Source organism: Bacillus sp. FSL R5-0422, assembly GCF_038610765.1.
Taxonomy (GTDB): Bacteria; Bacillota; Bacilli; order Bacillales; family Bacillaceae; genus Bacillus; species Bacillus pumilus_O.
In genome coordinates this window covers 2,360,624-2,591,309 of the sequence record NZ_CP152014.1, presented here as the reverse complement: position 1 = coordinate 2,591,309, position 230,686 = coordinate 2,360,624, and the positions used below count along the sequence as shown (strand labels likewise).

224 protein-coding genes, 1 tRNA gene, 4 pseudogenes, 2 riboswitches and 5 other annotated features (2 of these 236 cut by a window edge) are annotated in these 230,686 nt (G+C 41.4%); of the genes and pseudogenes, 184 read left to right on the top strand and 45 right to left on the bottom strand.

Annotated elements, in window-relative coordinates; all coding sequences use genetic code 11:
• The 7 genes from MKX52_RS13205 to ccpA form a co-directional block, all read left to right on the top strand.
• Positions 1–428: the final stretch of a DNA translocase FtsK gene (locus MKX52_RS13205; RefSeq protein ID WP_088003560.1), read on the top strand. It extends 2,323 nt beyond the left edge of the window; 428 of the gene's 2,751 nt are visible here — the last part of the coding sequence; the start codon falls outside the window, past its left edge; it ends in the stop codon at positions 426–428.
• Between the two features lie 302 nt (positions 429–730).
• The gene (gene murC, locus MKX52_RS13200) at positions 731–2,029 is read left to right on the top strand and encodes a UDP-N-acetylmuramate--L-alanine ligase (RefSeq protein WP_119125244.1); all 1,299 of its coding nucleotides are present in this window, start codon (positions 731–733) and stop codon (positions 2,027–2,029) included.
• Positions 2,030–2,253: 224 nt separating this feature from the next.
• Complete coding sequence (locus MKX52_RS13195) at positions 2,254–2,673, top strand: DUF948 domain-containing protein (protein WP_012010919.1); 420 nt, start codon at positions 2,254–2,256, stop codon at positions 2,671–2,673.
• Between the two features lie 26 nt (positions 2,674–2,699).
• Positions 2,700–3,170 carry a YtxH domain-containing protein gene (locus tag MKX52_RS13190; RefSeq protein WP_012010918.1) on the top strand — a complete coding sequence of 157 codons (471 nt, stop codon included), beginning with the start codon at positions 2,700–2,702 and terminating at the stop codon, positions 3,168–3,170.
• Positions 3,171–3,203: 33 nt separating this feature from the next.
• Positions 3,204–3,527 carry a bacillithiol system redox-active protein YtxJ gene (gene ytxJ / locus MKX52_RS13185; RefSeq protein ID WP_003217729.1) on the top strand — a complete coding sequence of 108 codons (324 nt, stop codon included), beginning with the start codon at positions 3,204–3,206 and terminating at the stop codon, positions 3,525–3,527.
• Between the two features lie 218 nt (positions 3,528–3,745).
• Positions 3,746–4,822, top strand: a complete 1,077-nt coding sequence (locus tag MKX52_RS13180) for a bifunctional 3-deoxy-7-phosphoheptulonate synthase/chorismate mutase (RefSeq protein WP_012010915.1) — start codon at positions 3,746–3,748, stop codon at positions 4,820–4,822.
• A gap of 452 nt (positions 4,823–5,274) precedes the next feature.
• Positions 5,275–6,276 (top strand): catabolite control protein A, encoded by a 1,002-nt coding sequence (gene ccpA / locus MKX52_RS13175; RefSeq protein ID WP_342490839.1) that lies wholly within the window; start codon positions 5,275–5,277, stop codon positions 6,274–6,276.
• A gap of 42 nt (positions 6,277–6,318) precedes the next feature.
• Here ccpA and MKX52_RS13170 read toward each other — a convergent pair whose 3' ends face one another.
• From MKX52_RS13170 to MKX52_RS13160, 3 genes are read right to left on the bottom strand one after another with little or no spacing between them, the layout of a single operon-like run.
• Positions 6,319–7,479 (bottom strand): acetoin utilization protein AcuC, encoded by a 1,161-nt coding sequence (locus MKX52_RS13170; protein ID WP_342490838.1) that lies wholly within the window; start codon positions 7,477–7,479, stop codon positions 6,319–6,321.
• The gene (locus MKX52_RS13165; RefSeq protein WP_012010912.1) at positions 7,476–8,117 is read right to left on the bottom strand and encodes a CBS and ACT domain-containing protein; all 642 of its coding nucleotides are present in this window, start codon (positions 8,115–8,117) and stop codon (positions 7,476–7,478) included. The genes MKX52_RS13170 and MKX52_RS13165 overlap by 4 nt, the downstream gene beginning before the upstream one ends.
• Before the next feature lie 39 nt (positions 8,118–8,156).
• Positions 8,157–8,789, bottom strand: coding sequence for a GNAT family N-acetyltransferase (locus MKX52_RS13160; protein ID WP_144455520.1), 633 nt, complete (start codon positions 8,787–8,789; stop codon positions 8,157–8,159).
• 155 nt (positions 8,790–8,944) lie between these two features.
• Between MKX52_RS13160 and acsA the strand changes: the two genes are divergently transcribed.
• Complete coding sequence (gene acsA, locus MKX52_RS13155) at positions 8,945–10,669, top strand: acetate--CoA ligase (RefSeq protein WP_342490837.1); 1,725 nt, start codon at positions 8,945–8,947, stop codon at positions 10,667–10,669.
• Between the two features lie 58 nt (positions 10,670–10,727).
• Positions 10,728–10,966 (top strand) — a binding site (T-box leader).
• A 52-nt stretch (positions 10,967–11,018) separates the two neighbouring features.
• On the top strand, positions 11,019–12,287 hold the full coding sequence (gene tyrS / locus MKX52_RS13150; protein ID WP_088003573.1) for a tyrosine--tRNA ligase: 1,269 nt from the start codon (positions 11,019–11,021) through the stop codon (positions 12,285–12,287).
• A 113-nt stretch (positions 12,288–12,400) separates the two neighbouring features.
• Here the strand turns inward: tyrS and MKX52_RS13145 are convergent.
• Positions 12,401–12,756 (bottom strand): annotated as a pseudogene (locus MKX52_RS13145) (antibiotic biosynthesis monooxygenase).
• Positions 12,757–13,022: 266 nt separating this feature from the next.
• Here MKX52_RS13145 and MKX52_RS13140 point away from each other — a divergent pair.
• The 3 genes from MKX52_RS13140 to MKX52_RS13130 all read left to right on the top strand — a co-directional run bounded on the left by MKX52_RS13140 (position 13,023) and on the right by MKX52_RS13130 (position 14,520).
• Positions 13,023–13,601, top strand: coding sequence for a triacylglycerol lipase (locus MKX52_RS13140; protein WP_236832329.1), 579 nt, complete (start codon positions 13,023–13,025; stop codon positions 13,599–13,601).
• Between the two features lie 83 nt (positions 13,602–13,684).
• Positions 13,685–13,882 carry a hypothetical protein gene (locus tag MKX52_RS13135; protein WP_088003585.1) on the top strand — a complete coding sequence of 66 codons (198 nt, stop codon included), beginning with the start codon at positions 13,685–13,687 and terminating at the stop codon, positions 13,880–13,882.
• 71 nt (positions 13,883–13,953) lie between these two features.
• Complete coding sequence (locus MKX52_RS13130; protein ID WP_342490836.1) at positions 13,954–14,520, top strand: cysteine hydrolase family protein; 567 nt, start codon at positions 13,954–13,956, stop codon at positions 14,518–14,520.
• A gap of 26 nt (positions 14,521–14,546) precedes the next feature.
• Here MKX52_RS13130 and MKX52_RS13125 read toward each other — a convergent pair whose 3' ends face one another.
• The 3 genes from MKX52_RS13125 to MKX52_RS13115 all read right to left on the bottom strand — a co-directional run bounded on the left by MKX52_RS13125 (position 14,547) and on the right by MKX52_RS13115 (position 16,710).
• Positions 14,547–15,107 (bottom strand): hypothetical protein, encoded by a 561-nt coding sequence (locus MKX52_RS13125; protein ID WP_342490835.1) that lies wholly within the window; start codon positions 15,105–15,107, stop codon positions 14,547–14,549.
• 203 nt (positions 15,108–15,310) lie between these two features.
• Entirely contained in the window at positions 15,311–15,913 is a 603-nt protein-coding gene (rpsD, locus tag MKX52_RS13120; protein WP_003216816.1) for a 30S ribosomal protein S4, read from the bottom strand.
• Between the two features lie 299 nt (positions 15,914–16,212).
• Positions 16,213–16,710: a GAF domain-containing protein gene (locus tag MKX52_RS13115; RefSeq protein WP_119125235.1), complete on the bottom strand. Its 498-nt coding sequence runs from the start codon at positions 16,708–16,710 to the stop codon at positions 16,213–16,215.
• A 126-nt stretch (positions 16,711–16,836) separates the two neighbouring features.
• Between MKX52_RS13115 and refZ the strand changes: the two genes are divergently transcribed.
• The gene (refZ, locus tag MKX52_RS13110; protein WP_342490834.1) at positions 16,837–17,502 is read left to right on the top strand and encodes a forespore capture DNA-binding protein RefZ; all 666 of its coding nucleotides are present in this window, start codon (positions 16,837–16,839) and stop codon (positions 17,500–17,502) included.
• On the opposite strand, the gene hisJ is transcribed toward refZ, so the two are convergent.
• Positions 17,472–18,287 (bottom strand): histidinol-phosphatase HisJ, encoded by an 816-nt coding sequence (hisJ, locus tag MKX52_RS13105; protein ID WP_335348966.1) that lies wholly within the window; start codon positions 18,285–18,287, stop codon positions 17,472–17,474. The genes refZ and hisJ overlap by 31 nt on opposite strands.
• 340 nt (positions 18,288–18,627) lie before the next feature.
• On the opposite strand from hisJ, the gene ezrA reads away from it, so the two are divergent.
• Positions 18,628–20,331, top strand: a complete 1,704-nt coding sequence (gene ezrA / locus MKX52_RS13100; RefSeq protein ID WP_216886983.1) for a septation ring formation regulator EzrA — start codon at positions 18,628–18,630, stop codon at positions 20,329–20,331.
• 40 nt (positions 20,332–20,371) lie between these two features.
• Here the strand turns inward: ezrA and brnQ (MKX52_RS13095) are convergent, their stop codons facing one another.
• Together brnQ (MKX52_RS13095) and brnQ (MKX52_RS13090) are read right to left on the bottom strand one after the other, a co-directional pair.
• Positions 20,372–21,715 (bottom strand): branched-chain amino acid transport system II carrier protein, encoded by a 1,344-nt coding sequence (gene brnQ / locus MKX52_RS13095; protein WP_216886992.1) that lies wholly within the window; start codon positions 21,713–21,715, stop codon positions 20,372–20,374.
• A gap of 214 nt (positions 21,716–21,929) precedes the next feature.
• Entirely contained in the window at positions 21,930–23,273 is a 1,344-nt protein-coding gene (gene brnQ / locus MKX52_RS13090) for a branched-chain amino acid transport system II carrier protein (RefSeq protein ID WP_144473773.1), read from the bottom strand.
• A gap of 201 nt (positions 23,274–23,474) precedes the next feature.
• On the opposite strand from brnQ (MKX52_RS13090), the gene MKX52_RS13085 reads away from it, so the two are divergent.
• The 7 genes from MKX52_RS13085 (at position 23,475) to MKX52_RS13055 (ending at position 29,879) form a co-directional block, all read left to right on the top strand.
• Positions 23,475–24,617 carry a cysteine desulfurase family protein gene (locus tag MKX52_RS13085; RefSeq protein WP_342490833.1) on the top strand — a complete coding sequence of 381 codons (1,143 nt, stop codon included), beginning with the start codon at positions 23,475–23,477 and terminating at the stop codon, positions 24,615–24,617.
• 4 nt (positions 24,618–24,621) lie between these two features.
• Positions 24,622–25,827 (top strand): tRNA uracil 4-sulfurtransferase ThiI, encoded by a 1,206-nt coding sequence (gene thiI, locus MKX52_RS13080; RefSeq protein WP_342490832.1) that lies wholly within the window; start codon positions 24,622–24,624, stop codon positions 25,825–25,827.
• A gap of 89 nt (positions 25,828–25,916) precedes the next feature.
• Positions 25,917–26,129, top strand: coding sequence for an alpha/beta-type small acid-soluble spore protein (locus MKX52_RS13075; RefSeq protein ID WP_012010896.1), 213 nt, complete (start codon positions 25,917–25,919; stop codon positions 26,127–26,129).
• A 225-nt stretch (positions 26,130–26,354) separates the two neighbouring features.
• Entirely contained in the window at positions 26,355–27,935 is a 1,581-nt protein-coding gene (locus MKX52_RS13070; RefSeq protein ID WP_342490831.1) for an acyl--CoA ligase, read from the top strand.
• A gap of 130 nt (positions 27,936–28,065) precedes the next feature.
• Positions 28,066–28,680, top strand: a complete 615-nt coding sequence (locus MKX52_RS13065; protein ID WP_342490830.1) for a LysE/ArgO family amino acid transporter — start codon at positions 28,066–28,068, stop codon at positions 28,678–28,680.
• Between the two features lie 253 nt (positions 28,681–28,933).
• Positions 28,934–29,686 carry a hypothetical protein gene (locus MKX52_RS13060; protein ID WP_342490829.1) on the top strand — a complete coding sequence of 251 codons (753 nt, stop codon included), beginning with the start codon at positions 28,934–28,936 and terminating at the stop codon, positions 29,684–29,686.
• Between the two features lie 16 nt (positions 29,687–29,702).
• Positions 29,703–29,879 carry a hypothetical protein gene (locus MKX52_RS13055; protein ID WP_176372688.1) on the top strand — a complete coding sequence of 59 codons (177 nt, stop codon included), beginning with the start codon at positions 29,703–29,705 and terminating at the stop codon, positions 29,877–29,879.
• Between the two features lie 33 nt (positions 29,880–29,912).
• Here MKX52_RS13055 and MKX52_RS13050 read toward each other — a convergent pair whose 3' ends face one another.
• Positions 29,913–30,359: a MarR family transcriptional regulator gene (locus MKX52_RS13050; RefSeq protein WP_088003614.1), complete on the bottom strand. Its 447-nt coding sequence runs from the start codon at positions 30,357–30,359 to the stop codon at positions 29,913–29,915.
• Positions 30,360–30,476: 117 nt separating this feature from the next.
• Between MKX52_RS13050 and MKX52_RS13045 the strand changes: the two genes are divergently transcribed.
• Together MKX52_RS13045 and MKX52_RS13040 are read left to right on the top strand one after the other, a co-directional pair.
• On the top strand, positions 30,477–31,061 hold the full coding sequence (locus MKX52_RS13045; RefSeq protein WP_342490828.1) for an NAD(P)H-dependent oxidoreductase: 585 nt from the start codon (positions 30,477–30,479) through the stop codon (positions 31,059–31,061).
• Between the two features lie 106 nt (positions 31,062–31,167).
• The gene (locus tag MKX52_RS13040; protein ID WP_342490827.1) at positions 31,168–32,520 is read left to right on the top strand and encodes an amidohydrolase family protein; all 1,353 of its coding nucleotides are present in this window, start codon (positions 31,168–31,170) and stop codon (positions 32,518–32,520) included.
• 39 nt (positions 32,521–32,559) lie between these two features.
• Here MKX52_RS13040 and MKX52_RS13035 read toward each other — a convergent pair whose 3' ends face one another.
• From MKX52_RS13035 to MKX52_RS12990, 10 genes are all read right to left on the bottom strand, one after another.
• Entirely contained in the window at positions 32,560–34,497 is a 1,938-nt protein-coding gene (locus MKX52_RS13035; RefSeq protein ID WP_342490826.1) for an ABC transporter permease, read from the bottom strand.
• Positions 34,487–35,248, bottom strand: coding sequence for an ABC transporter ATP-binding protein (locus MKX52_RS13030; protein WP_342490825.1), 762 nt, complete (start codon positions 35,246–35,248; stop codon positions 34,487–34,489). The genes MKX52_RS13035 and MKX52_RS13030 overlap by 11 nt, the downstream gene beginning before the upstream one ends.
• Before the next feature lie 105 nt (positions 35,249–35,353).
• Positions 35,354–36,358, bottom strand: coding sequence for a sensor histidine kinase (locus tag MKX52_RS13025; protein ID WP_342490823.1), 1,005 nt, complete (start codon positions 36,356–36,358; stop codon positions 35,354–35,356).
• Positions 36,358–37,047 (bottom strand): response regulator transcription factor, encoded by a 690-nt coding sequence (locus MKX52_RS13020; RefSeq protein WP_148666395.1) that lies wholly within the window; start codon positions 37,045–37,047, stop codon positions 36,358–36,360. The genes MKX52_RS13025 and MKX52_RS13020 overlap by 1 nt, the downstream gene beginning before the upstream one ends.
• A 110-nt stretch (positions 37,048–37,157) precedes the next feature.
• Positions 37,158–38,078 (bottom strand): iron-hydroxamate ABC transporter substrate-binding protein, encoded by a 921-nt coding sequence (locus tag MKX52_RS13015; protein ID WP_224925507.1) that lies wholly within the window; start codon positions 38,076–38,078, stop codon positions 37,158–37,160.
• 200 nt (positions 38,079–38,278) lie between these two features.
• Positions 38,279–38,878: a response regulator transcription factor gene (locus MKX52_RS13010; RefSeq protein WP_003216398.1), complete on the bottom strand. Its 600-nt coding sequence runs from the start codon at positions 38,876–38,878 to the stop codon at positions 38,279–38,281.
• Positions 38,875–40,011: a sensor histidine kinase gene (locus MKX52_RS13005; RefSeq protein ID WP_251183922.1), complete on the bottom strand. Its 1,137-nt coding sequence runs from the start codon at positions 40,009–40,011 to the stop codon at positions 38,875–38,877. Before MKX52_RS13005 ends, MKX52_RS13010 begins: the two co-directional genes overlap by 4 nt.
• Positions 40,012–40,127: 116 nt before the next feature.
• Positions 40,128–41,183, bottom strand: coding sequence for a fatty acid desaturase (locus MKX52_RS13000; protein WP_012010883.1), 1,056 nt, complete (start codon positions 41,181–41,183; stop codon positions 40,128–40,130).
• A 187-nt stretch (positions 41,184–41,370) separates the two neighbouring features.
• Positions 41,371–42,813, bottom strand: a complete 1,443-nt coding sequence (locus MKX52_RS12995) for a DEAD/DEAH box helicase (RefSeq protein WP_216887040.1) — start codon at positions 42,811–42,813, stop codon at positions 41,371–41,373.
• 251 nt (positions 42,814–43,064) lie between these two features.
• On the bottom strand, positions 43,065–43,868 hold the full coding sequence (locus MKX52_RS12990) for an NAD kinase (RefSeq protein ID WP_003216672.1): 804 nt from the start codon (positions 43,866–43,868) through the stop codon (positions 43,065–43,067).
• Between the two features lie 445 nt (positions 43,869–44,313).
• Here MKX52_RS12990 and sppA point away from each other — a divergent pair, with 445 nt between their 5' ends.
• The 14 genes from sppA to MKX52_RS12920 all read left to right on the top strand — a co-directional run bounded on the left by sppA (position 44,314) and on the right by MKX52_RS12920 (position 57,696).
• Positions 44,314–45,315 carry a signal peptide peptidase SppA gene (sppA, locus tag MKX52_RS12985; RefSeq protein ID WP_012010881.1) on the top strand — a complete coding sequence of 334 codons (1,002 nt, stop codon included), beginning with the start codon at positions 44,314–44,316 and terminating at the stop codon, positions 45,313–45,315.
• A 14-nt stretch (positions 45,316–45,329) separates the two neighbouring features.
• Entirely contained in the window at positions 45,330–45,851 is a 522-nt protein-coding gene (locus MKX52_RS12980; protein WP_012010880.1) for an RDD family protein, read from the top strand.
• 99 nt (positions 45,852–45,950) lie between these two features.
• The gene (locus MKX52_RS12975) at positions 45,951–46,658 is read left to right on the top strand and encodes a DUF2953 domain-containing protein (RefSeq protein ID WP_342490822.1); all 708 of its coding nucleotides are present in this window, start codon (positions 45,951–45,953) and stop codon (positions 46,656–46,658) included.
• A 14-nt stretch (positions 46,659–46,672) separates the two neighbouring features.
• A complete protein-coding gene (gene ytfJ, locus MKX52_RS12970; RefSeq protein WP_003216488.1) occupies positions 46,673–47,125 on the top strand; it encodes a GerW family sporulation protein in 453 nt (150 codons plus the stop codon).
• A 112-nt stretch (positions 47,126–47,237) separates the two neighbouring features.
• Positions 47,238–47,738 carry a thiol peroxidase gene (gene tpx, locus MKX52_RS12965; protein ID WP_088004245.1) on the top strand — a complete coding sequence of 167 codons (501 nt, stop codon included), beginning with the start codon at positions 47,238–47,240 and terminating at the stop codon, positions 47,736–47,738.
• Positions 47,739–47,826: 88 nt separating this feature from the next.
• Positions 47,827–48,801, top strand: a complete 975-nt coding sequence (locus MKX52_RS12960) for a class I SAM-dependent methyltransferase (protein ID WP_012010877.1) — start codon at positions 47,827–47,829, stop codon at positions 48,799–48,801.
• Positions 48,802–49,030: 229 nt separating this feature from the next.
• Positions 49,031–50,215, top strand: a complete 1,185-nt coding sequence (locus MKX52_RS12955) for an acetate kinase (protein WP_003216471.1) — start codon at positions 49,031–49,033, stop codon at positions 50,213–50,215.
• A 105-nt stretch (positions 50,216–50,320) separates the two neighbouring features.
• Positions 50,321–50,836: a molybdenum cofactor biosynthesis protein B gene (locus MKX52_RS12950; protein WP_144520958.1), complete on the top strand. Its 516-nt coding sequence runs from the start codon at positions 50,321–50,323 to the stop codon at positions 50,834–50,836.
• A gap of 173 nt (positions 50,837–51,009) precedes the next feature.
• Positions 51,010–52,221, top strand: a complete 1,212-nt coding sequence (locus tag MKX52_RS12945; protein WP_003216486.1) for an argininosuccinate synthase — start codon at positions 51,010–51,012, stop codon at positions 52,219–52,221.
• The gene (argH, locus tag MKX52_RS12940; protein WP_217014334.1) at positions 52,218–53,591 is read left to right on the top strand and encodes an argininosuccinate lyase; all 1,374 of its coding nucleotides are present in this window, start codon (positions 52,218–52,220) and stop codon (positions 53,589–53,591) included. Before MKX52_RS12945 ends, argH begins: the two co-directional genes overlap by 4 nt.
• Positions 53,592–53,711: 120 nt before the next feature.
• Positions 53,712–54,614, top strand: coding sequence for a phosphotransferase (locus tag MKX52_RS12935; protein ID WP_342490821.1), 903 nt, complete (start codon positions 53,712–53,714; stop codon positions 54,612–54,614).
• A gap of 106 nt (positions 54,615–54,720) precedes the next feature.
• Positions 54,721–55,476, top strand: a complete 756-nt coding sequence (locus tag MKX52_RS12930; protein ID WP_144557270.1) for an SDR family oxidoreductase — start codon at positions 54,721–54,723, stop codon at positions 55,474–55,476.
• Between the two features lie 66 nt (positions 55,477–55,542).
• On the top strand, positions 55,543–56,226 hold the full coding sequence (locus MKX52_RS12925; RefSeq protein ID WP_012010873.1) for a metal-dependent hydrolase: 684 nt from the start codon (positions 55,543–55,545) through the stop codon (positions 56,224–56,226).
• Between the two features lie 147 nt (positions 56,227–56,373).
• Positions 56,374–57,696, top strand: coding sequence for a CBS domain-containing protein (locus MKX52_RS12920; protein ID WP_012010872.1), 1,323 nt, complete (start codon positions 56,374–56,376; stop codon positions 57,694–57,696).
• A gap of 67 nt (positions 57,697–57,763) precedes the next feature.
• Here the strand turns inward: MKX52_RS12920 and MKX52_RS12915 are convergent, their stop codons facing one another.
• Positions 57,764–58,066: a YtpI family protein gene (locus tag MKX52_RS12915; RefSeq protein ID WP_003216665.1), complete on the bottom strand. Its 303-nt coding sequence runs from the start codon at positions 58,064–58,066 to the stop codon at positions 57,764–57,766.
• A 147-nt stretch (positions 58,067–58,213) separates the two neighbouring features.
• Here MKX52_RS12915 and MKX52_RS12910 point away from each other — a divergent pair, with 147 nt between their 5' ends.
• Positions 58,214–59,155 carry a bifunctional oligoribonuclease/PAP phosphatase NrnA gene (locus MKX52_RS12910; RefSeq protein WP_044139298.1) on the top strand — a complete coding sequence of 314 codons (942 nt, stop codon included), beginning with the start codon at positions 58,214–58,216 and terminating at the stop codon, positions 59,153–59,155.
• A gap of 50 nt (positions 59,156–59,205) precedes the next feature.
• Here the strand turns inward: MKX52_RS12910 and MKX52_RS12905 are convergent, their stop codons facing one another.
• The 3 genes from MKX52_RS12905 to MKX52_RS12895 all read right to left on the bottom strand — a co-directional run bounded on the left by MKX52_RS12905 (position 59,206) and on the right by MKX52_RS12895 (position 60,342).
• Positions 59,206–59,391, bottom strand: coding sequence for a hypothetical protein (locus MKX52_RS12905; RefSeq protein WP_003216400.1), 186 nt, complete (start codon positions 59,389–59,391; stop codon positions 59,206–59,208).
• 109 nt (positions 59,392–59,500) lie between these two features.
• Positions 59,501–60,004, bottom strand: coding sequence for a sporulation membrane protein YtrI (gene ytrI, locus MKX52_RS12900; protein ID WP_012010869.1), 504 nt, complete (start codon positions 60,002–60,004; stop codon positions 59,501–59,503).
• Positions 60,001–60,342: a YtrH family sporulation protein gene (locus MKX52_RS12895; protein ID WP_012010868.1), complete on the bottom strand. Its 342-nt coding sequence runs from the start codon at positions 60,340–60,342 to the stop codon at positions 60,001–60,003. Before MKX52_RS12895 ends, ytrI begins: the two co-directional genes overlap by 4 nt.
• Positions 60,343–60,479: 137 nt before the next feature.
• Here MKX52_RS12895 and dnaE point away from each other — a divergent pair, with 137 nt between their 5' ends.
• From dnaE to MKX52_RS12860, 7 genes are all read left to right on the top strand, one after another.
• Positions 60,480–63,815, top strand: a complete 3,336-nt coding sequence (dnaE, locus tag MKX52_RS12890) for a DNA polymerase III subunit alpha (RefSeq protein ID WP_342490820.1) — start codon at positions 60,480–60,482, stop codon at positions 63,813–63,815.
• Positions 63,816–63,956: 141 nt separating this feature from the next.
• Complete coding sequence (locus MKX52_RS12885; protein WP_003216785.1) at positions 63,957–65,189, top strand: malic enzyme-like NAD(P)-binding protein; 1,233 nt, start codon at positions 63,957–63,959, stop codon at positions 65,187–65,189.
• 304 nt (positions 65,190–65,493) lie between these two features.
• Positions 65,494–66,369 carry an acetyl-CoA carboxylase, carboxyltransferase subunit beta gene (gene accD / locus MKX52_RS12880; RefSeq protein WP_012010866.1) on the top strand — a complete coding sequence of 292 codons (876 nt, stop codon included), beginning with the start codon at positions 65,494–65,496 and terminating at the stop codon, positions 66,367–66,369.
• A complete protein-coding gene (gene accA, locus MKX52_RS12875; RefSeq protein WP_003216264.1) occupies positions 66,354–67,331 on the top strand; it encodes an acetyl-CoA carboxylase carboxyl transferase subunit alpha in 978 nt (325 codons plus the stop codon). The genes accD and accA overlap by 16 nt, the downstream gene beginning before the upstream one ends.
• Before the next feature lie 341 nt (positions 67,332–67,672).
• Positions 67,673–68,632: a 6-phosphofructokinase gene (pfkA, locus tag MKX52_RS12870; RefSeq protein WP_119125715.1), complete on the top strand. Its 960-nt coding sequence runs from the start codon at positions 67,673–67,675 to the stop codon at positions 68,630–68,632.
• 27 nt (positions 68,633–68,659) lie between these two features.
• Positions 68,660–70,420, top strand: coding sequence for a pyruvate kinase (pyk, locus tag MKX52_RS12865; protein ID WP_342490819.1), 1,761 nt, complete (start codon positions 68,660–68,662; stop codon positions 70,418–70,420).
• 103 nt (positions 70,421–70,523) lie between these two features.
• Entirely contained in the window at positions 70,524–70,913 is a 390-nt protein-coding gene (locus MKX52_RS12860) for an FxsA family protein (RefSeq protein ID WP_342490818.1), read from the top strand.
• 25 nt (positions 70,914–70,938) lie between these two features.
• Here MKX52_RS12860 and ytvI read toward each other — a convergent pair whose 3' ends face one another.
• Positions 70,939–72,057, bottom strand: a complete 1,119-nt coding sequence (gene ytvI, locus MKX52_RS12855; RefSeq protein WP_144469191.1) for a sporulation integral membrane protein YtvI — start codon at positions 72,055–72,057, stop codon at positions 70,939–70,941.
• Positions 72,058–72,157: 100 nt separating this feature from the next.
• Between ytvI and MKX52_RS12850 the strand changes: the two genes are divergently transcribed.
• The 20 genes from MKX52_RS12850 (at position 72,158) to MKX52_RS12755 (ending at position 94,634) form a co-directional block, all read left to right on the top strand.
• Positions 72,158–72,622, top strand: a complete 465-nt coding sequence (locus MKX52_RS12850; protein WP_012010861.1) for a DUF441 domain-containing protein — start codon at positions 72,158–72,160, stop codon at positions 72,620–72,622.
• 376 nt (positions 72,623–72,998) lie between these two features.
• On the top strand, positions 72,999–74,117 hold the full coding sequence (gene citZ, locus MKX52_RS12845) for a citrate synthase (protein ID WP_342490817.1): 1,119 nt from the start codon (positions 72,999–73,001) through the stop codon (positions 74,115–74,117).
• Positions 74,118–74,264: 147 nt separating this feature from the next.
• Positions 74,265–75,536, top strand: coding sequence for an NADP-dependent isocitrate dehydrogenase (gene icd, locus MKX52_RS12840; protein ID WP_012010859.1), 1,272 nt, complete (start codon positions 74,265–74,267; stop codon positions 75,534–75,536).
• 34 nt (positions 75,537–75,570) lie between these two features.
• Positions 75,571–76,509 (top strand): malate dehydrogenase, encoded by a 939-nt coding sequence (mdh, locus tag MKX52_RS12835; RefSeq protein WP_007501693.1) that lies wholly within the window; start codon positions 75,571–75,573, stop codon positions 76,507–76,509.
• Positions 76,510–76,696: 187 nt separating this feature from the next.
• On the top strand, positions 76,697–77,425 hold the full coding sequence (locus MKX52_RS12830) for a response regulator transcription factor (protein WP_012010858.1): 729 nt from the start codon (positions 76,697–76,699) through the stop codon (positions 77,423–77,425).
• Entirely contained in the window at positions 77,418–79,160 is a 1,743-nt protein-coding gene (locus MKX52_RS12825; protein WP_342490816.1) for an ATP-binding protein, read from the top strand. Before MKX52_RS12830 ends, MKX52_RS12825 begins: the two co-directional genes overlap by 8 nt.
• Positions 79,161–79,414: 254 nt before the next feature.
• Entirely contained in the window at positions 79,415–82,054 is a 2,640-nt protein-coding gene (gene polA, locus MKX52_RS12820) for a DNA polymerase I (protein WP_217015914.1), read from the top strand.
• Between the two features lie 32 nt (positions 82,055–82,086).
• A complete protein-coding gene (gene mutM, locus MKX52_RS12815; RefSeq protein WP_012010855.1) occupies positions 82,087–82,917 on the top strand; it encodes a DNA-formamidopyrimidine glycosylase in 831 nt (276 codons plus the stop codon).
• A gap of 176 nt (positions 82,918–83,093) precedes the next feature.
• Positions 83,094–83,726, top strand: a complete 633-nt coding sequence (gene ytaF / locus MKX52_RS12810) for a sporulation membrane protein YtaF (RefSeq protein ID WP_003216274.1) — start codon at positions 83,094–83,096, stop codon at positions 83,724–83,726.
• 14 nt (positions 83,727–83,740) lie between these two features.
• A complete protein-coding gene (gene coaE, locus MKX52_RS12805) occupies positions 83,741–84,346 on the top strand; it encodes a dephospho-CoA kinase (RefSeq protein WP_012010854.1) in 606 nt (201 codons plus the stop codon).
• 171 nt (positions 84,347–84,517) lie between these two features.
• Positions 84,518–85,540, top strand: coding sequence for a glyceraldehyde-3-phosphate dehydrogenase (locus MKX52_RS12800; RefSeq protein ID WP_342490815.1), 1,023 nt, complete (start codon positions 84,518–84,520; stop codon positions 85,538–85,540).
• Between the two features lie 234 nt (positions 85,541–85,774).
• Positions 85,775–86,155 (top strand): adenosylmethionine decarboxylase, encoded by a 381-nt coding sequence (speD, locus tag MKX52_RS12795; protein ID WP_003216492.1) that lies wholly within the window; start codon positions 85,775–85,777, stop codon positions 86,153–86,155.
• Positions 86,156–86,341: 186 nt separating this feature from the next.
• Positions 86,342–86,728, top strand: a complete 387-nt coding sequence (locus MKX52_RS12790) for a hypothetical protein (RefSeq protein ID WP_012010851.1) — start codon at positions 86,342–86,344, stop codon at positions 86,726–86,728.
• 4 nt (positions 86,729–86,732) lie between these two features.
• Positions 86,733–87,191, top strand: a complete 459-nt coding sequence (nrdR, locus tag MKX52_RS12785) for a transcriptional regulator NrdR (RefSeq protein ID WP_003216720.1) — start codon at positions 86,733–86,735, stop codon at positions 87,189–87,191.
• Positions 87,192–87,293: 102 nt separating this feature from the next.
• Complete coding sequence (locus MKX52_RS12780) at positions 87,294–88,718, top strand: replication initiation and membrane attachment family protein (RefSeq protein ID WP_144503701.1); 1,425 nt, start codon at positions 87,294–87,296, stop codon at positions 88,716–88,718.
• A 17-nt stretch (positions 88,719–88,735) separates the two neighbouring features.
• Positions 88,736–89,665: a primosomal protein DnaI gene (gene dnaI / locus MKX52_RS12775; RefSeq protein WP_144455564.1), complete on the top strand. Its 930-nt coding sequence runs from the start codon at positions 88,736–88,738 to the stop codon at positions 89,663–89,665.
• A 33-nt stretch (positions 89,666–89,698) separates the two neighbouring features.
• The gene (locus tag MKX52_RS12770; protein ID WP_342490814.1) at positions 89,699–90,337 is read left to right on the top strand and encodes a TVP38/TMEM64 family protein; all 639 of its coding nucleotides are present in this window, start codon (positions 89,699–89,701) and stop codon (positions 90,335–90,337) included.
• Positions 90,338–90,397: 60 nt separating this feature from the next.
• Positions 90,398–91,267, top strand: coding sequence for a putative sporulation protein YtxC (gene ytxC / locus MKX52_RS12765; protein ID WP_342490813.1), 870 nt, complete (start codon positions 90,398–90,400; stop codon positions 91,265–91,267).
• Positions 91,268–91,604: 337 nt separating this feature from the next.
• Positions 91,605–93,545, top strand: coding sequence for a threonine--tRNA ligase (gene thrS / locus MKX52_RS12760; protein WP_012010846.1), 1,941 nt, complete (start codon positions 91,605–91,607; stop codon positions 93,543–93,545).
• A gap of 168 nt (positions 93,546–93,713) precedes the next feature.
• Positions 93,714–94,634, top strand: coding sequence for a methyl-accepting chemotaxis protein (locus MKX52_RS12755; protein WP_144503707.1), 921 nt, complete (start codon positions 93,714–93,716; stop codon positions 94,632–94,634).
• Between the two features lie 58 nt (positions 94,635–94,692).
• Here the strand turns inward: MKX52_RS12755 and MKX52_RS12750 are convergent, their stop codons facing one another.
• A complete protein-coding gene (locus MKX52_RS12750; protein ID WP_342490812.1) occupies positions 94,693–95,472 on the bottom strand; it encodes an HAD family hydrolase in 780 nt (259 codons plus the stop codon).
• 175 nt (positions 95,473–95,647) lie between these two features.
• Here MKX52_RS12750 and MKX52_RS12745 point away from each other — a divergent pair, with 175 nt between their 5' ends.
• The 8 genes from MKX52_RS12745 to MKX52_RS12710 all read left to right on the top strand — a co-directional run bounded on the left by MKX52_RS12745 (position 95,648) and on the right by MKX52_RS12710 (position 101,220).
• Positions 95,648–97,405, top strand: coding sequence for a sensor histidine kinase (locus MKX52_RS12745; protein WP_342490811.1), 1,758 nt, complete (start codon positions 95,648–95,650; stop codon positions 97,403–97,405).
• A complete protein-coding gene (locus MKX52_RS12740) occupies positions 97,402–98,139 on the top strand; it encodes a LytTR family transcriptional regulator DNA-binding domain-containing protein (protein ID WP_044139936.1) in 738 nt (245 codons plus the stop codon). Before MKX52_RS12745 ends, MKX52_RS12740 begins: the two co-directional genes overlap by 4 nt.
• 136 nt (positions 98,140–98,275) lie before the next feature.
• Positions 98,276–98,719, top strand: a complete 444-nt coding sequence (lrgA, locus tag MKX52_RS12735) for an antiholin-like murein hydrolase modulator LrgA (protein ID WP_342490810.1) — start codon at positions 98,276–98,278, stop codon at positions 98,717–98,719.
• Between the two features lie 14 nt (positions 98,720–98,733).
• A complete protein-coding gene (gene lrgB, locus MKX52_RS12730; protein ID WP_170966027.1) occupies positions 98,734–99,429 on the top strand; it encodes an antiholin-like protein LrgB in 696 nt (231 codons plus the stop codon).
• A 129-nt stretch (positions 99,430–99,558) separates the two neighbouring features.
• Positions 99,559–99,690 (top strand) — a sequence feature (ribosomal protein L20 leader region).
• 71 nt (positions 99,691–99,761) lie between these two features.
• Positions 99,762–100,277 (top strand): translation initiation factor IF-3, encoded by a 516-nt coding sequence (infC, locus tag MKX52_RS12725; protein WP_024718649.1) that lies wholly within the window; start codon positions 99,762–99,764, stop codon positions 100,275–100,277.
• 24 nt (positions 100,278–100,301) lie between these two features.
• Positions 100,302–100,502, top strand: coding sequence for a 50S ribosomal protein L35 (gene rpmI, locus MKX52_RS12720; RefSeq protein ID WP_003216324.1), 201 nt, complete (start codon positions 100,302–100,304; stop codon positions 100,500–100,502).
• Positions 100,503–100,533: 31 nt separating this feature from the next.
• A complete protein-coding gene (gene rplT / locus MKX52_RS12715; RefSeq protein WP_003216409.1) occupies positions 100,534–100,893 on the top strand; it encodes a 50S ribosomal protein L20 in 360 nt (119 codons plus the stop codon).
• 63 nt (positions 100,894–100,956) lie between these two features.
• The gene (locus tag MKX52_RS12710) at positions 100,957–101,220 is read left to right on the top strand and encodes a DUF1294 domain-containing protein (protein WP_216887092.1); all 264 of its coding nucleotides are present in this window, start codon (positions 100,957–100,959) and stop codon (positions 101,218–101,220) included.
• A 16-nt stretch (positions 101,221–101,236) separates the two neighbouring features.
• On the opposite strand, the gene MKX52_RS12705 is transcribed toward MKX52_RS12710, so the two are convergent.
• Positions 101,237–101,641: a hypothetical protein gene (locus MKX52_RS12705; protein WP_003216690.1), complete on the bottom strand. Its 405-nt coding sequence runs from the start codon at positions 101,639–101,641 to the stop codon at positions 101,237–101,239.
• Positions 101,642–101,820: 179 nt separating this feature from the next.
• Here MKX52_RS12705 and MKX52_RS12700 point away from each other — a divergent pair, with 179 nt between their 5' ends.
• Positions 101,821–102,909, top strand: coding sequence for a M42 family metallopeptidase (locus tag MKX52_RS12700; RefSeq protein ID WP_088001974.1), 1,089 nt, complete (start codon positions 101,821–101,823; stop codon positions 102,907–102,909).
• A gap of 351 nt (positions 102,910–103,260) precedes the next feature.
• Positions 103,261–105,057 carry a carbon starvation protein CstA gene (gene cstA, locus MKX52_RS12695; RefSeq protein ID WP_342490809.1) on the top strand — a complete coding sequence of 599 codons (1,797 nt, stop codon included), beginning with the start codon at positions 103,261–103,263 and terminating at the stop codon, positions 105,055–105,057.
• A 41-nt stretch (positions 105,058–105,098) separates the two neighbouring features.
• Here cstA and sspI read toward each other — a convergent pair whose 3' ends face one another.
• The gene (sspI, locus tag MKX52_RS12690; protein ID WP_003216243.1) at positions 105,099–105,320 is read right to left on the bottom strand and encodes a small acid-soluble spore protein SspI; all 222 of its coding nucleotides are present in this window, start codon (positions 105,318–105,320) and stop codon (positions 105,099–105,101) included.
• Positions 105,321–105,433: 113 nt separating this feature from the next.
• Here sspI and MKX52_RS12685 point away from each other — a divergent pair, with 113 nt between their 5' ends.
• The 3 genes from MKX52_RS12685 (at position 105,434) to pheT (ending at position 110,019) form a co-directional block, all read left to right on the top strand.
• Complete coding sequence (locus MKX52_RS12685; RefSeq protein WP_217014351.1) at positions 105,434–106,177, top strand: RNA methyltransferase; 744 nt, start codon at positions 105,434–105,436, stop codon at positions 106,175–106,177.
• 377 nt (positions 106,178–106,554) lie between these two features.
• Positions 106,555–107,589 (top strand): phenylalanine--tRNA ligase subunit alpha, encoded by a 1,035-nt coding sequence (pheS, locus tag MKX52_RS12680; protein ID WP_012010834.1) that lies wholly within the window; start codon positions 106,555–106,557, stop codon positions 107,587–107,589.
• A 15-nt stretch (positions 107,590–107,604) separates the two neighbouring features.
• The gene (gene pheT, locus MKX52_RS12675; RefSeq protein WP_342490808.1) at positions 107,605–110,019 is read left to right on the top strand and encodes a phenylalanine--tRNA ligase subunit beta; all 2,415 of its coding nucleotides are present in this window, start codon (positions 107,605–107,607) and stop codon (positions 110,017–110,019) included.
• A gap of 38 nt (positions 110,020–110,057) precedes the next feature.
• Here the strand turns inward: pheT and rnhC are convergent, their stop codons facing one another.
• Entirely contained in the window at positions 110,058–110,981 is a 924-nt protein-coding gene (gene rnhC, locus MKX52_RS12670; RefSeq protein ID WP_342490807.1) for a ribonuclease HIII, read from the bottom strand.
• Positions 110,982–111,115: 134 nt separating this feature from the next.
• Here rnhC and zapA point away from each other — a divergent pair, with 134 nt between their 5' ends.
• The 15 genes from zapA (at position 111,116) to MKX52_RS12595 (ending at position 128,001) form a co-directional block, all read left to right on the top strand.
• Positions 111,116–111,373: a cell division protein ZapA gene (gene zapA / locus MKX52_RS12665; protein ID WP_012010831.1), complete on the top strand. Its 258-nt coding sequence runs from the start codon at positions 111,116–111,118 to the stop codon at positions 111,371–111,373.
• Between the two features lie 7 nt (positions 111,374–111,380).
• Complete coding sequence (locus MKX52_RS12660) at positions 111,381–111,914, top strand: CvpA family protein (RefSeq protein ID WP_012010830.1); 534 nt, start codon at positions 111,381–111,383, stop codon at positions 111,912–111,914.
• Positions 111,915–112,028: 114 nt separating this feature from the next.
• Positions 112,029–113,741: a DNA polymerase/3'-5' exonuclease PolX gene (gene polX / locus MKX52_RS12655; RefSeq protein WP_342490806.1), complete on the top strand. Its 1,713-nt coding sequence runs from the start codon at positions 112,029–112,031 to the stop codon at positions 113,739–113,741.
• A 21-nt stretch (positions 113,742–113,762) separates the two neighbouring features.
• A complete protein-coding gene (locus MKX52_RS12650; RefSeq protein WP_342491894.1) occupies positions 113,763–116,120 on the top strand; it encodes an endonuclease MutS2 in 2,358 nt (785 codons plus the stop codon).
• A 14-nt stretch (positions 116,121–116,134) separates the two neighbouring features.
• On the top strand, positions 116,135–116,539 hold the full coding sequence (locus MKX52_RS12645; protein ID WP_007501637.1) for a DUF350 domain-containing protein: 405 nt from the start codon (positions 116,135–116,137) through the stop codon (positions 116,537–116,539).
• Positions 116,540–116,703: 164 nt separating this feature from the next.
• On the top strand, positions 116,704–117,159 hold the full coding sequence (locus tag MKX52_RS12640; protein ID WP_342490805.1) for an immunity 63 family protein: 456 nt from the start codon (positions 116,704–116,706) through the stop codon (positions 117,157–117,159).
• Between the two features lie 101 nt (positions 117,160–117,260).
• On the top strand, positions 117,261–118,982 hold the full coding sequence (locus MKX52_RS12635; RefSeq protein ID WP_342490804.1) for an AMP-binding protein: 1,722 nt from the start codon (positions 117,261–117,263) through the stop codon (positions 118,980–118,982).
• A gap of 161 nt (positions 118,983–119,143) precedes the next feature.
• Positions 119,144–119,728: a TetR/AcrR family transcriptional regulator gene (locus MKX52_RS12630; protein WP_012010825.1), complete on the top strand. Its 585-nt coding sequence runs from the start codon at positions 119,144–119,146 to the stop codon at positions 119,726–119,728.
• A 26-nt stretch (positions 119,729–119,754) separates the two neighbouring features.
• Complete coding sequence (locus MKX52_RS12625) at positions 119,755–120,534, top strand: enoyl-CoA hydratase (RefSeq protein WP_342490803.1); 780 nt, start codon at positions 119,755–119,757, stop codon at positions 120,532–120,534.
• Positions 120,535–120,564: 30 nt separating this feature from the next.
• Entirely contained in the window at positions 120,565–121,338 is a 774-nt protein-coding gene (locus MKX52_RS12620) for an electron transfer flavoprotein subunit beta/FixA family protein (protein WP_012010823.1), read from the top strand.
• Between the two features lie 44 nt (positions 121,339–121,382).
• The gene (locus tag MKX52_RS12615; protein WP_342490802.1) at positions 121,383–122,360 is read left to right on the top strand and encodes an electron transfer flavoprotein subunit alpha/FixB family protein; all 978 of its coding nucleotides are present in this window, start codon (positions 121,383–121,385) and stop codon (positions 122,358–122,360) included.
• Positions 122,361–122,435: 75 nt separating this feature from the next.
• On the top strand, positions 122,436–123,917 hold the full coding sequence (locus tag MKX52_RS12610) for an alpha-N-arabinofuranosidase (RefSeq protein WP_342490801.1): 1,482 nt from the start codon (positions 122,436–122,438) through the stop codon (positions 123,915–123,917).
• A 245-nt stretch (positions 123,918–124,162) separates the two neighbouring features.
• On the top strand, positions 124,163–124,477 hold the full coding sequence (trxA, locus tag MKX52_RS12605; RefSeq protein ID WP_003216330.1) for a thioredoxin: 315 nt from the start codon (positions 124,163–124,165) through the stop codon (positions 124,475–124,477).
• Positions 124,478–124,616: 139 nt separating this feature from the next.
• The gene (gene uvrC, locus MKX52_RS12600; protein ID WP_335348998.1) at positions 124,617–126,389 is read left to right on the top strand and encodes an excinuclease ABC subunit UvrC; all 1,773 of its coding nucleotides are present in this window, start codon (positions 124,617–124,619) and stop codon (positions 126,387–126,389) included.
• A gap of 63 nt (positions 126,390–126,452) precedes the next feature.
• Positions 126,453–126,630, top strand: a riboswitch (Lysine riboswitch).
• Positions 126,631–126,771: 141 nt separating this feature from the next.
• A complete protein-coding gene (locus MKX52_RS12595; protein ID WP_088001956.1) occupies positions 126,772–128,001 on the top strand; it encodes an aspartate kinase in 1,230 nt (409 codons plus the stop codon).
• 167 nt (positions 128,002–128,168) lie between these two features.
• Here the strand turns inward: MKX52_RS12595 and MKX52_RS12590 are convergent, their stop codons facing one another.
• On the bottom strand, positions 128,169–128,612 hold the full coding sequence (locus MKX52_RS12590; protein WP_003216293.1) for a YslB family protein: 444 nt from the start codon (positions 128,610–128,612) through the stop codon (positions 128,169–128,171).
• A gap of 280 nt (positions 128,613–128,892) precedes the next feature.
• On the opposite strand from MKX52_RS12590, the gene MKX52_RS12585 reads away from it, so the two are divergent.
• From MKX52_RS12585 to MKX52_RS12565, 5 genes are all read left to right on the top strand, one after another.
• Positions 128,893–129,501: a succinate dehydrogenase cytochrome b558 subunit gene (locus tag MKX52_RS12585; RefSeq protein ID WP_012010818.1), complete on the top strand. Its 609-nt coding sequence runs from the start codon at positions 128,893–128,895 to the stop codon at positions 129,499–129,501.
• Between the two features lie 37 nt (positions 129,502–129,538).
• The gene (sdhA, locus tag MKX52_RS12580) at positions 129,539–131,299 is read left to right on the top strand and encodes a succinate dehydrogenase flavoprotein subunit (RefSeq protein WP_144469214.1); all 1,761 of its coding nucleotides are present in this window, start codon (positions 129,539–129,541) and stop codon (positions 131,297–131,299) included.
• Between the two features lies 1 nt (position 131,300).
• Positions 131,301–132,065, top strand: a complete 765-nt coding sequence (gene sdhB / locus MKX52_RS12575) for a succinate dehydrogenase iron-sulfur subunit (protein WP_144455586.1) — start codon at positions 131,301–131,303, stop codon at positions 132,063–132,065.
• A 120-nt stretch (positions 132,066–132,185) separates the two neighbouring features.
• Positions 132,186–132,647 (top strand): thioesterase family protein, encoded by a 462-nt coding sequence (locus MKX52_RS12570; RefSeq protein ID WP_003216642.1) that lies wholly within the window; start codon positions 132,186–132,188, stop codon positions 132,645–132,647.
• Positions 132,648–132,725: 78 nt separating this feature from the next.
• Positions 132,726–133,445 carry a biotin--[acetyl-CoA-carboxylase] ligase gene (locus tag MKX52_RS12565; protein ID WP_216887147.1) on the top strand — a complete coding sequence of 240 codons (720 nt, stop codon included), beginning with the start codon at positions 132,726–132,728 and terminating at the stop codon, positions 133,443–133,445.
• Between the two features lie 225 nt (positions 133,446–133,670).
• On the opposite strand, the gene MKX52_RS12560 is transcribed toward MKX52_RS12565, so the two are convergent.
• On the bottom strand, positions 133,671–134,801 hold the full coding sequence (locus MKX52_RS12560; RefSeq protein WP_342490800.1) for a PrpF domain-containing protein: 1,131 nt from the start codon (positions 134,799–134,801) through the stop codon (positions 133,671–133,673).
• Between the two features lie 135 nt (positions 134,802–134,936).
• Here MKX52_RS12560 and MKX52_RS12555 point away from each other — a divergent pair, with 135 nt between their 5' ends.
• The 14 genes and pseudogenes from MKX52_RS12555 to MKX52_RS12490 all read left to right on the top strand — a co-directional run.
• Positions 134,937–135,797, top strand: a complete 861-nt coding sequence (locus MKX52_RS12555) for a LysR family transcriptional regulator (RefSeq protein ID WP_088002276.1) — start codon at positions 134,937–134,939, stop codon at positions 135,795–135,797.
• A 152-nt stretch (positions 135,798–135,949) separates the two neighbouring features.
• Positions 135,950–137,266 carry a citrate:proton symporter gene (locus MKX52_RS12550; protein WP_151022299.1) on the top strand — a complete coding sequence of 439 codons (1,317 nt, stop codon included), beginning with the start codon at positions 135,950–135,952 and terminating at the stop codon, positions 137,264–137,266.
• Between the two features lie 205 nt (positions 137,267–137,471).
• Complete coding sequence (gerE, locus tag MKX52_RS12545) at positions 137,472–137,696, top strand: spore germination transcription factor GerE (RefSeq protein WP_003184172.1); 225 nt, start codon at positions 137,472–137,474, stop codon at positions 137,694–137,696.
• Between the two features lie 148 nt (positions 137,697–137,844).
• Positions 137,845–138,285, top strand: a complete 441-nt coding sequence (locus MKX52_RS12540; protein ID WP_007501606.1) for a MarR family transcriptional regulator — start codon at positions 137,845–137,847, stop codon at positions 138,283–138,285.
• Between the two features lie 7 nt (positions 138,286–138,292).
• Positions 138,293–139,111, top strand: a complete 819-nt coding sequence (gene racE, locus MKX52_RS12535; protein WP_012010811.1) for a glutamate racemase — start codon at positions 138,293–138,295, stop codon at positions 139,109–139,111.
• 100 nt (positions 139,112–139,211) lie between these two features.
• The gene (locus MKX52_RS12530) at positions 139,212–140,273 is read left to right on the top strand and encodes a GerMN domain-containing protein (protein WP_342490799.1); all 1,062 of its coding nucleotides are present in this window, start codon (positions 139,212–139,214) and stop codon (positions 140,271–140,273) included.
• A gap of 151 nt (positions 140,274–140,424) precedes the next feature.
• Positions 140,425–141,153: a ribonuclease PH gene (gene rph, locus MKX52_RS12525; protein WP_342490798.1), complete on the top strand. Its 729-nt coding sequence runs from the start codon at positions 140,425–140,427 to the stop codon at positions 141,151–141,153.
• Positions 141,154–141,163: 10 nt separating this feature from the next.
• Positions 141,164–141,766: an XTP/dITP diphosphatase gene (locus MKX52_RS12520; protein WP_342490797.1), complete on the top strand. Its 603-nt coding sequence runs from the start codon at positions 141,164–141,166 to the stop codon at positions 141,764–141,766.
• Between the two features lie 14 nt (positions 141,767–141,780).
• Positions 141,781–142,305, top strand: coding sequence for a metallophosphoesterase (locus MKX52_RS12515; RefSeq protein WP_012010807.1), 525 nt, complete (start codon positions 141,781–141,783; stop codon positions 142,303–142,305).
• Positions 142,306–142,426: 121 nt separating this feature from the next.
• A tRNA-Arg gene (locus tag MKX52_RS12510) sits at positions 142,427–142,500 on the top strand.
• A 311-nt stretch (positions 142,501–142,811) separates the two neighbouring features.
• The gene (locus MKX52_RS12505; protein WP_342490796.1) at positions 142,812–142,979 is read left to right on the top strand and encodes a hypothetical protein; all 168 of its coding nucleotides are present in this window, start codon (positions 142,812–142,814) and stop codon (positions 142,977–142,979) included.
• A gap of 429 nt (positions 142,980–143,408) precedes the next feature.
• A complete protein-coding gene (locus tag MKX52_RS12500; protein WP_144493629.1) occupies positions 143,409–144,161 on the top strand; it encodes a hypothetical protein in 753 nt (250 codons plus the stop codon).
• Between the two features lie 1,267 nt (positions 144,162–145,428).
• Positions 145,429–146,157, top strand: coding sequence for a hypothetical protein (locus tag MKX52_RS12495; RefSeq protein WP_342490795.1), 729 nt, complete (start codon positions 145,429–145,431; stop codon positions 146,155–146,157).
• A gap of 729 nt (positions 146,158–146,886) precedes the next feature.
• Positions 146,887–147,232: pseudogene (locus tag MKX52_RS12490) on the top strand (HNH endonuclease signature motif containing protein); the annotation flags it as partial.
• Between the two features lie 310 nt (positions 147,233–147,542).
• Here the strand turns inward: MKX52_RS12490 and MKX52_RS12485 are convergent.
• Both MKX52_RS12485 and MKX52_RS12480 read right to left on the bottom strand, forming a co-directional pair.
• Positions 147,543–147,887 (bottom strand): hypothetical protein, encoded by a 345-nt coding sequence (locus MKX52_RS12485; RefSeq protein WP_342490794.1) that lies wholly within the window; start codon positions 147,885–147,887, stop codon positions 147,543–147,545.
• 16 nt (positions 147,888–147,903) lie between these two features.
• Positions 147,904–149,447 (bottom strand): annotated as a pseudogene (locus MKX52_RS12480) (T7SS effector LXG polymorphic toxin).
• A 476-nt stretch (positions 149,448–149,923) separates the two neighbouring features.
• On the opposite strand from MKX52_RS12480, the gene MKX52_RS12475 reads away from it, so the two are divergent.
• The 4 genes from MKX52_RS12475 to MKX52_RS12460 all read left to right on the top strand — a co-directional run bounded on the left by MKX52_RS12475 (position 149,924) and on the right by MKX52_RS12460 (position 152,745).
• Positions 149,924–150,100 carry a hypothetical protein gene (locus tag MKX52_RS12475; RefSeq protein WP_216887169.1) on the top strand — a complete coding sequence of 59 codons (177 nt, stop codon included), beginning with the start codon at positions 149,924–149,926 and terminating at the stop codon, positions 150,098–150,100.
• A 273-nt stretch (positions 150,101–150,373) separates the two neighbouring features.
• Complete coding sequence (locus tag MKX52_RS12470; RefSeq protein WP_342490793.1) at positions 150,374–150,835, top strand: hypothetical protein; 462 nt, start codon at positions 150,374–150,376, stop codon at positions 150,833–150,835.
• 19 nt (positions 150,836–150,854) lie between these two features.
• The gene (locus tag MKX52_RS12465) at positions 150,855–151,256 is read left to right on the top strand and encodes a DUF1878 family protein (protein ID WP_342490792.1); all 402 of its coding nucleotides are present in this window, start codon (positions 150,855–150,857) and stop codon (positions 151,254–151,256) included.
• 136 nt (positions 151,257–151,392) lie between these two features.
• On the top strand, positions 151,393–152,745 hold the full coding sequence (locus tag MKX52_RS12460) for an IS1182 family transposase (RefSeq protein WP_253602410.1): 1,353 nt from the start codon (positions 151,393–151,395) through the stop codon (positions 152,743–152,745).
• Positions 152,746–153,064: 319 nt separating this feature from the next.
• On the opposite strand, the gene MKX52_RS12455 is transcribed toward MKX52_RS12460, so the two are convergent.
• A complete protein-coding gene (locus tag MKX52_RS12455; RefSeq protein WP_151020028.1) occupies positions 153,065–153,460 on the bottom strand; it encodes a VOC family protein in 396 nt (131 codons plus the stop codon).
• 322 nt (positions 153,461–153,782) lie between these two features.
• Between MKX52_RS12455 and MKX52_RS12450 the strand changes: the two genes are divergently transcribed.
• From MKX52_RS12450 to MKX52_RS12425, 6 genes are all read left to right on the top strand, one after another.
• Positions 153,783–153,932, top strand: a complete 150-nt coding sequence (locus MKX52_RS12450) for a teichoic acid D-Ala incorporation-associated protein DltX (RefSeq protein WP_024427820.1) — start codon at positions 153,783–153,785, stop codon at positions 153,930–153,932.
• 14 nt (positions 153,933–153,946) lie between these two features.
• Positions 153,947–155,452 carry a D-alanine--poly(phosphoribitol) ligase subunit DltA gene (gene dltA, locus MKX52_RS12445; protein ID WP_342490791.1) on the top strand — a complete coding sequence of 502 codons (1,506 nt, stop codon included), beginning with the start codon at positions 153,947–153,949 and terminating at the stop codon, positions 155,450–155,452.
• Entirely contained in the window at positions 155,449–156,633 is a 1,185-nt protein-coding gene (dltB, locus tag MKX52_RS12440; protein WP_342490790.1) for a D-alanyl-lipoteichoic acid biosynthesis protein DltB, read from the top strand. Before dltA ends, dltB begins: the two co-directional genes overlap by 4 nt.
• Positions 156,634–156,654: 21 nt before the next feature.
• A complete protein-coding gene (dltC, locus tag MKX52_RS12435; RefSeq protein ID WP_003216498.1) occupies positions 156,655–156,891 on the top strand; it encodes a D-alanine--poly(phosphoribitol) ligase subunit 2 in 237 nt (78 codons plus the stop codon).
• Positions 156,891–158,057: a D-alanyl-lipoteichoic acid biosynthesis protein DltD gene (dltD, locus tag MKX52_RS12430; protein ID WP_211062923.1), complete on the top strand. Its 1,167-nt coding sequence runs from the start codon at positions 156,891–156,893 to the stop codon at positions 158,055–158,057. Before dltC ends, dltD begins: the two co-directional genes overlap by 1 nt.
• A gap of 95 nt (positions 158,058–158,152) precedes the next feature.
• Entirely contained in the window at positions 158,153–158,572 is a 420-nt protein-coding gene (locus MKX52_RS12425; protein WP_106048513.1) for a YkvA family protein, read from the top strand.
• A gap of 226 nt (positions 158,573–158,798) precedes the next feature.
• Here the strand turns inward: MKX52_RS12425 and MKX52_RS12420 are convergent, their stop codons facing one another.
• Positions 158,799–159,845 carry a lactonase family protein gene (locus MKX52_RS12420; RefSeq protein WP_342490789.1) on the bottom strand — a complete coding sequence of 349 codons (1,047 nt, stop codon included), beginning with the start codon at positions 159,843–159,845 and terminating at the stop codon, positions 158,799–158,801.
• Positions 159,846–160,279: 434 nt separating this feature from the next.
• On the opposite strand from MKX52_RS12420, the gene ilvE reads away from it, so the two are divergent.
• The 14 genes from ilvE (at position 160,280) to yihA (ending at position 178,625) form a co-directional block, all read left to right on the top strand.
• Positions 160,280–161,194 carry a branched-chain-amino-acid transaminase gene (ilvE, locus tag MKX52_RS12415; protein ID WP_342490788.1) on the top strand — a complete coding sequence of 305 codons (915 nt, stop codon included), beginning with the start codon at positions 160,280–160,282 and terminating at the stop codon, positions 161,192–161,194.
• A gap of 8 nt (positions 161,195–161,202) precedes the next feature.
• Positions 161,203–161,449: a binding site (T-box leader), on the top strand.
• A gap of 122 nt (positions 161,450–161,571) precedes the next feature.
• Positions 161,572–163,296: an acetolactate synthase large subunit gene (ilvB, locus tag MKX52_RS12410; protein ID WP_342490787.1), complete on the top strand. Its 1,725-nt coding sequence runs from the start codon at positions 161,572–161,574 to the stop codon at positions 163,294–163,296.
• On the top strand, positions 163,293–163,811 hold the full coding sequence (ilvN, locus tag MKX52_RS12405; RefSeq protein ID WP_003216637.1) for an acetolactate synthase small subunit: 519 nt from the start codon (positions 163,293–163,295) through the stop codon (positions 163,809–163,811). Before ilvB ends, ilvN begins: the two co-directional genes overlap by 4 nt.
• An 18-nt stretch (positions 163,812–163,829) precedes the next feature.
• Complete coding sequence (ilvC, locus tag MKX52_RS12400) at positions 163,830–164,858, top strand: ketol-acid reductoisomerase (protein ID WP_034661704.1); 1,029 nt, start codon at positions 163,830–163,832, stop codon at positions 164,856–164,858.
• A complete protein-coding gene (locus MKX52_RS12395; protein WP_342490786.1) occupies positions 164,845–166,398 on the top strand; it encodes a 2-isopropylmalate synthase in 1,554 nt (517 codons plus the stop codon). The genes ilvC and MKX52_RS12395 overlap by 14 nt, the downstream gene beginning before the upstream one ends.
• A gap of 18 nt (positions 166,399–166,416) precedes the next feature.
• Positions 166,417–167,514: a 3-isopropylmalate dehydrogenase gene (gene leuB / locus MKX52_RS12390; protein ID WP_216887187.1), complete on the top strand. Its 1,098-nt coding sequence runs from the start codon at positions 166,417–166,419 to the stop codon at positions 167,512–167,514.
• A gap of 40 nt (positions 167,515–167,554) precedes the next feature.
• On the top strand, positions 167,555–168,970 hold the full coding sequence (gene leuC, locus MKX52_RS12385; protein WP_012010788.1) for a 3-isopropylmalate dehydratase large subunit: 1,416 nt from the start codon (positions 167,555–167,557) through the stop codon (positions 168,968–168,970).
• Between the two features lie 13 nt (positions 168,971–168,983).
• Positions 168,984–169,583 carry a 3-isopropylmalate dehydratase small subunit gene (leuD, locus tag MKX52_RS12380; RefSeq protein WP_342490785.1) on the top strand — a complete coding sequence of 200 codons (600 nt, stop codon included), beginning with the start codon at positions 168,984–168,986 and terminating at the stop codon, positions 169,581–169,583.
• Positions 169,584–169,708: 125 nt separating this feature from the next.
• Positions 169,709–170,716 carry a DNA damage checkpoint antagonist DdcA gene (gene ddcA, locus MKX52_RS12375; RefSeq protein WP_088002241.1) on the top strand — a complete coding sequence of 336 codons (1,008 nt, stop codon included), beginning with the start codon at positions 169,709–169,711 and terminating at the stop codon, positions 170,714–170,716.
• A 239-nt stretch (positions 170,717–170,955) separates the two neighbouring features.
• Positions 170,956–172,230, top strand: coding sequence for a trigger factor (tig, locus tag MKX52_RS12370; protein ID WP_088002239.1), 1,275 nt, complete (start codon positions 170,956–170,958; stop codon positions 172,228–172,230).
• A gap of 251 nt (positions 172,231–172,481) precedes the next feature.
• A complete protein-coding gene (clpX, locus tag MKX52_RS12365; protein ID WP_012010785.1) occupies positions 172,482–173,747 on the top strand; it encodes an ATP-dependent protease ATP-binding subunit ClpX in 1,266 nt (421 codons plus the stop codon).
• A 136-nt stretch (positions 173,748–173,883) separates the two neighbouring features.
• Positions 173,884–175,545, top strand: a complete 1,662-nt coding sequence (gene lonB / locus MKX52_RS12360; RefSeq protein ID WP_342490784.1) for an ATP-dependent protease LonB — start codon at positions 173,884–173,886, stop codon at positions 175,543–175,545.
• A 171-nt stretch (positions 175,546–175,716) separates the two neighbouring features.
• Positions 175,717–178,041: an endopeptidase La gene (lon, locus tag MKX52_RS12355; RefSeq protein WP_012010783.1), complete on the top strand. Its 2,325-nt coding sequence runs from the start codon at positions 175,717–175,719 to the stop codon at positions 178,039–178,041.
• Positions 178,038–178,625 carry a ribosome biogenesis GTP-binding protein YihA/YsxC gene (yihA, locus tag MKX52_RS12350; protein WP_012010782.1) on the top strand — a complete coding sequence of 196 codons (588 nt, stop codon included), beginning with the start codon at positions 178,038–178,040 and terminating at the stop codon, positions 178,623–178,625. Before lon ends, yihA begins: the two co-directional genes overlap by 4 nt.
• Before the next feature lie 43 nt (positions 178,626–178,668).
• On the opposite strand, the gene MKX52_RS12345 is transcribed toward yihA, so the two are convergent.
• The gene (locus MKX52_RS12345) at positions 178,669–179,154 is read right to left on the bottom strand and encodes a hypothetical protein (protein WP_044139987.1); all 486 of its coding nucleotides are present in this window, start codon (positions 179,152–179,154) and stop codon (positions 178,669–178,671) included.
• A gap of 242 nt (positions 179,155–179,396) precedes the next feature.
• Between MKX52_RS12345 and hemA the strand changes: the two genes are divergently transcribed.
• The 8 genes from hemA to ysxE all read left to right on the top strand — a co-directional run bounded on the left by hemA (position 179,397) and on the right by ysxE (position 188,345).
• Positions 179,397–180,764, top strand: a complete 1,368-nt coding sequence (hemA, locus tag MKX52_RS12340) for a glutamyl-tRNA reductase (protein WP_342491893.1) — start codon at positions 179,397–179,399, stop codon at positions 180,762–180,764.
• Positions 180,765–180,771: 7 nt separating this feature from the next.
• Positions 180,772–181,602: a cytochrome c biogenesis protein gene (locus tag MKX52_RS12335; RefSeq protein WP_012010779.1), complete on the top strand. Its 831-nt coding sequence runs from the start codon at positions 180,772–180,774 to the stop codon at positions 181,600–181,602.
• Between the two features lie 41 nt (positions 181,603–181,643).
• Complete coding sequence (hemC, locus tag MKX52_RS12330) at positions 181,644–182,579, top strand: hydroxymethylbilane synthase (RefSeq protein WP_012010778.1); 936 nt, start codon at positions 181,644–181,646, stop codon at positions 182,577–182,579.
• The gene (locus MKX52_RS12325; protein WP_144504283.1) at positions 182,576–183,367 is read left to right on the top strand and encodes a uroporphyrinogen-III synthase; all 792 of its coding nucleotides are present in this window, start codon (positions 182,576–182,578) and stop codon (positions 183,365–183,367) included. Before hemC ends, MKX52_RS12325 begins: the two co-directional genes overlap by 4 nt.
• Positions 183,364–184,335, top strand: a complete 972-nt coding sequence (hemB, locus tag MKX52_RS12320) for a porphobilinogen synthase (protein WP_088002235.1) — start codon at positions 183,364–183,366, stop codon at positions 184,333–184,335. Before MKX52_RS12325 ends, hemB begins: the two co-directional genes overlap by 4 nt.
• Before the next feature lie 27 nt (positions 184,336–184,362).
• Positions 184,363–185,655 carry a glutamate-1-semialdehyde 2,1-aminomutase gene (hemL, locus tag MKX52_RS12315; protein ID WP_012010775.1) on the top strand — a complete coding sequence of 431 codons (1,293 nt, stop codon included), beginning with the start codon at positions 184,363–184,365 and terminating at the stop codon, positions 185,653–185,655.
• Positions 185,656–185,977: 322 nt separating this feature from the next.
• Complete coding sequence (locus MKX52_RS12310; RefSeq protein WP_224925481.1) at positions 185,978–187,276, top strand: LysM peptidoglycan-binding domain-containing protein; 1,299 nt, start codon at positions 185,978–185,980, stop codon at positions 187,274–187,276.
• 37 nt (positions 187,277–187,313) lie between these two features.
• Entirely contained in the window at positions 187,314–188,345 is a 1,032-nt protein-coding gene (gene ysxE / locus MKX52_RS12305; protein WP_216886156.1) for a spore coat protein YsxE, read from the top strand.
• A gap of 46 nt (positions 188,346–188,391) precedes the next feature.
• On the opposite strand, the gene MKX52_RS12300 is transcribed toward ysxE, so the two are convergent.
• On the bottom strand, positions 188,392–188,580 hold the full coding sequence (locus MKX52_RS12300) for a hypothetical protein (protein WP_003216497.1): 189 nt from the start codon (positions 188,578–188,580) through the stop codon (positions 188,392–188,394).
• 168 nt (positions 188,581–188,748) lie between these two features.
• Positions 188,749–188,978, top strand: a binding site (T-box leader).
• 59 nt (positions 188,979–189,037) lie between these two features.
• On the opposite strand from MKX52_RS12300, the gene MKX52_RS12295 reads away from it, so the two are divergent.
• From MKX52_RS12295 to pheA, 20 genes are all read left to right on the top strand, one after another.
• Entirely contained in the window at positions 189,038–191,680 is a 2,643-nt protein-coding gene (locus tag MKX52_RS12295; RefSeq protein WP_342490783.1) for a valine--tRNA ligase, read from the top strand.
• A gap of 71 nt (positions 191,681–191,751) precedes the next feature.
• Positions 191,752–193,050 carry a folylpolyglutamate synthase/dihydrofolate synthase family protein gene (locus MKX52_RS12290; protein WP_342491892.1) on the top strand — a complete coding sequence of 433 codons (1,299 nt, stop codon included), beginning with the start codon at positions 191,752–191,754 and terminating at the stop codon, positions 193,048–193,050.
• Between the two features lie 147 nt (positions 193,051–193,197).
• On the top strand, positions 193,198–193,917 hold the full coding sequence (locus MKX52_RS12285) for a prepilin peptidase (RefSeq protein ID WP_342490782.1): 720 nt from the start codon (positions 193,198–193,200) through the stop codon (positions 193,915–193,917).
• A 168-nt stretch (positions 193,918–194,085) separates the two neighbouring features.
• Positions 194,086–195,105, top strand: a complete 1,020-nt coding sequence (locus tag MKX52_RS12280; protein WP_342490781.1) for an SPOR domain-containing protein — start codon at positions 194,086–194,088, stop codon at positions 195,103–195,105.
• 177 nt (positions 195,106–195,282) lie between these two features.
• On the top strand, positions 195,283–195,852 hold the full coding sequence (locus tag MKX52_RS12275; RefSeq protein ID WP_012010768.1) for a Maf family protein: 570 nt from the start codon (positions 195,283–195,285) through the stop codon (positions 195,850–195,852).
• 48 nt (positions 195,853–195,900) lie between these two features.
• Positions 195,901–196,575 (top strand): DNA repair protein RadC, encoded by a 675-nt coding sequence (gene radC, locus MKX52_RS12270; protein ID WP_088002219.1) that lies wholly within the window; start codon positions 195,901–195,903, stop codon positions 196,573–196,575.
• Between the two features lie 90 nt (positions 196,576–196,665).
• Positions 196,666–197,685 carry a rod shape-determining protein gene (locus MKX52_RS12265; RefSeq protein ID WP_088002217.1) on the top strand — a complete coding sequence of 340 codons (1,020 nt, stop codon included), beginning with the start codon at positions 196,666–196,668 and terminating at the stop codon, positions 197,683–197,685.
• 27 nt (positions 197,686–197,712) lie between these two features.
• Entirely contained in the window at positions 197,713–198,612 is a 900-nt protein-coding gene (gene mreC / locus MKX52_RS12260; protein ID WP_012010765.1) for a rod shape-determining protein MreC, read from the top strand.
• Positions 198,609–199,127: a rod shape-determining protein MreD gene (gene mreD / locus MKX52_RS12255; protein ID WP_034661648.1), complete on the top strand. Its 519-nt coding sequence runs from the start codon at positions 198,609–198,611 to the stop codon at positions 199,125–199,127. The genes mreC and mreD overlap by 4 nt, the downstream gene beginning before the upstream one ends.
• A gap of 54 nt (positions 199,128–199,181) precedes the next feature.
• Positions 199,182–199,865 (top strand): septum site-determining protein MinC, encoded by a 684-nt coding sequence (gene minC / locus MKX52_RS12250; RefSeq protein ID WP_088002215.1) that lies wholly within the window; start codon positions 199,182–199,184, stop codon positions 199,863–199,865.
• Positions 199,866–199,867: 2 nt separating this feature from the next.
• Complete coding sequence (minD, locus tag MKX52_RS12245; RefSeq protein WP_003216504.1) at positions 199,868–200,671, top strand: septum site-determining protein MinD; 804 nt, start codon at positions 199,868–199,870, stop codon at positions 200,669–200,671.
• A 112-nt stretch (positions 200,672–200,783) separates the two neighbouring features.
• Entirely contained in the window at positions 200,784–201,575 is a 792-nt protein-coding gene (locus MKX52_RS12240) for a M23 family metallopeptidase (RefSeq protein WP_342490780.1), read from the top strand.
• Positions 201,568–202,437, top strand: coding sequence for a M50 family metallopeptidase (locus tag MKX52_RS12235; RefSeq protein WP_342490779.1), 870 nt, complete (start codon positions 201,568–201,570; stop codon positions 202,435–202,437). The genes MKX52_RS12240 and MKX52_RS12235 overlap by 8 nt, the downstream gene beginning before the upstream one ends.
• Before the next feature lie 66 nt (positions 202,438–202,503).
• Positions 202,504–202,576: a sequence feature (ribosomal protein L21 leader region), on the top strand.
• Positions 202,577–202,588: 12 nt separating this feature from the next.
• Entirely contained in the window at positions 202,589–202,897 is a 309-nt protein-coding gene (gene rplU, locus MKX52_RS12230) for a 50S ribosomal protein L21 (RefSeq protein ID WP_012010760.1), read from the top strand.
• Positions 202,898–202,911: 14 nt separating this feature from the next.
• Entirely contained in the window at positions 202,912–203,250 is a 339-nt protein-coding gene (locus MKX52_RS12225) for a ribosomal-processing cysteine protease Prp (RefSeq protein WP_088002213.1), read from the top strand.
• Positions 203,251–203,262: 12 nt separating this feature from the next.
• Positions 203,263–203,547: a 50S ribosomal protein L27 gene (gene rpmA / locus MKX52_RS12220; protein ID WP_003216586.1), complete on the top strand. Its 285-nt coding sequence runs from the start codon at positions 203,263–203,265 to the stop codon at positions 203,545–203,547.
• Between the two features lie 255 nt (positions 203,548–203,802).
• Positions 203,803–204,387 carry a sporulation initiation phosphotransferase B gene (locus MKX52_RS12215; RefSeq protein ID WP_012010758.1) on the top strand — a complete coding sequence of 195 codons (585 nt, stop codon included), beginning with the start codon at positions 203,803–203,805 and terminating at the stop codon, positions 204,385–204,387.
• 30 nt (positions 204,388–204,417) lie between these two features.
• The gene (obgE, locus tag MKX52_RS12210) at positions 204,418–205,704 is read left to right on the top strand and encodes a GTPase ObgE (protein WP_342490778.1); all 1,287 of its coding nucleotides are present in this window, start codon (positions 204,418–204,420) and stop codon (positions 205,702–205,704) included.
• A 55-nt stretch (positions 205,705–205,759) separates the two neighbouring features.
• A complete protein-coding gene (locus tag MKX52_RS12205; RefSeq protein WP_003216269.1) occupies positions 205,760–206,203 on the top strand; it encodes an ACT domain-containing protein in 444 nt (147 codons plus the stop codon).
• An 18-nt stretch (positions 206,204–206,221) separates the two neighbouring features.
• On the top strand, positions 206,222–207,100 hold the full coding sequence (pheA, locus tag MKX52_RS12200) for a prephenate dehydratase (RefSeq protein ID WP_012010756.1): 879 nt from the start codon (positions 206,222–206,224) through the stop codon (positions 207,098–207,100).
• Positions 207,101–207,327: 227 nt separating this feature from the next.
• Here pheA and MKX52_RS12195 read toward each other — a convergent pair whose 3' ends face one another.
• Complete coding sequence (locus MKX52_RS12195) at positions 207,328–207,870, bottom strand: transcription repressor NadR (RefSeq protein WP_088002209.1); 543 nt, start codon at positions 207,868–207,870, stop codon at positions 207,328–207,330.
• Between the two features lie 3 nt (positions 207,871–207,873).
• Positions 207,874–209,022 (bottom strand): IscS subfamily cysteine desulfurase, encoded by a 1,149-nt coding sequence (locus tag MKX52_RS12190; RefSeq protein ID WP_342490777.1) that lies wholly within the window; start codon positions 209,020–209,022, stop codon positions 207,874–207,876.
• 85 nt (positions 209,023–209,107) lie between these two features.
• Between MKX52_RS12190 and nadB the strand changes: the two genes are divergently transcribed.
• The 5 genes from nadB (at position 209,108) to MKX52_RS12165 (ending at position 214,738) form a co-directional block, all read left to right on the top strand.
• The gene (gene nadB, locus MKX52_RS12185) at positions 209,108–210,682 is read left to right on the top strand and encodes an L-aspartate oxidase (RefSeq protein ID WP_342490776.1); all 1,575 of its coding nucleotides are present in this window, start codon (positions 209,108–209,110) and stop codon (positions 210,680–210,682) included.
• Positions 210,664–211,527: a carboxylating nicotinate-nucleotide diphosphorylase gene (gene nadC, locus MKX52_RS12180; RefSeq protein WP_216887251.1), complete on the top strand. Its 864-nt coding sequence runs from the start codon at positions 210,664–210,666 to the stop codon at positions 211,525–211,527. The genes nadB and nadC overlap by 19 nt, the downstream gene beginning before the upstream one ends.
• Positions 211,514–212,623, top strand: coding sequence for a quinolinate synthase NadA (nadA, locus tag MKX52_RS12175; RefSeq protein WP_342490775.1), 1,110 nt, complete (start codon positions 211,514–211,516; stop codon positions 212,621–212,623). The genes nadC and nadA overlap by 14 nt, the downstream gene beginning before the upstream one ends.
• 131 nt (positions 212,624–212,754) lie before the next feature.
• On the top strand, positions 212,755–213,987 hold the full coding sequence (gene safA, locus MKX52_RS12170; protein ID WP_088002199.1) for a SafA/ExsA family spore coat assembly protein: 1,233 nt from the start codon (positions 212,755–212,757) through the stop codon (positions 213,985–213,987).
• 133 nt (positions 213,988–214,120) lie between these two features.
• Positions 214,121–214,738, top strand: coding sequence for a YhcN/YlaJ family sporulation lipoprotein (locus MKX52_RS12165; protein ID WP_342490774.1), 618 nt, complete (start codon positions 214,121–214,123; stop codon positions 214,736–214,738).
• A 48-nt stretch (positions 214,739–214,786) separates the two neighbouring features.
• Here the strand turns inward: MKX52_RS12165 and MKX52_RS12160 are convergent, their stop codons facing one another.
• Positions 214,787–215,419, bottom strand: a complete 633-nt coding sequence (locus MKX52_RS12160) for a LysE family transporter (RefSeq protein ID WP_342490773.1) — start codon at positions 215,417–215,419, stop codon at positions 214,787–214,789.
• A gap of 237 nt (positions 215,420–215,656) precedes the next feature.
• Positions 215,657–215,765, top strand: a riboswitch (TPP riboswitch).
• 128 nt (positions 215,766–215,893) lie between these two features.
• Here MKX52_RS12160 and thiC point away from each other — a divergent pair.
• Complete coding sequence (gene thiC / locus MKX52_RS12155) at positions 215,894–217,651, top strand: phosphomethylpyrimidine synthase ThiC (protein WP_342490772.1); 1,758 nt, start codon at positions 215,894–215,896, stop codon at positions 217,649–217,651.
• A 23-nt stretch (positions 217,652–217,674) separates the two neighbouring features.
• Here the strand turns inward: thiC and MKX52_RS12150 are convergent, their stop codons facing one another.
• The gene (locus tag MKX52_RS12150) at positions 217,675–217,821 is read right to left on the bottom strand and encodes a hypothetical protein (RefSeq protein WP_186303716.1); all 147 of its coding nucleotides are present in this window, start codon (positions 217,819–217,821) and stop codon (positions 217,675–217,677) included.
• Between the two features lie 191 nt (positions 217,822–218,012).
• On the opposite strand from MKX52_RS12150, the gene MKX52_RS12145 reads away from it, so the two are divergent.
• The gene (locus MKX52_RS12145; protein WP_088002195.1) at positions 218,013–218,201 is read left to right on the top strand and encodes a hypothetical protein; all 189 of its coding nucleotides are present in this window, start codon (positions 218,013–218,015) and stop codon (positions 218,199–218,201) included.
• Between the two features lie 33 nt (positions 218,202–218,234).
• Here the strand turns inward: MKX52_RS12145 and MKX52_RS12140 are convergent, their stop codons facing one another.
• Complete coding sequence (locus MKX52_RS12140) at positions 218,235–218,879, bottom strand: serine/threonine protein kinase (RefSeq protein WP_012010745.1); 645 nt, start codon at positions 218,877–218,879, stop codon at positions 218,235–218,237.
• Between the two features lie 237 nt (positions 218,880–219,116).
• On the opposite strand from MKX52_RS12140, the gene MKX52_RS12135 reads away from it, so the two are divergent.
• The 7 genes from MKX52_RS12135 (at position 219,117) to yajC (ending at position 224,133) form a co-directional block, all read left to right on the top strand.
• Positions 219,117–219,617, top strand: a complete 501-nt coding sequence (locus tag MKX52_RS12135; protein WP_176372696.1) for an intercompartmental signaling factor BofC — start codon at positions 219,117–219,119, stop codon at positions 219,615–219,617.
• Positions 219,618–219,765: 148 nt separating this feature from the next.
• Positions 219,766–220,371: a Holliday junction branch migration protein RuvA gene (gene ruvA, locus MKX52_RS12130; protein ID WP_012010743.1), complete on the top strand. Its 606-nt coding sequence runs from the start codon at positions 219,766–219,768 to the stop codon at positions 220,369–220,371.
• 11 nt (positions 220,372–220,382) lie between these two features.
• Entirely contained in the window at positions 220,383–221,387 is a 1,005-nt protein-coding gene (ruvB, locus tag MKX52_RS12125) for a Holliday junction branch migration DNA helicase RuvB (protein ID WP_342490771.1), read from the top strand.
• A complete protein-coding gene (locus tag MKX52_RS12120) occupies positions 221,380–221,580 on the top strand; it encodes a DUF2905 domain-containing protein (protein ID WP_012010741.1) in 201 nt (66 codons plus the stop codon). The genes ruvB and MKX52_RS12120 overlap by 8 nt, the downstream gene beginning before the upstream one ends.
• A 34-nt stretch (positions 221,581–221,614) precedes the next feature.
• Positions 221,615–222,643, top strand: a complete 1,029-nt coding sequence (gene queA / locus MKX52_RS12115) for a tRNA preQ1(34) S-adenosylmethionine ribosyltransferase-isomerase QueA (protein WP_012010740.1) — start codon at positions 221,615–221,617, stop codon at positions 222,641–222,643.
• 30 nt (positions 222,644–222,673) lie between these two features.
• Positions 222,674–223,819, top strand: a complete 1,146-nt coding sequence (tgt, locus tag MKX52_RS12110) for a tRNA guanosine(34) transglycosylase Tgt (protein ID WP_012010739.1) — start codon at positions 222,674–222,676, stop codon at positions 223,817–223,819.
• Between the two features lie 47 nt (positions 223,820–223,866).
• Positions 223,867–224,133 (top strand): preprotein translocase subunit YajC, encoded by a 267-nt coding sequence (gene yajC, locus MKX52_RS12105; protein WP_003216659.1) that lies wholly within the window; start codon positions 223,867–223,869, stop codon positions 224,131–224,133.
• A gap of 50 nt (positions 224,134–224,183) precedes the next feature.
• Here yajC and MKX52_RS12100 read toward each other — a convergent pair whose 3' ends face one another.
• Positions 224,184–224,561 carry a TIGR04086 family membrane protein gene (locus MKX52_RS12100; RefSeq protein WP_088003852.1) on the bottom strand — a complete coding sequence of 126 codons (378 nt, stop codon included), beginning with the start codon at positions 224,559–224,561 and terminating at the stop codon, positions 224,184–224,186.
• Positions 224,562–224,726: 165 nt separating this feature from the next.
• Here MKX52_RS12100 and MKX52_RS12095 point away from each other — a divergent pair, with 165 nt between their 5' ends.
• The gene (locus MKX52_RS12095; RefSeq protein ID WP_012010737.1) at positions 224,727–225,389 is read left to right on the top strand and encodes a DUF421 domain-containing protein; all 663 of its coding nucleotides are present in this window, start codon (positions 224,727–224,729) and stop codon (positions 225,387–225,389) included.
• Position 225,390: 1 nt separating this feature from the next.
• Here MKX52_RS12095 and spoVB read toward each other — a convergent pair whose 3' ends face one another.
• The gene (gene spoVB, locus MKX52_RS12090) at positions 225,391–226,941 is read right to left on the bottom strand and encodes a stage V sporulation protein B (protein WP_342490770.1); all 1,551 of its coding nucleotides are present in this window, start codon (positions 226,939–226,941) and stop codon (positions 225,391–225,393) included.
• 115 nt (positions 226,942–227,056) lie between these two features.
• On the opposite strand from spoVB, the gene MKX52_RS12085 reads away from it, so the two are divergent.
• The 5 genes and pseudogenes from MKX52_RS12085 to recJ form a co-directional block, all read left to right on the top strand.
• A complete protein-coding gene (locus tag MKX52_RS12085; RefSeq protein ID WP_342490769.1) occupies positions 227,057–227,353 on the top strand; it encodes a post-transcriptional regulator in 297 nt (98 codons plus the stop codon).
• Between the two features lie 41 nt (positions 227,354–227,394).
• Positions 227,395–229,623, top strand: a complete 2,229-nt coding sequence (gene secDF, locus MKX52_RS12080) for a protein translocase subunit SecDF (RefSeq protein WP_012010735.1) — start codon at positions 227,395–227,397, stop codon at positions 229,621–229,623.
• A gap of 158 nt (positions 229,624–229,781) precedes the next feature.
• Positions 229,782–230,047 (top strand): annotated as a pseudogene (locus tag MKX52_RS12075) (TrkA C-terminal domain-containing protein); the annotation flags it as partial.
• A gap of 101 nt (positions 230,048–230,148) precedes the next feature.
• Entirely contained in the window at positions 230,149–230,502 is a 354-nt protein-coding gene (locus tag MKX52_RS12070; protein ID WP_144469243.1) for a lipopolysaccharide assembly protein LapA domain-containing protein, read from the top strand.
• Between the two features lie 81 nt (positions 230,503–230,583).
• Positions 230,584–230,686: the start of a single-stranded-DNA-specific exonuclease RecJ gene (gene recJ / locus MKX52_RS12065; protein ID WP_342490768.1), read on the top strand. It continues 2,222 nt past the right edge of the window; the window shows 103 of its 2,325 coding nt (coding positions 1–103); the start codon lies at positions 230,584–230,586; its stop codon lies off the right edge, out of view.

The window sequence follows — 230,686 nt, the reverse complement described above, 5'->3', positions numbered from 1 at the left end:
CTAGAACGATCATCGACATGGCAGGTGCAGAAAAGCTTCTCGGAAAAGGAGACATGCTCTTCTTAGAAAATGGCTCCGGCAAGCCAACGAGACTGCAAGGAAACTTTGTATCAGACCGTGAGATCGATGAAGTAGTGGCACATGTTAGAAAACAGCGGAAGCCGGTGTTCCTTTTCGAACAGGAGGAATTAATGCTCCAAGGCTCTGCGATTACAGATGAAGATGAATTGTTTATGGATGCGTGCCGTTTTGCCATTGAGCAAAATAGCGCTAGTACATCGAGTTTGCAGAGAAGATTTAGAATTGGCTACAATCGTGCTGCGAGATTGATCGACATGATGGAACGCGAGGGCATGATCTCTGGTGCAAAAGGCAGTAAGCCAAGGGAAGTCCTCATGACACTGAGTGACTTAGAACAGTTGATCTAAACAAACCACTTCATTTTTTTTATAAACATGGTATGATAGCACATAGGTGCAATTTTGGAATTGGACGCTTTTCGCATGCCTGTCAGAACGCTTTTTTATGTAAAATGAGCGAAATCAGGTGTTAGAAATAGGAAAGTTGTCGGATACTAATCATAGTTAATATTGATTAGAATAGGAAGATCGGAAAAAATTTTTATTTGGAGCTGCGATCTGTGAACCGCTAGAGGCGAAAATCACAAGTTGCAAATTGAAATGAGCGTCATATACTGTAAGTCAGATAGACGTTTGTTGGAGGTACAATTATGACTGTTTATCATTTTGTTGGAATAAAAGGGACAGGTATGAGTCCACTGGCCCAAATTCTTCATGATACTGGGTATACTGTCCAAGGATCGGATATCGAAAAACATATCTTTACACAAAAAGCATTAGAAGAACGAAATATTAAAATTCTTCCATTTGACCCAGATAATATTCAACCAGGGATGACCGTCATTGCAGGTAATGCATTTCCTGATACACATCCTGAGATTGAACGTGCCCTATCTGAAGGGATTCCTGTCATTCGTTACCATAAATTCCTTGGAGAATACATGGATTCATTCACAAACGTTGCGATTACTGGTGCTCATGGTAAAACGTCAACAACAGGACTGCTTGCCCATGTGATGCAATCAGCGAAACCAACTTCATACTTAATCGGCGATGGATCTGGTATGGGGAAAGAAAACAGCGAGTATTTTGTATTTGAAGCATGCGAATACCGTAGACACTTCCTCAGCTATCATCCAGACTATGCGATCATGACCAATATTGATTTTGATCATCCTGATTATTTCTCAGACATTGACGACGTGTTTGATGCGTTTCAAAACATGGCACTTCAAGTGAAAAAAGCCATTATCGCTTGCGGTGATGATGAGCATCTGCCTAAGATTCAAGCGAAGGTACCTGTTGTGTACTACGGTTTCAATGAAGAAAATGATTTCCAAGCACGCAATGTTGTGAAGAACACGGAAGGCACTACATTTGATGTATTTGTAAGAAATACGTTTTATGATACCTTCTATATTCCTGCCTATGGAAATCATAATGTCCTTAATTCATTAGCTGTCATTGCATTATGTCATTATGAATCCATTGATGTAGAGCTCATCAAAGGGGCGCTAACGACATTTGGTGGTGTGAAACGCCGCTTCAATGAAAAAGTAGTCGGTGAGCAGGTTTTAATTGATGACTATGCCCATCACCCAACGGAGATTGAAGTCACAATTGAAGCAGCACGCCAAAAGTACCCAGACCGTGAGATTGTCGCTGTCTTCCAGCCGCATACCTTCACACGTACACAGCAATTCTTAAGTGAATTTGCTGACAGTCTGAAAAAAGCGGACTATGTATACCTATGCGATATTTTCGGTTCAGCCCGTGAAAACATTGGGAAACTGAGCATCGAAGATTTACGTGAGAAAATCCCGCAGGCCCAATTGATTGCAGAAGAAGATACATCTGTGCTGAAAGCGCACAAAGATGGAATTCTGATCTTTATGGGAGCAGGAGACATTCAAAAATATTTGCGTGCTTATGAAAAAGTCGCTGTATAAATACTTAAACAAAAAGTGCCGTTTTGATCGGCACTTTTTTATTTTGAATAAAATGTGACAAAGGAGCTAATTATGTCACCATCTGCCGCTTTTTTTCGTTCGCTGTGGACAGGAATCAGCGAATAAGTGTAGAATTATTATTCAATCGGTCATTCTAGGCGAGGTTTGAATGATACAACGAGAGGGTAATGAATTGAATATGCCCGCAGCAAAGGAGGTATCAGATGATTATTATTCTATATCTAAGCGTTGCACTGATCGCAATAGCTTTCCTCATTCTTGTCATCTACTTGTCCAAAACATTAAAATCCTTACAGCTGACATTAAAGAATGTCGCATCAACTTTAGAAGGTCTTGAAGGTCAGATGCAAGGGATCACCACAGAGACAGCACAGTTGCTACATAAGACGAATCAGCTTGCTGAAGATATCCAAGACAAATCAGCAAAACTAGGCACAGTTGTGGATGCGGTGCAGGGAATTGGCGGCTCGATCAACCAATTTAATACAAGCATAAAGCAGGCAGCTGGTGCGGTTTCTTCATCCGTTGAACGAAATCAAGAAAAAGTCACGGATGTCGTAAGCTGGAGTAACGCAGCACTTGAAATTTATAAAAAATGGAAACAACGAAAACACCAAAAATAAACCATTTTCGCATAGGAGGAATAATCATGAGCAAAGACGGAATCAATAGCAAAGACTTTTTGATCGGAACACTTATTGGTGGAATTGTGGGTGCAACAACAGCTTTATTTTTAGCACCGAAGTCAGGGAAAGAGCTTCGCGATGATTTGAACACCCAAGCGAATGTTTTAAAAGAAAAAACAGATCGACTTACAACAGATGCAAAAGAAAGAGGCACTGAATATGTGACGATTGCGAAAGATAAAACGTCTGAATTGTCTCAACTAGTGGCAGAACAATCAAACCAAATTTTAGACAAAGTGAAAGACATAAAAGAACGTGCAGCTGGAAAAGCTAATCATGTGAAAAATGAAGCAGAGAATGCGGCAGCTGACCTAGCAAGTGAAGCATCAGATGTAGCAGATGAAGCAAAAGTACGAGCACAAGAAGCGAAATCTGAAATTGAAGATGGCATTAAAGATGTTAAAGAAAAAGTAGAACAATCGACTAAAGGCTAACTCTTACTGCACAGAGTGAAGAAGGAGAACATCATGTCAAAACAACTCATTGAAACAGAAGAACAGTTTGATCAACTAACGAATCAAGATGGGACCTTTGTCTTTTTTAAGCACAGTTTGACATGTCCGATCAGTCAAGCGGCTTTTCAAGAGTTTGAAGCATTTGCCTCTGCACATGAAGACGTGCCAACTTATTTCTTGCAGATTCAAAACACAAGAGAGCTTTCATCCTATGTGACAGAAAAGTCGGGGGTAAAGCACGAAAGTCCTCAGGCACTTGTCTTTAGCGGTGGAAAAGTAAAATGGCATGCATCCCACTCAAGCATTACAAAAGAAGCGCTTGAACATAATGTGTAAAAGAAACGTCAGCAATTGCTGACGTTTTTTTTATAAAAAAAGGTTTACTTCAATCAAAACTATGCTATAATCTTACACATAATACTTTATCGCTTAAAAGCGTTTGGGTAATAAAGAAAATTTTCGTGACAATTCCGAAATCTTTGTTTATAATAAACCCTATCATGAGAGAATGAAATAATAAAAAGCGAGAGCGGGCAGAGGAAAGGATGACAAAAATGAGCAACAATGAACTAGAACAATTGAGACAGCAAGCAGATGAACTAAATCTTCAAATTTTAAAACTGATCAATGAAAGAGGAAACATTGTAAAAGAAATTGGTAAAGCGAAAGAAGCGCAAGGTGTCAACCGTTATGATCCTGTCAGAGAGCGCACAATGCTAAACCAAATTCTTGAAGAAAATGATGGACCATTCGAAAACTCAACGATTCAGCATATTTTCAAAGAGATTTTCAAAGCAGGTCTAGAGCTTCAAGAAGATGATCACAGCAAAGCACTTCTTGTTTCTCGTAAGAAAAAACCTGAAAATACAATTGTCAATATCAATGGAGAAGCGATCGGAGATGGGAAACAGCGCTTCATCGTTGGACCATGTGCTGTTGAAAGCTACGAGCAAGTCGCAGAAGTGGCGGCAGCAGCGAAACAGCAAGGACTAAAATTACTTCGCGGAGGAGCATTTAAACCTCGCACAAGTCCATACGACTTCCAAGGACTTGGTGTAGACGGTCTAAAAATTCTCAAGCGTGTAGCAGATGAATACGGTCTTGCTGTCATCAGTGAAATCGTCAATCCTGCTCACATTCAAGAAGCGATTGAGCATATCGATGTCATCCAAATCGGTGCACGAAACATGCAAAACTTCGAACTTTTAAAAGAAGCTGGATCTGTGAACAAACCTGTTCTTTTAAAACGTGGTCTTGCAGCGACGATTTCAGAATTCATCAATGCAGCTGAATACATCATCGCCCAAGGAAATGATCAAATCATCCTTTGCGAGCGTGGTATCCGCACATACGAAACAGCAACAAGAAATACGCTAGATATTTCTGCTGTGCCAATCTTGAAACAAGAGACACATTTACCAGTCTTCGTTGATGTGACGCACTCAACTGGACGTAGAGACCTTCTCCTTCCAACAGCGAAAGCAGCTCTTGCGATTGGAGCAGACGGTGTTATGGCAGAAGTGCATCCAGATCCATCTGTTGCTTTATCTGACTCAGCACAGCAAATGGACATTCCTCAATTCGAAAAATGGTTAGATGCGTTAAGACCACTTGTTAACATTCACGCATAATCATAGATCAAAATGCCGCCGGATGACTGCCCGGCGGTTTTTCTATGGAGTAAATAGGATAAAGATTTGGGGATGAAAGGAAAAGAGCACATTGCAAGCCTCAAACGGGCTTGTTCACAATGTTTTCATTTTTAAAATTCAATAGAATCTGCTAAGATCATTGTCATAGCTGACGTTCTCGACAGTTCTTTATGAAATATGATTCGATTTACAGGTAACAAGCTCATTAAAGTTTGTTTAATTTAGTTATAAAAAGAAAGGGAACGTTTTCATATGATGAAAAAACGTGTATAATTTCATAAAAGAATGTCATTTTGATGTAGATTGAAAAATTATGTGTCTCTTTTCATCGTTTTAATGACAAATAGGATATTATTTTCCTCGTATCTGACATGTCTCTATCCAATTGGTGAATGCTATAGATATGAAGTGTATTTGAAGGAGTGATTTATGTGAATAATGTTACAATATATGATGTAGCAAGAGAAGCAAATGTAAGTATGGCAACGGTATCACGCGTAGTGAATGGGAATCCGAATGTAAAACCAACAACAAGAAAAAAGGTACTTGAAGCGATTGATCGTCTTGGCTACCGCCCGAATGCTGTGGCACGAGGCCTTGCAAGTAAAAAAACAACAACGGTTGGGGTCATCATCCCTGATATTTCTAGTATCTTCTATTCAGAGCTTGCTCGCGGAATTGAAGATATCGCCACAATGTATAAGTACAACATCATTTTGAGCAACTCAGATCAAAATACCGATAAAGAGCTTCATCTATTAAATACAATGCTAGGTAAACAAGTAGATGGGATTGTCTTTATGGGTGGAAACATCACAGATGTGCTTGTTGAAGAATTTAAGCGCTCTCCTGTGCCAATTGTTCTTGCAGCCTCTGTTGAAGAGCAGGCTCAAACACCATCTGTCAACATCAACTACGAGCAAGCGATTTATGATTCCGTTCAGCTTTTAGTTGAAAAAGGACATAAGCGAATTGCCTTCGTATCTGGCCCAATGTCAGAACCGATTAACTCTATGAGAAAGCTAGCAGGTTATAAGCGTGCGCTTGAAGAAGCGGGCATCGCATTTGATGATGCGCTCGTCGCTGAAGGCGATTACTCGTATGATTCTGGAATTGAATCACTTGCTCATCTACTTGAGCAGTCTGACAACCCGACAGCTGTTATTGCGGCTACAGATGAAATGGCGTTAGGTGTCATTCATGGAGCACAAGATAGAGGCGTATCGATTCCTGAGGATTTAGAAGTGATTGGCTTTGATAACACGAGACTTTCTCTCATGGTGCGTCCTCAACTGACAACAGTTGTTCAGCCGACATATGATATTGGTGCTGTCGCAATGAGACTGCTGACAAAGCTGATGAACAAAGAACAAGTGGATGACCAAATTGTGGAGCTTCCACACCGAATTGAAGAAAGACAATCAACAAAATAAAACGAAAAAGCAGGCTTACACATGAGTGAATGCCTGCTTTTCTTATGCCTTTTTCTTTTCTCGTCTAACGGGCATCAGTGCTTTTTCTACAGTTTGAGCATTTTTTTCTGTGATTTCTGCTTTTCTTGGGATGGGTGGATATAAATCGTCAGGATCTCCCCATGTGGATGGCAGGGTGACAGGCGATTGTTTATGCCAAGCTTGAACCCAGTCCTGAGGCAGTTCATCAGGCGGTGTCATGCCTTTCATTTCAAGCCAAATCCTGCTCCACGCCCTTGGCACAACCCGCCAAATATCGTATCCTCCTCCGCCGACAGCGATCCATTTGCCATCACAATATTGATGCGCTAACTCATGGGCAAGTCTAGGAATTTCCTCATATATTTTCATGGTGGCAGATAAATGAGTTAACGGATCATAGTAGTGTGCATCTGCACCATTTTGCGTCAAAATCACATCTGGTTTAAAAAAAGCAGCAATTTCAGTCACTGCTGTTCGGTATGCTTCAAGGAACGATTCATCTTCTGTAAATGCATCAAGTGGAATGTTGTAGGCGTACCCATAGCCCTTATCGTGACCTCTTTCCTGTACTTGTCCAGTTCCAGGGAACAAATAGCGTCCCGTTTCATGAAGTGAGACCGTACAAACCTCAGGGTCGTCATAAAAGCTGAATTGTACACCATCTCCGTGATGGGCATCCGTATCAATATATAAAATTCTTGCGCCGTATGTTTTTTGAATATATTGAATCGCCACTGAGCTGTCATTATAAATACAGAAGCCAGATGCCCGCCCTTTAAACCCGTGATGAAGTCCACCGCCAAGATTCAGTGCATGCTGCGAGTGTCCCATCATGACTTGGTCAACGGCTGTGAGTGTCCCTCCAACAAGGAGAGAAGCTGCCTCATGCATACCTGCAAACATCGGTGTATCCTCGGTGCCAAGACCGTAGCGCTCCCCCTCTGCTGTAGAGAGCTTTCCTTCACTAGCCCGCTGCACAGCTTGAATATAATCGGCTGTATGAACGAGCTTTAATTCCTCAAGGGTCGCCATACGCGGTGCGATGATCTCATCATCTGTTAACGCCTTCATTTTTTGAAGTAAGTCATATGTTAAGTAGACACGAAGCTGATTGAAGGGATGATCTTGGTGAAACTGGTACGTTTGAAAAGAGGGTGAAAAAACAAAGGTCGCTTCCTTCATTTGATCGTCTGCTCCATAGGCCACAGCACCTTATAGCCTTTTGCGCGAATCAGCTTCGTCACATGATCTGCATGCATGGTTTGAAGGCGGAAGACGAGTACTTTAGAAGATTCATTTGCATGCGGATACACAAGCACACTCAGCATTTGAATATGCTGCTCCTTTAAAATAGCCGTGATGTCTGCAAGACCTTCTGTCATTTGGTCCACTTCAACCTCTAAGTGCGACCCAGGCTGATCTGCACCTGTCAGTCTGACAAACGTACGAAGCAAATCAGTCTTTGTGATAATGCCTACAAGTTTGCCGCGTCTCACCACTGGAAGGCAGCCAATTCCATGTTCAAAAAAGACACTTGAAATCTCTTCAACGAAATCAAGCGGATGAGCAGTAATTGTCTCTAATACCATGATCTCTTCAACAGGCCGCTGAATAAAGAGCTGTCTTTTTTCTGTTTCAAATATACTTGGACTGGCATTTTTAATATCTCGATCTGTCACCATCCCAATGACAGAACCTTGATCAGATACGATCGGAATATGCCGAATGTGATGTGTACTCATTTTTTTGATGGCTTCTTCAATCGTATCGGTTTTTCGCAGCGTGATCACATCACGCTCCATTATTTGTTCAATCATCATTGTTTACCAATCCCCTTTGCCAAAAAAACGAATTGAACGTTAATACATAAAGCGCTGATGGAAGCGAAGACGATCGAAACGCTCAATCGAATCAGGACTCACATTTTTCCCGATTCTGGCCATTAAACAATTGGCTGGATGTGAGCTGATCTCTGGCTCGTCTGTTGCAAACCAAACAAGACCGCCTGCGTTCATCATTTTCTCCATCATCTTGCGGTACTCCCACACGTTTTTCTTTGTCCCCTTTAAATCCCAATGCCAGTAATATTCAGTTGTAATGACGATATAATTCTCCATTTGCTCATCCATCATGCTCACATCAAGTAAATGCTTGCCAAGTGAGCAGCCTCTAAATGGAGGAGCGACTTCAATCGCGCCAAGCTCGATTAAATTGTCCATGTTGCCCTCTGACCAGCGCTCAAGCGGATCAGGATATAAATACGTGACATAGCCGACAACAAGCTCATCCACTCGTGCAATGATAATACGTCCTTCTGGAAGGTCTGCTATTTCAACAAGTGCTTGTTTCTGTTCCTCTGGCGTGCGAAATGCCGTTAGTCCTTCATGAAACGTATAGTTCGCAAGCTCTGATGCAGGTACCGGACCTTCAATAAGGACGGAACCTGTTTCTCGCTCAATGATTTTTGAATAATAAGTTTTAGGATGCTCCACGTATCCACCGCCTCAAATTCTAGTGAGTCGTCTCTATTTTATCTTAAAACCTGCAAGAATTAAAACGGTTTCACAATAAGTTTTTTAAAAATTGAGAAAAAAAGTCATCTATACTATAATGGTCATTGTAAACGTATGCAAAGGGGGACTGTTTGATGAAAGTGGAAACGCTACCATCAGTAAAAGGGGACTATCATTTAAATGATTATGAGCAGGCATACAAAGAATTTTCATGGGAAGAAGCAAGAAAAAACTTCTCATGGTATGAAACAGGAAACATAAATGCAGCCTATGAAGCGATTGACAGACATGCGGACTCGTTTCGCAAGAACAAGGTGGCGCTTCACTACAAAGATTCACAGCGGGATGAAAAGTATACGTTCAGAGACATGAAAATCAACACAAATAAAGCGGGCAATCTGTTCAGAGAAAAGGCACATGTGCAAAAAGGGGATCGCATATTTATTTTTATGCCTAGATCACCTGAGCTCTATTTTCTTCTGCTTGGCGCCGTTAAAATTGGTGCGATCGTTGGTCCGTTATTTGAGGCATTTATGGAAGGTGCGGTCAAAGACCGTTTAGAAAATAGCGAGGCGAAGGTCATTGTGACAACGCCGGATTTGCTTGAGCGAATTCCATTTGCAGAGCTTCCGAAGCTTGAATCTGTCATCATTGTCGGCGGTGAAAACGAAGAAGTCGATGGCGTCCGGACAATTCACTATGAAAAGGCGTTTGAGGAGGCAGCAAAGGACCTTGAAATCGAATGGATGGATGAAAAAGACGGCTTTCTGCTTCATTACACGTCAGGGTCGACAGGTACGCCAAAAGGTGTGCTACATGTCCATGGTGCAATGGTGCAGCAGGATCAGACCGGTAAATGGGTGCTTGATCTGAAGGAAGATGACGTCTACTGGTGTACAGCTGACCCGGGCTGGGTAACAGGCACAGTGTACGGCATTTTTTCACCGTGGTTAAATGGGGCGACGAATGTCATTTTGGGCGGCAGATTTAATCCTGATACGTGGTATGAAACGATTGAATCACTAGGTGTGACCGTTTGGTATAGTGCACCGACCGCCTTTAGAATGCTAATGGGGGCAGGAGATGACCTCATTCAAAAATATGATCTCAGTTCGCTTCGTCATGTGTTAAGTGTAGGTGAGCCTCTGAATCCAGAAGTTATACGCTGGGGAGACGCTGTATTTGGCAAACGAATTCATGACACTTGGTGGATGACGGAAACCGGCGCACAGCTGATTTGCAATTATCCATGTATGGACATTAAACCAGGTTCAATGGGGAAACCGATTCCAGGCGTAGAAGCTGCGATTGTGGATAATGCCGGAAATGAACTTCCGCCATATCGGATGGGCAACCTCGCCATCAAAAAAGGCTGGCCGTCTATGATGCATACGATCTGGAACAATCCTGAAAAATATGAATCTTACTTTATGCCGGGAGATTGGTATGTTTCAGGAGATTCAGCTTATATGGACGAAGACGGATACTTTTGGTTCCAGGGACGTGTCGATGATGTGATCATGACATCAGGAGAGCGGGTTGGTCCTTTTGAGGTGGAAAGCAAATTGGTTGAACATCCGGCGATTGCAGAGGCTGGCGTCATTGGGAAACCAGATCCGGTCCGCGGGGAAATTATTAAAGCATTCATTGCGCTTAGAAGCGGATATGAGCCGACAGATGAACTCAAGGAAGAGATTCGTACGTTTGTGAAAAAAGGACTCGCTGCACATGCGGCACCGAGAGAAATCGAGTTTAAAGACAAACTGCCTAAAACGCGAAGCGGAAAAATTATGAGACGTGTGCTAAAGGCGTGGGAACTGAATTTACCAGCTGGCGACCTATCGACAATGGAAGATTAATTTTTTCATCAGTTGACTTGATATCAAAAATATGTTTAAAATGACATTAGTTGAATATATAAAGGTTTTGACTGAGATTCAGTAGAATCATCTTTCCCTGTCCAAGAGAGCTGACGGTTGGTGCGAGTCAGTACAAAGAGATATTCGAATTACCCTCACGAACCGCTTTTACGAAAAGGAGCATGCATGCTGTCCTGATTAGTGAAAGAACGGATTTGTCCGTTATCAGTGTAAGTGAAAAGACGTGATGTATTGTCTTTTAAGCAGGGTGGTACCGCGATATATATCGTCCCTTCGTTCATTCGAAGGGGCGTTTTTTATGTTGAATTGTAAAAAAGGAGAATGAGATATGAGTCAATTGATGGAAGAGTTATCGTTTAGAGGATTAATTCAGCAACAAACAGATGAAGAAGGTTTAACTAAATTATTAGCAGAAGAAAAAATCAAGCTTTACTCCGGCTTTGACCCGACAGCGGACAGCTTACACATTGGTCACCTATTGCCAATTTTAACATTACGCAGATTCCAGGAAGCAGGCCATCACCCTATTGCTCTTGTTGGCGGGGCAACTGGACTAATCGGCGACCCTAGCTTCAAAAAAGCAGAACGTTCACTAAACCCAGCAGAAATTGTTGAACAGTGGTCAGATAAAATCAAAGGACAGCTTTCTCAATTTCTTGATTTTGAAGCAGGTGAGAACCCAGCTGTTATCGTGAATAACTACGACTGGATCAGCCAAATGAATGTGATCACGTTCCTTCGTGATATTGGAAAAAACTTTGGCGTGAACTTCATGCTGGCAAAAGATATCGTCAGCTCTCGGATTGAAACAGGCATTTCGTACACAGAGTTCAGCTACGTCATCCTGCAATCTTTAGACTTCTTAAACCTTTACAGAAATGAAAATTGTAAGCTGCAAATTGGTGGAAGCGACCAGTGGGGAAATATCACATCTGGACTTGAGCTGATCCGTAAGTCTGAAGCAGAAGGGGCAAAAGCATTCGGTTTAACGATGCCGCTTGTCACGAAAGCAGACGGTACGAAGTTTGGTAAAACAGAAGGCGGCGCCATCTGGTTAGATAAAGAAAAAACATCTCCATATGAGTTCTACCAATTCTGGATCAACACAGATGACCGTGACGTCGTGAAATACTTAAAATACTTTACGTTCTTATCGAAAGAAGAGATCGCATCGTACGAAGAAAAAGTGCAAACAGCGCCTGAAAAACGTGAAGCACAGCGCCGTCTAGCAGAGGAAGTCACGACACTCGTACATGGCCGTGAATCACTAGAACAGGCAGTCAACATCTCAAATGCACTATTCAAAGGTGAGATTAAATCTCTTTCAGCCGAAGAAGTCAAAGTAGGCTTTAAAGATGTACCATCAATGGAGAAAAGCAGCACAGAAGAATTAACACTTGTTGATCTTCTTGTGGAATCAAAGCTGTCACCATCAAAACGCCAAGCACGTGAAGACATCACGAATGGCGCAGTTTCCATCAACGGAGAGAGACAAACCGATAAAGACTACGTCCTTTCAGCTGAAGATAGAATTGAAAACCAATTTACCGTCTTAAGAAGAGGGAAAAAGAAATATTTCCTTGTGACGTATAAATAAATTCTTATGAAACAGTAAGCATCATGAAAAGCACCTCAAATGTTCGTATACATTGAGGTGCTTTTCTTTTTTATTTAGAAGTAGGAATCAAGCTTTTACAGAGCGGTTTTCTCTCATTTGTCTGCTTCTTGTTCAAGAAGTGAATCTTCTTTTGTATAAGCATGTTCTACCTTACAAATTCGGGTTGTATAGGCTTCATACCAATCCTTTTTCCCTTTTTTTGAACACGCTGATGTGCTGTATGTGCTTTCCATTCTTTGATAGCTACTAATGAATTCCAGTAAGAAACAGTGATTCCAACGCCATGTTCATCTCTTACACTTTCTATTCCAAGAAAGCCGTCTAGTTCTTTCGCTAATTCTTCCATTTTTTGAGCAGCCGCAGCGTATTCCTTCTGCTCGACATTTGTTCGTTTTGATGTGAAAATCACGGCATAATAAGGTGTTGCAGGTGCTTGAGTAAATAACATCTGATAGAACCTCCTTTTGTCTAACATATTATATATGAAAGAAAGTCTCGTAGTCTTTTTGTTTTAATTTAAAAAAGTCCAAGGTGCTTTATGATTATTTATATTTCTGTAAAATCATCTCATAAACATTACCTTGTTCACTTTTCTGACATATTTTTCTTGTATAAAATAGAGTCGAATAAGATGAATAAGGGGGAATGAAAGTGTCGTTATTGATGAAAAGGAGTTTACAGATTCTCGTTGCATTTGCATTGGTGATTGGTTCAATGGCTTTTATCCAGCCTAAAGAGGTGAAGGCGGCTGAGCATAATCCAGTGGTGATGGTACATGGTATTGGAGGAGCGTCTTATAACTTTGCTTCGATTAAAAGTTATTTGGTTGGACAAGGCTGGGATCGAAACCAATTATTTGCTATCGATTTCATAGACAAAACAGGGAATAACCGCAACAATGGTCCTCGTTTATCTAGATTCGTCAAAGATGTGCTAGACAAAACGGGTGCCAAAAAAGTAGATATTGTGGCTCATAGTATGGGCGGAGCGAACACATTATACTATATTAAGAATCTAGATGGCGGCGATAAAATTGAAAACGTTGTCACAATTGGTGGAGCAAACGGACTCGTTTCAAGCAGAGCATTACCAGGCACAGATCCAAATCAAAAAATTCTTTACACATCTGTCTACAGCTCAGCTGATCTTATCGTCGTCAACAGCCTCTCTCGTTTAATTGGCGCAAGAAACGTTCTGATCCATGGCGTTGGCCATATCGGTCTATTAACCTCAAGCCAAGTGAAAGGGTATATTAAAGAAGGACTAAACGGTGGAGGACAGAATACGAATTAAAAATGAAAAAGACAGCGACTTGTGCTGTCTTTTTTGATGTCATCGCTATATGGCAGCTACTAATTGGTTAAGGAGGCAACAGGTTGACACACAGACTCAAGCAATATTTCTTCGGATACTATCTCTATTTTCCATGCTCATTTCTCATCATCTATTTCATTTGGATGAAGTTCGTCAAATCAGTTCAAATAGGTGAGGTGCTGTCTAATTGTACATCGATTCTCGGTATCTATTACATCATCGCTAGTGTGTGGTTCGTCTTTTTGATGAAAAAGCAGTAAAAGCGTGTACAAAAGAATCACCATTCCTTACACTACATGTAGTGTATAAGAATCTTCGGAGGTGAGCGTTTGTGCAAACGAGTCAAAAGGCTTTGATCATTGTTGATGTACAGAAGGCGTTCGAGCATGAAAAGTGGGGCGAACGAAATAATTTAGAGGCAGAGAATAATATCAGCCAGTTATTGAGGTTTTGGAGAGAGAAAGGCTGGAAAGTCATTCATATTCAGCATACAGCCGACAATCCAGACTCTTTGTTTCATCCGGCAAATGAAGGACATCTGTTCAAAGATATTGCCAGACCGTTAGAGGAAGAAACGGTGATCCAAAAGAAAGTGAATAGCAGCTTCATTGGTACGAACTTGGAAGAACAACTAAGATCAAGCCATATGGACACGGTCGTGATCGTAGGGCTCACAACACCGCATTGTGTATCCACAACCACAAGAATGAGCGGAAATCTTGGCTTTGATACGTATCTGATTTCGGACGCAACAGCAGCCTTTGGGCTAACAGATCAAACCGGTACATATTTTGACCCAGAAACGATCCACCGGCTCTCACTTGCAACCCTGCATGATGAATTTGCGACTGTTATGACAACAGAGCAGCTCATTGCAAAATGGACAAGTCAAGAATGAACGTTTGAAAGCTCCTAGAAAGATATCTAGGAGCTTTTTTGCGTATTAAGCGATTGTTTTCGTTGTTTCTTACGTGAGTAAACGAGATCAATCTCAATAAATAAAAAACTGACAAAGAATGATAAAATCAATACGCCGTAATCCCCTATCGATACATTCATAAAGTTTAAGTAAAGGACATACTTGATAGAGAGATGAAAAACGATCCAAGAACTCACCCATTCCAAAGCATAAGTGAGCCATACAGGAAGTTTAAGGAGATAAGCCAGTCCTTTTCCTATGAATAGAAGGACAGGTGACCAAAAGACAACGATAACACTCACGAACAAAGAGAAAGAGATCAAAGAAAAAAACGAATCATACGCGATGGTTTCTCCAAAAAGAAAATTCACGCCTAAAACAGTGATGTATAGCAATACACTTGGAACCGCAATCACAAAGCAGAGAGAAAAAAAGAGCAGGAAGATAAACAGACTTGCAGCAAATCTATTTGGCGGTTCATCTATGATTTGTTTTTTTCTTAAAAGTGAATAGGCGATAGCAGCTACCGCTAAGAGTAAGAATATAATGATTGTGATACTATACATGGAACTCCTCCATCTAAGTACTATAGAAGACCATCCGATTGGATATGTCATCCATCATCATTGTATCAATATTTCCCTATATTTGTATACGGTGATTTGGAGGGGCCGTATTTGAAGAAAGAATGTAAACAAAAAACCCTAGACCACCTTGAATAATCAAGGGATCTAGGGTTTTTTTGATCTCTCTTTTGAGAGTCATGAAATTAACGAGAGTAGAACTCAACGATTAGTTGTTCGCTGATTTCAGGCGCTAATTCAGAACGCTCTGGAAGACGAGTGAAAGTTCCTTCAAGCTTTTCAGCATCGAAAGTAAGGTATTCAGGAACGAAGCTGTTCACTTCAACTGATTCTTTCACAACTGCAAGGTTTTGAGATTTCTCACGAAGAGCAATCGTTTGACCTGGTTTCACAGAGAAAGATGGGATGTCTACACGGCTTCCATCAACAAGGATGTGACCATGGTTAACTAGCTGACGAGCTTGGCGACGAGTACGAGCAAGGCCAAGACGGTATACTAAGTTGTCAAGGCGAGTTTCAAGAAGAATCATGAAGTTTTCACCTTGTTTACCAGGAAGTTTATCAGCTTTGTCAAATAGTGTACGGAATTGACGTTCGTTCACACCGTACATGTGACGAAGCTTTTGCTTCTCTTGTAATTGTAAACCGTATTCAGATAGTTTTTTGCGTTGTCCTGGACCATGTGGGCCTGGAGCGTAAGGGCGTTTTTCAAGTTCCTTACCTGTTCCGCTTAATGAAATGCCTAAACGGCGGGAAATCTTCCAACTTGGACCTGTATAGCGAGCCATAATGTGACTCCTCCTTATTTGTTTTTATTTGTGAAAAATAAAAACCGTCTGTTCTTTGTCTTTTCCGTCATTATGTTTTCATGCATCCTCGCTCCAGCAGCAGGGAGTTACAAGATGCACCTTCCTATAGAAGGAACAAAATGATACAAAAAAGCCGAACAAAAAGGCTGCCATATTTCACACAAACTCTATTATATGATGCTGGATAGGAGAAGTCAACCTATTTAGGGGCAATGGCGATGCTTCGCGTCTGCGAAGAAAAATAAAAAAGCAGACAATGCGCCTACTTTTTTGTAAGATTATGCATTTGTAGAGGAAGACAACGCCTTTTGGAGTACCTCGGTCAATTGAATTAAGTAGGTTTCATCTACTTCACTGAAACGGTCTTTCACAGGACTGTCAATGTCGAGAACCCCAATGATCTCTCCATTTACTTTGAGCGGAACGACAATTTCAGATTGTGATGCTGCATCACATGCGATATGTCCAGGGAATGCGTGCACATCAGCGATACGCTGGACTTCACCTGTTGCAAAGGCAGTACCGCAAACGCCTTTCCCAGATGGAATACGCACACATGCAGGCAGTCCGTTAAACGGTCCGAGCACAAGCTCATCGCCTTTAGCCAAATAAAATCCTGCCCAATTGACCTCTGGGAGTGAATGATACAATAGCGCCGCCGCATTTGCTAGGTTAGCAATTAGATCTGGCTCACCATCTGTAATGGCTTCGACCTGTTTAACGAGCAATTGATAGTCTTTTGATGGATCGCCAGACTGTTTTTCGACATGAAACATGAAAATCTCCTACTTTCTATCTCAAAAATACATAACTTGCATCTCACATGTGGGATTTGTCGAGCAATAGTAAAAGGAACTTCCGCCTTCATCTTGAAGTATGTACTCATGAAGAGGGGTGAGCGGATGAAAACATCAACAACCGTGCAAACAAAAGATCGTATTATTGAAGCTGCCATCAGACTTTTTAACCAAAAAGGATTTTCTGGAACCTCTGTCCGTGAGATTGCGAAGGAAGCAAATGTCAACGTTGCCCACATTTCTTATTACTTTCAAGGAAAAGGAGGGCTGCTTGAGCAGCTCGTATCCGAATTTTATGAAGGCTATATTCACATGATTGAATCACATATCCATCACATGGAAACTCGTCATGCAAAAGAATGCTTATTACATGTGGTTTTTGATATTTTATCTTATCAGCACAAGCACCGTCAATTAACCCGTTTCGTTTATCGAGAGGTGACGATTGATTCGACGCTCATTAGAGAAATTATGTCGACCTATTTAACGAAAGAAAAATATTTGTTTCAGCTCATCATTGAAAAAGGAAAAAGCACCCATGTGATTTGTGAGCAGCTCTCCATCGCATCTTTTATGATTCAGCTGAAATCACTACTTATGATGCCCTATTTACAGCCGCAATATTTAATGGAGGTGCTTTACTTAAATCCAAATGAGCCTTATTTCTATCAAACATATTTTAAGGAACTGAGCCGCTCTCTTCATCATTTACTAGAACCAAAAAAGCAGGCGTTAGATTCTCATTTAAAACTCATAATGTCTTCGAATTGATCATAAGCATATCCGAGATCTTCCGCTTGATGGGCATCAGACCCAAATATAAGCGGAATTTTTTTCTGTTTTGCAAGATCAATCATCCATTGATCTAAATAGATACTTCTGGCATATGTTTTACGAAGACCTGATGTATTAAAATCTAAGGACATGCCTTTTTTTGCCGTTTCTTCAAGACAAAGGGTAACCTTTTGACAAAGTGCAGGTGTCATCTCAAATGGGAAAAGCTGTTTGAATTTCTGCACTAGGGTGATATGACCGATTCTATTTGGCTTATATCGACCTAAAGATGATAGAATAGAAGAATGAATTTGGTCATAGTAGTTTTGATAGACCTGTTCGATGCTGCCATAGAGGCTTATTAGCTGCTGGAAGGCATGCTCGTCAAAATCAAGGCAAATATAATCATCGCCAGCAGGAAGAAAGTGAACAGACAAAATGCTATCGTCTAGTTCTGGACCATAGCAGTCTAAAAAGGCACTTGTTTCCTCTTCATACTCTTTGATATAGTCAACCTCAAGCCCAGTTTTTACTATTAATTGTCCTTTGTATTCCTGTTTCAGCTGATCCAATTTCGTTATATACGATTCAAGTTCTTGAAGCTTCATGGCACTATCCTGCGCTGGTGTTGGATCATGGAACGATGGAGGCAGAGGGGCATGCTCAGTAAAGGTTATGGAATCAAATCCCTTTTTGATGGCTTTTTCAATATAAGAATGAAAAGAATCAGGCGTGCCGTGCGGGCAAAACGGTGTATGTAGATGTGCATCTTGCTTCAGCATGTCGTCACCTCTTGTCGATATTTTGAAAAACGTCATGTTTATCAGTGAAAATAATGAAAAATCATGACCAAAAATGCTGGTTACATGGTATCATAATAACAATGAAAACGACAGCTTCCGCATACATAAAAGCAGGTCACATGAATACGTGTGATCAAATGATAGAAAGCGCTCAAATACTTTCTTGAAAAACATACATAAAACCGTGAATGGATGGTATTGGAAAACATACGATCCTGTTTATAAAAAGACAAATGCAAAGCGGACACGAAAGGGTTCTCAGGTCTACTCGGGACACTTTTACCCTGACATCACTTAGATCACAACAAGGGGGCTCATTATGGAGTTTATCATCGGTTTAATTGTCATTTTGCTTGCTTTGTTTTCAGTCGGTTATTTCCTCAGAAAAAATATATATAAAGAGATTGACCGATTGGAAGCATGGAAAATTGAAATTTTAAACAGATCAATTGTAGAAGAAATTTCAAAAATCAAACACTTAAAAATGACCGGAGAAACAGAGCAATTTTTTGAAAGGTGGCGTGCAGAGTGGGACGATATCGTCACAGCCCATCTTCCAAAGGTAGAGGAGCTATTATATGACGCAGAAGAGTATTCTGATAAATATCGATTCTCCAAAGCCAAGCAGGTTCTAACTCATATTGAGGACTTGCTGAGTGCTGCTGATTCGAACATCGAAGACATTTTAAAAGAAATTGCAGACCTTGTCACAAGCGAGGAGCAAAATCGCAAGGACATTGAAAAGGTCAAAGAGCAATACCAAACGGTTCGAAAAAATCTGCTTGCGTACAGCCATTTATATGGCACCCTTTATGACAAAATGGAGCAGGACTTAGATGAGGCCTGGGAAGGGATTAAGCAGTACGAGGAAGAAACAGAAAACGGAAACTACATGAAAGCAAGAAAGATATTGCTTGAGCAAGACCGCAGACTCGACCAGCTTCAACTATATATCAATGATGTACCAAAGCTTATTGCAGACTGCAAACAAACCGTACCAGGTCAGCTGACGAAGCTGAAAGACGGATATCAAGAAATGTCGGAAAAAGGCTACAAGCTGGAGCACATCCAGATCACGAAAGAGCTGGAGACTTTAAACAAACAGCTTGCGAGAGCGGAAAAATTGCTCATTGATGAACTCAATTTAGAAGAGGCATCAAGCATTCTGCAAATGATCGATGATGCGATTGAGACGCTGTATGATCAGCTGGAGGCGGAAGTAGAGGCAGGTCAGGAAATCAAAAGCAGAATGCCTGAGCTCACAGAAGCATTCGAAAAGCTTGAGCAAGATCACACACAAACAAAGGCAGAAACGGCTCTTGTAAAAGAAAGCTACAAGCTGACAGCAGGAGAGCTCGATCAACAGAAAGCCTTCGAAAAACGTTTAGAAGAAATTGAAAAGCTGATGAAACAAATCCGTGAGAAGCTTGATCGTGATCACGTGGCATATTCATTACTAATGGATGAAATCAATCAGCTGGAGACCTTTATCGAAGATGCAAAAGCATTGCATGACACATTTAAAGGTCATCTCCAATCATTAAGAAAAGAAGAATTACAAGCGAGGGAAACACTGGCTGAGCTTAAAACGATGTTGACAGATACAGTACGTCAGCTACATAAAAGCAATATTCCAGGTGTACCTGCTGAGATGAAAGAGCGGGCTGAAAAAGCACAGGAGATGATTCATCAAGTGCACGAGCAGCTAGAAAACCTGCCACTCAACATGACAGCAGTAAATCAACAATTAAAAGAAGCCTCTGACACAGTCAGGAATGTTGTGGATGAGACAGAAGAAATGCTTAGTAAAGTGGATCAAATTGAACGAATCATTCAATATGGCAATCGCTTTAGAAGTCAAAACCATATTCTTTCAGAACAATTAAAAGAGGCGGAACGAAGATTTTACGCTTATGATTACAACGGATCATTTGATATAGCAGCAGCAGCTGTTGAAAAAGCATCACCAGGCGCTGTACAAAAGCTATTAGCTCAGCAAGAAAAAGAGTATCAGCATCAATAAAAAAGCTGAAGTCCATTTACAGGACTTCAGCTTTTTTCTGTTAAGATGCTTGTTTCTCCCGCTTTTGGGAAGCAGAAGAAGTGATGAGAGAAAGAATGAACCCAATGACCACTCCGAAAATAGCAGGAACAACCCATCCAATACCAAGGTCATATAAAGGTAATATCGTTTGGAAGAGATCCTCCACTGGTCCAATCGGGAGTTTCGCTGCTACTAAGCCGTCAAACAAACTGACGCAGCCTGTTAAAATCAAAGTAAGGACGTAAACAGGTCTTCTTTGACCAATCCATCTATCTGCTAACGACAAAACAATGATGACAATCGCTAATGGGTAAATGGCAGTTAAAACTGGGACAGAGAAAGCAATAATATGAGCAAGTCCAAAATTTGAAATGATAAAACTGAATAATGTCACGAGTGTAACGACCATTTTATAAGAAAGTTTAGGTAATAAATTCGAGAAATACTCTCCGCATGATGTAACGAGACCGATACTTGTCGTTAAACAAGCAACCGTAATCGCAGCACCCAACACAATATTTCCTAAGCTGCCAAATAAGAATTGAGAAGACTGAGCCAAGATTTTACTACCATCTCCAACAAAACCAATGGCATGTGTACTTGAAGCGCCTAAATAAGCAAGAGATAGATAAACAAATGTTAATCCGCAAGCTGCAATCAGACCCGCTTTGATACAAGCAGATGTCAGTGCCTTTTTACTTGTCACACCGCGTCCTTTAATGGCGTTGATGACAACAACCCCAAACACTATAGAAGCAAGAGCATCCATGGTTTTATAGCCCTCTAAAAATCCTTTAAAAAATGATCCGTTGCTATAGGTTACATCAGGTGTGCCAATGACGCCCATCGGCGTTAAAATGGCTTTGACAATAATGATAAAAATAATCGTAAATTTAATCGGTGTTAACACTTTTCCTACACGGTCTACAATCTTCGTTGGATTTAGAGCAAGATAATACGTAATACCAAAAAAGACAAGTGTGAATAAAAGAAGTGAGAGCCAAGCTGGTACACCTGCTAAAAAGGGTAATGCACCAATTTCATATGAAACCGTTCCTGTACGAGGAATAGCGAAAAGTGGCCCAATAGATAAATATAAAATGACGGTAAACGCTGTTCCAAAAGCTGGGTGAGCTTTATCAGCTAATCCTTTCGCATCTCGACCTGTCAGAGCGATTGCAATAATCCCTAGAAGAGGTAAACCGACACCTGTTAATAAAAATCCGCCCATTGCTTTCCACACATTTTGCCCAGCATATTGCCCAAGCTCTGGTGGATAAATCATATTACCGGCGCCGAAGAATAGAGCAAACAGCATAAAACCTATGATAACCGTATCTTTCGTCGACAAAGTTGCCTTCATTGCATTTAAAGCCTCCATTATTATGTTGAAATATTCTGTTAATTAGTTGCTAGGTAACCGTTCATCATTAACAATCACTAATTATAAAGGATGTACGCCTGATGTCAACATGTGTTTTCGTACAAAAGTCATGAATTTTTCTATTTTAGTATATGGAGAACAATAAAAAAACATCCCCCTCCAATGGAGAAGGGGATGTTTTGGCTTGCAATGATTATGAGGCAAGCTGCTTGGGCGGGCTGGTAAACATGGAAATAAGTAAACCAACTATAGCACCGATAATAGCTGGTATGATCCAGCCAATGCCTAAATCGTAAAACGGAACAATTGATTTCAAGATGCCAGGCAATCCGCCTAGATTCACTTCGGCAGCTAATAATCCATCAATGATGGCAAAGAAACCAGTAAATATGAGAGAAACGATATAAATGATTCTTCTGCCATTAATCCAGCGATCAAGGAATGACAATAAAATAATAACAATAGCTAGTGGATAGATCGTCACAAGAACTGGAACAGATAGAGAGATAATTTGTGCCAGTCCAAGGTTTGCAACCAGTGTACTAAATAAAGAAACGATCAGAACGACTGTGCGATAAGACAGGCTAGGGAAGAGCTTTGAAAAATATTCTCCACAAGATGAAATAAGTCCAACACTAGTCGTTAAACAAGCGAATAAAATGGCTGCGCCAAGAACAATGTTACCAGCAGAACCGAATAAAAAGTTGGCAGAAAGTGAAAGCAGTTTGCCTCCTTCATTTGCTCCAACCATTCCCGTCGCATCGGGGCTTGAAGCACCCACATAAGCAAGTGAAATGTAGACTAATGCTAGCCCAACAGCTGCCACGAGTCCTGCTTTAATACAAGCTGCTGCAAGAGATTTCCGTTCCGTGATGCCTCTGTCCTTAACAGCTGTCACCACGACGATTCCAAATACGATAGAAGCGAGAGCATCCATTGTTTTATAACCTTCTAAAAATCCAGTAAAGAGCGGATTTGCCTTATAGCTTGCATCAGGAGCACCGATCATTCCCATTGGCGTAGCAATGGCTTTAATGACAATAATAGCGATAACAGTTAATAAGATCGGTGTCAAAATTTTCCCAATTCGATCAACCAGCTTTGAAGGATTTAAAGCAAGCAAGTATGAAATAGTGAAAAACACTACGGTAAAGATGAATAGTGGTATCCATGAAGTGGCTTGGGTACCTGAGAGAAATGGAGCTAATCCTATCTCATATGAAACCGTACCAGTTCGTGGGATAGCGAAAAATGGCCCGATAGATAAATACAAAATCACGGTGAATATGGTCCCGAATTTTGGATGTGCTTTATCCGCAAGGCCCTTTGCACCGGTACCTGTAAGGGCAACTGCAATCACCCCAAGAAGCGGAAGTCCTACTCCTGTGAGCAAAAATCCACCTATGGCAAGCCATACATTTTCACCCGCATATTGTCCAAGAACAGGTGGGAAAATCATATTTCCTGCACCAAAGAATAATGCAAAAAGCATCAAACCAATGGCTAGCGTCTCTTTTATACTTAAACTATTTTTCAAAATAGTCCCTCCTTAATCAGTGTTGTGTGCCAAATTAAAATATTCTGACAATTAAAATGTTTATGTGCCATTGGCACTATGGATGATATAGTGAAAATGGAAAGTTGTCAACTGCCATTTTCAGAAAATTCTCTGTCTGACTTCATTATGGTAACATATAAATGCATTTATTTTTTAAGTTTTTTTGTAAGGAGTTACAATATGATCTATCTTGATAATAGTGCAACAACCAAGCCTTATCCAGAGGTTTTACAAGTATATCAGCAAGTGAGTGAACGTTTTTTTGGAAATCCATCATCGCTTCATCAGCTCGGAATTGATGCAAGCCGGCTGCTAAATGAAACGAGAAAACAAATGCTTCACTATACAGGCTTGAAACAATATGAGATTATTTTTACTTCTGGTGCAACAGAAGCAAATAACATTGCCATTAAAGGAGCAGCTCTCGCCAAAATGAACCGGGGGAAACATATTGTGACAACAGCAATTGAACACCCCTCTGTCATCGAATCGTTTGAACAGCTAAAGGCTTTATTTGGTTTCGATATCTCCTATATTCGAGTAAATGAGCATGGCCATGCAGATATGAAACACTTAAAAGAAGTGCTTCGTCCTGATACAGTACTTGTCAGCATGATGCACGTCAATAACGAAACGGGTGCCATCCAGCCGATCGAAGAAGCTGCTGGCATGATTCGTGAGCATGCTGAAAATGCCCTATTTCATGTCGACGGGGTGCAGGGAATGTGCAGAGTAGCACTTAATAAACAGCTGGATATCGATCTTTTGACGATATCAGGCCACAAAATCCATGGCTTAAAGGGCACAGGAGCGCTCTTTTTAAAGAAAGGTATAGTGCTTGCCCCTTTTATCACAGGAGGAGATCAGGAATTAGGCCTGCGCTCAGGTACAGAAAACCCTGCTGGTGCTGTCAGCCTAGCAAAAGCCATGAAACAATCATTCGAGCTGCAAAAAAAACATCATAATGAAATGCTCAACTTAAAAACGCAGCTGCATAAGCAGCTTGGAGAAATAGAAGGTATTGTGATCAACACATCGCTAACGCAAAGTGCGCCGCATATTGTCAATTTTTCAGTTCCAGGTATTCAAATCGAGGTCCTTCTCCATATGCTTGAAAAAGAAGGCATTTATGTCTCGACAACCTCTGCGTGCTCAGCTAAGAAAAAGGAGCCGAGCCAAGTTCTCCTAGCGATGGGGAAATCGGAAGAAGCGGCAAAAAGCAGTATGAGAATCAGTTTGACGTATGGACAAGGACCAGAGCTAGCACCGCAAATCATCACATCGATCGCACAAAGTGTGAAAAAATTAAAAGGAATGAGATAACAACATGAAATATGATCATATTTTAGTCCGTTTTGGTGAAATTTCAACAAAAGGGAAAAATAGAAAGAAATTTATTGAAAAACTAAGGCAGCATATCCGGTTTGTATTGAAAGACTTTGTAGCATTAAAATATGCATCTGATAGAGACCGCATTACGATTATGCTGAACGGAGAAGACCCTGAACCGATTTCAGAACAGCTTAAAGGTGTATTTGGCATTCAAAGCTTTAGTCTGGCGGTGAAATGTGAGACAAATCTTGATGCCATTAAAGAAGCGGCACTCACAGCGGTACAGGAAGTGTATGAACAAGGAAATACATTTAAGGTCTCAACGAAACGGTCTTATAAACAATTTGAACTTGATTCAAATGAAATGAACCGTGAAATTGGTGGACATGTGCTGAGGAATACAGAAAACTTAACGGTCAATGTCAAACAGCCGGATGTGCATTTGCGTATTGAAATAAGAGAACAGGCGACATATATTACATTTAAAGATGTCAAAGGTGCAGGCGGATTGCCGGTTGGTTCAAGCGGAAGAGCGATGCTCATGCTTTCAGGAGGCTTTGACAGCCCAGTTGCCGGCTATCAAGCGATGAAACGCGGTATTCAAATTGAGGCTGTCCATTTCTTTAGTCCCCCATATACAAGTGAACGTGCCAAGCAAAAGGTCATTGATCTGACAGAATGCTTAGCAGCATATGGAGGCGAAATAAAACTTCACATCGTCCCTTTTACAAAAATTCAAGAGCTGATTCATAAACAAGTACCTGAAAACTATACGATGACTTCAACAAGAAGAATGATGCTGAAAATTGCAGATGAAATAAGAGAGAAGCGTGATGCTCTTGCAATTATTACTGGTGAAAGCCTTGGACAAGTCGCAAGTCAAACACTTGAAAGCATGTATGCCATTAACCATGTGACCAATACACCAATCATTCGCCCGCTTATTGCGGTTGATAAGAATGATATTATTGATGAAGCGAGACGAATTGGTACTTACGAGACAAGCATTCAGCCTTTCGAGGATTGCTGCACGATCTTTACGCCGCCGTCTCCTAAAACAAAACCAAAGCTTGAGAAAGTAGAACGCTACGAAAGCTTTGCTGATTTTGAGCCAATGCTTGATGAGGCAGTGGAGCAAATCGAAACGATCATCGTCAAAAATGAGAAGAAAGCGGCAGACGAATTCGCTGATTTATTCTAAAATAAAAATTTCATAATAATTACCATAAAATCAATCGCATGAAGTCATGTGTTTCTACACATTCTATATTCACAAGGAGGTGAGAACACATGGCTCAACAAAACAGACAAAGCAGTTCTAACCAATTACTAGTACCAGGCGCTGCACAAGCAATCGACCAAATGAAGTACGAAATCGCTTCTGAATTCGGTGTAAACCTTGGTGCAGAAACAACAGCTCGCGCTAACGGATCAGTTGGTGGAGAAATCACTAAGCGTCTTGTATCTTACGCTCAACAACATATGGGTGGCGGATCTTTCTAAGACACACAATTAAAAAGCTATGGCTTAGGAGCGGGATTATTCCCGCTCTTTTCTTTTTGTACATAAAAATAGTTTGAATATTTACAAAAAAGAAGACGAATTGAAAAAATTATGGCATAATACTAGGAGTAGGTCCTAATTCAAGCATTTTTCAGTTATGAGTGTTAGAATGGGTAAATTGAAACATGTTTCGTTTCATAGAAAGAGGCTAAAAGGAGCTGTACCATGAAAAGAGAAGACTTAATTGCACCAGAACAATATAACTTAGTCAGTGAGATTGAAGCGTTCAGTCATGACAAGGAGAAAATGGCCCTGCACTGGCAGGATGGAAATGGCCACGAAGCACATGTGACATATGCAGCTTTAGTGGAAGAAGCAAATAAAATTGGTCATGTATTATTAAATGCAGGCTTTAAAAAAGGCGATAAAATCATTGTGATGGTGCCGCGCATGCTAGAGGCATACAGCATTTATTTAGCGATCTTGAAAACAGGAATGGTCGTCATTCCTTGTTCAGAAATGCTGCGTGCAAAAGATTTAGATTACCGAATTGAACATGCAGAAGCAAAGGGAGCGATCGTTTATTCTTCATTCATTCAATCGTTCGACGGAACCCAAAAACCAAACGATTTTAAAACATTCTCAATCGGTGAAAACGATCATGGTTGGACAAACATTCTCGCGCAAAAGGAAGAGCAATCAAGCGAGCTGCAAATGGCTCCAACAACACGTACTGATATGGCGTTCTTATCCTATACATCTGGTACAACAGGCAATCCAAAAGGGGTTGTTCATACACATGGCTGGGCATATGCACATTTACGCACGGCTGCCAAAGCATGGCTTTCATTTAATGAAGGGGATAAAGTATGGGCGACAGCAGGACCAGGGTGGCAAAAATGGGTGTGGAGTCCTCTCTTATCAGTGTTAGGAAGCGGGGCAGAAGGTTTTGTATACGGAGGGAAGTTCAATCCAAATACGTACTTAGAACTGCTTCAAAAAAATGAAATCAATGTCCTATGCTGTACGCCGACAGAATACAGATTTATGGCGAAAGTAGATGACTTAAGTCAGTACGAGCTTCCAAAGCTACATAGTGCCGTGTCTGCGGGAGAGCCGCTCAACCGTGAAGTCATTGATACATTCAAAAAGCATTTTGATATAGAAGTACGAGACGGCTATGGCCAAACAGAAAGCACACTGCTCGTAGGGGTGCTAAAAGGAATGGACATCAAGCCTGGGAGTATGGGAAAACCAACACCTGGAAACGAAGTCGAGATCATTGATGAGGACGGCAGCATATGCGCTCCTGGAGAAGTAGGTGACATTGCGGTTCATCTTGAAACGCCGGCTTTATTTAAGGAATACTACAAAGATGAAGAGCGTACGAAGGCGCAGCGCCGCGGGAATTACTTTATTACCGGTGATCGAGCGAAAAAAGATGAAGATGGCTACTTCTGGTTTGAAAGCCGCAGAGATGATATCATCGTCAGCTCAGGCTATACCATTGGGCCGTTTGAAGTAGAAGATGCGCTCATTAAACACCCAGCAGTGAAAGAATGTGCGGTTGTGGCGAGTCCAGATGAAATCAGAGGATCCATCGTGAAGGCATATGTTGTCCTACGTGATGAATCAGCACAAAGTGATGAGCTAATCAAAGAGCTGCAAACACATGTGAAAAACACAACAGCACCTTACAAATACCCAAGAGAAATTGAATTCATTGACGAACTGCCAAAAACACCGTCAGCGAAAATCCGTCGTGTCGAGCTGAGAGAAAGAGAGCTTGCACGAAAAGGATCTTGATGAATAAACGAAAAGCGTTTGGATGAAAGCATCCAGCGCTTTTTTTATGGATCATCAATTCTGCTGGAAAAGATCATGATGTTTTATGTTAAAATGTGTAGGAATTGCTGGAAAAGGAGAATGTTAGAAGGTGTTCATTGCCATCGTTCATGGAATTGTGCTTGCCTTTGGCCTCATTTTACCATTGGGCGCACAAAATGTATTTGTATTTCAGCAAGGAGCACTTCAGCCGCGATTATATCAGGCTTTACCTGTCGTTATCACTGCTGCTCTTTGTGACACACTTTTAATTGCGTTAGCTGTCATTGGGGTTTCTGTTGTGGTGTTCACCATTCCGATGTTGCAAATGTGTCTTTACCTCATTGGATTTTGTTTTTTAGTATATATGGGATGGTCCGTGTGGAACACAAACTCATCAACAGGTGCTAAAGAGAAGCAGGAATTCATGCCTGCGAGAAAACAAATTCTTTTTGCCTGTTCAGTTTCACTTTTAAATCCCCACGCCATTCTCGATACCATTGGCGTGATTGGCACAAATTCGCTTCAATATAACGGGGCAGAAAAATGGGCGTTTACCCTCGCTTGTATCATCGTGTCATGGTTATGGTTTATTGGGCTCGCTCTTTTAGGGAAGATGCTAGGGAAGTTAGATACAAACGGGAAGTGGATGAGCCGTATCAATAAAGCTTCAGCAGTCATGATTTGGCTTGTCGCGTTATACATTGGGTATCAATTGATTGTATAAAAGTACATAGTGAAAAAGAGAGAAGCGTTTGGGCTTAAAAGTCCTGCGCTTTTTTGTGTATTGAAAAGGCTATTTAGCTAGTGTCAGTATGATCTCAATAGGAAGATCACACATTCAATTGCCTAGAGGAAATGATAAGTCATAGGATATATGCTACATTATTTCTAGTTAATTTATTGGTAAAAAAAGTCTATTACATTATTTTCCTTAAGAAGTTATAATTTTGATTAAGTTTACTAAAGGAGGTTAAATGATGAAGATAAGAAAAATATTTTGTGTGTTATTGTTCATATCACTTTTATTCGGACAATACCCTGTAGGAAAGGCAGTTACCATAAAGGAGAACGAGCCCTTTAAAAAGATACAAAATGATAAAGTAGCAGAAAAATGCATTAAAAAGGCAAAAAGAAGCTCTCAATTTTTACAGGCAAAAGAATTAGTCGAAAAGCAAGGTTATCTATTAAATGGAGAAAGTGCAGTAGTTCATTTGAACGCTGCTAAAACGGATGTTGTTTATTTTTATCTGAAAAAGAAGGAGACAGATCATCAGCTATTAAATAATGTTTCCTTCATTGCCGTTTCACTAGGTCAAATAAAAGCCCACTATATTCAACTTGCAGAATACGATGAGAAAGGGAATTTGAACTCATATTTCTTTCAAAATGGAAAAATGAAAAATAAGTTCCATATCAATCAAAAAGGGGAGTTTTTAAAAGGATCTTTTACCTATGGTGAAAATGATGCAAAGCAAGATATGATGGAATTAAATAAGAAAATTTTCCAGATGGATGAATCGGAAATTCAAACGAGTTTTAATTGGAACAAGTTTTGGAATTGCTTAAAAAAGAAAAGCGGCCCGAATGAATCTCTTCCGCTGCGTTCAATGGTTCTAGGAGCTTGTTATTATATTTGTTTTACGGGACCCGCTAGCTGTATAGCATGTGCAGTGATTAATGGAGGGATATCTGCAGGATTAGCCGGTTATTGTGTAAAAAAAGTTTGGTGAATGGGGGGTTTTTAGAATGGCTCATAAAGAACAGCGCAAGGGAGTAGTTCTTGCAATTTTTGATACGTTGACATTTGGTATACCAGTGTTGCTATGGAATTTATATAAGAATACAAGCACCACATTGAAATTCATGATCCCGATCATTCCCATTGTTGGTCTCATTACGTATCTTTTAGCATCTCTTGATTAATAAAATAAAATATCCTTTGCATGAGCGATACGCTCATGCTTTTTTAGGTTCTTTTTTGAAAATCGTTTGATTTAAAAGGCGGAGAGCTTGAATGATATCATCCATTTGTTCTATATCGGAGGAAGATAGGCTGTCTAATAGCACCCCTTCGATATGCTGGAAGGCTTCATTCATACAAGCACGGCCTTTGTCAGACAGCTTAATGACATGTTTTCGTTTGTCATCACGGTCTTCTTCTCTATCAATGAATTGTTTCTCGTGCAGTTTTTTCAGTTCTCTACTGACATTCGGAAGAGACATGTGCTGACAGTCGGCAATTTCACTTGGCGTAAGCGGCTCGCTGACAGCTAGTTGCTCTAGTATTAAGTATTGTAAGGTTGTTAGGTTAGCTGGTTTGACTTTGTTCATCAGGGCGTGCTTCAGCTCTGAAAAAGTAGAAGCGAATGCGACGAATTCCTTGAAGAAATGGGGATGTTTCATGTTTATCACCTCCTACGTAACATACCAAAATTATTATCAAAAAACAATTATCATTTGACAACTACTTGATAGGAGTATATCATTTAGTTATCAAATGATAATAAAAGGAGATTATACATGAATGTACTCATTATTTATACTCACCCCCATCACAATAGTTTAAATGGTGCTTTTTTAAAAGAAATCATGAAAGGCACTGAAGAGAATCCGCTAGTTCATGAAGTGAAAATCATCGATTTATACAAAGAAGAATTTGATCCTGTGCTGGTTTTTAATCAAGAGAAAAAAAGACGTGACATGCATAAGGACCCTGACATTCGGGTGTATCAGGAGAAGATCAAATGGGCGGACAAAATCGTGTTCGTATATCCTATTTGGTGGGGAAGACCTCCAGCCATGCTGCTTGGTTTTATTGATCGCATGTTTGCTGCGAATTTTGCTTATCGTCAAACAGGCGGGCTGCTTCCCGAAGGACTATTAAAAGGAAAAAGTGCTGTTTGTGTATCGACGATGCAAGGGCCAACCAACTACCCTTTGTTCTTTTTGCAAAATGCACACAAGATGTTAATGAAACGAGCCCTCTTACAATATGTCGGAATCAAACCTGTGAAGTTCTTTGAGTTCGGCATGATGGAAAGCCCAAAAGGAAAACATGACGTCAAATTAAAGCGTATTTACAACTATTTCAGAAAAATTAGCTAATCAACCAATTAGTGAGTCACTTTTCTTCTAATTTGATCCTTTTATGTTCTAAAATGACAGTGAGGATGGGAGAACTCTTCCTCGTCATTTGAAAAGGGGGATATGGATGAAGAAAACATTGTTTAAAGACGCGGCGATTTTAACACTTGATCCAACTGTAGGTTTTTTAGAAAAAGGAGATTTATTAATTGAAGGGACACACATTTTAGAGGTCGGACCTTTCATTGAAGCAAATGAGGCTGACATTGTCGATGCGTCCGATATGGTGATCATGCCGGGGCTTGTGGATACACATCGCCATGTGTGGCAGTCAGTCATCAGAGGCATAGGCACAGACTGGTCTTTGCAGACATATTTGAGCAAAATCTATTATGGGAACTATGGTGCGATGAGAAGCCCCTCTGATGATCGGATCGCGAATTATTTAGGGGCATTAGAGGCTTTAGATGCAGGAGTGACCACGTTTTTAGACTGGACGATGATCAATTCAATGGATCATACAGAAGAGCTCATCGGAGGGTTAAAGGATGCTGGCATTCGAGCTGTTTTTGCTTTCGGTACCTCTGGAGATGCTGAGTATTGGGATAGGGAGAGCACGCTCACCAATATGGAGGATGCAGCACGCGTGAAAAAAGCACATTTTCAATCATCAGATCAGCTTTTGACAATGGGGCTTGCGATTCGTGGACCAGAATTTTCTTCATGGGAAACTTCAGTATTTGAAATCGAAACAGCCCGGTCGCTAGATGCTCTATGCAGTATGCATATTGGCTTTGGGAACTGGGGAGCGGAGGATCGTTCAATTGAGCGGCTTCACAAAGCAGGGTTACTTGGGCCTGACCTTAACATGGTGCATATCAATGCAATCGATGTAGATCAAATGAAGATGCTGGCAGACAGCGGAAGCTCCATATCCATTACACCTGAAATTGAAATGATGATGGGTCACGGTTATCCAGTGACAGGACTTGCGATTGAACAAGGTGTTCTTCCAACACTTGGTGTAGACGTGGTCACGGCGACAGGCGGAGATTTATTTGCTCAAATGAAGTTCGGGCTTCAGGCAGAGCGCGCGCTCCAAAATCAATCATTGCTCATGGAAGGAATTATGCCGGGGCCTGACCTTGGAATTTCTGCTCAACAAATGCTTGAAGCTGCGACGATCAATGGGGCTCGTGCATTACAGCTTGATCATAAAATTGGCTCGCTCACACCTGGAAAAGAGGCTGATTTCATCCTAATCGACCGGACAAGCATGAATCTTCTGCCGATGACAGATCCGGCTGGAGCGGTTGTCCAAACGGCACACCCTTCAAATGTTGACTCTGTTTATGTGGCTGGAAAAGCAGTAAAACGAAACGGAAAGCTTGTCGATGTAAATCTAGAAGAGGTCAAACGGAAAGCTTATGCGGCAAGAGATCATATTCTATCGCACAAGTTTGAATCAACGCCATCATAAACAAACAATCCCCATAGGTAGCTGCCTATGGGGATGAGATTACAAGGATTCTTTAATGACCTTTTTATAATATTGGACAGAAAGGAATCCGAAGATAGAATATAACACCGTATAAATCGACATGACGATGAGCATTGGTGTCCACAGTTCACCGCCGAATAAAAACCAGCCTGACTGTACTGCAAAGTAGCTGTGAAGCAACCCGACAATGAGCGGAATCCCAAAGTTAAATAGCTGTTTGAGCCGAATACCTTTTAATAGATCCTTCTCAGTAAAACCAAGCTTACGCAAGATCGTGTAAGAGCTTTGTTCTTCTTCACTTTCATTCATCTGCTTGAAGTATAAAATACAGCCTGATGTGACAAGGAAGCTGAGACCTAAAAATCCGACCACAAACATCATCAGTCCTATTGTTTGCTTTTGCTGCTGAGCTGAAGCCAATTGAGACATGCTGTTGTTACCTAGTTTTAAAGAGGTAAACACATCATTCGCTTGTTCAAGGTTTTGATCATCTTTTATATTGACTGCGTGATATTGATTATGCTCAACCTGAAGTTTAGGATCTTTCTGCTGGTCAAGCTGCTCAAAGACACTTTCACTGACGACAGCAACAGGTAGACCACCAAACGTGAAGTTGTAAGAGATGAGATAATCTTTCTTCATATCAATGACCTTTAAATCAAGGGGTTTCTTGATAAGTAGTTTCACATCACCTGAGTTTTGAATCGGCATGAATTTCTTCAATAAATCACTGTAGCCGCTTAAGATGACTTCGTTGCTTTTTACATGAATATTTGGTGCGTTTTTCTCACTGATCACAGGTAGAGTTAAGACACCTGGGTCATTATTCATATTTTTTATCTCTGAATCCATGATCTTCTTTGCATCAAACTTCGCTTGAATGACTTTGAATTGCTGTGTTTCATACGCAATATGTTTGTCAGAAAGTGCACGAGTGAAGGTAGTGGTTTCTTTCTCTGATCCCATAACGAAGTGTGATGGGATCTGTTGTTCAGCGGTTTTTTCTGCTGAGTAATAGGAAATATAGCTTAAAGATAACAACCCGATAGCCAGTGCAGATACCGTTGTAATAATTGTTAAAAGCAGTGCGTTTGATTTTAAACGGAACATAATAGATGACAGAGACAGGACTTCATGAATGGCTAGATAGCCATTTTTTCTTTTACGTACGATATTGGCAATGAATGAAACAGAGCCTTTATAGAAAAGAAAGGTACCGATAATGACAGAGCCAAGAATATAAATCATCGCTAAAAGTAACGCAAGCATGGACGTATATGAGCCGGTAAAAAGCTGAGAAGAAATATAATAGCCTGAACTAATCAAGACAATACCGAAAACCCCAATGATGATCTCAAACACAGAGATTTTTTTCACACGCTGCTCTGTAGAAGACGTGGTTCTAAACAAAGATAAAATCGTCTGTCTATTAATAAACCATCGATTTCTTAACATAATTAATCCATAGATGATGAAAAAAACGATCAGTGTCTGCAAAAGGGCCATGCCTGAAAAATGCAGGTTGGCGATGGCGTTCACGCCGGTTACTTTAAATAGCACCATCAGCATGAGCTTTGAACCGATAAAACCAGCTATGATACCAACAGCCATTGAGAACACGTATAGGATAAAGTTTTCTGCATTGAGCAGTTTGGCAATTTTTTGTTTCGTCATGCCAATGAGCTGCAGGAGACCTATTTCTCTCCCTCTTCGTTTAATAAAAATGCTGTTCGCATATAACAAGAAGATCCCAACAATGGCAATGAGTAGGACCGAAGCGGCTTTGATCGACGCACCGCCCTTAATGGACCCCTTTACATCATCAAGTGCTGGTGAGTACTGCAAGGTGACAAAAGAAAAGTAGAGCGCCACACTAAACACGAGAGCAAACACATATAAATAGTAATTCTTCAAATTTTTCTTCAAGTTACGGAGGATGAGCTGATTAATGTTCATGCTTCACACCACCTAAAACACCTTGCGTTTTCATAATATCCTCGAAAAACATCTTTCTTTCTAAAGCACCTTTATTCAGCTGAGTATAGATTTGTCCGTCCTTGATAAAAATGACGCGTCTTGAATAGCTGGCTGCGACAGGGTCATGTGTCACCATGACAATGGTCGCTTTTCGTTTGCGATTGAAATCTTGCAGTTTATTGAGTAAATCAGAGGCAGATTTGGAATCAAGCGCTCCGGTAGGTTCATCCGCGAAAATAAGACTCGGTTCATGAATGAAGGCACGAACCGCTGATGTCCGCTGCTTTTGTCCACCAGAGAGCTCATTCGGATATTTGTCTCTTAGTTCATAAATGCCCATGTCCTCCGCAAGCTGTTGAAAACGTTCGAAAGCTTCTTTCTTCGGCGTTTTGGAGATAGATAATGGTAAGAGGATGTTCTCTTTGACCGTGAGTGTATCAAGTAAGTTATAATCCTGAAAAACAAAGCCAAGCTGCTTTTTTCTAAATTCAGCAAGCTGCTGATCCTTCATTTCTGTCATCTCAGCATCTGCAATACGAATGGATCCGCTGGACACATGATCGATAGAGGACAATACGTTTAGAAGGGTTGTTTTCCCTGATCCTGATGGACCCATGATGCTGACGAATTCTCCAGCTTCAATCGTCAAGTCAATGCCACTCAGCACCTCTTGTTTGTTGAATTTATTGCCGTAGCTTTTATATATTTTGCGAGCTTCTAAAATGTTCATTTGTTGATCCCCTTTTCTATTTAATTGATATCTCTAGTATAAAAAGAAGCCCGCCGCACTTCCTTCGATTTGGCGAACAAAACAGACGAGCATGTGACATTGTTGTCACATGCTCGCAATATGCACAAAATCATTCTTTTTCGGAAAGATGAAGGTGAAGGTTGTACCTTGATCTATCATGGAGTTGACCTCGATCTTGATATGAAGAGCGTCTGCTCCTTTTTTCGTTAAATAAAGCCCCATTCCTGTTGAGGCGGTGTCATTGTGGTGTCTCGTTGAGGTAAAGCCTTTTTCAAAAATACGAGACAGATCTCTTGGGTCTATTCCTCTGCCTTGATCTGTGATCGTCAGCATCACTTGGTCATTGATGTGCTTGCTTTCAATGGCAATATCAGACGAATGACTATACTTGACTGCATTTGTGAGCACCTGTCTGATCATAAAGGATAACCATTTTGCATCACTTAATACGTGACGTTCTTCTAGCGTGAGTTCAAACCCGATTCCTTTTTGCATGCACCATGATTGGAGCGCTTTGATTTCCTTTGCTAGGATACTTTGCAGGTCCAGCTGTTCAATAAATAAATCATTTTCGATATGACGTATTCTGCTTCGGTGCAACTGGGCGTCGAGTAATAAATGGATTCTGAGCCATTCGTATGTCATATTCGATTTCAGTGGCTGCTCTGTTAAGCGGTCAATCATCAAGTGCATCGCTGTGAGAGGTGTTTTCACTTCATGTATCCATGAGAGCAATTCATCCTTCTCTTCTTCAAGGGCGATTTGTTGTTCTGCCGCCATCTTCCGGTAGCGGTCAATTTGCTCAGACGTCGCATCATGTACAAGCTGTTCAAATGGGGAAGATGGCGTGAGCCGCATTTGATGATCAATATGATCATCCCATTCTTTCAGACGCACATAATACGCCGTTTCTTTACGGTATCGGAAAAAGAGAAAGATGATCATGAAAAACGTAGATAATAACACAATATAAAAAAGAGACGCCATTGGAATGGTCGTATCCAAAAAAGCAACAAACAGAATGAGGAGCTGCAAACTAAGAAAGAACAGAATCCAGCTTCTTCGTTCCTTTAAAAATGCTTGCAGCATCAATGATCATCCTTTTCTTTTGCAAGATAGCCTTGGCCCACTTTTGTCTCAATGTAGGTGCCAAGAGAGATCTCATCTAGTTTTTTTCTAAGGCGATTGACGTTCACAGTAAGTGTATTGTCACTGACAAACCGTTCATCCTCCCACAGTGCTTGAATGAGCGATTCCCGGCTGACAATATGATTTTTATGTTGAATCAATTCCTTGAGAATAAACAGTTCATTTTTCGTTAATTCCACTTCACCGTGATCATTTGTGACGGTGTTTTTTTCTAGATCAATCGTAGCGCCGCACCATACCTTTAAGCTGGCAGGTTCTGCATTATAATCATGTACTCTGCGAAGAACGGCGCTGACTTTGGCAATGAGCACGTCAAAGTGAAACGGCTTTTGTACAAAATCATCGGCGCCGAGCTGCATTGACATGACCATATCAGCAGGATGATCACGAGAGGAGAGGAAGATGATCGGTACATTTGAATGATGCCGAATCATCCGGCACCAGTGAAAACCATCGTATTTTGGAAGCTGTATATCAATAATGACGAGATCAGGCTGAACAGAAGTAAATTCCTGCATCACCTGTTGAAAATCGTGAATCCCATAAACATCATAGGACCAGTTCACTAGACGTTCTTTGATTTCTTGGAAGAGGGTTGTATCGTCCTCAATCAGTAGAATTTTAAACAAAACCAGCACCACACTTTTTGTATTCGCTTGTATGTAATTGTAGCGGAAAAAAGGCGCTGCCGCTAGAAGCAGACAAGAAAAAAGCAAGGGAAGGGCTCCCTTGCTTCAGTTTATTTACCTAAAAAGTGCTTTTTAAAGAATGATAGTTGATATTCGAGTGTGAGTGGATCATTAAAATAGAATTCTTCTGCATTTGCTACATACACACGATGTTTTTTCACAGCTGGGATGGACTTGTAAATTTCACTGTTTTGATAGGAATTGTCCATTTCGCTGTTTTTACTAATGATCATATAGTCTCCAGCAAATTCAGGAATGACCTCCTGTGAAACGGCATAGTAGCCTGCTTTTAATGCCTTTTCTTTTACTTTTTCAGGCATTTTTAGTTTCATTGCTTGGTAAAGAATTTCTGTGCCGCGGCCCCATGCATCACCAAACACGTAAAGATCTTTTGTGCCGCTTTCAAAGACAGAAACCGTTGCATCTTTACCGATTTTGGCTTTAATTTCTTTTCCAGCTTCAGCTGCGCGTTCTTTAAAATCTTTTACCCATGCTTTGGCTTCTTTTTCTTTGTTTAATACTTTTCCAATTTCAATATGTTGCTGAAGGTAATCGACTTTGTTATATGTAAACAAAACGGTTGGTGCGATTTTTTTCAGTTTTTCTACATTTTTTGTATTGCTTAAGCCAATGATGACATCAGGCTTTAACTTCATGATTTTTTCGACATTGGCATCCGATACTTCTTCCACATTTTTTAGTTCCTTTTGGAAGCGAGGGTTCTTTTTTGACCAAGAGTCGACGCCGACCAGGTTCACACCAAGTGACATGACATTACCAGTGTAAGAGCCAAGTACAACGACACGTTTTGGATGGGCTGGCAGCTTCACAGGGCCATTTTCAGATTCATATGTAATCTTGTCTGATGATGTGGATTGATTTCCTTTATTTGAGGAAGAGCTGCTGCTATTGCCACATGCGCTCAATGCAAGTACAAAGATGAGCATCAGAGGGAACAATATTTTCTTCATGAATGTAGACTCCTTTGAAATCGGCACATTCGCCGGTATTTGATTGTATGAGTGATAATGATAATTATTATCACTTGAATATCATATCATAGAAGTGTAGTCTATTGTCAATTACATTTTGATCGTTGGTGATAAAAAATAGGAGAGGAGATTTTTGGTAGAAAAAAAGATCAAGGCAGCATGTGTCCTGATCTTTTTTCTTATTTAAACCAGCCTTTTTCTTTTGAGCGTGTAATGGCTTCAATGCGGTTTTTCACTTCTAGTTTATCTAAAATAATCGAAATGTAGTTTCGAACAGTGCCGCTTTTAATGCTGAGTTCTTTCGCAATTTCTTTTGTGTTTTTGCCGTCTGCAACAAGCTCAAGGACTGATTTCTCTCGTTCTGTTAAAGGATTTTCGTCACTATATAAGTCTTCCATTAATTCAGGGGCGTACACCTTTTTCCCTTTCATCACACTGCGAATGGCACTTGCCAGATCTTCACTTGGACTATCTTTCAGCATATAGCCGCTGACGCCAGCTTTAAGCGCCCTTTGGAAATAGCCAGAGCGGGCAAAGGTCGTTAAAATGATGATTTTTACATCAGTTCCTTTGAGCTCTTCCGCTGCATCAAGTCCCGTTTTTCCTGGCATTTCAATATCCATTAAGCAAATATCAACAGGGTGTTTTTTGGCAAAATCAATGGCGTCCTGACCGTTCGTACCTTTTCCAACAACCGTCATATCGTCTTCTAAATCAAGAAGTGAACCGAGTGCACCGAGCAGCATTTGCTGATCTTCTGCGATAAAGATGTTGATCATTTCATCCCCTCCTTGTCTTTTGCTGCTGAATCATTTGGAATGCTCATGATCAGCTTTGTCCCGTCCTTTGTCTCAATACGCAGGCGTCCATTTGCAAATTCCAATCTTTCTCTAATGCCTAAAAGACCGTGACCCTTCGTTTGAGAGTGGGGATAATCGCCTTTAAATGTCCCATCATCCTCGACGGTGATAATAGCTTCCTTTGATTTTTGATGAATCGTGATTTTGCAGATGGTCGCGTCACTATGTTTGACGACATTTGTCACAGCCTCTTTGATGCACATGCTGACAATGTTTTCGTTAAGAAGAGAAATATGTTTTGGCGCTTCCTTTTCATCATAGATCAAGTCAATTCCGGCTGCTTCGAGAATTTGCTCAATGTTCGACATTTCATCCTTGATGCGTATACCCTTCATAGAGGAAACAATCTTCCGCACTTCATTGAGAGATGTTCTTGCGGTCTGCTGGACGCTTTTCAGCTCAGCGCGAGCCTGCTCAGGATCTTTATAGACGAGTTTGCGGGCAAGATCACTTTTTAAACCGATAAGAGAAAGCTTTTGCCCAAGGGTGTCATGCAGATCACGTGCGATACGCTGCCTTTCTTCAATCTTTACAAGATCGGCGATCCGTTCATTGGCATTTTCTAATTTCTCTTCAAGGCGTTCACGTTCTTTTCGGCTTCGAATGCTGAGAGGAAGGAGAATGGCACTAATAAGTGTGATCACAACAAAAGGAATTTGTGTGAGAAACCAGCCCTTTTTTAAAATCAAGCTAAAGTTCACGGCTACGGCGGCGCTCCCTAGATGAATATAGTATAAAATATAAAAAGGGACTTTTCTTTTAATGTGCCCATTGAAATAGGCGATGCAAAAAGCGAAATAAATGTAGCTGTAGAGCATCACATAGCCAGTCGAAATCGCAATCAATAAAAGACCGAAGACATATAGAGACCAGCCTTTTGCGACAAAGGCAAAACGATACACTCCGAAAAAAACCACGTTCAAAATAATGCCAATAACAATACCTAAAGTCGTAGGCGTCTTTAAGATAAAATAGAAGGGTAGGATGAAAAAAATGGCCCATATATAGGGAGAAATCCCATGTAACTTTTGAATTTTAAACTGTTTTTTCATCCGTGTGCCACCTTTTCCGTTTTCGTTCTTTTTCCTTACTTTATCAAATTCAACTTATGGTTGCATCCTGTAAATGACAACAAGCTCCTTCTAGTGGAAGAAAGAGCTTGCACCAATTATGCATTTTTCTTTAGAATGTCTCCTTTAATGACAGGTGCGGGCATTTTCTTAGATTGCCGTGCTTCTTTAAAGGTAACGAATGCTTTCGTGTCTTCATCCCAAAGTCTAAATTTCATTGATTCAATACTTGTTTTTAAAGTGATGGTTGGTACATTTTGAAGTGGCTCACTATGATCATGTGCATGCTCTAAGTGATAATTCGGCACCCTCGGACTTAAATGATGGACATGGTGATAACCGATATTGCCTGTTAACCACTGAAGAAGCTTCGGTAATTTGTAAAAAGAACTGCCTTCTACAGCTGCCTGCACATAATTCCAATGTTCATCTGCTTCAAAGTAAGAATCCTCAAACGTATGCTGTACATAAAACAGCCATACACCGATTGACCCTGAGATCAGGAAGATAGGACCTTGGACAAGCAGGAACTCTTGCCAGCCAAAAATAAGACACGTTGCAGCTGCTAGTGCAATGATGCTCACGTTTGTGAAATACGTGTTCCAGCGCTCTTTTTTACGAGCATTTTTGACGTTGAAACGGTTTTTTAAGAGAAAGACAAAGATCGGTCCTAAAATAAACATCACAAAAGGATTACGATAAAATCTGTAGCGGAATTTCGTCCAAGCTGATGCTTCTTGATATTCTTTGACTGTCAGGAGCCAAATGTCGCCAGTACCTCGTTTGTCTAAATTACTGCTTGTGGCATGGTGAATTGAATGATCTCTTTGCCATTGAAGATAAGGGAAAAGGGTGAGTACGCCCGTTACAAATCCGAACAGGTGATTCAGCGGCTTTTGTTTAAAAAACGATTGATGGCAGCAGTCGTGAAAAATAATAAAGACACGTACTAAAAAACCAGCTGCAATAACCGCAAAGAAGAGGGTTAAAAGATAGGAGATGTTCAGGCTATAATAGGCAAGAAACCAAAGCCCTAAAAATGGAATGAATGTATTAAAGAGTTGAATGATACTTTTTTTTGAATTAGCACCAGAGAATTGGCCAACTTGTTTTCTTAAAGTGGCTTGCTGCTGTGTGTTTGTTGAAGTCGTCATGAACGTTCAAGTCCTTTCCGTTTCTTTCTACTTCAAAGTATAGAAGGAAAGGTGTCATGCTCATAGTAGCACCCATCATGTATTCAATATGACATTTGTCATGTTGGACGCAGAAAAGGCTGATGCTTCAAGCGTTGTAAGCTTATTTAATTTAAATAAAAAAGTAAAGGCGCTTAGCCTTCACTTTTTATGAACGTGCTTCATGAACTTTTAACTGCTTGCCTTTAATGGTTGTGTGGCGCATGGCGTTCAGCACAAGAGGGCCTTTGCCGTTAAGAATATCGACGTATGTTTTCGTATCTTGGATGGTAATAATTCCAATGTCATCAAAGGCAACGCCGTCTATTTTGGCAATGGTCCCAACGAAATCAACAGCCCGCAGCTTCTTTTTCTTCCCGCCGTTAAAATAAAGCTTCATTATATCTTTTTCAACGCCTGCCTGTTTATTTTCCTTTTGAATCGGCGTTTCAATCTTTTCTTCAAAGCGTTCGACATGCTGCTCTGCGTCTTCCTTTGTTGGGTATGGCTGCGTCTTGAAATCAATACCTGCTTCCTCTTTTAATTCATCAATCAGAGGCTTTGCATTTCTTGTCATAAATGCAATGGTTTTTCCGCTTTTTCCCGCTCTGCCTGTTCTTCCTGTTCGGTGAATATAGCGCTCTTTTTCATAGGGGAGATCATAATGAATCACATGTGTCATATCACTGACATCAATACCCCGGGCTGCTATATCGGTTGCAATTAAATAACGGAACTCACCGTTTTTGAATTCATCCATGACAGCGAAGCGGTCTTCCTGTCTCATGCCTCCATGAATTTTGTCACAGGGCACATCCCACTCATCAAGCTTCATTGTGAGTTCGTTCACTCGGTCCTGTGTATTACAGAAAATAATGCAGCTATCTGGATTTTCAATCACGATCGTACGCTGAAGAAGAGAGAATTTCGCTTCTTCTTCTGTTTCAATCACGGTGTGGGTGATTTGTGGAACAGACGTTTCTTCCCGTGCAATTTCAATCACTTTTGGTGATTGTAGAAACTGTTCACTTAATTTCTTCATCTCATTAGACATGGTCGCTGAAAACAGCATTGACATGCGCTTTGGCGGCAGATATTGAATAATAGAAGAGACTTGATCAATAAAGCCCATGTTCAGCATTTCATCCGCTTCATCTAACACGAAAAATTTAAGGTTTTCTAAGGAAAGAGTACCTTTCTCAAGGTGATCCAAGACTCGTCCTGGTGTTCCGCATACAATGTGGTTTTTTTGTGCAAGCTCTACTTTTTGGGCTTGAAAAGGGGCTTTTCCAAAAATAGCTGCGGCTTTGATTCGTTTCAATCGTCCAAGGCTTGTAAGGTCCTGTTTGACCTGCATGGCGAGTTCTCGCGTAGGAACGAGGATGAGGGCTTGAGGTTTATTTTCAGCCCAATCAACCATTTCACAAATCGGCAGGCCATAGGCTGCCGTCTTGCCACTACCAGTCTGAGATTTGACGATTAGATCCTGCTTTGAAAAAGCAACGGATAATGTCTCATGCTGAACAGGTGTAGGTGTATGGAAATGAAGTGCTTTTAGCGCTTGTTTTAATTCATCGCTTAATGGATATTGATCAAATTGTTGTAATGTCATCGTGTTCTCCTTTTCGTACATTCATACTTGTGACATCATACCATAATCATGACCATGAATGAAAAGACATGAAAAAAAGCCCCATAAAGGAGCTTTCAGCGTGTAGACAAACCCTCGCATTCGGTGTCAGATTTGCGCTCCGGTACTCACGAATGGCAAATTCGCTCCGTTCCGGTGCTCACTCTTCCTAGACTTCAAAGGTTTTCTATCACGCTGAAAAGAAAACAAAAGCCCCGTAAAGGAGCTTTTGATTAAAGGAATCTGCGTTTGACTTTTTCCCAGTAGGAGTTGTCTTTTAATTTCACTGTTTTAATGACTTTTCCTGAAAGGCCAATGTCGATTTGTTTGACGTGTTTTGTGCCAAGCGCTTCGTTATCAAGCCCGATAATCGGATGGTCGTTTCCGTCTTGCACAACCTTCAGCGTTAGCTTGCGATCACTGCTTAAGATGAAAGGCGCCCCGAGTGTACGGTATGAGTTGTTGTTTAGCGATGCAAGCTCTGTAACTTGCATACATGGAAGCATCGGATCAACCACGGCACCGTTTACCGATTTATTGTAGGCTGTTGAGCCAGTCGGAGTAGAAATAATCATTCCGTCTCCTCTAAATGTTTCAAAGTGGAAATCATCTATATACACATCGATCACAAATGTTTTAATAATGCTTGAGCGGATCGACAGTTCATTTAAGCAATGGAACTGGTTGGTACTGTCAACGCTTACATCGATGATCGGGTATTTTCTCACTTCAATCTGTTCAGTGTTCATGGCATCAATCATTTTATCAAAATGTTCTAATGAAAAATCGCAGTATAGATGCGAATTCTCTGTTTTTGATACCCCTACATATAAGCAGTCATCCCGGAAGTTCGTTTTACGGACTGCTTGAAGAAATGTGCCATCTCCGCCAATTGAAGCAATAATATGGGCATCCTCTGCACGCTTGACGACTTGAAAGCCTTGATCGGTAGCGAGCTTCTCCAGAGAAGAAATGTGTCCATCCAATTCATGATCTTTTTTGTAAAAGAAAAATACATTGCGACGATTGTCTGTCATTGACGTTCTCCCCTTCGTTGTCAAAAGTAGATTTAGAGTAATAAAGGGCTTACATATGAAGCCTTGCTCACATTTTACACTTTTTTCATATGAAAGTAAAAACATTAGAAAAACCTTCATCATGGGGGCATTCATTTTTAGAAATGAGTCAATGTAAGGGATTTGAAAAGGACAGAATTTGAGCATAATTGAATAGCTGTTTTCTCATGAAAGAGTGGTTTAGGTGTTTCGTTGTGGTGAAGCTCTAGCCTATTAGGTGCAGAGAGAGGAGAAAAAAGCCAATTTTTCGTCATGCGTATCACTTGGCAGACGATGTAAAGTTGATCGTGAATTAAGAGAGGTGCTATCATATGATGAAATGAAATGTAAAAAAACCACAATTCCTGTGAAACATTTCATGCAAATATTCGTATCAATGAAGAGAGACAAAAAGGAGGAGAAAAAGATGAATGCGAAAAGATGGGTAGCGTTAATCATTGCACTTGGAGTTTTCGGATTTTCAATTGTGATTAGTGTCACGACGGCTTTGTATGAAAGCTTCAATGACAATAAAATGAGCTATCAATTTGGGGATGAAATAGAAGAGAAGGTACTAGAGGATGGAAGCGGTGCTGGAAAAATTGCGGTTCTTGAGATTAATGGAACCATTCAAGATAATGGCGGTGCATCAAGTCTATTAGGCGGAGAAGGTTATGATCATCGTGCATTTCTGAAGGAACTAGAAAAAGCGAAAGATGATGCTTCAGTAAAAGGCGTACTGCTGCGCGTCAACTCTCCAGGCGGCGGTGTCTATGAAAGTGCAGAAATACATAAAAAATTAGAAGAAGTGAAAAAAGCGAAGAAGCCGATTTACGTCTCCATGGGATCTATGGCAGCGTCTGGCGGTTATTACGTATCAACTCCAGCCAAGAAAATCTTTGCTTCACCTGAAACATTAACAGGATCTTTAGGTGTGATCATGCAAAGCTTGAACTATTCAAAGCTAGCAGATAATTTAGGGATTAAATACGAAACAATTAAAAGCGGAAAATTCAAAGACATCATGTCGCCAAATCGTGATATGACGAAAGATGAGCGCGACATTATGCAAAGCATGGTCGATAACTCGTATGAAGGATTTGTCAAAGTGATCTCTGAAGGGCGCGGCATGTCAAAACAAGATGTGAAGAAAATTGCGGACGGCCGTGTTTATGACGGAACACAGGCGAAATCGAACGGATTAGTCGATGAGCTTGGTTATTATGAAGATGCAATCAAAGCGATGAAGAAAAATGAAAAAGGGTTAAAAGGAGCGACAGTGATCAGCTATTCTCAAAGCTTTGGCTGGAACTCTCTCTTCAATATGAGCGCAAGCAAACTCTTTAAAAGTGAAATTGATTTTCTCAATCTAAAAGAAACACTGGCTGGCTCAAATGGGTCTAAACCGATGTATCTCTATTCAAAATAAAGGAGGGATCATAGATGGATTCTACATTCGATGAAGTAACCGAAAGCCGCAGCCAAGAAGAATCGAATCCGGCTCTTGCGAAACGTGCAGTGATTGAAGCACAGGCGTTTGCAGGCTTTTGGATTAGGTTTTGGGCGTTTATTCTTGATTGGCTCGTCGTTTGGGGTGTCAACCATTTGACGGTTTCTCCAATCTTTAGCCTGTTCGGCTGGTCCAAAGGAGGAGGATGGTTTTCTCCATTTTCCGTCACAACGACGATTGTTTTCCTGCTTTATTTCGCCATCATGACGAAAATCTTTCGACAAACACTTGGGAAAATGGTGTTTGGGATCAAAGTGGTCTCACTTCAACCTGAGAAGAAACTGGCATGGGATGTCATTTTCTTTAGAGAAATTGTGGGACGCTACATTAATACGCTTTTTGTTCTCTATGCTATTGTTGGGTTCACACCGAAAAAGCAAGGGGTTCATGATTACTTTGCTGATACGGTGGTCGTCCATGAACACCTATATGAAAAAACAGAAGCAAACGTATAATCAGAAGAGTTTGGCCGGGGACCGGTCAAACTCTTTTTTTTATGATTGGGTATAAAATCCAGAATGAGAGCCATAATCGTAGAGGAAGCATCATTTGTTATGGAGGAAGTGAGCATAGTGCTTTACGTTTGGATCGCAGCTTTTTTGTTCCTTGGGATCTTATTGATCTTCATGAAAGTGACCATTTCACTGGATTATTCACATGCAAATGACAATGACCACCTTGCGCTGAAGATCATTACCTTATATGGAATCATCAGACTCAAAAAAGACATTCCGATGGTGAGGGTCAATCCAGAAGATCAAACGATTGATATACGTGAAAAGAAGATGGCGAGCGCCCAGAACCCTAGTCACGAAAAAGAATCCATACATAAAAAAGTGGGAAAACGTGATATGAAGCAAATCCTTCATCAAATGGAGCGTATCACAAAAGAGATCGTCGATTTAAACCGGATCATGCGTAAATTCTTCATTCACATGAGGATTATATCGTTTCACTGGTCAACATGGATCGGCTTTCATGACGCCGCTTTAACAGGTGTAGCAGCTGGCGGGGTATGGTCAGTCAAAGGAGCACTCCTTGCCTTTATGCAGGAGCATCTCACCTTTAAGCATAAACCGGTATATGAAGTCATTCCTGCCTTTCAGCACAATGTGTCACAGACCCAGTTTACATGTATAGCTTATTTTCGTATTGGACATGCTATGCTTGCAGCCATTCGTTTACTTGTCCATTGGTTAAAAGGAAGAAAGGCGAGAAAAAGTGCCTCTCTTCAAGCAACGAAGAATGAATCATCTGTTTAAGGAGGAACCCGAAAATGGCAGATCATCCAATCCAAGGTCTGATGAAGACAGCGATGGAAAACTTAAAAGAAATGATAGATGTGAATACAATCATCGGCGATCCAGTCGAAACCCCTGACGGCAGTGTCATCCTCACTGTATCGAAGGTTGGTTTTGGATTTGCAGCCGGCGGCAGTGAATTTAACGGGAACCAAAAGAAAGAAAAACGTTCTGATGATCAAGAACGAAAAGAACCGAGACTCCCATTTGGCGGGGGAAGCGGCGGAGGTGTGTCTATTACACCAATCGCTTTCTTAATTGTCGGAACAAACGGCGTTCGAATGCTTCATTTGGATGAACATACACATCTGCTTGATAAAATATTGGATTCTGCTCCTCAAGCAATTGAACGTCTTCAGCACATGTTTAAGAAAGATGAACGGGAGAACCGTCATAAAGAACGAAAACTAGATGACATAGACCTTTAAAAAGTTAGCTGCGCTGCAGTTAACTTTTTTTTCAAAAGCGACGATTAGGCTTTGCAGTTTTTTGCTTTCTCTACTATGATAGAACCATACATTTGATAAGGGAGGAATTGTTTTGGCATCGATCACATTTAAAGGGAGTTCTGTCACGCTTGTAGGAAATGAAGTAAAAGTAGGCGAGCAGGCTCCAGATTTCACGGTATTAACGAACTCACTAGGGGAAGTTTCACTTTCTGATTTAACAGGAAAAGTGACGATCATCTCAGTGATTCCTTCTATTGATACAGGTGTGTGTGACGCACAAACAAGACGCTTCAATGAAGAGGCAGCCGGTTTAGGTCCGGTCAATATCTATACAATTAGTGCAGACCTTCCATTTGCACAAGCACGCTGGTGTGGAGCAAACGGAATTGAAAATGTCGAAACATTATCTGATCACAGAGATATGTCATTTGGTGAAGCATTCGGTGTTTATATGGAAGAATTGCGTTTATTGGCGCGTGCAGTTTTCGTATTAGACCCTAATGGGAAAGTGGTTTACACTGAATACGTAAGCGAAGCAACGAATCACCCAAATTATGAAAAAGCCATTGAAGCTGCAAAATCACTGTTATAAAAGCAGCATCGACAAGAGCTCCGGCTTCATACTGGGGCTCTTTTCAATGAGAACATATAGCTTTTAACAAAGCGAGGAGAGAAAAGCATTGCAGAAAGATCAAGTAAGTACGATTTTCGAGTTGCTCGATACAGCTTCTATTCGATTAAAAAAGGAACAAAGCATTTCCTATATTGAAGCATTGGCTGAAGCGGGAGAAGCCTTTTTCCAAGCAAATGATCGAGACGGTTTACTAAAGGATGTAATAGAGAAAGCAGATTTTGCCTCTTATGATCATGAGCAGATTCGTAAAGCGTTTCAGCTCGCCGTATTAAAAGGACAAAAGGATATTTCCCATCCAAATCGTCAGATGACCCCAGATACGATCGGGCTGTTTGTCAGTTATTTGGTAAATAAATTTTTAGAAGGTCAAAAAGAGCTAGTTGTCTTTGATCCAGCAGCAGGAACAGGGAACTTACTGCTTGCTGTCTTAAATAATCTGACTGCAGAAACAAAGCGCGGCTTTGCGTCTGAAATTGATGATGTCCTCATCAAAATTGCATGGGCACAGGCAAACTTGGAAGAGAAGGAAGTCGAGCTTTTCCATCAAGACAGCCTTGAGCCGCTTTTGATCTCTCCAGTAGATGTCACTGTATGCAGTCTGCCAGTTGGTTATTATCCAAATGATGAACGTGCAGCAGACTATGAATTAAAGGCAAAAGAAGGACATGCCTTTGCGCATTATTTATTTATTGAACAAAGCCTTCGTTATACAAAAGAAGGCGGCTTCTTGTTCTTCATCATTCCAAACGATTTATTTGAAGGAAAAGAAAGCGTGCAATTAAAGGACTTTATTAAAGATCAGGCATATATGAATGCATTGATTCAACTGCCAGTCTCCATGTTCAAGGACAAAAAGCACGCCAAAAGCTTGTTTGTGATGCAAAAGAAAAAGGAAGGGCTCGAAGCACCAAAACGGATGCTGTTTGCCAATCTGCCGTCTTTCTCACAAAAAGAATCAATGGTGAGTGTAATGAGAAAATTAGATCAATGGTTTATAGAAGAAAAAGAAACGAAAGAATAGCCAGAGTGATGTCTGGCTTTTTTATTATTCAGAAAATAACGACTTATCGATGTAAGCGGTAACAGTTCAAAGGTGCACTTGAAATGCAAAGTTTTCAATGTTTAAATGAAAAAGTCAGATATTTTTCGGACTTATCGTTAAACTATAAAAGACCCGTCATACAGGTTGAATATAGCACCGGAAAAAACGTGAAACCTTATATAACAACTGAGTAAAAGGAGCGACAAGAATGTCTAAAATTATTGCAATCAACGCAGGAAGCTCATCTCTTAAATTCCAATTGTTCGACATGCCAGAAGAAACCGTTTTAACAAAAGGTCTTGTTGAAAGAATCGGAATGGACAACAGTATCTTCACGATTTCTGTAGATGGAGAAAAGAAAACAGAAGTGACAGATATTCCAGATCATGCAGTAGCGGTTAAAATGCTACTTGAAAAACTAATTGAATTTAACATCATTAAAGACTTTAATGAAATTGATGGTGTAGGACACCGTGTTGTTCACGGCGGAGAGAAATTCAGCGACTCTGTTCTTTTAACTGATGAAGTCATCAATGACATTGATCAGCTTTCTGAGCTAGCACCACTGCACAACCCTGCAAACGTTGTAGGAATCAAAGCATTCAAACAAATTCTGCCTGACGTACCAGCGATTGCTGTGTTCGATACAGCTTTCCACCAAACAATGCCAGAGCAGTCTTACCTATACAGCCTTCCGTACGACTACTACAAAAACTTTGGTATTCGTAAATACGGATTCCACGGGACAAGCCATAAGTTCGTAACAGAGCGTGCTTCAGAGCTATTAGGCCGTCCTCTTGAAGAGCTTCGTCTGATTTCTTGTCATCTTGGAAATGGTGCGAGTATCGCAGCAGTTGAAGGCGGAAGATCAATCGATACGTCAATGGGCTTCACACCACTTGCGGGTGTTGCGATGGGTACACGTTCAGGTAACATTGACCCTGCCCTTATTCCATTTATTATGGAGAAAACAGGACATACAGCTGAAGAAGTACTTTCTACTTTGAATAAGAAGAGTGGTCTTTTAGGTGTGTCTGGTCTATCAAGTGATCTTCGTGATATCGAAGAAGCAACAGAAGAAGGAAACGACCGTGCAGAAGTAGCTCTTGATATTTTTGCAAGCCGTATTCATAAATACATCGGTTCTTATGCAGCGAGAATGAATGGCGTAGATGCGATCATCTTCACAGCTGGAATCGGTGAAAACAGTTCAGAAGTTAGAGCACGTGTACTTCGTGGTCTAGAATTCATGGGCGTTTACTGGGATCCTTCTCTTAACAACATGAGAGGCGAAGAAGCATTCATTAGCTACCCGCACTCTCCTGTAAAAGTGATCGTTATTCCAACGAACGAAGAAGTCATGATTGCAAGAGACGTTATGCGCTTAGCATAATGAAAATGAAGAAGCTCTTTTCCAATTAGGAAAAGAGCTTTTTTCTGTTAAAAGCAGCATGCTATAATGTTGTCCAATACGAAGCAAAAGGGAGCGGTGCGAAAAATGAGTGTGACAGAACATAAACGTGAGGCGAAAGCGAGGCTTTATGTGAAAGTCATTACGGTCAGCGATACAAGAACGAAAGAAACAGATAAAAGCGGCCGTCTGATGATTGATTTGCTTAAAGAACAGGGACATCTCATTCTTGCATACGATATTGTAAAAGATGACATTGGGGCGATCCAAGACGCTGTGCTAGAGGGAACAGGCGAACCAAAAATAGATGCCGTCTTGTTAAACGGTGGCACAGGAATTGCCGCAAGAGATGTCACCATTGAAGCGATCACCCCGCTTTTCTCGAAGGAGCTGCCTGGCTTCGGTGAAATCTTCCGCATGCTGAGCTATACAGAAGACATTGGTTCAGCTGCTATCTTGTCCCGCGCCGCGGCTGGGGTCGTCAATCAAAAAGCCGTCTTTGCCACACCAGGCTCTACTGGAGCTGTTCGTTTAGCCATGACAAAACTCATCATTCCAGAGCTTCCTCACGTTTTACGAGAGCTTGAAAAGGATCAAAAATAGCCCAAAATGACTCTGCCAAGAAAATTTGGCGGAGTTTTTTTCATAAAGGGGTTGAAAAAACAATTTTTCCTTGTTACAGTGTATACATACTAAATGCATGTTTATAAATTAAAACTTATTTTTATGCAAAAAACATTCACAGAATCAAAACAAGTGAGAGGAGCTTTTCAATCATGTCACAAAATAAAAAAGTCGTATTAGCATATTCCGGAGGTCTTGATACCTCTGTTGCAGTTAAATGGTTACAAGAGCAAGGATACGAAGTCGTTGCTTGCTGCCTAGACGTAGGGGAAGGAAAGGACTTAGCATTCGTTCAACAAAAAGCACTTCAAGTCGGAGCGGTTCAGTCTTACATGATTGACGCAAAAGAAGAATTCGCAGAGGAATTTGCACTAACTGCCTTACAAGCACACACGATGTATGAAGGAAAATATCCGCTTGTATCTGCATTATCTCGTCCGCTTATTGCTAAAAAATTAGTGGAAGTCGCAGAAAAAGAAAATGCAGTAGCGGTTGCGCACGGATGTACTGGTAAAGGAAACGACCAAGTCCGTTTTGAAGTATCCATTAAAGCTTTGAATCCAGACCTAGAAGTTCTTGCACCAGTGCGTGAGTGGAAATGGTCTCGTGATGAAGAAATCGACTATGCTCAAAAGCACGGTATTCCAATTCCAATTAACTTAGACAGCCCATATTCAATCGACCAAAACCTTTGGGGCAGAAGTAATGAGTGCGGTATTTTAGAAGATCCTTGGGCTGCACCGCCAGAAGGAGCGTATGATTTAACGACGCCACTTGAGAAAACACCTGACACACCTGAAATCATTGAAATCACGTTTGAAAAAGGAAAACCAACAGCTATTGATGGTATTCAGTATTCCTTATCTGATCTCATCCTTCATTTAAATGAAGTCGCTGGCCAGCATGGGGTTGGTAGAATCGATCACGTTGAAAACCGCCTTGTGGGTATTAAATCTCGTGAAGTGTACGAATGCCCAGGTGCTGTCACACTTCTAAAAGCGCATAAAGAGCTTGAAGACTTAACGCTAGTGAAGGAAGTTGCACACTTTAAGCCAATCGTTGAACAAAAAATGGCTGAATTAATATACAACGGATTATGGTTCTCACCACTTAAAGGAGCACTAGATGCTTTCTTACAAGAAACACAACAGAACGTAACAGGTGTTGTACGTGTGAAACTATTTAAAGGCCATGCCATTGTTGAAGGACGTAAATCACCATATTCACTTTACGATGAAAATCTTGCAACATACACTAAAGCAGATGAATTCGATCATGATGCAGCGGTAGGATTTATTAATCTTTGGGGCTTACCAACAAAAGTAAACAGCATCGTGAATAAAAAGGAGCAGGTTAAAGCATGAAAAAGCTTTGGGGAGGCCGATTTCAAAAAACACCAGAAAAATGGGTCGATGAGTTTGGCGCGTCCATTCACTTCGACAAACAATTAGTCAAAGAAGATCTGACCGGCTCCCTTGCTCATGCAAGTATGCTGAATACATGCGGTATCCTAGACGATGAGGAGGCCGCTGCCATTAAAGATGGACTGAATAAGCTCATGAAAAAGGCAGAGGCAGATGAACTCGAATTCTCAGTGGATTATGAGGACATCCATTTAAACCTTGAAAAAATGCTCATTGATGAGATTGGTCCACTTGGCGGCAAATTGCACACAGCGAGAAGCCGGAATGATCAGGTTGCGACCGATATGCATTTATATTTGAATAACCAAGTAGAGCATATCATTGAACTGATCTCTTCCTTTCAAACAGTGCTTGTGGAAAAAGCAGAACAGCACGTTGAAACGATTTTTCCAGGATATACACACTTGCAACGTGCACAGCCTATTTCCTTTGCGCATCATATGCTCGCCTATTTCTGGATGCTAGAGCGTGACAAAGCACGTTTCCAAGATTCTTTGAAGCGAATTAACGTGTCTCCACTTGGATGCGGAGCGTTAGCAGGAACGACATTCCCGATTGATCGTGAATACACAGCAGAGCTACTTGGCTTTGATCATATTTACGAAAATAGCCTTGATGGCGTAAGTGATCGGGATTTCATTTTAGAGTTCTTGTCTAATAGCAGTCTTGTGATGATGCACTTATCACGTCTTTGTGAGGAAATCATTTTATGGTGCTCTCAAGAATTCAAATTCATTGAGCTTGATGACACATACGCAACAGGCAGCAGCATGATGCCGCAAAAGAAAAACCCGGATATGGCAGAATTGATCCGCGGGAAAACAGGCCGTGTGTATGGCAACCTGATGGGGCTTCTCACCATTATGAAAGGCTTGCCGCTTACGTATAACAAAGACTTGCAAGAAGATAAAGAAGGCATGTTTGATACAGTCAAAACCATTGCTGGCAGCCTGCAAATCTTCACAGGCATGATTCAAACAATGACAGTGAACAAAGATGTCATGAAAAAAGCAACAAAAGAAGATTTCTCAAATGCGACCGAAGTGGCAGACTACCTTGCGAAAAAAGGCATGCCATTCCGTGAAGCACACGAAATCGTTGGCAAGCTCGTGTATACATGCATTCAAAAAGGCATCTACTTAAGTGATCTTCCGTTTGAGACATTCACAGAAGCGAGCGATCTTTTTGAAGAAGACATTTACACCGTTCTTGATCCGTATGTTGCTGTTGAAAAAAGAACAAGCGCAGGCGGAACTGGATTTAAACAAATTCAGCTCGCTTTAGAAAAAGCAAAAGCCTGCTTGGCGTAACTGACCAAAACCATTCGTTGATACGGATGGTTTTTTGTCTTGGGGAAAAGGACATTGATCATCATTGGAGAAGTTTGAAAACATACCAATGTTAAGCTGAAGAGGGAGTGACAGTAGTCTATGAAGAAAACACTTCAGGCTTTGTTTGATCAGCCCATCGTATCAGTTGAAACGTTAGGAGAACAGTACGAGGGACGGGCGAATGATGTGTGGCTGATCTCCTTACAAGACAAAACGGAATATGTGGTGAAATCTCCTAAAATGACAAGAGCAGAAAGTGAATTTGTATATGGGATCAACAAGATCTATGGAGTAAATGCCCATACAGGACAAGAACATCTCGATCAAATCAATGAAAAGCTGGCTCTAACGAATTCCTTTCATATCCCGAAAGTCGTTCGTAAAGTGAAGAAGGCAGGGAAACATGATGATGTCATGGAAAAAGTAGAAGGAACCCCTTTAACATCTTTTGAGCGGCGTTCATCACGCTTCTATCAAGATTACGGGAGGAAACTAGCGCTTCTTCATTCATATCGGACAAACTCTTTAGGTGCAGTATACGGGGCAGAAACGAGACATTTGAGAGAATACCATCCACTTTTAAAAACGGCTGTCTCTAAACTTTTAAGCCGCTATTATGCAGACCAGCCTGAATTTCAGCGTTATGGAGAAATGGTCCAGCAAAAGCTAGATCACCTCAGTCCTCCTGAATCAGCCAGTCTCATTTTAATTGATTTAGATCCATCGCAATATATTGAAAAAGATGATCAAGTGACGAGTCTAGTTGATACGGAATATGTTGTGTTTGGACCAGCTGCGTTTGATTTTATTGCATTGGAATACCTTTTGACGAAAGAAGCTGCACACGATGTTCAGTTAGGCTATGAAGAGATTTGTCCGCTTCCTCGCCAGCTTCATGAGGTGAGAGAATGCTATCGTTTTGTTTCGCTGCTTCTAGATATTCATGGCTCGTGGGATATCCAAAAGTGGATGAATCATCCTACATTTTTTCATTCTAAATAGAAATAGCAGAAAGGGTTCATAAGTGCGCCAGATGCTGGTTTATAGTAAAGTAAAGATAACAAACGAAACACATGAACTTGCAACCTTTGCTTTAGGAGGAGATTGTGTGCGACACGCATTAATAACAGCGGGTTCTAAAGGACTTGGCAGGAAAGTCACCGAGTCTTTACTGAATATGGGGTATTCTGTGACAGTCAATTATCGAAGTGATGATGAAGCTGTGCGGCAGATGAAAGAAGAATTGCAGGAATATGAAGAAAAGCTTCAATTTGTCCAAGGTGACGTGACAAACAAAGAAGATTTAAAGAACATGGTTGAGTTGGCAACCGAGCGATTTGGACGGATCGATGCTTTGATTAACAATGCCGGACCTTATATTTTTGAACGAAAAAAGCTAGCGGATTATTCCGAGGAAGAATGGTATCAAATGATGGAAGGCAACCTATCTGCTGTGTTCCATTTGTTCAGAATGGTCATCCCAATGATGAGAAAGCAAGGTTTCGGCCGAATTGTCACATATGGCTTCCAAGGTGCAGACCATGCGCCAGGATGGATGCACAGATCAGCCTTCGGAGCAGCAAAAGTGGGGCTCGCGTCACTGACGAAAACCATTGCGATTGAAGAAGCAGAAAACGGCATCACGGCCAATATGGTTTGTCCAGGCAAAATCGTTGGTGACATGAAAGAATCGACAATAGAAGAAGCACGCCAGATGAAAGATGATGAAACGCCGATTGGCAGGTCTGGTACTGGAGAAGATATCGGTCGCATCATTTCCTTTCTATGCGATGACCGCTCTGACCTGATTACAGGAACTGTTATCGAAGCAACAGGTGGTCTTAACGTCATTCACAGACATTAAGTTTTTCAGTTTTTTATACAGGGAATAGATGAAATGAGATCAAATTCGAAAGGTGGATATACTCACATGAAAGCTACATATCACGGACATTCAGTCGTACACATTGAAACAAACGGATACCATATTTGGATTGATCCATTTTTAAATGGAAATAAGCACACAGATATCAAACCGCAAGATGTCAAAGCGGATGTCATTTTGCTCACGCATGGGCATGGAGATCACATCGGTGACACCATTGAAATCGCCAAAAATAATGACGCACTCGTTATTGCGCCATTCGAGCTTGCCACTTATTTAGGGTGGCAAGGGGTGAAAACGCACCCGCTTTCGATTGGTGGCGGACGGGAATTTGAATTTGGTAAAGTGAAGCTCACTCAAGCGTTCCATGGTTCTGCTATCATTGATGAAGATGCCAAAACGATTACGTATACAGGCATGCCATCAGGTATTTTATTTACTGCAGAGGGCAAAACGATTTATCATGCCGGAGACACTGCACTCTTTTCAGATATGAAGCTGATCGGGGAACTGAATCATATTGAGCTTGCATTCCTTCCGATCGGTGATAACTTCACGATGGGACCGGACGATGCAAGAATCGCAGCCGAATGGCTTCGAGCGAAGCAAGTCGTGCCAGTTCACTACAGCACATTCCCGCCGATTGAGCAGGACCCACATGCATTTGCAGACAGCCTGCATGGCGGCGTCGGACATGTGTTAAACAGCGGACAATCGATAGAGATTTAATCAACATCGCAAAAAGCCGGCACTCGAAATGCCGGTTTTTTTATTTACACGTATCGTGCTGAAAAAAAGACAAATTGCTATTAAAAGCCTCCTGCCCTTATAATGAAAGTTAGATGAAAACGCTGAAAACAAAAAGGGTGAACGGGATTGGCGACAAAGCATGAACAAATTTTATCGTATATTGATTCATTAGATGTCGGAGAGAAAATTTCTGTCCGGCGTATTGCGAAAGAAATGAAAGTGAGTGAAGGGACCGCTTACCGGGCCATCAAGGATGCCGAAAATAAAGGATTCGTCAGTACCATTGAACGAGTTGGTACCATTCGAATTGAACAGAAGAAAAAAGAAAATATTGAAAAACTGACATATGCAGAAGTGGTCAATGTCATTGACGGACAGGTGCTTGGAGGACGAGCAGGCTTACATAAAACATTAAACAAATTTGTCATCGGAGCGATGGAGCTTGATGCGATGATGCGCTATACGGCAGCTGGCAACCTGCTAATTGTCGGAAATCGGATTAATGCCCACAGACAAGCATTAGAGGCAGGGGCAGCTGTGCTGGTTACAGGCGGATTCTCAACAGATGATGAAATCATTCAGCTCGCAGATAAGCTTGAGCTGCCGATCTTATCGACAAGCTACGATACATTTACCGTAGCAGCACTCATTAACCGGGCTATTTATGATCAACTCATAAAAAAAGAGATCGTGCTTGTGGAAGATATTTTAACGCCGATAGAACGAACGGTGTATTTATCACCAGATGATAAGCTTGAAAAATGGTATGAAAAGAACTATGAAACTGGCCATGGCCGCTTTCCGGTCGCAGATGACCAAATGAAGATTCACGGCATTCTCACCTCAAAGGATATCGCGGGGCATGACCGCTCCGCGCCGATTGAAAAGGTCATGACGAAAAACCCGCTGACAGTCATTGGCAAAACCTCTGTTGCTTCTGCTGCTCAAATGATGGTATGGGAAGGTATTGAGGTGCTGCCAGTTGTAGACGATTATGCAAAACTGATTGGAATGATCAGCCGTCAGGACGTACTGAAGGCGCTCCAAATGATTCAAAAGCAGCCACAGGTCGGAGAAAAACTGGATGATGTTGTCTCAAGAGGGTTTAAAGAGACTGATACAGAAAAGCCAAAGGCAGATGCCGTGTATCAATATGAGGTCACACCACAAATGACAAACCAGCTCGGAAACATTTCATATGGCGTGTTCACGCAAATTTTAATTGAATCCGCCAACCGCTTCTTAAAGTCTCATAAAAAAGGGGAGCTGATTGTCGAAAGTCTCTCTGTCTACTTCTTAAAACCGGTTCAAATGGAATCCACGATACAGATCAAGCCAAATATTTTAGAAGTAGGCCGCAAGTTTGGAAAGCTAGAAGTGGAAGTTTATCATCAATCGAATATCGTCGGTAAAGCCATGCTGATGGTGCAGCTCATGGAGAGGGGATAATCGTATCAGGACGATGATGAAAAAGACAAAGGGCTAAAATAAACATCATTTTAGCCCTTCTCTCCTATTATGCGTGATCTTTTTCGCCTTCCTTTAAAAAGAGCGGAAGGTAATGCTTGTAGGCTTTATATCCAGCCCACGTACTGCCGATACCGACAGCAACAAAAATAAATCCAATGACAAATGCGAGTGACGAGCGGTTTAAAAATAATTGATTCACACCGAAGAGCAGGACAAAGCAGCCAAGTGCCATACTGGATTTCGCCGACCAAAATTTCTTCTCGACTGGGCGGTTCGTACGGACATTCTTTGCTTTGTAGTATAAATAAAACATGGCAGAACAAATAATAAACACAATCAAAACAAGCATGTGCCAAGCCTCCATTGTAAGTGGTTACAACCCTATTTTAAACGTAAATAGGCTTGCTTACTAGAATAAATTGTCTATTCCTCACTTTTCCGTCAGGATAGATTATGATTTAATAATAAAAAGAGTATCGGATAAGAAGGAGTTTTTATGAAAAAAGAACTGATTAGAACCATATCATTATATGACACCATCATCATTCATAGACATGTAAGACCAGATCCTGATGCGTATGGATCACAGTGCGGCCTTACGGAAATCTTGCGTGCCACCTATCCAGAAAAAAATATTTATGCGACGGGAACACCGGAGCCAACCCTTTCATTTTTGTATGAACTTGATGAAGTGCCGGATGACGTGTACAAAGATGCCCTTGTCATTGTCTGCGATACAGCCAATCAAGCAAGAATTGATGATCAGCGCTATTCAATGGGCGATAAGCTGATGAAAATTGACCATCATCCAAATGAAGATCCGTATGGTGATTTGCTTTGGGTGGATACAGAGGCAAGCTCTGTGAGCGAAATGATTTATGAATTATATTTAGAGGGGAAAGAAGAAGGATATCAGCTGAATACAAAGGCGGCTGAACTCATTTATGCCGGCATTGTAGGAGACACAGGCCGCTTCCTTTTCCCAAACACGACGAAAAAGACGCTCAAATATGCTGGAGAACTGATTGAATATCCATTCTCATCTTCAGACCTTTTCAATCAATTGTATGAGACGGATCTGAATGTCGTGAAATTAAATGGCTATATTTTTCAACATATTTCTTTGTCAGAGAATGGGGTCGCTTCTGTTTTCATTAAACAGGATATATTGGAATCGTTCCAAACGACAGCGCAGCAAGCCTCACAGCTTGTTGGGACACTTGGAAATATTGCAGGGATTAAGGCATGGGTCTTTTTTGTGGAAGAAAATGATCAGATTCGTGTGAGATTCCGCTCGAAAGGCGTTGTCATTAATACGATTGCGAAAAAATATCATGGCGGCGGCCACCCGCTTGCAGCTGGAGCGTCTATTTATGATTGGGCCGTGGCAGATGAGATTTTGCGTGATTTAGAAGAAGTATGTAAATCATCATCATGAGAGAGGGGGATTCAAGTCCCCTCTCTCTTTTTTTGTCATAGAGAAAAGGGTTACTTGCATACAGGGATAAACCAGCAGCCGATGTCAGTTGAATCTTCATAGGCTTGGAGATTTTGATGCTTTAATTCTTTTTTAATTAAATGAGCCATCATTTCTGTCTCAGCATAAGCACACATGCCGTCTTTGATCCGGCTTGCTTTGTCTCTTGCCATTTGACGATAGCTATAAACCTCCATTGTCCTCACCTCTTTCTGTTTTAGATCTCGTTCTACTTTTAGTGTATAAAAATTAAGGGGGAAAAGCGATCATTGAGTGCAGAAATTCATAAAAATTCCACATGATCATTTATTCAGCAAATGAAATGCGCACTTCAAGTGAAAGCTTCGTATAAATCGTCAGCTCTGTCACTTTGGCGCGGTATGCCTTTTCCCGAATGGTATATTCTTTGTTTTCGACCGTGCGTTTTAATAATTCCTTTGTTTTATAGACACTTTCAATATCCTTTGTAATAACCTCTGAGATATCCTCCTTGACCTGATCTTCAAATTTTAGCGTATCTGGCTCAGGGATTTTATATTGCTCACGATTGACGAGATGGACATCTACGCTTTGGATCAGCAGTCGCTTTTTATTATCCTCATTTAACTTATGCAAATCTTCCCGATAGAGTGTGATTTGTTCTTTCAGACTGTTCATATGGTGCTGCTGACTTCTCAGCAATGTCACCTGCTTTTCCTGAAAGGTTCCGTATGTAAAAAGGAAAATGAGCCAGCTCACAATCGCGCCAAACATCATTCCTGCAAAAAAACGCTGCCAGCCTGGACGTTTGTAAAGCTCCGGCACCCTCATGATGACACATGCTCCTGGGTGAGCCACGTGATAATGAGATAACCCGTTTGCGCACCGCCCATGGCAGAGACAATTAATAAAATCTGCTTGAAAATATCACGCGTGTTCCCTTCAAAAATGCCTCTTTCAAAGCTATAAACAGCATCAAACGTTCCGCCGATAGCTGCGACAAGCGCCCAAATCTTTAAACGATTGGCAAGACTCGTAATAATGGATAAAGGCGGCTGACCAGCCAAATAAGCACCAACACCGCCTATAATGGCACCCCCCAAAATGACCCCAAGTGCAATAAAATAACAGCTAATAAAATTTGGAATAAAAGCTTCCTTCACATCCATTTTGTCCACCTCACTCAATTCAATATATGGCGTGTGCAGGACAAGTATGAACGGACAGAAAAGAAAGAACATTTGTTTCTCATCGCATCGCGTTTTATAATGAAAGAATGACTTTAGACGAAAGGAGTGGATTAAGCATGTCTTATGTTCATCTTCAGGTCCACAGTGGATACAGCTTATTAAGCAGTGCAGCAAAAGTAAAGGAGCTCGTGCTGAAAGCAAAAGAACTTGGCTACAAGGCGCTCGCTCTTACCGATGACCATGTGATGTATGGAACGGTTGAATTTTATAAGGAATGTAAAAAACATGACATCAAGCCGGTCATCGGTTTAACAGCTTCTGTCTTCATAGATGAACAAGAGACAGAGGCTTATCCCTTGGTACTCCTTGCCAAAAACAATGAAGGCTATCAAAACTTGATCAAAATCAGCAGTGTGCTGAAATCAAAATCAAAAGCCGGACTGAAAGAGAAATGGCTGAAAAGCTATCACCGCGGGCTCATTGCCATCACGCCAGGTGTTTCTGGGTACATTGAAACGCTGCTTCAGCATGATCAGATAGAAGAAGCGCATCATGCGGCGAAACAATTGAAACATATTTTCGGTGAGGGGCATGTGTACATCGCACTTCAACCATTTCAGCAAGACGAATCGCTTGTCGCTAAACTGAGGGGTGTTTCAAAAAGTGTGGACATTCCTCTTGTTGCGACAGGAGATGTCCACTACATCAACCTGGAAGATAAAACCGCCTATACGTGTTTAAAGGCGATTAAAGAAGGAAAGCAGCTACCTGAGGTTGAGGAAGACCGAGCAGAAAAGCATTTCAGAACCTTTGATGAAATGAAGGAATGGTATACGCAGGATCCGAAGCTACTGACAAGAACAGTAGAGATCGCAGACCGCTGTGAAGTCGATCTGAATCTTGGGCAGACAAAACTCCCATCTTATCCGACCCCTGATCAATCCACAGCAGATCAATTTTTACGCAAAGTGTGTGCGGAAGGGATGAAGCAAAGAAAGATTGCTTCAAATGACGCGTATGTGAAAAGACTTGAGTACGAACTGAGCATTATCCAAAAAATGAATTTCAGTGATTATTTTCTCATCGTGTGGGATTTTATGAAGTATGCCCATGACCAAGGCATTGTCACAGGGCCGGGCCGGGGATCGGCTGCAGGCTCACTTGTTGCCTATGTACTGTTTATTACGGATGTTGATCCGCTCCGTCACGGGCTATTATTTGAGCGTTTCCTAAATCCTGAGCGAATTAGTATGCCTGATATTGATATTGATTTCCCCGATACGAGAAGAGATGAAATCATTTCTTATGTAAAAGACAAATACGGAAACATGCATGTGGCGCAAATTGTCACGTTTGGAACCCTTGCAGCAAAAGCAGCTTTAAGAGATGTCGGACGTGTGATGGGGATTGATTCAAAGGCAGCAGACCGTCTTGCAAAGCTGATTCCATCAAAGCCAGGAACGACGCTGAAAGAAGCGTTGACTGCATCTTCTGAATTAAAAACGATGCTCCAGCAGTCCGAAGAACTCAGCCAAGTCTTTCAAACTGCTTTAAAGGTAGAAGGCTTGCCAAGACATACATCGACACATGCAGCCGGCGTTGTGCTGAGCGAGGAGCCGCTGACAGAGGTCGTTCCCATACAAGACGGCCATGATGGTGTGTATTTAACGCAGTATGCGATGAATTATTTAGAAGATCTTGGACTTTTAAAGATGGATTTCTTAGGACTTAGAAACTTAACCTTAATTGAATCCATTAAAAACCAGATTGAAAGACAGGAAAACGTCCACATTAACTTTAGTGACATTTCATATGAAGACCAGAAAACATTTGAATTGTTATCAGCAGGAGATACAACAGGGATTTTTCAGCTTGAATCACAAGGAATGCGTCAGGTGCTGAGACGCTTAAAGCCCTCTAGTTTAGAAGACATCGTGGCAGTCAATGCCCTCTATCGTCCAGGTCCAATGGAGAATATCCCGCTTTTTATCGACCGAAAGCACGGCAGAGTCAAGGTCTCTTACCCGCATCCTGATTTGTATGACATTTTAAAAGACACTTATGGGGTCATTGTCTATCAGGAGCAAATTATGCTAATTGCAGCGAAGATGGCAGGCTTTCAGCTGGGCGAGGCAGATCTATTAAGAAGAGCAGTTTCAAAGAAGGATAAAAAGGTTCTTGATGAAGAGCGGAGCCATTTTGTTGAAGGATGCCTAAAAAAGGAGTATCCTGTTAACATTGCAAATGACGTTTATGACTTAATCGTCAAATTTGCAAACTATGGTTTTAATAGAAGCCATGCTGTTGCATATAGCATGATTGGCTTTCAGCTTGCTTACTTAAAAGCGCATTATCCGTTATATTTTATGTGCGGACTTTTAACGAGTGTGATTGGAAATGAAGACAAAGTCGCTCAATATTTCTATGAGGCAAAGGAAAAAGGGATATCTGTGTTGAAGCCTTCTATTAATAAGAGTGAATTTCCATTTACGGTTGAAAAAGGGGAGATCCGCTACAGCTTAAGAGCGATCAAAAATGTCGGAGTGTCAGCTGTAAAGGATATATACAGAGCAAGACAAGAAAAGCCGTTTGAAGATTTATTTGATTTTTGCGCAAGAGTATCAGCTAAGAGTGTCAACCGAAAAACGATTGAAGCGCTCATTTTTTCAGGGGCGATGGATGAGCTTTATCCAAATCGTGCTTCGTTATTGGCATCAATAGATATTGCATTAGATCATGTGTCATTTTTAAATCCAGATGATCAGCTCGACTTTCTGGGGGATACAACCTTCTCCATTAAGCCAAAATATGCGGAGATAGAAGAATTGCCGCTTGTCGATCTCTTGCAATTTGAAAAAGAGGCACTTGGACTATATTTATCAAATCATCCTGTACAAGCGTACCGAGATCGCTTAAGAGAGAATGGTGCACTGGAGATCATCAGGCTTTCTTCCTATATAAAGCGAAAGGTCTCAATGGGTGGTCTTTTGACAAAAGTGAAATCGATTCGAACAAAAAATGGACAGTCGATGGCATTTGTGACATTTGGGGATGAAACGGGAGAAATGGAAGGCGTTGTCTTTCCAGAGCAATTTAGAAAGCTGTCCCCCTTACTTGAGGAGGGCGCAATGCTTTATGTTGAAGGCAGAATAGATGTCAGAAATGACAGCAGTCAGATCATCGTGCAAGAAGCCGTTCTACTTGAAGAGATGGGTATACAAAGAAAAGAGTCTGTCTACATTCGGGTGAAAGAAGAAAATCATACGCAGGAGCTGCTAGAGCAAGTAAAACGGGTGATCTCGATGCACAGCGGAGGAGCAGATGTCTATTTGTACTATGAGAAGCAAAAAAAGACAGTGAGACTTCCAGATGCATTCAAAGTTCATGCAGATCATGCTGTCATTTTCCAATTAAAAGAGCTGCTCGGTGAACAAAACGTTGTGATTAAATGATGACAAATCGCCTGAATATGTTTTACAAATTCACCTATTGTGTTATCATTTTAAAGATTCTGTGTATTTAAAACTGCCAGTATGTGCTTATCAACTTAGCAATTCATTAAATCATTTTCCACTTGAAGGAGTGTTCATCACATGTCATTAAGAGAAGAAGCATTACATATGCACAAAGAGAATCAAGGCAAACTTGAATCAAAATCAAAAGTACAAGTGAAAAATGCGAAAGACTTGAGCTTGGCTTACTCACCTGGTGTTGCAGAACCATGTAAAGATATTTATGACGACACAAGCAAAGTGTATGATTATACAATGAAAGGCAATATGGTCGCTGTTGTCACAGACGGAAGCGCTGTTTTAGGGCTTGGAAATATTGGTGCAGAAGCATCTCTTCCAGTAATGGAAGGAAAAGCTGTATTATTCAAAAGCTTCGCTGGCGTTGATGCCTTCCCAATCGCGCTTGCGACAAACGATGTTGACAAAATCGTTGAAACAGTCAAGCTTCTTGAGCCAACGTTTGGCGGTGTCAACCTTGAAGATATTGCAGCTCCAAACTGCTTCATTATCGAAGAGCGCTTGAAAAAAGAGACAAACATTCCAGTGTTCCACGATGATCAGCACGGAACAGCGATTGTGACAGTAGCAGGACTTGTAAATGCGCTGAAACTGTCTGGAAAATCAATGTCCTCTATCAAAGTGGTAGCAAACGGCGCTGGAGCCGCGGGAATTGCAATTATCAAGCTTCTATATCATTTCGGTGTACGTGATATCATCATGTGTGATACAAAAGGCGCAATTTACGAAGGCCGCCCGAACGGTATGAATGCAGTGAAAAATGAAGTAGCTAAATTCACGAACCAAGACCGTAAAGAAGGTTCATTAGAAGAAGTGATTGAAGGCGCTGACGTTTTCATCGGAGTTTCAGTAGCGGGCGCTTTAACAAAAGAAATGGTTGGCAAAATGGCAAAAGATCCTGTCATCTTCGCAATGGCGAATCCTAATCCAGAGATTATGCCAGAAGATGCACATGCAGCAGGCGCAAGTGTTGTAGGAACTGGCCGTTCTGACTTCCCGAACCAAGTAAACAACGTACTTGCATTCCCAGGCATTTTCCGCGGAGCATTAGATGTACGTGCAACTCACATTAACGAAGAAATGAAAATTGCAGCCGTAGAAGCAATTGCTTCTCTTGTTTCAGATGATAAATTGTCAGCTGAATACGTCATCCCAGAACCATTTGATGCACGTGTAGCACCAGCGGTAGCAAAAGCAGTAGCAAAAGCAGCAATGGAAACTGGCGTTGCAAGAATCAAAGTCGACCCAGAAGAAGTCGCTGAAAAAACAAGAAAATTAACGATTATCGGCGAATAATCAATTGGAAAAGTGTGCACGTTCTTTCTGAAATTGGAGGAAAGACGTGCACCATTTCCTCTCATACGCGAAAAATTTTTCATCCGACATGATATTTTTTTGTAGACGTTCACAATTCACATATATCAACTGCTCAGCGCCCCAAACACATACTCATTTCTCATCAATTCCCCACTGAAAAAATTGAATGAAGGATGACAGCGTTTGACAAAAAAAGTACAATAGTTTCGGTACAGTTATGACATGTCCTATAATAGTGGATGTGCGTGTAAAGAAAAAACCCTTCAAAAAGGGAGGTAGTCATTTGTCAATCAAAAATATTTTCAGTAAAAAGAAAAAATATGCATCTGTACCCTCTGAACAGGCAAGTCAAGATGTGCCTGAAGGCATCATGACCAAATGTCCGCAATGTAAAAAAATAATGCTCACCAAAGAACTAGATAAAAATTTACGTGTTTGCATGAATTGCGGCCGACATTTGCAAATGAATGCAAAACAGCGTATTGACAGCCTTGTTGACGAAGGCACATTTGAAGAATTTAACGGGCACCTGATCTCAGAAAACCCGCTCGGATTCCCAGGCTACGAAGAAAAGCTTGAGAAAGACAGAGAAAAAACGTCTTTGAATGAAGCCATTGTCACAGGTCAAGGTGAAATTGAAGGCAAGCGTGCTGTGATTGCTGTCATGGATGCCACATTCCGTATGGGTAGCATGGGCTCAGTTGTTGGTGAAAAGATCACACTTGCGATTGAGAAAGCAAAAGCGGACAAGGTGCCATTTATCATCTTTACTGCATCAGGCGGAGCGAGAATGCAAGAGGGAATTCTCAGTCTTATGCAGATGGCAAAAACAAGTTCAGCATTAAAACTGTTCAGTGAGGACCAAGGTTTGATTATCTCTGTGATGACGAACCCAACAACTGGCGGAGTATCAGCTAGTTTCGCGTCTCTTGGTGATTACAACTTTGCAGAACCTGGTGCTTTAATTGGGTTTGCAGGTCGTAGAATCATTGAACAAACAATTCGTGAAGACCTGCCAGAGGACTTCCAAACGGCTGAATTTTTGCTGAAGCATGGACAGCTGGATGCTGTCATTCATCGTGCAGAGATGAAAGAAACATTAGGCCGAATCTTAGCATTACACAGCACAGGAGGTGAACGAGAGTGGCTGGAGAACTAGAATTTGAAAAACCTGTCATTGAACTTCGAGCGAAAATTGATGAACTGAAAAAGTTCACACAAAACTCAGAAATGGATTTAAGTGCAGAAATTGAGCGTCTTGAAACACGTCTGAGCAAACTTGAAGCAGACATTTATACAAATTTAAAGCCGTGGGACAGAGTACAGATTGCTCGTCATGCGATGCGCCCAACAACTCTCGATTACATTCAAGAGCTGTTTGACAACTTTTTCGAGTGTCACGGTGACCGTTTTTATGGCGATGATGAAGCGATCGTTGGAGGAATTGCCACGTTTAAAGGGCTTCCTGTTACAGTGATTGGCCATCAGCGCGGTAAAGATACAAAAGAAAACTTGCGCCGTAATTTCGGAATGCCTCATCCAGAAGGCTACCGTAAAGCGCTGCGCTTGATGAAACAAGCAGATAAATTTAATCGTCCGATCATTTGCTTTATTGATACAAAAGGAGCTTATCCTGGTAAAGCAGCTGAAGAACGTGGGCAAAGTGAAGCAATTGCGAAAAACCTATTCGAAATGGCAGGACTTCGTGTACCGGTTGTCTGTATTGTCATTGGAGAAGGCGGAAGTGGCGGCGCACTAGGCTTAGGCGTAGGAAACCACCTATACATGCTAGAGAATTCAACGTATTCAGTGATTTCACCTGAAGGTGCAGCAGCACTGCTCTGGAAGGACTCATCACTTGCGAAAAAAGCTGCAGAATCAATGAAGATTACGGCTCCAGACCTAAAAGAATTAGATATTATAGATGATGTTATTAAAGAAGTGCAAGGTGGAGCACATCGAGACGTGAAACAACAAGCAGCCTACATTGAAAAAACATTAAAACAGTCACTTACATCTTTGCTCAAACTAACACCTGAAGAACTAGTCGAACAAAGATATCAAAAATACAAAGCAATCGGGAAAGTATCGGTTGAAAATCAATATATTGGGGTAAACTAAATAAACGTACAGCCTTTTTGGCTGGCGTTTATTTTTTTCATCTTTTTTCATGAAAACCGTCCTCATGTAAGCGCTATTTGAAAATAATTTTCTTTTGTTTTCATAAAGTTTAAAACGTCTGAAAACCTTGATGCGGTGGGCTTTTGAGGAATGGAACCTCCTCGTTTTTGAAAGAATTGCTTTCATGACTTTCTTAACTTTTGTTTAAAAACGGTTTATTTAATTGTATAATAAGGACGGTTTTAGAAATACAAATTGAAAACATCCTGTTTTGCTCATGATTGTTTTCAAGCAGTGGAAATGGTATGTTTAATTCATATATGGTCTCTGAGGTGAAAAAGATGAAGCGTATAGGAGTTTTAACGAGCGGTGGGGATTCCCCAGGAATGAATGCAGCTGTGCGCGCAGTTGTAAGGAAAGCAATTTACCATAATGTTGAAGTTTACGGTATTTATAATGGATATTCAGGTCTAATTAACGGTAAAATTGAGAAACTTGAAATAGGTTCAGTTGGCGATATCATTCATCGTGGAGGAACAAAACTTTACACGGCAAGATGCCCTGAATTCAAGACAGTTGAAGGTCGTGAAAAAGGCATTGAGAACTTAAAAAAATTCGGTATTGAAGGACTTGTTGTGATCGGCGGAGACGGTTCATTCATGGGAGCAAAGAAATTAACGGAGCTCGGTTTTCCATGTGTAGGTGTCCCGGGTACAATCGACAATGATATCCCAGGTACTGATTTCACTATTGGCTTTGATACAGCACTGAACACAGTCATTGACGCCATTGATAAAATTCGTGATACAGCCACATCTCATGAACGTACATACGTAGTGGAAGTAATGGGAAGACATGCTGGTGATATTGCTCTTTGGTCAGGTCTTGCAGGCGGAGCCGAATCGATTTTGATTCCTGAAGCAGACTATGACATGGATGAAATTATCGCGAGATTAAGAAGAGGGCACGAGCGCGGCAAGAAGCACAGTATCATCATCGTCGCAGAAGGCGTAGGCAGCGGTGTTGAATTTGGTAAGCGGATTGAAGAGGAGACAAGCCTTGAAACCCGTGTATCTGTCTTAGGACATATTCAGCGCGGAGGTTCTCCAAGTGCGTTTGACCGAGTACTCGCAAGCCGTTTAGGAGCATACGCAGTAGAACTTCTTCTTGAAGGAAAAGGCGGACGCTGTGTAGGTATTTTAAGCAACGAACTCGTTCACCATGATATTTTAGATATCTTAGATAAAAAACATACAGTCGATCAAAATATGTACCGACTTTCACAAGAGCTCTCTATATAAAACGAGAAGACCTTAGGAGGAACAGTAATGAGAAAGACAAAAATCGTTTGTACAATCGGTCCAGCAAGTGAAACCATTGAAAAGCTGACTGAATTGATTGAAGCAGGAATGAATGTAGCCAGACTAAACTTCTCTCATGGAGATTTTGAAGAGCATGGTGCACGCATCGAAAACATTCGTAAAGCAGGGAAAACATTAGGCAAGGACATTGCGATCCTTCTTGATACAAAAGGTCCAGAGATCCGTACACGTACAGTTGAAAACGGCTCAATTGAGCTAGTCGCTGGTGCAGATCTCATCGTAAGTATGGAAGACATTGTTGGAAATACGGAAAAAATTAGTGTGACATATGAAGATTTGATTCATGATGTAGAAGTGGGTTCAACAATCCTTTTAGATGATGGTCTCATTGGTTTAGAAGTGAAAGAACTGAACATGGACCGCAAAGAAATCGTCACAAAGGTCATGAATACAGGCACGCTCAAAAACAAAAAAGGTGTAAACGTACCAGGTGTAAGTGTGAACTTGCCAGGTATTACAGAAAAAGATGCCAATGATATTCTGTTCGGAATTGAACAAGGCGTCGATTTCATCGCAGCTTCTTTTGTGAGACGAGCTTCTGATGTTCTTGAAATTCGTGAGCTTCTTGAAAAGAATAATGCGGCTGACATTCAAATCATTCCTAAGATTGAAAACCAAGAGGGTGTTGATAACATCGATGAAATCCTTGAGGTATCAGACGGATTAATGGTTGCGCGTGGAGATCTTGGTGTAGAGATCCCAGCAGAAGAAGTACCGCTTGTTCAAAAAATGCTCATCAAAAAATGCAATCGCTTAGGCAAACCTGTCATCACAGCAACCCAAATGCTTGATAGCATGCAGCGTAATCCTCGTCCAACTCGTGCGGAAGCAAGTGACGTGGCAAATGCTATTTTTGATGGCACAGATGCGATTATGCTTTCTGGTGAAACAGCAGCAGGAACGTATCCAGTGGAAGCTGTACAAACAATGCATAACATTGCATCACGTTCAGAAGATGCACTCAACTATAAAGCCATTCTTTCTCGCAGAAGCGAAGAAGTAGATGTCAGCATTACTGATGCCATTGGTCAATCTGTTGCACATACAGCGATGAAGCTTGACGTTGCAGCGATTGTGACACCTACGGAAAGCGGTCATACAGCGAGAATGATTTCAAAATATAGACCAAAAGCACCAATCGTAGCAGTCACAGCAAACGAATCAGTTGCAAGAAAGCTATCTCTTGTATTCGGTGTATTTGCAAAGAGTGGATCAAAAACGACGTCTACGGATGAAATGCTAGAGAATGCAGTTGAGAAATCGATTGAAACAGGCTACGTGAGACATGGCGATTTAATCGTTATTACAGCTGGTGTGCCAGTTGGTGAAACAGGTACAACAAACTTAATGAAAGTGTATGTTGTCGGTGACATCATTGCGAAAGGTCAAGGAATTGGCCGTAAATCTGCATTTGGACCGGTTGTCATTGCACAAAGCGGAAAAGAAGCAGAAGAAAAAATGTACGATGGTGCGATTCTTGTCGCAAATTGTACAGATCGTGATATGATGAGTGCCTTAGAGAAAGCATCTGCCTTGATCACTGAAGAAGGCGGCTTAACAAGCCATGCAGCAGTCGTTGGACTCAGCCTTGGCATTCCAGTGATTGTAGGTCTTGATGGAGCTACAACACTCCTAAAAGAAGGCGAAGAAATTACAGTAGATCCGGCACGCGGAGCGATCTACAAAGGTCGTGCAAGCGTCCTATAAATGATACACACGAGGGGAGTTGTCTGACTCCTCTCTTTTTTTATGTTACACTAAAAAAAGTAAAACAGTTTTCGATGAAAGATACCCCATGAGGTGATATGGCTTGAAAAAATATTTGCTACTATTATTAATTCTGTTCCCTGCCGTGGAAATCAGTTTATTTCTAATATCAAGTAAAATCATTGGCATTTTGCCAACGATGCTGTTGATCGTACTCACGAGTGCTTTAGGCGCTTATTTTGCAAGAAAACAAGGAATTGAAGCTTTTCAAAAAGTGCAAAGAGATTTACAATATGGCAAAATGCCAGGGATAACGATAGTTGATGGTTTTTGCATTCTAATCGGTGGTCTGCTGCTGCTCATCCCCGGATTCTTATCGGATATCATCGGTGCGCTGCTGCTCATTCCGATGACGAGAAAGCAAATCAAGCCGCTTTTTGAACGCTGGCTTAGAAACATGTCTAATCGCAATCGCTATACAATTATTCGCTAAAGAGACCTTGAACTAAAGGTCTCTTTTACTTTTGCATGCCGTACCGAATGTACTGATAGATATCGCTGAAAACACCTGCATTACGAAATGCTTGCCACACGACAAGGGAGGCAGGGCCAATGACGAGTCCAAGGAAACCGAACCATTTTAACCCGACAAATAGCGCCACGAGCGTAGCTAAAGGATTAAGTCCAATGGATTTGCTTAAGACTTTTGGCTCTGAAATTTGTCTTTGAATGAGCACGACAATATATAAAATGCCGAGCCCAATGGCGAGTGAAAGGTTACCTGTCATGGCGGAGTAAATGATCCATGGCAGAAAAACAGTGCCGCTCCCGATATAAGGAAGTAAATCGACAAACCCAATACATAAAGCAATGACAAGGGCGTGCTCGACTTTTAAGATCATCAGTCCAATGATGACAAGGCCAATGGTCATGGCAACAAGCAAAAGCTGCGCTTTCATAAAACCAGTAATGGCTTTTTTGATTTCAGATAAAATGGCTCGTGTATGCTGCATCCATTTTGCGGGAAAGATACGAGAACCATATTTTTTTAATGTAAACCAATCTTTCGTAATAAAAAAAGTCGCCAGTGCAGAAAACAAAAGGGTTGCGGCTGCATCAGGCAAAAGACCTAAAAAAGCCGGGATAAGCTCGAGAGTTTTTGAAAGAAAAGTCCCTATTTTTGCAGCAGCTTCATCGCCCAGCGCTTGGATTTGTCCCAAAATTGATTCCTTTTGCCCTGCTTGCAGCGTATTAAATTGGGCGGTTACATCATGGTACAAAGGCAGGATCTTATCTGTAAAAAAACGTTCGACAATCCCAATGATTTGATCAAGGTGTCCAGGTAGAACCTTTGCCAAATAAGCACTTCCTGAGATGATTTCAGCTACTAAGAGTGTGATGAAACCGGCGGCTACTACTAAAAAGAGCAGTAGTACAATGACTACAACGAATCCTCTCGGCATTCCGGTGATCTCTTCTATTTTGCATACGACAGGGTGAATGAGGCAGGAGACAATGAGTGCAATCCAAAAAGGGTATAAAAAAGGAAAAGACTGATATAAAAAGACAACCGCAAATACAGCAATGCTGATCATCATCAAACTTCGTAGAAAAATGGCCATATAGGTGTGATTCACACAATCCCCTCCAAAAAACAAGCATGTCCGATACTTCATTTTATTCAAAAAGATTAGTAATATGAAAAGGTCGCAATAAAAAGAAAGGAAGGGGCGGCGTATGTTTACTCAAGCAAATTTATTTTTGGTTCTTTTACTCGTTATTGCACTTATTGCAAAAAACAATTCATTAATCTTAGCAGTTTCTGTGCTCATTGGGATTAAGCTGATTGGTTTGGATCAAAAGATTTTCCCGGTTCTTCAATCGAAAGGCATCAATTGGGGGGTCACCGTTATTACTATTGCTGTACTTGTCCCTATTGCAACAGGAGACATTGGATTTAAACAGCTTGGAGAAGCAGTGAAATCTTCTTATGCTTGGATTGCACTTGGAGCGGGTATATTAGTAGCATTAATTGCAAAAAACGGTATTGTGCTACTCGAGAATGATCCGCATATCACGACAGCGCTTGTGTTCGGGACGATTTTGGCAGTCAGCTTATTCAAAGGTGTAGCTGTCGGTCCGCTGATCGGAGCAGGAATTGCTTATTTGGCGATGCAGGCTGTGAAATTTTTCAGCGGTTGAAAAGAGAGTGGTTCATGCCACTTTCTTTTTTTATTTTTTTCTTGCGTGAGCTTTTGCAAAAAAACATAATTAAATATAATAAAAGAAGCAAAATCCCTTTATTCCATGCCTGATATGGAAGACTGGAAAAAAAAATATCAAAAAAAATTATAGTTAAACATTTAACAAATGTCTGATTATTGTTTATAATGGGAATAGGCTTAATTTTGAACTCATTGATCACACAAGAGATATGAGGCTAAAAGCGCTCTAACCGTATAGGTAAATGTAAGCATTTTCTTTTCTGAACCTGCCGTCTTATTCGGATTGGATAGCGCTTTCAAAAAGCGAGAATTCTGCAACGAAGGGGAATCTTTTTAAAAAGGGGAGATTGAACATGACAGCAACAAGAGGTCTTGAAGGTATTGTGGCAACAACTTCATCCGTAAGCTCAATTATTGATGATACTCTTACTTACGTAGGGTACAATATCGATGATTTAACTGAAAAAGCTACTTTCGAAGAAATTGTCTACCTGTTATGGCACTTAAAGCTGCCGAATGAGCAAGAGCTGAGCGAGTTAAAACAGCAGCTCAACGAAAATGCTCACATTCCGCAAGAAATCATTGAGCACTTTAAATCGTATTCGCTGGATGGGGTTCATCCAATGTCTGCGATTCGTACAGCGGTATCCTTACTAGGATTACTTGATGACGAATCAGAGATTATGGACAAAGAAGCGAATTACAGAAAAGCCATTCGCTTACAGGCGAAAATTTCTGGACTAGTCGCTGCATTTTCACGTATTCGTAAGGGACTTGAGCCTGTACAGCCAAAAGAAGAATACAGCTATGCTGCAAACTTCTTATATATGCTAAATGGCGAAGAGCCTTCACCAGTAGAAATTGAGGCAATTGATAAGGCACTCATTCTACATGCGGATCATGAATTAAACGCATCGACATTTACAGCACGTGTATGTGTTGCTACACTATCAGATATCTACTCTGGTGTAACAGCGGCTATCGGTGCGCTAAAAGGACCACTTCATGGCGGAGCCAACGAAGGCGTGATGAAGATGCTTTCAGAAATTGGCGGAGTTGAAAACGTAGATTCCTATATTCATGGTAAGCTAGAGAAGAAAGAAAAAATTATGGGCTTTGGCCACCGCGTATATCGCCAAGGTGATCCGCGTGCAAAGCATCTAAAAGAAATGAGCCAGCGTTTAACAAACCTGACTGGCGAGCCGAAATGGTATGAAATGTCTGTTCGCGCAGAAGAAATCGTGACATCAGAGAAAAATCTTCCACCAAATGTTGATTTTTATTCTGCATCTGTATATCACAGTCTTGGGATTGATCATGACTTGTTTACACCAATTTTCGTGATCAGCCGATTCTCTGGATGGATTGCTCACATTTTAGAGCAGTATGACAACAACCGTCTCATCCGTCCAAGAGCTGACTACATTGGACCTGATCTTCAAACGTTTGTTCCGATCAGTGAAAGAGACTAATGTTTATAGAATAAGCAGGGGCTGATCTCGGGAAGGCCAATCAGCCTCTATATCAACAAAAACGAAACACGTGAAAAACTTCTTCGCTTGCAGACATCAAGCCAAGAAGTTTCAAATATTCACTACATAACCTGGGAGGTAATATCATTGTCACAAGGCGAAAAAATTACAGTTACTGGCGGCGTATTGAATGTACCAAATAATCCAATTATCCCGTTTATCGAAGGGGACGGAATCGGTCCTGACATTTGGAAAGCAGCATCAAGAGTACTTGAAGCAGCTGTAGAAAAAGCATATAAAGGTGAAAAGCAAATCACTTGGAAAGAAGTATATGCCGGTGAGAAAGCATACAATAAAACTGGTGAATGGCTTCCTGAGCAAACACTAGAAGACATTCGTGAATACTTAATCGCAATCAAAGGACCACTGACAACACCAATCGGCGGAGGAATCCGTTCATTAAACGTGGCACTTAGACAAGAGCTTGATCTATTCACATGCTTACGTCCAGTTCGCTGGTTCAAAGGCGTACCGTCTCCTGTGAAACGTCCAGAAGACACAGATATGGTCATCTTCCGTGAGAATACAGAAGATATCTATGCTGGTATCGAGTATGCAAAAGGATCAGACGAAGTGAAGAAGTTAATTGACTTCTTGAAAAACGAATTAGGTGTAAACAAAATCCGTTTCCCAGAAACATCAGGTATCGGGATCAAGCCAGTTTCTGAAGAAGGAACTTCTCGTCTTGTTAGAGCGGCTATCCAATATGCAATTGACCAAGGCCGTAAGTCTGTGACGCTTGTTCACAAAGGAAACATCATGAAATTTACAGAAGGAGCCTTCAAAAACTGGGGCTACGAAGTGGCTGAAAAAGAGTTTGGCGACAAGGTCTTTACATGGGCACAATATGATCGTATTGTAGAACAAGATGGAAAAGATGCGGCAAACAAAGCGCAAAGTGAAGCAGAAGCTGCTGGCAAAATTATTGTCAAAGACAGCATTGCAGATATTTTCCTTCAACAAATCCTAACTCGTCCAGCTGAGTTCGATGTTGTGGCAACAATGAACTTAAACGGAGATTACATCTCTGATGCTCTTGCAGCACAAGTTGGTGGAATTGGTATCGCACCAGGTGCGAACATCAACTACGAAACAGGACACGCTATTTTTGAAGCGACTCACGGAACAGCACCTAAATATGCTGGTCTTGATAAAGTGAACCCATCTTCTGTTCTTCTATCAGGCGTGCTTTTACTTGAGCACCTTGGATGGCAGGAAGCAGCTGATCTAGTGATTCAATCTGTTGAAAATACAATTGCATCAAAAGTCGTTACTTACGATTTTGCTAGATTAATGGATGGCGCAACAGAAGTGAAATGTTCTGAGTTTGCTGACGAGCTCATCAAAAACTTGTCTTGATTCTTAAACTTTAAAGTTAAAGGGGAAAAAGGAAATGGCAAACAAGCGTAAAAAAGTATCTGTTATCGGAGCGGGCTTTACTGGAGCAACTACAGCATTTCTAACGGCTCAAAAAGAATTAGCGGACGTCGTATTAGTCGATATCCCGCAGCTTGAGAACCCAACAAAAGGGAAAGCACTTGATATGCTGGAAGCAAGTCCAGTTCAAGGCTTCGATGCAAACATTACAGGAACTTCTAACTACGAAGATACAGCCGGTTCTGATGTTGTGGTCATTACGGCAGGAATTGCAAGAAAGCCGGGAATGAGCCGTGACGATCTTGTGTCAACAAATGAAAAAATCATGCGTAGTGTGACACGCGAAATCGTTAAATATTCTCCAGAAGCGATCATTGTTGTATTAACAAACCCTGTTGATGCAATGACGTATGCAGTTTATAAAGAATCAGGTTTACCAAAGGAAAAAGTCATTGGACAATCGGGTATTCTTGATACAGCACGTTTCCGCACGTTCGTTGCTCAAGAATTAAACCTATCTGTTAAAGACGTGACGGGCTTTGTACTTGGTGGACATGGCGATGACATGGTTCCTCTTGTTCGTTACTCTTATGCAGGCGGTATCCCGCTTGAAACATTGATTCCTAAAGAGCGAATTGATGCAATTGTTGAAAGAACAAGAAAAGGTGGCGGCGAAATCGTAAACCTATTAGGTAACGGTAGTGCCTATTATGCTCCTGCTGCTTCACTAGTCGAAATGGTTGAGGCGATCCTTAAAGATCAGCGCCGCGTCATGCCAACGATTGCTTACCTTGAAGGTGAATATGGCTACGAAGGCATTTACCTAGGTGTACCAACAATCGTAGGTGGAAACGGCCTTGAGCAGATCATCGAGCTTGAGCTGACAGAAGAAGAAAGAAGTCAGCTTGACCGTTCTGTTGAATCTGTTAAAAATGTCATGAAAGTATTGTCTTAATATGAATAAAAAAGAAGGCTTCTCGTATGAGGAGTCTTCTTTTTGTTTACAAAACAAATCTTGTCGAAATTTTAAATTGTTCTCTTGTTAAGCTTTCGTTAAAATGAAAGAGAAAGCATGACTTCTCGCTTTTCACATAAGATACAAAAAAACGGATGCAGGGGAAATCACTAATTGGAGGCACAACATGAATAAAAAAATATTAGTTGTGGATGATGAAGAATCGATTGTAACACTTCTAAGCTATAACCTTGAAAGAGCGGGCTATGATGTCGTCACAGCAAGAGACGGAGAAGAAGCGCTTGAAAAAGCAGCAAGTGAACAGCCTGATCTCATTGTATTAGATTTAATGCTTCCGAAAATGGACGGCATCGAAGTGTGCAAACAACTGAGAATTCAAAAAATGATGTTCCCTATTTTAATGCTGACAGCAAAGGACGATGAATTTGATAAGGTGCTAGGTCTTGAGCTTGGAGCCGATGATTACATGACAAAGCCATTCAGTCCAAGAGAAGTGGGTGCTCGGGTAAAAGCCATCTTGAGAAGAGCACAGCAATCTCAGCCTGCCCCCACACAAGAGGAGAAGGAAGAGATCATTGCAGATCAAATCAAAATTGGTGAACTACGCATTTTACCAGAACACTACGAAGTCTATTTTCAGGAAGAACGTCTAGAACTGACGCCAAAAGAATTTGAACTACTGCTCTATTTGGCGAAGCATAAAGGACGTGTCCTCACGCGTGATTTATTGCTAAGTGCCGTTTGGAATTATGACTTTGCAGGTGATACTCGTATTGTGGATGTGCATATTAGCCACTTGCGGGACAAAATTGAAAAGAACACGAAAAAACCAACATATATTAAAACGATCCGCGGTTTAGGCTACAAATTGGAGGAGCCAAAGCCAAATGAGTAAAATTAGAACCCGTCTGTTTTCGGGACTCATTTTTCTCCTTTTTATTGTGTTTGTTGCGCTTGGTCTTTTCCTAGATCACATGTTCCATGTATTCTATGAAACAAAATTAACGGAACGAATGGAAAAGGAATCGAGCTTTCTCCTATCTTCCATGAATGGTGATGATCTAAAGGCGAAGCAAAACAAAGAGGTCCTCAATCAGGCAAAGCAGCATTTTGATATGAATGCGTCGATTGTGGATGTAAAGGGGAATATCATACATACAACGGGTCAAGCAGAACAAAAGGCCGTCATTCAAAACACACTGAACAATGAACGTCTCCAAACAAATGGGGTCGTCATTGATGATGAGAAAGACGAGCTGTTCCATTATGCTGTCCCGATCTTAAAACAAAACGAACCAGCGGGTTATTTATTTCTTCATGCGTCATATGAGCCTTTAAATGAAATTGACGGCCAACTCTGGCTTGCCTTAGCCTTTTGTCTTGGCTCGGCGATTATCATCATCGTTTTCTTCGGGTACCGCATGTCGATGAAATATGTGAAACCAATTGATTATGCGACAAAGGTAGCCAAACAGCTAGAACGCGGGAACTATGATACGAATCATTATGAAGAGCTGATGATCGAAACAAGTGAACTGAATACTTCCATGAAGCGTTTGGCAGGAAGTCTTCAAGAAATGACTAGTGCCGGTGAAATGCAGAGAGACCGTTTGCAAACAGTCATAGAAAATATTGGAGCGGGGATTATATTGATTGATAAGATGGGGTACATCCACCTCGTCAATCGAACCTTCCGCAAGCAGTTTAAGGTGCAAAAGCACATTTACATGCACAAGCTGTATCATGAAGCGTTTACACATGAAGAGATTATCGAATTAATTGACGAAATTTTCATGACAGAAACGAAGGTGCGGAAGTTTTTACGTCTAGCCGTTGACATTGAACGTCGCTACTTCCAAGTCGATGGTGTACCCATTTTAAGTACAGACGACGAATGGAAAGGCATTGTCCTCGTGTTTCATGACGTCACAGAAACGAAGCAGCTCGAGCAGATGCGAAAAGACTTTGTCGCCAATGTGTCTCATGAGTTAAAAACACCGATTACGTCGATTAAAGGATTTTCGGAAACCCTTCTTGATGGCGCGATTGATGACAAAGAAGCACTGACAGAATTCCTTTCTATCATTTTAAAAGAGAGTGTCCGTCTAGAAACATTGATTCAAGACTTACTTGATCTTTCTAAAATTGAGCAGCAGCAATTCAAACTGAATATTCAAGAAGCCAATGCAACAGAAATCCTCCAAGAGATTCAAGTGCTGTTAAATCAAAAGGCTACAGAAAAAGGCATTCAATTACACGTGCGTGTCCCAAAAGAACCGGTCTATGTCATGGCAGACCCGCTAAGGTTAAAGCAAATTTTCCTCAATCTCGTTAATAATGCCCTTACCTATACACCAGAGGGAGGAAGTGTCACCATCTCAGCAAGACCGCGAAAAGGTGCCTATGAATTTGATGTAGCAGACACAGGGATCGGGATGAAGAAAAGTGAGATTCCAAGAATATTTGAGAGATTTTATCGTATTGATAAAGATAGAAGCAGAAATTCAGGCGGCACAGGTCTTGGTCTTGCCATTGTCAAACACCTTGTAGAGGCGCATGAAGGAACCATTTCTGTCCGCAGCAAACAAGGGAAAGGAACGACTTTTACAGTGAGCTTGAAATCGACATAGAGAAAAAAGGAAAGTCACGTTAAAATTTACATGATCTTTACAATGAATTCATGTTTTGTTAACCATTCATTGATAGGATGAATAGGAACCCCTTCATCCAAGGAGCCAATTTTGGAAGGACGAAAACACAAGTTGTTTTCGTCCCTTTTTTATGCAGGCTCGACTATTTTCTTTTCAAAATAAACTTTGATAAAATGGAGATACAATGTGTGAAAGAGACGGCTGAGATGGCTCAGCCGATGGAGGATTAAAACATGACAGACAAAAAGAAATTAGTGTTAGTGGATGGAAACAGCCTCGCATATCGAGCCTTTTTTGCTTTGCCGCTATTATCAAATGATAAAGGCGTACATACAAATGCTATTTATGGCTTTGCGATGATCTTAATGAAAATGCTGGAGGACGAGAAGCCAACCCATATGCTCGTCGCATTTGATGCGGGAAAAACAACCTTCCGCCACGAGACATTTAAAGAATATAAAGGCGGAAGACAAAAAACCCCGCCAGAGCTATCAGAACAAATGCCATTCATCCGTGAACTATTAGATGCCTATCAGGTGAAAAGGTACGAGCTTCCTCAATATGAGGCAGATGATATTATCGGTACATTGGCTGTCGAGGCAGAAAAAGACGGCTTTGAAGTCAAAATCTTCTCAGGAGATAAAGACTTAACACAGCTCTCAACTGATCATACGACAGTGGCTATTACGAAAAAAGGCATCACAGAAGTCGAATACTACACACCTGCTCATATTGAAGAGAAATATGGTCTGCGACCAGATCAAATCATTGACATGAAAGGGCTAATGGGAGATTCATCAGATAATATCCCAGGCGTCCCAGGTGTAGGTGAAAAAACAGCCATTAAATTGTTAAAGCAGTTTGAAACAGTTGAGAACCTGCTTGAACATATTGATGAAGTGAGCGGGAAAAAACTGAAAGAAAAGCTTGAGGAATTTAAAGAGCAAGCAGTCATGAGTAAAGAGCTGGCGACCATTCTCGTAAAAGCACCTATTGATGTGTCGAGCAAAGATCTCGCCTACGAAGGTCCACATATGGATCAAGTGATCTCTCTTTACAAAGAACTAGGCTTTCAAACGCTGCTAGAGCGTCTAGGAGAAGCCCCAGAAACAGATGAACAGGTTGAAGTAGACGCATTAGAAGTGAAAAAAATGACAACTGTAACCAGCGAGATGCTGACAGATCATGCAGCCCTTGTGGTAGAACAGCTTGGAGATAATTATCACGAAGCGGATTTGATCGGTTTTGCGATCCATAATGAAAATGGTGCGTTTTTTATGACAAAAGAAGATGCGCTTCAATCAGAGGCATTTAAAGAATGGGTACAGGATGAAACGAAGAAAAAATGGGTCTTTGATTCAAAAAGAGCCGTTGTCGCCCTCAGATGGCATGATGTTGACCTAAAAGGTGTCGACAATGATGTTCTGCTCGCTTCCTACGTCGTCAACCCGCAGAAAACTTACGAAGACGTCGCAAGTGTAGCGAAGGAATATGGTCTGAATATCGCTCTTTCTGATGAAAAAGTATACGGAAAAGGAGCAAAGCAGGCGATTCCACCTGAAGATGAACTGAAAGAACATCTCGGACGCAAAGCAGCGGCGATCTCAGCCTTGCATGATTTAACACTGGAAGCATTAGAGAAAAATGATCAACATGAACTCTATGAAGATTTAGAGCTGCCGCTTGCACTCATCTTAGGTGAAATGGAATCTCTTGGAGTCAAGGTAGATATAAAGCGCCTAGAGAACATGGGTGAAGAATTAACGAAAAAGCTCAAAGAATATGAAGAAACCATTCACCGTTTAGCAGGAGAAACGTTTAATATCAATTCTCCTAAACAGCTTGGCGTCATTCTTTTTGAAAAATTAGGTCTCCCGATTATTAAGAAGACAAAAACAGGCTATTCAACGTCTGCAGATGTGCTTGAAAAGCTTGAAGATAAGCATGAAATCATTCGGTCCATTCTGCACTACAGACAAATTGGAAAGCTGCAATCGACCTATGTAGAAGGGTTAATGAAAGTAACGCGTAAGGATACTCATAAAGTGCATACAAGATTTAACCAGGCACTCACGCAAACAGGAAGATTAAGCTCCACAGATCCAAACCTTCAAAACATCCCGATTCGTTTAGAAGAAGGACGGAAGATTCGTCAAGCGTTCGTTCCTTCAAAAGAAGGCTGGCTCATGTTTGCAGCAGACTATTCACAAATCGAACTGCGTGTACTTGCTCATATTTCACAAGATGAGAATTTGATTGAAGCATTTACGAGGGACATGGACATTCACACGAAAACAGCGATGGACGTGTTTCATGTCTCAGAAGAAGAAGTAACTTCCGCGATGAGAAGACAAGCCAAGGCAGTAAACTTTGGTATTGTATACGGAATCAGTGATTACGGACTTTCTCAAAACCTTGGAATCACAAGAAAAGAAGCAGCCGCATTTATCGAGCGCTATTTAACAAGTTTTAAAGGCGTGAAAACCTATATGGAAGAAATCGTTCAGGAAGCGAAACAAAAAGGCTACGTCACGACGCTTCTTAAACGCAGACGGTATATCCCGGACATCACAAGCCGTAATTTTAATATCAAAAGCTTTGCAGAACGAACAGCTATGAACACACCGATCCAAGGCAGTGCAGCCGATATTATTAAAAAAGCGATGATTGATATGGCACGAAGGCTCAAAGAAGAAAAACTGCAAACAAATCTTTTATTACAGGTGCACGATGAATTGATCTTCGAAGCGCCAAAAGAAGAAATTGCCATTCTTGAAAAGATTGTTCCTGAAGTCATGGAAAATGCACTTCAGCTTGATGTGCCACTAAAAGTTGATTTTGCTTCAGGTCCATCTTGGTACGATGCGAAATAAATCATAGAGATAAATAAAAAGGAGCGAGGAGCATGCCGGAATTACCAGAAGTTGAAACCGTCCGGCGCACTCTCAAGCGGTTAGTCGAAGGAAAGACGATTGAAACGGTCGATATCAAATGGCCAAACATCATCAAACGTCCTGGGGAGCCGGAAGAGTTCGCAAGAAGAATGGTTGGAGAAACCATACAAACCATTGAAAGAAGAGGGAAGTTCCTCCTCTTTCATTTAGACCATTATGTGATGGTCTCCCATTTAAGGATGGAAGGGAAATATCGTGTACATGAAGCGCATGAGCCTTATGATAAACACGTACACGTCGTCTTTACGTTTACAGATGGGACAGAGCTTCGGTACCATGATGTACGTAAATTTGGCACGATGCATTTATTTCAGCCGGGTGAAGAGGAAAAGGAACTCCCGCTATCACAGCTGGGCTATGAACCATTTGATGAACAGTTCACTCCTGAGTATTTATGGGAGCAATTGAAAAAAACAACACGTGTCGTCAAAACAGCACTGCTTGATCAAAAGATTGTCGTAGGGCTTGGTAACATTTATGTAGATGAGGTCCTGTTTAAATCAGGGATTCATCCAGAAACGAAAGCGAATCAGCTTAGCCTGGAATCCTGCAAAGTGCTTCACAAACAGATCATCGATACGCTTCAAGTGGCGGTAGATGCGGGTGGAAGTACGATTCGTTCTTATATCAACTCACAAGGAGATATTGGTACGTTTCAATTGCAGCTTCTTGTATATGACCGGCGGGGAGAGCCTTGCCAAACATGCGGAAGCATCATTGAGAAAACAGTAGTCGGAGGGCGCGGTACACACTTTTGTGTGACCTGCCAAAAACGTCCTTAATAAGCCTTACCATGAGCATGCTTCCTTTTTGTAATGCATACGATAAAAAACATTCATTTTTCAGCAAGGTGTAGACTGACACACAGCCCACCTGCTCTTCATATAGTGAAGAAGAGTCTAAGAACGCCCAGAGACTCTTGATCATCGTTGCAAGAACAGAAAGGAAGAGTTCAGGTATGATTTCGATTTCGCTCCTGTTTTTAGCTATTGCAGTTAGCATCGACAGCTTTTCTGTAGGCTTTACGTATGGTCTCCGCAAAATGAGGATCCCATTTAAAGCCATCGTCATTATTGCATGCTGCTCAGGGATTGTGCTGCTCATTTCTATGCTGATTGGCAGCCTGCTGACGACATTTCTCCCTGTTTCAGTGACCGATAAACTGGGGGGAGGCATTTTAATTGCCATCGGCCTTTGGGTCCTGTATCAATTTTACAAACCAGCGAAAGAGCGTGATTTGCTACTTCATGAAAAGACATTGCTTAATGTGGAAGTCCAATCGCTTGGGCTTGTCATTCACATTTTAAGAAAGCCGACAAGTGCAGATATTGACCGATCTGGGACGATTAATGGGATAGAAGCTGTCCTTCTTGGAATTGCTTTATCCATTGATGCATTTGGCGCAGGGATTGGCGCAGCGATTCTAGGCTTTTCTCCAATTGTCATGAGTATTACAGTCGCAGTGATGAGTTCACTTTTTGTATGTATCGGGCTACGAGCCGGTCATTACTTGGCAAATTGGCGCTGGATCGATAAACTCGCATGTTTACCAGGGCTTCTACTCATATTAATCGGGGTTTGGAAGCTGTAAAAGGAGGAAATCAATTGACGCTTGTCATTGGATTAACAGGCGGGATTGCTAGCGGAAAAAGCACAGTCTCGCAGATGATAAAAGAGCAGGGCATCCGGGTTGTGGACGCAGATGTGATTGCAAAAGAAGCGGTCGGCAAAGGAACACCCGCCCTTCATCATATCGTTCAAACCTTTGGTGAGGGTGTCCTCCTGCCAAATGGAGAGCTGGACCGGCAGCAACTCGGAGCCATTATTTTTTCTAATGAAGAGAAAAGAAAGCAGTTAAATGCGATCGTTCATCCAGAAGTGCGAAAGGAAATGCTCAGGCAGCGTGATGAAGGCATTAATAGCCGAGAAACATTCGTTGTCCTGGATATCCCGCTTTTATTTGAGAGTCAGCTGGAGAGTCTCGTCGACCGTATTATTGTGGTGTATACAACACCAGAATTACAGCTATCACGACTCATGAATCGAAACGACCTTAGTGAGGAGGAAGCGCTGAATCGGATTCACTCTCAGCAGCCTCTTGAGGAAAAATGTAAGAAAGCAGACCACGTGATAGAAAATACACAAGACCTCGCTTTTATTCGAAAGCAATTGCAGAACATATTAAATGAATGGGAACATACAGATAAGTAAGAGTACATACACGTACTCTTTTTTTTTATGCTTTATTCTGATTTCCTTTGAAAAGAACAGCCCTTTTTAGAAAATATACGTTTATATACTGGCAATTACATTCTAATGTGATATACTAATTTCATAAATAAATTTATTGAGTATAACACATAATAGAGGAGTGACCTGTTCATGAAGGTAAAAGCAGCGATCAATGGGTTTGGCAGAATTGGACGCATGGTCTTCAGAAAAGCAATGCTTGATGATCAAATTCAAATTGTAGCGGTGAACGCAAGCTATCCTGCCGAAACGCTAGCACATTTAATTAAATATGACACAAATCATGGACGTTACGAATGCGATGTGATAGCAGAAGATGACGCCCTGATTGTAAATGGGAAAAGAGTGCTTTTGCTCAATAACAGAGACCCAAAGCAGCTTCCATGGGGAGAGCTTGGGATTGATATCGTCATAGAAGCAACAGGGAAATTTAATTCAAAAGATCAAGCGATGGGCCATATAGATGCCGGAGCGAAAAAAGTCGTACTTACAGCTCCAGGTAAAAATGAAGACGTTACAATTGTAATGGGTGTCAATGAGGATGATCTTGATCCTGAAAAGCACGTCGTTATTTCAAATGCATCTTGTACAACAAATTGTTTAGCGCCAGTTGTCAAATTATTAGATGATGAATTCGGCATCGACAACGGTTTAATGACAACGGTTCATGCATATACAAATGATCAAAAAAATATCGACAACCCGCATAAGGATTTACGCCGGGCAAGAGCATGTTCTCAGTCCATTATTCCAACTACGACGGGTGCCGCTAAAGCGCTTTCTTTAGTGCTGCCGCACATGAAAGGGAAATTACATGGACTTGCACTTCGCGTGCCAGTTTCCAATGTATCGATGGTTGATCTTGTTGTCGACTTGAAAAAAGATGTCACAGCAGAAGAAGTCAATGCAGCCTTCTCTAATGCATCAAAAACTTCTTTATCCGGTATCTTAGATTACACGGATGAGCCGCTTGTTTCTACAGACTTTAATACGAATCCTTATTCAGCTGTCGTAGATGGACTCACAACGATGGTGATGGGGGATAGAAAAGTAAAAGTTCTTGCATGGTATGACAATGAATGGGGTTATTCATGCAGAGTAGTGGATCTTGTGAAGTTTGTCGGATCGCAGATGAAAGAGCTTTCTGCTGTTTGAAATGAAGAAGACGAACGTCCTTTTTCAAGAAATGAGAGAAAATCCCATTGAAAACACAGCTTGCAAAATGGGTCTAAACAAAGTATACTATTTTTCGTGAACTTCTTGTTCGCAGACTCATTCGGGTATACTTAAAGGGTTAGGACCTCTTTGGACTAACTTTCCCCCGTGGTATATGTCCGGTCCGGCTGCTTAGAACTTCACTCTTTCATTCTTGTTTAAGGGGGGTCCATGATGGAAACAATCGGACGTCACGTTATCTCCGAGTTATGGGGATGCGACTGTGATAAACTGAACGACATGGATTTTATTGAAAAAACGTTTGTAAATGCAGCTTTGAAATCAGGAGCTGAGGTAAGAGAGGTTGCTTTTCACAAATTTGCACCTCAAGGAGTAAGTGGAGTTGTCATTATTTCTGAATCTCATCTGACAATTCACAGCTTTCCTGAACATGGTTATGCGAGCATAGATGTTTATACTTGCGGCGACCTAGATCCGAATATTGCAGCAGATCATATCGGAGATGAATTAGGTGCTGAAACAAGAGAAAACATCGAAATTCCTCGAGGCATGGGACCTGTACAAGTGAAACAGGCACAAGCCAAAGCACTGTAAACATAAAAAAAGATCGCAATGGGAGCTGGCCAAAAGCATTGACATGCCTTTGTGTTATGCTCCTTTTTATATTTGTTTAATAGAGGAAATCCAACATTCCCCAACTTGCCTATACTTTTGTTCTAGGAAAACAAAGGTTTTTTTTATAAAATAAAGAAGAGGCATTATGGCAAAGGGGATACGTATATGACTTTAGGACAAAAGTTCAAACGGTTCATGTCAAATCATACAGAAACTTCTGACGAGCATCCAGTGTCAGAACTGAAAAGCCATTACTACAAATCGACGAATGCGCAAGTTTTTCAAGCATTGGAAGCCATGCTTTCTAGGCACGCTTCCTATCAAGTGACATCTGTTTCAGCAGAACGAGGTGAAATGAGCGCAAATATCACAATGCCGAAAAAAGCCTTTCTCGTAGCGACTGTCATTTCAATTCGTCCTTTTGAAACAGCTGTCGATTTTAATGTGACAACAGAAACAGCCCTGCCAACAGATTTTGGCTATAGTGCGAAAACGATTTTTTCCCTTTATGATGAACTAGACAAACAACTTCCAAGAATAGATCGGAGCTGATGATATGAAATGTCCCACATGTCAGCACCTTGGCACAAGGGTGCTTGATTCAAGACCAGTAGATGAAGGGAAATCCATCCGTCGTAGAAGAGAGTGCGAAAGCTGCCAATATCGCTTTACGACGTTTGAAAAATTAGAAGAATTACCACTGATTGTGGTGAAAAAAGAGGGAATTCGAGAAGAATTCAGTCGCGAAAAGATGCTGAGAGGACTCATTAAAGCGTGTGAAAAGCGTCCTGTTGCTTTAAAGCAGTTGGAGGATGTCTGCTTTAATATCGAAAAAGAATTGCGTAATCAAGGCATGTCAGAAGTGAAAAGTGAGCTTGTAGGTGAAATGGTGATGGACGAGCTGGCAAAAATTGATGAAGTGTCTTACGTCAGATTCGCCTCGGTTTACCGGCAGTTTAAAGATATCAACGTCTTTATTGATGAATTAAAAGATTTATTAAAGAAAGAACGCTAAAAAAGAGCTGAAGATTCTTCACGCTCTTTTTCCTGCGTAAAGCGTAAAACGCAAAAAGGGTGTACAATAGAAACAATTGCAATTCATGGGGAGGATCAGCATATGACAGAGCATTGGAAGGAAGTGCTAGCCGTCGATCCGTATGTCGTCAAAAGCGCTTCATTGCTCGGTGACATCGATAGACAGCTCATCACTCTTTTATATCAGCCGCTTATAGGCATGTCCGCTTTCAGCTTATATATGACGCTGTGGGGAGAGCTGGAACAAAATCGTATGTGGGGGAAACCCGCACCTCATCGGCAGCTCATGGTCATGCTGCAAACGAATTTGAATGATATATTTGAGGAACGTTTAAAGCTTGAAGCGATTGGTTTACTCCGCACATATGAACAGGAAACGGAAGAAGGCAGACTGTTTACATATGAGCTTGTGCCGCCGCTAAGACCAGATGAGTTTTTCCAAGATGGAATGTTGAATGTCCTGCTGTACCATCGTGTAGAGAAAGCGAAATATATGCAGCTTCGCGATTATTTCTCATATCCCGGTGTTCCGGCAGAGGCAAAGAACATCTCGCGGTCGTTTGAAGAAGTCTTTCACGTATTGCAGCCAGGTGAACGCAGGATGACAGAAGAAATCAATCAGGCGTCATCACTTGATCAAGGCTATGAATATGTGACCGTTGGATCGAGTCAGCCGGCTCCGCTCTCAGACGATTCCTTTGATTTCGATCTATTGTTAGCGGGTATGTCTGATATGATGATTCCAAGAAAGGCTTTGACAAAGCAGGTGAAAGAAACCATTAAGAAGTTAGCCGTTGTATACGGCATCACCCCGCTTCAAATGCAAAATATTGTAGCAGGCGCCTGCGGTTCTGATCAAATGATCTCAACAGAAGAATTGAGAAAAGCGGCAAGAGACTGGTACCAAATTGAATATAGAGGCGAGCAGCCAAAACTCATTGATCAAAAACAGCCGAGACACTTGCGTCAAGATGCTTCAAAGGCGCCGTTAGCAGATACGCCTGATGCAAAACTGATTGAAAAGCTTGACCACATTTCGCCTAGGGAACTGCTAAAAGATATGGCTGATGGCATTGAGCCAACGTATGCTGACTTAAGAATTGTCGAGGATATTATGCTTGAGCAGCAGCTAGAGCCAGGGGTCATGAATGTTTTGATCTACTATACATTGCTGAAAACAGATATGAAGCTGTCGAAAACATATATGCAAAAAATTGCCGCTCATTGGGTGAGAAAGAAAATTAAAACTGTGGCAGCAGCCATGAAAATTGCCAAAGAAGAGAATAGGCAAATGACAGAATGGGCGCAGCAGAAAAAGCAGCGCAGCACATACGGATCAGGGAAAGTTGTTCGTGAAGAGAAGCTTCCTGACTGGATGAAAGAAACCGAAACGAAAGAACAGCCAGCAAAAGAACAAACAGACAGTCTATCGACAGAAGATCTCGAACGAGAAAAAGAAAAACTGTTAGATCAGTTTAAAAATATGAAAAAGTACAATGCACATTAAGAAGAGGTGAGATGAGGATGAAACCGATCGGTCGTTCATTTGATCAGCTAAAAGGGCGCGTAGATTTTCGTGTGAGATACAATCAGATTAAAGAAAGTGTGTTATCTGATGAAGATGTAAAAACTTTTTTACAGGAGCACCAAGAAGACATACACGAAGATATGATCAATCGCAGCTTGAACCGGCTTTTTGAATATGTGCAGCAGGCGAAGGGCTGTTCATATTGCTTAGATGAAGAGAACGTCAATGCGATTTTAGACGGTTATCACCCAAAGCTTGTGATTAAAGGTCAGAGTATTGATATTGAATATTCCCCTTGTCCAGTCAAGCTACGGCTCGATAGACAGAAAAAACAGCAAGAGCTCATGAAAAGTATGTACATTCCGCAAAATGTTCTTCAAGCAACGTTTGCTGATTTGAACGTTGTAGGAAGACAGGAAGTCATTCAAAAAGTAGGGCAATTCCTGCAAAGCTATGACGAGACGGGCAAAGGGAAAGGCTTATATTTACACGGAAAGTTTGGAGTAGGAAAAACGTATATTCTTGCAGCCATTGCGCAGCAGTTAGCGGAGAAGGAATATCCATCTCTCCTTGTGTACGTGCCTGAGTTTGTAAGAGAGCTAAAAAATTCGTTAGCCGATCATACATTAGAATCAAAACTGAACATGGTCAAATCCACTCCTATATTAATGCTTGATGATATTGGGGCCGAGTCGATGACAAGCTGGGTTCGAGATGAACTACTTGGAACGATTTTACAATATCGTATGGCAGAGCAGCTGCCGACTTTCTTCTCCTCTAATTTCTCACCAAGTGAACTGAAGCATCACTTTACGTATTCACAGCGCGGGGAAAAAGAAGAGGTCAAAGCTGCTCGTTTAATGGAACGGATTCTCTATTTAGCAGAGGCAGTCTTGCTCGAAGGAGAAAACCGCCGTCATTTATAAAAGTGTCTATCACGTGAAGGAGGAGCAAATGAAATGAACAAAAGAAAATGGCTACTTTTTCTCGTGATTGCAGGTCTCGCTGTTTTACTTTGGTGGCTGAACAAACAGCATCTTCAGCTGGCGCCGAAAGATGTGAAGAATTGGGTGCTACAATTTGGACTGCTGGCTCCCTTTGTTTTTCTGTTCTTATCTCTTGTTCGCCCGTTTGTTCTTGTCCCGCTTACGGTCTTTTCGTTGGCAGCAGGTTTGGCCTTCGGAAGTGTTCTTGGGACGATTTATGCCCTCGTCGGTGCAACCGCCGGCGCATTAGGCTCCTTCCTGCTTGCTACAACCTTTCGTTCCAAAAAGAAGGAAACAGAATCAAGCAGCCGGAAGCTGAGAGCGGTGACATCCCGCATTCAGGAGCATGGGTTTCTTTACATTTTGTTATTGCGTATTGCCCCCATCCATTTTGACTTTGTCAGCTATGCGGCAGCAGCTTCACGTGCGAATTCTCGTGCATTTACGGCAGCTACCTTTTTAGGTTTAATACCTGGTACAGTGGCCTTAAATGTCCTTGGCTCTAGCTTTGTCAGCGGCAATTATGCCGCCTTAGCAATCGTTTGTTTGATTTATCTCATCTTTATCTCAGTTCCGCTCGTTCTAAAAAGAAAGAGGCCTGATTTATTTTAGGCGTCTATTTTTTATGTTCTCCCCATATATATGTAACAGATGTCGTTAGGGGGGACAAACATGCTTGAAATAATCTTTGAAGATGAATATGATACCGCCGCTTTTTTACATCTTGCTGAACACTTGGACAGTCGGCATCACATGTCAATTCAACAAGGGAAAGACCGACTTCTCATAGAGGCGAAGGAATCAAAAGAAGGACTTGAGCCCATTGTGCGGCCATTACTGGTTCACTTTTTTTTGGAATGCAAAGAAAATGAGCGCATGCGCAGCATTCTTGAAAACACGTATTTATTTAAAGATCCTGAAGAACAGCACCAAATTCTTTCCATCGCTCACAGCATCATGAATGGGGATATAGATGATATTCCCGGCATTTATCAAGAACCATCAAGAGAAGCCCTGTTAACAAAGGAGCTTGAGACGATTTCTTTACAGCAAGGTATTTTTTCAATTGGCTCATTTATGACATTCAGACTGTCAGAGTATGACAGGAGGCTGAAGAACTATGTTGAAGTCTCCATTGAAGAATACAAAATGGAACAAGAATATCAAAACTTTATTCAATCGCTTCGAGACTATGTGATGGCAAAAGAACCGAAGCTTGAAAAAGTACATGTTGTGCATCAAGATCGCCTGATGATTTGGGAATTTCGGTACGCTTCTGAGCGTGATCAAAAACAATACATAGACAGACAGTTTGTAAGAGAGCATCCAATGTATATTGATTCGCAGCTGATTGCACCACTCGTATCCATAGCGCCCCAAAAAATTGATCTGTTTACAAATGATACAGGTCACTCGATGGTACAAACCATTCAAAATATTTTTCAAGAAAGGGTCGAGGTATTCCCGGCTCATTCATTTCAAGAACACCATGTTCGATTTGTCCATGACCATTTGGAACAGAAAAGTGAAAAGCTTTCTTGATTTTCACGAAAAAACGTTTTATAATACGGTGTAACTTCATACAGAGACCGTATTGATAAGGACATGAACAAATGAACACCCGCTTAAAGAGAGGGAAGCCGAGGCTGAAAGCTTCCTAGCAGAGGACCATTTGCTTTACCACCTTTGAACATCAGCTGTGAACGTTTTAGTAATGGCTGACGGGAATTCCCGTTATCGAACCACAAGCCGTGTTTGCTTATGAAAAAGTAAGCTGCAAATACGGGAAAAAGGGTGGAACCACGATTCCGTTTTATTCAACCTCGTCCCTTTCCAGGGGGCGGGGTTTTTATATTGCCAAAAAAAGGAGTGACCAGAGATGTCAGAACAAATTCAACTTACATTTCCAGATGGAGCAGTCAAGGAGTTTGACAAAACAGCTACAACAGAAGACATCGCGGCATCAATTAGCCCAGGCCTAAAGAAAAAAGCGCTTGCCGGTAAATTGAACGGCAAAGAAATAGATCTGCGTACGCCGCTACTAGAAAGTGGAACAATTGAGATCATCACAGATAAAAGCGATGAAGCACTCGACATTATGCGCCACAGTACAGCTCATTTGCTAGCACAGGCAATCAAACGCCTGTATGGAAAAGAACATCACGTTCAGTTTGGCGTAGGTCCTGTGATTGAAAATGGCTTCTACTACGATGTGGACATCGATGTTGCCATCACGCCAGAAGATTTACCAAAGATTGAAAAAGAAATGAAAAAAATCATTAACAGCAATCTACCAATCGAGCGAATTGAAGTTTCAAGAGAAGACGCGAAAAAACGCTTTGAAGCGATTGGTGATCAATTAAAGCTTGAGCTGTTAGAGGCGATTCCAGAAGGTGAAGCTGTGACGATTTATGAGCAGGGCGAATTCTTTGACCTCTGCCGCGGGATTCACTTGCCATCAACAGGGAAAATCAAAGAGTTTAAGTTGCTCAGCCTTGCTGGTGCATACTGGAGAGGTGACAGCAACAATCAAATGCTTCAGCGTATTTACGGTACAGCTTTCTTCAGCAAAGATGATCTAAATGAGCACTTACGCCTGCTTGAAGAAGCGAAAGAACGCGATCACCGTAAACTAGGAAAAGAGCTAAAACTGTTTGCGAACTCTCAAAAGGTAGGTCAAGGTCTACCACTTTGGCTGCCAAAAGGCGCAACGATCCGCCGCGTGATTGAGCGTTACATTGTCGATAAAGAAGTACGCCTTGGTTATGAGCATGTGTATACACCAGTTCTTGCAAATGTTGAATTGTATAAAACATCAGGGCACTGGGCGCATTATCAAGAAGATATGTTCCCTGTGATGGAAATGGACAACGAAGATCTTGTTCTCCGTCCAATGAACTGTCCGCACCATATGATGATTTACAAAAACGAGCCGCATAGCTATCGCGAATTGCCAATTCGTATTGCAGAGCTTGGTACAATGCACCGCTATGAAATGTCAGGTGCTTTATCCGGCCTTCAGCGTGTTCGGGGTATGACATTAAACGATGCCCATATCTTTGTTCGTCCAGATCAAATCAAAGACGAATTCATTCGTACAGTTCGCCTAATTGAAGAAGTGTATCAAGACTTTGGCTTGAATGACTACACATTCCGCTTATCTTACCGTGATCCAGAAGATACTGAGAAGTATTTCGACGATGATGCGATGTGGAATAAAGCACAATCGATGCTAAAGGATGCAATGGACGAGCTTGGTCATGACTATTATGAAGCAGAAGGCGAAGCGGCATTTTATGGTCCGAAGCTTGACGTGCAAGTGAAGACAGCTCTTGGTAAAGAAGAGACACTGTCTACTGTACAGCTTGATTTCTTACTTCCAGAGCGCTTCGATCTCACATATATTGGAGAAGATGGCAAGCACCATCGTCCAGTCGTGATTCATAGAGGTGTTGTTTCTACAATGGAGCGTTTTGTTGCCTTCTTAATTGAAGAATACAAAGGAGCCCTACCAACTTGGCTGGCACCTGTACAATTCCAAGTCATCCCAGTTTCACCGTCTGTCCATTTAGACTATGCGAAAAAAGTACAAGAACGTTTGCAGCTTGAAGGTCTTCGTGTTGAGCTTGACAGCCGTGATGAAAAAATCGGATACAAAATTAGAGAAGCGCAAATGCAAAAGATCCCGTACATGCTAGTCGTCGGAGATCAAGAAGCAGAAAATGGCGCAGTCAATGTAAGAAAATACGGAGAGCAAGATTCAGAAACAATGGATCTTGAAGCCTTTGTGAAACATGCAGTCGCAGAAGCGAAAAAATAAATTTTTTCAAGCGAAGCAGCCAGTGATCTTTCTCATTAGATCACTGGCTTTTTCTTTTGGGAAAATCCTCTACTGGTGATCCAGTCCTTTGAATGATACGTTTAGATAGTGCGAAAGTATGGGTAAGTATGTACTATCGGTTCGAGTTAAATTGGGGGAATGAAAGCGATGATGCAAACAACAAACACTTTATCATCACAAGTATTGGAGCGATCAGCAGTACTTCGGGCGTTGGAACACTCACTGGCGATGATTGAATTTGATGTGACAGGTGAAGTCCTATGGGTCAATGATATTTTTGCAAAAGCCATGGGCTATTCAGCGCAAGAGATGATTGGTTTAAAACATAAACAGTTTTGTCCTCCTCATATTGCAGAACATTCAAGCTATCAGATGTTTTGGAAGCGTTTGAAAGAGGGGCAAGTCTTTCAGGAAAAGGTGCAGCGGACGACGAAGAATGGTAACAGCTTATGGCTTGAAGCGACATATACACCTGTCCGAAATGAAGAGGGACACGTAGCGGGTGTAGTGAAAGTCGCAACAGACATAACAGAGAGAGAAAACACGATGAAACAGGTCGTAGATGACCTAAAGGAGATGTCTGCGAAATTAACGGAGCGAGCGGAAGTAGGCATCCAGCATAGCCAAAGAGTCAATGTCTCCTTTGATCATATAGCAAACGAAACAGATCAGAATATGAGCTTATTAAAAGGATTAAAAGAGCAGGTAGAGTCCATCAGCTCTATCGCTACAACGATTAACAGCATTTCCTCACAAACCCAGCTCCTTGCATTAAATGCGGCGATCGAAGCGGCCCATGCAGGTTCCTATGGAAATGGCTTTAGTGTAGTGGCGGCAGAAATTCGAAAACTTGCAACGGATTCAAAAGAAGCGATCGTCAAAGTAGATCAATATGTAAAGGCGATTCATGCGGAAGTAGAGAAGGTCAGCAGCGGAACGAACCGTGCCAAAACAACGGTGTTTACAAATCGTGATCTTGTGAAGCAGACAAACGAGGAATTTATCAATATAGGAGAAGCAGCCCGCAATTTAGACAAGCAAGCGCAAAATCTAGCGGAAATTGTGTAGTTTAAGTACACAAAAAAACACCCAATCTCGTTAGGAGAAGGGTGTTTTCTCGTTTGTTCTATTTTAAAATATCAAACAATTCATGTAAGTCTTTGATTTCATAATCTGGCGTTACATCTGTTTCATTCTTTTTGCCATGTCGATTGATCCAAACGGTTTGAATACCAACGCGAGATGCCCCAAGAATATCTGTTTTTGGATTGTCTCCCACCATGATCACATCATCTTTTGTTAGATTTAACAGCTGAAGGCAGTGCTCAAAGATACCTGGATCGGGTTTGCCTTTCCCGTAATCTCCTGAAATCACAATTTCATTAAAATAAGGTGCAAGCTCAGGGACACCGGCCAGTTTTTCTTTTTGAAGACTAGGATCTCCGTTTGTTAAAAGAAGCAGTTCATAGCTACCTTTCAGGCGATTTAAAACAGGGTACGTTTCTTCATAGACAAATGGACGTTTTCTCCGCTCGGCGGCAAAGAAATCAGCCAAATATTGTCCAAATGCCTCATCGTCAATTCCTGCTTTTTTTAAGCCATTGGTCCAAGCGTTCTTGCGATACTCTGGTGCAAGGGCGTTCAATTTTTGAAAGCCTTCGCTAATCGGTTCACTAAAATTGGACCACAGGCCTTCGAAAGGATTAATTCCTATCATGACAGTATAATCATATGTTTCATAGGAAGAATACAGCTTTCTTGCTTCTTCACGAACAATCTGTTCAAATGTTTCTGGATTCAGTCCATATTTCTTTTCCGCTTCGCGGCATGTTTCCTGAAAAGTGGTATGAATGCTTTTTTCATCCCAAAGCAAAGTATCATCTAAATCGAAAAATACGGCTTTCATGATCTTCTCCCTTGTTATGTATGTGTTACCTTCAATTGCAAGTGACGGCTCAAGTTCATTTTACAATAGAAGATGAGGGCAATAAAGAAAAGATTTGAGAGATATTTGAACATTGACCGCACATGATAGAATAGAAAGACAGTAAATAATACATACATCAATTGAGGTGGCAGGTTTGCTTCATTTAATTATTATGATGATCGAGCGTGTCGGGATCATCGTTATTTTAGGGTTTGTGCTTGCCCATGTGAAGGGCTTTCGCAATCTATTGCTTCATAATGAAGGGTTTCGAAAAAAGGCAGTCCTTGTCTTTATTTTTGCTTCTTTTAGTATTATCAGCAATTACACAGGAATTGAAATCCAGCAGCAGATGGTCATGAACCATGAGTTTTCCTATCATCTCGGCTCGTCAAGCTCGATTGCCAATACGAGAATCATGGGGATCGAAATGGGCGGATTAATAGGAGGGCCGTTTGTTGGTATTGGCGCAGGGCTTTTAGCTGGTATTCACCGTTATTCATTAGGAGGAAGCACGGCACTCAGCTGTGCGATTTCTTCGATTTTAGCCGGTGTGATTGCAGGCTATGTCGGGAGTAGGTTTAAGCGGAAGAATCGAATGGTGACACCTCGCCAAGCCGCACTTTTTGGTGTGGCAATGGAATCGTTGCAGATGGTCATTATCCTTCTATTTGCAAAGCCATTTGCTGATGCTTGGGGGCTTGTGAGTATTATTGCCTTGCCGATGATTTTTGTGAATGGAATTGGCAGCTTTATCTTTTTATCAATCTTACAGTCAGTCATTCGGCAAGAAGAGCAAGCAAAGGCGATGCAGACACACCGCGTATTTTCAATCGCCGATCAAACGCTTCCTTTCTTCCGCCAAGGGTTAAATGAACAGTCATGTAAAAGTGTGGCGGAGATCATTCATCGATTAACAGAAACAGATGCGGTCTCCTTAACCGATACAGAAAAGATTTTAGCGCATGTTGGTGATGGGACAGATCATCATATTCCATCGAAAAGCCTCATTACAGGGCTGTCGAAACAAGTATTGATGAGCGGCAAAATTATGAAGGCACATTCGAAAGACGAAATCAATTGTTCAGTCACCCATTGCCCGCTTCAAGCGGCGATTGTGCTGCCCCTCACCTCCAATGGTCAAACGATTGGAACATTAAAAATGTATTTCAATTCTCCCGTCGGATTAAGCAGGGTGGAAGAGGAGCTTGCAGAGGGTTTGGCCATGCTATTTTCTACACAGCTTGAGCTTGGGGAGGCGGAGACCCAAAGCCGTCTGCTAAAAGATGCAGAGATCAAAGCACTTCAAGCGCAAGTGAATCCGCACTTTTTATTTAACGCTATTAATACCATCTCTGTTTTGTGTAGAACGAATGTAGAGATGGCTAGGAAGTTGCTGCTTCAGCTGAGTATTTATTTTCGATCCAATTTGCAAGGCGCCCGCCAGCTGCTCATTCCACTTCATAAAGAAATTCAGCACGTAGAAGCATATTTGTCACTTGAACAAGCAAGGTTTCCAAATAAATATCACGTGACCTTTCAAATTGAAAAGGAGCTGGAGCAGGTGATGATTCCGCCATTTGTGCTTCAGGTACTTGTTGAAAATGCAGTGAGACATGCTTTTCCTAAACATCAAACGAGCTGTGAAGTCATCGTATCCGCTGTGATGAAAGATGGGCATGTTTATATGAAAGTGACGGATAATGGACAAGGAATCGAGAATGACAAGATGGCTCAGTTATTAAAAGCACCTGTTGAATCCAAAGAAGGAACAGGTACGGCTCTTTTTAATTTAGATCAGCGGTTAAGAGGGATTTTTGGCAGACAAGCCGCTTTATCCATTCATAGCAGCCAAGGCACTGACATCTCATTTCGCATTCCAATGGATTATGTAAAAAAGGATGATTTTCGTTGATAAACGTATTAATCGTAGATGATGAAGTGTTAGCAAGAGACGAGTTAAAATACTTATTACGCAGAACGAAAGAGGATGTTCAAATAGAGGAAGCAGAAAATATAGAATCGGCTTTTGACCGGATGGTGGATCATAAGCCGGACCTGCTCTTTTTAGACATTGATTTATCAGGTGAAAATGGATTTGATATTGCCAAAAGGCTCAACCGGATGTCTGATCCGCCAGCGATTGTATTTGCGACAGCCTTTGATCAATATGCGCTAAAGGCGTTTGAGGTCAGTGCGCTTGATTACTTAACAAAACCATTTGATGAAGAGCGGCTTTTGCAAACGATCCAAAAGTTTAAAAAGTGGAAGTCTGTTGAGACGCAAGACCACCAGCTATCAGATGAGAAAATTCCCCATCAGCAAAAATTAGCCATCTCAGTCGATGATTCAATTGTCATTCTGCAAGTAGAAGAGATCATGTATGTAGGGCTTAGTGAGGGAAAAAAGGTTGTGAAAACAAAGGATCACATGTACGAGGTCACAGAACCGCTTGTGGTCATTGAAAAGAAACTCCCTGAGGCTTACTTTATGAGGGTTCATCGAAGCTATATCGTGAACACCTCTCATATGAAAGAAGTACAGCCATGGTTTAATTCGACGTATAATCTGCATATGACAGACGGATCGATTATTCCTGTCAGCCGTACGTACGCCAAAGAACTAAAGAAGTCGCTCCTACTAGAATAGGACGGCTTTTTTATTTGTATTTCAATACTCGTTTTCTGCATTTCATTCATTGAATCCGGCGAGTTTGATTGTAAACGCTTCATTCATTTATTTCATGCCGTATACTGAGGACAGTCGAAGAAAGAGGTGAAGGGGCATGAGTGCCACTAAAGTATATGGATTTCTATCTCAAGCATTTATCTTTGCAACCGTAATGTTCGTTTCTAATCTCATTTCAATGTATTTATCCATTCCGATGCCTGCATCTGTGATTGGTCTGGTTCTATTATTTGTTTTGCTGACAACGAAAATGGTCAAACTGGAGCAGGTGGAACAATTAGGTACATCATTGACAGGGCTCATTAGCTTTCTATTTGTTCCCTCTGGTATCTCGGTTATTCAATCACTAGGTGTTATGCAAGAAGTAGGTGTGCAAGTCGTCGGTGTCATCATCATTGCTACGATTATGTTGCTTGCAGCGACGGGGCTATTCTCACAGCTTCTCATGCAATTATCAGAAAAACCACAGAAACGTAAAGAGAAAAAGGAGAGCAAATCGACTCCTTCTCATTCTAATAAACCAGCTTCAAGTACGCATTAAAGGAGAGATGCAGGATGGGTACAAGTACAATGAGTCCTTATTTTGGTATAGTCGTCTCATTAGTTGCCTTTGGAATCGGTACATTCTTATTTAAAAAATCAAAAGGTTTCTTCTTATTCACACCACTGTTTGTAGCCATGGTGTTAGGTATTTTATTTTTAAAAATTGGCGGTTTTTCCTATGCAGATTATAATGAGGGCGGCAAGATTATCAAGTTTTTCTTAGAGCCCGCGACCATTGCTTTCGCTATTCCGCTTTATAAGCAGCGTGCATTGCTTAAAAAATATTGGTGGCAGATTTTATCCGCTATTTTTGTAGGATCACTTTGTTCCATTACAATTGTGTATGTCGTAGCAAAAGGAATTCATCTTGATGCAGCTGTCATGAAAAGTATGCTCCCACAGGCAGCGACGACAGCGATTGCTCTTCCGATTGCAAAGGATATTGGCGGAATCGCAGATATCACAGCTTTTGCGGTCATATTTAATGCAGTCATTGTGTATGCGCTAGGTGCTTTCTTCTTAAAATGGTTTCGAATTAAAAATCCAGTGGCAAAAGGGCTTGCACTTGGTACATCAGGACATGCACTTGGCGTCTCTGTTGGGATTGAGATGGGTGAAGTAGAAGCGGCCATGGCAAGTATCGCCGTTGTGGTCGTAGGAGTTGTGACCGTCATTGTCATCCCAATCTTTATGCAATTCATCCTTTGATGGCGTCATTGTTTTGAAAAAGCCTTGCCCTATTTGTTTAATCATGCTAGAATGAAAAAGTTGTTTCAAGAGTTCGGTTACTTGACGGACAAATGAAAATTGTGTAGAATAATTAACGAATTGAATAGATATCACAAGCAGAAGCACCCGCTTCTCACCTGATTGACACGTGTTTGTAGTTGACAGGTTGACCGTACATTTATTTTTTCATGCAAATGTTCGCAGTGTGGGTGTTTTATATGCCCACACTTTTTGTTTGCCTGTAAAACATACAACGAAATGGTCAAAATGAATTGTGAACTCAATTCAAAATCTCATGGAGGTGGCTCACTATTAGCAAAGATCAATTAGTTAATGAAGGTATTCGTGCGCGTGAAGTTCGTTTGATCGGACAAAATGGCGATCAGCTGGGAATTAAAACCCGCCAGGAAGCTCTGGAAATTGCTACGAAAGCCAATCTTGACCTTGTGTTAGTTGCTGCAAATGCAAAACCACCTGTTTGCCGAATCATGGACTACGGTAAGTTCCGATTCGAACAGCAGAAGAAGGAAAAAGAGGCACGTAAGAATCAAAAAATCATTAGCTTAAAAGAAGTTCGGTTGAGCCCGACAATCGATGAACATGATTTTAACACGAAGCTCCGTAATGCAATCAAATTCCTTGAAAAGGGCGATAAAGTGAAAGCTTCTATCCGCTTTAAAGGCCGTGCGATTACGCATAAAGAAATCGGACAGCGCGTGTTAGACCGTTTCTCTGAAGCTTGCGCTGAAGTAGCAACAGTAGAAACAAAACCTAAGATGGACGGACGCAGCATGTTCCTCATGCTTGCACCAAAAGTCGAAAAGTAAAGTAACAGAGGGAGGAAACATCCAATGCCAAAAATGAAAACTCACCGCGGATCTGCTAAACGTTTCAAAAAAACAGGTTCTGGTAAACTTAAACGTTCTCATGCGTACACAAGTCACTTGTTCGCTAACAAATCTACAAAGCAAAAACGTAAATTGCGTAAGAGCGCAATCGTAAGTGCTGGAGATTTCAAACGTATCAAACAACAACTTGCAAACATCAAGTAATCTGGAATAGGAATCATAGGAGGGAATTACAATGCCAAGAGTAAAAGGCGGAACTGTGTCGCGTCAGCGTCGTAAAAAGGTTCTTAAATTAGCAAAAGGTTATTTCGGTTCAAAACATAGATTATATAAAGTAGCAAACCAACAGGTGATGAAATCTGGAAACTACGCTTTCCGTGACCGTCGTCAGAAAAAACGTGACTTCCGTAAACTATGGATTACTCGTATCAATGCTGCAGCTCGTATGAACGGTCTTTCTTACAGCCGTTTAATGCATGGCCTAAAGCTTTCTGGTATCGAAGTAAACCGCAAAATGCTTGCTGACCTTGCTGTGAATGACCTAAGTGCATTCAATCAGCTTGCTGATGCTGCAAAAGCACAACTAGACAAGTAAGTCATATAAAAGATCATTCCGTCGAGGGATGATCTTTTTTGCTCATCATGTGAGGTGAAATAAATGAATATCGCGTTGATTGTGCTGCTCATCTTGGTAAATGGCTATGGTTTCTTTCTTATGGGAGAGGACAAACGCCGAGCAAAAGCGCATAAATGGAGAATTTCAGAGGCACACTTATGGAGTGCTGCCGTGCTTTTTGGGGCTGCTGGATCGTATGTAGGGATGCAGTATTTCCGTCATAAAACAAAGCATCCTGCCTTTCAAATTGGCATGCCCGTGTTAATCATGGTGCAGTTGATCATATTAGGATATCAGTTCATCTGAAAAGGAGCAGACGCCGTCAAGACGGCGTATCTGCTCCTTTCTTTTGTTTGATTTTTTTAATGGGTTGATCCCAATCAATTTTTGTTTGAGGATAACGTTCGATAATGTTTTCCTCCAATTTTTCAAAGTCTTCTAATGTAAATTCACTTAGCTTCTCAGGTGACTCCGTCCAAACGTAAATGGAGTGGACAAACAGAGGATGATCCTTAGAAGGAACATGCTTCTCCCCTTCAAACAAGACACCTTTATAGACGAAATTAAAATTTTTACGTGCATTTTGCTGTTCGTCCATAAAATAAAAGCCTTCTTTTAATTGTGCTTGTTTCAGCTTTCTTCTCGGATTTGAGAAGAATTTTACCGCCATGTAGAAGATGTAGACAAGCAGTGCAACAAGAGCTAGTCTAATGAGGATTACAAACATGACAGGATGCACCTCCAATACCGTTATCTGATGTACTACGAATGAAAAGGCCAAAAGGTTTCAACTTTTTTTAAAAAAATATTTCGGAAAACGAAAAAATATTCATAAAAAGATCGTATTGAACGAAAGAGGTTTTGTATAATAAGAATGCACCATGAAGATAAAGGAGGATATATGGAATGACAAAGCTAGATCAAACATTAACTATGCTGAAAGACCTAACGGATGCAAAAGGGATTCCAGGAAATGAACGTGATGTCAAAAAAGTCATGCAGACATACATAGAATCATATGCAGATGAAGTCTCTAGTGACCGCCTTGGCAGCTTAATCGCTAAGAAGGAAGGAAACGCAAACGGACCTAAAATTATGCTGGCTGGTCACTTAGATGAAGTCGGATTCATGGTGACAAAAATTGATGACAAAGGCTACATTCGTTTCCAAACTGTCGGTGGATGGTGGTCACAGGTCATGCTCGCGCAGCGTGTCACCATTGTAACGAAAAAGGGAGACATTACAGGGGTGATTGGCTCAAAGCCGCCACACGTCTTGTCACCTGAAGCTAGAAAAAAATCGATTGAGATTAAAGATATGTTTATTGATATCGGTGCATCAAGCAAAGAACAGGCAATGGAGTGGGGCGTTCTGCCTGGCGATCAAATCGTTCCTTATTTTGAGTTTACAGTGATGAATGATGAAAAAATGCTCCTTGCAAAAGCATGGGACAACCGTATCGGCTGTGCAGTAGCGATTGATGTCATGAAGAACTTACACAATACTCAGCATGAGAATATTGCTTATAGTGTTGCAACTGTACAAGAGGAAGTTGGCCTGCGTGGTGCCAAAACAGCAGCGTCTACAATTCAGCCTGATATTGGATTTGCCATTGATGTTGGTGTAGCAGGAGACACGCCGGGCATCACTGAAAAAGAAGCAACGAGCAAACTTGGCAAAGGGCCGACGATTGTTGTATTTGATGCTTCGATGGTATCTCATAAAGGGCTTCGCGATTTTGTTGTCCAAACAGCGGATGAATTGAACATCCCTTACCAATATGACTCCATGCCTGGCGGCGGGACAGATGCTGGCGGTATCCATTTAACAGGTCATGGTGTGCCATCACTATCGATCGGGATACCAAGCAGATATATCCATACCCATGCTGCGATGATTCACCGAGATGATTATGAAAATGCAGTGAAGCTTTTAACAGAAGTGATCAAAAGACTTGATCAAAAAACGGTTGAGCAGATCACGTACGGTTCTTAAGTAAGAAAGCCTTTCCTCAAATAGGGGAAGGGCTTTTTTATTTCAGTGAATTTCCCAGGAAATGAATGCTTTTTTTTCATTACGTCAAAAAGAACTGTTTTTGACAGAAGAAGAAAACATATTCTAGTGAATAAGGCACATGTGATCTGGCTTTTATTTTTGTAAGATGAAAGCAATAAAAAGGACAGAGCCTAAAGAATGCCCTGTCAAAAGAGAGTTTATGGAAGTAGGTGAAGATACCTCAAGAATAAACATGTTATTCTTATTTGTCAACTTGGTTTTAAAAGAAAGAAAAATCAATCAATTTATGTTATATTTGTAACAAATTGTTTGTGCAAAGGGGATGGTTAAATGAATGCGGTTACAATTGTCATAGCTTCTATGTGTATTTTAGCGATTGCCTATCGTCTTTATGGCACTTTTATGATGGTCAAGGTCTTAAAGGTGACAGACGATCATCCTACACCAGCTCACACATTAGAGGACGGAAAAGATTATGTGCCTACCAATAAGTGGGTCACATTTGGGCATCACTTTGCTGCGATTGCAGCTGCCGGTCCGTTAGTGGGGCCGATTTTAGCCGCACAATTCGGGTATTTACCGGGTCTTCTTTGGCTGTTAATTGGCGCAGTGATTGGCGGAGCTGTACATGATCTTGTCGTCTTATTTGCGTCGATGAGAAAAAAGGGGAAATCGTTATCAGAGGTAGCAAAGGAAGAGCTAGGACCTGTCGCAGGATTTTGTACAGGGCTTGCGATGCTGTTTATCATTACGATCACAATGGCAGGTTTGTCCATGGTTGTGCTTCATGCGTTAGAACGTAACCCTTGGGGGACATTTGCAGTCGGAATCACGATTCCAATTGCGATGGGGGTTGGTCTTTATTATAAAAAGACAGGCAATTTAAAACTGGCGACAACTGCGGGATTTATTTTGCTGATGGTCGGTGTATTCCTTGGGCCGAATATTCAAGGAACGGCACTTGGCGATCTTTTAACACTTGATACAAAAACGCTTGCTCTTGCTTTACCGATCTATGCTTTTTTTGCTGCGGCATTGCCGGTTTGGCTGCTGCTCGCACCGAGGGACTATTTAAGTAGCTTTATGAAAATAGGTGTTTTTATCGCATTGATTGCTGGAATCTTTGTTGTCAATCCAACGATTCAATTCCCAGCGTTTACGGAGTTTGTCAATGGAGGAGGTCCTGTTTTAGCTGGTCCTGTCTGGCCGTTTATTTCGATTACTATTGCTTGCGGGGCCATTTCTGGTTTCCACGCATTTGTTGGATCTGGAACAACGCCTAAGATGCTTGATCGATGGAGCGATATGAAGCCTGTCGCTTTTGGCGCAATGCTAGTCGAATGTCTAGTTGGAATTATGGCGTTAATTGCCGCTACGGCTCTTCATCCAGGTGATTATTTTGCGATAAATAGTACACCAGAAGTGTTCAGAACACTCGGGATGAGTGTCGAGAACCTTCCGCAGCTGAGTAAGGAAATTGGTCTTGATTTAGAAGGAAGAACGGGTGGAGCTGTGACATTAGCTGTAGGAATGGCGTATATCTTTACGGGAATTCCGTTCTTTGGTCATTTGGCGTCTTATTTTTTCCAATTTGTCATTATGTTTGAAGCTGTCTTTATTTTAACCGCTATTGATGCAGGAACACGTGTGGCACGTTATTTAATTCAAGACTTTTTTGGCGAAGCTTATAAACCGCTTAAACGAAATGACTGGGTCCCTGGGTCGGTGTTCGCAAGTGCGCTTGCTTGTTTTATGTGGGGGTATTTGCTTTACTCTGGAGACATCGGGTCCATTTGGGCACTGTTTGGGGTGTCAAACCAGTTAATGGCATCGGTCGGACTTATCATCGGAGCAACCGTTGTATTAAAAATTGCAGATAAAAGGCGCTATATGCTGACTTGTTTAATTCCACTTGCTTACTTATATGTGACAGTGAATTATGCGGGCTATTGGATGGTAGCAAATGTATACCTTAATCCCGAGGCATCGGGTTACAGTATGCTGAATGCGGTGCTGTCAATCATTATGCTGATCTTAGGATTTGTGATTATTGTGTTTGCGATTAAAAAATGGGTTGACATTTGGCGTGATCCAGCGCTTCGAATGGAAACACCGATCACTGGCTAAATGAAAAAGCCGGTTTGCTATGATAAGCAAACCGGTTTCTTTTATTGCTGCTGATGAGGCTTTAAGCCTTGCTCTAATGTTTCAAGAATCTCGTTCTTCTCGTTTTCTGATGCTTCTTGCCATAGCACTTCAAACAACACGCCAAGGCCTGGCAACATTTTTTCCTCACCGCTTTGAATGGCATCTAAAATCGTATGCTCAAGCTGTTCTTGATTATGGCCAGTAATGTTTTGAATGACTGCGCCTCTTAAATTAAAATCCATTGCCCACACTCCTTTTTTGATGGTGATAGCCCTATTCTGTCTCAAAGACAGGTTTATTATGTAGTGTGCATGAGATATAATAAATTCATGATATTTAAAGGAGTTAAAGTCACTTGAAATATATAGAATCAGCAAAAAACACACACATTAAACAGTGGAAAAAGCTCCATACGAAAAAAGAACGAACGAAAACGGGGCTGTTTCTCGTGGAGGGAATCCACTTAGTCGAAGAAGCATTGAAGAGCCGAGCTGTGAAAGAATTAATGGTCACATCGCCTGATAAGCTTCCTTCTCATATCGATCCTGACATTGAGCTTTATGAACTGAGCGAAGAAGCCTTTTCTGCCATGACCGAAACGGAAACGCCTCAGCACATCGCGGCAGTTTGTACAGTTCCTGTATTTGAAGAAAAGAAGTATGAACGACTTCTTCTGTTAGATGCAGTGCAGGACCCAGGTAATTTAGGCACACTCATTCGGACAGCAGATGCAGCAGGTCTTGATGCTGTGATCTTAGGCGATGGAACAGTTGATGCGTATAACGGAAAAACGCTCCGTTCCGCACAAGGGTCACATTTCCACCTACCCATTTTAAAGCAAAGCCTTCAGCAGACCATAGCAGCATGTAAGGAGCAAGGCATTCCTGTATACGGAAGCGCGCTAAACAATGCGAAAGCGTATAAAAGCGTAACGGCAGAAGGTCCGTTTGCGTTGATTGTGGGTAATGAAGGAGGGGGTATAAACCCAGAGATTCTTCAAATGACTGACCACAATTTATATGTGCCAATGTATGGACAAGCTGAATCATTAAATGTAGCTGTTGCAGCGGCAGTTCTTGTTTATCATTTGCGTGGATAGTGTTGCAACATGCGCTCATTTTCACTATAATGAAACTAATATTTTAAAAACCATGATAGAGGAAGATTGTTTCAAGGAGCGGCCTTATAGGGAGAATGCATCGTAGACTGAAAGTGCATTTAAGGAATGCGGAAACAGGAATTCACCTCTGGAGTTGTCACCGGGACCGCAAGCTTTGCGTAAAGGTGAACCGGATTCGTTTGATTCCGTTATGTCAATGAAGCTTATTCGCACATGTATTTGTGCTTAACAAGGGTGGTACCGCGACCACAACTCGTCCCTTCTTTTCTAGAGGGGACGGGTTTTTTTATTGTCTTCAAACGATCAAACAGCCGTTTATCCAGGCGGTTTTGTATATCAAAAGGAGGATTACACTCATGCAAGAAACGTTAAAACAGCTTGAAACAGAAGCGATAGCGAAGGTTGAAGCAGCTAGCTCGCTCAAAGAAGTCAATGACATACGTGTTCAATATTTAGGGAAAAAAGGACCGATCACAGAGGTACTCCGCGGAATGGGCAAGCTCTCCGCAGAAGAAAGACCGAAAATGGGTGCACTTGCAAATGAAGTGAGAGAGCAGATTGCTGGTGCTATTGCTGAAAAAAATGAACAGCTGGAAAAAGAAGAAGTGAAAAAGAAACTTGCGTCTCAAACGATCGATGTGACATTGCCAGCAAACCCAATCAAAATAGGGGCAAGACATCCATTAACGATTGTTGTTGAAGATATTGAAGATTTATTTATTGGCATGGGCTATACCGTTGAAGAAGGTCCTGAGGTAGAAACGGATTACTATAACTTTGAAGCGCTGAATCTTCCAAAGGAGCATCCGGCACGTGATATGCAGGACAGCTTCTACATTACCGAGGATACATTGCTCAGAACACAAACGTCACCAGTTCAAGCACGTACACTTGAAAAATATAAAGGGCAGGGTCCTGTGAAGATCATCTGCCCTGGGAAAGTTTATCGACGAGACAGTGATGACGCGACTCATTCACATCAATTTATGCAGATTGAAGGGCTTGTTGTCGATCACAATATTAGTATGAGTGATCTAAAAGGTACGCTTGAAACAGTCGCAAGAAAAATGTTTGGTGAAGATCGTGAAATTAGACTGCGTCCAAGCTTTTTCCCATTCACAGAACCATCTGTTGAAGTGGATGTGTCTTGCTTTAAATGCGGAGGAAAAGGCTGTTCTGTATGTAAAGGAACAGGCTGGATTGAGATTTTAGGAGCTGGGATGGTTCATCCGAATGTTCTGAAAATGAGCGGATTTGATCCAGAAACATACCAAGGCTTTGCTTTTGGAATGGGTGTTGAACGGATTGCGATGCTCAAATACGGCATTGATGATATTCGTCATTTCTACACAAATGATATTAGATTCACAAAGCAATTCAAGCAGGACTAAGAGGAGGAAATCAACATGTTTGTTTCATATAAATGGTTAGAAGACTATGTCGATTTAGAAGGCATTCAGCCGGATGAATTAGCAGAAAAAATCACAAGAAGCGGAATTGAAGTGGAAGCCGTTGAATATAAAGGCGAAGGCATTAAAGGAGTTGTTGTTGGACACGTCGTGGAGCGAGAACAGCACCCGAATGCTGACAAATTAAACAAATGTCTCGTGGATATCGGAGAAGACGAACCGGTTCAAATTATTTGCGGGGCTCCGAATGTAGATAAAGGTCAATATGTGGCTGTCGCAACGGTTGGCGCAGTCCTTCCTGGGAACTTTAAAATTAAAAAAGCAAAGCTGCGCGGCGAAGAGTCTCATGGCATGATTTGTTCTCTGCAAGAATTAGGTGTCGAAAGCAAACTCGTACCAAAAGAATATGCAGAAGGTATTTTTGTTTTCCCAAATGACGTCAAACCCGGGGAAGATGCCCTTCAGGCACTTCAGTTAGACGATGCAGTACTTGAGCTTGGCTTAACGCCAAACCGCGCGGATGCCCTGAATATGCTAGGTGTCGCCTATGAGGTTGCAGCCATCTTAGGGAAAGAGATCAAACTTCCTGATACAGCACATAACACGTCTTCAGAAAAAGCAGCAGACTATATTTCTGTGAAAATTGAAGATCAAGAAGCGAATCCACTTTATGCTGCGAAGATCATTAAAAATGTAAAGATTGGACCAGCACCGCTTTGGATTCAAACAAGATTGATGAATGCAGGCATTCGCCCAATTAACAATGTCGTCGATATTACAAACTTTGTACTGCTTGAATACGGTCAGCCACTTCATGCATTTGATTATGATCGCTTTGGTTCAAAACAAGTGGTCGTACGTAAAGCAACTGATAGTGAAAGCATTCAAACACTTGATGAGCAAGAGCGTACCCTTTCATCAAAGCATCTTGTCATCACGAATGGCACGAAAGCGCACGCTGTCGCAGGCGTCATGGGCGGCCTTGAATCAGAGGTGCGTGATGTAACGACAACGATTCTCTTAGAAGCGGCATATTTCAACGGTCAAACAGTCCGTCAAGCATCTAGAGATTTAGGGCTTCGCAGTGAATCAAGCACACGATTTGAAAAAGGACTTGATCCGCAACGTACGAAATCAGCAGCCGAAAGAGCAGCGCAATTGATCAGCATCTATGCAGGTGGTGAAGTGTTAAGTGGGACTGTGGAGGAAAACCACCTTGAAACAAATATGAATGTCATCCACGTATCCACTGAGCGTGTGAACAAGGTGCTTGGCATGAGCATTTCAAAAGAAGATATGATTCAAATTTTCAACAAACTGGGCTTTACAGTGGGTGAATCTAATGACGTTCTAGTCGTAACAGTTCCTTCTCGCAGAATGGATATCACAATTGAAGAAGATCTCATTGAAGAAGTTGCGAGATTATACGGCTACGATAATATCCCATCTACACTACCTGCGACAGCTGGTACAGTTGGAGGTCTCACGCCATACCAAGTGAAGCGCAGAAAGGTGAGACGTTTCTTAGAAGGCGCAGGTCTTTCTCAAGCGATCACGTATTCATTGACAAATCAGCATAAATCTACTGCCTTTGCATTGAATTCAGCTTATAAAACAAGACTTTCCTTGCCAATGAGTGAGGAACGAAGTGTGCTTAGACAAAGTCTACTGCCAAACTTACTTGATTCAGTTGCCTATAACTTGGCTAGACAAGCTGATTCATTTGGCTTTTATGAAACGGGTTCTGTGTTCTTAGCAGAAGCTGAAGGGGCAAAACCGGTGGAAAAAGAACATGTTGCTGGGGCGCTGACAGGCTTATGGCATAAAAATCTTTGGCAGGGCGAGAAAAAAGCTGTCGATTTTTATGTAGCGAAAGGAATTGCAGAAGGTCTATTTGAAAAGCTTGGTGTATCAGGCCAAATCACATATGTCCAAGCAGAGCGTGAAGGTCTTCACCCAGGACGTACAGCAGATGTTCATTTAAATGGAAAAGTCATTGGGTTTGTTGCTGCGCTTCATCCAGTCGTTGAAAAGGAATTAGATTTAAAAGAAACATATGTCTTCGAGTTTGATTTAACAGATGTGATGACGTCTGAATCCAAGGATATGAAATATACAGCAATTCCGAGATTCCCTGCTGTGACAAGAGATATTGCACTTGTCGTAGATCAGCATATCTCAAGCGGACAGCTGGAGCAGGTCATCTTTGAAGCAGGCGGGAATTTACTGACTGATCTATCCGTCTTTGATGTGTATGAAGGTGAACACATGGAAGAAGGCAAAAAATCTGTTGCATTCTCTCTCCAATATTTAAATCCGGAACAAACATTGACAGAGGAAGAAGTCACCGCTGTTCATACAAAAGTATTGAAAGCATTAGAAGATACGTATCAAGCCGTCTTGCGCGGTTAAAGAAAAAAGAGCTAAGGCCGTATTGGCCTAGCTCTTTTTTATAACCATTTTTTCGCTTTTTGTGTGTTGGCAAAATGCAGTTTTGTAAATTGACGTAGAGCCTCTTCGCCGTGCAGCTTGATGAGCTTTGCAGCGGCCTTGTCCACATGAGGACCTGCTCCCTTTGGAATCTCAAACCCTGCTGCTGCAGATAACTTATCCATTTCAATTAAAAAAGCGTACCTTGCAATAATGGAAGCGGCAGCAACTGACAAATGAATCCCTTCTGCTTTTGTGCTAAAGTACGTCCGCTCCCGAATGATTTTTTTTCCAGCAAGATGCTTAAAATAAATACCCGGTTCTGCAAATTGGTCAATCAAAATAGCTTCAGGCTGTTTCCCATCTAATTTCTCCAGCACAGAGGTGATGACTTGGTTGTGAAGGAGCGCCTTCATTTTCCCTTGGCTCATGCCCTTTTCCTGCATGGCATTGTACTTTTCATTTCGTAGTACAAGAAGGCTGAACGGAATGGTTTTGATGAGATCTTTAGCAATGTTGATAATTTGTGGGTCTTTTAGGCCTTTTGAGTCTTTTACGCCAAGCTCTTTCATGAGAGCAAGGTGGCTAGCATCAACATAGGCGGCACAGACCGTTATCGGTCCAAAATAATCACCAGTTCCTACTTCATCTGAACCGATGACGGACATAGAGGCAATCCCTGACGGCGGACTATATTTTGTGACAGCAGGTGTTTTTGAACTTTTCGGATCAGTTGCTTTTAAATGGCTGAATTGACTGGCTTCAGCTTCTGCCTTTTGTCCTTGAAATAGCACTTTTCCAGATCGATAAGCTGTAATCGTACAGCCAGGAACCTTTGCTTGAAAAAGGGCGCCTGGTGGTAACGTATCAGTTAGGTGGTGCGCATACGCGCTCTTCATCTTTTTAAGGTCTTCTGATGTTGCTTTTAAGACGGATTGGGGCACAGTGGATAACTCCTTTTTACCTTGATATCATTGATTTCTAAAGTGTACCATAACAGGGAAGGGCTCGTCTTTCCATTCAATGTCTAAACATGTTATGATAGAGACTAGGATTTTCGTGGAATGGAGGAGAAACGTTGTCTGACGGCGGTAAAACGAAAACAACAGTTGAGATTTACGGACAGTCCTATACGATCATCGGTCAAGAAACGAAGATGCATATGCGACACGTTGCTTCAATTGTTGATGATAAAATGAGAGAAATAAATGAAAAAAACCCATACCTTGATATAAACAAATTAGCTGTACTGACAGCAGTCAATGTCGTCCACGACTACTTGAAATTAAAAGAGCAATACGAAAAACTAGAGATTCAGCTTAAAGAAAAGGAATGAAATTACCGTGATCGATATCATCATTTTGTTTTTGCTTCTTATGGGAACGCTTGTCGGTCTAAAACGCGGGTTTATTCTTCAATTTATTAAATTGATCAGCTTTGTTGTTTCTATCTTAGTGGCTTCCATGTTTTATCAGTCACTTGCACCACAGCTTACGTGGATTCCAGCACCTAATTTTAGCGGCGGTCAAGCGCAACTCGCTTTCTTTAGTGGGAATCTAGAAACAGCTTATTATAATACCATTGCGTTTATCATTCTGTTTATCTTGACCAAAATCCTGCTCGCCATCATTGGCGGATTGCTCACAACCATTGCAAGTATACCTGTAATTAAGCAGGTCAACAAACTGCTTGGCGGTGTTTTAGGATTTCTTGAAACCTATCTATTTGTATTTATTCTTTTGTTTGTCGCTGCATTACTTCCAGTCGATGCACTGCAAACAATGTTGAGCAAATCGATATTAGCAGATGCGATCGTAAGCCACACCCCTTATCTGTCCGGTCTTGTCAAAGACTTATGGACGACTTATGGAGTTTAAAAACTTCTCCTATCTTGGAGAAGTTTTTTCTCATTCCATGACAGAAAGTTGTAGGATGAAGGAAAAGTTTGTATATTTATAAATGAAGATGCCAAAGCGGCTGGAGGATGAGAGATGAATAAAAAAGATATTATCAAACTTCTTGAAACAATTGCAGTCTATATGGAGCTAAAAGGAGATAATCCTTTTAAAATTTCTGCCTTTCGTAAAGCAGCAGCGGCACTGGAACAAGATGACCGCAGCCTTTCTCAAATAGATGATCTATTAGCATTACCCGGCATTGGAAAAGGAACCTTTGCTGTGATCACTGAGTATATCGAAAAAGGACAATCAGAAACACTCGAACAATTAAAAAAGGAAGTGCCTGAAGGACTTGTCCCGCTTTTGAAATTGCCAGGACTCGGCGGGAAGAAGATCGCTAAGCTTTACCAAGAGCTTGGCGTCCATGATGCACAGTCTCTAAAAGAAGCATGCGAAGCGGAAAAGGTACAAGCGCTTGCTGGCTTCGGGAAAAAAACAGAAGAAAAGATTCTTGCAGCTCTTGAGGAAGCAGGAAAGCAGCCAGAACGACTGCCAATTGGCTTTGCATTAGATGTGGCAGAGCGGATTGATCATGCACTTGAAGAGATGAAAGGTATCATCCGTTTTTCAAGAGCCGGCAGCTTAAGACGTGCACGCGAAACCGTCAAAGATTTAGATTATATCATTGCAACAGACAATCCTGAGCAAGTCAGAGAGCAACTTGTTGCACTTGATGATGTGAAAGATGTGATCGCAAGCGGCGATACGAAGGTATCTGTTGTGCTTGCCCTTGATTTTGAAATCAGTGTTGATTTCAGGCTTGTGACATCAGATCAATTCGCAACGACGCTGCACCATTTCACTGGCTCAAAAGATCATAATATTCGAATGCGTCAGCTTGCAAAGGAACGCGGAGAGCGCATTAGCGAATATGGTGTGGAAACGATTGAAACTGGAGAAGTAAAAACGTTTAAAGACGAAAGCGCTTTTTATGCGCATTTTCAACTTCCACTCATTCCACCAGAAATTCGTGAAACCGGAGCAGAGATTGATACGTATAAAGAAAGTATGCAGTTTGTAGAATTGAGAGATATCAAAGGCGACCTACATATGCACTCGACATGGAGTGATGGAGCCTTCTCTATTCGTGAAATGGCGGAAGCATGTATCGCAAAAGGCTATGAATACATGGCGATTACAGACCACTCGCAATATTTAAAAGTAGCCAACGGTTTAACAAAAGAACGTTTGCGTTTGCAAGCAAAAGAAATTGATAAGTTGAATCAGGAATTCGAGCATTTTCACATATTCAAAGGGGTCGAAATGGATATCCTGCCTGATGGATCGTTAGATTATGATGACGACTTTTTAAAAGACATGGATTTTGTCATTGCGTCTATTCATTCTAGCTTCTCTCAGCCGGAAGAAGTCATTATGGAACGCCTTGAAAATGCCTTGCGTAATCAACATGTCGATTTAATTGCACATCCAACAGGCCGTTTGATCGGTAGACGTGATGGCTATGCCTTGAATATAGATCAGCTCATAGAGCTTGCGAAGAAAACAGGCACTGCACTTGAACTCAACAGTAATCCTTCAAGACTGGATTTGAAAACAGAGCACTTAATCAAAGCAAATGAAGCGGGTGTGAACATCATGATCAATACAGATGCGCACAACATCGCCATGCTGGATCATATGGAAGTTGGTGTAACAGCTGCAAGGAAGGGCTGGACACAAAGAGGAAATGTCGTGAATACTTTTACTCTAAACGAGATCAAAAAGTTTTTAACGCGTGACAGGTAGTCGTTAGGAGGCTGGACCATGCTGCAACAAAAAGTGTTATCATCATTAGAATTTCATAAAGTAAAAGAAAAAGTGATGTCCTATACCGCATCCACATTAGGAAAAGAAAGAGCGCAGGATTTAACACCTCTGACGGATATAGAAACCATTCAGCATTTGCTGGAAGAGGTAGCAGAAGCGCAAGATGTGATCCGCTTAAAGGGGTCTGCGCCATTTGGCGGATTAACAGATATTAGACGTGCAGTGAAACGGGCAGAAATCGGCAGTACATTAAGCCCTTCTGAGCTGATGGAAATCGCAGCGCTGTTATATACAACGAAAAATATGAAACACTTTCTCACGTCCATGTATGAAGATGGGGTAGACATACCTCGCCTTCATACATATGCTGAGACGTTGATATTACTGCCAGAAATCAGAAAAGAAATCGAAAGCTGTATTGGTGATAATGGAGAAGTGCTTGATCATGCAACCCCTGCCCTTCGTTCATTGCGCATTCAATTACGCTCACTAGAATCAAAAGTCCGTGATAAATTAGAAGCGATGATTCGTTCACAATCGGCTTCAAAAATGCTGTCAGACACCATTGTCACCATTCGTAATGACCGGTTTGTTATTCCAGTGAAACAAGAGTACCGCTCGAATTACGGCGGAATTGTTCACGATCAGTCTTCATCAGGGGCAACTCTTTTTATTGAGCCGCAAGTCGTCGTGGATGTAAATAACACCTTGCAGCAAACCCGTTTAAAAGAGAAGCAAGAGGTTGAAAAGATCCTGCAAATGCTGACAGAGAGTGTGTCAGAGCACATTGGGGAACTGCTTCACAATGTAAAGGAACTACAGACGCTAGATTTTATTTTTGCTAAAGCTAAATATGCAAAGACAGAAAAAGCCACTAAACCTGCTGTGAATGATCAAGGAGAAATCTATTTAAAACGAGCAAGACATCCTCTATTGCCTCGGGATCAAGTTGTCGCAAATGATATTGAACTCGGTAAAGATTTTTCAACAATTGTGATCACTGGACCAAATACAGGGGGAAAGACCGTTACTTTAAAAACGCTTGGTCTTCTGACGCTGATGACACAGGCGGGCCTCCATATTCCAGTTGAAGAAGGCTCTGAAGTGGCTGTGTTCGACCAAGTCTTTGCTGATATTGGAGACGAACAATCCATTGAACAAAGCTTGAGTACGTTCTCATCTCATATGGTCAATATTGTCGATATCTTAAAGCATTTGACTTCTAACTCTCTCGTTTTATTTGATGAATTGGGGGCAGGAACAGACCCAGCTGAAGGTGCGGCACTTGCGATGAGCATATTAGATGAAGTGCATCAAACAAATGCACGTGTCATTGCAACGACTCATTACCCCGAGCTGAAGGCATATGGGTATAACCGGGAAGGCGTCACGAATGCAAGCGTGGAGTTTGATATCGAAACCTTATCACCAACGTACCGCCTGCTCATCGGTGTGCCTGGACGAAGTAACGCATTTGAAATTTCAAAGCGTCTTGGTTTGCCAGATCACCTGATAGACCGGGCAAAAGCGGATATGCATGCAGAGCATAATGAAGTAGACCAAATGATTGCTTCATTAGAAGATAGCAAGAAACAGGCAGAAGAAGAACTGCATGAGACAGAAGTCTATAGAAAAGAAGCAGAAAAGCTTCATAAAGAATTGCAAAGACAAATTCTTGAATGGAATGAGCAAAAAGACAAACTGCTTGAAGAAGCTGAACAGAAGGCGAAAGAGAAAATTGACCAAGCATCAAAAGAAGCAGAAGATATCATTCAAGAGCTCCGTTCGATAAAAAGTGAACACCGCTCATTCAAAGAGCATGAACTCATCGATGCGCGAAAGCGTCTTGAAGAAGCCGTTCCTGAGTTTGATAGGAAAAAGAAGCCAGAGCCAGCGAAAAAAGCAGTAAGACAGCTGAAGTCAGGCGACGAAGTCAAAGTGCTCACCTTCGGGCAAAAAGGAACGTTGCTTGAACAAACAGGCGACAAAGAATGGAGTGTCCAAATGGGCATTCTGAAAATGAAGGTAAAAGAAAAAGACATGGAATTTATCAAATCAGCACCTGAATTTAAGCAAGAAAAAGCCATCACGGCAGTTAAAGGGAAAGATTATCATGTCTCGCTTGAACTCGATTTAAGAGGCGAGCGTTATGAAAATGCCTTAAGCAGAGTCGAAAAATATTTAGATGATGCTGTATTAGCTGGTTATCCGCGCGTGTCTATTATTCACGGAAAAGGAACTGGCGCCCTTAGAAAAGGGGTTCAGGAATTACTGAAACAGCATCGAAGTGTGAAAAATGCTCGTTTTGGCGAACAAGGTGAGGGAGGATCAGGCGTCACCATCGTCGAATTAAAGTAAAAAGGAGAAAACGCATGAAAGCCTTTTGGGAAAATGAACTTGTGGAAATTGCCGCCTATTATAGCGTGGCCGTCCTCTGTCTCGTTTTATTTCTAACCATTTTTGAACTCGTCACCTCTTATAAAAACTGGGAAGAGATCCAGCGTGGCAACTTAGCTGTTGCCATGGCAACAGGCGGGAAGATCTTTGGGATTGCGAATGTGTTTCAGCATTCAATCGCACAGCACAATTCCCTTCTTCAAATGGTTGGATGGGGCGTATACGGCTTTGTGATGCTGCTCGTCAGCTATTTCATTTTTGAATTTTTAACACCGCGTTTTAAAGTAGACAAAGAGATTGAAAATGATAATAGAGCGGTCGGATTTATTTCACTCATCATTTCAGTTGGGCTGTCTTATGTAGTAGCAGCCGGCATTTAAGGAGACGACATGGAAAAGCTAGCAAAAGTATTAATCGTAGTTGCCTGCACTTTTGCGGTCATTGGTGCCGTTTATCTGTTCCTGTGAAATGAAAAAACAACGTTAGAAAGCTGTCAGGGAACCCCTTGGCAGCTTTTATCTCATCAAAGGCGGCGAATGATGATATGAAGCACATTCTGCAAAAAGACGAACTGATCAAGCGCATTGACACTTGTCTTCAAATGACACCCCTCCCAAGAAACATATATGAACCGTATATTGCACGTCCATTTCAAACGTCAGGATTTTTTGATGAGTTGAGTCCCTATATTCAAATTGATTCGAATGGCTATATCCTCATTCAATATGAACGGGGAATTCAAATGCTGCATAAAAGAACAAAATTGGCGGATGAAGTCATTTACTGGATTTTAGAAGATACCATTTTTCTCACGATTTACATCGACATGATGAGGAAGTATCAAGTCGACAACATCCAGACGCATTTACCGAATGACCCAAGTATCCATCAGCAGATCGTGGATAGAGTCAACGAGGCATTTCGTGCTATTGGTGGTTTATATGAACAGTGGCATCATGAAGGAAAAAGAGCTTCTATCGAAACACCGGCGAAAAAGTAAATATGTACAATTGAACCAAGCCCTATTAGAAAAAAGCAAACTGCCCTAAGGAAAAGTTTGCTATAATATAATAGTACGAAAGTTCAGGAAGGAGGGTTTTTATGCAGTCAGATAAACGTTGGCTTCTGCATTACCCGAATCAAATTCCCCACGAACTCACCATCCCAAATGAAACATTGCAATCTTACTTATTCAGCTCCGCAGAGGCTGCACCTGAGCATACAGCCATTCATTTTCTAGGAAAGAACATCACCTATGAACAGCTGCAAGAAGACGTATTGAAACTAGCCAATCATTTGATCAAAATTGGCGTGAAAAAAGGCGACAGAGTAGCGATCATGCTACCGAACTGCCCTCAATCAGTCATCTCTTATTACGCTGTTTTAATAGCAGGTGGCATCGTTGTTCAAACAAACCCGCTCTATACAGAGAAAGAACTGGAATACCAAATGGAAGACAGCGGCGCCAAAGTGCTGATCACGCTCGATCTGTTGTATCCAAAGGCTTATAAAATGAAAGCGCTGACAAGTATGGAGCACTTCATCATTACCAAACTACAAGATTATTTACCATTTCCGAAAAACATACTGTTTCCTATTGTGCAAAGAAGAAAAAATAAAATGGTTATCCAAGTCGAGAGAAATGAAACCATTCAACACTTCGCGCAGATTATGAAAGAATTAGAAGGTGAACAGCAGATACCCGCACTTTCCTTTGATCCGAAAGAGGATATCGCTGTTTTGCAATATACAGGCGGAACGACCGGTTTACCAAAAGGGGTCATGCTCACACATGAGAATATTTTAGCGAATACTGAAATGTGCGCTTCTTGGATGTATAAAACGAACAGGGGGAAAGAACGCATCCTCGGCATCATTCCGTTTTTTCATGTCTACGGAATGACGACTGTCTTAAATCTTGCTGTCAAAGAAGGGCATCAAATGATTCTGCTCCCACGCTTTGATGTCGCAGATACCCTCAAAACCATTGAAAAACAGAAGCCGACACTATTTCCAGGCGCACCAACCATGTATATTGCCTTGCTGAATCATCCGAACATTGAAAAGTATGACCTGTCGTCCATCACTGCATGTCTAAGCGGCTCAGCGGCACTACCTGTTGAAGTCAAACAAAGCTTTGAAAAATTAACAGGAGGACGCTTAGTGGAGGGGTATGGACTTTCAGAAACCTCTCCCGTCACTCATTCTAACTTTTTATGGGGAGCGAACAAAACAGGCAGCATTGGCTGCCCGTGGCCTAATACAGATGCCGGTATTTACTGCGAAGAAACCGGAGGCCTCAAAGAGCCATATGAGCATGGGGAAATTATTGTAAAAGGCCCTCAGATCATGAAAGGATACTGGAATCAGCCAGAGGAGACAGAGGCTGTCTTACGAGATGGCTGGTTTTTCACTGGAGATATAGGGTATATGGATGAGGACGGTTTTTTCTATATCGTTGACCGAAAAAAAGATGTGATCATTGCGAGCGGCTATAATATTTACCCAAGAGAGGTCGAAGAAGCCCTTTATGAGCATGAGCTTGTACAAGAAGTTGTCGTTGCAGGTATTCCAGATCCGTACAGAGGAGAAACAGTAAAAGCATTTATTGTACCGAAAAAGAATGCCTACTTAACAGAGGACGAACTTGATCGCTTTGTCAGAACGAGAATTGCCTCATTTAAAGTACCGCGCGTGTATGAATTTAAAGAGTCACTGCCTAAAACAGCCGTCGGAAAGATATTGCGCAGAGTATTAATTGAAGAAGAAAAAAGAAAGCACGCTTCTTCAACTGAAACGCCTGCCGATCAACCGAAAACATAGTCGTTCATCATCCGGTCCACAGGCCGGATGATTTGAATGTTGACCGGCTGCTCTGTTATGCTAAAAGAGGAAAGAAGAAGATCACTTGACAAATCGTTCGTTTCTTTTTAACATAAAGTTATGAATGAATACTCATTCAATTTAGAAAGGGACGAAGCACATTGAAGCAGAAAAGACCGAAGTACATGCAAATTATTGATGCAGCAGTTGTGGTGATTGCAGAGAATGGCTATCACCAATCACAAGTTTCAAAAATTGCGAAACAAGCAGGGGTAGCAGACGGAACCATTTATCTTTATTTTAAAAATAAAGAGGATATTTTGATCTCATTATTCAAAGAAAAAATGGGACAATTCATCGAACGGATGGAAACAGATATTCAAAAGAAACCGTCTGCGAAAGAAAAGCTTCTACTGCTCATTGAAGAGCATTTTCGTATGCTTGCGCAAAATCATCATTTGGCTCTTGTGACACAGCTTGAACTCAGGCAGTCAAACCTTGAGCTGCGGCAAAAAATCAATGAGGTGCTGAAAGGGTATTTAAATATGCTCGAATCCATTTTAGCAGATGGAAAGAAAACAGGAGAATTTAGACAAAATCTAGATGTCCGTTTAGCGAGACAAATGGTATTTGGGACGATTGATGAAACCGCTACAACATGGGTCATGAATGATCAAAAATATGATCTTCCTGCACTTGCAGAAAACGTACGTGATCTACTCTTAAACGGAATACATCAATCTTAAAGACATTTTGAAAAAGGATGATTGACATGGAAAAGATACTCACCTTACATCATGAAGGACAGACAGCACTTATCACGATTCAGCATCCACCAGCAAACGCCTTATCTTCTCAGCTGCTTAGCGAGCTTAATGACATGTTTGACCAGCTCGAACAAAATGAAGAAGTAAGAGTCATTGTGATTCACGGGGAAGGAAGATTTTTCTCAGCAGGTGCTGATATTAAGGAATTTACGACCTTGCAGGAAGAGTCTGACTATTCAAGCCTTGCAGACAGAGGGCAGCAGGTCTTTGAACGGATTGAACAATGTCCAAAACCGGTCATTGCTTCAATTCACGGAGCTGCATTAGGCGGGGGCCTTGAGCTTGCCATGTCTTGTGATATCCGAATCGCAACAAAAGATGCGAAGCTTGGACTGCCGGAACTAAACCTCGGTATCATTCCAGGATTCGGCGGTACGCAGCGCCTGCCGCGCTATGTTGGTTCTGCTAAAGCGCTTGAAATGATGGGTACAGCTGAACCGATTACAGGGGAAGAAGCATTTGCTTGCGGACTTGTGTCAAAGCTGGCAGAAACAGAGGAAGAGGCGCTCGAAGCAGCCAAAACACTTGCGTCAAAATTTGCAACGAAAAGTCCGAAATCACTCGAGTATGTGCTGGATTTATTGAATGCGACAAAATTGTATTCATATGACGGCGGTATGAAGCTAGAAGCTAAAAAGTTCGGTGAGATTTTCCAATCGAATGATGCCAAAGAAGGCATCCAAGCCTTTATCGAAAAGCGCAAACCAAATTTTAAAGGGGAATAAGGGATTAAACGACACAAGGGGGAGAAATACATGAATATATTTGTTTTGATGAAGCGTACGTTTGACACGGAAGAGAAGATTTCGATTCAGTCTGGTGCAATTCAAGAAGATGGAGCAGAGTTCATTATTAATCCTTATGACGAGTACGCCATAGAAGAAGCGATCCAGCTTCGCGACGAGCACGGGGGAGAAGTGACCGTTGTGACAGTTGGCAGTGAGGATGCGGAAAAACAGCTGAGAACAGCGCTTGCTATGGGCTGCGATCAAGCCGTTTTATTAAATGTGGAAGATGACTTAGAAGAGTGGGATCAATATTCAGCTTCTACGATTCTTTACCATTATTTAAAGGACAAAGAGGCTTCCTTGATCTTAGCAGGGAATGTGGCAATTGACGGTGGCTCTGGACAGGTTGCCCCGCGTCTTGCTGAATTACTTGGGTTTTCATATGTCACAACGATTACAAGTATCCAAATTGATGGCGGCTCTGCTTCGATTGAACGAGATGCAGAAGGTGATGTGGAAGTCATTTCTGCTGAGCTCCCGCTTGTTGTCACTGCGCAGCAAGGTCTCAATGAGCCACGCTATCCATCATTACCTGGCATTATGAAGGCAAAGAAAAAGCCTTTAGAAGAATTGGAACTTGATGATTTAGATCTCGATGAAGATGATGTGCCATATAAAATCAAAACAATTGAACGTTTCTTACCGGAGAAAAAAGAGGGTGGCAAGGTGCTGAGCGGAGAGCTTCAGGATCAAGTCAAAGAACTGACAGATTTACTTAGAAATGAAGCGAAGGTCATCTAAACATCCACTTTACGATATCACGAGAACAAGGGGGAACTTGAAAGATGAGTAAAAAAGTTGTTGTACTTGGAGAAAGTCGTGACGGTAAATTAAGAAATGTGACATTTGAAGCCATTGCTGTCGCTCATCAAGTGGCAGATGGCGGTGAAGTCATTGGCGTGTTAATAGGGGATGACGTCAAAGACCAAGCGAATGAACTGCTTTACTATGGAGCGGATCATGTCATGATTGTGGAGCATCCGCACCTTTCATATTATACGTCAGATGGATTTGCGCAAGCACTTCAAGCTATATTCGATCAGATTGACCCAGATGCCGTCCTTTTTGGCCATACGTCTATCGGAAAAGACTTGTCGCCGAAAATAGCTGCACGCTTGCAAACTGGCCTCATTTCAGATGCAATTGATGTAAGCGTTACCGGAGAACATCTTGTTTTTACAAGACCGATTTATTCTGGAAAAGCCTTTGAAAAAGTGATTTCAACAGATCGTCTGCTTCTGGCAACCATCCGCCCAAACAACGTGGCACCTCTTGAGCGGGATGCCTCACGAAGCGGAGACATTACACCGGTTTCTGTCGATATTCAAAACTTGCGAACGATTGTGAAGGAAGTCATTAAAAAAACGTCAGAAGGTGTAGATTTATCTGAAGCAAAGGTCATTGTTGCCGGGGGACGTGGGGTCAAGAGTAAGGAAGGGTTTGAACCGCTGAATGAACTCGCTGAGACGCTGGGTGCAGCAGTCGGTGCCTCACGTGGCGCCTGTGACGCAGATTACTGTGATTACGCCCTGCAAATTGGGCAAACAGGCAAGGTCGTCACACCTGATCTCTATATTGCGTGCGGGATATCAGGGGCGATTCAGCATTTAGCCGGAATGTCTAACAGTAAAGTCATTGTGGCGATTAACAAAGACCCAGAAGCTGAGATCTTCAAAATCGCCGATTACGGAATCGTCGGTGACTTGTTTGAAGTGGTACCACTTTTGAATGAAGAGTTAAAAAAGATGAATATCCACTCGTAACGCTCATACACTCAGAATGCCTAGGTATTCTGGGTTTTTTTGTATGTAATCAATACACAAAGGAGCGGTTGACAAGTGAAGGGAACAGTAAAAGTCAATGACGTGATCGGACGTATTTCTAAACACATCTATGGACATTTTCAAGAGCATTTAGGAAGAGGGATTTATGATGGAATTTGGGTCGGAAAAGATTCAGAGATCGATCATATTGAGGGGATTCGTACGGATGTGCTAAAAGCCCTTCAAGCATTACATATTCCGGTGCTTAGGTGGCCGGGCGGCTGCTTTGCAGACGAGTATCATTGGGCAAATGGTGTAGGAGATCTGAGCGAACGAAAGCCAATGGTGAACACTCATTGGGGTGGCACGGTTGAATCCAATGAATTTGGTACACATGAGTTTATGAAATTGTGTGAGCTGCTTGAATGCGAGCCTTATATTTGCGGAAATGTGGGAAGTGGGACTGTTCAAGAATTAGCAGACTGGGTCGAGTACATCACCTTTCCAAAGGGAACACCTATGGCCGATTGGCGCATTCAAAATGGAAAAGAAGAGCCTTGGGATTTGACCTATGTTGGTGTAGGAAACGAAAGTTGGGGCTGCGGCGGGAATATGACGCCTGAATACTATGCCGATTTATATAAACGATATCAAACGTATGTGAGAGAATTTGCAGGTCAATCCATATACAAAATTGCGTGCGGAGCCAATTCAAATGATGTGAATTGGACAAAAGTATTAATGGAGCGCGCCGCACCTTGGATGGATGGACTCAGTTTGCATTACTACACTGTACCTGGTACGTGGGAGAAGAAAGGGTCAGCGACTGAATTTGATGAAGATGAATGGTTTATCACGTTGAAAAAAGCCTATGAGATGGAACGGCTTGTCTTGGATCATGGAGAGATCATGGATCGGTATGACCCAGATAAGAGAATCGGGATGATCATTGATGAATGGGGGACATGGTATGATCCAGAACCAGGAACAAATCCAGGGTTTTTGTATCAGCAAAACACGCTAAGAGACGCACTTGTTTGTGCCCTTCATTTTCATATCTTTCATCGTCATTGCCAGCGAATTCATATGGCGAATATTGCTCAGACGGTCAATGTTCTTCAAGCAATGGTGTTAACGGAAGACGAAAAAATGCTTCTGACGCCGACGTATCATGTGTTTCACATGTTTCAAGTGCATCAAGAGGAGGAAGCACTTGAAGTGGATTTCGTGTCAACGCCTTATGAACGAAGCGGTGAAAAAATACCTCAAGTTAGTGTGTCAGCTTCGCGTTCGTCAGATAAGATGCATATTAGCTTCTGTCACCTGAATCCGCATGAACAAAACGAAGTATCCCTTGCTATTGAAGGTTTGGATGCACAAACAACGAAAGTCACGGGCCGCGTGCTGACAGCGGACCGCATGAATGCGCACAATACATTTGATGATCCTCATGCTGTCCAGCCAGCAGAGTTTCAGCAATTTGCTGTAAAATCCGGTGAGTTGACCATAGATCTGCCGCCAATGTCTGTGGTGATGCTCACAATCGATTTGGCTTGATCGCATATTTAGATGTTTGATGAGCAGGATGTTGGGGCATCATACATTGTAAACAAAGCGGAAAGGGAGTTATTGATATGCTTAGAACGATTCTCATGATTATCGGTGCAATTGTTGTCATTGGTGCGATTGTACGGTTTGTTTTTTAATTCATTTCATAAAAACTGATTCGTAAGCATTTCATTCGCAAGTCACATTGGTAGATGCTATACTAAAAAGCATAATTTACATTGGAGGAATGAATAATGGCAATCGTAAAAGCTACTGACGCAACATTTTCACAAGAAACTGCAGAAGGTGTTGTTATTGCGGACTTTTGGGCACCATGGTGCGGACCTTGTAAAATGATTGCTCCAGTTCTTGAAGAACTTGATCAAGAAATGGGCGATAAAATGAAAATTGTAAAAATTGATGTAGATGATAACCAAGAAACTGCTGGTAAATACGGCGTAATGAGTATCCCAACACTTCTTGTTTTAAAAGACGGCGAAGTGGTAGAAACTTCTGTTGGTTTCAAACCAAAAGAAGCACTTGCTGAGCTTGTTAACAAACATCTATAAACCTGTCTATGCCCAAGCGGCATACTCACTGAAGCGGTTCTCGTAAAGACGAGAGCCGCTTTTCTTTCAATATGGTATAAAACAAATGTTCGTGATACACTAGAAGGAGTGAAAGAGGAAAACAAGGACGGATGAAAATATGAACAAACTGATCAAAGAAAAGCTATCGGTCTTGCCAGATCAACCTGGCTGCTATTTAATGAAAGATCGACAAAATACAGTCATTTATGTGGGAAAGGCAAAAGTCTTAAAAAATAGAGTACGCTCTTATTTCACTGGATCTCATGACGCCAAAACGCAGCGACTTGTCAGTGAAATTGAAGACTTTGAATACATTGTCACCTCTTCTAATATCGAGGCACTCATTTTAGAGCTGAATTTAATCAAAAAATACGACCCAAAATACAATGTCATGCTCAAGGATGACAAAACGTATCCTTTTATTAAAATTACGAATGAACGGCATCCTAAATTGATCGTCACCCGTCATGTAAAAAAGGACAAAGGGAAATATTTCGGACCATACCCGAACGTACAGGCAGCACGTGAAACAAAAAAACTGCTCGACCGTTTATATCCTCTCAGAAAATGTGCCACCCTCCCTGACCGCGTCTGTCTCTATTATCATCTTGGACAATGTCTTGCGCCATGTGTGTATGACATTTCTGAAGAAACGAATAAGCAGCTCGTGGATGAAATCATAAGGTTTCTAAACGGAGGACACCAGCAAATAAAAAAAGAACTCACCGAAAAAATGCAGGAAGCTGCCGAACAACTAGAGTTTGAACGGGCAAAAGAACTGAGAGATCAAATCGCTTACATTGACTCTACGATGGAAAAACAGAAAATGACGATGAGCGATTTATCAGATCGAGATGTTTTTGCATATGCCTATGACAAGGGCTGGATGTGTGTCCAAGTCTTCTTCATCAGGCAGGGAAAATTGATTGAACGCGACGTTAGCCTGTTTCCTATGTATCAAGATCCTGAGGAAGAGTTTCTCACGTTTATGGGGCAATTTTATGCAAAGAACAACCACTTTCTACCTAAGGAAATTTTGGTGCCAGATAGCGTAGATCAAGAGATGATTGAACAATTGCTTGAGACGAACGTTCATCAGCCGAAAAAAGGAAAGAAAAAGGACTTGCTATTACTTGCCCATCAAAATGCCAAAATCGCTTTAAAAGAAAAATTTTCGCTCATTGAGCGTGATGAAGAGCGCTCAATTGGTGCGGTGAAGCAGCTTGGAGATGCACTAAATATTTATATGCCTTACCGGATTGAGGCTTTTGATAACTCGAATATTCAAGGTGCTGACCCAGTTTCTGCCATGGTCGTTTTTCAGGACGGGAAGCCGTATAAAAAGGAATACCGAAAATACAAAATTAAAACCGTCACAGGTCCAGATGATTATGCATCGATGCGTGAAGTCATTAGAAGGCGATATACTCGCGTGTTAAAGGATGAGCTTCCGCTACCAGATTTGATTTTAATTGACGGTGGAAAGGGACAGATCAATGCAGCGATAGATGTCCTTGAAAATGAGTTGAATCTGTCTGTTCCAGTAGCAGGTCTAGTCAAAGATGAAAAGCACCGGACTTCCAATCTGATGATGGGCGATACACTTGAAATTGTTGCACTTGAGCGAAATAGCCAAGCCTTCTATTTATTGCAGCGCATTCAAGATGAAGTGCACCGGTTCGCAATTAGCTTTCACAGGCAGCTGCGCGGAAAAAATGCATTTCAATCTATTTTAGACGATGTGCCAGGTATCGGAGAAAAGCGTAAAAAACAGTTGCTTAAACATTTTGGCTCTGTGAAAAAGATGAAAGAAGCCACGATCGAAGACTTTCAAGAGGCTGGCATCCCGAAACAAACGGCCGAGCTTTTAATGGAAGCTTTAAAAAAATAGATTGTACTTTTTCCAAAAGTCTGTTAAGATTGTGACTAAATTTAATAAATGAACGTGTTGTTTGTTGAAGATAGAGGTGCGAACTTCAAGAGTAAGCCTTCAGAGATCGATGGGATCTAGGAAGAGGGCTGAAAGGGGAGCGTCGCCGAAGTGAATAAAATCCACTCATTTTATTCGCTGGCTGTACATTGAAGAAATGTAGGGCTGTCAAGAATTTATTTCTTGGAGGGCTATCTCATTGTTTGCATCGTTTGATGATGATTATAAAGCAATGGGAGATCTGTTCTCTCATTGCTTTTTTTATTTGCAGTGAGCGGGCAATCTCCAAAGCCGCTTCTTGCCTCTTCTCTCACACGTGATCTTTTGAAAAAGGGTGGTAGACATGGGACTAATTGTACAAAAATTTGGCGGAACGTCTGTTGGATCGACAGAAAAAATTCGCAATGCTGCAGAAAGGGTCATCGCTGAACGCGAGGCCGGACATGATGTGGTTGTGGTTGTGTCGGCAATGGGTAAATCAACGGATGTTCTAGTAGACCTAGCGAAAGAACTCACAGATCATCCGAGCAATAGAGAAATGGATATGCTGCTCGCAACTGGAGAGCAAGTGACCATTTCCTTATTAACGATGGCGCTACAAGCAAAAGGCTATGATGCCATTTCCTTTACAGGCTGGCAGGCTGGTATGAAAACAGAGCAAGTACATGGTAACGCAAGAATCGTCGATATTGATGAATCAAGAGTAAAAGAGGAATTAAATGCTGGGAAAGTGGTTGTCGTGGCAGGGTTCCAAGGCATCGCAGATGATTTGCATATCACAACGCTTGGACGTGGTGGATCAGATACAACAGCTGTGGCACTTGCTGCTGCACTAAAAGCAGATAAATGTGATATTTACACAGACGTTCCAGGTGTGTTTACAACAGATCCGCGTTATGTACCGGCGGCACGAAAACTTGCAGGTATTTCATACGATGAGATGCTCGAACTGGCTAATTTAGGAGCTGGCGTCTTGCATCCGAGAGCTGTTGAATTTGCGAAAAATTATCAAGTCCCACTAGAAGTCCGTTCTAGTATTGAAAATGAATCGGGTACGTTAATTGAGGAGGAATCATCCATGGAACAAAATTTAGTCGTCAGAGGCATTGCATTTGAGGATCAGATTACACGCGTGACGGTGTGCGGTCTTTCAAGCGGTCTCACCACATTGTCGACCATCTTTACGACACTTGCGAAACAAAATATCAATGTGGATATCATCATTCAGTCCGTCACAAGCACGAATCAGACGTCGATCTCTTTCTCTGTGAAAACGGATGATTTGTCTAAAACAGTTGAAGTGTTAGAAGAATATAAAGGAGCACTTGGCTATGAACAGATCGAGACAGAAAGCAAATTAGCCAAAGTATCTATCGTTGGATCTGGTATGGTCTCAAATCCAGGCGTAGCCGCAGAAATGTTCGCTGTGTTAGCGGAAAAAGACATACAAGTGAAAATGGTCAGTACGTCTGAAATCAAAGTCTCAACAGTGGTTGGCCGTGACGATATGGTCAAAGCAGTAGAAGCACTGCATGATGCGTTTGATTTATCAAAGGTAGCTGCCCATTCTTAAAACAAAAAGGAGGTGTATCTCATGAAAGAGTGCACCTCTTTTTTATATTCGAAACCGGCGCATACAAGAAAGGAAAACGTGCGTAAACCCACTCACTAAGTATGCTATGATAGAAGAAGACAAACAAAAAAGGCGTGACCTAAAGTCCGCGCCTTTCAGAAAGAGTGTTAGCTAGGGTCTCTTAAATCCCATTTAACGGTTAAAATGACTTTATCAGCACGCTTTTTCACTTGTTCATAAGATTCAGCCACGTGCTCGTTAAGAAGCTGGATTTGTTCAGCAATAAAACCTGCTTCCATCTGAAAGCATGGCTCCTTTTGATAGGTGAGTCGATTTGATACAAGTGGACCTTCGAGCTCAAACTCAATTTCCTGTTTTTTCGAATGGACCATCGTGAGAGTTCCCCAACCGGCATCATGGAAAAATTCGGGGATCTTCTCCCATGACTCTTGAGGAAATTTACGAGCAAGCAGCTTACCCGCAAAATACATCATAGATGAATGATCCTGACCAAGAATATCAGGCAGCAGAACTTCGCGTATCAGCTCGTAGGCAAATCCATTGACTTCAATTTCTTTTAGCTGTTCTAAGTTAGATTCGAATTTATTCATTGTACGGCTCCCCTCTTTCAACAATTTATTATAGCTTATGTGAGCATATGATGACAGAGTTTTCCCTGAAGTCTAAGAAATTCTTATTGTAGTAAAACGAATTTTGATTTAAAACTTTTAAATTTCGGAAAATTTTAATTTATGTACGCGGTTTCTTGACGCTTTTTTGACATAGGAGTAAAATGAAATTGTCAATAAATTTGAATAAAGTGCTTACAATTGAAAGAAGCGGGGGTAAGACAATTTTCAGCAATTGCACTTTTTACTAGGGGGTAAAGTAATGTCGGGGAACAAAGAATTTTTTTATCGGAGATTGCATTCTTTGCTTGGCGTCATTCCGGTCGGTCTATTTTTAATTCAGCACTTAGTTGTGAACCATTTTGCGACGAGTGGACCAGAGGCGTTTAACAAAGCTGCACACTTTATGGAACAGCTTCCATTCAGATATGCACTTGAGCTGTTCGTGATTTTCTTACCACTGATCTATCATGCTGTTTATGGGGTGTACATAGCCTTTACGGCACAAAACAACACGTCTCGCTTCAGTTACTTAAGAAACTGGTTGTTCAGACTGCAAAGGATTTCAGGTATCATCACATTGATTTTTGTCAGTTGGCACGTATGGGAAACCCGAATTCAAGCGCAGCTTGGAGCTGAAGTGAACTATGACATGATGGCGAATATTTTAAGCTCTCCATTTATGCTAGGCTTCTATATTGTCGGCGTTTTATCTACTATTTTCCACTTTGCTAATGGCTTGTGGTCATTTGCTGTCAGCTGGGGAATTACTGTTTCACCACGCTCACAAAGAATCTCCACATATGTGACATTAGGTATATTTATAGCGCTTTCATATGTAGGGCTAAGAGCAATTTTTGCTTTTGTTTAAGAGGAAATAGATTAGTAGAAGAGGGAGAGGGGCTACAATGAGTAATTCTAGCATCATCGTTGTCGGAGGCGGCTTAGCTGGTCTCATGGCAACTATTAAAGCAGCAGAAGCGGGAACAGCTGTTAAACTATTTTCAATCGTACCTGTAAAACGTTCGCATTCCGTATGTGCACAGGGCGGAATCAACGGAGCGGTAAATACAAAAGGTGAAGGGGATTCACCTTATGAGCATTTTGATGACACGGTATATGGTGGAGACTTCTTAGCCAACCAGCCGCCAGTAAAGGCAATGTGTGAAGCAGCGCCGTCCATTATCCACTTACTTGATCGGATGGGTGTGATGTTTAACAGAACACCAGAGGGATTATTGGACTTCCGCCGCTTCGGGGGAACACAGCACCACCGTACAGCATTTGCTGGAGCTACAACAGGTCAGCAGTTATTATATGCACTTGATGAGCAGGTTCGCCGCTATGAAGTAGCAGGGCTTGTCACGAAATATGAAGGCTGGGAATTCCTTGGCGCTGTGTTAGATGACGAGGAAGTATGCCGAGGCATTGTCGCTCAGAACTTGACGACAATGGAAATTGAATCCTTCCGTTCAGATGCAGTGATCATGGCAACAGGCGGTCCTGGAATCGTGTTCGGAAAATCAACGAACTCCATGATCAATACTGGATCTGCTGCATCCATCGTCTATCAGCAAGGGGCTCATTACGCAAATGGAGAATTCATTCAAATTCACCCAACAGCGATCCCTGGAGATGACAAGCTTCGTCTCATGAGTGAATCGGCTCGTGGTGAAGGCGGACGTGTTTGGACATATAAAGACGGGAAGCCTTGGTATTTCCTAGAGGAAAAATATCCAGCATACGGAAACCTTGTACCGCGTGATATCGCAACGCGTGAAATTTTCGACGTATGTGTCGAACAAAAGCTTGGCATCAACGGAGAGAACATGGTATATCTCGATCTTTCTCATAAAGATCCGAAAGAACTTGATATTAAACTTGGTGGCATCATTGAAATCTATGAAAAATTCATGGGTGATGACCCGCGTAAGCTTCCAATGAAAATTTTCCCTGCTGTTCATTACTCAATGGGCGGATTATGGGTTGATTATGATCAAATGACAAATATCAAAGGTCTATTCGCTGCCGGAGAATGTGACTACTCTATGCACGGCGGAAACAGACTTGGTGCAAACTCACTGCTTTCAGCCATTTACGGCGGAATGGTCGCTGGACCAAATGCTGTGAAGTACATTAGCGGTCTTGAAAAGTCTGCGGAAGACCTACCTTCTGCAACATTCGACAGTGCTGTGAAGAAAGAGCAGGAGAAATGGGACAACATTCTGAGCATGGACGGAACAGAAAATGCGTACGTGCTTCATAAAGAGCTTGGAGAATGGATGACGGATAACGTCACAGTCGTTCGTTACAATGACAAACTCTTAAAAACAGATCAGAAGATCGAAGAACTAATGGAGCGCTACAAACAGATCAACATCAATGATACCGCTTCATGGAGCAACCAAGGCGCTGCCTTCACACGTCAGCTTGACAATATGCTTCAACTGGCAAGAGTCATTACGATCGGGGCTTACAACAGGAATGAAAGCCGAGGCGCACACTACAAACCGGACTTCCCAGAGAGAAACGATGAAGAATTCCTAAAAACAACGATGGCTACGTTCAAAGGAAAAAATCAAAAGCCTGCATTCCACTATGAGGACGTCGATGTATCGTTAATTGCACCTCGTAAACGAGATTACTCGAAGAAAAAGGTGGAGAAATAAGATGAGTGAAAAAAACAAGATTCAATTCATAATCACACGTCAAGATACAGCAGATGGAAAGCCTTATGATGAAGAATTCGAAATCCCTTACCGCCCAAATATGAACGTCATTTCCGCACTCATGGAAATTAGACGGAACCCAGTCAATAAACAAGGGGAAAAAACAACGGCGATCAACTGGGATATGAACTGTCTTGAAGAGGTGTGCGGAGCTTGTTCTATGGTCATTAATGGAAAGCCGCGTCAATCATGTACAGCTCTTATTGATCAATTAGACCAGCCGATTCGTCTTCAGCCGATGAAGACATTCCCGGTTGTAAGAGATTTGCAGGTTGATAGAAGCCGGATGTTCAATTCCTTGAAAAAGGTGAAAGCATGGGTACCGATCGATGGCACGTATGATCTTGGTCCAGGACCAAGAATGCCTGAGAAAAAACGTCAATGGGCATACGAGCTTTCGAAATGTATGACATGTGGCGTCTGCCTTGAAGCTTGTCCAAACGTGAATGATAAGTCTTCCTTTATGGGACCTGCACCGCTTTCGCAAGTTCGTCTATTTAACGCACATCCGACAGGTGCGATGAATAAGTCTGACCGTCTAGAAGAAATTATGGGGGACGGTGGCCTTGCGAACTGCGGGAACTCCCAAAACTGTGTGCAGTCTTGTCCGAAAGGAATCCCGCTGACAACATCAATTGCTGCACTTAATCGAGATACAACTTTACAAGCATTCCGTAATTTCTTCGGAAGCGATCACGCAGAATAACATCACATTCAGTCCTCTTTGCCAATCATGATGAGTGTTTTAGAGGCTGGATGCAATATTTAAACAAACGCCTCTTCCGATATGGGAGAGGCGTTTTGTTCCAATTAAGGAGATGATCAAGTGAGATTGCCGTCATATATTGAAGAACCGTTTGAAGAGTGGAGGGCGTCCTTTCGATTTTATGTCGAAACGACTGTTCGTTTTTCAGAAACGGATATGTTTGGCCATATGAACAATGTTACCCCTTTTGTGTATTTTGAAGAGGCGCGCATTGCCTTTTTTCAAAAAACAGGCATTGTTGATAAACGGATGAAACGTGTGAGAGAAACCATGACAGTCGTCGCTAACCTGCAATGTGATTACATCAAGCAGGTAGAGATTGGAGAGAGGCTTCGTGTGTATGTCAAGCCTGAGAAGGTCGGCTCAAGCTCACTCATTCTTCATTATTTAGGAGAAAATGAACAGCAGGAGCCATGCTTTACAGGCTCAGTCACCATGGTGCAAATTAGTAAAGACACAGGCACATCTGTCCCATTTACGGAAGACGAGAAAGAGACATTTCAGGCGCAGCGAAATGAGTAGCATGCTGTCTGATCAACGTACACGCTTCATTTTGTTATAATAAAAGCACCATATCAAGAAGAAACAAGAGGAGAACACATGAAGATTTTTCAATATGACACCATTGATAGTACAAATAATGAAGCGAAAAGGCTCATGCAGCAAGGAGAAAAGCCCTCATTTGCTGTCTATGCACGCCAGCAGACAGCAGGTAGAGGCAGACTTGGCAGGCCGTGGGAAACACCTTTAGGAAATGTGGCGGTAACCATGACAGTCATGCCACCAGAAGAACTTTCTACTCAGTCAACGATCGCCCCGCTGACAGCACTGGCAATCTATGATGTGCTGAAACCACTCATGAGAGCGGAGGATGAGCTGGCGATCAAATGGCCCAATGATATTCTCATTAATGAAGCAAAGGTATCCGGTACATTAATTGAAGCAGACCGCAGCGCCATTTATATCGGTGTTGGCATCAATGTAGAGACGAAGCCGGAGTATGTCCCGTACAAAACGATTTGCTTATCAGAGCTGACAGAGGTGAAAGCTGATCAGCTAGTGAAAGACCTAGCAGCGGCTTTTGAAAAATACCATTCACGCTGGCAAAATGAAGGGTTTGAAGCACTAACTTTCCTTTATAACAAACGGTTATATCGTCTCAACAAGCCGCTTCGCATTTCGTTAGATCGTGAAAAGCAAACATGGGAAGAAGGCATTTGCTGCGGTGTTAACCGCTTTGGTCATCTTCAGCTAAAAGATGATAAAGGACAGATCAAAGCTCATTCTGCGGGAGATATTGATGCCCCGCTTCAACATTAAAAAAAGCAGACGATGTTCTCGTCTGCTCAGCGTGTAGACAAACCCTCGCATTCGTTGTCAGTCCTGCGTGCTGGTGCTCACGAATGTCAAATTCGCTCCGCGCCAGTACTCGTCCTTCCTAGACTGCAAAGGTTTTCTATCACGCTGAAAAGAAGACAAAGGGCTAAAATCAAGATCATTTTAGCCCTTTGTCAACAATCTGAGCAGACGATGTTCTCGTCTGCTTTAGGCTTCTCTTTTAATATGAGGTTGTACAATATAGTCTTGTTTCGTAAAGACAACCCCGTCTAGAATTTCTCTTGCGGTTCGAATGACTTTGACTCTGTTTTGAGACATGTCAATGTCCGTTTGCATAATCCCGGCAGGGTGCCCAATTCGAAGCGTATCATGCTGTCCATCATAAAGCTGTGCAGGAAGCGTATGTTCCATAAAGCAGCTGGCTGATATGCAGACAGAACCGGTAATGGCAAGCGCTTGGTGTGGTCTTTGCATCGATAACATGCGTACGACGATATCCATATTGGCTGCTCGTCTCAGCACTCCGTTTGTATCGGTATAATCAGCAGGCTCACTAATGATCGCAAGCTTCGGAACGGCTGGTGACTGTAATGTCGCCGTGTCTTTTGGCGCAAAGTGACACATTTCAGCAGCGATAGAACGAATCTCTTCTAAATCAGTCAGTAATGCATCTGTAAACTCCTCAGGTAATTCGGTTCCTTTTAAATGAAGATCCTTCGCTCGGACAAAGGCAATGGGATTTGCGATGTCAACGATCGAGATCGGAATTTCTCCAAATTTTGTCTGAATCATATCGATGCGGTTTCCTGTCGGAAAAGTTTTACCTGTCACAGCGCCTTCAGGTTTTTCAAAGGATAGATAGATGGGAGACCCTGTCCCTTTTACTCCTGGAATTTCTACATCTCCCTCAAATTTCACTTCACCGTTTTCAACTTCAACCTCTGCTACAATGACTTTATTGGTGTTGGTATTGAGGATACGTACAGTCGTAATGGGCTCAACCGCTTGAACAAGTCCTTTAATGATGGCGTAAGGTCCAACCGCTGATGAGATATTCCCGCAGTTTCCTTTAAAATCGACATATCTCTCATTGATGCTGACTTGTGCAAACGTATAGTTCACATCCACATCTGGACGTGTGGCTTTATCGATAATGGCTACTTTGCTTGTTAAAGAATTACCGCCGCCGATCCCATCGACCTGCAGCCGGTCAGGACTGCCCATAATGTCTAAAAGAAATGCCTCGAGCTCATCGTGGTCATAGGGAGCATCGTTTGCTTGAATGAATACCCCTTTGCTTGTACCGCCTCGCATCATTGTGATTGGAACTTTTCTCATTGCTCTCACCCTCAATTTTTAATGAACTGTTTATCTAATCAAAATGGTAAAGTATAATAAGAAATAAGTTAAATACATTATTTTAAGAGAAATAGATAAAAAATTTTTATAACAAGGGCAAAAGGAGGGCGCACAATGGATGAAAAAGACTGGCGGTTTTTAAAGGTGTTATATGAAGAGAAGAACATTACAAAAGCAGCGGAAAAATTATTTGTCTCTCAACCTGCCTTAAGTTATCGATTGAAGCAGCTTGAAGAGGAGTTTGATATGAAGCTTTTCTTTAAAAGAAAACGAGGGATTGAATTTACGTCAGAGGGCGAGTACTTGGCTAAATACGCAAATGACATGCTCAAGCAGCTTCAGCAAACGAAAGATGGCATGCTGAATATGCAAAAAAAGGTTAAAGGAACAATCCGGTTAGGGGTCTCAAGTAACTTTGCTCAATATAAGCTCCCAGAAATTTTAAGAGAGTTTTCTAAGCAGTATCCACACGTCCAATTTATGGTCAATACAGGCTGGAGCACTAAAGTCATGGACTTATTAGGCACATCGAGTGTCCATTTAGGGATTTTAAGAGGAGATTACGACTGGAATGGAGAGAGGTTTTTGCTTGATAAAGAGCGACTTTGTATCATTTCAAAATCAGAAATTCAGCTAAAGGACCTTCCGAAGCTGCCGCTCATTGACTATCATACAGATAGTTCATTAAAACGATTGATTAACAGATGGTGGCAGGAAACGTTTGCCATGCCTCCGCTTGTGACGATGGAGACAGACCGCCAGGATACATCAAAAGAGATGGTCAAGCACGGGTTAGGCTATGCCATTGTCCCAGAAATTTGCCTCAGGCCAAGTGATGAGCTATTTGTAAAAGGTCTTTCGTATAAAGATGGACAGCCTGTTTTAAGAGATACATGGCTTATGTACCAGCCTGACTCCCTTCATTTGTCTGTTGTGAAAGCATTCATCGAATTTTTAAGAAGCCGGCAAGGTTGATTATAAAAATAATTTATAGAATATACGAAAAAATCAATATTTTCATTATGAAAAAAGCTATTATATCCTTGAAATAGAAAGCGCTAACATTCAGATCACAAGTGAAAAGGGGCGCTTGTTGATCGTGTAAAAAGAGGATGGAGGGATATATAGTGCTAGCTATTTTAGGGCTCTTAATGGTCGTGACTTTTACATTTCTTATTATGACAAAACGAATGCATCCGGTGGTGGCGTTAACCGTTGTACCGATCATCTTTGCATTGATTGGTGGGTTTTACAGTGGGCTAGGGGATATGATGCTCGATGGACTCAAAACGGTTGCACCATCTGCCGCTTTATTGCTATTTGCGATTTTATTCTTCGGTGTCATGCTGGATGCAGGGCTATTTGATCCACTGATTAAACTCATTTTACGTCTTGTGAAAGGGGACCCTGTCAAAATTGCGTTTGGGGTAGCGGTTTTGTCTATGCTTGTTGCATTAGATGGTGATGGGACGACAACATACATGATTACCGTGTCCGCTTTACTGCCGCTTTTCTTAAGAATTGGGATGAATCCGCTGATTTTAGGAACGATTTCATTATTATCATTAGGGATTATGAGCGGTATGACCCCGTGGGGTGGTCCAGCTACTCGAGCAATTGCTGCGCTCGGCTTGGATGCAGCTGAATTTTTTATTCCATTACTCCCAACGATGGTAGCAGGGGGTCTATTCATCCTTTTTACTGCCTATGTGCTTGGGAAAAAAGAGCGGAAGCGAATTGGTGTTGCAGAGATTCAGTATAAAGAAGAGTATCAGATATCCCCGGAGCTGGCTGCGTCAATCGAAGATGGCGTAGAAGACATAAAGAGACCGAACCTCATTTGGGTGAACTTCTTCTTGACGATGGCGGTCATGGCAACACTTGTTTTAGACATCGTACCGATTCCAGTTCTCTTTCTCATTGGGTTTGTCATCGCGCTCATGATCAACTATCCAAAGGTTGAAGATCAGCGCGAGAGAATTTTATCACATGCCGGAAATGCCTTAACGGTCATTACCCTTGTGTTTGCAGCTGGAATTTTCACAGGCATTTTTTCAGGGACAAAAATGGTGGAGTCTATTGCTAACTTGGTCATCTACATGATTCCGGATTCCTACAGCTCATTCTTTCCACTCATTGTCGCTTTAACGAGTATGCCATTTACCTTTGTTCTTTCAAATGATGCTTATTATTTCGGGGTGTTGCCAATTTTGGCGGAAGCCGGCGCTGCATACGGGATTGATCCTGTGGAGATTGCGCGTGCTTCTATTATAGGACAGCCTGTCCACTTGCTAAGCCCTCTTGTGGCTTCAACGCTTCTTCTTGTCAGTATGCTGAACAAAGATATTGGCGATTTGCAAAGGTACGCCCTGCTATGGACCGTGTTAACTGCCCTTTTTACAACATTAATCGCTTTGTTAACAGGTGCCATTTCTATCTTTTAAATACGTGTATAAAAAGGACGATGTCTCAGGTAGGAGACTCGTCCTTTTTTGTGCGGATAAAAGCGCACAAAATGGACGCTCATATGCGGGAATTCTCGATTTTAACGTCACCTACCTCGGGCAACCGGCATATGATATCTCGACTATACAGAATCCCATTCTATAGAGACTAGAGCTCTCACCTTAGCAAGGAGGGTTACAATACTTGAAGGAGAAAGAGTTTCAATCCAAGCCGCTATTAACCAAAAGAGAAAGAGAAGTATTCGAATTGCTCGTCCAAGATAAAACAACAAAAGAAATTGCAAGCGAGCTTTTTATTAGCGAAAAGACTGTTCGGAACCACATTTCGAATGCCATGCAAAAGCTAGGAGTCAAAGGTCGTTCACAGGCCGTAGTCGAGCTTCTGCGTATGGGTGAGCTAGAGCTCTAAAGTCAGCCGGTTTTCCTTCCACACTAGGAAGGAACCGGTTATTTCTATATGGTTCCATGAGTCTCTTCTTGCATTTTCTCTGAAAAACGAGGAAAATAGGAATGTACGTTTTAATTAAAGTGAGATGCTATAGTGAGGTATCAATGAAATGGAAACGAATGAGTCTGGCCATGTAGCAGAGATTGAAAAATCATTGCGCCATATTGCGGCAATTATTAAGCAAAAAGGCAGAGAAATCCTGAATCAATATACGATTACACCTCCTCAATTTGTAGGGCTTCAGTGGCTTTATGAATTCGGAGATATGACAATAGGTGAGCTATCACAAAAGATGTATTTGGCTTGCAGTACAACCACCGACTTAATTGATCGAATGGAAAAAAGTGAACTTGTCGAACGAGTAAAAGATCCTTCTGACCGCCGCGTGGTTCGCATTCATTTGTTGCCTGAAGGCGAGCGGATCATTCAAGAAGTGATTGTCAAACGCCAAGAATACGTCAGTGAACTTCTAGGGGCTTTCTCAGAAGAAGAAGCCATCGTTTTCAATCAATCCTTAACGAAACTACAGCAGCAAATGAAAAGAAAATGAGGCGATTTTGTTGGATCAACCAATCGGCGTCATTGATTCCGGCGTCGGCGGTTTAACCGTTGCAAAGGAAATCATGAGACAACTACCAAAAGAAAAAATCATTTACGTAGGCGATACAAAACGGTGCCCGTATGGTCCTCGGAAAGAAGAAGAGGTTCTTCAATATACTTGGGAAATGGCACACTACTTATTAAGACATCACCATATTAAAATGCTCGTCATCGCATGCAACACAGCGACGGCGATCGCACTAGATGAAATCAAAGCAACACTCGATATTCCGGTCATTGGCGTGATTCAGCCTGGTGCTCGCACAGCCATCAAGGTGACAAACAATCAGCAGATTGGTGTCATTGGTACGGCCAATACGATCAAAAGCGAGGCATACAAAGAAGCTTTGCTATCCCTAAAAGCAGGACTAGCGGTTCAAAGTCTGGCATGTCCGCTGCTTGTCCCATTTGTGGAAAGCGGTACATTTTTAGATCAGACAGCAGATGAAGTGGTGAAAGATTCCCTTGAACCGATGAAAGAAACAGGAATTGATACACTCATTCTTGGCTGCACGCACTATCCGATTTTAAAAGAGTCAATTCAGCGCTTTATGGGCAGTGATGTGAGCATCATTTCATCAGGAGATGAGACAGCTAGAGAAGCGAGTACAATTCTTTCCTATAAAGGACTGTTAAACACTTCTCAAGAAGCGCCTGTTCATACATTTTATACAACAGGGCAACAGCAAAATTTTGAAAACATCGCTCGTGACTGGTTTGGCTATCTGCCAGGAAAAGTCGAAACCGTATCACTTGAACATGTCTATCAGCAATAACCCCCTTCTTCTTGAGGTGGGTTAATTTTTATGAAAAGGGTCTAATCCGTAGAGGGAGCTCGTATACATAGTAGTACAAACTACTAGAGGAGGGTGAAGTATGCTGAAAAAAGGATCTACAGCAGCTGTGACGTGTATCGCGTCAGCCATGCTTTTGTCAGGATGCGGATTGTTTCAAACAGACCAAGCGAAAACAGAGATTGACCCGCCACAAAACGTCACATATGTGAAAGATAATAAAGAAGATAAACAAACAGCCAAAGAAGGAAAAGAAGAGAAGAAGGCAGATACAGTCATGAGAGAATTATATTTAATTGATAAAAACGGGTATGTCGTCTCTCAATCCATTCCACTACCGAAAAATGAAGGAAGTGCCAAACAAACCCTTGAATATCTCGTAGACGGAGGACCGATTTCGAATCTCATGCCAAATGGATTCAGGGCTGTTTTGCCGGCCGACACGAACGTATCTGTCGACATTAAAGACGGAACAGCCGTAGTAGATTTTTCAAATGAATTCAAAAACTATAAAAAAGAAGATGAACAGCGTATCCTTCAATCGGTCACTTGGACGTTAACACAGTTTGATTCTGTCGCCAAAGTCAAATTGAAAATGAATGGTCATGAATTAAAAGAAATGCCTGTGAATGGTACACCGATTTCAGATGATTTAAGCAGAGAAGACGGTATTAATATTCAGCACGAGGCTGCTGCTGATATGACATCAACAAAGCCTGTGACGGTTTATTACTTAGCTGAATCTGATGAACAGACGTATTATGTTCCTGTGACCAAAAGGGCGCCAAAAGACAAGGATGATCAAATTACAGCAGCCATTGATGAGCTCGTCTCTGGACCAAGCAAAAAAAGCCATTTGCTCACAGACTTTGATCAAGATGTTAAGCTGAATGATATCCCGAAAGTAAAAGACGGACATGTGACACTTGATTTCAACGAATCCATTTTTGGCAGCGCGGATGAAAAGAAAAAGGTGATTTCACAAAAAGTTCTTGATAGCATTGTGCTCACATTAACAGAGCTGCCGGACGTCAAAAGCGTATCTGTTAAGGTAAACGGCAAGGCTGAACTTGTGAACGAAAAAGGAACAGAGCTGACAAAGCCAGTTTCAAGACCAGAACAAGTGAATACAGGTAGTTTTTAACGGCACACATTGATATAATGGAGAAAAAGAGGCATGCATATTCGCTGCCTCTTTTTTATTCCAAGCGATTAGAACGAGCCGAGGTTGTTAAAGTTAGTAGAAGAACCCCGCTGGCATACGCGCGGAATGTATATTGTAACGGAGGTAAATCATGAGATTAGATGAAAGACACTATGACGAATTAAGAAAAATTGAAATAGAGGCAGGCTACATTACGCATCCAGAAGGCTCTGTCTTAATCTCAGCGGGCAATACGAGGGTGATTTGTAACGCATCCATCGAAGACCGCGTACCTCCTTTTTTAAGAGGAGAAGGAAAAGGCTGGATTACAGCAGAATATAGCATGCTTCCAAGAGCAACCGCTCAAAGAACCATTAGAGAATCATCTAAAGGCAAAGTGACAGGACGTACAATGGAAATTCAGCGATTAATTGGACGAGCACTCCGTGCAGTCGTTGACTTAGAAAAGCTTGGCGAACGCACGATTTGGATTGACTGTGATGTCATTCAAGCAGACGGCGGCACACGAACAGCATCCATTACAGGTGCTTTTGTTGCTATGACGCTTGCGATTCAAAAGCTCCGAGCAGAAGGTGTCATCAAACAAAACCCGATCACTGATTATTTAGCGGCGATATCCGTCGGAATTGATTCTCAGCAAGGTCTTCTGTTAGATTTAAATTATGAAGAAGATTCTTCAGCTGAAGTAGATATGAATGTCATCATGACAGGCGCTGGACGCTTTGTTGAACTTCAAGGGACAGGCGAAGAAGCGACATTCTCAAGAGAACAGCTAAACGGACTGCTTGATTTAGCCGAAAAGGGCATCAAAGAATTAATTGAAAAGCAAAAAGCAGTGACAGGAGAAGTCATCGAATAAAAAGAAGGGTTTGATCAGGATGAAAACAGCCATCATTGCAACGCACAATGCGGGCAAAGCGAAAGAATTCAAAGCCATTCTTGAGCCAAAAGGATTCACGGTCAAAACACTAGCAGACATCGGCTTTATTGAAGAAATTGAAGAAATAGGACATACCTTCGAAGAAAATGCCGTCATCAAAGCCGAGGCGATTCAAGCCAAAGCGGGTGAAATGGTCATTGCAGACGATTCCGGTTTGTCGATTGATTATCTAGGCGGAAAACCGGGCGTCTATTCAGCGAGATACGCTGGAGAGCATAAAAACGATGCTGAGAATGTAGAAAAAGTGCTGAGCGAACTTCAAGGCATTGAAAAAGAAGACCGCACAGCTAGATTCAGATGTGCCTTGGCTGTCAGCATACCAGGCAAAGAAACAAAAACGGTAGAAGGATCAGTAGAAGGCTTTATCGCAGAGGAACCAATCGGCGAAAATGGCTTCGGATATGACCCGATTTTCATCGTCAAAGACAAAGACCAGACGATGGCCGAATTATCACCAGAGGAGAAAAATAAGATCAGCCATCGAGCGGTCGCGCTTCAAAAGCTTTCATCACTGCTAGACGCAAATGAATAAGGGGGAATGAAGCCATGAAGATACTCATCATTAGTGACAGTCATGGACTCACAGACGAACTTCAAATGATCGCCAAAAGGCACGCGGCTGAAGTCGACATGATGATTCACTGCGGAGATTCAGAACTCGAAACGAACCACCCAGCACTCGAAGGATACAAGGTCGTCAAAGGAAATTGTGACTTTATGGGCGATTTTGAAGAAGAGCTCCTGCTCCCACTGGATGGAGGCGGAAAACTATTTCTCACTCACGGACATCTGCATGGCATCAAACAGTCCTTGCTTCAAGTCTACTACCGTGCAGAAGAGCTAGGCGCAGACATCATCTGCTTTGGTCACTCGCACATCCCAGGCAGTGAACTGCTAAGAGGAAAACTGCTTATTAACCCAGGCAGCGTGCACCTGCCAAGAGTGCGCAAAGAGCGCAGCTATGCTATACTGACACTAGATGGAAGTGAAGCGAACGTACAATTTTTCACAGACGAAGGTCAAGCCATACAAGACCTCGAAAACACTGTCACATTGGAAGGTATTTCATAAGGGTGCAGCATTTGCCCCTTATGAAAAAAACTTTCGAAAAACCGTTGACTTTAAAGAACAATAGTAATATAATAAATATTGTCGCTGAGGTAATACACCATAGCACACTACATAACAACATGTCCCAGTAGCTCAGCTGGATAGAGCAACGCCCTTCTAAGGCGTCGGTCGGGAGTTCGAATCTCTCCTGGGACGTATGTACTTAAAACTGTTAAAAGCCAGAAACATTGTTTTATCAATGTCTCTGGCCTTTTTTGTTTTTTTCATTGTTTAACAAAGTATTTTAGCGATCTTTTATGACTCCAGTAATTGATTCATTGGAAGGAGCATGATTTACATAGATAGAATATTTCACACCTTTATCAAGCCAAACGTCGATACTCTCAGATTTATTGCCTTTTGATCCGCCAACATATGCTATTACACCACGAGTTTTTTGAATCAATTTCACTCATCCACTGAAGAAGCAGCCCTTAAAAAATGGATTGGAAATAGGATCAAGGGGGATGGCAAGGTCGAGACAACCGGTTGACTCGTTGCTAGTGAAAGGGAAGAAAAACCTTACCAAGAAAGAGATTGAAGAAAGAAGAGAGCAGGAAATAAAGGCGCCAGATGACAAAGTGAAAGCTCCTTCTTATTTACCAAAAGATTTAAAAAGAGAATTCAAAAGGTAGCGGACGAGCTAAAAACATTGGAATTATGACAAATTTAGATGTTGATGCGCTTACCCGTTTTTTATTTGCTGAAAAATTATATTTACAAGTACTGAACAGTTGTTTGAGCGTGGACGTATGAAAAGGTGATAGTCAGAAACCTAGATAAAGAAGTTGAAGTGATTTCAGAAAATGAAAAGTTACGAGCTGTTTAAACAAAGCAAACAGATATCATGTGATTTAGAATGTCTATTTACCTACATTTAAACTCTCTACCTTTAAAAAAATGCCAAGACTAAGAAAAATGAAACGCACTTATTTCATCAAATAGTATAAAATGAGTAAATTAAACTTGAAATGCGTTAAATACAATGCGAATTTTCTGATTATATGTTATGTTTATTTATGGTTTAAATAAACAAAATTGTTAAAATAAGAAAGGTGATTAAGATGAAAATTTTGAAAAAATTTATTACAGTAATTGCAGCTTTAACACTTTTAGTATTCGGTTGGTCTAGTTCAAATATACAGGCGAATGCAGAACAATCCGATGATCTGAAATCACTAAATCAAACTGCACAAAAGATGAGTATCGTAAAAGATCCTGAAAAAATTAAAGAGATGAAAGATGAATCAATAGAGGCTATAGAAAACAAAAAAGTGGTTTCTAATGCTTTAAGTGCTGATTTAAATTATGATGAAGCCACTGTTGGTGAAGTTTTAGCCGAAAATGAAGTATATTCGGTTATAACAATACCTATTAAATCAGATGACTATAATCCATTAAGCAATTTAACTCTAATTAGTCAGAGCGGAGAAATTTTGACTTATACTGAAACATTAATAACCAAAAGTAATAAGAATACTGTCGCAATTTCCACGTATACTGATGGAGTCATAACAAATGAAAAAATAACAGATATTGAATATTTAAGTAATAGTGAAGTACAAGAAGCAATAGACAAAGCAAAAAGTATTGATGTTGATGATAATATAGTGCAACCAGAAGGTTTGGGAGAAGTTTCGCTTTGTCTTGCTAGTGTGTTGTTAATAGATTTGACTGTAGCAAGGATTGTTGCAGCTACTTGTATAGGTGCTTGTGGAACTGGAATCGTACCGTTATGTGCATCTTGTGTAGGTGGAGTTTTTGTGATAGGTGGAGCTAATATTGGTGGAGTTATTTCTTGTTTTCAACTAGTCTAAGATACTGTTTTATTAAAAAGTAAGAAGCCTCTGAAAAGAAGGCTTCTTTTTTAATAAAAACCGAATGAATGCATTGACTGATTAGGCAAATACTAAAAAAAATAAATAAAGAGAAGGGGGACTAATATAACTAGAATAGAACCTATACCTAATGTAGAAATAACTTTTATGATGTCTTTTCTCAAGATAAACACCACCATTTCTCAATATTTTTCTTTAAATATAATCTAACAAATAAAGTAATAATTAGCAAATTTATAATAATTCATTAATTATGTTTACGCTTCATTAAGTATATGTATGCATCTCTTTGCATGCCAGAAATCCTTGGAAGAATTTCAGGCTTTTTTGTTTCATCAAACAGAAAGCCTTTACAAACAGACGGGGATATAAATGGCAGCTTTCTACTAAAAAATTCAAGGTGTATAGTAGAAGGAGAATATTTAGCAAGTTGGGAGGAATTTTAGGGCGTACAAAATCAAATCGAGCAACTTGATTTTTAATGAAGGTGAAAACGAAGCCATTCAGGGTGAAGGGCAAATGTCTTGTAATTATATAGAAGAAATAGAGCTACCTATTGAAAAACTAGTTGCTTGTGATCCGTTTATTTTATCAGAAAGAGAACCGTTAAACTATGAAAGTATTCAGTACTTTAAATATTATCTGTTTTGAAAATGAAGATGAACGTATTGCATCTGCATCATAAAGTTTATTAGCCAAAATAGTGTGAAGTGGGAGCTTGCACGATAAATGACAGATAGAAAGTGATTTACAGGGGGATCAGTTCTCTGGCTACGGAGTTGATACTGGAAATGGATGTGGAACGGCGTGTTTTAAGATTATCCAAGTTATTTTGGGGATGAGAATGGAGATGAAACTTGTTTCGTTACTGATTTTCTTTTGACGGATTAAATGGGGAAAAACAAAAGTGCTGTTAATGCTACAACTAATATTTAGGATTATCCTTTTTCTTTATTTTTTGGTATAATATATATAATTTAAGAAATTTCACGTGAATCTCTTTTCATAATGAATATTTATTATTTAAGATCAAAACAAGGTACAGCTGATATAGGTGCTTGGTTAGGAGAGATACGTCACTATACATTTGGGGAATTTTTGGAGTTCTTTTACTATAATAGATGAACTATTGCATTTATCGTATGATAAATAAAGAATTGTAAAAAAATATTCGGATAGTGCTATTTAGTTTTATTTTTAAAGAAATTAAGTTGGTATTTTAGACTAAGTAAAGAGGAGAAACAAAGTGGATTTATATAATATTTTGGTGGATATAAGTAAGTACTTGAGAATTCCCGGTATTCTTGTATCTCTAATTTTTTTCATGAGAATTATTAAACCAGTTTCATTTATTTCTGCAGGGATAATTGAACAGAGGATGTTTTCAAAAGATAAATTGTTTCTCTTAAGAGTCAGTAAACATTTAATTTACACATTATATTGTATTTTATTTTTTATTTCGATTGCAACGTTAGAATTTGAACCATCATTATGTATTGTCTATTTTTCAATTTTACTCGCGGTCATAATTTTGTGTAATATTATTCTAATTAATACGGGTGAAGTAAAGGGTAAAATTTTAGAAAAGATCCAAGAAAAACATTGGCTAAGAGCATTACATATTATATTATTATTCATTTTTATTATATTGATATTTCAATCTCTCTACTACATATTGTTAACAGTGGTTAAAAACGGAACCTATAACGATATGGATTTAATAATATTAATTATTATGATATTTGTTTTTACATCGTTACTCCCTTCTTTAAGAGGTCAAATTTCAAAATTTATGAATATTTCGAATGAAAAATATGCATATTGGAGATGTCAAGAATATCAAAAGTGGTATCTTTTGCATGCGATAAATAAAGATACAGTTCTCTTAGGAGATAAAAGTAATTATAAACTGTGTAGTCAAGTTAAAATAATGAAATTAGAAGATTTATATAATGAAATACTCTATATTGAATAAAAAATAAGTCCAAGACGAATAGCATGTGGATACTGATCAATACCTTTTATGGGTGTTGGTTGGTGTCCGTTTTTTATTTTTTGGAAAGGAGCAACAACATGAAGAAGGAAAAGCCGAAAACGACCGCAGGAGATTATAGAAAGGGAGAGATGTGAGCTCATGGTGTATAAAAACATGCAGTGGTTAAAAAGAGGCAAAGGCGGGGCCATGCGCAGAAAATAATTGGGGGAATTATTATAAACAAACACAAGTTTAGACATTCCGAAAATCGACGAGGAAAAACTAGAGCAAAGATGTCAAGAATGCTAATCGTAAATTTAGAAATTGGAATAACTATTTTCAAAGAGAACTAAATGTAGACAAACAAATTATTGAATGTGAAAAAATAGGTCCTAGAATTAAAGATATATACAGTTATCGGTTAGGACAATTACATGCTAGGGGAGGTTTAATAAAAAGTTTAATAATTTCTGCGCTTTTAATAACAGGTTCTCTGTGTAGTCGATATAATAACACCGGCACCTGGGTCTTGTATATTGTCAATATTATTCTATTGGTTGTTATGTTCCTAAATTATATTTACTTTGACAAGAATTTGAGATTTTTTATGGATAGAGTAGGAAACTTTAAGCTTAGGGACAAAGAATAATGTTGAAGAAAATTACATTTGGATCGGTCTAAACTGAAAGCACCCATCAGGGGGTTTTTTATTTTGGGGAGGAAAATCTAATGAAGTGGGCATTAACACCATGCAATGAATCTGGATGTCCTCAACTAACGTGCGAAGGATATTGCCAGAAGCATAAGACATTAAAGCCTTTATATGATCTGTTCCGTGAATCATCATCCCGTCGTGGGTATAACAGCCGCGTAAAGTGCGTGAAGGTTATTTGACAAAGCATCCTTTGTGTCAGTCTTGCATGTTTCAAGTTAAACGCATTGTTGCGACAGTTGTGGACCACATCAAGCCATATAAGGGAGATAAAAACAGTTCTGGGATTCTGCCAACTGTCAGCTGCTGTGTGCGACTTGTCATAACATTAAGACCGCTAAAGAAGATGGAGGGTTTGGAAATGATCAATGTGGAACAATCTTCATAATTAAATTCTGTTCTAGGATTATGAAGGTCGGACGTGGAATCAAACGACATCTGCTAGTGTGTCTGAGGTGTAGAGCCGAGTAAACATCTTACTATACAAGGTAGCAGAGAGCAGAGAGCAGCAAAGTACAAAAAAGTAAAGTCGGGTGAAGCATTCACGATTGATAGATCGTTTCATTCAATGAAGCAAAAATGTACAAGCTGAAATCAGGCTATTATATTACAGCTGCTTCAAAATATGTTAAAACAGAAGTAAAAGAAAGCCCTTACAACACGGAGGGGCTTTTCATTGGTATTCATCGCTGTCAAATTCCCATAATTTTTGACCGTCTACTAAATATACAGACTTAGGTGGATCATCATATAGGGAAATTTCCACATAAGAATTTCCTTCTTGTATTACCCAATCACATACTCTTCCTTCATTATGAGTAGGGTGGGCAATGATGTCCTTGACAATAAAGGCAACTGCGTAATATTCTGTATAATTTATATCGTCGTCTTCTAGCCCATTATCTGTTTCATAGAGTGCATCTGGTTTTCCGATAATCTGTAATCCGTTTTCCCATTCTAATCGCAATTCGTTGGCACCATATTTATTTAATATTCTGATTAAAGAGTTATATCCCAAGAGTATCAATCCTTTTTTATGGTATTGGTTTTGTTGGAACTATGTGAGCACCATCTTTTGAGTAATGTATTGTTCCTCTATTGGTTTCTAAATATTTTCCAGTTTCTAAGTCATATGCTTTACCTATTTTGTGATCAAACTTAACAACTTCTCTTCCTTTTGATGGTATGTGTCCTGTACCAGCATATTTATCAAGCAATTCTTGGGCTTTTTTATTGTCACCGTAAAAGATGCTTTTTTTCTTTCCATTAGCTATCTCCTGTTTATAGTTAGGTGCATCGGGAATATGTTTCTCTTGAGCTCCTGGTTTTACCTTTGCAGGGAAACCATTTACTTCACGATACGGACCTTTTGGTATGGAGTGTTTGCCAAATGTAGGTGTTTTAAAAATCTTCTTGTCTACTTTCTCTCCTTTCATGATTTTAAATACATATTTTCCAACTTTAGCGATTTTAGCTCCGGGTATCATGTACAAGGTTGAGACTAAACGATCCATGTCAGCGACTTTGTCATCTGTTACAGGATCTCTCCCTGTGATGACTCGAATGGCATCATTTATTCCTGTAAATTCAACCGCTGTATTCAAGATGGTTGAGGTTTGCTCACCCGTTTTCAAGTCGGAAATCTTTGTGATGCTTTCAATATTCACTTTGTTTTGATCCGATATTCGTAATCGATATAACATTCCATCTCGAATAACTTCAACTGTTTTGGCATTTGCGAAGTCAATCTTTTCATTTGTATTGAATACTTTTCCATTTACGAACACGGCGTTTTGATTGATTTTATTAGACGGTTTCCTAATTAAAATCGTATCCACATTTGATCGCTCTTTATCATTCAGCTTCTTCAACATGATCGTCATTGGATTTTCTTCAGGGTTGTCTATTTTTTCATTTTTGCTGCTGATTTTTTCTTCTTTTCCATCTTTAAAGATAGAGCCTTTTTGATAACTAGTAATTTCAATTTTCTGGCCAGTGAACATCTTGCTTAAAGTATCAATGTATTGCTTCATTATGTGAAGGGAACTTTTTGTTTCATTTAAAGCACTTGTTTGTTCTCTGTCAAATGCATGAAGTAGTCCAATGGTTTTGGACGTCTCAAGCCATGCTTTTGATAGCTTCGTTGGAAAGCAGATTCATCTACATGAGGCAAATGCTCAATATGGCTGACCCTGCTGAGGGCTTGATTCACATCTGATACAATATCAGAAATGGTCCGTTCGGCTTTTTTTAACCCTTCGCCAAGCTCGTGTTCAATGAATGATTGAGAGATAAAACCATTCGGGTTTGACTCAAAAGCATGGAGTGCCTGTTTTGTCTTTTTTAGTTCGCCGCTGTATTCGTCAATGATGATCTGAAAGAATTGCAAAAAGGGAATGTGACACTCCGAATAAAAAATTTTTATCGCTTGGCCAGCTTCGCCCTTTAATGCGCCATCTAAGGAGATGATTTGATTGATTTGTTTTTCTAGGGACTTCACATTATGTGATTGCTGCTTCAACTTGTTCAGCGTTTGGTCAATACCATTCTTCAACTCAAAGACGTCAAGGGTTTTCATTCCGTTCTCCTTTAATTCCTCTACTTATTTACTTCCTTCTTTTTAATTCCGTTTGTTTTTGCTTTAATTTAGAACTTTGAGAGTGTTCACATAAAGAAAGGGAGCTTCATAAACGATAGTTCAACTTATCTTTTTTCTGTAGTCTTTTACTAAGCTAGAAACAATTAAACGCATTACACCAAAAGCCACAATATAAAAAAGGTATCAATTTTCAAGGGCAATAATAGCACCGAGTAATGTAACGAATAACATTCTGGATGGCTTGCTTTGCTGTGTCACTAAAGGATCTCTCGGTTGATCCTTTATCCAATTATTGTGGTTAATTTTAGCATATAGAGATTATATGAACAATATAAGGAAGGGAAGCAACTCACTTGTAGAGTGAAACAAAGAAAACCCTCTTTTGCTTATGGTCAAATATTTCAATCGAACTTTTCGAGTAATAATATGTATATGATGTATACAACGGGCTTGAGGTGAAGCATATTTTAACGGCCATTGTAGTGGCAATCATTGTTGGAGTCATTGTGTATGTTGCAGATGATCGTTTAGGCATGTTTCCTTTAATGTTGATTTTAGCGGTTGTGATCTATATCATAAGCAAGATTAGCAAAACATTGTTTAAGAAATATTCAAAAGAGAATAGTTCATAATACAGCCCCTCCATTGGAAGGGTTTTTTAATTAAACCTTTTTTCTTTTAGGTACATATCCCTTATGAGAGACATAAAAAATAGTATGAATAATAGATTATTTAATTTAACAAAAAGAGTCATAAAGATTATCTTTTGTTAAATAAATAAGGATTTAAATACCAATTTTATTCAAAAATAAGAAAAAGTGTATAAAATATTTCCTGTATTTGTTAATGTTGTTTATAGGCCAATAAACTCTTGCGGATGCATCTGCTTTTGAGGAGAATTTTAAATGAAAAAACAAATTATTGCAGGAACACTAGCATTGACTACTTTATTTTCAATTGTAGCCCCAGTTTCTACGTATGCAGCAGAGAACAAAAAAGCAAAAAATCTAGTCAAAGTTGAATTGCAGAGTACCGTTCTACAAAATGCTACAGTTCAAAATGAAGTAACGAATCAAATTAATAATACTGTGACAAATGATCCTACACTAAGTACAAAAGGATTGAAAAAAGACGGTTTAGTCTATGCATTAAGGAATGGCGGCAAACTTCTAGGAGACCTTCTAGAAATTTTGAGTAAGAAAAATGCCGATTACGTCAAAAAGTACTCCAAACAAATTGCCGATTTTCTTGACAGTGTTTCTAACAGTATTGAAGCAAGATTAATTGATTTTCTGATCTTTGAATTGGGGATTCCAGCATCTTCTGCTCGAACAATTGCATGGGCAATTATGTTCATTATTGCATAATTAACAAAGGAGTGACACGATGGATTTAGAAAGAGAGATAGAACTCCTCAAGTATCAAAATTATTTGCTTAAGACAATCATTGACGGAGATGATCATCCATTTTTCATGTTTGCTTTGGATCATAATTTGAGGAAAGAGCAAGTAGATGCTATCGTTGAAATTTTGGGAATTTTCTCTAATCGTTTAAATGGGGATGAAGAGTCTCTAGAAATCAAGGAAACATCCACAAATGAAAAATTGAAAGCGGTTGGAATTTCTGTTGAGGAAGTCATGAAAAACGAAGTACCGACAAGAAAAGAATTTGATCATTATAAGGAGAAAATATTTTCTTCTGATATCGAAACCAAATACTTATTAATGAGCCTTCAAAGACAGCATATTCAGCCAACTGTATGTGAGTTCTTACTGAAAAACAATTAACTTACTGCTAGCCTCTTCACTAGATGAAGAGGCTCAGGCTGTCGAGAAAATCTCGGCAGCTTTATTTTTTCCCTTAAATTTTCCACCACTCCATTTTATAATAGAGAAAAGCATTCTAAAGGAAGGTGTTTTTCTCATGTTCCACACTAGAAATTCTTCTCAGCACGAAGCCGAATTTGTATTGCTAGATCAACTGGTCGAAGAGGATCACCTGCTTCGTAAAATTGATCAGTACATTGATTTTTCATTTATCGTAGATAAAGTAAAACCCTATTATAGTGAAAATAAAGGTCGTCCTTCCCTTGATCCGCTTATTTTGTTCAAAATGATGTTTATCGGATACCTTTACGGTATCCGTTCTGAAAGACAACTCGAAAAAGAAATTTACTATAACATGGCGTATAGATGGTTTTTAGGTTTGAACATCAATGATCCCGTTCCCCATCACTCCACTATTAGTTGGAATCGTCGTACTCGATTTAAAAATACAACGATTTTTCAAGACATTTTCGATGAGATTGTGCTTCAAGCTATCAATCATGATATGGTAGGAGGTCGCGTTCTTTTTACTGATTCAACTCATCTTAAAGCCAATGCTAATAAACATAAATATACGAGAAAAACGATTGAACAAGATACCCAGAACTATATCAATGATTTAGAAGAAGCAGTCCAAGAAGATCGGGTGGCACATGGAAAAAAGCTCTTAAAGGTAAAAGAGGAGGTGAAAACAGAAAAAGACATTCGTCAAAGTATGACTGATCCTGAAAGCGGCTATCTATATCGCGAAAACAAGCCTGAAGGCTTTTTCTACCTAGACCACCGGACAACAGATATGAAGTATAATATCATCACCGATGCTCATGTCACGCCTGGAAATGTCCATGATTCTGTTCCATATCTTGATCGGTTAGATCACCAAATCGCACGATTTGGTTTTCAAGTAGAAGCTGTTGCGCTTGATTCAGGTTATTTGACAACACCAATTTGTAAAGGTTTATCTGATCGACATATTTTTGGTGTCATTGCCCATAGACGTTTTCATCCAACAAGAGGATTATTTGAGAAGTGGAAGTTTCAGTATGATTCTGAAAATGATCATTACATATGCCCAAAAGGTGAGAAGCTTTTATATACGACAACAGATCGAAAAGGTTATCGATTCTACAAATCAGATCCTAAAAAATGTGCATCGTGTCCTTTCCTTGAAAGATGCACAAGATCGAAAAATCATCAAAGAGTCATCTCAAGACACATATGGGAAGAACATAAAGAAAAGATCAGACAGAATCGTCTAACTGTCTCTGGAAAAGAGCTATATAAAAAAAGAAAAGAAAAAATAGAGCGAAGCTTTGCAGATTCAAAACAACTGCATGGGCTTCGCTACTGTCGGTTAAGGGGGAAACAAAATGTGAGTGAGCAAGTTCTCCTCACAGCTGCTTGCCAGAACATGAAAAAGATTGCCACACACCTAGCGAAGCTAGGCTAGGTGTGTGGGAGGCCTTTTTCATTAAATCTCATCCATCATAATTACGATGAAAATAAAAAAGCCTGTAGAAAAACATGAGTTTCTCTACAAGCTGAGCCTCTTCACTAGATGAAGAGGCTTTTTTATTGAAATCTTTGAGGGGATTTCAGAATTTTTATTTCATGAAACCTGAAAGGACTTTTTTTGGGGGGCTGAATGAAAATGGAGAACCCGTGTGCCTTGTGACGGATTTTTTAATAATGGATGAGAAACCCATGAATCATGGGTTTTTTATTGTTACTTGAATACCTATAAAAACTTCTCTCTAGTCAAACTTAAATCAAGGTGCAACCAATTCAACTTTTATTCTATCAGGATCTTCAAAATAAACTGCGTAATGTATATTGCCGCCTGCAAAAGGGTGTGTATCGGTATAAAGAATTTTAACCCCCTTTGTTTTTAATTTTTCTGTTATATAATCTACTTGCTCTCTGGACTCTGCATGAAAAGCCAAGTGGTTTAAACCTGCTCTGCGTCTATGATATGGTACGTCCATAAATCGTTCTTCAGTTTGTACAAAAACGATATAAGTTTCTCCTAATTTCCAACTTCGACCGCTTTCCCATGTTTGATAAGTTTCATAGCCTAATTCTTCTAAAAACCATTCCCAAAAAATAATTGAATTCTTTAGATTCGAAACATTTAATTCAATGTGGTGAATAAGTCCTTTTGACAATAGGTGAACCTCCCTTACTTGAAAAATTTAATGTGTATTATTCAATGTAACCTAATTCAGAACAATAGCGAACACTATTTCATTGTGTAGCTGATATTAAATTTTTGATACTTCTCGACAGCTTTCAGCAATTTTAAGGCAAATTTAAGATCGAATTTCATTTCAAATACATTAAATCTTTGTTACAATAAGACAGCTTTGCCTAGAGACATGTTTATCGATTCGACATATTTTTTTCATGATTTTTTAAAATTTTTATGTTTTGACATGAAACTCTTTTAATGATTCATGCGTCTCTATAAGTGTCAAAAGAAAAGAGGTTATCAATATGCTATTCAAAAAGCTATCAGAAAATAAGTCTGTAAAATGGATAGGATATACAAGCTTTTACTTACTTATTTTGCTATTATTGTTCTTTATTTACGGATTCCATACAGCAAATACGGGATCATTCATTTACAACGATTTTTAATTGGAGATTAAACTATGAAACTATTACACACGATTCATGAATACCAACAAACGAAACCAACACAGCCAGCATTTGTTTCTCAACATGCTTCGATCACATATGATGAGCTTTGGCATCTATCAGACCAAATGGCTGGTGCGATCGATGCAGTCGCTACAGATAGTGCACCTGTCATTGTATACGGTCATATGGAGCCAGAGATGCTGATTTCTTTCTTAGGCAGTGTGAAATCAGGTAGGCCATACATTCCGGTCGACATTTCAATTCCTGCAGAGCGTATCGTCTCAATTATTGAAAGCTCAAAAGCCAGTCTGTTGATTTGTGCAAACGAGCAGAATGTACTAGATATCGAAGAGCACATTGAAGTGAAAAGTGCGGCATCGCTTTTAGCTCTTGAAAAAGAAGCACCGCCATCCTCGCAGTGGGTTCAACAAGATGATGTGTTTTACATCATTTATACGTCTGGTAGTACCGGAAAACCGAAAGGCGTTCAGGTAACAGCCAATAATTTAGAAAGCTTTACAGAATGGATGTGCCGAGACTTTCCAATTGGCGAGGGACGCATGTTCTTAAATCAAGCACCATTTTCTTTTGACTTATCAGTGATGGATTTGTATCCAGCACTTCAATCAGGCGGCACGCTGTACTGTTTAGTAAAAGATCTAGTGAATAAGCCGAAGGATATGTTTGCAGCACTTGGTCAATCTGACGTTGAAGTGTGGACATCAACACCTTCCTTTGTACAAATGTGTTTGATGGATCCTTCCTTTACAGGGGAGCTTTTACCAGAGTTGAAAGTTTTCTTGTTCTGCGGAGAGGCACTTCCTGTATCTGTAGCAAGTGCACTCCTTGAGCGTTTTCCAAAGGCGCAGGTCTTTAATACGTATGGACCGACTGAAGCAACTGTTGCGATCACATCGATTGAAGTCACGCAGGCCATTCTTGATCAGCACGATTCTTTACCAGTCGGCTATGCGAAACCGGATACCGATATCGTCATTTTAGATGAAGAAGGTAAGAACCTTCCGGATGGTGAAAAAGGAGAAATTGTCATCGTGGGGCCAAGCGTCACGAGAGGCTACTTAGGTGAACAAGCCTTAACGGAGAAAGTATTCTTTGAATACGAAGGGCGCCCTGCATACCGCACAGGTGACGCAGGTGTGGCGCAAGATGGTTTGATTACGTGCCACGGTCGTCTGGACTATCAAATTAAGCTGCACGGATACCGGATGGAGCTTGAAGAAATTGAATATCATGTGAGCGAGACAACGCATGTCAATGCTTGTGTGATTGTGCCGTTCCAGCCAAACGGTCATGTGGAGTACTTGATTGCAGCCATTGTTCCAGCAGCGCATTCTTTTGAAAAAGAATATCAGCTGACAAGTGCAATTAAGAAAGAAATGGCGGATTCACTGCCTGCGTACATGATACCAAGAAAGTTTGTCTATCTTGAGCAGCTATACATGACGCCAAACGGGAAGGTTGACCGTAAAAGAATCGCGAAAGAGGTTCTTCTATGATTCCGTTTAGTTCATTCTTTTTCTTCATTCTAATTGGTGTTCTTCTTTTGCCGACGATCATACTTGGTCTGCGCGGCAAACGAATGCAGGGCTACAACATGTTTGCAACGGTTGTGGCACTCGCTCTTATTTTCTCAAAGGATGCACATGGCGCACTGCTACTCTTCTTGTTTACAGTGTGGCAAGTCTTGATCATCCGCCTGTACCTTTCGTATCGGTTGAAAGCGAACAGGGCGTCTGTCTTCTATATGGCAGTGGTGGCATCAATTTTGCCGCTTGTACTATCAAAGGTTTTACCATTCTTTTTAACTCATCAGCCACATCAACCGCCGCCAATGAACTGGCTGAGCTTTTTAGGGATCTCGTACTTAACATTTAAAGGTGTTCAGTTAGTTATCGAGACGAGAGATGGCTTGATTAAGAAGAAAATTCCGATTCACCGTTTGGTCTATTTCATTGTCTTTTTCCCGACGATTTCATCAGGTCCAATTGATCGTTACCGCCGGTTTGAAAAGGATATGGATACGCCGCCTGAAAAGGAAGCGTACAGTGATCTTCTATACGCCGGTATTCATAAAATTTTTATCGGCTTCTTATATAAGTTCATTATTGGTTATCTAATTCACACGTATATTCTGATGAATATTCATCACATTAGCAGCAGTCACTTTGTTCAACAGTTAACGTATATGTATGGGTACAGTATGTATTTGTTCTTTGACTTTGCTGGTTATACAGCATTTGCTGTTGGTGTGAGTTATATCATGGGCATCAAATCACCAGAAAACTTTAACAAACCGTTTATCAGCCGGAATATTAAAGACTTCTGGAATCGCTGGCACATGTCCCTGTCCTTCTGGTTCAGAGACTACGTGTTTATGAGATTTGTGTTCTTTATGACAAAAAAGAAGTGGATCAAGAACCGTATGGCTGTATCAAATATTGGGTACTTTGTCCTCTTTCTATTGATGGGTGCTTGGCATGGTCTCGCCCTTCAATATATTATTTACGGACTATATCACGCAGTTGTGATGTCCGGTTACAATCTATTTGAGAAATGGAATAAAAAACACAAGTGGTGGCCAGATAACAAGGTCACAATGGTTGTGTCGATCATTATTACATTCCATGTGATTTGTTTCGGATTTTATATTTTTTCAGGAAAACCATTTCATCATTAATTATTAAGGGAGTAGAAAATTATGGAATTTAAAAATCAAGTATACGGTATTATTGCAGAGGTTTGTCAGGACGACGTTGTGAAAGAAAATCCAGAGATTGCAATTTTTGACGAAGGTCTTCTAGATTCATTTGGTACAGTAGAACTGCTTATGGCAATCGAAAGTCAACTTGGAATTACTGTTCCGATTACAGAATTTGATCGTGATGTGTGGGATACACCGAATCACATTGCTGAGCAGCTGGCAGAGATGAAGTAATGAAAAAGCGTTTTTTTGGGCCGCTTATTTTAGCGGCTGTTCTATTCATTGGTGTTCTTCTTGTACCAAATGCATGGCTCTCACATCTGATCCCAAAAGACAAATTACAAAAGTCAGCCACAGAATTAGATCCGGGGATGTTCCAAGGGCTATATTTACAAGATGAAATGCTAAAAGATCCAACTTATTTGCCGATCTATGGATCTTCTGAACTATCACGTTTTGATCCATATCACCCTTCGAATTTCTTTCATGAGAATCCTCAAGGGTTTACACCTTATCTTATTGGAAAAGGTGGATCTCAATCATTAATTCATGCGATGAACTTTGCTGCTCATATGGATGAATTAAAAGGGAAGAAGCTTGTATTTATCGTGTCCCCGCAGTGGTTTGTAAAGTGGGGATCAGACGAGAATCACTTTGCACCGAACTATTCAGCGCTTCAAGCACTGAATCTCGCTTATAATAAAGAAATTGATCCAACTGTGAAAAAAGAACTGATTAAGAGAATCATGACGTTTAAAGCAGTAAAGAACGACATGGTCATCACAGAGCTTTTTAAAGCAGAGCTTTCTGGGAACAAATTCGCTTATGGCGCGATTTCTCCTATTGCCAAAATGTATTATGGCATGCTTCAAAAGAAAGACATGTACTATACAATTGGATCGGGGCATGAACGTAACCTTAAACCGTCTCCTTCAGTCAAAGGAAAAACATGGACTGAGCTTGAAAAAGAAGCAAGTGTCTTAGGTGCGAAAAAAGCAGGGGATAACCCGTTTTATATTAATCAAAAACTGTTTGAGCGTAAGCTGAAACCGATTATGAAAAAGATGAAGGATTCTCGTGAAGACCACTCTTATGCGGAATCACCAGAATACAAAGATTTTCAAATCATGCTGGATATTTTAAAGCAGGCAGGGGCAAAGCCTTTGTTTGTGACGATTCCTGTCAACGGAAAATGGTATGATTATACCGGTTTTCCAAAAGAGGGACGTACAGAGTATTATGAGAAAATCAATCGTCAAATACGCAATAACGGGTATGAAGTCGCAGATTTGACTAAGCATGAGTACGATCCTTACTTCTTTAAAGATACGATTCACGTGTCTTATAAAGGATGGGTGTACATCGATAAGGCAATCGAAAAGTTTTACAAAGAGCAGTAGAATGCAGCAGCTTTCTGCTGCTTTTTGTTTGTCGAATCGGCGGATATCTTGTATAAAGAAGGGAAAAGGGCTATGCTGTAAATGGAGGCGATATGATGAATCGTTCTGAGAAAAAAGAACTATTAAAGCGTTCGAAAAAGCATTTTAATGATCATGCCTTTTGGGAAAAGTTAAAAAAGACGGCACAAAAAGCTGGTGTCTCTCTTGTCTATGCTGTGCTATTACTTTACTATACATTGCAAAAACCTGAAGTACCTGTCAAAGCGAAGACCCTTATTATTGGGGCGCTCGGATACTTTATCCTTCCAATTGACCTTATTCCTGATACATTAATTGGTGTCGGCTATACAGATGATTTAGGAGCGATCACATTTGCTCTGCTCCAAGTAGCGATGTACATTGATGATGATGTGAAAGGAAAAGCGAAGGACAGGCTATCAAAATGGTTCGGTGAAAAAACAGATACGTCTCTGATTGATCAAAAGCTTGAAGATGGCGGGATGCCGTCTGCATAAAGAAAAGCCTCCACAGTTGGAGGCTTCAGCGTGTAGACAAACCCTCGCATTCGGTGTCAGGTCTGCGTTCCGGTGCTCACGAATGTCAAATTCGCTCCGCTTCGGTACTCGTCCTTCCTAGAGTGCAAAGGTTTTCTATTACGCTGAAAAGAAGACAAAGGACTAAAATCAAGATCATTTTAGCCCTTTGTCAACAATCTAAAGCCTCCACAGTTGGAGGCTTTTTTCAATATCCTAAAAATTTCACACAAACTGGATGAGGCACTGAGATGTCTGATTGTAAGACAGTGAGTCTTCCTGTTTCTTTGTCGCGTTTGTATAACACTAGGTTGCTAGATTCTTGGTTTGAACCGACGAGGAATTCTTCAGTTGGGTCAAGCACAAAGTCTCTAGGCCAGTTTCCTTCAGAAGAAGCAATCTCGACAAGACTTAATTGACCGTCAGCATCTGCTTTAAAAATCGCAATGCTGTCATGTCCACGATTTCCTGCATAAACAAATTGGCCGTCTGAAGAGACATGGATGGCACTACCTTGGTTGTTCTCTGTAAAGTCATTTGGAATGGTTGCGATCGTTTGGATCTCTTCGAAATGACCATCTTCAAAGTAACGAAGCACAATCACCTCTGAGCTTAGCTCTGTCATCACATATGCCACAGGTTTCGTAGGATGGAATGTGATATGGCGAGGCCCTGTGCCTGGTTTTGTTTCAAATGTATGAGCTAGCTCAAGTTTGCCGTCTTCTTTCTTATACGTATAAATGCCATCTGTCCCAAGGTCAACAGCTACTGCAAATTGTTCATCTGGTGTCAGACCCATAAAGTGAGTGTGCGGTTTCTCCTGACGATCTTCGTTAGGGCCAGTTCCTTCATGCTGCGCCTGTGACAACGTGCGGATCACTGAGCCATTTTTAGCATCGATTTCATACATCTCTGCTGTTCCTTTATGATAGTTTGCTGTAAAAGCTGTTTTCGTTTGACTATCCACGCTGACGTGACAAGGAGAAGCGCCTTCGGCAAGTTCTTGGTTGATGAAACGAAGTGTGCCGGTTTCAGCATCGATTTGATAAGCAGCCACGCCGCCCTGTGATCCTTCTTTCACCACAGCATACACAAATTTTTGAGAATCTGAGACGGTTAAATATGTAGGATTTTCAAGTTCAGCAGCTACTTCTACTTGCTCAATCTGCTGCTTGTCCGTATTTAATGTAAAAGTATAAATGCCTTTACTGTCTCCCTTTGTATACGTTCCGATATAACCTCTGATGTAAGCCATGTATTGCCCTCCTTCTATAAGATGCTCTCATTCTATCATAAATTCATAGGAAAACGCTTTAGAAAGGCATACCGAAAGAAAAATCAAAAGCGTTGAAATCTACCAGTATTCATTCAAAATAATGTGAAAAAATATGACAAACGGTTTCTCAAATGAAAAGTGTTCAGGTAAAGTAAATAAATTGAAGAAAAAATACAAAAAATTTTAAGTTTTTTCATTCCTTGTCTAGCAAAGGTGTAAGCGTATACATTTAATTTTGATTAGTCTAAATTGTCTAATAATTTTAAAAATGCTGTTGACACTGTATGGAAAGCGGCGTAAGATGGGTTCAACAAAAGCTAAACAAACACGAAAGAGCAAGCGTGAGACACTTCAATATAAAGTGTCTGAAAATTCAACTACTTTTTGTTTGAAAGAGAGGGTGCTCACTGAAAATGGAAGACCAAAAGGAACAGTGGATCTTTTTAAACGATGAACTCGTGAAAAAAGAGGATGCAAAAATTTCAGTTTATGATCATGGCTTCTTATACGGTGACGGTGTGTTCGAAGGGATACGCGTGTATAACGGAAATATCTTTCGAATGAAGGAACATTTAGACCGCCTGTATGACTCCGCCAGATCGATTATGCTGAACATTCCATATTCACTTGAGGAACTCACCGAAAAAATGATTCATACAGTTGAAAGGAACGGACTGAAGGATGCCTATATCCGGCTTGTTGTTTCAAGAGGAGCTGGTGATCTTGGTTTAGATCCAAACAACTGCGGGAGAGCCAACACAGTGATCATTGTAGAGCCGCTGGCCATCTTTCCAAAGCACCTATATGAAACAGGTATTGATATTGTGACGGTACCGACGAGACGAAATCGTCCCGATGTACTGAGTCCAAAAGTGAAATCATTAAATTATTTGAATAACATCCTTGTCCGAATCGAAGCCCATATGGCCGGTGTGAGTGAAGCGCTGATGCTGAACGATCAAGGGTACGTGGCAGAAGGTTCTGCAGACAATGTGTTTATTTATAAAAAAGGTAAGCTCTATACACCGCCAGGTTATATCGGCGCTCTTGAAGGCATCACAAGAAATGCCATCATGGAGATTGCAGAGGACTTAGGCTATGAAGTGAAAGAAGAACCATTCACAAGACACGATGTGTATACAGCTGAAGAAGTTTTTCTAACAGGAACCGCAGCCGAAGTGATCGCCGTTGTAAAGGTTGACGGCCGTACAATCGGTGAAGGGAGACCTGGAGTTCACACAAACAAACTTCTTGAACAATTCCGTAAGCGAGTGGTTGAAGAAGGAGAAAAAGTCGTTTTTACAGATGAAAACATTCACGCAAGCTAAATAGATATCGATAAACGTTGAAGAGGACTAGTAGCTTTAGAGTCAGTATCTACAGAGAGCCGGTGGTAGCTGGAAACCGGTGTTACTTTCTAAAGTGAACTCACCTCTGAGTGTCTGCTTGAAATGATAGTAGGGCAGACCGAGTGACATTGCTCACTCGTTACCAAAATGGATGAAAGATGTCCATGAGACGGCAGCTGAATTTGCCGTGAACAAGGGTGGTACCGCGAAAAACAAAGCTTTTTCGCCCCTTTGACCTAGTGAAAAGTAGTGTCATTGTGGGGTGAGAAGGCTTTTTTATATGGTCTAAAATCTCGATCTTGAATAGAAAAGGGTGAAAAAACTTGACTGAAGCAAGACAAAGAGGAGGAAATCAAATGGGGACAAATGTACAAGTGGAGACGGAAACATCTAAAGCACCACAAACGATGAACGGTGCACTCATGTTAATTGAAGCACTTAAAAGAGAAAAAGTAGAAGTCATTTTCGGATATCCAGGCGGAGCGGTTTTACCGATCTACGATAAAATTTATGATTCTGGGTTATTCCATGTCCTGCCAAGACATGAACAGGGAGCGATTCATGCGGCAGAAGGATACGCAAGAGTATCTGGCAAACCAGGTGTTGTCATTGCAACATCAGGACCTGGAGCAACAAACCTAGTCACAGGAATTGCAGATGCAATGATTGATTCACTTCCTCTTGTTGTCTTTACAGGACAGGTGGCAACCTCAGTCATTGGATCAGACGCTTTCCAGGAAGCAGACGTGCTCGGCATCACAATGCCTATCACAAAGCACAGCTATCAGGTGAGAAATCCAGAGGAATTACCTGGCGTCATTAAAGAAGCGTTCCACATCGCAACGACAGGAAGACCTGGTCCAGTCTTGATTGATATTCCAAAAGATGTGGCAGGCATTGAAGGAACGTTTGAATACGATCAGCCAATTGATTTACCAGGTTATCAGCCAAAAGTAGAGCCGAACTATTTGCAAATTCGCAAATTAGTAGAAGCTGTCAGCAGAGCGAAGAAACCAGTCATTCTAGCAGGAGCTGGCGTTCTTCATGGCAAAGCATCTGAAGAATTAAGGCAGTATGTAGAGCAACAGCAAATCCCAGTCGCTCATACACTGCTAGGACTTGGCGGCTTCCCGGCAAAGCACCCTCTTTTCCTAGGGATGGCTGGTATGCATGGCACATATGCCGCGAACATGGCACTTCATCAATGTGATTTGCTCATTTCAATCGGTGCGAGATTCGATGATAGGGTAACTGGCAATCTCAATCACTTTGCGAAACATGCGAAGGTGGCACACATTGATATCGACCCAGCAGAAATTGGCAAGAACATTCATACGCATATCCCGGTTGTTGGAGACAGTAAGCTAGTCCTTCAAGAGCTGATTAAGCAAGACGGGAAGCAAGGAGAGTCAGACGAATGGAAAAACCAACTAGATAAGTGGAAGGAAGAATATCCACTCTGGTATGTTGAAAATGAAGCAGAGGGCTTTAAACCGCAAAAGCTGATTGAATACATTCATCAATTCACAAAAGGTGAAGCCATTGTGGCAACGGATGTTGGACAGCATCAAATGTGGGCAGCTCAATTCTATCCATTTGAAAATGCAGATAAATGGGTCACATCTGGCGGCCTTGGTACGATGGGCTTCGGTTTACCAGCAGCCATTGGCGCTCAGTTAGCTGATCAAGAGGCAACGGTTGTGGCGATTTTAGGAGACGGAGGTTTCCAAATGACCCTGCAAGAACTTGCCGTTATCCGTGAGCTGAACCTTCCAGTGAAAGTGATTGTTCTCAATAATCATAGCCTTGGAATGGTAAGACAATGGCAAGAAATTTTCTACGAAGAACGCTACTCATATTCTAAATTTTCAGAGCAGCCGGACTTCGTTAAATTATCTGAAGCTTATGGCATTAAAGGAATCAGAATCTCATCAGACGAAGAGGCGAAAGAAAAGCTTGAAGAAGCGCTAACCTCTAGAGAGCCTGTTTTCATCGATGTCAATGTAGCGAGAGATGAAAAAGTATTCCCGATGGTAGCACCGGGGAAAGGACTTCATGAGATGGTGGGGGTGAAACCTTGAAAAGAATTATTGTGTTGACTGTATTAAATCGATCAGGCGTACTGAACCGAATCACTGGCCTTTTTACTAAACGACATTACAACATTGAAAGCATTACGGTCGGCCATTCTGAGATTCAAGATGTATCACGCATCACGTTCGTCGTCCATGTAGACCAAGAGAAAGACATCGAACAGCTGACAAAACAGCTGAACAAACAAATTGATGTTCTCAAAGTAACAGACATTACAAACCAATCAATCGTTCAGCGAGAGCTGGCTTTGATAAAAGTCGTTTCTGCACCAGCATCTAGAATGGAGATCACAGGGGTTATTGAACCCTTTAGAGCTTCTATTGTAGATGTGAGCAGAGAAAGTGTCGTCATTCAGGTGACAGGTGAGTCTTCAAAAATTGAAGCACTCATTGAATTACTTAAGCCATACGGCATTAAAGAAGTCGCCAGAACTGGCACCACGGCCTTTGCGAGAGATAATCAGCAAAAGCCGCAACAAAATAAAACAATTTCAATTGTCTAAACAAAAGGAGAGAGTCAAATGGTAAAAGTATATTATAACGGTGATATTCAAGAAAACGTATTAAACGGTCAAAAGGTTGCCATCATTGGATATGGATCACAAGGTCATGCACATGCATTGAACTTAAAAGAAAGCGGCGTAGATGTTATCGTTGGCGTGAGAAAAGGCGGATCTTATACAAAAGCACAAGAAGACGGTCATCAAGTTTTCACAGTAAAAGAAGCGGCAGCACAAGCAGATGTCGTGATGGTATTACTACCAGATGAGCAGCAAAAGAAAGTATACGATGAAGAAATCAAAGATCAATTAGAAGCTGGCAACTCACTTGTTTTCGCACACGGATTCAACGTTCACTTCCATCAAATTGTTCCTCCAAGTGACGTAGATGTATATCTTGTAGCGCCAAAAGGTCCAGGACACCTTGTGAGAAGAACATATGAGCAAGGCGCTGGTGTACCTGCACTATTTGCAATCTACCAAGATGTATCTGGTCAAGCGAAGGACAAAGCACTTGCTTATGCTAAAGCAATCGGCGGAGCAAGAGCGGGCGTTCTTGAAACAACATTTAAAGAAGAAACGGAAACGGATCTATTCGGTGAGCAAGCAGTCCTTTGCGGCGGTCTTACTTCACTAGTAAAAGCAGGATTTGAAACATTAACAGAAGCAGGTTATCAGCCAGAGCTTGCATACTTTGAGTGTCTACATGAACTGAAACTGATCGTTGACCTTATGTACGAAGAAGGATTAGAAGGCATGAGATATTCAATCTCTGATACAGCACAATGGGGAGACTTCGTATCAGGACCACGCGTTGTGGATGCAAACGTAAAAGAATCGATGAAAGCTGTCTTGACTGATATCCAAAACGGTACATTTGCAAAAGAATGGATTGTTGAAAACCAAGTAAATCGTCCACGTTTCAATGCGATCAATGCTAATGAAAATGAGCACCAAATTGAAATCGTTGGTAGAAAGCTTCGTGAAATGATGCCTTTCGTCAAACAAGGAAAGAAAAAGGAAGCGGTGAGCGTCGGTGCGGAAAATTAATTTTTTTGACACAACACTTCGAGATGGAGAGCAATCACCCGGAGTGAACTTAAATGCACAAGAAAAGCTAATCATTGCAAAGCAGCTTGAGCGCCTTGGGGTTAATATCATTGAAGCGGGTTTTCCCGCTTCATCCCGAGGGGATTTCTTAGGCGTACAAGAAATAGCAAGAACGATTAAGAACTGTTCTGTTGCTGGTCTTGCACGATGTGTGAAAGGTGACATTGATGCTGCATGGGAAGCATTAAAAGATGGAGTGGAGCCAAGGCTTCATGTCTTTATTGCCACTTCTGACATTCACCTGAAGCATAAACTAAAGAAAACACGTGAAGAAGTCGTAGAACAGGCTGTCGCAATGGTGAAATATGCGAAAGAACGTTTTCCGGTTGTTCAATGGTCAGCAGAAGATGCGTGCCGTACAGATCTTGATTTCTTGGCAGAAATTGTAGAAAAGGTCATTGACGCTGGGGCGAGTGTCATTAACTTGCCAGATACAGTTGGATACCTTGCGCCAAAAGAGTACGGTAATATTTTTAAATATATGAAGGAACACGTTCCGAATATCGACCGTGTCAACTTGTCCGCTCACTGTCACGATGATCTAGGAATGGCCGTGGCAAACTCACTTGCCGCTATTGAAAATGGAGCAGCTCAAATTGAAACGGCTGTCAACGGAATTGGCGAGCGCGCTGGAAATGCCGCGTTAGAAGAAATTGCAGTCGCTCTTCATATTCGAAAAGACTTTTACCAGGTCGAATCAACGATACAATTGAATGAAATTAAGCGTACAAGTGATGTAGTGAGCAAATACTCAGGCATGATTGTACCGCGCAATAAAGCTGTCGTTGGTAACAATGCTTTTGCACATGAATCAGGTATTCACCAAGACGGTTTCCTCAAAGAAAAAACAACCTATGAAATTATATCTCCAGAGCTTGTCGGTGTGACAACAGATGTACTGGTCCTCGGGAAACACTCCGGAAGACACGCGTTTAAAGACCGCATGAAAACACTAGGCTTTAAACTAACAGAAGAAGAAATCAATAAATTCTTTGAGACTTTCAAGAACTTGACAGAGAAGAAAAAAGAAATCACAGATGATGATTTGATTTCTATTATATTGGAAGAAAAAGTAGCAGACCGAAAAATTGGCTACGAATTTGAAAGTCTTCAAGTACATTATGGAACAGAACAAATGCCGACAGCCACGGTCTCTCTGAAAAATCAAGAAACACAAGAAGTCATTCAAGAAGCAGCTACAGGCGCAGGCAGTATAGAAGCTGTGTACAACACACTGGAGCGCTGTATGGAGGAAAGAATTCATTTGCTAGACTACCGTATTCAATCAAATGGAAAAGGCAGAGATGCACTAGCCGAAGTATATGTCACTGTTTCAATAGAAGGAAAAGAAACAGCAGGACGCGGTGTAGCGCAAGATGTGCTGGAAGCATCGGCGAAAGCCTACGTCAATGCAGTAAACAGGCATTTAATCTTTAAATCAAATCTCATTGAAATTGAGAAACATCACGCGATCTCATAGGAAAGGAGGTAGGTCCTCATGAAAAAGAAAATTGCACTTTTGCCCGGCGATGGAATCGGACCGGAAGTTGTGACATCAGCTGTCGCTGTCCTCAAAGAGACAGCGGCTCAATTTAGGCACGAATTCGAATTCGAAACGGCGCTTATTGGCGGTATCGCAATAGATGAAAAAAACAATCCGCTCCCAAAGGAAACGGTTGATGTATGCAAGAGCGCTGATGCGATCTTATTAGGAGCAGTTGGCGGACCAAAATGGGATCAAAACCCACCAGAGCTTCGTCCAGAAAAAGGCTTGCTCGCCATTCGTAAACAATTGGACTTGTTTGCCAACATTCGTCCTGTCAAAGTGTTCGATAGCTTAAGTGAGGCGTCACCGTTAAAACAGGATCACATTAACGGAGTCGATTTTGTCATCGTTCGTGAGTTAACAGGCGGTCTCTATTTTGGTGAACCAAGCGAGCGCTATACAGATGAAGAAGGAAAAGAAGCTGCGGTTGATACACTCCTTTATACAAAGGAAGAGATTGTCCGTGTATTAAAAGAAGCATTCGACATGGCGTTAACAAGACGGAAAAAAGTAACATCTGTGGATAAAGCGAACGTTCTGGCTTCTAGTAAACTATGGCGGGATGCGGTAGAAGAAGTGGCTTCTCAATATCCAGACGTTGAATATGAGCACATGCTCGTTGATAATGCCGCCATGCAACTGATTTATAAGCCTGCACAATTTGATGTCATTGTAACAGAGAATATGTTTGGTGACATTTTAAGTGACGAGGCTTCAATGATTACTGGATCACTCGGTATGCTGCCATCTGCTAGTCTATCAAGCACCGGCCTTCATTTATATGAGCCGATTCACGGATCAGCACCCGATATTGCGGGGCAAAACGTCGCAAACCCTCTGGCAACTATTTTATCGGCAGCAAGCTTGCTTAGAACTTCCTTTGCATTAGAAGAAGAAGCGGCTGCTATAGAAGAAGCTGTAGAAACGGTTCTTGCCTCAGGTAAAAGAACAAAGGATTTATCGGCAAAAGAGGGAACGTATCAAACAACTGAAGACATCACTCACGCAGTTGTAGACGCACTTAAGCAGAACGTGAAAACAATTGTATAAATAGAATCTTGTGGAATTAGGTAGAGGGAGGAAAAGGGTTATGCCTCGAACAATCATCGAAAAAATATGGGATCAGCACGTTGTCAAAAGCGGCGAGGGGAAACCAGACCTTTTATATATTGATCTGCACTTGGTGCATGAAGTGACATCGCCTCAAGCGTTTGAAGGATTAAGACAAAAAGGGCGCAAGGTGAGAAGACCTCAAAATACGTTTGCAACAATGGATCACAACATCCCGACTGTGAATCGATTTGTGATCAAAGATGAGATTGCTAAAAAACAAGTGGGTGCTCTAGAGCGAAACTGTGCTGAATTTGGTGTCCGTCTAGCTGACCTTCACAGTGTAGACCAAGGAATCGTCCATGTCGTTGGGCCAGAGCTTGGTTTGACACTTCCGGGGAAAACAATCGTTTGCGGAGATAGTCATACATCCACTCATGGCGCGTTTGGCGCACTTGCTTTTGGAATCGGTACAAGTGAGGTTGAACATGTACTTTCCACACAAACACTTTGGCAGCAGCGTCCGAAAACATTAGAAATTAGAGTAGACGGAAAGCTGCAAAAAGGGGTAACGGCCAAAGATGTCATTTTAGCAGTCATTGGTGCGCATGGCGTGAAGTTCGGATCGGGTTATGTGATTGAATACACTGGGGAAGTATTCAGAAACATGACAATGGATGAACGGATGACTGTTTGTAATATGTCGATTGAAGCAGGGGCAAGAGCAGGATTGATTGCACCTGATGAAGTCACATTTGAATATTGTCGCGGCCGCAAATATGCACCGCAGGGAGAAGACTTCGAAGCAGCGATTAAAGAATGGGAAGAACTTAAAACAGATCCAGGTGCAACCTATGATAAAACGATTGTTTTAGATGGGAATGAGATTTCACCAATGGTCACATGGGGAATTAACCCAGGAATGGTGCTGCCTGTAGATGCATCCATCCCAGGACCTGAAGATTTTGCGCAAGAAGATGATCAAAAAGAAGCGATTCGTGCGTACGAATACATGGGTGTTCATCCGCATCAACGTATTGAAGATATTACGATTGAGCATGTGTTTATTGGCTCATGTACGAACTCAAGAATGACTGATTTACGCCAAGCAGCTTCTATGATAGAAGGACAAAAGGTAGCTGATCATGTCAGAGCGATTGTCGTACCTGGCTCTCAAAGTGTCAAATTGCAGGCAGAAGAAGAAGGTCTTCATAAAATCTTCCTTGAAGCAGGATTTGAATGGAGAGAATCTGGCTGCAGTATGTGTCTCAGCATGAATAACGATGTGGTACCAGAAGGCGAACGCTGCGCATCCACATCAAACCGTAACTTTGAGGGGCGGCAAGGAAAAGGTGCGAGAACGCATCTTGTCAGCCCGGCAATGGCGGCAATGGCGGCAATACATGGCCGATTTGTCGATGTCAGGAAGTTTAATCAAGAGAAAACAGTCGTGTAAGGAGTTGTCATAGATGGAGCCTTTAGTTACACACAAAGGAAAAGCCGCTGTGCTTAACCGTATCAACGTAGATACAGATCAAATTATTCCGAAGCAATTTTTGAAAAGAATTGAACGAACAGGCTATGGTCGGTTTGCCTTTTTCGACTGGCGGTATTTAGCCGATGGCAGCCCAAATCCTGATTTCGAACTGAATCAGCCGATTTATGAAGGTTCATCCATTTTGATCGCAGGAGAAAACTTTGGCTGCGGATCATCAAGGGAACATGCCCCTTGGGCACTTGATGATTATGGATTCAAAATTGTCATCGCACCATCATTCGCAGATATTTTTCACCAAAACTGCTTTAAAAATGGGATGCTTCCAATTCGTCTTGATTATGATGTGTGGAAAACATTCGCTGCGTCATATGAGAACAAAGGGTATGAAATGACAGTTGATCTAGAAAAACAGCAAATAGAAGATTACGAAGGGAATATCACTCCTTTCGATGTGGATCCTCACTGGAGAGAAATGCTCCTGAATGGCTATGATGAGATCTCATTAACTTTACTACTAGAAGATGACATTCAAGCATTTGAAGATAAGCGCAGCAGCTGGCTGCGTGCGTAAACAACAAGAAGCCGTCCGCCCGAGGTGTGACGGCTTCTTTTTTGCATGAAAACCTCTCGTTACTTGTGTTTACCAACCTTCGTTGGTAAACTGATAAAAAATATGCGCCCGAAAGGAACGTAAGCATGAAACATGACAAGAAGAAAGATAATGTCATTTTGTTTCCTGGTCTGAAAGAAAGACTGATTGAAAAAGGAATGGCAGCATTAAAAGATAAACAGTATCAAGAGGCGCTTCACTTGTTTTCAGAAGCAAAATCTTATGATGATGATGAAGAATCCGATATTCATCTCGGCATGGCAATTTGTTTTCTAGAGCTGGGCGAGCTGCAGGATGCAAAGCGTGTGTGTGAAAAGATGCTGCATGAAGGATATGGTCATTACTTCACCGTGCTTCAAGTGTATATGACAATCTTAATTCAGCTGAAAGAATATGAAGAAGTGAAGCAGACAATTGAAGCAGTACTTGAGGAAAACCACCTTCCAGCAGAAAGCGCAGAGCATTTTTACAAGCTGCTCGAATTTAGTAGAAAAATGATCGAATCGCCTGAACAAATTTTAGATGAAGACGATGATGACGGCGGCGAAATCAATATAGATGATATGCTCGAACGGCCAGAAGAGCAGGTGCAGTTCATTCATTCGCTGAAAGATCGAAACATCACGCCGCATATGGGTCTATTAAATACGATCCTACAAAAGCCTGATGGAAACCCTTTGGTCAAATCATTGATCCTGCAGCTACTGTCAGATCATGATGTGGCAAAGCCGGTTCATGTGACGAAGTTCGGTGATTCGTTAACGCTTGTTCCTTCTGAGGCTGTCAAGCCAGAGCAAATGCCGCTGCTTCAGCAAGTTCTTCGTAAGCTTGATGACACACTCGGTAATGAGAACCCAACCCTTTACCAAGGTGTGGAAGAGTTATGGCGCCGGCACTTATTTGTCCTATATCCATTTCTACCTAAATATACAGATCCGACTCTTTGGGCAGCAGCACTTCATAAAGTCGGCTATGAAATGCATGGGATCGAGATTGACCTCGAAGAATTACATCTATTGTATGAATTTGATGAACGAGAGCTGAGAGAAGCTTGCACAATGCTGAAAGATATTGAAGAAATTTCTTATTTGTAATTTGTCGATTTAGTTGAAAGACGGTCTTGTTATGTTATAATATAATGGTTGTATTTGTGCATATATCGTGCAGTTGTCGATTCCAATGGTTGAAAGACGATATGTATAATCAAGTCAAAAGTTGTATACATAATACCGCTTCTTTAGCGGCGTGCGTGGTTTTTAATTGGACGAAGTCTTTATGATGCTTTAGAATGTAACAACGCACAATCTGAATAGATTTTTGGAGGGAAACACACATGTCAGTAAAATGGGAAAAACAAGAAGGTAACGAAGGCGTCTTAACTGTAGAAGTTGATGCTGAAACATTTAACAAAGCACTTGATGATGCGTTTAAGAAAGTTGTCAAGCAAGTATCGATCCCTGGATTCCGTAAAGGGAAAGTACCACGTGGTCTTTTCGAACAGCGTTTTGGTGTAGAATCTCTTTATCAAGATGCATTAGATATTCTTCTTCCAGTTGAGTATCCAAAAGCAATCGACGAAGCTGGTATCGATCCAGTTGATCGTCCTGAAATCGATGTTGAGAAAATCGAAAAAGGCGAAAGCTTAATCTTCACTGCAAAAGTAACAGTGAAGCCTGAAGTGAAACTTGGTGACTACAAAGGTCTTAACGTAGAAAAAGACGACGCTACTGTCACTGATGAAGATGTACAAGAAGAGTTAAAAGGCATGCAAAACCGTCAAGCTGAGCTTGTTGTCAAAGAAGAAGGCGCAATCGAAAACGGCGATACAGTTGTTCTTGATTTCGAAGGATTCGTTGATGGAGAAGCATTCGAAGGCGGAAAAGCTGAAAACTACTCTCTTGAAGTAGGTTCTGGTTCATTCATCCCTGGTTTCGAAGAGCAATTAGTTGGTCTTGAAGCAGGCGCTGAAAAAGACGTAGAAGTCACTTTCCCAGAAGAATACCACGCTGAAGACCTTGCAGGTAAACCAGCTGTCTTCAAAGTGAAAATTCACGAAATCAAAGCAAAAGAACTTCCAGCACTTGACGATGAGTTCGCGAAAGATGTTGATGAAGAAGTAGAAACTCTTGCTGAACTAACTGAAAAAACAAAGAAACGTCTTGAAGAAGCGAAAGAAAACGAAGCAGAAGGTAAACTTCGTGAAGAGCTAGTTGAGAAAGCTTCTGAAAATGCGGAAGTTGACATCCCACAAGCGATGGTTGACACAGAGCTAGACCGTATGATGAAAGAATTCGAACAACGCCTTCAAATGCAAGGAATGAACCTTGAGCTTTACTTCCAATTCTCAGGACAAGATGAAGATGCGCTTAAAGAGCAAATGAAAGAAGATGCGGCTAAACGCGTAAAATCTAACCTAACACTTGAAGCAATTGCTGCTGCAGAAAACTTACAAGTGTCTGATGAAGAAGTAGAACAAGAGCTTTCAAAAATGGCTGAAGCATACAACATGCCAATTGAAAACATCAAACAAGCGATCGGATCTACTGAAGCAATGAAAGAAGATCTAAAAGTTCGCAAAGCAATTGATTTTCTTGTAGAAAACCGTTAATATGGTGCATAATAATAAAACAGGGCGCGAGTGACTCGTGCCTTGTTTTGTACAATTTTTGACTTAGCATCGCTTCTTTTGGAAACGATAGTGTAAGTCGCATCTTTCTGTTATACATATCTCGATGTGCAGTGTTAGAAACACATCATTACCGTCTTTTAGGAAAGTATGGTAAAATGCATACATACTGGACCCAGAAAGGTAGCTGACTGTTAGCTACAGGCAAGTGAAGAAGAATAAGGGGTGAAAGAATGTTTAAATTCAACGAGGAAAAAGGTCAATTAAAATGCTCGTTTTGCGGAAAAACGCAAGATCAAGTGCGTAAACTGGTCGCAGGACCTGGCGTATATATATGTGATGAATGTATCGAGCTTTGCACGGAAATAGTTGAAGAAGAGCTCGGCACTGAGGAAGAAGTTGAATTCAAGGATGTTCCGAAGCCTCATGAAATTCGGGAAATTCTTGATGAATATGTCATCGGTCAAGAAAATGCGAAGAAATCCTTAGCTGTAGCGGTTTATAATCACTATAAACGGATCAATTCAAACAGTAAGATTGATGATGTTGAGCTTTCGAAAAGTAATATCTCTATGATTGGACCAACAGGAAGCGGTAAAACATTACTTGCTCAAACGCTTGCTCGTATTTTAAATGTGCCATTTGCGATTGCAGATGCAACATCACTAACTGAAGCAGGTTATGTTGGTGAAGACGTAGAGAATATTTTACTAAAGCTGATCCAAGCAGCCGATTATGATGTAGAAAAAGCGGAAAAAGGCATTATCTACATCGATGAAATCGATAAAGTAGCAAGAAAATCAGAAAACCCTTCTATCACTCGTGATGTATCTGGGGAAGGTGTTCAGCAAGCACTATTGAAAATTCTTGAAGGAACTGTTGCTAGTGTACCGCCTCAAGGTGGACGTAAGCATCCTCATCAAGAATTCATTCAAATCGATACTACAAATATCCTCTTTATTTGTGGTGGAGCCTTTGACGGCATTGAGCAAATCATCAAACGCCGCCTAGGTCAAAAAGTCATTGGATTCGGTGCGGAAAATAAAATCGAAGATCTTGAAAAAGAAGTCCTTCTATCAAAAGTACTCCCAGAAGACTTGCTTCGTTTCGGTTTAATCCCAGAATTCATCGGCCGCTTGCCGGTTATTGCAAGCCTAGAGCCGTTAGATGAAAAAGCACTTGTAGAGATCTTGACGAAGCCTAAAAATGCACTCGTTAAGCAGTATACAAAAATGCTTGAGCTTGATGATGTAGAGCTAGAATTTGAAGAAGATGCTCTTAGCGAAATTGCGAAAAAAGCAATTGAGCGTAAAACAGGAGCTCGTGGTCTTCGTTCAATCATTGAAGGCATCATGCTTGATGTGATGTTTGACCTTCCATCACGTGACGATATTGAAAAATGTGTCATCACTGGTGCAACGGTTGCTGATGGAGAGTCGCCGCGTCTTGTGTTAAAGGACGGCACAGTCGTCAATAAAGATACGAAAACATCTGCATAAGAGTTGTCTCACTCCTGAATCTTTTTGATTCAGGAGTTTTATATTTATCGTGGAAGTTGTGTTTATTCCGTCCAGCTCTAGGAAATACTAGCAGACAGAAACCAATACATACGATAGATGAAGGAGGGAGCACCGATTGAGCTGGACAGGAATCGTATTATTCATACAACTGTTCTTTGGTATCGTCATCGGGCTGTACTTTTGGAACTTACTGAGAAATCAGCGCACACAAAAGGTGACGATAGACAAAGAGTCAAAGAAAGAAATGGAAGCACTCAGAAAGATGCGGTCAATCAAGCTGAGTGAACCTTTATCAGAGAGAGTCCGGCCAAAGGGGTTTCAAGATATCGTGGGGCAGGAAGATGGCATTCGTGCACTAAAAGCGGCACTATGCGGACCAAACCCACAGCATGTCATCGTTTACGGACCACCGGGAGTCGGTAAAACAGCCGCTGCCCGTCTTGTGATGGAAGAAGCGAAGCGTCACGCTGATTCACCATTTAAAAAAGATGCGGTCTTTGTAGAGCTCGATGCCACAACCGCGAGATTCGATGAACGAGGCATTGCGGACCCGCTTATTGGTTCCGTGCATGACCCCATTTACCAAGGGGCTGGAGCAATGGGGCAGGCAGGCATTCCTCAGCCAAAACAAGGAGCCGTCACACATGCTCATGGCGGTGTTCTGTTTATCGATGAAATTGGCGAGCTGCATCCGATTCAAATGAACAAAATGCTCAAAGTGCTGGAAGATCGGAAAGTCTTTTTAGACAGTGCTTACTACAGTGAAGAAAATACCCAAATCCCGAATCACATTCATGATATTTTCCAAAATGGGCTTCCGGCTGATTTTCGATTGATTGGTGCGACGACAAGAACACCTGACGAAATTCCACCAGCGATTCGGTCAAGATGTCTGGAAATTTTCTTTAAAGACCTTGACCAGCATGAACTGAAAATCGTTGCTGCTAAGGCTGTCCAAAAAATTCAAAAGGAATTAAGTGATGAAGGGCTGAACTTGTTAACCTCCTATGTGAAAAATGGACGTGAAGCGGTCAACATGGTGCAGATTGCCGCTGGTATGGCGGTGACGGAAAACCGAAAAGACATCACGATTGAAGATGTAGAATGGGTCATTCATTCAAGCCAGCTGACACCAAGATATGAACAAAAAGTACCGGAAAAGCCAAAAGTGGGGGTCGTCAATGGACTGGCTGTGTATGGACCAAACAGCGGTGCCCTGCTTGAGATTGAAGTGAATATCTGTAAGGCACTTGAAAAGGGAAGTATCAACATTACAGGCATTGCAGAAGAAGAAAGCATTGGCAATCAGTCAAAATCTATTCGGCGAAAAAGTATGGCCAAAGGGTCAGTTGAAAATGTATTAACGGTGCTTCGAAATTTAGGCATTCGGACAAGTGAATATGACATCCATATTAATTTTCCAGGCGGTGCCCCAATTGATGGACCGTCTGCTGGGATTGCCATGGCGACCGCAATCTTCTCAGCCATACATCAAATTCCGATTGATCATCTGACAGCCATGACGGGTGAAATCGGATTGCAGGGTCAGGTGAAGCCAATCGGTGGTGTGATACCAAAGATTAAGGCAGCGAAGCAGGCTGGTGCCACAACCGTCATTATTCCTTATGACAATCAACAGTCGATCTTAAAGGAGATTGAAGGGGTCACCATTGTGCCTGTGAAGCACTTCCAAGAGGTGCTGGATCAGTGTCTGGTCAACCCGCCAGACGAGAAGAAAGATGGACTAGAAGACGAAATGAAAAGAAAATCTGTTTAATCCCCATCACATATGGGGATTTTTTAGTGAAATAGATCTTTTTTTCTTTTTCAAGATAAAAAGAAAGGGTATACTACGGTAAGATCAACATTTCTCAAGTCTTTTACATTGTACAAGACTGAAACAGGTATATTATAATGATTCATACTAGTGACGGAGGTGTCAATCAACATGGCAGATGAAATCAAAAAGAATGTTCCGCTCCTTCCATTGCGAGGTTTGCTTGTTTATCCAACAATGGTCTTGCATTTGGACGTTGGACGCGAAAAGTCTGTTCAAGCATTAGAACAGGCAATGATGAACGATCATATGATTTTTCTAGCAACACAGCGGGAAATTTCAATAGATGAACCAGGTGAAGAGGAAATTTTCAAAGTCGGCACCTACACAAAAATTAAACAAATGCTGAAGCTGCCAAATGGAACGATTCGTGTACTCGTTGAAGGCCTAAATCGAGCACAGATCGAATCATATGTCGAGCTGGAGGACTATACGTCCGTCGACATTAAAGAATTGGCAGAAGAAGAATTAAAGGACGCAGAAGCAGAAGCCCTCATGCGCACATTGTTAGATCACTTTGATCAATACATAAAAATTTCAAAAAAAATCTCAGCTGAAACATATGCAACAGTAACAGATATTGAGGAACCGGGGAGAATGGCAGATATCGTTGCTTCTCACCTACCTCTTAAATTAAAGGACAAACAAGAAGTGCTCGAAACAGTGGATGTTAAAAAACGGCTGAACCGGGTCATCAGCTTAATTCACAATGAAAAAGAAGTACTCGAGATTGAAAAGAAAATCGGGCAGCGCGTGAAACGTTCAATGGAACGGACGCAAAAAGAATATTATTTACGTGAACAAATGAAAGCCATTCAAAAGGAGCTTGGAGACAAAGAAGGGAAAACTGGCGAAGTCAGTTCTTTAATGTCTAAAATCGAAGAATCGAGCATGCCAGATTCTGTTCGTGAAACGGCGCTCAAAGAATTGAACCGTTATGAAAAAATTCCTTCAAGCTCTGCTGAGAGCTCTGTGATTCGAAATTATATTGATTGGCTGATTGGCCTCCCGTGGGGTATCTATACAGAAGATCGTCTCGATTTAAAAATTGCAAGTGAAATTTTAGATGATGAGCATCACGGGCTGGAAAAGGTCAAAGAACGAGTACTTGAATATCTTGCTGTACAAAAGCTGACCAATTCATTAAAAGGACCGATTCTTTGTTTAGCAGGACCTCCAGGAGTCGGGAAAACGTCACTTGCCAAATCGATTGCCAAATCACTTGACCGAAAGTTTATCCGTGTTTCCCTTGGCGGTGTTCGCGATGAGTCTGAGATTCGTGGACATAGAAGAACGTATGTAGGGGCAATGCCAGGACGTATCATTCGCGGAATGAGCAAGGCAGGAACGATGAATCCGGTTTTCCTTTTAGATGAAATTGATAAGATGTCCTCTGATTTTAGAGGTGATCCATCTTCTGCGATGCTTGAAGTCTTAGATCCAGAGCAAAATCATAACTTTAGTGATCACTATATTGAAGAAACATTTGATTTGTCTCAAGTGTTGTTTATTGCCACTGCCAACAATTTAGCAACCATTCCGGGTCCACTTCGTGATAGAATGGAGATTATCACGATTGCAGGGTATACAGAGGTTGAAAAAGCAGAAATTGTAAAAGACCATCTTCTGCCGAAGCAGCTAAAGGAGCACGGATTAAAGAAAGGGAACTTGCAGCTTCGTGAAGCCGCGATTTATGATACGATTCGCTATTACACAAGAGAAGCGGGTGTTCGTGGATTAGAGCGTCAGCTTGCGGCGATATGCCGTAAAGCAGCAAGAGCAATTGTGGCTGAAGACCGCAAACGCATCACAGTGACGGAAAAGAACTTATCTGAATTTCTCGGAAAAAGACTTTACCGTTATGGTCAGGCTGAAACGACAGACCAAGTGGGAGTTGTTACAGGACTTGCGTATACGACTGTTGGGGGGGACACCTTGTCGATTGAGGTATCGCTTTCTCCGGGTAAAGGCAAGCTGTTGTTAACAGGTAAGCTAGGTGATGTCATGAGAGAATCTGCACAGGCGGCATTCAGTTATATTCGTTCGAAGGCAGATGAACTGAACATTGATCCTAATTTTAATGAAAAGCATGATATTCATATCCATGTTCCAGAGGGTGCGGTTCCAAAGGACGGGCCATCAGCTGGTATCACCATTGCGACGGCTCTTGTATCAGCCCTCACAGGACGACCTGTGTCAAAAGAGGTTGGTATGACAGGAGAGATTACGCTAAGAGGAAGAGTGCTTCCAATTGGCGGACTAAAAGAAAAAGCATTAGGTGCACATCGCGCAGGACTGAAAACCATTATTCTTCCAAAGGACAATGAGAAGGATATTGATGATATTCCTGAAAGTGTGAGAGAAGGACTAACCTTTATTCCGGTCTCGCATTTAGATGAGGTGCTTGAGAAAGCGTTGGTAGGAGAGGGAAGATGAAAGTAACAAAATCAGATATCGTCATTAGTGCGGTTAAACCAGAGCAGTACCCAAGCGGGGGACTGCCTGAAATCGCTCTTGCTGGACGATCAAATGTTGGGAAATCCTCGTTCATCAACTCATTGATTAATCGTAAAAATTTAGCGCGTACGTCTTCTAAACCAGGTAAGACTCAAACGCTTAATTTCTACATCATCAATGATATGCTCCATTTTGTGGACGTTCCGGGCTACGGCTTTGCTAAAGTGTCAAAGACAGAGCGCGAGGCCTGGGGTAGAATGATCGAAACGTATATTACAATGCGTGAAGAATTAAAAGCAGTCGTCCAAATTGTGGACCTGCGTCATAAGCCATCAGTAGATGATGTGAACATGTATGAATTCCTGAAATATTACGGAGTTCCTGTGATCGTCATCGCAACAAAGGCTGACAAAATTCCAAAAGGCAAATGGGAAAAACATGCGAAAGTCGTCAAACAGACGCTTGACATTGCCCCATCAGATGAACTAGTCCTATTCTCTTCTGAAACAAAAAAGGGAAAAGACGAAGCCTGGAATGCCATCCTTGCAAAGATTAATAAATAAAAAAAGGCATCTGTCATGAGCAGATGCCTTTTTATTGTATAAGTTATTTCCTTTTTAAAAATAATAAGAGGAGACTGACAGCTATCAGTACATAAGGCCAGTACAATTCAAAACCGGAAGTAGGGATCGAAAGGGAACTTAGCTGTTTTGTAATTTGCTGAAAGAAATAAAGGAACAGACCGAGTGCAATGAGAACAACACTTTCAATACGATATTCTTTTTTCTGAGAGGATTTCACAAAAAGGGCAAGTCCAACGATGAATACAATCATCGTAAATGTGTCTGGCCAGTAGTCCAATTTTGGCTGAAGAATAAAGTGTAGCGAAAGGCCCGTCATCAGCATACCGATAAACACATGAGCGCTTTCTTGCTCCTTCTTTCCTTGATATAAGAAAGCAAGGCCAAAAAGCAGTACGAGTGTATACCATTTCTCTTGATCCTTCCAAATGTCAAATTGACCTCCGGAGAGAATGGCATATAGCGCTACAGCCAGCAAAGTGAGCGGCAGCAAAATGGATTTCTTCTTCAAAGATGTCACCTTCTTTTAAGCAGATCATTTGTCCGCACGCGCCAAATCTGGTAAATTGCTTGAAGTGATGATATGGCATAATGGATGTCGAACATTTTTCTACTATATCACAACATTTTTGAAATCTGTTCACAATTTTCATCCAGTTAAAAATGAATATATGTTATAATCATTATAAATAATAAATTCTATATTGTAATTATTATAAATTAGACAGGGCGTTGGGGGTGCAAGCTGAAGTTATGCATATTCTTGTTGTGGGTTTAGATTATAAAACAGCCCCTGTTGAGATACGGGAACAGCTGAGCTTTGAACCGAGCGAGCTCGGAACAGCGATGTCCAAGCTTAAAGAAGAAAAAAGCATTCTAGAGAATATCGTCATCTCAACATGTAATCGAACAGAGATCTACGCAGTGGTAGATCAGCTTCATACTGGACGGTTTTATATAAAAAGATTTTTAGCTGATTGGTTCGGTTTGGAAAAGGAAGATGTCTCGCCATATTTGAAGTTCTATGAAAATGATGGAGCAGTCGAGCATTTATTCCGTGTGGCCTGTGGACTTGATTCCATGGTGATTGGCGAAACACAAATACTTGGTCAAGTGCGCTCTAGCTTTAAAGTAGCTCAAGAGGAGAAGACCATTGGTACCGTTTTCAATTATTTGTTTAAACAGGCGGTCACCGTTGCAAAACGCTCTCATGCGGAAACAGACATTGCGTCTAATGCTGTGTCTGTCAGCTATGCAGCTGTCGAGCTTGCCAAAAAAATCTTTGGACGTCTTTCTGATAAGCATGTCCTGATTCTTGGTGCGGGTAAAATGGGCGAACTAGCGGCTCAAAACCTTCAAGGTCAAGGGATTGGTCAAGTAACGGTTATCAATCGAACGTTTGAGAAAGCAAAAGAATTGGCAGGTCGTTTTTCAGGAGAGCCTAAAAGCTTAAACCAATTGGAAAAAACATTATCCGAAGCGGACATTTTAATTAGCTCCACTGGTGCGAAACAATTTGTCATTACAAAAGAAATGGTTGAAAGTGCGAATAAAAAGCGGAAGGGCAGACCACTATTTATGGTGGATATTGCTGTGCCCCGTGATTTAGATCCAGCCATTTCTGAAGTAGAAGGTGCTTTTTTGTATGACATTGATGACCTTGAGGGCATCGTGGCAGCGAACTTAAAAGAACGCCGTGCGGTGGCTGAGCAGGTTGAGCTACTCATTGAAGCCGAAATTGTCGAATTTAAGCAATGGCTGAATACGCTTGGTGTGGTTCCTGTCATCTCTGCACTTAGAGAAAAGGCGCTGACGATTCAAGCGGATACGATGCAGAGTATTGAGCGAAAGCTTCCGAATCTCACACACCGTGAAATGAAGCTATTAAATAAACATACGAAAAGCATTATCAATCAAATGCTGAAAGATCCTATCTTAAAGGCAAAAGAAATTGCCGCGGAGCCGAATGCAGAGGAAAAACTTTTACTCTTTAAAGAAATCTTTGATTTACAGGTTGAAGATGAAGAGCAAAAGGTCGAGCCGGTGCAGGTGGAGCAAGGGTCATTTCAGCTGTTCAAACCAAATATGGCACAAGGCTTTGCTACAGTTGCTAGTGAGTGATTAAGCGATGTTGGAATCCATTGTAGCGAGACTCAATGAAGCGACGACCTTGATCTATGCACTAAGTGTCTTGTTCTATTTCATAGATTTTCTTCAACACAACCGGAAGGCTGGAAAAATAGCTTTCTGGTTGCTTTCTATTGTCTGGCTGCTGCAAACAGTCTACATGTTCTATATTATGATGGAAACAGACCGATTCCCTGTGTTGAATGTAGCAGAGGGGTTATATTTTTATACGTGGGTGCTTGTGACACTTTCACTTGTTCTCACAAAAGTACTTCGTGTTGAATTTATCGTCTTTTTTACAAATGTCATCGGTTTTTCCTTGATGGCGATTCACACCTTTACACCATCTGATCTTCACTCAGCAGAGCTAACGGGGAAGCTGACGAGTGAATTGCTAGTGATCCATATTACAATGGCAATTTTATCATACGGTGCCTTTTCACTTTCATTTGCTTTCTCTCTTCTCTATCTCTTTCAATATCGTTTGCTGAAAAAGAAAAAATGGGGGAAATGGCTTCTAAGAATTGAAGATTTATCGAAGCTTGATCATATGGCATACGTATTAAACATTATTGGCGTGCCGATGCTCTTACTTAGTTTGATTCTTGGCATCATTTGGGCATATGTTTCGTATGATACGTTGTACTGGACAGATGCAAAGGTGCTTGGTTCGTTTATTATGCTGTTTTTATATGGGGTTTACTTATATATCAGATTGGTGAGAAATATGCAGGGCAAAGTCGTGGCACTATGGAATGTCGGTTCATTCCTTGTGCTTATGATCAATTATTTTCTGCTTGGTAGCTTATCAACCTTTCATTGGTTTCAATAAATAATGATGAGTCTTAAGGGCATTGTCGGGAGGAAGACGAATTGCGTACAATTAAAGTAGGTTCTAGAAGAAGTAAGCTTGCAATTACACAAACAAAATGGGTCATTCAAAAGCTGTCTGAACTAAACCCTTCTTATTCTTTTGAAATAAAAGAGATTGTGACAAAGGGTGATCAAATTTTAGATGTAACCTTATCAAAGGTTGGCGGAAAAGGACTGTTTGTCAAAGAAATTGAACAGGCGATGCTGAATCATGACATCGATATGGCAGTTCACAGTATGAAGGATATGCCGGCTGCTCTTCCTGAAGGATTAGTCATTGGCTGTATTCCTGAGCGTGAAGATGTAAGGGACGCTCTTATTTCGAAGGATCATCTGCATCTACATGAGCTGCCGAAGGGTGCAATTGTGGGAACAAGCAGCTTACGGCGTAGTGCCCAGCTTCTTCAGGAAAGACCAGATCTGAACATCAAATGGATTCGAGGAAACATTGATACACGATTGGAAAAGCTGAAAAATGAAGAATATGATGCCATTATTTTAGCGGCTGCTGGTCTGTCCAGAATGGGCTGGAGTAAAGAGGTTGTGTCTGAATTTTTATCTCCTGAGACTTGTCTGCCCGCAGTTGGCCAAGGCGCTTTGTCAATTGAGTGCCGCGGAGATGATGAAGAGCTGTTGCAGCTCCTCGCTCAATTTACGAATGAATACACAAAGAAAACGGTTCTCGCTGAACGAGCCTTCCTCAAACAAATGGATGGAAGCTGTCAGGTGCCGATTGCTGGATATGCAACAATGAATGAGCGCGATGAAATTGAACTGACGGGTCTTGTGGCATCTGCTGATGGACATACGATTATTCGAGAAACTGTATCAGGCACTGACCCTGAGGCAATTGGAACAGCATGTGCGAAGCAGATGGCTGATAAGGGAGCAAAGGATTTAATCGACAAGGTGAAAAAGGATCTGTCCTCCCAATGACCATAGGCCAATCGCTTCACGGACAGACGGTGCTTGTCACTCGAAATGAACGTCAAGCGGGTGTGTTTCAGCAGAAGATTAAAGAGCTGAACGGCCATGCTATTTTAACCTCTCTTATTCGGTTTGAGCCTACGCTCACAATTGAAAAAGCGCAGGCCTTTTTAAAAGACTTAGAAAATAGCCAATGGCTTGTTTTCACAAGTGTAAATGGTGCGTCTTTTTTTCTGAGCTACATAGAGGACCATCATTTACATAAAAGTTTATCCCATTTGAAAGTGGCTGCGGTAGGTGAGAAAACCTCTGCCTACCTTGAGCAGCACGGCTTGAAGGTGGATGTCGTACCAGAACGATTCATAGCGGAAGAGCTCGCTGATGCGCTGCTTGACCATGTGCAGCTAGGAGAGCGTGTGTTTGTAGCAAAAGGACACCTGTCTCGAGATGTCGTGAAGAAAACGCTTGTTCCACTTGGCATAGAAGTAAAGGAATGGATTTTATATGAAACGGTCAAGGATGAGGAAGGGATTGCCGCTCTTAAAACGGCAATGACGAAGCAATCATTTGATTTTATAACATTTACGAGCTCATCGACTGTCCATTCATTTATGCATGCCATGGAGGCAGATGCAGCGAATCTAGCTGCTTCTGACACTTGTTTTGTGACGATCGGTCCTCTAACAAAAGAGGCACTGCTTCAATACGGGATTTCTTCTGAAACCCCAGATACTTATACGATAGACGGAATGCTTGAATTGATGTGCCGTTTATCTGAAAGGAAGTTGAATAAATGATGAAATTTAACAGACACCGCAGACTGCGGACAAGCGCAGGAATGAGAGAATTAGTCAGAGAAACCTTTTTAAGACCATCTGATTTCATTTATCCGATCTTTTTTGTAGAGGGTGAAAATGTCCGAAAAGAAGTTTCTTCAATGCCGGGTGTTTATCACATTTCAGTGGACCTTGTAAAAGAAGAAGTCCAAGAGCTTGTCGACCTAGGTATCAAATCAATTATTGTATTTGGTGTTCCAGATCATAAAGACCATGTGGGCAGTGAGGCGTATCACGACCATGGCATTGTGCAAAGAGCGACGCTTGAGATCAAAAAGCATTTCCCAGAACTTGTGGTCATTGCAGACACTTGCTTATGCCAATATACAGATCATGGACATTGCGGAATTGTTGAAGATGGAGAAATTTTAAATGATGAATCACTTCAGCTATTAGCGAAAACCGCTGTTAGTCAAGCAAGCGCAGGTGCAGATATCATTGCTCCTTCTAATATGATGGATGGATTTGTTGTGGCCATTCGTGAAGCGCTTGATGAAGCTGGCTTTATTCATGTACCTGTCATGTCATATGCTGTGAAATATGCAAGTGCGTTTTATGGTCCGTTTCGTGACGCAGCGCATAGCACACCGCAGTTTGGAGATCGTAAAACATACCAAATGGACCCTGCAAACCGTTTAGAAGCATTAAGAGAAGCGCAATCTGACGTAGAAGAGGGAGCTGACTTCCTCATTGTGAAACCATCCCTTTCTTATTTAGATATTATGCGTGATGTGAAAAATGAATTTACACTCCCTGTTGTTGCTTACAATGTGAGCGGAGAATATGCAATGGTCAAAGCCGCTGCTCAAAATGGGTGGATTTCTGAAAAAGAGCTTGTTCTTGAAATGCTGACAAGCATGAAACGTGCAGGAGCAGAACTCATCATTACGTATCATGCAAAAGATGCAGCAAAATGGCTCTCAGAATAAAGAACGGATAGACAGGAGGACGTTGAAATGGGACGTAGCTATGAAAAATCAAAGCAAGCATTTGAAGAAGCACAACATTTAATGCCTGGTGGTGTCAACAGCCCTGTGCGTGCATTTAAATCAGTGAACACAGACCCGATTTTTATGGAGCGAGGTAAAGGCGCCAAGATCTATGATATTGATGGGAATGAATACATCGATTATGTCTTATCATGGGGACCGCTTATTTTAGGGCATACGAATGACCGTGTGGTTGAAAGCATTCAGCGAGTTGCAGAAAAGGGGACAAGCTTTGGTGCTTCCACATTAGTTGAAAATGAATTAGCTAAGCTTGTATCAGAGCGGGTTCCTTCTATTGAAGTCATTCGTATGGTCAGCTCTGGTACAGAGGCAACGATGAGTGCACTTCGTCTAGCTCGAGGCTTTACAGGCAGAAATAAAATTGTGAAATTTGAAGGCTGCTATCATGGCCACGGGGATTCTTTGCTCATTAAAGCAGGTTCAGGCGTCGCAACGCTTGGGCTTCCAGATAGTCCAGGTGTACCTGAAGGGACTGCAAGCAATACGATCACAGTGCCTTATAATGATTTAGAAAGCATTCAAGTTGCATTTCAGGAGTTTGGGGACGATATTGCAGGAGTGATTGTGGAGCCGGTTGCAGGAAATATGGGCGTTGTCCCTCCGCAAGACGGTTTCTTACAAGGTCTGAGAGATATCACAGAGCAATACGGAGCCTTACTCATTTTTGATGAGGTCATGACCGGTTTCCGTGTGGATTATCACTGCGCGCAAGGCTACTTTGGCGTCACACCTGATCTGACGTGTCTTGGTAAAGTGATTGGTGGCGGTCTCCCGGTCGGTGCTTATGGCGGAAGAGCGGATATTATGAGACAAATTGCGCCAAGCGGTCCAATTTATCAAGCAGGAACGTTATCTGGTAACCCACTTGCGATGACAGCAGGCTTAGAAACCTTAAAACAGCTGACACCTGAGTCTTACGAAGAGTTTAGACGAAAAGGAGACCGGCTGGAAGAAGGTATTTCAAATGCGGCGAAAACACACGGAATTCCATTAACGTTTAACCGTGCGGGTTCGATGATTGGATTCTTCTTTACAGATGAAGAAGTGATCAATTATGACATAGCCAAAAATGCTGATCTCGCTTTATTTGCTGAATTTTACAAGGAAATGGCCGATCACGGTATCTTCCTTCCGCCTTCTCAATTCGAAGGACTGTTCCTGTCAACAGCCCATACAGATGAAGACATCGAATATACGATTGAGACAGTGGAAAAAGTATTTCAAAAACTACGTCGATAAACGAAAGCCGATATGGAGACATATCGGCTTTTGATCATGACACAAGGCTTGTTTTCAGCCTTTTGTCTTCTTTTCAGCGTGAATTGAAAACCTTTGAAGTCTAGGAAGGTCGAGCACTGGAGCGGAGCGAATTGATATTCGTGAGCACCTGCGCGCAGGACTGACAACGAATGCGAGGGTTTGTCTACACGCTGCGCCGATATGGAGACATATCGGCTTTTTTGTGTTGCTGAAAACCAATCATATTTTCACTGCCTCTCACATACATCTGTATTGACATCTAATTTTATTTTGAAGGATTAGATGAAAGGAGGACACCGACTTGTCTCAAAACAATCGATTACAGTTTTCAGTAGAAGAATCCATCTATTTCAAAAGCGGACAGGAAGTCAGTGAGCTGCTGTCTATTTCTCTCGATCCTGACATTCTCGTTCAAGAAGTGAATGATTATGTTTCGATTAGAGGTTCACTCGAGCTAACAGGAGAATACAACATAAATCAAGAGGAGCTATTGGGTGAATTGAGTTCCTATGCATCATACAGAGAAGCTGATGAGGTGAAGGTCAGAGAAGACGGGACAGCGGAGCTTCTGCATCAATTCCCAGTCGATATCACGATTCCTAAGAACAAAATCAGTCATTTAAATGATGTGTTTGTGTTTATTGATGCGTTTGATTACCAGCTGACAGAAAATCGTTTGCTCACCATTCAAGCTGATCTAGCGATTGAGGGTCTTTTAGACGAGGAAACGCCTCAAGCGACTGTAGAGGAGCCGTATGAATTTGTTCATCGTTCTGAAGAAGAATATGGCGACGTGACCTATGATTATCAGCTGCAACCAGAAGAAGAGGAACTAGAAGAACTGCAGGACAATGAACGTGAGATTGATGAGGATCAGGCTATATTACAGCATGACACGCGCGCCGAAGAAGAAAAGCAGGAAGAAAAAATTGAGATAGAGCTGGTAAGTGGGGAAGAAGAGGTAGAAACCGAAGAAACTGAAGAAACCGAAGACCTGAATGAATCTGAAGAACGTGAGGAAATGGAGAGCCAAGAAGAAGTGGCGCTTGGTTATCGCTCCTTACATGAAGCTCAGGTGCAAGAACCACCATTTTTTGAACCACCTAAGCTCTTAGAAGAAGAGGAGCAGGAGGATACGTTCTTTGAGGTGGAAGTGAGAAAAGATCCGGAATTAGCCGAAGAGCAGGAAGAAACGACCCAGCCGTATCCAGTATTTGAATCACCCGCTTATCACGTGGAAGAGGAAGAGGAGCAAGTGGAGCAGGATGATACTTACCAGCTCGGACGGTTATATGAACGAGAAGCGCCAAAAGTATATGAGTCAGCTCAAGAAGAAGAGGCATTTGAAGAAGACGTGAGAGAAACGTCTGGTAGTGAGAATTCTCTTTATTTAACAAAGCTGTTTGCTAAGCAGGAGGAGGAAGATTTTTCTCGCATGAAAATATGTATAGTTCAGCAAGAAGATACGGTCGATCGTATTTGTGAGCGATATCAGTTGAATGTGCAGCAGCTTCTTCGCACAAATTCATTATCGGTGGATGCAGAGCTTGAAGAAGGGCAGATTCTTTATATTCCTGAATATCAAAAAAGCAATGCCTAACAAGAGATGACCGATCGAGAAAATGTGGTGAGTGAACGTGGATGAGATCCAATCTGTCCTATACGAATACGGGCTTGAAGCGGAATACATTGAACCTGTCAGTCCTGCTGTCGTCAAAGTATATACAAAGCAGGGCGCATTTGCTTTAAAGCGAGTAAAAGCCAGTCGACATATGCAGTTTACAGAGCAAATGCTTGAACTAGAATCAAAGGGCTATCGCTCTTTTGTGCCGATTTATCGGACGAAGAGCGGTTCTTTTTTCTCAAGTCATCGTGAAAGCCAGTACGCATACTATCTGATGCCTTGGCTGACGAATGAAAAGAGAGAAGAGCAGGACGATAAACATGAATATTTATTTCAAGAGATTGCAAGACTTCATAAGCGGACCGAAGTGATGATGGATATCACAGATCAAGAGATCGAAGCGCACTACACACAAATCAAGACCAAGTGGGAAACAGAAAAAGACATGTATGAACGGTTCATAGAGCGGGCAGAGCAAACGTGGTATATGTCGCCATTTGAACTGGCTGCTGCGATGTATTTTTCAGAGGCGATGTCTGCTAGCGAATTTGCCCTTGAACGACTAGAAGATTGGCATGAAGAAATGAAAGATAAAGAAACAACTCGTGTTGTGTTAAATCATGGGCAGCTGTCAATTCATCACTTTTTGTACAATGATGTGGGCACAGGGCATTTCACCAATTTTGAGCGGTCTAAAAAAGCCGCCCCCATTTATGATCTTCTAACCTTTTACTTTCGGACGTTCAAAACCTATCCCACGTCGTGTCCTGAATGCACTTCCTTGTTTTATACGTATCAAAAAGGAAATCCTCTTCGGGAGGAAGAGCTTCATTTGTTTCTTAGTTACCTTGCTTATCCGCAAGGTCTGTTTGATACAGTGAAAACCTATGAAGCAGGCGGGCAGGATGAGATGGAAAGCTGTCAAGAGCTGTTAAGAGCATATTGGCAGATGAAAAATTCAGAGCCGACCGTCATGAAGATTCACGAGATTGAGCAGGCTAGACGGCTTGAAGAAGAACAAAGTGCCTCGTCATCAGCGGAATGACGAGGTTATTTTGTGTTCATAATGGCTGGTACATAAGAGCAAGCGTTTAAAACCAATCAAGGTGAAAGGCGCAGGCAAGAAAAATGAGAATACCTAGGATGAGGACGTCAAATGTCGTGGGGAAAATAATTGTACGAAACCCTTGAAATATCGCAATTGGGAGAACGACTTGGGAGGCGACTGCCCGAATTTGTCTTAGCCAGGGGGGAAGTGTATATGGATTGATCTTCTTCAAAGTAAACGCCCTCCTTCTTCATTTTGCTATTATCATATGGGCAAAGAGGCAAAGGGTGCTTGTCCAATTTGTATAAAGAAGAAGAAAAGCGGAAAAGATGATTGACGAAAACAAAAGGCATTTAGTAATATAAATAAAAGATGAGTACGTGCTGATGAACGTGATATATCATAAGCGTGGATCAGGAAGAGTACGAGCAAGACCCTAAAGAGAGGGAGACCATGTGCTGAAAGGTTTCCTAGGATGTACTTGTTTGGAAGGTCGCCTGTGAGCTTAATTTCTTGAATGAACAAGTAGAGAAATTCGGGAGAACCCCGTTATCCTTTAGAGTGTATGGGACACGTCTATGTGTCTCGTGAAAAAAGGTGGTACCGCGAAAAAGCTTTTTCGTCCTTTTATAAGGATGAAAAGGCTTTTTTTATGTTTCATCAGCCAAAAAAATGTGGAGGTTACATAAATGGAAACAAATAATCAAGAAATGCCAACAAAGTACGACCCAAATGCGATTGAAAAAGACCGCTATACGTACTGGCTTGAAGGGAAATTCTTCGAAGCACAAAATGACAAAACGAAAGATCCATATACAGTCGTCATTCCTCCACCAAACGTGACAGGAAAACTGCACCTTGGGCATGCATGGGATTCGACTCTTCAAGACATCGTGACACGTATGAAACGGATGCAGGGCTATGACGTTCTATGGCTTCCAGGAATGGATCATGCCGGTATTGCGACACAAGCAAAGGTTGAGGCAAAGCTTCGCGAAGAAGGCGTCAGCCGTTATGACCTTGGCCGCGAGAAATTTGTGGAAGAAACGTGGAAATGGAAAGAAGAATATGCGGACTTTATTCGCAGCCAATGGGCGAAAATGGGACTTGGTCTTGATTACTCGCGTGAACGTTTTACATTGGATGAGGGTCTGAATAAAGCAGTACGTCAAGTGTTTGTTCAATTGTATGAAAAAGGGCTGATCTATCGCGGAGAGTACATCATTAACTGGGATCCAGCGACGAAAACGGCACTTTCTGATATTGAAGTGATTTATAAAGATGTTCAAGGTGCGTTTTATCACTTAAGATACCCACTTTCAGATGGCACGGGTTCAATTGAAATTGCGACGACAAGACCTGAGACAATGCTCGGAGATACAGCTGTTGCTGTGCATCCAGATGACGAACGTTACCAGCATTTGATTGGAAAAACAGTGGTCTTGCCAATTACAGGACGCGAGATTCCGATCGTTGCTGATGACTACGTCGATATGGAGTTTGGTTCAGGCGCTGTGAAAATTACACCTGCTCATGACCCGAATGACTTTGAGCTTGGAAACCGCCATGACTTAGAGCGTATTCTAGTTATGAATGAAGATGGCACAATGAATGCAAATGCACTGCAATATAAAGGATTGGACCGCTTTGAATGCCGTAAACAGCTTGTAAAAGACTTACAAGAAGAGGGTGTTTTGTTCAAAATTGAGGATCATATGCATTCAGTTGGTCATAGTGAGCGAAGCGGAGCTGTCGTTGAACCTTATTTATCAACACAATGGTTTGTAAAAATGCAGCCGCTGGCAGACGAAGCCATCAATCTTCAAAATGGGGACGACCAAGTTCAATTTGTTCCAGACCGCTTTGAAAAGACGTATTTACACTGGATGGAAAATATCCGTGACTGGTGTATTTCTCGTCAGCTATGGTGGGGACACCGCATTCCAGCTTGGTACCATAAAGAAACGAAAGAAGTATACGTAGGACTGGAAGCACCGGAAGATATAGAGAACTGGGAACAGGATAACGATGTGCTTGATACTTGGTTTAGTTCAGCGCTTTGGCCTTTCTCTACAATGGGCTGGCCGGATGCTGAGAGTGAAGACTTCAAGCGCTACTATCCAACAAACCTGCTTGTTACAGGCTATGACATCATTTTCTTCTGGGTCTCTCGCATGATCTTCCAAGGTCTTGAATTCACAGGAGAAAAACCGTTTAAAGACGTTCTTATTCATGGGCTGATCCGTGACGAGCAAGGACGTAAAATGAGTAAGTCGCTAGGAAACGGAATTGATCCAATGGAGGTCATCGACAAGTACGGTGCAGATTCATTAAGATATTTCTTAGCAACTGGAAGCTCACCAGGTCAGGATCTTCGCTTTAGCTTTGAAAAGGTTGAATCCACTTGGAACTTTGCGAACAAAATTTGGAACGCATCACGTTTTGCTTTAATGAACATGGATGGCTTAACGTATGATGAGCTTGATTTGACTGGAGAAAAATCAGTTGCTGACCAATGGATTTTAACCCGATTAAATGAAACGATTGAAAGTGTCACACAGCTGGCTGACAAGTATGAATTCGGTGAAGTAGGCAGACATTTATACAACTTCATTTGGGATGATTTCTGTGATTGGTACATTGAAATGGCGAAGCTTCCGCTTTATGGTGAAGATGAAGCAGCGAAGAAAACGACTCGTTCGATCCTTGCGTATGTATTAGATCAAACGATGAGACTTCTACATCCGTTTATGCCGTTCTTGACAGAAGAAATTTGGCAGCATCTTCCGCACGAAGGTGAATCGATTACTGTAGCGGCTTGGCCTGAGGTGAAGCCGGAGCTTTCAAACGAACAAACGTCTGCTGATATGAAACTGCTCGTGGAGCTCATCCGCTCTGTTCGTAACATCCGCAGTGAAGTGAATACGCCAATGAGCAAACAGGTGGAGCTTTACATTAAAGCCTCTACATCTGATGTGCAGGAACGCTTAGAGAAAAACCGTTCATATATTGAGCGCTTTACGAACCCAAGTGTACTTGAAATTGGCACAGATGTTCCAGCTAGTGATAAAGCGATGACGGCTGTTATTTCTGGAGCAGAGCTCATTCTGCCGCTTGAAGGCTTAATCAACTTAGATGAGGAAATCGCTCGTCTACAAAAAGAATTGGATAAGCTGACAAAAGAAGTAGAGCGCGTTCAGAAAAAGCTAGGCAACGAAGGCTTTATGAAAAAAGCGCCTGAAAGTGTCGTAGAAGAAGAGCGTGCGAAAGAACGTGACTATGTCGCCAAACGCGAAGCTGTTCAAAAGCGTATTGAAGAGCTGAAAGCATAAGATTGAAAAGACGGCTCCTAACAAAATGGAGTCGTCTTTTTTGAAAATTTCGGATGAAATGAGAGATGACATTGTTTACAACCTATCATGAAGCCATTGAGTGGATTCACAGTAGATTGGCCTTTGGTGTAAAACCGGGTCTTGAAAGAATGAAGTGGCTGATGAACAAACTAAGCCATCCGGAACAACGCATAAAAGCAGTCCATGTTGCGGGTACAAATGGAAAAGGTTCAACGATTGCGTTTACTCGTTCCGTTTTACAGGCAGCAGGCTATTCAGTCGGCACCTTCACCTCTCCGTTTATCTTAACGTTCAATGAACGAATCAGCGTGAACGGAGCACCTATACAGGATGAAGAATGGCTGAGTTTGGTGAATAAAATCAAGCCTTTTGTTGATGAGTTAGACCAAACAGAGCTTGGCGCAGCAACAGAGTTTGAAATCATTACTGCATGTGCATTTGCTTATTTTGCCGATGTACAACAAGTAGACTTTGTCCTATTAGAGACAGGCCTTGGCGGAAGACTTGATTCAACAAATGTTGCCGCCCCTATCTTAACAGCGATTACGTCGATTGGTCATGATCATATGGCGATTTTAGGTGACACACTTGAACAAATTGCATCTGAAAAAGCAGGCATTATCAAAGTGGGTATTCCGATGATCACTGCTGTCCATCAACCGGAAGCTCTTGCGGTCATTCAAAACATCGCAAAAGAAAAAAAGGCGGAATGCATTTCATTACAAGAGACCTGTACCTTCAGTCATCAGCAGCCAACAGAAACAGGAGAACAATTTACGTTACGCACATCAAAAAGGCAGTATCCGCAGCTTGAAACAGGATTAATTGGAACGCATCAAAGGCAAAATGCTTCTCTTGCTGTTTTACTCATTGAATGGCTGGAGCAACAAGGCTATATTAGCGTGACAGAAGAGCAAATATATGAGGGCATTCGGCAGGCAGTTTGGGCTGGGAGATTTGAAAAGATTAAAGATCAGCCTCCAGTGTATTTAGACGGCGCTCATAATGAAGAAGGGATTGACCGTTTAATTGAAACCGTACAAGCTCATTTTTCTAGTAAACAGGTGCATGTATGTTTTAGTGCTTTAAAAGATAAGCCGTACAAGCAAATGATTCAAAAGCTTGAAGCTGTAAGTTCTTCTATCCATTTTGTTTCATTTGATTTTCCAAGAGCCGAATTAGCGGAAAAGCTTTATGCATGCAGTCAGTTAGAGGCAAAATCGTATGATGATGACCCTCGTGCAGTACTTGAATGGATTCAGAAAAAGAGTGATGATCCTTCAGCGGTGATTCTTGTGACAGGCTCTCTTTATTTTATTTCAGATATACGAAATCGTATGATTGGGTAACGAAAAGACGCAAATGGCTTTGATGCCTCCTGCGTCTTTTTCTTTTTATATGTAGAAGAGGGGGAAAATCATATTTTCACTAGATGCTTAAGAAGGTGGGATCATGGTAAAATCCGGTCTATCTTATTCCCGGAAGGAGCTCCACATATGATTGAGGTTTTTCTGTTTCTTGCAGGCATCACGATGGGATCGTTCTTTCATCTCGTTGGTGAAAGGCTACCGGTGAAGCAGTCTATTCTTATTCCTCGCTCTCACTGCACAGCCTGTAAACAGCCGCTATCCCTACGCGAAATGATCCCGCTCGTTTCTTATCTTGTATGGAAGGGGTCTTGTAAACATTGCGGCATTCGTCTATCTTGGCTCTATCCAACGATTGAGCTGCTGTCAGGCGGTCTTTTTTTGTTCATTTATAGGATCGCTGGTTTTTCGTTTGAAGGTCTTTTTCTTATGATTCTTTGTAGTTTATTCGTGATTGCTGTCGTGAGTGATCTTCTCTATATGAGGGTGCCGAACGAGCTGTTTCTCTTCTTTTTTCCTCTTTTCGCCATATACCGCACGCTGGAACCGCTTCTAATTTGGTGGGAAGGGACGGCTTCTCTCATTTTTTGCATTCTTTTGTTTTCTAGTCTAGATTATTTTAAGCCAAATAGTATGGGCGGAGCTGATATGAAGCTGTTCAGTGTACTTGCATTTTGCTTTGGCTTCAAACCGTTCCTTCTCATGCTTTTTCTCTCATGTATCACTGGAATGGTTTATGCAAAGGTCTTTTCCTTTCGATTAAACGAGCCATTCCCTTTTGTTCCTTCGATCGCTATTTCTTTTTTGCTGTATCTCTGTGGTACTCCTGTCTTGTTTCAATTTGGCTAGTCGAAGGGATGAAAAAATTGGCGAACACTTTTTTGCTCTGCCGACAAAAGTCTTGTTCTTTTTTTTTATTGCTATGTTAAAGTGTGAAACAGAAAGAAGGACGGGTTAAATTCGCGCTGATTCATTGGACAGAAAGGTCTTTCTTACAAACATGTCAGAAAGCGGGGAATGACAGTGAAAAAAAGGCAGGCAAAAAAACAAGGGCTAAAGGTCAATATTAATGGCAAGGAAGAAATGGTACACGAAGATGATCATCAGCCACCGAAACAGGAAGAAGATCAAGTGACGTTTTCGAATTGGGAAGAAAAGAGACATTCGGAACAGGAGACAGCCGCTTCTCAGGAAGATCCGTCTAAACCGAAAGAAGAAGATTTCCAGTGGGATGATGCGGCTGATCATATTTATCATTCTGATCCAAAAGTCGTCACCCCTTATCAAAAGAAAAAAAGCTCCTTTGATCAAAAGTTCGGTAAAAATCGTGGTCCCTTCAAGAGAGTGATGACAACGATTGTGTTTGCGGTCGTTCTTGGGACAGGCCTCGGGGTGTTTGCGCTTAGTTTAAGTAAAGATAGTACACCAAATCCTTCAGGTGGAGATATCAGTGTCTCGGCATCTGGATCTGGAAATCAATCATCGATGAAAGCCGGCGGGGGTGCGCCGAAAGCAGGTACTACAGATGAATCAAAAGAGAACAAAGAAGAAAAAAGTGCCTCTGGCAGTTTATCAACCTTTGTTGTACAAGCTGGGAAATTCTCTTCTGAAAAAGGAGCAGATGACTTAGTTGGCAGTTTAAAAGATGCAGGATATGCAGGGAAAAAGATTTCCATGGATGATGGGTATTATGTTATTGCTGGACTTGCGACAGAGCAGGGGATGACAAGCGCTGTAGGGAAGAAATTGATTGATCAGCACTTTGAGGCATGGGGAGGAAAAGAGCTCTCATTTCAAGTGCCGGACGAGCTGACTAATTTAATAGAAAAGGCATCTGTATTATCATCCAAAGTGATTGCAGGCGATGAAGTGGATCAAAAGGAAGTGACGCAGCTAATTTCTGAGCTTGAAAGTGCCAAAACAGAGGACGCACCGGCTAAAAGCAGTTTGCTGAAAGCTGTTCAACTGTTAAATGACCCAACTGCTGAAAATGGCTGGAAATCTCAGCAGGCATTACTTGATCAATTAAATACGTAAAATCATTTTTTAAGAAACGAAACTAGTCAAAAAATGACTAGTTTTTTTCTTTTGCATCCAACATAATGATGAAGGTACATGAAAAATGAATTTTCGTAAATTGTCGGTAAGATGTACATTTGCTAGGATGAATGGGTATCTTACTTCTTAGGCTAAACCCTGAAAGGATGAACAAACATGAACCAATTGATTCTCGCATCGCAGTCACCTAGAAGAAAAGAATTGCTTGATCTAGCAGGGTTTTCTTATGACATTCAAGCAAGTCATTTAAAAGAAGAAATAAATCGAAACCTTTCTCCTGCTGAGAACGTCCAATGGTTGGCAGAACAAAAAGCAAATGATATTCAAAGATTAAATCCCAAAGCTGTGGTCATTGGTGCAGATACAATTGTTGCAATTGACGGCAAATGTCTTGGGAAACCAAAAGATAAGAAAGAAGCAGCCTTCATGCTTCAATTATTATCAGGAAAGACACATCAAGTCTTGACGGGTGTCACGGTTCAGTCAGAGAATAGAAAAGAAACATTTTATGAACAGACAGAAGTGACATTTTGGACGCTGACTCAAAATGAAATAGACCGCTATATCGAAACGGGCGAACCCCTTGATAAAGCGGGAAGCTATGGCATTCAAGGGAAAGGCGCACTGTTTGTTCAAAAAATAGATGGTGATTATTTTTCCGTTGTCGGTCTACCTATTGCAAAAACAGTCAGAGTGCTTGAAACCTTTGGAATCACCCCTTTTTGAAGACAGGAAGGAATTCTAAAAGGAGTGGTCATCCTGAACGATTTCCCTATGCTGCTAAAGCATTTCCCTCATGATGAAAAACCGAGAGAACGTTTTATTAAATACGGGCCCAGCAGTTTGTCAAATCATGAACTTGTTGCGATCCTTCTAAGAACAGGCACAAAAAAAGAATCCGTTCTCCAAATTTCTGCAAGACTTCTGCAAACATTCGGTGGTCTTCGCTCTGTAAGAGAAGCCTCAATTGAAGAAATGTCGAAGATTCGAGGAGTTGGAAAGGCGAAGGCGATTTCTCTTTTAGCTGCTTTAGAACTCGGCACTAGATTACACCATCAAACGACGGATAACCGCTATGTGATCCGCACACCAGAAGACGGAGCGAACTTTGTGATGGAAGATATGAGGTTTTTGACACAGGAAAATTTCGTTTGTCTGTATCTCAATACAAAAAATCAAGTTCTTCATAAACACACCGTGTTTATTGGAAGCCTGAATTCATCGATCGTTCACCCGCGTGAAATTTTCAAAGAGGCCTTTAAACGTTCGGCCGCTTCATTTATATGTGTGCACAACCATCCATCTGGAGATCCGACGCCCAGCAGGGAAGATATTGAAGTGACACAGCGACTTTTTGAATGTGGAAAGCTGATTGGAATACAGCTGCTTGATCATCTAGTCATAGGTGATCAAAAATTTGTGAGTTTGAAGGAAAAAGGGTATTTGTAACACTTTTTTTTTCAATGTTTTACGATATAATAGAGTTTATGAGTTTTTCCCTAAAGGGAATTTTGGTTTAAGAAAGGAAGATACATACATATGTTTGGAATTGGTACAAAAGACCTTGGAATAGATCTTGGAACAGCGAATACGCTTGTTTTTATTAAAGGAAAAGGCATTGTTGTAAGAGAACCTTCGGTCGTAGCCTTGGAAACTGATACGAAGTCTATAGTGGCAGTCGGAAATGATGCTAGGAATATGATTGGCCGTACACCTGGTAATGTTGTGGCACTACGCCCGATGAAAGACGGAGTCATTGCAGATTACGAGACGACAGCAACAATGATGAAATATTACATTAATCAAGCATTAAAAGGCAAAGGGCTTTTTGCTCGTAAACCTTACGTGATGGTATGTGTACCGTCTGGTATTACAGCTGTAGAAGAACGTGCAGTCATTGATGCAACGAGACAAGCCGGTGCACGTGACGCATACCCGATTGAAGAGCCATTTGCGGCAGCGATTGGTGCGAACCTTCCTGTATGGGAGCCAACAGGAAGCATGGTTGTAGACATTGGCGGCGGTACAACAGAGGTAGCCATTATTTCTCTTGGCGGTATTGTGACATCACAATCAATCCGCGTGGCAGGAGATGAAATGGATGATGCAATCAGCAGCTACATCCGTAAAACGTATAACCTGATGATCGGTGATCGTACGTCAGAAGCGATTAAAATGGAAATCGGTTCTGCGCAGTCTGATGTACATGATGAAATGGACATTCGGGGTCGTGACCTTTTAACAGGTCTGCCAAAAACAATCTCGATTACAGCAGATGAGATTGCAAAAGCGCTTCGCGATACAGTGGAAACCATTGTTGATGCGGTGAAAATGACACTTGAAAAAACACCGCCTGAGCTGGCAGCAGATATTATGGACCGCGGAATCGTTTTAACTGGCGGTGGTGCATTGCTTCGTAATCTTGACAAAGTGATTAGTGATGAGACGAAGATGCCAGTCATTATTGCGGAAGATCCGCTTGACTGTGTGGCGATCGGAACAGGAAAAGCACTAGAGCATATTCATTTGTTCAAAGGAAAATCAAAAGATAATCGATAATCGGGCGTAAATAAAGAGGTGTAAGACATGCCGCAGTTTTTTATGAATAAAAGATTAATGTTGCTCCTTGTCTGTGTCATCGTACTGGTGGCCATGATTGGTTTTTCAGTGAAAAGCGGCAGAGGTGCTTCATGGCCGGAAAAATTAGTGGGGGATACGACAGGCTTTTTTCAAGGTGTCTTTCATAAACCATCACAATTTATTGCCGGTATGTATGGGAACGTACAAGATTTAAAGAACACATACGATGAAAACGAACGTCTTCGAAAAAAACTTGATGGACAAACCCAATATGAGGCGAAACTTCAAGAATTAGAAGATGAGAACAAAAAGCTTCGCAAGCAGCTCGGTTATGTGAACTCTATTCGTGATTATACGCCAATTCTATCAACGGTTATCGCGAGAAACCCGTCCCTTTGGGATAGCTTTGTCATGATTGATAAAGGGAAAAAACAAGGCGTTGACAAAGATATGGCGGTCACAAATGAGAGTGGTGCGTTAATTGGGAAAATTGAAAGTGATAAGCTCAACAATTTTACTTCGACAGTAAGGTTGCTAAGCTCCACTGACCAAAATAATAGAATTTCAACGAAAATTTTTGCGAAAAAGGGCAAAGAAGAACTCAACGGAATTATTAACGGCTATGACAGTAAGAAAAAAATGCTGACAATGAATATTCTGAAATCTGATGCAGATGGAGATGTCAAAAAAGGAGATCTTGTTGAAACATCTGGAGCAGGGGGCGTATTCCCTCAAGGCTTGACGATTGGTAAGGTGAGTGAAATCGAGCCAGATCATTACGGCCTGACAAAGATCATTTATGTAGAACCAGCGGCTGAACTCAACAATTTAGACCGCGTGATTGTGGTGAATCGCAGCTCAAGTACGGCAGATGCATCTGTATTGACGAAGGAGGAAGGCTCGTGAGACGTGTCCTTCTTGCTTTCGTCATGTTGTTTATCTTCGTATTTGACAGTATTTTTGTTGATCTAGTGAAGCTCCCATTTGTTTCAGACAATCAAATTTTAGCTCCTCATTTCATCTTACTCGCACTCGTATTTATGACGGCTTTTGTGAATCAAAAATATGGTGTGATTTTCGGTTTTATCTTTGGACTTTTATATGATATTTCGTATACAGGCATACTTGGTGTTCATATGTTTGGCTTTGGAGCGCTCTGCTATTTGTTAGCGAAAGCCTTTAAAGTTTTGCAAACGAATATGTTAGTGGTCGTCTTTCTGTCGATTATTGCTGTTTCCGTAATGGAGTTTTATGTGTACGGCGTTCAAGCGACAATTCAACCAGGGATTATGCCGTTTAATACGTATGTCATCGAACGCTTTATTCCAACGATTCTTTTAAATACTGCTGCGTCTCTCATACTTGTTGTGCCGCTTAGGCTCTTTTTCATCAACATGAAACAAGGACTGATCGACGAATAAAAGCAGGAGTTTGTCCAAATACGGCGAAATGAGTATGTTGTTGAGGTGAGCATCTTGAAAACTCAAAAACAGCAATATGTGACGATAAAAGGTACTAAAAACGGATTAACATTACAGTTAAATGATGACTGTTCGTTTGATGACCTTCTTTCTGGCTTGCGAGAGGTTCTTTTACTTGAGCAATATACAGATGGAAGGGAAGGTCATAAGGTTAATGTGCATATTAAGCTTGGTTTTCGGTATTTAACAGAGGATCAGGAAATGCGTTTGACTGAAGCAGTCTCTGAAAATGAACATCTCGTCATTCACTCTATTGAAAGTGACGTCATGTCAACTGAAGAGGCGAAACGATTAAAAGCAGAGGCCGAAATTACCTCTGTAGCCAAAATTGTACGCTCAGGACAGGTACTGTATGTTGAAGGAGATCTCTTATTAATAGGAGATGTCAATCCTGGTGGAACGATTCGTGCAGGGGGAAATATTTTTGTGCTCGGCGCTTTAAAAGGCGTGGCCCATGCTGGATGTAATGGAAATAAACAAGCTGTCATTGCGGCATCTCGTATGATTCCAACTCAGCTTCGCATCGCACAAGTGTTTAACCGTGCACCGGATCAAAAAGAAGATGGAAATGAAATGGAATGTGCTTATTTAGATATAGATGGCAACATGATCATTGAACGCCTGCAGCAATTGGCTCATATAAGACCTAATCTGACAAGGCTTGAGGGAGGAATGTGAAATTGGGCGAGGCTATTGTGATTACCTCAGGAAAAGGCGGCGTTGGCAAAACAACAACATCTGCAAACTTAGGCACAGCACTAGCAATTCAAGGGAAAAAAGTGTGTCTAGTTGATACCGATATTGGCCTTCGGAATTTAGATGTCGTGATGGGGCTTGAGAACCGCATTATTTACGATCTAGTCGATGTAGTAGAAGGAAGATGTAAAATCCATCAGGCGCTTGTAAAAGATAAGCGTTTCGAGGATCTTTTGTATCTTTTACCTGCTGCTCAAACAAGCGATAAAACAGCTGTAGAGCCAGAGCAGATCAAAGAATTAATTCAATCATTGAAACAAGACTTTGATTATGTCGTCATTGATTGCCCTGCTGGAATTGAGCAAGGCTTTAAAAATGCTGTATCTGGTGCAGATAAGGCAATTGTCGTGACGACGCCTGAGATCTCAGCTGTGAGAGATGCCGACCGTATCATTGGTTTGTTAGAACAAGAAGATATCGAACCACCTCGTTTGATCGTCAACCGTATTCGTACACACATGGCGAAAAGTGGCGATTCAATGGATGTGGATGAAGTTGTCCATCACTTATCGATTGATCTTCTTGGCATTGTTGCTGATGATGATGACGTGATTAAGGCTTCAAATAATGGCGAACCGATTGTCATGGATGCTAAAAACAAAGTATCGATTGCGTATCGAAATATCGCTCGCCGTGTACTAGGCGAATCTGTTCCACTTCAATCATTTGAAGATGAAAACAAAGGAATGTTTGCTAAGCTGAAAGCATTTTTTGGTGTGAGAGCTTAATCAGCATTTAGGTAAGACGAGACCGATTCGGTGAGAATCGGTCTTTTTGTTGCATATCAGATGAGGTTGCCACATAAAATGTACAAACTGTTTGTATGTAAAGGGTGATCTCATGAAAAGAGTGGACGAGTACCGAAAGAAAATCGCGCAGCGCCGCAAAACGAAGCATTCAGTTGCTCCATTTAAGAAGACGACCTTCAAGAAAAAAGAGGATATTCCTCCATGGGTCATGTTAACAGAGGAAGAAAAGCATTCAGGGTCGTCTTCCTTTGAAGCGTCGTCTCATCAACCGAAGAAATATCAGCATCCACTATTTAACCCCAATGCCTTTGTACTGAAATGTTTATTATCTGCATCCCTTGTGTTGATTGCAGCTATATCGTTTAAAGGTCAGGCAGGGCCGTTCCAGCAGCTGAAGCCGATCATTACGCAGACCTTTGAGCAGGATTTTCAATTTGCTGCTGCTAATCGCTGGTTTGAGAAAACAGTTGGAAACCCCCTTGCCTTTTTAACGGACAAAAAGGAAGATCAAAAAGATGTACAAGCGAACCAAGAACTGGCCGTACCTGCTTCTGGAAAAGTGCAGGAATCCTTTACGCAAAATGGAGCAGGTGTCAAAGTCGAAACATCGGCTGAAGCGATAGACAGTATGAAGGAAGGCTATGTAGTGGAAGTGAAAAAGAAAAGTGACACAGGGCTGACAGTGGTCGTGCAGCATGCGGATAACAGCTATAGCTGGTACGGTCAATTAAAGGAAGCTGATGTGGCCTTATACGATTTTGTTGATAAGGGTGAGAAAATTGGTCAGATCTCACTTGATGATCAAGGAAAGGGCACATATTACTTTGCTATTAAGCAAAATGAACAGTTTATCGATCCTATTCAGGTGATGACCTTTGAATAGATGGCTGGTCATGCTGACGAAAATTCACATTCATCCGCTGCTGTGGATTGTGATGGCGTTTGCGATTCTCTCTGGTCAAATCAAGCCGCTACTTTGTCTGCTCATCATCGTCTTTGTCCATGAGCTTGGACATGCAGCGGCTGCTTGCTATTATCATTGGCGCATTCGGCGGATTTTTCTACTCCCGTTTGGCGGAGCGGTAGAAGTAGAAGAGCATGGGAACCGCCCGCTAAAGGAAGAGCTGGCGGTCATTTTATGCGGGCCGCTTCAGCATGTACCGCTCCAGCTTATGGCGTGGTTTTTTATGGAGGCTTCTCTTATTTCACACGACATTTTTACGATGTTCACTTTTTATAATATGGCGATTTTCCTTGTGAATCTTTTGCCGATTTGGCCGCTAGATGGCGGAAAATTATTCTTTTTGCTCTTATCAGCATATTACCCTTTCCAACGTGCACATACCCTTGCCATAAAAGGCTCTCTTGTCTTTTTCAGTCTATTGACAGGCGGATTACTTTTGTTTGCGCCGCTTCAATTCAACGGCTGGGTACTGCTCACTTTTTTAGCCTATTCACTCGTGACGGAGCACCGGCAGCGGCATTATGTCAGGGTTCGCTTTTTACTAGAACGCTATTACGGTAAAAAAGAGCAAAAGGTAGAAAAGCTGATTCCTCTGAGAGCGAGCGCTGAGGAAAAAATATATGAAGTCATGGCGCGATTCCAAAGAGGCTGTAAGCATCCGATTATTATTGAAAGAGATGGCTTGAAAATGAGCCAGCTTGATGAAAATGAACTGCTTCATGCGTATTTTTCAGATCGAAGAACCACCACCTCCATGGAAGAGCTTCTTTTGCCGTACTAGTGATGAAAATACGTTGACATTCTGCGTCTAATTTGATATATTTTTTAATGTTATGGATATGTAGCACCCGTGCTACAACCGCGCGAAGCAGGTGTAAAGAGCCTAAGGCCCCCTGTATTCGGCGAGTCTGAGTTTATTAGGAGGTGCAGAGATGTACGCAATTATCGAAACTGGTGGTAAACAAGTAAAAGTTGAAGAAGGTCAAACTGTTTATATTGAAAAACTAGCTGCTGAAGCAGGTGAAACAGTAACTTTTGAAAACGTATTGTTTGTCGGCGGAGACACTGTGAAAGTGGGTAACCCTTCAGTTGCTGGAGCAACAGTAACGGCTAAAGTTGAAAAACAAGGTCGCGGTAAGAAAATTACTGTGTTCAAGTACAAACCGAAGAAAAACAACCACAAGAAACAAGGTCATCGTCAACCTTACACTAAAGTTGTTATCGAAAAAATCAACGCTTAAGGCGTGTGAGTGATATGATCAAAGCAACCATTACTCGGTCGAAAGCAGATGAAAGCATTACGTCTTTTCAGATGACTGGACATGCCGAGTTTGCTGAAAAAGGTCAGGATCTCGTTTGTGCAGGAGTATCTGCTGTTGTTTTCGGCTCAGTCAATTCAATTATTGCACTGACAGGATTGGACCCTCTGCTTGATATTGGCGAGGAAGGCGGCTATTTCTCTTTTGAATTGCCGGCTGATACAGATCCAGTATCCTTTGAAAAAGCCCAGCTGCTTTTAGAAGGTATGGTCGTTTCCTTAGAAACAATTGAACGAGATTATCACGATTATGTGAGAATATCTACAAAAAAATAGGAGGTGAACTTCATGCTTAGATTAGATCTTCAATTTTTCGCATCTAAAAAAGGGGTAGGTTCTACAAAGAACGGACGTGACTCTGAGTCTAAACGTTTAGGCGCTAAACGTGCTGATGGTCAATTCGTAACTGGTGGTTCTATCCTTTATCGTCAACGTGGAACGAAAATCTATCCAGGTGAAAACGTTGGACGCGGAGGCGACGACACTCTTTTCGCTAAAATCGACGGAACAGTTAAATTCGAACGTTTCGGTCGTGACCGTAAAAAAGTGAGCGTATATCCTGCGGCACAATAATTGCTAAAAACTCCGGTCATTGACTGGAGTTTTTTTCACTTTTTACAAGTAGTATCGAAGATGAAAAAGAAGATGCACTCCATCAATATCAAAGAACGTTTGCTGACTTTGCCTCATTTTCTCCTATAGATCAGAAAAAACAACCTTTCCTCACATAACTAGTGTTTTTCTATGCTGTCTTCTCTGTTATAATTCAGGGAGACATATTGATGATAAGACTCCTAAAAGAGAGACCAAACGATTGGGAGTGCGATAATGGAAGAGATATCAAGTAAACAAAACGAAAAATTAACTCACGTTGCATTAACAAATGAATTGATCTATCTGCTCAGTCGTTCAAGACATGACTGGATGAATAAATTGCAGCTGATCAAGGGCAACTTGACATTAGAAAAATATGACCGTGTGTTTGAAATTATAGAAGAAATGGTCATTGAAGCACAGCATGAATCCAAACTCTCAAATTTAAAAATTCCCCAATTGGCCTATTACTTTCTAACATTTAATTGGGAGTCGCATTTTATCACCCTAGAATATGAAGTGCTTGGTGAAACCCGAGACTTATCAGCATATGAATCGCAGCTGCTAACGGTATCACAGGAGTTGTTTTCGATATTCGATCAATCAGTTTGTCAAAAAACTGAAAATCATTTAACGGTCACGTTCCAAACAGATCATGAAGAGAATGATGTGGTCTTATATTTTGATTTCAAAGGAAAATTAACAAGTTTGGATGCGTTAAATGCGTTTCATGACGCAAACTATCCATGTATGAGTGTAGTTCAATTTCATGTGACAAGTCATGAGTCCATGATTGAGCTTTGTTTGAGGCAAGAATGAGATATGTGATGCAGAGAAACGGAGGAAGTTATGTTTGTAGATCAGGTTAAAGTGTATGTTAAAGGCGGTGACGGCGGAAACGGTATGGTGGCGTTCCGTCGTGAAAAATATGTGCCAAAAGGCGGACCGGCTGGCGGCGACGGTGGAAATGGTGCAGATGTGGTATTTGAAGTAGACGAAGGACTCAGAACATTGATGGACTTTCGTTACAAACGCCATTTTAAGGCGGATCGCGGCGAGCACGGAATGAGTAAAAACCAGCATGGCCGAAATGCGGAAGAAATGATTGTCAAAGTTCCGCCCGGTACGGTTGTGACGGATGCAGAGACAGAACAAGTACTTGCAGACTTAACCGAGCATGGGCAGCGGGCAGTCATTGCAAAAGGCGGCCGAGGCGGACGAGGAAATTCACGTTTCGCAACACCGGCAAACCCTGCACCACAGCTTTCTGAAAATGGCGAGCCAGGTAAAGAACGTGACGTCATCTTAGAATTAAAAGTACTTGCAGATGTTGGACTTGTAGGTTTCCCAAGTGTCGGGAAGTCGACGCTGCTATCCATTGTCTCTTCTGCGAAACCGAAAATTGCGGATTATCATTTCACAACGCTTGTGCCGAACCTAGGGGTTGTCGAAACAGATGATAACCGAAGCTTCGTCATGGCGGATCTGCCAGGACTGATCGAAGGCGCGCATGAAGGCGTTGGCTTAGGTCATCAATTTTTACGTCACATTGAGCGGACACGTGTCATTGTTCATGTCATTGATATGTCAGCACTTGAAGGGCGTGACCCGTACGAAGATTATGTGACCATTAACGAAGAGCTTGAGCAATACAATATGAGATTGACTGAGCGTCCACAAATCATTGTAGCGAACAAAATGGACATGCCAGATGCAGCTGACAATCTAGCGGCATTTAAAGAAAAATTTACGGATGATTATAAAGTGTTCCCTATTAGTGCGATCACAAGAGAAGGGCTTCGTGAGCTTTTATTTGAAATCGCCAATCAGCTTGAAACAACTCCTGAATTCCCGCTTTATAATGAAGAGGAACTGTCTGATAACCGCGTGATGTACAGGTTTGATGAGGGAGATGCACCATTTGAGATCACAAGAGATCCTGACGGTACATTTGTCATTACGGGTAAAGCACTTGAGCGACTGTTTAAGATGACAGATTTCTCAAGAGATGAGTCCGTGAAACGATTCTCTAGACAATTGCGCGGAATGGGTGTCGATGATGCCTTGCGTGAGCGTGGTGCACAAGATGGCGACATCATTCGTCTGCTTGAATTTGAATTTGAATTTATTGATTGATCAACAGGAGGGTCCAGTCCATGGGCTCTCCCGTTTTTAAAAGGGGAGAAAACAGGTGAAAGAAGAAACGTTCTATTTAGTAAGAGAGGATGTCCTTCCAGATGCGATGCGAAAAACGCTTGAAGTCAAAAAGCTTCTCGATCGCAAAAAAGCGGATTCAGTTGCCGATGCTGTTCAACAAGCGGATTTAAGCCGCAGTGCTTTTTATAAATACAGAGATGCTGTTTTTCCATTTTATACGATGGTGAAAGAGCAGATCATCACATTGTTTTTCCACCTTGAGGATCGGTCTGGGGCTCTGTCAAGGCTGCTGCAAATTGTGGCTGACTCTGGCTGTAATGTGTTATCCATTCACCAAACGATTCCGCTACAGGGAAGAGCGAATGTCACCCTATCCATTAGCACGGCTGGAATGGCAGATGATATCAATACAGTCATGAATCAATTAAGAAAACTTGAATTTGTCGAAAAAGTTGAAATTCTAGGTTCTGGGGCGTAAAAGGAGAGATCATAGCAGATGAAGCAATTAACTGTAGGTTATTTTGGACCAGAGGCAACATTTACTCATTTGGCCGTATGCTCTTGCTTTCCAGCAGATGCAGTGCAGCGTGCCTATGCAACGATTCCGCAATGTATGGATGCTGTGTCAAAAGGCGAAGTCGATTTGGCGGTCGTTCCACTTGAAAATGCACTCGAAGGATCTGTGAACTTAACGATTGATTATTTAATTCATGAAGAAGCGCTATCTATTGTTGGAGAAATGACAGCACCGATTCGGCAGCATTTGCTTGTTCACCCTTCAAAAGCGGAAAGCTGGGAGACATTAGATGTGATCCAATCACATCCGCACGCGATTGCCCAGTGTCATCAATTTCTGAAAAAGCAGTACCCGGATATTCCGCACCGTCCAGTTGAATCAACTGGTTATGCAGCGAAATATATTAGTGAGCATCCAGAGGAGGCTGCTGGGGCGATTGCCAATGAAATTGCCGCACAAACGTATGGTTTAACGATTGCAAAAAAAGACATCCATGATTATCCGCACAATCATACACGCTTTGTTATTTTACATAAAGACCCTAAAGCATCATTCCCAATGAATGCTGGGTTCTCATCGAAGCCAAAAACGACTATTGTCGTCAGTCTGCCAAAGGATGACCAATCAGGTGCATTACACCGTGTGTTATCTGCTTTTTCTTGGCGAAATCTCAACTTGTCAAAAATTGAATCTCGCCCAACAAAAACGGGTCTTGGACACTATTTATTTATTATAGATATAGAAAAAGAAATGGATGATGTCCTTGTCCCTGGCGCCATTCAGGAATTAGAAGCAATTGGCTGTGAAGTCAAATTGCTCGGCAGCTACCAAACATATGAACTAACGAATGAGAAATAGTGTCCGATAAAGGACACTATTTCAGCGTGTAGACAAACCCTCGCATTCGGTGTCAGATCTGCGCTTCGGTGCTCACGAATGTTAAATTCGCTCCGCTCCGATGCTCGTCCTTCCTAGGGCTGCAAAGGTTTTCTATCACGCTGAAAAGAAGACAAAGGGCTAAAATAAAGATCATTTTAGCCCTTTGTCAACAATCTGATAGTGTCCGATAATGGACACTATTTTTTTTAGTCTTTAATTAAAAAGCCAGCATCATCGAGCGCTTGGATGGCTTGGTCAAGCTGCTTTTGACTGTAAGAAGTAAGTGTATGTAAATGCACGCCATCTGTTAGTTCTGACAAGTAGGAGGCGCCCGTGTTAGAAATGTGATGAACGAAATCAGCTACTTGCTTGCGGGTGCTAACACGAATTGAGGCCGTTAGTTCACCGTAAACAGGGTGCTCTATCATGACATCTTTTACCGTCACCCCAAAATCTACAATTAAAGTCAGTTCCTCTTCTGTTCGAACAGGATCATGCTTGCAGGCGATGATTTGTTCGATCTCTCTTTCTGGCGCATGCTGAGATGCCATATACACATAGCCTTGACTTGTGGCAATAATGGGTTCGTTTTTTGCTTTCAATAGTGAGATATCTTGTACAATGACTTGTCGAGAGACAGCCGCCTTTTTAGCCAAAAAGCTTCCGGTGAGCGGTGTATCTGTTTCCTTCAGCCACTCTAAAATGGCGTTTCTTCTCTCTTCGCCAATGAGTTTCCTCTCTTGTTCCACGTCTTATGCTCCTTTCTGCTCCTTTTGCAATTGTTCAAATGTATGCAAAAGCTGATCGATGTCTTCTTTTGATGACTTCGATCCAAATGATAGTCGAATGAATTGAAGAACATCACGATCTGATACGTGCAATGCCTTCACAGCCGGGGAAGGATGATGATAACTAGAAGCACATGCGCTTCCAGTCGATATACAAATCCCGTGCCGGTTACATGCTAACATTACATATTGTCCTTCAAACCCTTCAAAAAAACAACCAATAATATGAGGCAGTATACGGCGATTGCCATTGTGAAGAGTACGAACAGGAAGCTGTCTCATTTTCAATTGCTGAAGAAAATAATCACGAAGCTGTTCATTTTGCCGCTTTTGCTCATCTAGCTTAAGCATCAATTGTTCGCTCGCAGCAACAAAAGCACCGATGCATGGAACGTTCACTGTTCCAGGGCGGAAGCCATTTTCCTGAACTGTTCCTGAATATAAAGGCTTCCAAGGAACATGAGCACCCATATAGACAGCGCCCGCGCCCTTAGGAGCATACACTTTATGACTAGAGATGGATATCGCATCAACCCCCAGCTCCTTGATGGACACACGAATTTTTCCAAATGTTTGCACGGCATCTGTATGAAAAAGAATGTGCCTTTCTTTTAAAATGGGGGCTAATTCAGCGAGCGGCTGGATAATCCCTGTTTCTGAATTAGCATGCTGAATAGAGACTAATCCTGTTTCAGGCAATAATGCATCTTTGAGAATGTCCTCGGTGATGATTCCATCTTGATTCGGTTCAATGATCGAAACCTTCGTGCCAAGACGCTCTAGGCTCTTAACTGCATGATGAACAGAAGGATGCTCTACAGAAGTTGTGATGACATGCTGCCTGTCTGCTGGCAGACCATTTGCCATTGATTGAATCGCAAGAAGATTGGATTCCGTTCCGCCGCTTGTAAAGTAGATGCCGCCTGATTCGCCCTCAAGAATGGCAGCGATTGATTGTCTGCTGTAAGTCAGTATGTCATTTGCTCTTCCACCTGCATCATGAAGACTGCTTGCATTCCCGTAGCAATCTTTACTTAGCTGCTGAAAAACATGCAGTGCCTCCTCCGAAACAGGTGTAGAAGCTGCGTAATCTAAATAAACCAATCCATCCATCTCCTATGAGAAAATTTTTTCTTGTATTTATTGTAGTGTTGTGTAATGATATGTGTCAAGACAGGTGTAAATGACAGGAGGGGCAATGGTGTCATCAATTAAAAAAATCATTGTGGTGGGATCAGGCATTGCAGCACTTTCCTTTGCAAAGACCATTTCAGCAAGCTGTGAAGTCATCATGATGACAAAAAAACAATTTTCCTCTAGTAATTCCATGCTTGCACAAGGAGGAATCGCTGCTGTCTTTTCAGCACAGGATTCTGTTGATCAGCATGTACAAGACACATTAGCTGCCGGCTGTGATCACAACGATGAGAGGGCGGTACAAGAGATCGTCAGTCTTGGAAAACATATGGTGAAGCAGCTCGTAGAAGAAGGCTGCCCATTTGATCAAACAGAGAATGGCATGCCGCAATTAGGTAAAGAAGGGGCACATACGACTCATCGGATTCTGCATGCAGGAGGAGACCAAACTGGCAAAACCCTCGTGCAGTATTTAAAAAATCAGCTTGGCTCACATATTCATTTATGTGAATATCACCATGTCATTGATCTACTCGTTCATGAAGGAATCTGCATAGGAGTGGTCTGGAAAGACGAGAAAGGACACGTACATACCATGACCGCAGATGCTGTGGTTTTATCCACGGGCGGCTGCGGCTCGCTATTTGAAACGAACACAAATGACCCTTCTGTAACAGGAGATGGGCTGATGATGGCTTATCGAGCCGGGGCACAATTAGTTGACCTCGAATTTGTTCAATTCCACCCCACTCTCTTGACGATCGCTGGAAAAGCAGTCGGTCTCGTGTCAGAGGCTGTCCGAGGAGAAGGAGCCTATTTAGAAGATGAAACAGGCAGGAGGATCATGAAAGGCATTCACCCACAAGGTGATTTAGCGCCTAGAGATATTGTCTCTAGAGCTATCTTTCATGAGCAACAATTGGGTCATGATCTGTATCTTAATATTAGCGAAATTCCACATTTCTCAGTTCGTTTTCCAGCCATTGCTGCAATGTGTGAGCGGGCTGGTGTCGATATGGCAAGCGGCAGGCTCCCAGTTTCCCCAGGTATGCATTTTTTAATGGGAGGAATCTGCGTGAATGAATATGGAGAAACGACAGTTCCATCTCTTTTCGCTATCGGAGAAGCGGCTTGTACAGGCTTACATGGAGCGAACCGATTGGCGAGTAATTCTCTCTTGGAAGGTCTCGTTTTAGGAAACAAAGCGGCACGGAGAATTGAACAAATACCTAAAAAGAAAAAAACAATCCCCTCTTCCTCAATCCAAGAAAGTTGGTCCGTGCCAGAGATTTCAGAGAAACAGTTGAGCCAGTGGATGATGACATATGCCGCAATCGTAAGAGACGAAGATGGGCTAGAGACCTTGCTTCAATCATTACTGCAAGTCCCTTATCAGCAAATGAATGTGAAAGATATCACAAGTGGACAAATCGAATTAAGCAATCAATGGACATTAGCGATTTGTCTTGTGAAATCTACCTTACTTCGAACAGAAAGCAGAGGTGGTCATTATCGAGTGGATTATCCAAATCGGAATGATGCATTATGGCGTGGCATGCAAATTTTCCATGAAAAAGGCCACATTCATATAATGAAAAATGAAAGGATCGGTGCCAAATGGAACGTTTACAGTTAAAACAAATGCTGACTCATTTTTTCGCAGAGGATATTGGTTTTGGAGATGTATCAGCTGATGGCATTTTTGGAGAAAAGAAAGGAACAGCCTATATCATCGCAAAACAATCGGGTGTATTGGCAGGTTCTCAAGTCATTGACATAGGATACCGCCTGCTGAATGAACAGATTCAGACTGAGTTGTTTTTTAAAGAAGGTGAATGGGTTCATTCAGGGGCAGTTTTAGCGAAAATAAAAGGACCAGTCAGCGACTTATTAAAAGGAGAACGGGTCATTTTAAATGTCTTGCAGCGCATGACAGGTATCGCCACTTTAACACATGAAGCAGTACAGCGATTAGCGGACCCGTCGATTACGATTTGTGATACGAGAAAAACGACGCCTGGCTTGCGTATGTTAGAGAAATACGCTGTGAAGACAGGGGGCGGAAAGAATCATCGCTTCGGTTTATCAGATGGGGTGATGATTAAAGATAATCATATTGCCGCATGCGGCTCTATTCAAGAAGCTGTAGAGAAAGCAAGAGCATATGCCGGTCATATGGTGAAAATTGAAGTGGAAATTGAATCAGAAACGCAGCTAAAGGAAGCTATTGAGGCAAAGGCCGATGTCATCATGTTTGACAACTGCTCTCCGGACGAAGTGAAACGTTTTAAACAAATGACGCCGGAGACAATTCTGACCGAGGCTTCAGGAGGCATCACACTAGAGACATTGCCAAGTTACAGAGGAACAGGTGTCGACCTTATTTCGCTTGGTTTTCTGACACACTCTGCTCCAGCATTTGATTTTAGTATGAATATGGAATTCAGTCATAAAGGGGGAACCACTCATGTCACTGCTTGATGTACTGGCAAACCAGCATGTAGCCATGATGCCAGAAGAATATAAACACCGCTCTGTTGATGAGATGGAGCAGCGTGTGGTAGACATTAAACGAACCTTTGGATCAAAGCTTTTTATACCAGGGCATCATTATCAAAAGGATGAAGTCATCCAATTTGCAGATGCAACAGGAGATTCATTGCAGCTCGCACAAATAGCTGCAGACAACAAGGAAGCAGAATACATTGTGTTCTGCGGTGTTCATTTCATGGCTGAAACAGCAGATATGCTGTCAAACAAGAATCAAAAGGTTCTTTTGCCAGATATGAGAGCAGGCTGTTCAATGGCAGATATGGCGAACATGAAACAAACGGATCGAGCATGGGAGCAGCTCACTGATCTGTTTGGGGAGACAATTCTTCCACTTACGTATGTCAACTCAACAGCTGATATTAAAGCATTTGTCGGAAAGCATGGCGGGGCCACTGTGACATCATCAAACGCAAAAAAAATGCTGGAGTGGGCGCTCACACAAAAAGAACGGATTCTGTTTCTCCCTGATCAGCATTTGGGGCGTAATACGGCCTTTGATTTAGGCATTTCACTTGAAGAAATGGCTGTGTGGGATCAAATAGAAGAAAGGCTCATCACCGATCAGCCACTTTCACGCATTAAGATGATTTTATGGAAAGGCCACTGCTCTGTCCATGAGAAATTTACGGTGCGGAATATTGAAGAAACGAGGAAAAGAGACCGTGACATTCAAATTCTCGTCCATCCAGAGTGTACACATGAAGTCGTCAAGGCTTCTGATCTTGCCGGTTCCACGAAATTTATTATTGATACGATCAAAGAAGCACCCGCAGGAAGCAAGTGGGCAATTGGAACAGAGATGAATTTGGTCAAGCGAATCATCGATCAGCATCCAGATAAACAAATCGAATCCCTTAATCCAGATATGTGTCCATGTTTGACGATGAATCGGATCGATCTCCCTCATTTGTTATGGTCACTTGAAAGCATTAAGAAAGGTGATCCGGTCGGTTTGATTCAAGTCAATGAAGACACGACAAAAGACGCTTTACTTGCACTGAATAAAATGCTCGCCATTAAATAATGAATTAGTCCCTCCTATCAGAAAACAAGTTTTTATCATATCGGCTTATAAATAGGCATAAATTTATGGTGAAACATATTGTACTTCTGACATAACCGTTACGTTCACGTTTTGCATAGGAGGGGAAAACGTTGAAAATTCATATTGTGCAAAAAGGAGACTCCCTTTGGAAAATTTCAAAGAAATATGGAGTCGACTTTCAAGAATTGAAAAAACTAAATTCACAGCTCAGTAATCCAGATTTAATCATGCCGGGTATGAAGATCAAGATTCCATCTAGTGGTGTTCCTGTAAAAACAGATCATCAGAAAGCAAAAGAAATGCCAAAGCCGAAAGAACATCCGTATGTGAAAGAAAAGCCAAAAGATGTCGTGCAAGTGCAAGATACGAAGCCAAAAGAAAAGCCAAACGAACCTGTACCATATGTACCGCCAGTGCCAAAGATCGAGCAGCCCGTTTTTCCGCAAGTCGATGTGAACTATTATCAGACCAATCTCTACCAGCCATTCACGCCTCCTCCCAAAAAAGAACATCATGAGAAAAAAGATCACGTTCATGAAAAGAAAGATCATGTTCATGACAAGAAGGATCATAAAGATCATGTTCACTATGAGAATAAGGAGCATAAAGATCACAAGGACCATTTCCATCATGAAAAGAAAGATCATTTAAAAGATGAGGTGGCAAAGGGGTATGATCCGTTTATTCATATCTCGCATCAAAAGGAGGAGGGAAAAGATATGGAGCACAGCAATTACCCAAACCTTCCTAATTTCCCGCAAATGCCGAATGTAGCAGGCGCAGCGGTAGGGGGAATGGCTGAGAATAAGGAACATCATCATCACCAGCATCATGACGCATATGATCCTTATTATGGTTATGGTCATTACATGCCAGCGATGTATCCATATCCGCAGCAAATGGTACCAGCGTCGCCAATTTTACCAGGTTCAGGTCTTTGCTACCCTGTCCAGCCGTATTATCACCATCACATGATGCCATATCCATACCCAGCGCAGCCATATTATCCTGCGTATCAAGCGCCAGCTTATTACGGAGAACATTATGAACATCATGCAAATGATGGTCATCACTGGCACCACCATATGCATCCGAATGCCAATGCAAACGCCAATGTCAATGCGAACGTCAATCAAGGCTTTTATCCAAATGTTTCAAATGAAGCTTATGGCAAGGAAGACTGCGGATGTGATGATGGCATGAAGCAGCATCAACCGTGGCCAGGACATTACCCGAATCCTGTACCTTATGGCCAAATGGGAGCTTATCCAGCGCAGCCTTATATGCAGCCATATCCAGGTCAATCTGTTTTTGCAAGACCAGAGGAAGACGAAGAAGAGTAATAAAAGAAGGAGCGATCTCAATCGTTCCTTTTTTTGTTTATAACTGACAGCTTGATTTTCCCCAAAACTGTACATGCTAAAACAGAGCCTGTTTCGCGCTCATGAGATTGAATTTGTACAGGGGGTTTTTCGTTTGAGACAAAAATGGCAAAAAACGATCGCATTAGTGCTTCTTCCTATTGGGTTAACGGCATGTGGTACAAATGACAATGCAGGTGTCGATACACGTCACAATCAATCAGGTCAGCCAGTTGGATATCATTCGAATAATCGTGCGGATGACAATAACCAAGATCACCAAGGACCAGTTTCCGAACTCATGGAGGGAATGAACGGTGGGAATACAACGAATGTTGATTATCGCACCCGTCCTCAAGCTGACGATCGAACGCCTCTCGCAGGTGGAGATGGACGATATAGCCATGGAGATATGAACTACCATAACCAAATGTCGTTCTCTGGCTACGATAAACAAGAAAACGTGCAGCGTTCAAGAAAAATTGCCAATCGCGTCAATAAAATGAATCATGTTGCAGACTCGCAAGTAATGGTAACAGATGAAAATGTGTATATTGCCATTAAATCAGATGGGCGTCTGACATCAGAGGGAATATCACAAGTGGAAGAAGCAGCGACTCGTTATGCGGATGGAAGAGCTGTCCAAGTCATTAAAGACGAGGGTGCTTTCACACGCTTTAGAGATATGAGAAGAACACAATTTGAAACAGATCAAACAGGCATGACTCGATAGGTTCGAGAATAAAAAAGGCTAAAGTTCCTCAAGAACTTTAGCCTTTTCTTAAAAATAAACCTTGATGCCCATATAAAATTCGTAAAAGAAATAACAGCCAAACCCTAGTAATAAAATACCAGCAATAATGGATGTCCATTTGATCATCGTTTGGTTCATCACTTTTCTTGTTAAGGATACAAGAGTGAGGAGACCGATGTCATGAAGGAGAATTCCTGCCAATATACCACCTGATGCTAGCATAAATTCAGATGAATCTGTTTTTGTATAGGCATCTGCCAGTACAGCACCGAATACAGAAACCCAAAACACAAGGTTTCCAGGAGATACCGCGACAAGCAAGCCGTTTCTGTACGTTTTTGCGAATGATTTATTGACTTTTTCGCCAGCTAAATGGATGTCTTGATCCGCATGTTTAATGGAATCGTATGCGAGAATCATTAAGAATATAGCTCCGATTAGCCAAAGCGGGATTTGGACAAATGGCAGTGATAAAAACTGAGCAAATCCAGCATATAAAGCCAAGATAAGTAAGAGATCGATGGTCATGCCGCCTGCTCCTACGGTTAAACCATGAAAGAAGCCGTTTTTTAATCCCTGTTTTGTCATTTCAACCGTGATCGCTCCGACTGGCAGAGCAATTGAGAATCCTACGACGATAAATGTGAGAAATGTTTGCAATCGACTAGAACTTCCTTTGAAAAAGTTTGTATAAAAATTCTCCGTTTAGATTAATTATACATAATAGGAGGAAAGGATCAATGATTATTTCAGTTTTTATCTAAATGGTTGGGATGGAGGGTGTATATCAATGTGTATATTAAGCTGGCTTTATTTCTTTTGTAGTGAAAAGGAACTATTTTCCTGAAACTTCTTTTTTTCATGGCATCGCTATGCTACACTGTTGTGGAAAATAATAAATGTGACTAGGGGTGCCCGAGGCTGGGCTGAGAGAGAAGTGTATACTTCTTAACCCTTTGGACCTGATCTGGCTCGTACCAGCGTGGGGAAGTTGAAGATGATACATGGGTCATTTACGGATGACATTCATGTTTATTTCTAACGACGAAACCAGGTTCTTTTCATAGAGCCTGGTTTTTTGCTGGTGCTGATTCCATCCTGTCCGGTGACAAGAAGAGAAGGAGAGAACAGCAAATGAAAGAAAAGAAAAATATCCCAACAACTCAATCGTTATTATCAAGCTTTGACGGCAGCCGAAAGGTGTATGAGAAAGGGTCAAGACCTGACATTTTAGTGCCAAAAAGAGAAATTGCCCTCACGCAAACGGTGACGCAGGCAGGAATGATTCAAAATGAACCAATTCGTGTGTACGATACGAGTGGTCCTTACACGGATGAGCATGCCCATATCGATGTGACAAAAGGGCTTAACCGTCTGAGAGCAGCATGGGTCGAAGAAAGGGGAGATACAGAAAGCTATGAAGGGCGCCATGTAAAACCTGAAGATAACGGCTATCGCTCTAGAAACGGGTCTCATCAGCATATTCATACTGATTTTCATCATAAGCCGCTTCGTGCAAAACAAGGTGCCTGTGTGACGCAAATGCACTATGCAAAAAAAGGTATTGTCACGCCTGAAATGGAGTTCATCGCCTTAAGAGAAGGGCTAAGCCCTGAGTTCGTGAGAGAGGAAGTTGCCAGCGGAAGAGCTGTCATTCCAGCGAATATTAACCATCCTGAAAGTGAACCGATGATTATCGGAAGGCATTTTCATGTCAAAATCAATGCGAACATTGGCAATTCAGCTGTGACATCATCCATTGATGAAGAAGTTGAAAAAATGACATGGGCGATCAGATGGGGGGCAGACACCATGATGGATCTGTCTACAGGAAAGGATATTCATACAACGAGGGAATGGATCATACGGAATTGTCCAGTCCCAGTAGGCACCGTTCCCATTTATCAGGCGCTTGAGAAAGTGAATGGCGTGGCAGAAGATTTGACGTGGGACGTGTACAGAGACACATTAATTGAACAAGCAGAGCAAGGAGTAGACTACTTCACGATTCATGCGGGCGTGCGGTTAAGGTATATTCCTCTGACAGTCGACCGGGTGACTGGTATTGTTTCAAGAGGCGGTGCCATTATGGCAAGGTGGTGTCTTGCTCATCATCAAGAGAATTTCCTTTATACCCACTTTGAAGACATTTGTGAGATTATGAAAACGTATGATATTGCTTTTTCACTTGGAGATGGGCTTAGACCAGGATCAATAGCTGATGCCAATGATGAAGCGCAGTTTGCAGAGCTAGAAACGTTAGGTGAATTGACAGAGATCGCATGGAAACATGATGTACAGGTGATGATTGAAGGACCTGGACATGTTCCAATGGATAAAATCAAAGAAAATGTGGACAAGCAAATGGAGATTTGCAAAGAGGCACCATTTTATACATTAGGGCCTCTTACAACAGATATTGCTCCGGGATATGATCATATTACATCTGCCATCGGCGCAGCTATGATCGGCTGGTATGGAACAGCGATGCTATGCTATGTAACGCCAAAGGAGCATTTAGGGCTGCCGAACAAAGAAGATGTAAGAGAAGGTGTGATCGCTTATAAAATTGCCGCTCATGCTGCTGATCTAGCGAAAGGACATCCTGCTGCTCAAAAGCGCGATGATGCTTTATCGAAAGCAAGGTTTGAATTTAGATGGCGTGACCAATTCAACCTGTCAATTGATCCAGAAAGAGCGATGGCGTTCCATGATGAAACATTGCCTGCTGAAGGCGCTAAGACTGCCCATTTCTGCTCGATGTGCGGACCGAAGTTTTGTAGCATGAAAATTTCCCATGATATTCGCAATCAATCAGAAGAAGTGAAAAAAGAGATGGAGAAAAAGGCGAAGGAGTTTATCAGCGGAGGAAGTCAAATATATTCATCCTAAAAAAGAACCTACGGGGCTTTATATCAGATCACGGAAAAGGCTTTTCTTAAGAGGTGGAAAAATGCCTTTAATGCAACCCCTATCATGTCCAGACTTGGAATGAGGGCATCTGTTAAATGAAACAAGACTGTTTGTCTTTCTGGAGATGTTCGTTTCTTTTTCCGTTTCATAAAGAAAACCTCCTTTTTAAATAATATACTTCTTTGCAAAGAAGAGAGATAGAGATGTTGTTTGAATTTAAACAAAATTTAAACTTCTTGTGTTTGAAAGGAAAGAAGGAGGGGAAACGAGTTGAGTAGAGAATGAATGAAAAGAGCCGATCTATTTGGCCAGCTAACAAGAGAGAGTGGAAGGTGATCTTATGATGAAAGTATTTAAGGTAACATTTCATATGAACAATGGGGAAGTGCTTGATTTCGAGCTAAAACGTCCAGCTACCTATGATGTGTATAAGAAAATTGAAGAAGCCAATCATTGGTTTAAGCTGAATAATGAAATCATTAACTTATTAAATGTGAATAGCATCCATGTTGAAACAGAAACAGATTGACAGAGAAAAGCCGCTCGGTAAGAGCGGCTTTCATTATGCAGAGAAATCATTTCGATTATTAAGCTGACCACGGGACAGCCAGTTCTTTTTATAGAAATAAGCAATCACTTCAAGCCATAGACGTGGTGCTTTTTTCGGAAAAAAAGGCTTTTGATAATAAGCGTAAGCGGCTTTTAAGTCATCCCATTGATGGCAAGCTTTTGTTTGTGTGAAACGGGCAACGTCAATGACCCTGACCTGTCCTTCCTTTGTTAAGATCAGATTCCGCAGGTGGATGTCAGAAGGGTTCAACCCTTTCTCGCGTGCTTCTTCTAGCGCATCATCGACTTGTTCAATCATTTGTTTTTTAATAGGAATCCCCTTTGTGAGGCATTCATAAAAAGTATTTCCTTTAATATATTCCATTAAAATATACTGATCCCCAGATTCATAAATCTCAGGGTAGTAAGACGAACCAGAGAGTTTTTCATAAATGGCGGCTTCTTTACGGGCAATATGTTGATAAGAAGGGAAAAAGACTTTTAGCGCCATTTTCTTGCCGTCTTTTTTGTATGAAAAGACATAGGCACTTCTTCCTTTGCCACACAGCTCAAGCTCTGCCGGTTTAAAGGCAAGCTTATGAAGACGTTTATCCTCATGATACTGAATCGATTCGGCTAATCTTTTGACTTCTGACATTGGCTTCACCTTCTTTGGTTTCAGTTTATGCGGCTGAAAAACGAATGATGAAAAACCGAGCATTCGATAAAGCAATGGATTGTATAAAACATACCATTTACGAATGAAGGATACAACGAAAGACTCTTCCCATATATTCATATCATCGATTTGGTTAATGTTTAGAAAAATGGGTCAAACTACATATGTCATGCATCGATCTCATGTTTTAAAGAGGTGTAAATAGTGAAAGTGAAGATGAAATGTTTCGTTACAGGACTTATCATGACAAGTGTGCTTTTTTTCGCTGCGGATATGGAGGGAAAAGAACACTTGCAAAAGCAGTCAAACTCGATCACCGTACAGCTTGAAAAAGTCTATCTAGACGGAGATGTGAGTATTGAAAGACACCGGGCATCATTAGAAGACAAAGACACATTCTGGTCGCAGTATAAAGGCTGGACGCTAGTAGAACAGAAAGAGGATTTTGCGCTTTTTAGAAAGCAAATTGATGATATCTCTCCATTAAGTAAAGCAAATGGATATATCGGATTATCAGAGGACGGTGTGATTTCTACGTTTCATGGAAGGCCTGACGGCTGGGCGGAGCCCATTCATCTCTTTTTTCAAATTGATACGTCCCGTTTAGAAAGTCATGTGGAGGAGCAGCTTGAGCAAGGCATCCCTTTTCGAACAAAGGATGAATTTGAGCATGTGCTTGAAGTCATGAAACCTTACCGAAATGAAATATCGTTTTAACGCGTATAACAGCTTGCTGGTGTGAAGGCCGCAAGCTGTTTTTCGTGGTGTCATCGTAAAAATGGATTGAGCGAACGTATGTTAACTTTTATTGCGGTTTTCTTCTCGATTTATGTTACAATGAAGAACAGTCAAAGAGGTGAAAACGGTGATAGAGTTTGTAAAAGGGACCATTGATTATGTGTGCCCGCAATATGTTGTCATAGAAAACGGCGGAGTGGGATATCAAGTCTATAGCCCAAACCCGTTTATCTATCAAATCAATAAACAAGAAACGATTTATACGTATCATTACATAAAGGAAGACGCTTTCTCGTTATATGGATTTCAAACACGAGAAGAAAAAGCGCTGTTCACAAAACTGTTAAATGTCACAGGGATTGGGCCGAAGGGGGCTCTAGCGATTCTTGCTTCCGGTGATCCTGGCGCTGTCATCTCAGCGATAGAACGTGAAGATGAAGCGTTCCTGATCAAGTTCCCTGGCGTTGGCAAAAAGACAGCTCGCCAAATCATTCTCGATCTAAAAGGAAAGCTAGCTGATGTTGTTCCTGAAATGATTGGCAATCTATTTAATCACGAGGACCATATTCAGGTCGAAACGCAGCAAACAGCATTAGACGAAGCGCTTGAAGCCTTAAGTGTTCTTGGATACGGTGATCGCGAAATTAAAAAGGTATATCCATTGTTAAAAGAAGAAAAGAATCTCACAACCGATCAATATGTGAAAAAAGCTTTACAAAAAATGTTGAAATAAGGTGATGTCTCATGGATGAACGGCTCGTCTCAACTGAAGCAGACAACCATGAATCAGCCATTGAGCAAAGTCTGCGGCCTCAGACACTTAGCCAATATATCGGTCAGCAAAAAGTTAAGGATAACCTCAGTGTGTTTATTGAAGCTGCCCGTATGAGGCAGGAAACGCTCGATCACGTCCTCTTATACGGACCGCCCGGACTCGGGAAAACGACGCTTGCGTCAATTATTGCCAATGAAATGAATGTTCAGCTGCGTACAACATCTGGACCAGCGATTGAACGTCCTGGTGATTTGGCGGCGATTTTAACGTCTCTTGAGCCAGGTGATGTGTTGTTTATAGATGAAATTCATCGCTTGCAGCGTTCAATTGAGGAAGTACTTTATCCAGCAATGGAGGATTTTTGTTTAGATATCGTCATTGGCAAAGGAGATACAGCGCGCTCTGTACGGCTTGATTTACCGCCATTTACACTTGTAGGTGCTACAACCCGTGTTGGGCTTTTAACAGCGCCGCTTCGTGACAGGTTTGGGGTACATGCAAGATTGGAATACTATGAGCAAAGAGATTTGGCTCACATTGTTTCAAGAACAGCCGAGCTGTTCGAGATTGGGATTGATCTTCGCTCAGCCGAAGAGATCGCAAGACGTTCCCGCGGTACGCCGAGGGTTGCCAATCGTCTACTCAGAAGAGTAAGAGATTTTGCCCAGGTGCTTGGAAATCATGCGATTACCGAGGACATTGCGGAAGATGCCCTTGAGCGCCTTCAAGTCGACAAGCTTGGTCTTGATCATATCGATCGTAAGCTGCTTTTAAGTATGATTGAAAAATTTAGAGGCGGTCCTGTTGGGCTTGATACAATCTCAGCGACAATTGGAGAAGAATCACATACGATTGAAGATGTGTACGAACCGTATTTACTGCAAATTGGTTTCCTGCAAAGAACACCAAGAGGACGAGTCGTCACAAGAGAAGCGTATGAACACTTTCAAATGGAGGTTCCGATTCGTGACTGAATTCCCTAAAATATTGATGATTTTAGGTGGTGTCCTTTTTGCCGCAGGGTTAGTATTTCAATTGGTTGGTAAGCTTCCAGGTGATATTTTTGTGAAAAAAGGAAATGTGACGTTCTTTTTTCCTGTGATCACTTGCATTGTCATTAGCATCGTGCTCACGATATTACTGAATATCTTTGGACGGATGAAATAACGTTAACTAGTTAACTACAGAATAGGTGAAGGAAATGAAGTTAGAACTATTTGATTTTGATTTACCAGAAAGATTAATTGCACAAGTACCGCTTGAAAAACGAGACGCATCAAGACTGATGGTCTTAAACAAACAAACGGGTGAGGTGACACACGATACATTCTCACAAATTACTGATTATTTTCAAACGGGTGATTGTCTCGTTTTAAATAATACACGCGTTCTGCCGGCACGGTTGTTTGGAATGAAAGAGGATACAGGTGCAAAAGTTGAACTTCTTCTCTTAAAACAAGAGGAAGGAGACAAATGGGAAACACTTGTAAAACCAGCCAAACGAGTGAAAAAAGGAACAGTGATCACATTTGGTGATGGACGGCTTCAAGCGGTATGTACAGAAGAATTAGAACATGGCGGAAGAAAAGTTGAGTTTCAGTATACCGGCATTTTTTATGAAGTCCTTGAATCCCTTGGTGAAATGCCGCTACCTCCTTATATTAAAGAACAGCTTGACGATCGTGAACGCTATCAAACGGTGTATTCGAAAGAGGTCGGCTCCGCTGCTGCTCCAACTGCTGGTCTTCACTTTACAAACGAGCTGCTGGATGCGCTGAAAGAAAAGGGTGTGCACATCGCATTCATTACTCTGCATGTGGGACTTGGTACTTTCCGTCCGGTCAGTGCAGATCGTATTGAAGAACACGAAATGCACGCAGAGTTTTACGAAATGAATGAAGAAACAGCAGCAGAGCTTAATCGCGTTCGCAAGGAAGGCGGGCGAATTATTTCAGTGGGGACTACGTCAACAAGAACGCTCGAAACCATTGCAAGTGCGCATGATGGCGAATTCAAAGCGTCAAGCGGCTGGACGTCAATCTTTATTTACCCAGGCTATACATTCAAGGCAATTGATGGCATGATCACGAATTTTCATCTGCCAAAATCCTCGTTAATCATGCTTGTCAGTGCATTAGCTGGGCGAGAGCATGTCCTAAAGGCATACAATGAGGCTGTAAAAGAGGAATATCGTTTCTTCAGCTTTGGCGATGCCATGCTGATTCAATAACATTATACAACAAAGACAGGAGGGCTCATTTTGTCGCAATTACCGATACGTTATGAGTTCATTAAATCATGCAAACAAACAGGTGCACGACTCGGGCGCGTTCATACACCGCACGGCTCATTTGACACGCCTGTATTTATGCCGGTAGGTACACTAGCTACAGTCAAAACGATGGCACCTGAAGAACTAAAGGCAATGGAAGCAGGTATCATCTTAAGCAATACGTACCACCTATGGCTCCGTCCGGGTCATGACATTGTGAAAGAAGCAGGCGGCCTGCACAAATTTATGAACTGGGATCGAGCGATTTTAACCGATTCAGGCGGTTTCCAAGTTTTCTCTTTGAGTGAATTTAGAAAAATTGAAGAAGAAGGCGTTCACTTCCGTAATCATTTAAATGGAGATAAGCTGTTTCTTTCTCCTGAGAAGGCGATGGACATCCAAAATGCGCTTGGCTCTGATATTATGATGGCATTTGATGAATGCCCGCCATATCCAGCAGAATACGATTACATGAAACGTTCTGTAGAGCGGACAAGTAGATGGGCAGAACGCTGTCTAACAGCGCATCAACGTCCAGAGGATCAAGGGCTGTTTGGAATCATCCAAGGCGGAGAATACGAAGAGCTTCGTAAACAAAGTGCAAAAGATCTCGTGTCACTTGATTTCCCAGGCTACGCTATCGGAGGTTTATCTGTTGGGGAACCAAAAGATGTGATGAACCGTGTACTTGAGTTCACAACGCCATTGTTACCAGCAGACAAGCCAAGGTACTTAATGGGCGTCGGCTCGCCAGATTCCTTAATTGACGGTGCCATTCGCGGTGTAGATATGTTTGACTGCGTATTGCCAACACGAATCGCGAGAAACGGTACGCTCATGACAAGTGAAGGACGTCTTGTTGTGAAAAATGCAAAATATGAGCGTGATTTCAGACCAATCGATGAAAATTGTGACTGTTACACATGTAAAAACTACACACGCGCTTATATTAGACATTTGATCAAAACAAACGAAACGTTCGGAATTCGATTAACAACTTATCATAATCTTCATTTTCTGTTAAAATTAATGGAGCAAGTGAGAGAAGCTATCCGTGAGGATCGTTTAGGTGATTTTAAAGAAGAGTTTTTTGAGCGTTACGGCTTTAACGAACCGAATGCGAAAAACTTTTAACGCATAAACGAAAAGCTTTACAATGCATTAGAAAGGGGTGAAATAGAATGGATGGTGGTATGGGTTCAATCATTATGATTGTTGTCATGTTTGCTGTGCTTTACTTCTTATTGATCCGTCCACAGCAAAAGCAACAAAAAGCTGTGCGTCAGATGCAGCAATCTTTATCAAAAGGCGATAAAATCGTCACAATCGGAGGTTTACACGGTGAAATCGACTACATTGATGAATCAAAAGTGGTCATCAAAACAAGCGAAAACAACCGTTTAACTTTCGATCGTCGTGCTATTAGAGAATTAGCTGACAAAGGCTAATCCTCCGATACATAGCCATAAAAAAAGAGCGATATAGATCCGCTCTTTTTTTATTTGCCTCGAAGATTGACGCCAATCATTCCGCCGAGCATACAAATGCCTAAAAATGCCCCATGATAGATGAGCTGCTCTAATGAAAAGGTTTCTCCAAACCCTAAATATTGAAACAAGAATACAGTGAGGGAAAAGGTCAGCGAAGTGATCGCACCAATGAGCCAGCCGCGCTCCTTTGCTTTTCCTCCAGAAATGATCCCCCCTAATAAAAGTGCCACAAACGACAAAATCATAATCATCCATTTAAACGATGCTTCCTGCATACTTGTGAAGGTAAGCATGAGCGATACAAGTAAACTTGTGACGATCATGACGATAAAAATCGCCATTAAGCCGGATAAAATCCCTTTTCCGATTTGTTTCGTTTCCTGCATGTGATTCGTCTCCTCTCCAATTGACCGAAGCTTGTCTTTTACTAAAATGTATTCACATGGAAGAAAAAATAGACATGTTTCTCACGATAAAAACAGAGGCTTTCTTTTCTACATAAATAAAGGGTTTTGACACAAGCTATGTGAGAGAAGGAGGGTTTACATCATATGCAGGAAATCTTGATTATCTCCATGAGAACAATCATTTTATATTTTCTTATTTGGTTTATTTTTCGGCTAATGGGCAAAAGAGAGATTGGAGAATTAAGCATTTTAGATCTTGTCATTTTTATGATGATCGCAGAAATTGCAGTTCTCGCTATAGAAGAAGTCGAGGATCATATGTTACATACGGTATGGCCGATTCTGCTGTTAACCTTCATTCAAATTACACTTGCCTACCTCTCATTGAAATTCCAAGGTGTCCGGCGCTTTCTTGATGGCAAACCGGTCCTGCTCATCATCAATGGGAAAATTGACGAAGGTGCGATGAGAAAACAGCGATACAATTTTGATGATCTGCTCATTCAGTTAAGAGAAAACAACATCGATAGCATTCAGGATGTCTCTTACGCCATTTTAGAACCATCTGGAAAGCTCGCCGTTGTTGAAAAAGAAAACAAGCACACACATGGAGCGCTTGAGTTGCCACTTATTGCAGATGGGGTTGTGCAGCATGATCACCTGAAGCAAATTAATCAAAATGAACAATGGTTGAAAGATGAGCTAACCAAAAGGGGCTATCATGATATAGAGCAGATTTCATACTGCAGCTTTAATCAAAAGACATTTTATATTGATTTGAAAGATGAAGTGGTCAAAAAAAGATGAGCTAGAGCAGCTTCCCAATCAACGGGATGCGGCGCAGCTCTTCTTTCTTCACTAGACCGAGACAGATTAATAGAATGACATACAGCGCGCACGTTACAAAAATCAGCATAACGAGCTCAATAGGGGCAGAGAAGAATCCGTTCATTTGAGACTTCAGCCAAAGGCTCACAGCCCCAGTACCGATAATCACAAGAACGCATACCCCATATTCTTTTATTGGTAAATGAATAGGCAGTACTTTACCGACAGTTGCCGCATGAAGCAGCGTGACAAGGACGATGCCGATTAAAATGGCAAGTGCTGCCCCCATAATGCCAAAGCCTGGCTGCGAGGCAAGAACAAAGATCATTCCTGTTTTCACGACAGCACCTATCAGACTATTCGTCATCGCCGCACCAGCTAAATTGAGTGCTTGCAAGACGGCTTGAAGCGGCCCTTGAAAATAATATAATAGAAAAAATGGAGCCATGAATTTCACATAAATCGCCGCATGCGATGAACCATACATAAAGAGTGTTAAATCTTCTGCGTAAACAAAAAGAATAATACAGGATATACCTCCACTGAGTAGACAAAGACGCATCGCCTGCTTCAGCCTGTATTCGACCGTTTTGCGTTTGTTCTGCTCCATTCCTTCACTGATCGCCGGGACCAGTGCAGTGGAGAGAGAATACGTAATAAAGCTAGGCAGTGTCAAAAGAGTCAGCGCAAGCCCGGTCAACTCCCCGTACTGTCTTGTCGCCTCAACAGCCGCGTATCCAGCAATCGCAAGACTTTGCGCGACAACTATCGGCTCTAAAAACCACGAAATATTCCCGATAAAACGGCTGCCTGTTGTTGGCAGGGCAATACTCATCAGCTGCTTAAATGTGTCCTTACCGTCATGAATTGCCTTGAAAAATCGTTTTCGAATGCGAATGGTCTTTTTGTAACGAAAGGCAATTAGTAAATAAGCAAGTGAAATCATCTCTCCAATGACAGATGAAATCATCGCACCTGCTGCCGCAAATTCAATCCCATAAGGAAGAAAAGCTGTTGTACATACGGCTACTAGAGAAATTCTTGCAACCTGTTCCAGCACTTGAGATATGGCAAGCGGGCTCATTTGCTGTCTACCTTGAAAATAACCTCTCAGTACACTGGAAATAGCGATGACTGGGACAACAGGCGTAATAGCAAGTAGTGGATAAACCGTTCTAGGATCTGTCAGCATATTTTCTGCCATGATGGGCGCAAACCATAAAAAGAGCGGCGTGAATAACAGGCTGAGTGTCCCTGTTACTGCAAGAGACATGACAAGAATTCGTTTGGTTTTCTGTTTGTCTCCGCGGGCTTCTGCTTCTGCGACAAGCTTACTTATAGCGACAGGCAGTCCGAATTGTGTCAGCGTCACAGCGAGAAAAAAGGTAGGAGCAGCCATCATATAAAGCCCGACTCCTTCTTCGCCAATGAACCTTGCAATCACAATTCGATTGACAAAACCCAATATTCTCGTGATAAAACCTGCTAAAATTAAAATAATCGTTCCCTTTAAAAACGTTTGCTTCGTCAAATCAAAGATCACCTGCCTTCTCAAACGACATAGAATCATATACAATAAGATATGCGTGTATATCGTCCAAGCATGACAAGTCTCTCGATAAAAACTGAAAAGGGGGAGCATCCCATTGACACAACATCCGGCTGCAATTTACAAAGACCATTTAAAGCCTTTTCTGTTCAGTAAGCTTGAAGAATTCATCGTTTTGGGCTATAAAGATGTAGATTTAGAGGAATTATGGTCATACTTAGAGAATAAGAAATGGAAGAGAAAACAAGAGTATCCGATTCATGAAATGGTTACAGATATTTTATCTGTGAAAATTGGCGAATTTATGAACTATGCAACCGTTCAGTCGTTTAAAACGTCTGCTTTTTTGGACAGTGAAGATGGCAAGAATATGCTAGATGAACTGTTGAAATAAGCCATCTTAATGGATTCAGGTGTTTAAGGAGGAAATACATAATGAAAAAAGGGCGCATTCTTGCGTTTTTCTTAGTGGTTCTGTTAATCGGAACTGGCGTAGGCTTACTAACAAAGCCTGTTGCGAAAGATATGACGCTAGGGCTGGATTTACAGGGTGGATTTGAAGTCCTGTATGATGTACATCCAGTGAAAAAAGAGGACAAGATTACAAATAGTGTCCTCGTCAGTACAGTGGAGGCTTTGAACCGAAGAGCCAATGTGCTAGGTGTAAGTGAGCCGAACATCTCGATTGAAGGCAACAATCGTATCCGTGTGCAGCTTGCAGGAGTAAAAGATCAAAACAGAGCGAGGGAGATTCTTTCCACTGAAGCACAGCTATCCTTCAGAGATACGAATGATAAAGAACTCCTAAACGGGGCTGACCTAGTCGAAAACAGTGCAAAACAAACATTCAGTCAAACGAATGAGCCAATTGTGACGGTTAAACTAAAGGATGCGAAAAAATTTGGTGACGTCACAAGAAAAGTAGCGGCGATGGCGCCGAATAACCAGCTTGTCATTTGGCTTGATTACAACAAAGGAGATTCCTTCAAAAAAGAAGTCTCAAAATCAGACCACAAGTATGTCTCTGCACCGAATGTGAATCAAGAAATTAACAGCAGTGACGTGCAAATTGAAGGGAAATTTACTGTCCAAGAGGCAAAAGACCTTGCTAGTATTTTAAATGCTGGGGCATTGCCAGTGAAATTAACTGAAAAGTACTCTACTTCAGTGAGTGCGCAATTCGGTGAACAGGCATTAAATGAAACTGTCTTTGCAGGGATTGTGGGAATTGCCCTCATTTTCTTATTCATGCTTTTTTATTACCGAATACCTGGTCTTATTGCTGTCATTACGTTATCAACGTATATCTATATTACCTTACAGGTGTTTGACTGGATGGGTGCTGTTCTGACACTTCCTGGAATTGCGGCACTGATTCTTGGAGTAGGGATGGCGGTTGATGCCAACATCATCACATATGAACGAATCAAAGAGGAGCTTAAGCTCGGTAAATCTGTCCGTTCTGCTTTCAGGTCAGGAAACCGCCGATCATTTGCAACCATCTTTGATGCAAACTTAACGAGTATTATTGCAGGGGGCGTCCTTTTCTTCTTTGGGACAAGTTCTGTAAAAGGGTTTGCGACTATGCTGATCCTTTCCATTTTAACAAGCTTTATTACGGCTGTATTCCTATCAAGATTCCTTCTTGGTCTGCTTGTGGAAAGTCGCGCGCTCGATCGCAAGAAAGGCTGGTTTGGTGTCCGTCAAAAAGACATCATCGATATTCATGAAACAACAGAAAATACTGAACCAAAAACACCATTTGATAAATGGGATTTTGTCAGCAAGCGAAAAGGTTTCATGATTTTCTCAATAGCCATTACCATTGCGGGAATTATCGTCCTTTCGATTTTCAAACTCAATGCGGGTATTGACTTTGCAAGTGGTACAAGAGTAGACATTCAAAGTGACCATAAGCTGTCAACTGCTCAAATCGAGCAAGACTTTCACAAATTAGATCTTGATACAGATAGTGTTGTATTATCTGGTCAAAAAGAAAATCAAGCAGCGGCACGATTTGTTGGTGTGCCAAATAAAGAAAAAATTGCAGAAGTGAAAGATTACTTTAAAGATAAGTATGGAACAGAACCGAACGTCAGCACGGTGTCTCCTACGGTCGGAAAAGAACTTGCACGTAATGCTTTATATGCCATCATCATTGCTTCGATTGGGATCATTATTTATGTTTCCATTCGGTTTGAATATAAGATGGCCATTGCAGCGATTGCTTCCCTTTTATATGATGCATTCTTCATTGTGGCATTCTTTAGTATTACACGATTAGAGGTCGATGTGACCTTCATTGCGGCGATCCTCACGGTAATCGGATATTCGATCAATGACACGATCGTGACGTTCGATAGGGTTCGTGAGCAAATGAAGAAACGTAAACCAAAAACGGTAGAAGATCTATCTTACATCGTCAACTTGAGTTTACAGCAAACCTTTACAAGATCTATCAATACGGTACTCACTGTCGTAATTGTTGTGATCGCACTGCTTATCTTCGGATCGGCGTCGATTACAAACTTCTCCCTCGCCTTACTTGTCGGTCTGTTAACAGGGGTGTACTCATCTCTATATATCGCAGCACAAATTTGGCTTATGTGGAAAGGCCGTGATCTGAAAAAGCCGGCGAAGATTGATACTGAGCAAGATATTTAATGGAGAAAGGCTGCCTGTTTGGCAGTCTTTTTTCTATAGATTTCCCGAGATTAAGGCGATTCGTAAACATTTCGGTATCGTTGATCTTGAAATGGCCTTTTGCTATAATGACATACGTTTAGATCAGTCTAGTAAGCAAGTGTCCGTTCGGGTATCTTGTAAACGATGAGGAAGCAAGACAAATTGCAGCAATCTTAGCTGGCATGGTATATAAGCCGAAAGCGCTTGAAACTGTAGAAGTAGATTGATGAACTGAAATGTCCGCCAAAACTATCAAGTAACAGTCATCGCTATCGTGAGGAAATCACATGAGAAGCTGTTAAACCTAGGACCTAAGACGGTCATTGAAGAAGGGGATACCCTTGTTATTTCTGGAGAAAGACAAGAAATAAAGAACCTCATTAAAGAAAAACTCAGTAGCTAATTCATGCCCACGCTGATAGATTTTCTTCCTCTTTTTCTTTCTGTGTTTAAAAAGGACAATGAAAAGGGAAGAATAAAAGAAAAAGCTTGGGGGATATGTAGATGAACAAACAACAATGGACCATCATACTCGCATTTATTTTCGTATTAATTGTCTCAGTATTTGCCGTCATCAATGTGCGGCCAGTGCAAGTTGACTATTTATTTGGATCGGCTGAATGGCCGCTAATCCTTGTCATTATTGGTTCTGTGCTCATGGGCGGACTCATTGTGGCTTTTGCAGGGATTTTCCAAATTGTGAAACTAAAACGTGAATTAAAGGCTTTAAAAGCTGAGCGTGCAGCCGCACCTGCACCTGTTGTTTCGAATAAAAAGGTCGACAAAGACGTTCAAAAAAAACCGAATGTGACGCCTTTAAAAGAACAGCCGGCATCATTTGATCGGAAGGAAAAATAATCTTCCAGCACAATTTCATAAAATAAAAATTGAAACCCCTCAGGCCACTCTAGTATAATAGTGTGGTTGAGGGGTGAGTTTATGTTATTATCCAAAATGCGCTGGGAATATGAACATCCAAGCGAAGAAAAAGTGAAATCACTCTCTGAAAATCTGAATATTTCAGCGCTGACTGCATCGCTTC

Coding starts and splice junctions, on each gene's coding strand:
- murC (WP_119125244.1), top strand. CDS start 731: ATGACTGTTTATCATTTTGTTGGAATAAAAGGGACAGGTATGAGTCCA.
- MKX52_RS13195 (WP_012010919.1), top strand. CDS start 2,254: ATGATTATTATTCTATATCTAAGCGTTGCACTGATCGCAATAGCTTTC.
- MKX52_RS13190 (WP_012010918.1), top strand. CDS start 2,700: ATGAGCAAAGACGGAATCAATAGCAAAGACTTTTTGATCGGAACACTT.
- ytxJ (WP_003217729.1), top strand. CDS start 3,204: ATGTCAAAACAACTCATTGAAACAGAAGAACAGTTTGATCAACTAACG.
- MKX52_RS13180 (WP_012010915.1), top strand. CDS start 3,746: ATGAGCAACAATGAACTAGAACAATTGAGACAGCAAGCAGATGAACTA.
- MKX52_RS13170 (WP_342490838.1), bottom strand. CDS start 7,479: ATGAAGGAAGCGACCTTTGTTTTTTCACCCTCTTTTCAAACGTACCAG.
- MKX52_RS13165 (WP_012010912.1), bottom strand. CDS start 8,117: ATGATGATTGAACAAATAATGGAGCGTGATGTGATCACGCTGCGAAAA.
- acsA (WP_342490837.1), top strand. CDS start 8,945: ATGAAAGTGGAAACGCTACCATCAGTAAAAGGGGACTATCATTTAAAT.
- tyrS (WP_088003573.1), top strand. CDS start 11,019: ATGAGTCAATTGATGGAAGAGTTATCGTTTAGAGGATTAATTCAGCAA.
- MKX52_RS13140 (WP_236832329.1), top strand. CDS start 13,023: ATGGCTTTTATCCAGCCTAAAGAGGTGAAGGCGGCTGAGCATAATCCA.
- MKX52_RS13125 (WP_342490835.1), bottom strand. CDS start 15,107: ATGTATAGTATCACAATCATTATATTCTTACTCTTAGCGGTAGCTGCT.
- rpsD (WP_003216816.1), bottom strand. CDS start 15,913: ATGGCTCGCTATACAGGTCCAAGTTGGAAGATTTCCCGCCGTTTAGGC.
- MKX52_RS13115 (WP_119125235.1), bottom strand. CDS start 16,710: ATGTTTCATGTCGAAAAACAGTCTGGCGATCCATCAAAAGACTATCAA.
- refZ (WP_342490834.1), top strand. CDS start 16,837: ATGAAAACATCAACAACCGTGCAAACAAAAGATCGTATTATTGAAGCT.
- hisJ (WP_335348966.1), bottom strand. CDS start 18,287: ATGCTGAAGCAAGATGCACATCTACATACACCGTTTTGCCCGCACGGC.
- ezrA (WP_216886983.1), top strand. CDS start 18,628: ATGGAGTTTATCATCGGTTTAATTGTCATTTTGCTTGCTTTGTTTTCA.
- brnQ (WP_216886992.1), bottom strand. CDS start 21,715: ATGAAGGCAACTTTGTCGACGAAAGATACGGTTATCATAGGTTTTATG.
- MKX52_RS13085 (WP_342490833.1), top strand. CDS start 23,475: ATGATCTATCTTGATAATAGTGCAACAACCAAGCCTTATCCAGAGGTT.
- thiI (WP_342490832.1), top strand. CDS start 24,622: ATGAAATATGATCATATTTTAGTCCGTTTTGGTGAAATTTCAACAAAA.
- MKX52_RS13075 (WP_012010896.1), top strand. CDS start 25,917: ATGGCTCAACAAAACAGACAAAGCAGTTCTAACCAATTACTAGTACCA.
- MKX52_RS13070 (WP_342490831.1), top strand. CDS start 26,355: ATGAAAAGAGAAGACTTAATTGCACCAGAACAATATAACTTAGTCAGT.
- MKX52_RS13060 (WP_342490829.1), top strand. CDS start 28,934: ATGAAGATAAGAAAAATATTTTGTGTGTTATTGTTCATATCACTTTTA.
- MKX52_RS13055 (WP_176372688.1), top strand. CDS start 29,703: ATGGCTCATAAAGAACAGCGCAAGGGAGTAGTTCTTGCAATTTTTGAT.
- MKX52_RS13050 (WP_088003614.1), bottom strand. CDS start 30,359: ATGAAACATCCCCATTTCTTCAAGGAATTCGTCGCATTCGCTTCTACT.
- MKX52_RS13045 (WP_342490828.1), top strand. CDS start 30,477: ATGAATGTACTCATTATTTATACTCACCCCCATCACAATAGTTTAAAT.
- MKX52_RS13040 (WP_342490827.1), top strand. CDS start 31,168: ATGAAGAAAACATTGTTTAAAGACGCGGCGATTTTAACACTTGATCCA.
- MKX52_RS13035 (WP_342490826.1), bottom strand. CDS start 34,497: ATGAACATTAATCAGCTCATCCTCCGTAACTTGAAGAAAAATTTGAAG.
- MKX52_RS13030 (WP_342490825.1), bottom strand. CDS start 35,248: ATGAACATTTTAGAAGCTCGCAAAATATATAAAAGCTACGGCAATAAA.
- MKX52_RS13025 (WP_342490823.1), bottom strand. CDS start 36,358: ATGCTGCAAGCATTTTTAAAGGAACGAAGAAGCTGGATTCTGTTCTTT.
- MKX52_RS13015 (WP_224925507.1), bottom strand. CDS start 38,078: ATGAAGAAAATATTGTTCCCTCTGATGCTCATCTTTGTACTTGCATTG.
- MKX52_RS13010 (WP_003216398.1), bottom strand. CDS start 38,878: ATGATCAACATCTTTATCGCAGAAGATCAGCAAATGCTGCTCGGTGCA.
- MKX52_RS13005 (WP_251183922.1), bottom strand. CDS start 40,011: ATGAAAAAACAGTTTAAAATTCAAAAGTTACATGGGATTTCTCCCTAT.
- MKX52_RS13000 (WP_012010883.1), bottom strand. CDS start 41,183: ATGACGACTTCAACAAACACACAGCAGCAAGCCACTTTAAGAAAACAA.
- MKX52_RS12995 (WP_216887040.1), bottom strand. CDS start 42,813: ATGACATTACAACAATTTGATCAATATCCATTAAGCGATGAATTAAAA.
- MKX52_RS12990 (WP_003216672.1), bottom strand. CDS start 43,868: ATGACAGACAATCGTCGCAATGTATTTTTCTTTTACAAAAAAGATCAT.
- sppA (WP_012010881.1), top strand. CDS start 44,314: ATGAATGCGAAAAGATGGGTAGCGTTAATCATTGCACTTGGAGTTTTC.
- MKX52_RS12980 (WP_012010880.1), top strand. CDS start 45,330: ATGGATTCTACATTCGATGAAGTAACCGAAAGCCGCAGCCAAGAAGAA.
- MKX52_RS12975 (WP_342490822.1), top strand. CDS start 45,951: ATGGAGGAAGTGAGCATAGTGCTTTACGTTTGGATCGCAGCTTTTTTG.
- ytfJ (WP_003216488.1), top strand. CDS start 46,673: ATGGCAGATCATCCAATCCAAGGTCTGATGAAGACAGCGATGGAAAAC.
- MKX52_RS12955 (WP_003216471.1), top strand. CDS start 49,031: ATGTCTAAAATTATTGCAATCAACGCAGGAAGCTCATCTCTTAAATTC.
- MKX52_RS12950 (WP_144520958.1), top strand. CDS start 50,321: ATGAGTGTGACAGAACATAAACGTGAGGCGAAAGCGAGGCTTTATGTG.
- MKX52_RS12945 (WP_003216486.1), top strand. CDS start 51,010: ATGTCACAAAATAAAAAAGTCGTATTAGCATATTCCGGAGGTCTTGAT.
- argH (WP_217014334.1), top strand. CDS start 52,218: ATGAAAAAGCTTTGGGGAGGCCGATTTCAAAAAACACCAGAAAAATGG.
- MKX52_RS12935 (WP_342490821.1), top strand. CDS start 53,712: ATGAAGAAAACACTTCAGGCTTTGTTTGATCAGCCCATCGTATCAGTT.
- MKX52_RS12925 (WP_012010873.1), top strand. CDS start 55,543: ATGAAAGCTACATATCACGGACATTCAGTCGTACACATTGAAACAAAC.
- MKX52_RS12915 (WP_003216665.1), bottom strand. CDS start 58,066: ATGCTTGTTTTGATTGTGTTTATTATTTGTTCTGCCATGTTTTATTTA.
- MKX52_RS12910 (WP_044139298.1), top strand. CDS start 58,214: ATGAAAAAAGAACTGATTAGAACCATATCATTATATGACACCATCATC.
- MKX52_RS12905 (WP_003216400.1), bottom strand. CDS start 59,391: ATGGAGGTTTATAGCTATCGTCAAATGGCAAGAGACAAAGCAAGCCGG.
- ytrI (WP_012010869.1), bottom strand. CDS start 60,004: ATGAGGGTGCCGGAGCTTTACAAACGTCCAGGCTGGCAGCGTTTTTTT.
- MKX52_RS12895 (WP_012010868.1), bottom strand. CDS start 60,342: ATGGATGTGAAGGAAGCTTTTATTCCAAATTTTATTAGCTGTTATTTT.
- dnaE (WP_342490820.1), top strand. CDS start 60,480: ATGTCTTATGTTCATCTTCAGGTCCACAGTGGATACAGCTTATTAAGC.
- MKX52_RS12885 (WP_003216785.1), top strand. CDS start 63,957: ATGTCATTAAGAGAAGAAGCATTACATATGCACAAAGAGAATCAAGGC.
- pfkA (WP_119125715.1), top strand. CDS start 67,673: ATGAAGCGTATAGGAGTTTTAACGAGCGGTGGGGATTCCCCAGGAATG.
- pyk (WP_342490819.1), top strand. CDS start 68,660: ATGAGAAAGACAAAAATCGTTTGTACAATCGGTCCAGCAAGTGAAACC.
- MKX52_RS12850 (WP_012010861.1), top strand. CDS start 72,158: ATGTTTACTCAAGCAAATTTATTTTTGGTTCTTTTACTCGTTATTGCA.
- citZ (WP_342490817.1), top strand. CDS start 72,999: ATGACAGCAACAAGAGGTCTTGAAGGTATTGTGGCAACAACTTCATCC.
- mdh (WP_007501693.1), top strand. CDS start 75,571: ATGGCAAACAAGCGTAAAAAAGTATCTGTTATCGGAGCGGGCTTTACT.
- MKX52_RS12830 (WP_012010858.1), top strand. CDS start 76,697: ATGAATAAAAAAATATTAGTTGTGGATGATGAAGAATCGATTGTAACA.
- MKX52_RS12825 (WP_342490816.1), top strand. CDS start 77,418: ATGAGTAAAATTAGAACCCGTCTGTTTTCGGGACTCATTTTTCTCCTT.
- polA (WP_217015914.1), top strand. CDS start 79,415: ATGACAGACAAAAAGAAATTAGTGTTAGTGGATGGAAACAGCCTCGCA.
- mutM (WP_012010855.1), top strand. CDS start 82,087: ATGCCGGAATTACCAGAAGTTGAAACCGTCCGGCGCACTCTCAAGCGG.
- ytaF (WP_003216274.1), top strand. CDS start 83,094: ATGATTTCGATTTCGCTCCTGTTTTTAGCTATTGCAGTTAGCATCGAC.
- MKX52_RS12800 (WP_342490815.1), top strand. CDS start 84,518: ATGAAGGTAAAAGCAGCGATCAATGGGTTTGGCAGAATTGGACGCATG.
- speD (WP_003216492.1), top strand. CDS start 85,775: ATGGAAACAATCGGACGTCACGTTATCTCCGAGTTATGGGGATGCGAC.
- MKX52_RS12790 (WP_012010851.1), top strand. CDS start 86,342: ATGACTTTAGGACAAAAGTTCAAACGGTTCATGTCAAATCATACAGAA.
- nrdR (WP_003216720.1), top strand. CDS start 86,733: ATGAAATGTCCCACATGTCAGCACCTTGGCACAAGGGTGCTTGATTCA.
- MKX52_RS12780 (WP_144503701.1), top strand. CDS start 87,294: ATGACAGAGCATTGGAAGGAAGTGCTAGCCGTCGATCCGTATGTCGTC.
- dnaI (WP_144455564.1), top strand. CDS start 88,736: ATGAAACCGATCGGTCGTTCATTTGATCAGCTAAAAGGGCGCGTAGAT.
- MKX52_RS12770 (WP_342490814.1), top strand. CDS start 89,699: ATGAACAAAAGAAAATGGCTACTTTTTCTCGTGATTGCAGGTCTCGCT.
- ytxC (WP_342490813.1), top strand. CDS start 90,398: ATGCTTGAAATAATCTTTGAAGATGAATATGATACCGCCGCTTTTTTA.
- thrS (WP_012010846.1), top strand. CDS start 91,605: ATGTCAGAACAAATTCAACTTACATTTCCAGATGGAGCAGTCAAGGAG.
- MKX52_RS12755 (WP_144503707.1), top strand. CDS start 93,714: ATGATGCAAACAACAAACACTTTATCATCACAAGTATTGGAGCGATCA.
- MKX52_RS12750 (WP_342490812.1), bottom strand. CDS start 95,472: ATGAAAGCCGTATTTTTCGATTTAGATGATACTTTGCTTTGGGATGAA.
- lrgA (WP_342490810.1), top strand. CDS start 98,276: ATGAGTGCCACTAAAGTATATGGATTTCTATCTCAAGCATTTATCTTT.
- lrgB (WP_170966027.1), top strand. CDS start 98,734: ATGGGTACAAGTACAATGAGTCCTTATTTTGGTATAGTCGTCTCATTA.
- rpmI (WP_003216324.1), top strand. CDS start 100,302: ATGCCAAAAATGAAAACTCACCGCGGATCTGCTAAACGTTTCAAAAAA.
- rplT (WP_003216409.1), top strand. CDS start 100,534: ATGCCAAGAGTAAAAGGCGGAACTGTGTCGCGTCAGCGTCGTAAAAAG.
- MKX52_RS12710 (WP_216887092.1), top strand. CDS start 100,957: ATGAATATCGCGTTGATTGTGCTGCTCATCTTGGTAAATGGCTATGGT.
- MKX52_RS12705 (WP_003216690.1), bottom strand. CDS start 101,641: ATGTTTGTAATCCTCATTAGACTAGCTCTTGTTGCACTGCTTGTCTAC.
- MKX52_RS12700 (WP_088001974.1), top strand. CDS start 101,821: ATGACAAAGCTAGATCAAACATTAACTATGCTGAAAGACCTAACGGAT.
- cstA (WP_342490809.1), top strand. CDS start 103,261: ATGAATGCGGTTACAATTGTCATAGCTTCTATGTGTATTTTAGCGATT.
- sspI (WP_003216243.1), bottom strand. CDS start 105,320: ATGGATTTTAATTTAAGAGGCGCAGTCATTCAAAACATTACTGGCCAT.
- pheS (WP_012010834.1), top strand. CDS start 106,555: ATGCAAGAAACGTTAAAACAGCTTGAAACAGAAGCGATAGCGAAGGTT.
- pheT (WP_342490808.1), top strand. CDS start 107,605: ATGTTTGTTTCATATAAATGGTTAGAAGACTATGTCGATTTAGAAGGC.
- polX (WP_342490806.1), top strand. CDS start 112,029: ATGAATAAAAAAGATATTATCAAACTTCTTGAAACAATTGCAGTCTAT.
- MKX52_RS12645 (WP_007501637.1), top strand. CDS start 116,135: ATGAAAGCCTTTTGGGAAAATGAACTTGTGGAAATTGCCGCCTATTAT.
- MKX52_RS12640 (WP_342490805.1), top strand. CDS start 116,704: ATGAAGCACATTCTGCAAAAAGACGAACTGATCAAGCGCATTGACACT.
- MKX52_RS12635 (WP_342490804.1), top strand. CDS start 117,261: ATGCAGTCAGATAAACGTTGGCTTCTGCATTACCCGAATCAAATTCCC.
- MKX52_RS12625 (WP_342490803.1), top strand. CDS start 119,755: ATGGAAAAGATACTCACCTTACATCATGAAGGACAGACAGCACTTATC.
- MKX52_RS12620 (WP_012010823.1), top strand. CDS start 120,565: ATGAATATATTTGTTTTGATGAAGCGTACGTTTGACACGGAAGAGAAG.
- MKX52_RS12615 (WP_342490802.1), top strand. CDS start 121,383: ATGAGTAAAAAAGTTGTTGTACTTGGAGAAAGTCGTGACGGTAAATTA.
- trxA (WP_003216330.1), top strand. CDS start 124,163: ATGGCAATCGTAAAAGCTACTGACGCAACATTTTCACAAGAAACTGCA.
- uvrC (WP_335348998.1), top strand. CDS start 124,617: ATGAACAAACTGATCAAAGAAAAGCTATCGGTCTTGCCAGATCAACCT.
- MKX52_RS12595 (WP_088001956.1), top strand. CDS start 126,772: ATGGGACTAATTGTACAAAAATTTGGCGGAACGTCTGTTGGATCGACA.
- MKX52_RS12590 (WP_003216293.1), bottom strand. CDS start 128,612: ATGAATAAATTCGAATCTAACTTAGAACAGCTAAAAGAAATTGAAGTC.
- MKX52_RS12585 (WP_012010818.1), top strand. CDS start 128,893: ATGTCGGGGAACAAAGAATTTTTTTATCGGAGATTGCATTCTTTGCTT.
- sdhA (WP_144469214.1), top strand. CDS start 129,539: ATGAGTAATTCTAGCATCATCGTTGTCGGAGGCGGCTTAGCTGGTCTC.
- sdhB (WP_144455586.1), top strand. CDS start 131,301: ATGAGTGAAAAAAACAAGATTCAATTCATAATCACACGTCAAGATACA.
- MKX52_RS12565 (WP_216887147.1), top strand. CDS start 132,726: ATGAAGATTTTTCAATATGACACCATTGATAGTACAAATAATGAAGCG.
- MKX52_RS12560 (WP_342490800.1), bottom strand. CDS start 134,801: ATGAGAAAAGTTCCAATCACAATGATGCGAGGCGGTACAAGCAAAGGG.
- MKX52_RS12555 (WP_088002276.1), top strand. CDS start 134,937: ATGGATGAAAAAGACTGGCGGTTTTTAAAGGTGTTATATGAAGAGAAG.
- MKX52_RS12540 (WP_007501606.1), top strand. CDS start 137,845: ATGGAAACGAATGAGTCTGGCCATGTAGCAGAGATTGAAAAATCATTG.
- MKX52_RS12530 (WP_342490799.1), top strand. CDS start 139,212: ATGCTGAAAAAAGGATCTACAGCAGCTGTGACGTGTATCGCGTCAGCC.
- rph (WP_342490798.1), top strand. CDS start 140,425: ATGAGATTAGATGAAAGACACTATGACGAATTAAGAAAAATTGAAATA.
- MKX52_RS12515 (WP_012010807.1), top strand. CDS start 141,781: ATGAAGATACTCATCATTAGTGACAGTCATGGACTCACAGACGAACTT.
- MKX52_RS12505 (WP_342490796.1), top strand. CDS start 142,812: ATGGCAAGGTCGAGACAACCGGTTGACTCGTTGCTAGTGAAAGGGAAG.
- MKX52_RS12500 (WP_144493629.1), top strand. CDS start 143,409: ATGAAAATTTTGAAAAAATTTATTACAGTAATTGCAGCTTTAACACTT.
- MKX52_RS12470 (WP_342490793.1), top strand. CDS start 150,374: ATGAAAAAACAAATTATTGCAGGAACACTAGCATTGACTACTTTATTT.
- MKX52_RS12465 (WP_342490792.1), top strand. CDS start 150,855: ATGGATTTAGAAAGAGAGATAGAACTCCTCAAGTATCAAAATTATTTG.
- MKX52_RS12460 (WP_253602410.1), top strand. CDS start 151,393: ATGTTCCACACTAGAAATTCTTCTCAGCACGAAGCCGAATTTGTATTG.
- dltA (WP_342490791.1), top strand. CDS start 153,947: ATGAAACTATTACACACGATTCATGAATACCAACAAACGAAACCAACA.
- dltB (WP_342490790.1), top strand. CDS start 155,449: ATGATTCCGTTTAGTTCATTCTTTTTCTTCATTCTAATTGGTGTTCTT.
- dltC (WP_003216498.1), top strand. CDS start 156,655: ATGGAATTTAAAAATCAAGTATACGGTATTATTGCAGAGGTTTGTCAG.
- dltD (WP_211062923.1), top strand. CDS start 156,891: ATGAAAAAGCGTTTTTTTGGGCCGCTTATTTTAGCGGCTGTTCTATTC.
- MKX52_RS12425 (WP_106048513.1), top strand. CDS start 158,153: ATGAATCGTTCTGAGAAAAAAGAACTATTAAAGCGTTCGAAAAAGCAT.
- MKX52_RS12420 (WP_342490789.1), bottom strand. CDS start 159,845: ATGGCTTACATCAGAGGTTATATCGGAACGTATACAAAGGGAGACAGT.
- ilvE (WP_342490788.1), top strand. CDS start 160,280: ATGGAAGACCAAAAGGAACAGTGGATCTTTTTAAACGATGAACTCGTG.
- ilvB (WP_342490787.1), top strand. CDS start 161,572: ATGGGGACAAATGTACAAGTGGAGACGGAAACATCTAAAGCACCACAA.
- ilvC (WP_034661704.1), top strand. CDS start 163,830: ATGGTAAAAGTATATTATAACGGTGATATTCAAGAAAACGTATTAAAC.
- leuB (WP_216887187.1), top strand. CDS start 166,417: ATGAAAAAGAAAATTGCACTTTTGCCCGGCGATGGAATCGGACCGGAA.
- leuC (WP_012010788.1), top strand. CDS start 167,555: ATGCCTCGAACAATCATCGAAAAAATATGGGATCAGCACGTTGTCAAA.
- leuD (WP_342490785.1), top strand. CDS start 168,984: ATGGAGCCTTTAGTTACACACAAAGGAAAAGCCGCTGTGCTTAACCGT.
- ddcA (WP_088002241.1), top strand. CDS start 169,709: ATGAAACATGACAAGAAGAAAGATAATGTCATTTTGTTTCCTGGTCTG.
- tig (WP_088002239.1), top strand. CDS start 170,956: ATGTCAGTAAAATGGGAAAAACAAGAAGGTAACGAAGGCGTCTTAACT.
- clpX (WP_012010785.1), top strand. CDS start 172,482: ATGTTTAAATTCAACGAGGAAAAAGGTCAATTAAAATGCTCGTTTTGC.
- lon (WP_012010783.1), top strand. CDS start 175,717: ATGGCAGATGAAATCAAAAAGAATGTTCCGCTCCTTCCATTGCGAGGT.
- yihA (WP_012010782.1), top strand. CDS start 178,038: ATGAAAGTAACAAAATCAGATATCGTCATTAGTGCGGTTAAACCAGAG.
- hemA (WP_342491893.1), top strand. CDS start 179,397: ATGCATATTCTTGTTGTGGGTTTAGATTATAAAACAGCCCCTGTTGAG.
- MKX52_RS12335 (WP_012010779.1), top strand. CDS start 180,772: ATGTTGGAATCCATTGTAGCGAGACTCAATGAAGCGACGACCTTGATC.
- MKX52_RS12325 (WP_144504283.1), top strand. CDS start 182,576: ATGACCATAGGCCAATCGCTTCACGGACAGACGGTGCTTGTCACTCGA.
- hemB (WP_088002235.1), top strand. CDS start 183,364: ATGATGAAATTTAACAGACACCGCAGACTGCGGACAAGCGCAGGAATG.
- hemL (WP_012010775.1), top strand. CDS start 184,363: ATGGGACGTAGCTATGAAAAATCAAAGCAAGCATTTGAAGAAGCACAA.
- MKX52_RS12295 (WP_342490783.1), top strand. CDS start 189,038: ATGGAAACAAATAATCAAGAAATGCCAACAAAGTACGACCCAAATGCG.
- MKX52_RS12285 (WP_342490782.1), top strand. CDS start 193,198: ATGATTGAGGTTTTTCTGTTTCTTGCAGGCATCACGATGGGATCGTTC.
- MKX52_RS12280 (WP_342490781.1), top strand. CDS start 194,086: ATGACAGTGAAAAAAAGGCAGGCAAAAAAACAAGGGCTAAAGGTCAAT.
- MKX52_RS12275 (WP_012010768.1), top strand. CDS start 195,283: ATGAACCAATTGATTCTCGCATCGCAGTCACCTAGAAGAAAAGAATTG.
- radC (WP_088002219.1), top strand. CDS start 195,901: ATGCTGCTAAAGCATTTCCCTCATGATGAAAAACCGAGAGAACGTTTT.
- MKX52_RS12265 (WP_088002217.1), top strand. CDS start 196,666: ATGTTTGGAATTGGTACAAAAGACCTTGGAATAGATCTTGGAACAGCG.
- mreC (WP_012010765.1), top strand. CDS start 197,713: ATGCCGCAGTTTTTTATGAATAAAAGATTAATGTTGCTCCTTGTCTGT.
- MKX52_RS12240 (WP_342490780.1), top strand. CDS start 200,784: ATGAAAAGAGTGGACGAGTACCGAAAGAAAATCGCGCAGCGCCGCAAA.
- rplU (WP_012010760.1), top strand. CDS start 202,589: ATGTACGCAATTATCGAAACTGGTGGTAAACAAGTAAAAGTTGAAGAA.
- MKX52_RS12225 (WP_088002213.1), top strand. CDS start 202,912: ATGATCAAAGCAACCATTACTCGGTCGAAAGCAGATGAAAGCATTACG.
- rpmA (WP_003216586.1), top strand. CDS start 203,263: ATGCTTAGATTAGATCTTCAATTTTTCGCATCTAAAAAAGGGGTAGGT.
- MKX52_RS12215 (WP_012010758.1), top strand. CDS start 203,803: ATGGAAGAGATATCAAGTAAACAAAACGAAAAATTAACTCACGTTGCA.
- obgE (WP_342490778.1), top strand. CDS start 204,418: ATGTTTGTAGATCAGGTTAAAGTGTATGTTAAAGGCGGTGACGGCGGA.
- pheA (WP_012010756.1), top strand. CDS start 206,222: ATGAAGCAATTAACTGTAGGTTATTTTGGACCAGAGGCAACATTTACT.
- MKX52_RS12190 (WP_342490777.1), bottom strand. CDS start 209,022: ATGGATGGATTGGTTTATTTAGATTACGCAGCTTCTACACCTGTTTCG.
- nadB (WP_342490776.1), top strand. CDS start 209,108: ATGGTGTCATCAATTAAAAAAATCATTGTGGTGGGATCAGGCATTGCA.
- nadC (WP_216887251.1), top strand. CDS start 210,664: ATGGAACGTTTACAGTTAAAACAAATGCTGACTCATTTTTTCGCAGAG.
- nadA (WP_342490775.1), top strand. CDS start 211,514: ATGTCACTGCTTGATGTACTGGCAAACCAGCATGTAGCCATGATGCCA.
- thiC (WP_342490772.1), top strand. CDS start 215,894: ATGAAAGAAAAGAAAAATATCCCAACAACTCAATCGTTATTATCAAGC.
- MKX52_RS12150 (WP_186303716.1), bottom strand. CDS start 217,821: ATGAAACGGAAAAAGAAACGAACATCTCCAGAAAGACAAACAGTCTTG.
- MKX52_RS12145 (WP_088002195.1), top strand. CDS start 218,013: ATGATGAAAGTATTTAAGGTAACATTTCATATGAACAATGGGGAAGTG.
- MKX52_RS12140 (WP_012010745.1), bottom strand. CDS start 218,879: ATGTCAGAAGTCAAAAGATTAGCCGAATCGATTCAGTATCATGAGGAT.
- MKX52_RS12135 (WP_176372696.1), top strand. CDS start 219,117: ATGAAATGTTTCGTTACAGGACTTATCATGACAAGTGTGCTTTTTTTC.
- ruvB (WP_342490771.1), top strand. CDS start 220,383: ATGGATGAACGGCTCGTCTCAACTGAAGCAGACAACCATGAATCAGCC.
- queA (WP_012010740.1), top strand. CDS start 221,615: ATGAAGTTAGAACTATTTGATTTTGATTTACCAGAAAGATTAATTGCA.
- yajC (WP_003216659.1), top strand. CDS start 223,867: ATGGATGGTGGTATGGGTTCAATCATTATGATTGTTGTCATGTTTGCT.
- MKX52_RS12100 (WP_088003852.1), bottom strand. CDS start 224,561: ATGCAGGAAACGAAACAAATCGGAAAAGGGATTTTATCCGGCTTAATG.
- MKX52_RS12095 (WP_012010737.1), top strand. CDS start 224,727: ATGCAGGAAATCTTGATTATCTCCATGAGAACAATCATTTTATATTTT.
- secDF (WP_012010735.1), top strand. CDS start 227,395: ATGAAAAAAGGGCGCATTCTTGCGTTTTTCTTAGTGGTTCTGTTAATC.
- MKX52_RS12070 (WP_144469243.1), top strand. CDS start 230,149: ATGAACAAACAACAATGGACCATCATACTCGCATTTATTTTCGTATTA.